Raw genomic sequence first — 230,686 nt, forward strand, 5'->3', positions numbered from 1 at the left:
CCGTTAACCGAAAGGGGACCCAACATACTGGGTCCCCTTTCGTGCGTTGTATGAAAGGAATGACTGTGTCGGAGAATGGCGACGAGCGTCGGTCCTTCCGTGGGGGAGGAGCGCCTCGATCAGGTGGCCCCCGTCGTGACAACGACGGGCGTGGATCACGCAGCGCTGCAGGCGGAGACCGCCGCGGTGGTGCCGGAGACAACAACCGTGGCGGGGCTGGAAACAGCAATCGCGGCGGCGGATTCAGTGGCGGACAGCGTCGCGGCGGCGAAGGTGGGTTCACCCCTCGTGGGCGCGACGGCGACCGCAACCGTCAGCAAGCTCGACCTGACGAACCAGATTTGCCCGACAACGTAGAGCCGACCGAGTTGGATCCGGCTGTTCGTCGGGATCTGCTCAGCCTCGACAAGGACAACGCCAACACAGTTGCGCGTCACCTCGTCATGGCGGGCAAGCTCGTCGACGAAGACCCGGAACTTGCACTGCTCCACGCTCGCGCTGCTCGTCAGCGTGCCGGCCGTATTGCTGTCGTTCGTGAAGCTGCCGGAATCACTGCCTACCACGCGGGTGAATGGGCCGAAGCTCTCTCCGAGCTTCGTGCTGCCCGTCGAATGGCTGGTGGACCTGGTCTGATCGCTGTCATGGCCGACTGTGAACGTGGTTTGGGTCGGCCCGAACGCGCGATCGAACTCGGCCGTAGCGACGAGGCTGCCCTGCTTTCGGGCGACGAGGCCTCGGAGTTGAGGATCGTCGTCGCCGGTGCTCGGATGGATCTCGGACAGTTCGATCAGGCAGTTGTCACACTGCAGACCAAGGATCTTGATGCAGCGCGTACCGGTGAAGCTGCGGCTCGCTTGTTCTACGCGTACGCCGATGCCCTCGTGGCAGCCGGTCGTATCGAAGACGGACTGAAGTGGTTCCTCAACGCTGCAGCTGCAGACCTCGAGGGTGACACGGACGCTGAAGAACGGGTGGCCGAGTTGACCGGAGAAGATCAGTGACCGTGCTTCGTACCCAGTACGACGTACTTTTGCTCGATCTCGACGGCACGCTGTACGCCGGAGCTCAGGCGATTCCCGGTACCCGGGCTGCTTTGGGTCGGGGCTCGCAGGCTTTGTACTACGTGACCAACAACGCAAGTCGCTCACCTTCGGCAGTGTCGGCGCACCTGACCGAACTCGGTTTCGATTCCGAAGACGATCGTGTGGTCACCAGTTCCCAGACTGCCGTGCGTCTGTTGGCGGAGCATCTCGAACCCGGTGCCGCTGTCCTGGTCGTCGGCACCGACGCGCTTGCGGACGAGGTGACGCGCGTCGGATTGCTGCCAGTTCGTGAGTTCGCGGATTCCCCGGTTGCTGTCGTTCAAGGACATTCGACAGAGACCAACTGGTCGATCCTTGCCGAAGCATGCCTGGCGATCAGGGCCGGAGCGCTGTGGGTGGCTGCGAACCTGGACACCACACTGCCGTCGGAGCGGGGTCTAGTTCTCGGCAACGGCTCGATGGTGGCAGCTCTACGCGCTGCGACCAAGCAGGAACCGTTGGTGGCAGGTAAGCCTGCTGCACCGCTGATGGAGGACGCGCTCGCACGCAGTGGGTGCTCGCGTCCACTGGTGGTCGGTGATCGTTTGGACACCGATATCGAAGGCGCACATGCTGTTTCGATCGACTCGTTGTTGGTTCTCACCGGTGTGAGCACGCCGGGCGACGTACTGCGGGCTCCGATTGAGCAGCGCCCCACCTACATTGCAGCAACTCTGGATTCGCTCAATCAGCCGGCGGTCGAATCGCTGGTCGGTGCGGACTCCAAGTGGTCTGTCTCCGTGAGCGGGTCGGCGCTGGTTGTCGACGGCCCGGTTGTCGGGGACGAGATGTCGCTTCTACGTGCGGTTGCGCCTGTCGCATGGGCTAATCCGTCGTTCCAGACCCTGGAAGCGTCGGATGCCGGCGTGGCGGATCTGTTTGCATCCTGGCTCGTCTGATTTCTCGCAAATGTGTTCGACTCGCGGGGGCGCGGGTGTATGCGTAACCGAGAGTCATGCACTAACGTTGTGCCCGATGAGCACGCCGACACCGCACCCCGGAAACACGAGTAACGGATCTCCGTTGCCCGGGCCACGCCCTTCCGTCGATCCGGAACGCATACGTTCTGACGTCGACGGTTTGCTGGCGCGCCTCGGCGGCATCGAACACGATCCGAACGATCAGCACGGAGCAGGTGTGATTCCGCAGAAGGCACATATTTTGGAACAGGCACACGAGGTGCTCGTCCAGGCACTCGCCTCTGTGGACAGGGCTTGACGTGGCACGTAGAGCACGGGTGGACGCCGAACTTGTCCGTCGCGGACTCGCACGGTCACGAGATCATGCGCAAGAACTGATTTCCGCCGGCCGAGTTCTCATCTCGGGAGCGGTTGCGACCAAGCCTGCGACGGCGATCGAAGCCGGAACGCCACTTCGGGTCGTCGAGGTGGAGCAGGAAGTTTCGTGGGCGTCGCGAGGTGCTCACAAACTGATCGGCGCACTCGACGCCTTCGGTGCCGAAGGATTGACGGTCGAAGGTCGCCGTTGCCTCGACGCCGGCGCATCCACCGGTGGGTTCACCGATGTTCTGCTGACGCGTGGTGCGAAGGAAGTTGTCGCAGTCGACGTCGGTTACGGACAATTGGTGTGGCGCCTGCAGTCCGATGACCGGGTGCACGTCATCGACCGAACCAATGTTCGTGCAATTGATGCGGAGACCATCGGCGGAACTGTCGATCTCGTTGTCGCGGACTTGTCGTTCATTTCTCTCAAACTTGTACTCGGGGCGTTTGTCGCCTGTACTGCTGACGGCGCGGACCTGGTTCCGATGGTGAAGCCTCAGTTCGAGGTGGGCAAGGACCGCGTCGGTGCCGGCGGCGTCGTACGAGATCCGGAATTGCGAATCTCGGCTGTGCTCGACGTGTCGGAGGCTGCTGCAAAGGTAGGTCTGCGGACGTTAGGGGTTGTGGCCAGCCCATTGCCCGGTCCGTCGGGAAATGTCGAGTATTTCCTGTGGCTTCGAAAGACAGGTTCGCCCGGTGATCACGAGCCGGACACCGAGGGAATTCCTTCGGTGGAGGACATGATTCGCAAGGCTGTAGAGGAAGGGCCCCAGTGAACGCGGTCACGAACGGCGAGTCGCGCGAGATCCTTCTTGTCGCACACCCTGGTCGACGTGACATCACGGAAACCGCCAAGCGAGTCGGGAAGATTTTCGAGCGCGCGGGAATCGGGCTGCGAGTCCTCGTCGACGAAGCAGACAGCTCGCGCATCGAAGCAATGACGGAACCCGCGGGATTCTCTGCGCCGGGTCTCGACGTCACGGTTGTTCATCCCGGCCCTGATGCTGCCGTCGGATGCGAGTTGGTTCTGGTTCTCGGTGGTGACGGCACATTTCTGCGCGCCGCCGAACTCGCTCAAGAAGCGTCCATTCCGGTACTGGGCATCAACCTCGGACGTATCGGATTTCTGGCAGAGACCGAGGCCGAGCATCTCGACGACGCTCTCGCACAGGTAGTTCGCAAGGAGTATCGCGTCGAGTCCCGCATGACACTCGACGTCGTGATTCGGGTGGACGACGAGATCATCGATCGCGGGTGGGCGCTCAACGAGGCCAGTATCGAGAACCGTTCGCGTCTCGGCCTTCTCGAAGTTGTTCTCGAAGTCGACGGCCGACCCGTCTCTGCCTTCGGTTGCGACGGCGTTCTCGTGTCCACTCCGACCGGCTCGACCGCCTATGCATTTTCCGCAGGCGGCCCCGTCGTGTGGCCAGAACTCGAAGCATTGCTCGTCGTACCCAGCAACGCGCACGCGCTGTTCGCGCGGCCGTTGGTCACCAGCCCGAATTCGATCATCGCGGTGGAGACCGTCGCCGGTAGCCATGACGGCCTGGTCTTCTGCGACGGTCGTCGTACGTTGGAACTGCCTGCCGGCGCTCGCGTCGAGATCGTTCGCGGCGCCACTCCCGTCAAGTGGGTCCGGTTGGACTCTGCGCCCTTCGCTGATCGGATGGTTCGCAAGTTCGAGCTTCCGGTTACCGGATGGCGAGGAAGGAAGCCTTAATCGTGCTCGCAGAGATCCGTATCGACAGTCTTGGTGTGATCTCCGAGGCCAGCGCCCAGTTTCACGAGGGCCTGACCGTCCTGACCGGTGAAACCGGCGCAGGTAAAACGATGGTCGTCACCAGCTTGCACCTCCTCAGCGGAGCGCGAGCCGATGCCGGTCGGGTGCGGTTGGGCGCGTCGCGAGCCGTCGTCGAAGGACGATTCATCGCCGACGACGTCTCACCGGCCACCGAGCGTGAGATCGTCCGAATCCTGGAATCGTCCGGCGCCGAGCGCGACGAGGACGGGACCATCATCGCCGTTCGGACAGTCGGCAGCGACGGCCGCTCGCGCGCCCATCTGGGTGGCCGTAGCGTGCCGGCGGGAGTTCTCTCCGAATTCACAGATCCACTTCTGACTGTCCACGGACAGAACGATCAGCTGCGATTGCTTCGTCCCGACCAGCAACGCAATGCGCTGGACCGCTTCGGGGACAAGGCAATCGGAACGCTCCTGACGAGGTACCGCAAACACCGTCGTGAATGGCTTGATGCTCGTTCGGAGTTGATCGAACGCACATCGAAGGCTCGTGAACTGGCGCAAGAAGCAGATCAGTTGACCTTCGCGCTCAACGAAATCGACGGCGTGGCACCCGAGCCAGGCGAGGACACGGCGATCGTTGCCGAAGTTCGTCGACTCAGTGAACTCGATTCGCTCCGCTCGGCTGCGGAAGAGGCGCACGCTGCGCTCGCCGGTAGTGACGACATGGCCAGCGGCGACGTCGGGGTCATGCCGGCGCTCGACCTGATGTCCGAAGCGCGCGCGCGTATCGAGTCGGTCACCGACGCAGACCTGGACGGCCTCGGTTCCCGGTTGGCCGACGCTATTGCCGTCGTCACCGATGTTGCTGGTGACCTGAACACCTATCTGTCCGGGCTCCCCGCAGACCCGGGTGCTCTGGACTCGCTTCTGTCGCGGCAGTCCGAACTCAAGACTCTGACTCGCAAGTACGCCGCCGATGTCGACGGTGTTCTCGAATGGGCGGATACCGCTCGCGCTCGTCTGTCCAAACTCGACGTGTCCTCGGATGCGTTGTCGCTGTTGTCCAAGCAGGTCGAGGAAACGGCTGGACTGACCGCGGAGGCAGCTACCAAGCTGAGCGCCGCCAGAGTCAAGGCGGCGGCAAAGCTCGCAAAGGCTGTCAGCGCGGAACTCGCCGGTCTGGCGATGGGACGTGCGGGCCTCGAGGTGACGGTTCGTTCGCAGCCCGCGGGCCCGCAGGATTCGGCGCCGCTCAGTGTCGGGGGAGTAGACCTGCATGCCGGATCTGCCGGCGTCGACGAGGTGGAATTTCGTCTGTCCGCGCACAGTGGGGCGCCCTCGTTGCCCATCAGTAAGAGCGCTTCCGGCGGCGAGCTTTCGCGCGTCATGCTTGCGCTCGAGGTTGTTCTCGCTGGTAGCGACACCGGCGCGACGATGGTTTTCGACGAGGTGGACGCTGGGGTCGGTGGCCGTGCCGCCGTCGAGATCGGCCGCCGATTGGCGAAACTCGCTCGGACGCATCAGGTTATCGTCGTCACTCACCTTCCGCAGGTCGCTGCGTTTGCCGACACCCACCTCGTGGTGGACAAGGTGGACGACAAGGGCGGAGTGGTCAGCAGTGGTGTGCGGACTTTGTCGGATTCTGATCGTGTGGTCGAGTTGGCCCGTATGTTGGCAGGATTGGACGACACCGAGACCGGGCGTGCACACGCCGAAGAACTGCTCGAGATCGCGAATGCGGCCCGCGTCACAGATTGAAGGTTCTGTGGTGTTGGTGTGACTGATGTGGTAGTTGTCGGCGCGCCTCCACCGGTCAAGGCGGTTTCAGGTTCATCATCGAAGCCATGAAGATGCCCGGATTGCTCTCACGTAACACCGAATCCTTGCCTGGGATCCGTGGCATCGCCAGGGCCGATCGGAACACGGCGAAGCTTTTGCGCCGTGTCGGTCCTGGAGACATCGTGATCCTCGACGAAGTCGACATCGATCGCCGGACCGCCGATGCTTTGGTGAAAGCCGGAGTCATGGCCGTGGTCAACGCGTCACCGTCGATTTCGGGGCGGTACCCCAACCTCGGACCGGAAGTGATCGTCGCCAACGACATCGTTCTGGTCGATGCCGTTGACGGTGACGTCTTCAAGAACGTCAAGGACGGCAGCAAGATCCGCCTGCACGAGGGCGAGATCTTCAACGGCGAGAAGAGCCTCGTCAAGGGTGAAGAGCAGACCGAGGCCGAGATCTCCGATCGGATGATCGAGGCCAAGACCGGCCTGGTCGATCACCTGGAAGCGTTCTCGGGTAACACCATCGAGTTCATCCGTACCGAAAGCCCTTTGCTGATTGACGGAATCGGTGTTCCGGACATCGACATCGACTTGAAGGATCGCCACGTCGTGGTCGTCTCCGACGGACCCGAACACGAAGCCGATCTGAAGAACCTCAAGCCCTTCATCAAGGAGTACTCGCCGATCTTGATCGGTGTCGGCGCAGGTGCGGACGTGTTGAGCAAGGCCGGATACCGCCCCGATCTGATCGTGGGCGACCCCGAGGAGATCACCAGTTCCACGCTCAAGTCCGGCGCGGAAGTAGTTCTGCCGGCAGACCAGGACGGTCATGCGGCGGGGCTTTCCCGAATCCAGGATCTCGGTATCGGGGCGATGACGTTCCCGGCGACCTGCTCACCGACCGACCTTGCTTTGCTCCTTGCCGATCATCACGGGGCTTCGCTGATCGTGACGGTCGGCAACGTGGTGTCCTTGGACGAATTCTTCGACCGTGGTCGTCGTGAAAGCAATCCGTCGGCATTCATGACGCGGCTCAAGGTTGGGCCGAAACTGGTCGACGCCAAGGCCGTCGCAACGCTGTATCGAAGTCGAGTGTCCGGCGGCGCGATCGCGCTCCTGGTGCTTGCCGCCCTGGTGGCAGTGATCGTCGCCCTGGTCGTGTCCAATGCCGGTAGTGAAGTTCTCGACTGGGCAGTCGCAACGTGGAACAGCTTCGCGCTGTGGGTTCAGGGGCTCTTCAAGTGATTTCGATGCGTCAACATGCAATTTCCATAGCGGCAATCTTCCTGGCACTCGCGATCGGCGTGGTGCTGGGCTCCGGAATGCTGTCCAGTGGATTGCTTTCGGGTCTGCGTGACGACAAGGCAGACCTGCAGAACGAGATCGAAGACCTCAATCAACAGTCCAATCAGCTTCAGCAGCAACTCAATTCCGCGGACGGCTTCGATGCCGCTGTCGGCGGTCGTGTCGTGCGTGACAGTCTCGCTGGTCGCACTGTCGTCGTGATCACGGCACCGGACGCGGATCCCGGTGATCTCGACGGTGTCAACCGACTCGTCACTGCCGCCGGTGGCGCCGTCACCGGACGCGTCTCGCTCACCGATTCGTTTGTCGACGCCACGGGCGGTGACCGCTTGCGGACCGTCGTCACCAACGTCATTCCTGCGGGCATCACCCTCAAGACCGGTGCGGTCGATCAGGGCAGTCTCGCGGGCGATCTGCTCGGTTCGGTTCTGCTTCTCAACGGGCAGAGCAGCGAACCGCAGAGCACTCCGGACGAGATGAATCTCGCGCTCGACTCGCTGCGCAGCGCCGGCTTCATCAGCTACGACGACGGCGCGGTCAAGCCGGCTCAGCTCGCGGTCGTTCTCACCGGCGACAACAAGAGCGAATCCGACGCGGCCACGGGTAACCGCGGCGCCGTCATCGCCCGGTTTGCGGGTGCTCTCGACGGGCGCGGCGCAGGAACGATTCTCGCGGGTCGGCCCGGCTCGGCCGAGGGCAGTGGTCCGGTTGCCGTCGCCCGTGCGGATGCGGCGCTCTCAGCGGGCTTGACGACCATCGACAACATCGATCGGGAGTCGGGCAAGATCACCACGCCGTTGGCGCTGCAGGAACAGTTGAACGGCGGCGCCGGTCGCTACGGCACGGGACCGGGAGCGGCGGCGGTCACCGTCGGCGCACCCACCAACTGACACCCCGGTATTGATACGCCGGTCACATCGGGGGCGGAAAGTCGGCGCGTTGTAGGCACCGACCCCCGATAGGTGTTACCGTGAAATCCCGTGGGTCGGCAGGCCCCAGCATGCTTCATCAGACCAAGCCCTGCACAGTCGTCACGGGAGCCCCTTTGCCACAGTCACGCACTAATACGCGTACCGCCACCAAGCACATCTTCGTCAGCGGAGGTGTAGCTTCCTCGCTCGGCAAAGGTTTGACCGCCTCGAGCCTGGGACAGTTGTTGACCGCGCGGGGAATGCGCGTGACCATGCAGAAGCTCGATCCCTATCTCAATGTGGATCCGGGCACCATGAACCCCTTCCAGCACGGCGAGGTCTTCGTCACCGAAGACGGTGCCGAGACCGACCTCGACGTCGGACACTACGAGCGGTTCCTCGACCGTGACCTCTCCGGTCAGGCCAACGTCACCACCGGCCAGGTGTACTCGACGGTCATCGCCAAGGAACGCCGCGGCGAGTACCTCGGTGACACCGTTCAGGTCATCCCGCACATCACCGACGAGATCAAGCGTCGCATCCTCGAGATGAGCGGCCCGGATCTGCAGGGACACCGCCCGGACGTCGTGATCACCGAAATCGGTGGAACCGTCGGCGACATCGAATCGCAGCCCTTCCTCGAAGCCGCTCGCCAGGTCCGCCACGACGTCGGCCGCGACAACGTCTTCTTCCTGCACGTCTCCCTCGTGCCGTACCTCGGCCCCTCCGGAGAACTCAAGACCAAGCCCACGCAGCACTCGGTTGCGTCGTTGCGCAGCATCGGCATTCAGCCCGACGCGCTGATCCTTCGTTGCGATCGTGACGTTCCGCAGGGCCTCAAGAACAAGATCGCGCTGATGTGCGACGTGGACGTCGACGCCTGCATCTCGACGCCCGATGCTCCCTCGATCTACGACATCCCGAAGGTTCTGCACCGTGAGGGCCTCGACGCTTACGTCGTTCGCCAGCTCGGTCTTCCGTTCCGCGACGTCGACTGGACCGTGTGGGGCAACCTCCTCGATCGTGTTCACCAGCCGCGTGAGACCGTGCGCGTCGCATTGGTCGGCAAGTACGTCGACCTGCCCGACGCATACCTCTCCGTCACCGAGGCTCTGCGCGCCGGTGGGTTCGCGAATCGGTCCAAGGTCGAGATCTCCTGGGTCCCGTCGGACGCCTGTGAGACCGAAGCCGGAGCGCAGGCCGCTCTCGGTGACGTCGACGGTGTTCTGATCCCGGGCGGCTTCGGCATCCGCGGCATCGAGGGCAAGCTCGGCGCGATCCGTTTCGCACGCTCGCGCAAGTTGCCGCTGCTGGGTCTGTGCCTGGGTCTGCAGTGCGTCGTCATCGAAGCTGCTCGCAGCGTCGGCCTCGACGATGCCAACTCGGCCGAGTTCGAGCCGGACACCAAGCACCCGGTCATCTCCACGATGGCTGATCAGGAAGACGTCATCGCCGGTGACGCCGACCTCGGTGGCACCATGCGTCTGGGTGCATACCCGGCCGTGCTGACCAAGGGTTCCGTCGTCGCTCAGGCCTACGGAACCGAGGACGTCTCCGAGCGTCACCGTCACCGCTACGAGGTCAACAACACCTACCGCGACCGGATTGCCAAGTCCGGCTTGCAGTTCAGCGGAACCTCGCCGGACGGTCACCTGGTCGAGTTCGTCGAGTACCCGCGTGAGCAGCATCCGTTCTTCGTTGCCACCCAGGCACACCCGGAGCTCAAGAGCCGCCCGACGCGCCCGCACCCGCTGTTCGCCGCCTTCGTCGAAGCAGCGTTGACGTACAAGCTCGAAGAGCGCCTGCCCGTCGACGTCCACGGTGACGAGAAGATCGACACCGCTGCCACCGAGACGGCGCTCGACGCTGCAGTCGAGAACGTGGAAAAGGTCTAGCCACACATGAGCGATCCCGGTCGGCACGAATTCGACACCCTCGGCTCAAAGACGGTCTACACCGGCGCGATCATCGCGTTGCGCGTCGACACCGTTGCGATGCCTGGTGGTCAGCGTGCCGATCGGGAAGTCGTCGAGCATCACGGCGCCGTTGCCGTCGTGGCACTGGACGAGCACGACAACCTGGTATTAATTCACCAGTACCGTCACCCGCTCGGGCACCGGTTGTGGGAAATTCCTGCCGGTCTGCTCGACGCTCCGGGGGAGAGCCCGGTCGAGGCGGCAGCGCGCGAGCTGGGCGAAGAAACCGGACTCGGCGCCGATCGATGGTCGGTGCTGGTCGATGTCGCTCTCTCACCCGGGTTCACGGACGAGGCGGTTCGCGTCTTCCTCGCCGAGGGGCTGCACGAGGTGGAGCGCGACGATCCCGAACACGAAGAAGCCGATCTCGAGATTTCGCGGGTTCCGCTCGCCGACGCCGTCGACATGGCGCTAGGCGGCGAGATCGTCAATGCCACAGCGGTATCGGGCATTCTCGCGATCGCCACAGCACGCGCGACGGGAAAGCCGCTGCGCCCCGCCGACGCACTGTGGCCCGATCGTCCTCGCGCATTCGGAGAACGCAAGTCGCGAGCCTGAAGTGCTTGCCCGACAGGTGGACTCGTATCTCGACCATCTAGCGGTCGAGCGAGGATCGGCACGCAATACTCTACTTTCGTATCGCCGTGACCTGAATCGGTACGCGGAGTACATGAACGGACGCGGCATCGACGACGTCGCGGGCGTGACGGAAAACGACGTCACCGAATTCGTGACACATCTGCGGCTCGGTGACTCCGAGGCCGGCGTCGTACCGTTGGCGGCCAGTTCGGCAGCACGCACCCTGATCGCGGTCCGCGGATTCCACAAGTTTTCCGCCGCCGAGGGTCTGGTCAGCGTTGACGTGGCCCGAACGGTCAAGCCGCCGACGCCCGGACGCAAGCTGCCCAAGGCCCTGCCTCTCGACGACGTGATCGCCCTGCTCGACGCTTCGGGTGGCGGTGCGGCCGGCGACGGGCCCCGCGACCTGAGGGATCGCGCTCTGCTCGAGCTTCTGTACTCGACCGGTGCGCGAATCACCGAGGCGATCGATCTGGACGTCGACGACATCGATACCGAAACTCGTTCCGTGCTGCTCCAAGGCAAGGGCGGCAAGCAGCGGATCGTCCCCGTCGGCAGGCCTGCGATCGCCGCCGTAGACGCGTATCTCGTCCGTGGGCGTCCCAGCCTGGCGACGCGCGGTGTTCCTGCCCTGTTTCTCAACGCTCGCGGTGGACGCCTCTCGCGTCAAAGCGCGTGGCAGATACTTCAGGATGCGGCGGCGTCGGCCGGAATCAAGGCGGACGTCTCACCCCATACTCTCAGGCACTCGTTTGCCACACACCTGCTTGACGGCGGCGCGGACGTACGTGTCGTGCAGGAACTCCTTGGTCACGCTTCGGTAACCACGACGCAGATCTACACGCTGGTCACCGTCACCGCGCTGCGCGAAGTGTGGGCTCAGGCACACCCGCGTGCCCGTTAGGGGTTGGTTGGCTCATGCGTGTCTGCGAGACCATTCGGTGATGTAAGCGGTAGCGTTCAAGGAGCGCGAGCGGCCTCCACCGCAGTTTCGGGGGTTTGCCGGCGCCGAGAGCAACCGCCGAAAGAGTAGGGGAGCATCGGACCGTGTCGACATCGCAGCCACCAGCGGCGGAGTCCGCGCCGCCGCATGTCAATGCCCAACTCTTCGAGCGCGTGAACGAATCAGCACCAGCTGTACCCTCCGAACCAGAGGCGATGTTCGAAATAGATACGACGCCAGTAGCCTCTCCACCTGCGGAAACCCTCGCCGCTTCCGCGGAAGAACTCGGCCCGACGGGCCGACCGGTCCGCGAGGTGCCGCAACCGACACCGTTGGCGCACCACGGACCCGCGATGATCATCGCGATGTGCAACCAGAAGGGCGGCGTCGGCAAGACGACGTCGACCATCAATCTGGGTGCGTCGTTGGCCGAATACGGTCGTCGAGTGCTCCTGGTGGATCTCGATCCCCAAGGCGCGTTGTCTGCCGGACTGGGCGTTCAGCATCACGACCTGGAACTGACCGTCCATAACCTTCTGGTCGAACCACGTGTGTCCATCGACGACGTGCTGATGCGAACCCGGGTAGACGGCCTCGACCTGCTCCCCAGCAACATCGACCTTTCGGCCGCCGAAATCCAATTGGTCACCGAGGTCGGACGTGAGCAGACCTTGGGACGAGTGCTCCACCCGGTTCTCGATCGGTACGACTACGTGCTCATCGACTGCCAGCCGTCGCTGGGCCTTCTCACGGTGAATGCGCTGGCCTGCGCCGATTCGGTCATCATTCCGATGGAATGCGAGTACTTCAGCCTGCGCGGCCTGGCACTCCTCAACGACACCGTCGAAAAGGTGCACGACCGTCTCAATCCCAAGCTCGAGTTGGCCGGCATCGTCGTCACGATGTTCGACGCCCGGACCCTGCACGCCCGTGAGGTGATGGCGCGCGTCGTCGAGGTGTTCGGCGACGTCGTCTACGACACGGTGATCAACCGCACCGTTCGATTCCCCGAAACCAGCGTCGCCGGTGAGCCGATCACGACGTGGGCGCCGAAATCGGCTGGGGCCGAGGCATATCGAGCATTGGCCCGCGAGGTCATTCACCGGTCTGGTCGTTAGTGGAACTGATTGCATCGCAAGAAGATCCGGTCGAAGTCGAGCCGGATTCGATCGACCCGAACGTGCCGACCGACGCTCAGACCGCAGCCAAGGCCGCCGGTTTCCGAGTCACTCTCCGGAACTTCGAAGGCCCGTTCGATCTGCTGTTGAACCTGATCAACCAACGACAGCTCGATGTCACCGAAGTCGCCCTGCACACCGTCACGGACGATTTCATCGCGTACACCAAGGAACTCGGCAGTGCGATGGGCCTCGATCAGACGACGGAGTTTCTGGTCGTCGCTGCCACTCTTCTGGACCTGAAAGCCGCAAGGCTGTTGCCCGCGGGGCAGGTCGAGGACGCCGAGGATCTGGCGCTTCTCGAAGCCCGCGATCTTCTCTTCGCGCGCCTGCTGCAGTACCGGGCGTACAAACAAGTTGCGGCGCTGTTCGGTGAGTTGGAGGAAGCGGCACTGCGGCGCTATCCGCGTTCGGTTGCCGTCGAGGATCAGTTCACCGAACTCCTGCCCGAGGTGTTGTTGGGCGTCGATCCTCAGCGTTTTGCGGAGATCGCGGCGACGGTGTTCACGCCGCGTCCGGTGCCGACAGTGGGCCTCGATCACCTCCATGTGTCCAATATCTCGATACCCGAGCAGGCTGAGCGAATTCTCGAGTTGCTGCGCGAGCGAGGCATAGGGGAGTGGACACCCTTTGGGGACCTCGTTGCCGAGTGTGAGATCACCGTCGAGATAGTCGCAAGATTTCTCGCGTTGCTCGAGCTGTATCGCCGGCAGGTCATCGTGTTCGAGCAACCCGAAGCCCTCGGACCGCTGATGGTGAGTTGGACCGGAGACGACCCGGCCGCGCCGGTCACAGAGGAGGACTACGGATGAACGCCGAGCCGACGGAATCGGAATCTTCGCAGCTAGACGAGATGATCGAGCCTGCTGACGGCGCCGTGGAGTCCGAAGATTCCGCCCCCGATTTCGACCTCGACGACGATCAACTCGACGCAGTGCTCGAGTCGCTTCTGCTCGTCGTGGATTCACCGGCCGAAGTGAACCAACTCGCGTCTGTCACCGGTACCGCACCGGAGCGCGTCGAACAACGCCTGACGTTGATGTCGGCCGCATTGACCGCTCGCGGCAGCGGAATGGACCTTCGCTACGCGGGCGACGGATGGCGTCTGTACACGCGACAAGAGTTTGCCCCGTACGTGGAAAAGCTGCTATTGGACGGCGCGCGCACCAAATTGACCAGGGCGGCATTGGAAACTTTGGCCGTAGTCGCATACCGTCAACCGTTGACTCGTGCGCGGATCAGTGCGGTACGAGGCGTCAACGTGGACGGGGTGGTACGCACCCTCCTTGCCCGCGGACTGATCGCGGAAGCCGGGCCGGACCCGGACACCAACGCGACACGGTACTCCACGACCGAACTGTTCCTCGAACGGCTCGGGCTGGCCTCGCTGAGCGAGCTCCCGGAGTTGGCCCCGCTCTTGCCTGATGTCGATCTCATCGACGACATCAGCGAAAGCCTGGAATCCGATCCGCGATTTGCGAGAATGAACAAGGCAGACGTGCCCGCTGACGTAGTGGACACCGAAGTCGACGACTGACCGGAATTTCGGCGGTCGTCAGCACCGAGAAAGACCCGACCACGCTCGGGAAACAGTAGAAAACTGACAGGAAAAAAGTGAACAATCCCGCTCGCCGAGATGGCACACCGGACCGTAACAACTCCCGCGACAACCGCGGCGCACGCAGCGATGCACCTCGTGGTGGTCGCAGCGACGCCCCCCGCGGCGCACGTAGCGAAGCGCCCCGTGGTGGACGCGGCAACACTTCCCGCAGTACCTCCGGATACGACCGCAACGCCGGATCCGACCGTCCCCGCACGGACGACCGGCGCGGTGGATTCAATGATGACCGTCGCCCGCCGCGCAGTGACGACCGTCGCCCGCCGCGCAGTGACGACCGTCGCCCGCCGCGCAGTGACGATCGCCGCCCCGCACGCACCGACGACCGCCGTGGCGGTTACAACGACGATCGGCGCGGCCCGCGCACGGACGATCGCCGCGGACCCCGCAGCGATGACCGCCGTACCCCCCACGTCGACGCCCGTCGCGCACCGCGTGGCGGCGCTGACCGTCGTAGCGACGATCAGCGCGGCGCACGCCCCGACGCTCCTCGCGGCGGTGCATGGTCGAACGCACCTCGTGGATCCAAGTTCGACGGACCTCCGCGCAAGCGCCCGGCAGCTCCCACACCGCCGGCGACCAACAAGCGTGGCAAGCCGAAGACCGAGAAGCCGCAGCGCGTCGTCTCTCAGAACCCGTTGGTCTCCAACGCCAAGCCGGCACGTCACCAGCATGCCGAGATCACCAAGCACGACGGCCCGCCGAAGGGCGACGGCGTCCGCTTGCAGAAGGTGCTGGCTCAGGCCGGCGTCGCATCACGCCGTGCAGCTGAAGAACTGATCGACCAGGGGCGCGTCGAGGTCGACGGCCGCATCGTTGTCGAGCAGGGGCTGCGTGTCGACCCCGAGAACGCAGTGGTTCGCGTCGACGGCGTCCGCGTCGTCGTGCAGAAGGATCTCGTCTACCTCGCGATGAACAAGCCGCGTGGCTGGCAGTGCACCATGTCCGACGATCTCGGTCGTCCGTGCGTCGGTGACATCGTCTCCGAGCGCGTTCAGTCGGGTCAGCGGCTCTTTCACGTCGGTCGTCTCGATGCCGACACCGAAGGCTTGCTTCTCTTCACCAACGACGGTGACTTGGCTCACCGCCTGATGCACCCGTCGTTCGAGGTTCCGAAGACGTACCTCGCCACGGTTCACGGCGTTGTCGAGCGCAGCACCGGCAAGCAGCTGCGTGACGGTGTCACTCTCGATGACGGTCCGGCCAAGGTGGACGCGTTCACCGTGCTCGAGATCAACGAGGGCAAGACGCTCGTCAAGCTCGTACTGCACGAGGGCCGTAAGCACATCGTGCGTCGCCTCCTCGATGCCGTCGGTCACCCCGTTGTCCGCCTGGTACGCACCAACGTCGGAGTTGTCGCTCTCGGCGATCAGCGTCCGGGAACGCAGCGCGTCCTCGGACGTAGCGAGGTCGGTGGACTGTACGAGGCGGTCGGCCTGTGACCGATTCGTCCATGCCGCTGGTAGTCGCTATGGACGGACCGTCCGGAACCGGCAAGTCCAGCGTCTCTCGCGCGTTGGCGCAGCGTTTGGGCGCTCGCTACCTCGACACCGGAGCCATCTACCGGATCGCGACCCTGCACGTGCTGCGTCAGGGAATCGATCTGGCGGATTCCGCCGCGATCACGGCCGCCGTTGCGGCGTTGCCATGGTCCATCGGTACCGATCCGAGCAGCGAGCAGGTGCATCTCGACGGCGCGGACGTCAGCGAGGAGATCCGCGGCGACGCGGTAACCAAGGCTGTCTCCGCAGTGTCGGCCGTACCCGAAGTTCGCGACCTGCTGGTCGCCACTCAGCGTGAGTTGGCGGCAAGCGCAGACCGGATCGTCGTGGAAGGTCGCGACATCGGAACCGTCGTACTCCCCGATGCAGACGTCAAGATCTTCTTGACCGCATCGGCGGAAACCCGTGCGGCACGGCGCAATACGCAGAACATCGGCCAAGGCCGTGAAGACAATTACGAAGCGGTGCTGGCTGATGTGCAGCGCCGTGACCATCTCGATTCGACTCGGGCAGTGTCGCCGTTGCGCCCTGCCGACGACTCCATTCTGGTGGATACGAGCGAATTGGGAATTGAAGATGTGATCGCCAAGCTGCTGTTGGTGGTCAGCGACAGAACTGGAGCAGTGCAGTGAGCGACGATCTGGTAACCGAATATGCCGGTGACGGAACTTGGTCCGAGGAATCGGAGTGGGATTACGCCGATCTCGAAGCGGACGGCGAAGGCGAAGCGCACATTGCCGTCCCGACCTTGGCTGTTGTCGGTCGACCGAACGTCGGCAAGTCGACGCTCGTCAACCGCATCATCGGCCGTCGTGAAGCGGTAGTCGAGGACATCCCCGGCGTTACCCGTGACCGCGTCTCGTACGAGGCGAACTGGGCCGGACGGCGCTTCCTCGTCCAGGACACCGGCGGATGGGAACCCGACGCAAAGGGTCTTCAGCAGGCCGTTGCCCGTCAGGCCGAATTGGCCATGGGAACGGCTGACGCCATTCTGCTGGTCGTCGACGCCGTTGTCGGCGCTACCGCGACGGACGAAGCTGTGGCTCGCGTGCTTCGCCGCTCGAAGACTCCGGTCATCCTCGTTGCCAACAAGGTGGACGACGGACGCACCGAGTCCGAGGTTGCAGCACTGTGGTCCTTGGGCCTCGGTCAGCCGTACTCCGTGAGTGCAACGCACGGACGCGGTACCGGCGACCTGCTCGACGAGGTTCTCGAGAAGCTGCCGGAAACCCCGCGTGAAGGTATCCCCGGCGGCGGTCCGCGTCGTGTTGCTCTCGTCGGAAAGCCGAACGTCGGCAAGTCCAGCTTGCTCAACAAGCTGTCCGGTGACGAGCGGTCCGTCGTGCACAATGTTGCCGGCACCACCGTCGACCCGGTCGACTCCATCGTCGAACTCGGCGGGCGCCCTTGGCGTTTCGTCGACACGGCTGGTCTGCGCAAGCGCGTCAGCCATGCCAGCGGCGCGGAGTTCTATGCGTCGCTGCGTACGAAGAGCGCGATCGAGGCCGCTGAGGTTGCGATCCTGCTGATCGACGCGCACGAGCCGATCACCGAGCAGGACCTGCGTGTTCTGAGCATGGTGGCCGACACGGGTCGTGCATTGGTGATCGCATTCAACAAGTGGGACCTCGTGGACGAGGACCGTCGACTCATGCTGGACAAGGAAGTGGACCGCGATCTGGTCCGCGTTCCGTGGGCTCAGCGAGTCAACATCTCGGCCCACACCGGTCGCGCTGTGGCGAAGCTCGTGCCGGCTCTCGACACGGCTCTGGAGTCCTGGGACAAGCGCGTCCCCACGGGTCGCCTGAACACCTGGCTCAAGGAAGTTGTGGCAGCAACACCGCCGCCGATGCGTGGTGGCCGCCTGCCTCGCATCATGTTCGCGACGCAGGCAAGCACGCGCCCGCCGACATTCGTTCTCTTCACCACGGGCTTCCTCGAGGCCGGCTACCGCCGCTTCATCGAGCGGCGTCTGCGTGAAGAGTTCAACTTCGACGGCAGCCCGATCCGCGTATCCGTACGAGTGCGCGAGAAGCGTGACCGTAAGGGCCGCTGATTCTGCGTCCAATTCGGTACTGAAACGGCTCTGACCTGCCGATTGGTACTTCGGCCCGTCCCTGATGTAATCTTTCCAAGCGCCCGAAACAAGGGCGTGGGACGGGCTGTGGCGCAGCTTGGTAGCGCACTTGACTGGGGGTCAAGTGGTCGCAGGTTCAAATCCTGTCAGCCCGACCGAAGTTAGATCAAAAAGGCAGTTTCTCAGAAATGAGAAACTGCCTTTTTGTTTGTGCCTCAGAGGTTCGGCAACGGATCTCGTGGAAAGTCCTGTGGTGACGTGATCTCCGCGTCGGCAGCCTTCACGACTGCAACATATTCGTCGTCGATCTCGTACGCTATGCCCGCCGCAGTGAAGTGCGGGCTGACGCAGTATCGACCGGGCCGAGAAGGTCATTCTCGGAAACTGGGTGAGGATCGACCGCGGCACTTTTCTCGAACGAAAGCTCGTCGAGAACACCGTGATCGCCTTTCGGCTCACCACGACAAACACACTCGGTTTCGCGCTCATCGGAACGTCAGCCGGAAATACGTACCGGATCTCGTCATCTGGATCCAAGTAAGACCGAAGGCGCTCGCGAACATCCGCAGAAACCGGCATGGGCGGAAGGTTGGCATTGCGCGCCCACCTGCACCCGGAGCTCGATGAGCTGTCCCCGCCCCCAGATTCGAACTGGGAACCCCCGGATTTTGAATTCGGTGCCTCTGCCAGTTGGGCCAGGCGGGGTTGCGAATTGTTTCGCGCCCCGAAGAATAATCACTGAATTCCGGCCTGTCGCCTGAATATTCTGCAGTCGAGCCTTTCGTTGAATCGCCCGGCTGACAAGCATGAGGATCTTTACCGCGCCGATTCGACGCTCAGGTTCACCGACGGAGGCGAATATTGTGGACGGCAACGGTTGTTCCGAAGATCGTGCTCGAAATGCCTACAGGTCGGTCGTGAACACCTTCCACGCCGCGGTGATCGACTGGGGCTGCCGTTGCGTCGCCATGCAAGCACCCACCCACAAACCTCGTCGAAAAACTCAATCCCGCTACAGAATTTAGTTGTGCATAGCGGTTTTTATCAAACTCATCAGACCGTACTTCTGTCGCTCGCATTATGAACGGTCCCCACTGAAGAGGTAGTCTCCGCCCATTTGCAGTTGCGAACGCTTTCTGCTCGGGAGGGCAATGTTTGTTACTGGCATGATCTCTTCGTATGACTGGGATACGGATCGCGTGGGTTGTATTGGCATTTGCGACCGGGATCCTGGGATCCGCGACGGCACAGTGGCCGCTGTATGAGATCACCAATTGCGAAATAGGCCTCGGGCCACTCAGCTCTGCCGATTGTTACCGCTCGATTCACGACTATTTCGGACGAGAGCTCTCCTTGGTGCTCGCCTTACCGGTGGCCCTGTGCGTCATTCCAGCCGTGATCCCGCGACCATTCGTGTCCTGGATCGTCTCGGCGACAATGCTTTGTGCTGCAGTGGTGGGTTTCTTTACCGCGTTCAGCTCCGATATGCCTTCTCTGCTGTCGATGGTGGGGAGCCTCCCTGCTGCAGTGCTGGCATTGGTACTTGCTGCGGTGCATCAGGGGATCGCATTGCGCAACAAGGGCGCCATTGCGCGTGCGCGCGGTGTAGTTCTCGATCCGCGGTCGAGTGAGTGATCAGTCGGGGCTGAAGAACAGTTCCATCGAGATCCAGAACCACGCCACCATTGCCGCGACCGGCAGGAACGCGAGCACTAATGGCAATGCAAATTGCCGGCCGGTACGACTGGGAATAGTCATAAGTCCGAGCAAGACGAACACGGCGGCAGGCGCCGCCCAACTTATCCAGTAGGTGAGCGGTGGTGGGTTGGGCCCGAACGACGTGAACGAACGGTTCGGATACAGCTGCTGCTGCGGGACATCCGCGAAGTGCTGCCACAGGAGTACCAATGGCAGGTAGCCGAACAGTCCCAGTAGGAGGCCGACGACGAGTCCCGCGAAGATTCGTTCGCCCCTCATCTCGACGCACCCGTCCGAATCAATCGTCCCACTGCCTATGCGACTTCTGGTAAGTCACGAGGCTGAATCCGTAGAGCCCACGCCCGGGCCGCAACGAACGTCATGGCCAATACGAGAACCACCAGGAGTACGACCGCGATCCGGGTGGGAGCGGCGGTGGAAAAGCCCAGCCTCCACGCAGCACCTACACCCACAGTCGTCGCCGCCAACGCCCCAACCGGAAGCATCGCCGCCACCGCCTGCGCCGTGCGCGTAGTAAGTCGATCCCCGGCAGCGCGAAGAACTCCGAACACGGCGGCGACCGCCAGGGCGTAGGCCAGGAAACCGCTGACGGCATAGACCAGGAGCGGGGACCATCCGATGTCAACCGACCTGGTGAATGCCATGCTGATCAAGACCAACAGGGGCGTCAACCCAAGCGTGACTCCCACGAGGCCTGCCACCACAGTTCGAAGCATTCGATTGTCCTGACCTCCGGAGATTCGCACACCCGCGAGGTGGAGTACGAGCCCGGTCAGCGCGCCCAGAACGGCGCCGATCACCGCAGCCTCGATGGGCCAGGTCCATTGCGATTCACCCGCGAAGCCCGAGATTGTCGTGCCACCCGAAAAGAGGGTGATCGTGGCCGACGCCTGTGACGATCCTTGTGTCAGCGCCGCCGTGACGATGGCAACGGTCGCACCGAACAAAGCAAACCCGAGTGCCTGTTTCCACATCTAGCCATCTTGACCCATCCCGCGGGAGAATTCGGCGCAACAGGTCTGCGTCATGCTTTACCTATCGGGGTGGGATCGGCGCGAAGTTCCGCATCTCGTCCCGTCCGGGCCGGATGACGCCTGCGGCGGACTCTGGAACCTCGTTCCATGCTCCGGGAAGGTCGCGCAGAGGTTCGGATACGACGATTCGGGTCTCCTCACTCAGATGGTGCAGGGCATCCACCTCAGGATGGAGCTTGCGCAACGTGGAGATCTCGGTGGAGAAGAACAGTGACCTCGACCGGTTCTCGCTCGAATAGCGAAAGATCCAGGTGGAGATGCCATCCGACGTGGCAACGGTCATCTGGACCGGATTGTCGATTCCCTGCGAGCGAGCCGTGTGCTCGACAAATCCGACGGCCCTCGCGACACCTTCGAACGGATCGTCGGTCAGGCCGAACGTCAGCGCGAGGAAGAACAAGGTTTCCGAGTCCGTCGATCCTTCGAGATCCGGAAAGAGCGACGGATCAATCGCAGTCACCAATACCCTTTTCATGTCGTGGAATCCGCGCAGTGAACCGTTGTGCATCCACAACCAGTTGCCGTGCCGAAATGGGTGGCAGTTGCTGCGCTGCACCGCAGTTCCCGTCGAAGCGCGCACGTGGGCGAACATGAGAGGGGTGCGCAGTTGGGAGGTGACCTCGCGCAGGTTCGAGTCGTTCCACGCGGGTTCGATGCTCTTGAACACCGCCGGTTGGGGGCCTTCCCCGTACCAGCCGATTCCGAAGCCGTCGCCATTTGTCGTCGTGGCCCCGAGTTGAGAATGCAGGCTCTGGTCGATCAGCGAGTGCTGCGGTCGGAACAGCAAGTCGTGGGCGAGTATCGGTTCTCCCGAATACGCCATCCATCTGCACATACTTTCAACTCAAGCAGATCGAGTCGGTGTTGACGACGCGTGCGCCGTGGCGTTTGTCGAATGGCTTGGCTTCCACGTCGACACCGCCCAGATCACGACGATGTTCAGCGCGATGATGAGAGTTGACCACCAGGGGTAATACGGCAGCCACAAAAAGTTTGCGATGATCGAGATCGCGCAGATCACGACGGCCGATACCCGCGCCCAGGCCGCTCCGGTGAACAGTGCGAGCCCGACGAGAGCGACGAGCGCGCCCAGCACGAGATGGATCCAACCCCACGTCGTCAGGTCGAATTGATAGACGTAGTCGATCCCGACTACGAACACTTCGTTTTCGGCGACGGCAGCGAGTCCCTGGAAGAACTGCACGATGCCGACCGTCACCAAGATGACGGCTGCCCCAATCGATGTTCCTACCGCGAAACCCTGCTTGACTGATGTTGTATCCGACATGACGGTTTCCCTTGATTCGGTGGGGGCGACCGGACACGTGCCCGGCACGCTCGTTGTAGTGATCGTTGTTCCACCGACCGACCGTCGTGAAACGGAAATGCCTGTCCAATGCGGTGAGGAATCAGTGTGTTCTAGCTCGATGTGCGGGCGGAATGTAACTTCTGGCGCCTGTGGATGCGATGTAGCCCTTGCCGGAACGCGTGTGCGGAGGAATTGCTCGTGACTGAAGTTCACAGAAAACAGGAAGAATTCGGCACGTAATTCGCCCTATTTGCCCAGCTGTACTGGTATTTTGACTGAATTGACCGGAAGCTACGGTCCGCGGAAAAGAGTAGCGAGAGAATGACGATCTTCGGCAGGCGTACCGCGGGCATCACCGCGACGGCCTTCGTCTTGGCGACCGTTCTGTCGACAGCACTCCCCGCAGTGGGATCGGCTGCCCCCGTCGCGCTCACCCGCGCGTGCAACTCGGAAATCAACGAGAATTCGATGTCACTCGATCCGGCCGTGATCGACGGTTGGTACGACATCTCGACTGGTTCACCGGGAACGAAAATCAGCTCGATCGAGGCATGGCGAGCCGTACCCGGAGATGTTCTCGAGTTTCGCGCGTCGGTGACGATCAGAGCGCACGGAAGTCCCGTCCGAGGGACCCTTCGGATCGACGGCGCCGGCTTGACCGGAGATCAGGATTTGATCTCCAGAATGACGTTGACCCAAGATCTCGGTCGCTCAGGATCAACGGTCACCGATGCCGACGACGGCTCCGTCATTCCGGTTCGTGCCAAGCTCGCATTCGACGTCACAACGCCTGGACAAGTGGCACAGAACCAGACAGTCAACCTCTCGGCAGTCAAGATTGTCTTGGCAGGCGACACCACCGATCCGGGAGGTGAATGCCCCGGCCCGGGCCCCGGCGGTGGGAATGGAAGCGGTGGCGGGAATGGCGGTGGTGACGGTTCCGGTGGGAACGGTGGGGATTCCGGTGACGCACTTCCCGGTCGTGACGTCGGAAACCGAGTACCGATTTCCCAGGTCCCTTCCGGCCCGACTTCTCGCCCGTGACAGCGGCACCTGGATCCACGGTCCGTCGAACATGGGCCGCTGCAGTAGTGGCGACAATGCTCTTGATCGGCGGATGTTCTGACGACGGTGACTCGCCGACCCGTGTCCTCGCGACTGGCCAACAAGATTTGCCGCCCGAGGTTCGCGCTGTGGTCGACGGTCCGGATGTCCCGACCACGCTTCGCATAGTCGAAAGCACCGCTGACGTTCTGTCGATCAAGACGACGGCAGACGGCTCGCTCATTCCGCCCGAGGATGTCCGTGAGACCGGATGGTGGGCAGATTCGGCATTCCCGGGCTCGGGCGCGGGCACCGTGGTGATCACCGGACACATCAACGACATCTATCAGGGTGACGGTTTCGGAAAGAAGTTCTCGACACTGGAAATCGGCTCGATCGTGACCGTGGCGGGCGCCGGGGGACAGACCTGGAACTACCGTATCGATGCGGTCGATCACTACGGCAAGGACGGCGAGCTGCCGGTCGAGAGATTGAACAGCCTCGACGGACCGGAAACCCTCGCGCTGATCACCTGCGGCGGCGAATTCGTCGGTCCACCCTTCGGTTACGAGGACAACGACGTCGCGTGGGGAAGTCCGGTGCCCGCATAGCCGAAAACCAGACGTCGGAACGGTTGATAAACTGAGCCCCGCGTTCGTGGCCATCCACGCACGTTTCGAAAGTCCGAAGAAGGAGATTGTGCTGTGGTTGACCTCGCCTATGTCATCGCTGGGTCCGAAGCGACTGGCGGTGCCGGCCTGCAGGTCGACCTGAAGACGTTCCAGGCATTGGACGTCTACGGCGTAGCGACCACCACATGCATCGTCTCGTTCGATCCCAAGAACAACTGGGGTCATCGCTTCGTGCCGATCGCTCCTGACGTGATCGCTGATCAGATCGAGGCTGCCACTGCGGCTCACGATCTGGACGTCGTCAAGATCGGCATGTTGGGCACTCCCGCCACGATCGAGGTTGTGGCAGAGGGTCTGCGTCGGCAGTCCTGGCGCCACGTCGTCCTCGACCCGGTCCTGATCTGCAAGGGCCAGGAGCCCGGCGCGGCTCTCGATACCGATACAGCACTTCGTGATTCGATCCTCCCGCTCGCCACCGTCATCACACCCAACCTGTTCGAGGCACGCACCCTCGCCGGAATGGACAGCGTCGAAAGCGTGGACGACCTCATCGAGGCCGCACGTCGTATCCACGACCTCGGACCCAAGTACGTGCTCGCAAAGGGTGGTGTCGAACTCGCCGGTGGCGACGCCGTCGACGTGTTGTTCGACGGCACCGACGTGACGGTTCTCTCCGCCCCCAAGGTCGGCGAAGAACGCGTCTCGGGTGCCGGTTGCACGCTGGCCGCCGCAGTGACCGCGGAACTGGCAAAGGGCGCCGACGTGGGAGAAGCCGTCGCTCTGGCCAAGAAGTTCGTCACGGCGGGCATCGAAGGCCGCGTCTCGGCACACACGCCGTTCGACACCGTCTGGCAGGGCGCTTTCAAGGGATAGGTGCACTGCGGCTCACATCGCCGCGAGCGGCCTGGCAGGATCGAGTGTGTGAGTACTGCGAACCTGAATCGAAGCGAAGTCGCCGAACGATCTCGAACCATCGACGTCACCGGGTACCGGGTGGAGTTGGATCTGCGATCGGCGGCGGACTCTGCCTCGAAGACCTTTTCGACCGTCACGACAATTGATCTGACGTCGTCGGCGGAGTCCACGTGGCTCGACTTCATCGGTGCTGCAGTCGATTCCGTAGAGGTCGACGGTGCGTCGATTCCGGTGGAGTACGACGGATCCCGGATTGTGCTGCGCGGACTCGGCGGATCGAACGTCGTTCGGGTGGCAGCTCACGGCCACTACAGCCGTTCCGGTGAAGGGCTGCACCGATTTGTCGACGACGCTGACGATCAGACGTATCTGTACACGCAATACGAGCCCGCCGATGCCAGGCGTGTTTTCGCCTGCTTCGAGCAGCCGGACCTCAAAGCGCCCTTCACGTTCGAGGTGACAGCGCCAGACGGCTGGGAAGTCCTGTCGAATCAGCCCGCGGCCCAGACCCTCTCCGCGGACGGTGCACAACGCGTAACTTTCGCGCCGACGCTGCCGATCTCGACCTACATCACCGCGATCGCAGCCGGGCCGTATCACCGCGTGGCCTCGTCGTGGAGTCGTGGCGAACTCACTGTCGAGTTGGGCGCTTTGTGCCGGGCGTCTTTGGCTCCTCATCTCGATGCGGACAATGTTTTCGACATCACCCGTCAGGGGTTGGACTTCTACGCCGAGCACTTCGACTATCCGTATCCGTTCGGCAAGTACGACCAGATCTTTGTCCCCGAGTACAACCTCGGCGCCATGGAGAACCCGGGACTGGTGACCTTCACCGAGGCGTATGTGTTCCGCGGCACCGCAACCGACGAGCAGCATCAGCGTCGCGCCAACACGATCCTGCACGAAATGGCGCACATGTGGTTCGGCGATCTCGTGACCATGGTCTGGTGGGATGACTTGTGGCTCAAGGAATCCTTCGCCGACTTCATGGGATCGCTGGTCAGCGCCGAAGCCACTCGCTTCACCGATGCCTGGGTAGCATTTGCCATCAAGCGAAAGGCGTGGGCGTACCTCCAAGATCAGCTGCCGACCACGCATCCCATCGTCGCCGACATCGTCGATCTCGAAGCTGCAAAGCTGAACTTCGACGGAATCACCTACGCCAAGGGCGCCAGTGTCCTCAAGCAACTCGTGGCTTTCGTCGGCCGTGACGCGTTCTTCGAAGCGGCACGACGGTACTTCAAGGCCCACGCCTTCGGGAACACCACGCTGGTTGATCTGCTCGACGTGCTCGCGGAGACTTCCGGACGTGATGTGCGCGAATGGGCCCGAATCTGGTTGCAGACCACCGGAGTGTCCACGCTGTCGCTCGACGGAACAGACCTGGTCCAGACGGACCCGAGGCCGCACCGGCTCGCAGTCGGAATCTACGACTACAACGAGTCCGGAGATCTTGTTCGCACCGAACGCGTCGAACTCGACATCACCGAATCCCGCACGCCGGTCGACCTTCCGCCCGGAGCGCTCACACTGCTCAACGACGAAGACCTCACCTACGCGAAGGTGCGACTGGACGCGGAATCTCTGTCCACGGTCGAGGCATCCCTGGACCGCGTGAGCGATCCGCTTGCGCGCGGTGTGATCTGGTCGTCGCTGTGGAACTCGGTGCGCGATGCGCAGCTCTCGGTGTTCCGATACCTCGACATGGTGGAACGATTCGCTCCCGCAGAGACAGATCTTTCGATTCTCAGCGCGATCCTGACCGATGCCCAATACGCGGTTCTTCACTACGTTCCGAAAAGCTTGCGGCCCAATGTCAGTGCGGGCTGGTTGGAAACGACCTGGAAGGCGTTGTTCGAAGCCGAGCCGGAGTCCGGAAGACAGCTGGCATGGGCACGGGCTCTGTCGGCCGCCGCAGCGGTCAACGATGCTCGCGCCGGCGAGTTGCGGTCGATACTCGACGGCACGTGCCCGGGACCGGTCGGACTGGCTCTCGATCCTGATCTGCGGTGGGCATTGTGGATCGCCCTGTCCGCGACCGGGCATGCGAGTGTGAGCGACTTCGACGGTGAGCTGAGCAAGGACAGCACGTCAGCCGGTCGAACGGCGTGCGTCCGCGCCGCGGCGTCGATTCCCGATGCCGAGACCAAGGCGGCTGCCTGGGCGTCGGCGACCACTGACGGCTCACTCTCGAACGACCGCCTGGATGCGACGATCGCCGGATTCCGTTCGGGCACAGACCCGTCGTTGATCGAGGGATATGCGGTCGAGTACTTCTCGTCCCTGGGGAAGTGGTGGTCCGAACGCAGCATCGAGATCGCGCGACGATTGGTGAACGGGCTCTTCCCGGCAGCTGAAGACACCTCTGCTGTCGATTCCTGGATCCAGGCCAATGCGGAGGCGCCCGCGTCGCTGCGGAGGCTTGTTCTCGAGCGTCGGGATCACCTGGCCCGAGACCTACGTGCCCAGGCGTCGAACGCAGTGATCTGACGCCATCAGCTCCGAAATGTCCTGTTCTTGGATATTGTCTAAACAGGGCTGCGACGGGAGACGACGTGCACACGATCACGGATCTGTCGCTGGTCACGGGCCCGGTTCCGCCCGTGGTGACGGTGCTCGGAATTCTGGCACTTCTGTGGCTGATCTTCTCGAGATCGAGGCGTCACGTGCTGATCTCGATTCCGGTCTGCATCGTCGCGGCAATTGCGATCACTCTCGTGCTGTACTGGCTGATCGAGAAGGTGTGGCACCCGTTCCCCGATCCGATTGCCCGTCCGGTCTACGTGTGGATCGGTTTGGGCATTCTCGGCGTGCTGCTGGGTGTTTCGCGGGTATTTGCGGCGACGCGGATCGACGGCCGCGTGCTCACCGTCGTCTCCGTGCTCCTGGTGGTCGTGTCGAGCGCGGCTCACGTGAATCTGCAGTTCCAGTCGTATCCGACGTTGGGAACAGCGCTGGGACTCTCGGACGCGGAGAAGGTTTCACTCGCCGACCTGGACGACGGCAAGGACGGGGCGGTACCGGTTTCGCAATGGAAGGCTCCAGCGGACATGCCGTCGGCCGGCAAGGTCAGCACGGTCACGATTGCGGGGACGGTCTCCGGATTCAGCGCCCGCGACGCCGAGATCTACCTACCGCCCGCGTATTTCACCAACCCACGACCGGAGTTGCCGGTGTTGGTACTGCTTGCCGGCCAACCAGGCGCGCCCGAGGACTGGCTACAGGGCGGACGTCTCGTCCAGACCATGGACGCCTACGCCGCTGCGCATTCGGGCTTGGCTCCCGTTGTCGTCGTTGCTGACGGGACCGGGTCGGAACTGGCGAATCCGCTCTGCGTCGATTCCCAACTCGGGAACGTCGCAACGTACCTTTCGCGCGATGTTCCCGACTGGGTGCGCGGGAACCTCCAGGTGGATCCCGACCCGAGGAAGTGGGCGATCGGGGGACTTTCCTACGGCGGTACCTGCGCGTTCCAGATGGCAACGAACTTCCCCGCGGTGTATCCGACGTTCCTGGATCTGTCCGGTCAGATCGAACCCACCCTCGGTGATCGGAAGCAGACGGTCGATGCAGCGTTCGGCGGTAATGACGCCGCGTTCGTGGCAGTGAATCCGCAGGATCTGCTCCGGGAGAAGAAGTTCCCCGACAGCGCCGGGGTGTTCGTGGTCGGCAAACAGGACAACGACTACCGCCCAGGTCTTCAAACGCTCTACGAAGCCGCAAAGGCCGCAGGGATGGACGTCCAGTACGCCGAGGTCGACGGTGGACACAGCTTCCAGGTGTGGTCGGCTGGATTGGCGAGTCAATTAGGTTGGCTGGGAACGCGACTCGGTCTGCCCGGATGAACGATCGTCTGGAAGTTCCGAAGACCCGATGATCAGCGGGTGAATTCTTCCGGTCGCCCCGGCTTCGGAGCCCAATCCCTGCGGATCTGCCACACTCGCGAGCCGAAGGTCGAGTGCGCCGGTCCATTCTCGGGTCAATTGCGCATCGAGTGCGTCGACGCGCTCGAGTAGCGGAGGGTGCTGGTCCGGCGGGCAGGCTTCGAGCAAGGTCGCGAATACCGCGCGTAGACGGCGCTGGACCTGCGCGGAATTGGTACTGAAGTGCCGGATCTCGTCGGTGGCGACAGAGACGTAGTCGGTCCAGGTGCGTTGCCGGCCCCGGATCAGCGTGAGATCCGAGGTTGACGTGTCGAAGCGGACTCTCGGGGCTAGCAGGACCAGAAGATCCTCGATGTGATCGAGAGCCTGGACTGCTCGACCCGGGTCGTTGATGGCAGGTGAGAGCGCCTTGAGCGCGATGTCCACGATCGACTGCAGCGCCGCACCGGGGCTGACGACAGGACTGTGCGTGTCACCGAAGATCAAGCACGACATCAATGTGTCCGGACGTACCTTCAGTGATGGCCCGCGTACCTCGAAGAGGGGCGCGTTCTGGGCGACGAACTCGCCGATGCTGGGGACAACCTCGACCGAGACGTCCCAGCGGCCGGCCAACCGCTGCAGTCGGGCGAGATCGATCGCCAGCAGAATCCGGCCGTCGGGTGAAAGGTGGCGCAGGCGAATCACCAGTGCGTCGGCGCTCTCGGAGGTTTGGGACTCGCGCGGTTCGCGTAGGGGAAGCGGCTGACTGGGCTTCGGTGCGCCCGAGGGTAAGTCCTCGTACAGCGGATAGGCACGAATCGTCGCGCTTCGGCCCTGGGCCGCTATCCAACGCAACAACCGACTGGAATTGAGAATCGACCCGACCTTCGCCACCAATGCGATGAACAGGATCGCACTGGCCAATGCCAGAAGCAGTGCGATCGCCGTGGAGATGGACGGAGAGGAATTCTCAGAGTCGAGCGCCAAATCGAGCGCAATGATCAAGGAGAAGACAAACGTGGCCAGAAACATGCCGATCGACCACCGCATCACTCGCTGCTGCGCGAGCATCGGGACCACCCGCACCGAAATCTGCGAGGCGCCGAACTGCATGGCGAGGGTGATGGCGGTGAACACCAGACCGGTGAGAGTGATCATCCCGCCGGCGATGACGCTGAGCAGCGTTGCGGTGGCCCCGGCGTCCACGCCCTCGGAAATGGTACCGACGTCGCCGTCACCCACCAGGTCTCCGTCGATCCCGACGAGGATGTTCGCGGTGACGACGGACAGGACGACGAGGATCACGGGGAGGCGCCAGACCGGGACGGTTCGTAGTCGTCGGCGAGTTCGGCGCCAGCGAATTCTGTCCGAAAGCCGCCGTGATAGTCCGACTTTCGTCGTGGGGGTTGTGGTGTCGACGACCGGGAGCGGTGGTGGGGTCGGGGGAGTGGAACCGAAACTTCCCGACACCGTTTCCTGAACGTAGATCTTCGCGTGGATCATCGGCTCGCGATACCGCTGCTCACGGGCGACTGCCCGGCTCATCTTGGCGGGCTTGTCGCGGTAACGCGAACGCGCCCATGGCGCACCCGGGCGACTCAACCGAATCGCTCCGACCAACAGAAGCGGGGTGAAGAACAGCCCGATCAAGCCGGTCCAGAGTTTGCCCTTCATCAACGTGATCACGGCGAGTCCGAGTTGGATCACGATCGCGACGACAACGCCGATCAACGTCGCCAGGCTACGGTCCTGCTCATACGGGTCGAACTCTCCCGCGAACCCGATCGGGTGGACTCCGAGAAGGAAAAGGAACGAGATCGCGATGGCAACGAACACCGCGTCGATGGACGAGCGACCCTCCTCGGCCCAGTAGACATCGCGTAGATGCAGCACGAGTGCGTACTCGTCGAGGACCAGCGCGCTGCCGATACCGAACACCGACGCGAGAACACAGTTGGCGATCGGGGTGTGATAGTCGGCCAGAGCGACGAAGGCAAAGCCGGACACGAGCATCATCATCAAACCGAAAACCATGTGGTGGATGTGCATTCCACCGGGCGTGACATTGCCTGGCCACCACGAGACCTCAGCTCGGATCATTCGAACGCTGAACCGAATGAACAGGAACGTCAGGACAAAGGCGAGCAGAAGGAAGAACAGAGGGAGTCTGCCGGTGTCGACAACCGTGTGCTCGAACCAGGACCGCACGGCGTCAGCTCTTGCTGGTGGCGAGCTTGATCAGCTGAGGAGCCGTCGCGTCCGGAAGGTAAGCACGCGTCAGCGCGATTCCGATTCGAGGCAGGTCGGCCTCGTCGCGGAAACACAGGAAAACGGGCTCGTATCTCGGCTTGAACTTCTTCTTGAACGCGTGAAGAGACCGGAAGCCGTAGAGCGGTTCCATCGCGGCTCCGAGCATGTCGAGCAGGCGGTCCATCGATGCGGCGTCGGCGCCGTCGTCGCTGCGGGCCAGTGGCGCGCCGGACAGTGAGACGAATTGGGCACCTTGTTCTTTGAATTCGAGGGCCGACGATGCGATGAGGAACTCGACCACCGGCCGGAAGCCGTCGGGGCGTCGACGCATGACGTCGAGCGTCCAACCCTGGACCACTCCGCCTTCGCCGTACACCGGCAACCACGAGGTGACGCCGTGAATGCTTCCGGTCGGGTCGACGGCCAAACCGACCCGGACGTCGCGGTCGAGCGCCTCCTCGACGCTGCCGAGGGTGAACCCCATCTCGGGTAGTCCCTTGTCACCCACCCATTCCTCGGAAATGGCGCGCACCTGAGCCAGCACGGAGAACGGCTCGTCGGCCAGAGTTGTCATCCGAAAGGTGATGTCGTCCTTCTTGGCCTTGTTGAGCGCCGAGCGGATGTCCTGCCAAGACTTGCCGGTGAACTGCAATTCCGGCAGGTCGACGATCGTGTCTTCGGCGACCTGAACGGTGCGCCAGCCGCGCCGGGCGGCGGCATCGGCTGTCTCCTTCCCCACGGAGAACAGGCAAGGAGTGAGGCCGTTGGATTCGGACATCGTCGTGAATTCGTCTACCGCTGCGGCAAGTCGGTCGGGGCTCGCGATCGGATCAGCGAGGACTACGACGACGCCGACGTGCCGTTGGAATGCAACGACGCTGTCACCCGACTCGCCGAAGTAGTAATTGTTGCCGTCCCACGTCGTCATCCACGACATGGTTCCGCCGCCATGCTGTTTGAGCAGTTCCCGAGCGGTGGCGCGCGGATCGTTCCCGGACAACGGCCCACCTCGAATCTTGCGCCGCATCGGTACGTGAAAAGCGTGACGGCCCTTGATCAACAAGATGAGTTCGAGAAGCCAGAGCAGCGCGGTTCCGACCGTGACGGCGCCGGCGCTTTCGTAGTCGAAGAAGATGACCGAAACGAGGACGAGGGTGGTGGCCAAAACCGTCAGTGAACCGAACACGACGGCAACCCACCAGGCCCAGCGGCGTCCTCGTCGCAACTGATCCGCGATCAGTGCAACGATGACCACGTCGATCAATGCGGTCCAGCCCGAACCGGTTTCGGCTTCCGTCGGCCCGAACGGTCCGCTTCCGGGGAACAGCCACACGGCGATCTCGACCACTCCGATCAGGAGCAGGCCGATGAATCCGAGCAGGCGGATCTCGCGTCGGGTTCGGGGGATGAACCCGCGCTCTCCGTCGCCGAAGAACTTTTCGCCCACCGGCAGGAATATCGCGACCGCGATGAGGTGCTGCACGTCGGCGAGGCGGCCTTCGAAGAGGAACGCGATCGCAATGTACGCACACAGAATGGCGCGGACTCGCATTCGCCAGGGCGAGCGCAGAGTTGCCGTGGTCGCGGCGAGAGCGGCAATGATTGCGGTGGTCACACCGACGTCGCGGTGGGTGGCGAGGTTGCGAGCCCAATCCCAGTCGGTATGGCTGCCCGCCCAGAGGAGCAGCGATGCACCGAGTTCGCCCGCCAACTGCCCGCTGATCGTGACGATGGCCGCGTTCTTGGTTCCCAGGCGCCATTCGCACCAGCCGACCGCGAAGGCAAAAACGACGATGATCGAAACATACTGACCCGGCGTCAATCCGAAGAACCACCCCGTGACGAGAGTCCACCACTTGCCTTCCTGCAAGGCAGGAACTCCGTAGGCGATGTCGTTGAACCACGAGTAGGTACGGACGTGATTCCACAAGGCGCCGGTCGCGATCCCGACGACGGTGATGGTGAGCACGACGCTCGCGGTGAACGGCACACGCCGCAGGACACTCAGGGTGTCGGAGGCAAAGCGGGAGGCCCGATTCGACCCGCCCGGCGCGCTCTGGTCGGTCTGCGGGGTGGGGGTCTGGGACTGCTCAGCCATCGAGGTTCTCTTCTCGCCATGCCGCACGGTGGATTCTGCCTGTTCAGCATGACAGGAATACAGACCGATAATCAGGCGAAGCGGTCAAAATGGACCAGACTGGCTGGGGGTCTCAGTCTCGTGGCGCTACTGTCGAGCCATGGTGAACGGAGATTTACTGAATCGGGACCACGTGGTCGCCTCACTTGCCGCTTTCGAACCTCGGTCGGTCGAATTGGACGGAAGGCGCTCGGCGTCGGTGGTCATCGTCGTCATGCGGACCGCGGACGGGGCACCGGTGTTTCCGGTAACCAAGCGGCCCAGCAAGATGCGAGCTCACCCCGGTCAGTTCGCCTTGCCAGGCGGAAGCGTCGATCCGGGTGAGACGTCCGAACAAGCAGCGGTTCGGGAATTGTCCGAGGAGCTGGGCGTCGAGGTCTCTGAGTCGGACATCATCGGCCGACTCGACGATTACGTCACCCGTTCGGGGTTCGTGATCCGTCCGTTTGTCGTCTGGTCCGGCGAGGACATCGCGGGTCTGGTACCCAATCCGGACGAGGTGGCCCAGGTGTACGCCGTGACCTCGGAGGAGCTCGACGTGGACTCGCGATTCGTCACCATCGAGGAATCACCGAACCCGGTGATCCAGTGGCCGTTCCGAACGAGCTTGATCCATGCGCCGACCGGAGCTGTCATCTATCAGTTCCGCGAGGTGTTGAACGGCCGGCACACCCGCATCGACAACCTCGAACAGCCGGTGTTCGCCTGGCGATGAGAGCAGCTCGACACGCTCGGGGTCGTTCGGGCTTCGGCGCCTCGGCGAATAGTGCGCCCCGCTGTGGAAAGCTGACCGCACAGCAATCGAACGACGCGAGGTGTGTGCAGTGAACTCTGGCGAACAAGAACCGATCCCGACGGATCGGATTCTCACTGTTCCCAACGTGCTCAGTATCGTGCGTCTACTCGCCCTTCCGCTGTTCGCCTACCTGCTGCTCGTCACACACTCGGACGGCTGGGCATTGGCGCTGCTGATGCTCAGCGGGTTCACCGACTGGCTCGACGGCAAGTTGGCCAGAGTGCTCGGACAAACCTCGCGCCTGGGAGCGCTTCTCGACCCGCTGGTCGACCGTCTCTACGTCGTCACGACACTCGTCACCTTCGTCGCCCGCGATTTCATTCCCTGGTGGGTCGCGGCGATATTGATCGGCCGTGATCTTCTACTCGCGTTGACGTTGCCGATCTACCGCCGGCGTGGACTGCCGCCGCCCGAGGTCGTCTATCTCGGCAAGGCCGCGACCTTCCTGCTGATGTTCGCTCTGCCGTTGATACTTGCCGGACACGGGGACTGGGCCATCGGACCGTTCACCCATGCCTTCGGTTTCGCTTTCCTGATCTGGGGAACCGTCCTGTACGTGTGGACTGCCGCGATCTACGTGCTCAAAGCCGTTGACGTGGCGCGAACGCACGAGGTCGAGCCCCGATGAAGTCGACCGGGGAGGACGTCCGTCGTAACCCGGTACCGTCGCTGCTTCGGTCGCTCATGACCGAACATCTCGACCCGGGCTACGAAGCAACGGCATTCGAACGCCAACACGAGCACACCAAGAACAGATCCTCGAAAACCGGGCCTTGGCTGGCTCTCGGCGCACTGTTGATCGGGTTCATCGTCACGGTGTCCGCAGTGCAGGCCACCAAACAGGTGACCGGTACCGAGGAGGTTCGAAGCGAGTTGGTGGCCAAGGTCCGTGACGCCGAGGATCGTATCGATTCGCTGGCCGCGTCCCGCGATTCACTCGGCGGTGACGTGGACGCCGCGCGCGGCGTGGCGCTTGAAGGCGATGCACGCGGCAGCGCGGTCCTCGATCAACTGCGAGCGGTCGAATCCGGTGCAGGAGCCGAAGCTGTTCACGGAGAAGGTCTGGTCGTGACGCTGACGGACCCGGCCGGACGCCCGAACCTTACGGACGCGTCGCAGCGGAGCGTCGGCGGTAAGACCGTCGTCCTCGATCGAGATCTGCAAACCGTCGTCAACGCGCTGTGGGCGGGCGGCGCGGAGGCAATCGCCGTCGGCGGCGTGCGAATCGGGCCGACGGTGACCATCCGCCAGGCCGGCGGCGCGATGCTCGTCGACAACCAACCTGTCTTCTCGCCGTACCGCGTCGAGGCGATCGGCGACACGCGCGCACTGCAGCGAGAGTTCGTCGTCAGCGACGCCTACGTGAGAATGTCTAGCGTCTCGCAACTGTACGGAGTCGGTTTCGCGGTGGCCGAAGACGATTCGTTGACATTGCCGCCCGCGACGCCTCGCGCCGTCCGGGTGGCAACAGAACCCACAGAACCCAAGTGACAGAAGGAGTTCGATGAAGGCCGGTTCCGCCCTGTACGGACTCGCAGCACTGGTCGTCGGCATCGTCTTGGGCGTCGTTTTCAGCCCGCAGGTGCCCGACGTCATCCAGCCGTATCTTCCGATCGCGGTCGTTGCGGCACTCGACGCCGTCTTCGGCGGACTACGCGCGTATCTCGACGAGATCTTCGACGCGAAGGTGTTTGTGGTCTCCTTCGTCTTCAACGTGCTCGTTGCGTCGTTGATCGTCTGGCTCGGTGATCAGTTGGGTGTGGGTACTCAACTCTCGACGGCAATCGTCGTCGTGTTGGGTATCCGGATCTTCGGCAACGCAGCGGCATTGCGACGCCGACTGTTCGGAGCGTGAGTCATGGCGGATCACTCCACGACCGAGCCCGAAGAACCACCTGTCACCACTGCGGGTGAAGGTCGTCACGAGCTGCGTTCACCGTCGAAGCACCGCACCAACGTCGTCTTCGCCATCCTCGCGGCCGTGCTCCTGGGTGTGCTCGGTGTCGCGATTGCCACACAGGTACGCAGCACCGTGGCCGGAGATTCACTCGACGCCGCGCGCCCTGCCGACCTCCTGGTCGTTCTCGACAACTTGAATCGGCGCGAAGCCGCGCTGAGGCAGGAAGTTGCCAATCTTCAGGAATCGCTTGCCACTTTGGAAGCCGGCGGCAACACCGGAGCAGCGTTGGACGAGGCGCGGGCGCGGCTGACCTCGCTCTCCATTCAAGTGGGGACTGCTCCTGCTACCGGACCGGGTGTGACGATGACCCTGACAGATCCGGCGGGTGGTGTCGGCTCCGAAGTCATTCTCGATCTCATCCAGGAATTGCGTGCTGCCGGTGCCGAAGCCATCTCGATCGCAGGTGCGAACGGCGAACCCATTCGTATCGGCGTGAACTCGTGGGTGAGTGGGCGCGGCGGTGAAATCGAATTGGACGGAACCCGGATCGAGCAGCCGTACACTGTGACCGCGATCGGGGATCCGCCGACGTTGGCAGCAGCGTTGAACATTCCCGGAGGCGTCTTCGACAACGTCGCACGCAACGGCGGAACTTCCTCGGTCGAGCAATCGCAGCAGGTCACGATCTCCGTCTTGCGACAATTGAATCCGCGCCAATACGCTCAACCTGGAAATTGATCTTTTTGCGTCCGACTTTCGGACGGCCTGTGAAAGGAAGCCACTGTGAGTGAGCTCGATACACCTACCGATCTGCGCTACACCGCGGAGCACGAGTGGGTGAAGCGGACCGGCCCGACCACAGTTCGAGTCGGTATCACCGACTTTGCTCAGTCGCAGCTCGGTGACGTCGTGTTCGTCCAGCTTCCCGCTGTCGACGAAGATGTGACCGCCGGTGAATCGCTCGGCGAGGTCGAGTCGACCAAGAGCGTCTCCGACATCTTTGCTCCGTTCACTGCGAAAGTTCTTGCAGCCAACGGAGAATTGGACGGACAGCCTGACCTCGTCAACACCGATCCGTACGACAAGGGTTGGTTGGTCGAGCTCGAGGTTGCCGACGAAGCCACACTCGATGCCGCGCTCGCGGCAACTCTGGACGCGGAGGCGTACAACGGACTGACGTCCGAGTAGAAAACCTACGCGTGGACCGGTCAACTCGCGTTGTGTCGCGGCCTGTCTCGCTGCACACGGCGGTCTGCGCAGGGTACGGTCGTTAGGTACGCATGTGCCGAGTCGGGGCGCAGGGCCGTATCGAACGTGACTGTGAAAGATGCTCGTGAAGAAAGTGCACTGCGTAGTCCAGTGATTCATGATCTGGATGATTGACCCAGGAGGAGAAACAGTGAGCGAGAACGGTAACGACGCGGGCTATGGGGAGTCGCCGGCGGAGACCACTTCGGTTTTCCGTGCGGACTTCCTCAATGAGCTCGACAACACCTCCTCTGCAGCACCGGCCGCCGAGCAGCCGGTTTCGGGCGTGGAAGGCCTTCCCACCGGAGCCGCACTTCTGGTGGTCAAGCGGGGACCGAATGCAGGATCGCGCTTCTTGCTCGATCAGCCGACGACGTCGGCAGGTCGGCACCCGGACAGCGACATCTTCCTCGACGACGTGACCGTCAGCCGTCGTCACGCCGAGTTCCGTCAGGAAGATGCAGATTTCCACGTCGTCGACGTCGGAAGCCTCAACGGCACCTACGTCAACCGTGAGCCTGTCGATTCGGCAGTTCTCGCGAACGGTGACGAGGTTCAGATCGGCAAGTTCCGTCTGGTGTTCCTCACCGGCCCTCGTGCCGGCGGTTCGCAGGTCGGCGAGTCGTCAGCAGGTGCGGGTAGCTAATGACGGCAGTGCGGCAGCAGAGCCAGCCCGGAATGTCGATTGGTTCCGTGCTGGATCGGTTGCGTCCAGATTTTCCCGACGTGACGATTTCGAAGATCCGTTTCCTCGAGTCCGAGGGATTGATCAGCCCACAACGGACACCGTCGGGATACCGCAGATTCTCCGTAGAGGACTGCGAGCGTCTTCGCTTCGTGCTGACCGCGCAACGCGATCAGTACCTGCCGCTCAAAGTGATCAAAGAACAGCTCGAAGCCATCGACAGCGGCGCGGCGACGGTGAGTGCGGAAGTTCCTCCGCCTCGTCGGGCCCGCGTCCTGTCGATCGCTTCGGGCGATGTCTCGCCCGAAGCTTTCCGTGTCGACCGCGAAGTTCGAGTCGGTCGTCAGGACCTTCTGGCGCGCGCCGACATCGACGATCGGTTTCTGACCGATCTGATCCGCACCGGTTTGGTGGTTCCCGGCGCGGCGGGCTTCTTCGACGAGGACGCCGTGACATTGGCGCGCACCGCGAAAGCGATGTCCGAGTACGGCTTGGAGGTCCGCCATCTGCGGGCGTTCAAGTTGGCTGCCGATCGCGAAGCGGGACTGGTGACTCAAATCGCCGGACCGGTTGCCAAGGGTCGTGACGCCGGAGCGCGCGATCGCGCCGAGGAAATGGTCCGGGAACTCGCTGCCCTGTCACTGACTTTGCACACGTGTCTGGTCAAATCGGCGGTTCGGGGAAGTCTCGATCGCTGAGTTCCTCGATCAGCGGGGCTCACTCGAATAGAATTTCAGTACGACCGCATCGGAGTCGGTCTACTGGATCACGTCAGGTTGGAGGCAAGCTCGATGGGCGAAATGCGTGTGATCGGAGTTCGTGTCGAGCAGCCTCAGAATCAGCCGGTCCTGTTGCTGCGGGAGTCCGACGGCGATCGGTACCTGCCGATCTGGATCGGGCAAACCGAAGCTACCGCGATTGTTCTCGAACAACAGGGAGTTGAGCCGGCGCGTCCACTGACTCACGACCTGATCAAGATTCTGATCGAATCGTTCGGTCGGAGTCTCAAGGAAGTGCGGATCGTGGACCTGCAAGAGGGCACGTTCTACGCGGATCTGGTCTTCGACGAGCAGACCACCGTGTCGGCACGTCCGTCGGATTCGATTGCATTGGCCTTGCGCATCGGCGTTCCGATCTTCGCGTCGGAAGCCGTTCTCGCCGAAGCCGGCCTGGTCATTCCCGACGAACGCGAAGACGAGGTCGAGAAGTTCAAGGAATTCCTCGACACCATCTCGCCGGACGACTTCAAGGCGACTGACGGTTAGTCCTGTTTGTCCGTAATCAGGCTTTAGTCTTCAACTCTCAAGTAGAGGTTGAGTCTCGGTCGGCGTGTTGCGTTGACCGAGCATCCTCGTGGTCTTACCGTTGCGTGCGGTGGAGATCTTCTCGCCTTGTCGATCGAGGCGTACTCTGGGTAAGTCCACTCATGGAATTACCTGCCTTGGATTCACATCTGAAAGTTCGGTCGGCACGGGATTCTCGTGACTGCTGATAGCACAGGTTGGTTACATGATGGCGAAGCGAGAGGGAGACGGCAGTGGAAGAACAGTCGAATGAGCGCGGAACGGGCATAACCGGTAGTGCCGATCCGACTGCAGAAATGTCTTCCGAAGAGCTGCAGCCCGGCTTGTTCCCGGACGACTCCATTCCTGACGATCTGGTCGGATACCGAGTACCCAGCGCTTGCCAGATTGCCGGGATCACTTATCGCCAACTCGACTACTGGGCACGGACATCGTTGGTCGTGCCGTCCATCCGCGGCGCTGCCGGATCCGGTAGCCAGCGTCTGTACTCCTTCAAGGACATCCTTGTCCTGAAGATCGTGAAGCGTCTGCTCGACACCGGAATCTCACTGCAGAACATCCGCGTCGCCGTCGATCACCTGCGCAAGCGCGGCGTGCGCGATCTTGCCAACATCACTCTCTTCTCCGACGGCACCACCGTCTACGAATGCACGTCTCCCGAAGAGGTCGTCGACCTTCTTCAAGGTGGGCAGGGTGTATTCGGCATCGCGGTGAGCGGCGCCATGCGTGAACTCACCGGAACCATTGCCGACTTCCCGGCCGAGCGCGCCGACGGCGGTGAAAGTGACCCCAACCCGGAAGACGAGTTGGCCTCACGACGCAAGAATCGCGCCAGCCGCAAAACCGGATAACGTACGTCACATCTCTTTGGAGGATGCCACGGTGCAGGTAGGCGCCTCGGTCTACTAGACTGGGCCTGCGTCGCCGGCGTACGGGAGAGCCTCGGATACCGATTCACCGAACTTGTCTTTGTTTCAGTCTTTGTCTCAAAGGTCAGTCGTGAGCGGGATCAGGGCGCCGAAGGAGCAATACCTCCCCGTCAATCTCTCAGGCACCAAGGACCGTACGGGCTCCGACGCCTCTGGAAAGCGGTGGGACAACCCACCCGCCGACGGGGAAAGGCTGTGGCTTCCGTCTATCGGCGGATCACTACCGAATCTCTCAGGCGCTCGGGAATCGAGCATGCGACAGAGGGGGAGGAACGCACCGCAGTTCGGTGTGTGTCCTGATCCTCCGATCTGTCTGGGAGTTGTCGTGATCGACGCTGCAAGCCGTATATTTGCCGACCGCCATGTCGGTCCGAACGCCGCGGAACTCGCGCGCATCCTCGAACTCGTCGGTGTCGATTCACTCGACGAACTGGCAACCAAGGCCGTTCCCTCCGTCATCCTCGACGCTGCCCCGAACGGCATCGCGGCCGGACTCGACGCTCTGCCGCTTCCGGTCGGAGAGCACGAGGCACTTGCCGAACTGACCGCTCTCGCAGCCCAGAACACTGTCGCGACGTCGATGATCGGCCTCGGCTACTTCGACACGTTGACGCCGCCGGTGTTGTTGCGCAACATCATCGAGAACCCGGCCTGGTACACCGCGTACACCCCGTATCAGCCGGAGATCAGCCAGGGCCGCCTCGAAGCCCTCCTCAACTTCCAGACCATGGTCGCCGATCTCTCCGGCATGGAACTGGCCAACTCGTCGATGCTCGACGAGGCCACCGCCGCTGCCGAAGCCATGACGCTCCTGCGCCGCGCGAACCGCAGCAAGTCCCCACGCTTTGTCGTCGACGCGGACCTGTACCCGCAGACCCTCGCCGTCATCGAGACACGCGCCGAGCCGCTCGGCATCGAGATCGTCTCCGCAGATCTCACTGCCGGACTGCCCGAGGGTGATTTCTTCGGTGTCATCGCACAGATCCCGGGCGCTTCGGGACGCGTCGTGGACTACACCGCGATCATCGCGCAGGCTCACGAGCGCGGCGCACTGGTTGCCGTCGGCGCCGACCTTCTTGCGATGACGCTCATCACCTCGCCGGGCGAACTCGGTGCGGATGCGTGCTTCGGCACCACCCAGCGTTTCGGTGTTCCCATGGGGTACGGCGGACCGCACGCCGGTTACCTGGCTGTGCACTCCAAGCATGCGCGTCAGCTGCCCGGGCGCTTGGTCGGTGTTTCGATCGACGCCGACGGAGACAAGGCATACCGCCTCGCGCTGCAGACTCGTGAGCAGCACATTCGCCGGGAGAAGGCAACGTCCAACATCTGTACCGCTCAGGTGCTCCTCGCCATCCTCGCTGCGATGTACGCGAGCTACCACGGCGCCGAGGGACTCAAGGCGATTGCGTTGCGCGTCGCTGCGCGGGCACACGCGTTGGCAAACGGCCTGCGCGAGGGCGGCGTGACCGTTGTCCACGATTCGTTCTTCGACACCGTGCTGGCTCAGGTTCCGGGCACGGCGGCCGACGTTGTCGCTGCGGCCAAGGAATCCGGGATCAACCTGCGTCTGGTCGACGCCGATCACGTCGGGATCTCCTGCGACGAGGCCACGACCGCCGATCACGTCCTCACGGTGCTCGACGCGTTCGGCATCGAGGATGCTGTTGTCGCCATCGAAGCCGAGGGCAACTCGGTTCCCGCTGCTCAGGAGCGCACCTCCGACTACCTGCAGCACGAAGCCTTCACCCGTTACCGTACGGAAACGGCAATGCTTCGCTACCTGCGCGCGCTGTCCGACAAGGACATCGCCCTCGATCGCAGCATGATCCCGCTGGGTTCGTGCACCATGAAGCTCAATGCGACCGCCGAGATGGAATCCATCACCTGGCCCGCGTTCAACGCGATCCATCCGTTCGCGCCGACATCGGATGCGCCCGGTCTGCTGAAGATCATCAAGGATCTCGAAGACTGGCTGGTCGCTGTCACCGGCTACGACAACGTCAGTCTCCAACCCAACGCCGGTAGCCAGGGGGAGTACGCGGGTCTGCTCGCCATCCGCAACTACCACCTCAGCCGGGGCGACGATCACCGCGACACCTGCCTGATTCCCTCGAGTGCTCACGGCACCAACGCGGCTTCGGCTGTCATGGCCGGGATGCGCGTCGAGGTTGTCGCGTGCCGTCCCAACGGTGACGTCGACGTCGACGATCTGCGTGCGAAGATCGCCGATCACGCCGAGCGTCTCGCCGCGATCATGATTACCTACCCGTCCACCCACGGTGTCTACGAGCACGAGATCTCCGACATCTGCGCAGCGGTACACGACGCCGGTGGCCAGGTGTACGTCGACGGTGCCAACCTCAATGCGCTTGTCGGCCTTGCTCGTCCGGGCCGCTTCGGCGGCGACGTCAGCCACCTGAACCTGCACAAGACCTTCTGCATCCCGCACGGCGGCGGCGGACCAGGCGTCGGCCCGATCGGTGTGCGCTCACACTTGACGCCGTTCCTGCCCGGACATCCGATGGCCCCCGAACTCGGTGGTGGAGGCACGATCTCGGCAGCGCCGTACGGCAGCGCGTCCATCCTGCCCATCACCTGGACCTACATCCGGATGATGGGAGCTGCGGGCCTGCGCCGCGCCAGCCTGACCGCCATCGCGTCGGCAAACTACATCGCGCGTCGACTCGACGAGTACTTCCCGGTTCTCTACACCGGTGAGAACGGTATGGTCGCGCACGAGTGCATCCTCGACCTCCGCGGGTTGACCAAGGACACCGGCGTCACCGTCGACGACGTCGCAAAGCGTCTGGCCGACTACGGTTTCCACGCACCGACCATGAGCTTCCCCGTGGTCGGCACACTGATGGTCGAGCCCACCGAGAGCGAGAACCTCGAAGAGATCGACGAGTTCTGCGAGGCGATGATCGCCATTCGCGGCGAAATCGATCGCGTCGGCGCCGGCGAGTGGACGGTGGAGGACAACCCGCTACGCGGTGCTCCCCACACTGCCGGAAGCATTGCATCGCAGTGGGATCACCCGTACTCGCGTGAGATCGCAGTCTTCCCGCGTGGCAAGGCTCGCCCGAAGGTGTGGCCGTCCGTACGTCGTATCGACGGTGCACATGGCGACCGCAACCTGGTCTGCTCGTGCCCGCCGATCGAAGCGTTCGCAGGCAACTAAGCCGAGTGCCCGCCGGAGATCATCACCTCTCGCGTACGAGTTCGAGAACGGTGATCTCCGGCGGTGCGCCGACGCGTACCGGCGGGCCCCAAGCCCCGGCGCCACGCGTTGTGTACAGCACTGTGTTTCCGACCTTGTCCAAGCCTTGCACCGACGGCTGCTGCAGCGGAACGAGATGCCTCAGCGGCCACATCTGACCGCCATGAGTGTGCCCGGACAGTTGCAGATCGATACCCATCTCGGAGGCCTCGATCGCTTGACGTGGTTCGTGCGCGAGAAGCAAGGCGAAAGTATTCGGATCGCGGTCTGCGACTGCGGCTGTCAGATTAGGCTCGTACGGGGCCGGCGACGTGTAGTCGTGGATGCCCACGATGTCGATGGTGTCGCCGCCATGCTGTATCGAGGCGCGACTGTTGCGAAGTGTCGTGATCCCCAAGGTTTCCCAGACGTCGAGCCACTTGCCACCGTCGTCGGCGTAGAACTCGTGGTTGCCGCTGACTCCGAAGATTCCGTCCGGCGCCTGAAGATCGGCGAGCGGAGCAAGATCGGGAGCAACTTTTGCGACGGTGCCGTCCACGAGATCGCCGCCGATCGCGATCAGATCGACATCCTGCGCGTTGACGATTTCGACCACCTTGCGGGTGAAGTCGACCCCGCGGGCAGGTCCCACGTGCAGGTCGGTGATCAAGGCGATCCGGTATCCTTCGAAGCCCTCAGGTAGGCGAGCGAGCGGCACGCGGACGCGGGAAATCTTGGGGCCCGACGCCTCGTAGACGCCGTAGCCGGCGGTGCCGATCGCCGCGAGAGTGACTGCCGCCGTGGCCAACTGCAACGTACGACGCTTGGCCGGGTCGACTTCGGTCGTGGTATCCGCCCGGCGTGCACGTAGTCGACTGATCCCGGCAAACAGTCCGATCACGAGCAATCCGGGAATCAGGTACAGCCACGAAGCCAGCCAGACCCATCCGAGAAATCCGATCGGTTGCGCCCAGGACGTCGGGAAGATTTCGCCGCTGCCGACCCCGATGAGCATCGAGACCGCCAAGACGACAAGCGCAGTGTCGGCGAGACGAGCCCATCGCCTCGGGATGCCGGTGGCGCGAACGAGTCTGCGGTGCAGGAACCAGGTCAGAAGGGCGAGAAGGACTGCAAAAACCGCGACGCGCCCCATCAGGACAGCATCTTGGTCACTGCGGCCGCGAGAGCGGGGTCGGACGTCGAATCGACGCGAACCAAGGTTCCGCCAGTCCGATCCGAGACGTCTTGGAGTGTGGAGACGTCGTCGCCCGCACCGACGACGATCACGTCGACCTGTACCGGACGCGACGGATTGCCCGCAGCGGCGATCGCGCTGAGCAGTTCGGCTCGCGTCGTGGTGGATTCGTCAGGTGTACTCGAGGTGATCAGCAGCACCGAGTTGACTCGTCCCGCGTCGAAACCGTCAACGGCGGCTTTGTACGAACTGGCAAGCGCCGGGTACTTGGAGGTCTTTCCGCCGGCTCGAAGTCCGTTGAGGAAATCGGTGATGGTGGCACGCCGATTCGGCTCGGACAGTGAACCGCCCGGAACCAGGATGCGCTCGGACGGTTTTCCGTCGGTGCCCGTGCTGAACTCGCGAAGGCCGATGTCCGAAGCGTCAGGGCTGCGACCCAATTGGGTGTTCACTGCCGCGGCAACATTCGCCAAGCGGGTAGTGCCACCGTCGTCGGTACCCATCGACGCCGACGTGTCCATCAGGATGGTGGCACTACGCGGAGAGACCGGATTGGCGACGATGTCACCGAGCGCAGCTGCGGTTTCGGCCGAAGCCGGTTTCAACGTGGACGAGATCTTGGCCGGAGACACCGCACCGAGATCAGGAAGATCTTGACCCTCGACCCGGAAACCGGCGCCGACGAACAACTGTGACTGATTCGGCTCACGCATGAAATCGGCAAACTGTGCTGCTGCGCGCGACGCGGTTTCGTCGATCCCGCTGCCCGAGACGATGACCGCCGGATAGTCCGCGACTGGCGTTGCGCCGGCGGGGGAGTACGTCGTCATGGCAGCGTTCGCGCTCTGCGCTATCGACTGTTCCGTGGCCGGAACGGCTTTCACCGAATCCGGTGTTCCGGCGCTCAGTGCCCCGAGGGCTTCGGCGGTGGACGTGGGGGGAGTCGGCAAGGATTGGAATTGCAGCGCCCGCGCACTGAGCGCAGCGTTGACCTGCGCGGACTTCGCCTGATCCGCCGTGACCGGACCGGCACCCGCATCGGCGACGTCGGCAGCGATTGCCTGTGCCGCCATCGAGGTTTCGGTACTTCCGACCGGCAGGGCAACCGTCAGATCCGAAGGCAACGACTTCCAACTCGATGTTGCGCCGGCCAATGCTGCCGCGGTCTCGGGACCGGCTGCCAGAACGATCGGGGAACTCGCGAGCGAGCGAGGATCACCGTTGATCACGGCCTTGCCCGACAGTGGCGCGAGTTCGAACGAACTCGTCGGGATCCACAGGGAGGGACGCGGTCCCAATGCTGCGTCGTCCCAGGGTGCCGCCGGACCGGCTTCGAGTGCCGTCGAGATCGACGCGGACGGCGCACCGTGCACCACGACGGCAATGCAGTGATCACGCACCACCGGCGAGGTCTGGGTGTACCGCTTCGCCAGTTCCTCGACCTGTGGGGCGATGGACGGATCCGCGGTGACGTCGAGTGTCTTGTTGCCCTCGACGCACGTACCGGCTGCCTGCTGTCCCTGATCGTCGATCCGGTTGCTGAGGGCCTTCCATCCGAAGAAGCCTGCCACGATCAAGACGATCAGCACGACGACGAGAATCGGCCCCTTGCTGATACCTCTGGCGCCTGACCCGCCGCGATGTTCGCCCACGTACCTTGCCCTACCTTGGTCACTCGAAGAATGTCTGTTGAACGGACTGTGTCCTCGTCCAGTCTAGTGACGAAACTTCGGGGCCTACGCGAACAGCCTCGGCACCGGGAGCGGTGCCGAGGCTGTTCGGGTTCAGCTTCGAGTTCGAAGAAGGGGAAATCAGGCGTTGGCAGCCTTGTACTCGCGGCGGCGGCGATGCAGGATCGGCTCCGTGTATCCGCTGGGCTGCTTCGCGCCTTCGAGGATGAGTTCCTTGGCAGCCTGGAACGCGATGTTGGAATCGAAATCAGGTGCCATGTTGCGGTACTCGGCGTCGCCCTCGTTCTGACGGTCGACAACCGGGGCCATGCGCTCGAGTGCACTGACAACGTCGCTCTCGCTGACGATGCCGTGACGCAGCCAGTTGGCGAGCAGCTGGCTCGAGATGCGCAGCGTGGCGCGATCCTCCATGAGCGCGACATCGTGGATGTCGGGAACCTTGGAGCAGCCGACGCCCGCGTCGATCCAGCGGACGACGTAACCGAGGATGGACTGGCAGTTGTTGTCGAGCTCTTCCTTCTTCTCCGCATCCGTCCAGTCGGTGCTGGGAGCGAGCGGGATGGTCAGGATGTCGTCGACGCTTGCGCGAGGCTTACCCTTCAGGCTGTCCTGAACAGCGAACACGTCGACGTGATGGTAGTGCGTCGCGTGCAGCGTTGCGCCGGTCGGCGACGGAACCCACGCGGTGTTGGCGCCGGCCTTGGGGTGGCCGATCTTCTGCTCGAGCATGTCCGCCATCAACTCGGTCATGGCCCACATGCCCTTGCCGATCTGCGCCTTGCCCTGCAGACCGCACGCCAGACCGGTGTCGACGTTCCAGTCCTCGTAGGCGCCGATCCACTTCTGCTTCTTCATCTCGGCCTTGCGCACCATCGCGCCGGCTTCCATGGACGTGTGGATCTCGTCGCCGGTGCGGTCGAGGAAGCCGGTGTTGATGAACACCACGCGGTCGCTGGCTTCCTTGATGCAGGCAGCGAGGTTGACCGTCGTACGACGCTCCTCGTCCATGATGCCGACCTTGAGGGTGTTCTCCGGAAGCCCGAGGACCTGCTCGACACGACCGAACAGTTCGGTGGTGAAGGCAACTTCCTCGGGACCGTGCTGCTTGGGCTTGACGATGTAGATCGAGCCGGTGCGGCTGTTGTCGAGCGGGCCGTTGGCGTCACTGATCGAGAGGCCGTGCACTGCACAGGCACTGGTGATCAAGGCGTCGAGGATGCCCTCGGGGACCTCGTTGCCGTCGGCGTCGAGGATCGCGGGGTTGGTCATGAGGTGACCGACGTTGCGGACGAACAGGAGCGAACGACCGTGCAGGCTGAGTTCGCTGCCGTCGACGGCGGTGTACTTACGGTCGCCGTTGAGCGTGCGGGTGAAGGACTTGGCGCCCTTCTTGATCTCCTCGGACAGGTCACCGCGATTGAGACCCAACCAGTTTCGGTAACCGACAACCTTGTCGTCGGCGTCGACAGCGGCGACCGAGTCCTCGAAGTCCATGATCGTGGTGACGGCGGATTCGAGAACGACGTCCTTGACGCCCGCAGCGTCGGTGCTGCCGATCGGGGACGAGGCGTCGATCTGAATCTCGGCATGCAGGCCGTTGTTGAGCAGCAGGATGCTCGTGGGTGCGTCCTTCTCTCCGAGGTAGCCGACGAACTTCTCCGGCTGGGCGAGCGTGGTGACAGTACCGTCTGCCAACGTGATCTTCAGTTCACTGCCGTCGACAACGTACTTGGTTGAATCTGCATGCGATCCTGACGCGAGAGGTGCTGCCGCATCGAGGAATTCACGTGCCCAGGCGATGACCTTGTCGCCGCGGACCTTGTTGTAGCCGGAACCCTTCTCGGCGCCGTTCTCCTCGGAGATGGCGTTGGTGCCGTACAGCGCGTCGTACAACGAACCCCAGCGGGCGTTGGACGCGTTGAGTGCGAAGCGCGCGTTGAGGATCGGCACGACCAACTGCGGGCCGGCCGTCGAGGTGATCTCAGTGTCGACGTTCGCTGTGGTGACCGAGAATTCGGCAGGCGTCGGCAGGAGGTAACCGATCTCCTGCAGGAACGCCTTGTATGCGGCGGCGTCGATGGGAGCGCCGGCATGATCGCGATGCCACTGATCGATCTGAGCCTGCAGATCGTCACGCTTGGCAAGCAAGTCGCGGTTCTTCGGTGCGAGCTCGGTGATGACCTTGTCGGCGCCGGCCCAGAACGTCTCGCCATCTACACCGGTGCCGGGAAGAGCCTCCTCGACCACGAAGTCGTAGAGAACCTTGGCAACCTGAAGACTGCCGACCTGAACGCGCTCAGTCATGAATAGCCTCACTTTTCCGAAAGCGGAGCACCACATATGGATGCCATGAACCAACATCAATGTTACCTGGGAGTATTCCCACCGCTGTCCGCGCCCTGAGCTGCGATAATCGGGCGCGAAGAGCTGAAACGATCAAGTGAAATTCGTTCTGTCTAGAGTTTGCGTGCGGAAATCTCGAAACCAGCCGCGCGTAGACGCTCGACCAGGACGTCGCCGAGCGCTGTCGCGGGTGTCAAAACGCCGGTGGCCGGGGGGAGATCCTTGTGGTCCTTCGCCAACGACAACGCAGATTCGCCGAGCATTACCGCCGTCGCGCTGTATCCCGGGTCGCCCTTCGCCTTCACTCGTGAGGTGTATCGAGCGCCGGTCGTGGTCGTGGTGAACACATCGAGCGTGAAGTGCCCCTTCTTCTGGGTGCTCTCGCTCGGACCTTCGCCGGGAGCCGGCAATACCTTGTCGAGAAGGAAGCGCGTCGGGGGAAGGGCGAGTCCGGCGACCAGCGCACCGAGGCCGACCGCCACTCCGCCCGCGATTACCGGTGACACCACCGAAGAACCGACACTCATCACCTCGCTGTACTTGAACTTCTTGCCGTACGCCCACTCTCGGAGCGCATTGCTGCGACGGACGACTCGTGTGTTGTACGACGCCATCACGAACGGTGCCTTCCACCCCTTCAGCGAAGGATCGATCTTCTTGCCGTCGACCACGCTCACGTCGCTCTGGCGTCCGAGTTCGGGCTCCCGATCACGATCGGGGCTCAGTGAGTACGGCGAGGCGGCGAGTTTCCGCAGGCGCGCATCGTCTTTCGACACGTCGATCTGGTTGCGAAGCGAATCGATCGTGCCACCGCTGACGCCGCCGCGCAGTGCCGTGACCACCAGGGTTGTGTCGGTGAGCTCGCCGGCGCCGTCGGCGGCGACCTTCTCGTGGAGGACGTGAACTCCGAGATCGGAAGGGATGGAATCGAATCCGCAGGAATGCACGATCTTTGCGCCGGTCGAGACCGCGAGCTCGTGATTGGCGTCGATGCTCTCGCGATGGAACAGCACCTCTCCGGTGAGATCAACGTAATGAGTTCCGGCGGAGGCGCATTCGTGAACAAGGGTGTGACCGTACTTGGCGTACGGGCCGACCGTGGTGGCGACGACCCGAGTTCGCTGCGCGAGCGCCTTCAATGCGGTGGCGTCGTCGGCGTCGGCGATGATCAGGGGGAGATCGGCAGCGGCGGTACCCAGATCGGCGCGAGTGGCTGCCAACTTCTCGAGGGAGCGGCCACCGAGGCCGATTTTCGTGCCTTCGGGAGCATGTTTGACGAGGTAGTCGGCGAGTAGCTTTCCGACGAAGCCGCTCGCTCCGTAGACGATGATGTCGAGTTCTCGGGCGGGCGAGGTTCCAGTCATGGAGCCAGCCTACAAACGCGCACTCGAAAGTGATGTGACCGAGGTCACTCAGCAGGGAGGGGTTCCTTGACGACGAGGATCGGAGCCTCCACTTCGAGCAGGAGACGCTGCAGCGGGCGTTCGAGGAGGAACTTGCCGATGGGGGACATCCGGCGTGTTCCGACGATCAGGAGATCGACACCCGCGCCGTGGACCAGGTTCACGAGCGCGGTCACCGGATCGCCGTCGTGCTCGGTGGTGCGCAGATCCCACTTCGTCTCCGAGAATCCACCGGCGTCGAGTGCCGACTGGATCTCGCCGCGAAGAGCGGCCCGATCATCCTCGGTGTTTCCGATGCTGACGGTGTCTCCGATGTTGACGTCGTCCAGGACGTGCAGAACCAGGAGTTCCTCGCTTCGACCCACGGATTCCCGTGCAGCGGCCACGATTGCGGCGCGGCCTTCCGGGCTGTCCTTGTGTACGACGGCGATCGGCATGGTTCCTCCGAGTCGGTGAGCAGGTTCGCAGTCCATTATCGCCTGCAATGCTGTGCCCTACCTGAAATGAGCTGCTCGACACGGGGGTTTGGCGGTGACGAAATCGCCACAACGGGGCGCGGGCGTGCCGCCCATCACGAAGGCGGCGTGCCGCCCATCACGAAGGCGGCGTGCCACCCATCACCACGGCGAAGGTTTGTAGTCCTTGAGGAAGCAGCCGTGTAGGTCGACGCCCAGTTCACCCTGAACGATGGGGTCGTAGACGCGGGCGGCACCGTCGACGAGGTCGAGTGGTGCGTGAAAACCTTCGTCGGCCAGACGCATCTTGGTGAAGTGCGGGCGTTCGTCGGTGATCCAGCCGGTGTCGACGGCGGTCATGAGGATGCCGTCGTCGAGCATTTCCTTGGAGCTGGTGCGGGTCAGCATGTTCAGTGCTGCCTTGGCCATGTTGGTGTGCGGGTGGCCGGGCCCCTTGTACGCGCGGCTGAACTGGCCCTCCATGGCGGAAACATTCACGACGTACTTGCGTCGTGCAGCGGCCGCGGCCATCGACGGACGCAAGCGCGAAACGAGGATGAAGGGCGCGACCGAGTTGCAGAGCTGGACTTCGAGAAGCTCGATCGGATCGACCTCTTCGACGGTCTGGACCCAGCTGTTGGTGTGCGCGAGGTCGGGCAGCAGCCCGCCCGCGTCGATGGCGATGCCCTGCTCGATGCGATCGGGCGACGCCGACTTGGCGACGAGAGCGAGCGAGCTGACCGCGTCGGCCGAGAGATTTCCGGAGGTGATACTCGCGACGTCCGACAGCGATCCGGCCAGCGCCGCGGGGTGAGCGTCGCTCGTCTTGCCGAAGGTCAGGACATCTGGCAGTTCACCGGCAGGTAGTGCACCGGACTCGGCGTCCACCAAAGCGCCGTAAGCACCGGGGGAGCGTCGAACTGTTTGTGCGGCGTTGTTGATGAGGATGTCGAGTGGACCCTGTGCGGCAACAGAATCCGCGAGTGCAACAACCTGGGCGGGGTCGCGGAGGTCGATGCCGACGATGCGAAGACGATGAATCCAGTCGTTGCTGTCTTCCATCGCCTTGAATCGGCGGATCGCATCGTTGGGGAATCGCGTCGTGATCGTCAGATGTGCACCGTCACGCAGCAGGCGCAACGCGATGTACATGCCGATCTTCGCGCGGCCGCCGGTGAGAAGTGCGCGTCGGCCGGTGAGATCAGTGCTCGCGTCACGTTTGCTGCGGCTGGTGGCAGCGCAATCGGGGCACAGTTGGTGGTAGAAGGCGTCGACTGCGGTGTAGCGCTGCTTGCAGATGTAGCACGGCCGCGCCTTGATGAGCGTGCCGGCGGAAGCGCCCGCGGTGTTCGACTTGATCGGAATGCCGGCGGTTTCGTCGTCGATGCGATCGGGTGAACCGGTCGCCGTCGCGGCGACTACTTGGCGGTCGGCTTCGTTGACGGCTGCGCGCGAAGCGAGGCGGCGCTTCTTCTTGAGTCGCTTGAACAGATGGCCGACAGCGCGCTGCATGGTGATCGAATCGGGATGCTCGTCGTCGAGTTCGGCGGCTTCGGAAAGGACCTTCAAGCAGATTTCGAGTTCTGCGGGGTCGAGTCCGGTGAGTTCGGCTCGCGCAGATTCTGAATCGGCTGTTTCCAGCGAATCTGCCTGCAGTGCATCCGACTTCTTGGTGTCTGTATCCACTTCGAACTTCTGTTCCATCTCGATCGCCGCTCGCGCGGACTGCTCCCTGGTTCGGGAACTTCGCCAATTACGAGAAAAGCTCCGGTTCGATGAACCGGAGCTTTTCCTGTCTGTCTCAACACAGAGTGTCCGAGGGGGGACTTGAACCCCCACGTCCGTTAATAGGACACTAGCACCTCAAGCTAGCGCGTCTGCCATTCCGCCACTCGGACTCGGCCCCGATTTCTCGGTGCTGGGAAAGAGTATCCGATGCCATCCCCAGGTCCCAAATCGCCCCATTACTGTGCACCTTTACTAACCGCCGGGGGTTAATAAAGGCGCACAGCAGAAAGACCCCAGCCTGATCAGGCTGGGGTCTTTCTGCTGTATTCGAGTGTCCGAGGGGGGACTTGAACCCCCACGTCCGTTAATAGGACACTAGCACCTCAAGCTAGCGCGTCTGCCATTCCGCCACTCGGACTCGGCCCCGATTTCTCGGTGCTGGGAAAGAGTATCCGATTAGGTGAGCTGCCCCAAATCGCCAGGTTGCGGGGCATTCCGGTCGCCCGCGTCGTTTGATTCGATGGTAGGAAAGTGGAATGACCACAACCCCGAATAATCCGAATCCGAGCAGAGCCGAAGCAGAAGTAGTCGAACTGGTCAGTTCCCTCATTCGCTTCGACACCTCGAACACGGGAGAACTCGAAACCACCAAGGGCGAGCGTGCGTGCGCGGAGTGGGTTGCCGCGCAGCTTCAAGAAGTCGGTTACGAGACGGAATACGTCGAGTCCGGCGCACCCGGACGCGGGAACGTTTTTGCTCGCTTGAAGGGAGCCGAGTCGGGTCGCGGTGCGCTGATGCTTCACGGTCACCTCGACGTCGTCCCGGCCGAGCCCGCCGACTGGAGCGTGCACCCCTTTGCCGGCACCGTCCAGGACGGTTACGTCTGGGGGCGCGGCGCCGTGGACATGAAGGACATGGTCGGGATGATCCTGGCCCTCGCCAGACAGTTCAAGGCGGAAGGCGTCGTACCGCCGCGTGATCTGGTGTTCGCCTTCGTGGCGGACGAGGAAGCGGGCGGAAAGTACGGCTGCCAGTGGCTGGTCGAGAACCGCCCGGATCTGTTCGAGGGAGTGACCGAAGCCGTCGGTGAGGTCGGCGGCTTCTCGCTGACGGTTCCGCGGCCTGACGGAACCGACCGCCGGCTCTACCTCGTGGAGACTGCGGAAAAAGGTCTCGGGTGGATGCGTCTGACCGCCAAGGGACGCGCCGGGCACGGCTCCTTCCTCCACGACGACAACGCGGTCGCGACACTCGCCGGCGCTGTCTCGAGGCTTGCTGCCCACCAGTTCCCGATCGTGATCTCGGATTCGGTTGCCGAGTTCCTCACCGCCGTCGGCGAGGAGACCGGATTGGACTTCGATCCGGGATCACCCGACATCGACGGGACCCTCGCGAAGCTGGGCACGATCGCCAACATCATCGGCGCGACGTTCCGTGACACCGCGAACCCGACGATGCTCAAGGCCGGATACAAGGCAAACGTCATTCCGCAGACGGCCGAGGCGGTCTTCGACTGCCGCGTGCTGCCGGGACGTCAGGCCGAATTCGAGCGCACGGTGGATCAACTGATCGGCCCCGACGTGACCCGCGAGTGGATCACCAAGCTGGATTCGTACGAGACGACGTTCGACGGCCATCTCGTCGACGCGATGAACGAGGCGATCCTCGCCCATGATCCGGAGGCTCGCACAGTTCCGTACATGCTCTCCGGCGGAACCGATGCGAAGGCATTCGCGAAACTGGGCATTCGCTGCTTCGGCTTCGCACCGTTGCAGTTGCCGCCCGAGCTCGATTTCAGTGCGCTGTTCCACGGCGTCGACGAGCGGGTTCCGGTGGACGCACTACTGTTCGGGACACGTGTTCTGGAACATTTCCTGCTCAATTCCTGACGAGCACGTGGATAGATCCGTGAGCTCGACGCACATCGAGCTCTCTTGTCACAGAAAGGATTCGCATGGCGCACGATCCGTACGAACCATTGCCGAAGTTGCCGAGTTTCGAGTTGACCAGTGACGACATCACTGCGGGCCAGCCGCTGAAGCTTGCTCAGGCCAGTGGAGCCTTCGGTGTCCCCGGTGGCGAAGACATCTCACCGCAGCTCTCGTGGTCGGGCTTTCCGGCCGAGACGAAGAGCTTCGTCGTGACAGTGTTCGATCCGGACGCACCGACTGCGTCGGGGTTCTGGCACTGGGCCGTGGCGAACATCCCCGCTTCCGTCACCGAACTCCCCGCTGGTGCCGGCGCGGCGGACAGCGATGTCCTGCCCGCGGGAACCGTCACCCTCCGCCACGACGGCGGCGGATTCGGTTTCATCGGGGCAGGCCCGCCTCCCGGACACGGTCCGCATCGCTACATCGTCGCGGTTCATGCCCTCGACGTGGAGACGCTCGACGGAGTCACCCCTGACTCGTCGCCGGCGTTCCTCGGTTTCAACGTGTTCCATCACGCGATTGCGCGTGCAACCCTGACCGGGACGTTCGAGGTCGAATAATCACCCCGCTGTTCGCCTTTGTTAACCGCGGGCGGTTAACAAAGGCGAACAGCAGTTTCTAACGAGGGTTCTCAGCTCCGACTGCCTGGGCAATTGACGAGAAGCCCGCTGCGCGCACGCGCTTGGCAATGCCTTTGTGGATGCTGCGGGCCCAGAAGGGTCCGCCGTAGATGAAGCCGGTGTATCCCTGCACCAGCGTCGCGCCGGCGAGGATGCGCTCCCACGCCTGATCGGCTGTCTCGATACCGCCGACCGAGATGATGGTCATCTTGTCGCCGACTCGGGCGTACAGCCGCCGAAGTACCTCGAGCGAGCGCTCCGCAACCGGTGCGCCGGACAGCCCGCCCGCGCCGAGTGCAGCAACCTCGGCGTCCGGGGTCTTCAATCCGTCGCGGCGGATCGTGGTGTTGGTCGCGACGATTCCGGCAAGTCCTAGTTCGACTGCCAGATCGGCGACAGCGTCGACGTCCTCGTCGGAGAGATCGGGAGCGATCTTCACCAGTACCGGCACGCTGACGGTGTCGAGCACGGCCTGCAGGATCGGGCGCAGTGATTCGACGGCCTGCAGATCACGGAGTCCAGGTGTGTTCGGCGAGCTGACATTCACGACCATGAAGTCGGCCAGCGGACCCAGAAGCTGCGCGCTGGCGGTGTAGTCGGCAGCGGCGTCGGCGGCTTCGACGATCTTGGTCTTGCCGATGTTCGCGCCGATCGGCACCGTGACGCGGCGCTGCCGCAGGAAGTTGGCTGCATGACCGGCGCCGTGATTGTTGAAGCCCATCCGGTTGATCAGAGCGTGGTCGGCCGGAAGCCGGAACAGACGCGGCGCGGGGTTACCGGGCTGAGCCTGGGCCGTCACGGTTCCGACCTCGGCGAAACCAAAGCCCAACGGGCCCCAGGCGTCGACTCCGGTGGCGTCCTTGTCGAACCCGGCCGCCAGGCCGAGAGGTGCCGGGAACGTCAGACCGAACGCCTGACTGCGCAATACCGGGTCGTCGACTACAAGAACTTTCGAGACCAGCCAGCGAAGGGGGGCGAACCGTGTCACCAGTTTCATCGCGGTGAAGGCAATGTGGTGGATGCGTTCCGGTGGTACACGGAACATCAGGCTCAGCAGCAGTTGGTACACGATTCTCCAGCTCTTCGGTGGTGTGATGTTGTCAGCGGCTTCGACGGCGGCGGATCTTGTTCGTATCTCGAACGATCAGTGCTGAATGCCGTCCGGATCGGTCACGTGCAGCGGCGTCTTCTTGCGCTTGAGTAGCACACGTCGGCTGCCGTCGGGGTAGAGACGAACGCGGGAGAGTTCCCACCCGCCGAACTCGGCGGAGATCGCCAGCCGCATCGACGCCGTGACCCGCGAAACGTTCGGCGGTAGCCGGAGTGGCACGTAGTCGAACTTGTCGTCCGACGTTTCCCACGGCGCGGGGATCCCGCGCGCACGCTTTTCCATCAGTTCTCCCGTGACGGGATGACCTGCAGCCCGTCACCGGTAGCCGATCCGACGATCAGATTGCCGTTGGAAGAGTCTACGGCCAACGAATTCGGCTGTCGCACCGTCTTGAACCGTCCGGTCTCCACAGGGATGCCGGACGACAGGTCGAAGCCGACTACCTCGTTGGTCGCGGTCAGCGTGACCCACACGCGATCCGCGGTTTCGTCGTAGGCAACGGCGTACGGTGACTCGCCGACGGGGTAGCGCTGGTGCATCAGGAGCGGATCGGCAGTGAAGACGAGCAGTTCGTTGCCGGTGGTGTCGGTGACCAGAATGCGTCCGAAGCGATCGGTGGCCAGATGAGTTGCGCCCTCACCGGCACGGAGAGCGACGCCGAGTTTGCCGTCTTCGAGATTGATCGCCGTCAGCGAGGTCTGACGGTGATCGAGGGCGCTCAAGTTGTCGCCGGTGACCGCAAGTTCGTCGACGGATGCGAATCCCGAAACCTTCTGTGACTGATCGGTCTTCGGGTCGACGATGTGAACTGAACCATTGTCTGTGCCGATCGCGATGCGGCCGTCGGTGAGTTCGACCGCGGAGTTCGCCTGGCCGTCGACCGGGATGGTCGTCTGTTCGCCTGAGGCCAGATTCAGCTTCACTACCTGGCGATCCATCGACAGCAGCGCGTTGCCGTCAGCGGCGATCGAAACGTCGCGTACGTCGGAATCCAGGGCTGTCGGACGACCTGCAGAGGCGGGGTCGGCGCCGGCCAAGCTGTCCGCAGGAACGACCAGCACCGAGCGTGGGTTGTTGGCAACCACCACAGCGCTGCGCGTGATCGGGTCGAATGTGATGGAATCGATCAGACCTGAATACGGGTGAACCACGCCGTCCGGGGTGCTGGTGGTGGCCGGCGAGACCGCGGCCGTAGCGGGATCGATCGTGATGAGGTCATCTCCGCCATCTCCGGAAGAACATCCTGTGACCAGCAGAACCGCCGCCCCCATTGCTGCTGCAGTGGTGCGGATCCCTAGGCGAGCCATGTGTAGTTCCTCGTTTTCTTGTCATCTGTTCTTCACGCAGTGCGACTGTCATCGATCATCCCTGATCGCAGTCGGGCGCCGTTCATCGCGTCGAGGAACTACCGACCATTCCGCTCACACCCTTGACGCGATACCGTACGAACAGCGATTGCGGTTGACGCTGCAATCACCGAGGAGATCATTGTGATTCCCACAGAACCCACCGATTCCGGCGCGCAGTCGCCCGAACCGGCGCGGCCGGGCTTCGAGATCGAGGACCTCACCGTCGGCGCTCACGCACATGGTTTCGGCAGGTCCGACGGTCGGACTTTCGCGTTCCGCGTACGCAAGAGCGTGTTGTTCGTCGAGGTTTACGGCGAATACTGCGAGCACAGTGTGCCGACCCCGTCGGATGTCATCGCTACGGCCGAGCGATCGGTGACCGATATCGATCTGACCGACGAGCGAAGCATCGCCGGTGTGGTCCGCGACGCAGTTCTGTCGACGGAGACTGATTGGTCACAGCCCGGTCCCGGTGACGGAGTTCGTGAAGGCGACGGTCGCAGCCTGCCGACGGTGAGAGCCGTCCTCAACAGGCTGGGATCGATCATCGATTCTGTTCGGTGAATTCTCGGCGCGGGATCACCAGGGTTGCTCCGGTCTTCGGATGCGGGAACACCTCGACCGGATATCCGTAGACGCGGGTCAGAAGCTCTTCGTGCAGCACCGATCCCGGGGGACCGTCAGCGGCGATGCGGCCATTTTCGAGCACGACGATCCGATCCGCGTACGCCGCAGCCAATGCGAGATCGTGCAACACGACGACGACGGCATCGCCGTCCGCAGCGCGGGCGCGCGCCACGGACATCACCGCCTCCTGGTGTCCGAGATCGAGTGCTGCCGTCGGTTCGTCCAGCAGGATGGTCGACGTCTCCTGCGCCAGTACCCGCGCAAGTGCGACTCGCGCCTGCTCGCCGCCGGACAGCACGGCAAACGGCCGATTGGCGAACCCCTCGACATCGCAGGTCTTCATCGCCGCGGTGATGGCAGCGCCGTCGCGGTCTTCTCGGCGAGTTCCGGCCCAGGGTGCGCGTCCCATGCGAACGACCTGGCGAGCACTGAACGAAAATCCGATGGTGTGTTTCTGGGGGAGCACCGCGCGCCGGCGCGCCATGTCGATCGGCGACCACTGAGTGAGGTCGGTGCCGTCGACGTCCACCCGCCCGGCGACGACGGGCTGATCACCGGCCAACGCCGCAAGAAGTGTCGACTTACCGGCGCCGTTCGGTCCGACGAGGACGACGACTTCTCCGGCCCGGACTTCGATGGACACGCCTTCGAGAATGTGCCGACCACCGCGCTCGACGGTGATGTCGCGTGCCTCGAGGGTGACATCACCGACGCCAGGGCTCTCCGGTTCGGGGGTGGCGCGGCCGAAGAGTTCGCGCCAGTTTCGTACGAGGTTGCTCATGCCCACCCGCCCTGTTGTGCGCGAGTGCGTCGGAGAAGCCAGAAGAAGAACGGTCCACCCACCAGAGCGGTCAGCATTCCGAGGGGCAGGTCCGCGTTGTCGATCAGCGACCGCGAGCCGAGGTCTGCGACCAGCAGAACCAGTGCGCCGGCGAGGGCGCTCGCGGGAATCAGCGCGCGGTGGCCAGGTCCGACGAGAATGCGCATCAGGTGCGGAACGACCAGACCGACGAAGAGGATGATGCCGGTGAAGGCAACACTCGCCGAGACCAGGAGAGCGACGATCAGTACCGCGAACTGGCGCAGCCGTTCGACGTTGACGCCCAGGTGACGGGCCGCGTGTTCACCGAGCGCCAGCAGGTCCAGGCGTGGGGCGATCATCATCGTCGCGGCGATCCCGACGACGGTCATCGGGGCCACGATCAGGACTGCGTTCCAGGAAGCGCCGTTGAGTGAGCCGAGTTGCCAGAACACGATCTGATCGCGAGCAGACGGGCTGGCGACGAAGGTGAAGAAGGCGATGAGACCGCCGGCGAACGCGTTGATCGCAACGCCGGTCAGCACCAGCGTCACCACTTCGGTTCTTCCCTCGTGCCGAGCGAGCAGATACACCGCAGCGGTGGTGACCAGTCCGGCGACGAACGCCGCGGCAGCTACAGCCCAACCGGCCACGAACGTGCCGCCGACGACGATGACAGCGCTCGCGCCGACCGCCGCACCCGCGGACACTCCGATCACTCCGGGCTCGGCCAGCGGATTGGAGAACACACCTTGCAGAAGCGCACCGGAACATCCCAGCGCCGCGCCGACACAGATGGCGAGCACGACGCGGGGGAAACGAACCTCCCACAAGGTCACTTCACCGCTGGGATGTGCGGGCATCGGACCGAGATCGAGCCCGATGCGGTGCAGGATGCTGCCCAAAACCTCGAGTGGCGACGTCGGAACCTGACCGATGCACGCCGACAGCACTGCGACGATCACCAAAGCGAGAGTCAAGCTGATCAGAACCGCACTCACCCGCGACCGCGACGCGGGGCCAGACGCCGACTTGTCGGCGCCCTTGACGTCGTGTGAATCCTCGGTTCCGGACCCAGTCTTACCTGGGTCGGAACTATCTGTTTCTGTACTCACGAATCAGCACTCACAAATCTCTGCTCACGATCCACCGGGCTCGTAGATCGCTTCGGCAAGTGCCGCCATGACACGTCCGGTGTTCGGCCCGAAGCTGAGCAACACGCCGTCCTCCATGTCGACTACTCGTTTGTTCTTTCCAGCCGGTGTCTGAGCAATGCCAGGGACCTTTTCGAGGCCGTCGATACCGCCGATCGATGCCAACCCGTCCGTCATCATGAGCAGGGCGTCCGGTGCGGCGGCAATGAGCGCCTCGCTGGTGATGGGCACGAACTGTTGTGTGATGCCCGAGGCGGTTCCTGCATCGGTGGCGCCGAGTGCCTCGATCAAGGAATCTGCTCCGGACCCTTCACCGCCGATCATGGTGATGGCCGATCCGCGCATGTAAAGGAACGCGATCTTCAGTGGATCACCCTCGGTAGGGACCAGATCACGAGCTCCATCGATCTCCGATTCCGTCCGATCGACCAGCGCCGCGCCCTGGGCGGGGACGCCGAGCGCGTCGGCGACGGCCTGGAGTTGTCCCGGCACACCCTCGAGTGTTCGGGTCGGATCGAAGAAGACGACTGGAACACCGGCGGCACGCAACTGATCCTGGACGCTCTTGGGCCCGATACTCGTGTCGGTGAGAACCACGGTGGGATCGAGGTCGAGGATCGCCTCGGTATTGAGCGATTGGCCGCCGACCGTGACAACCGGCACATCCGCGACTGCGGGGAACTTGGCTGCGGTGTCGCGGCCGACAAGATTGTCACCGAGGCCGAGCGCCACCGTCGTCGTCGCGAGCGTCCCGTAGCGGTCGGCCGCAACGATCCGGCTGTTGTCGGTGATGGTCACGTCGACGCCGTCGAAGCTCTTCACCGTCACGGGCAGTGTTGCGGTCGGGTTGTCGGACACGGGAACCGGGCCGGAATCTTCCAGTACCGCGGTCCGGGCACCCAGAGATGTCGTGGAATTATCGCTGGACCCGCAAGCCACCAGACCCAAACCGGCTGCTGCGACCAGTGCCGCCGCGGCCAAGCGCTTCATCATTTGACGAGGTAGCTCTCGATGTCGCCTTCGAGGTCGGCGAACAGGTCGCCGTTGAGGCGGTACGCCAGATTCACCTCGTCGATGAAACGCTGCTGTTCCTCGGCAGGAATCTGCAGTGCATCCAGATTCGAGCGGTAATCGTCCTTGAAGGGCTTCGGCTTGGGGATGCCTTCGAAGATGTAGAAGCGAAGTCCGTCGGTCTCGAATCCGTAGGCGCGCTCGAGCATGCGGCGGATGATCTGTCCGCCGGACAGATCGCCCATGTAGCGCAAGTAATGGTGTGCGACGAAGCCGGCGGGCCAGTCGAACGCCACCTCTTTCAGCCGCGCGATGTAGCGCTCGGTTGCCGGCAGTGCCACGAGTTCGTCGCGCCAGTTCGGTCCGCCCAGGAATTCGAGATCGGCCTCGAGTGAAGCCACCCGCAGCAGATCCTCGGACAGGAACGGAGTGACCAACTCGTTGTCGGCGTGTGTGCGGCCGGCCTCTTCAAGGCTGGTGTAGACGAGGTAGGTCTGTCCCAGAAGCGCGGCATAGCCTGCGGTGGTCAGCTCACCGCCGAGCAGAGCACCCACGAAACGCGACTGCTCGGTCTCGCGGTGCGCTGCGTCCGTCTCTGTCTTGATTCGTTCGGAGAAGGCGGGGCCTGCGTCTGCGGAAAGGCTGTCTGCGTCGAGCGTGGTCATGGATTCTCCTGAGGCTGTAGTAAAGCGTTGCCTACTAGGTTAGCCTGCCCTCGCCAAGGCGATACCTTCGGTATTTCGATCAGCGGGACGAACTAAGCGCTCACGTCGTCGAGAGCCGCTGCAATCGCTTTCGGCAGTTCCAATTCTTCGGTTGCCAGTACTCCTGTCAACTGGGCGAGATCACGCGTACCGACGACGGCACTGGCCACCCCGGCACGATCGCGCGCCCAGGCCAGTGCCACCGCCAGTGGGGAAGTACCCAGACCGTCGGCGGCGGTAACGACGGCGTCGACCACCCGGATCGAGGAATCGGTGAGGTAGCTCTGAACGTCCTGTGAATGTGCTTCGTCGGCGCCGCGGGAATCGACGGGAATGCCGTCGCGGTATTTGCCGGTCAGCACGCCGCCCGCGAGGGGTACGGCGGCGAACACTCCGACGCCGTGATGGGCGGCCGCTGCGAACAATTCCTCCTCGACGCCGCGTGCGAGCAGTGAGTACTCGGCCTGCGTCGCGGCGAGTGTTGTTGCGCCACCGGCTCCGACGGCCGTCGCTAGCTGCCAGCCGAGGTAGCCGCGCACCCCGACGTACCGCACCTTGCCGCTCGCGACCGCGTAGTCGAGGGTTGCTGCAACCTCGTCGACGGGCGTGAGCGGATCCCAGGTTGCGACCTGCCACATGTCGAGGAAGTCGGTTCCGAGTTCACGAAGAGTCGCATCGAGTTGGCGGAGCAATCCGCGCCGCGAGCAGTCGACGCGGTCGGTGCCGATCGGAGTGGGATCGATTCCGGCGCTCGAGCTGATGATGAGTTCGTCACGCGGAACGACGTCGTCGAGCAACTCGGCGAGGATCCGTTGCGCCGCACCGGCGCCGTACGCGGGCGAGGTGTCGACCAAGGTTCCGCCGGCCTCGGCGAAGGCGAGCAGCTGCGCCGCAGCCTCGTCGCCGTCCGTGTCGCGTCCCCATGTCAGTGTGCCGAGTCCAAGTCGCGAGACCCGAAGTCCGCTCGTTCCGACAGATCTGTGCTTCATAACCGCCTGCATCTCGCGCCCGACTCGTGTGCGCAAGTGCGGCACCCGAGAGATCTCACCACGTGCAGACTAGTGGGCGCTCGCCCCGAGTCGGGGTATTCGGACACGGACGTGCCGGGCGCGGCGTGCGGCAGCGAGCACCGGTAGCGTGGCGCCGGTGAAACGTGAACCCGACACACGAAACCTGTGTGCAGTAACCCCATTCGAATCAGCCGGGATCGGTGAGTGATGGGCGAAGCGATGACCTGGCTCCAGGCCGTGATCCTGGGCCTCGTGCAGGGATTGACCGAGTTTCTGCCCATCTCGTCTTCCGGACATTTGCGAATCGTGTCGGAGATATTCTTCGGCAGCGACGCCGGTGCGTCCTTCACCGCGGTGACGCAGCTCGGCACCGAGCTGGCAGTGCTGATCTATTTTGCGCGGGACATCGTGAGGATCATCACTGCCTGGTTCCGGGGTGTGTTCAACGCCGAGCACCGGGGCGATCTCGACTACCGCATGGGTTGGTACGTCATCATCGGCACCATTCCGGTCGGCATCCTCGGCTTCTTCTTCAAAGACCAGATCCGTACCGGCGCACGCAATCTGTGGTTGATCGCCACGATGCTGATCGTGTTCGCGCTTGTCATTGCCGCTGCCGAGTACTACGGGCGCAAGACTCGGCCCATCGAAACGCTCACAGCGCGCGACGGCATCATCATGGGTTCGGCGCAGGCACTCGCGCTCATCCCGGGCGTCTCGCGCTCCGGTGGCACGATCAGCGCCGGTCTCTTCCTCGGGCTCACCCGTGAGGCCGCAGCTCGTTACTCGTTCCTCTTGGCGATTCCGGCAGTTCTCGCCTCCGGCCTGTTCAGCCTTCCGGACGCTTTCGAACCGGCAGGTGAGGGCCTGAACGCGAGCGGCCCGCAGTTGCTCGTGGCGACCGTCATCGCCTTCGCGGTCGGCTACGCAGCAATCGCCTGGCTGCTTCGCTTCGTGGTGAATCACTCCATGTACTGGTTCGTCGGATACAGAATCGCTCTCGGCGTAGTCGTCCTTGCGCTGCTGGCCACAGGGGTCGTGTCCGCGACATAGAGCCCGTTTCGGCGTCGACCACCCGTCCGTCGGGCCACCGCCCATTAGGGTTGTGGAATGACAGTTGTCCTACTGCGGCACGGGCGGTCGACGTCCAACACTGCCCATACCCTGGCCGGTCGAACGCCGGGTGTGGAACTCGACGATCACGGCCGGAAACAGGCTGAAGGCGTCGTCGATCGGCTGGTCGGTCTGGACATCGCGGAGATCGTCCGCTCGCCGCTGTTGCGGTGCGAGCAGACGGTCGGCCCCATTGCCGTCGACCGTGGTCTGACGCCGGTGGTGGAGGATCGCCTCATCGAGGTCGACTACGGCGACTGGACGGGCCGCCCTCTCAAGGAACTGCTGGAGGAACCGCTCTGGAAAGTGGTGCAGCGCCACGCTTCCGGTGCGGTGTTCCCGGGCGGTGAAGGACTGGCCCAGGTGCAGGCGCGAGCCGTTGCCGCGATCCGTGAGCACGACGCACGGCTGGCCGAAGAACACGGCAAAGACGTCGTCTGGATCGCGTGCACGCACGGTGACGTCATCAAATCGGTTCTCGCCGACGCGTTTGCGATGCACCTCGATTCGTTCCAGCGCATCGTCGCCGAGCCCGCTTCGGTCAGCGTGATTCGGTACACGGCCACGCTGCCGTTCGTACTGCGGGTCAACGACACCGGAGACGTGCTCGCAGCGATCGGTGCAGCGAAGGCCGCGACCAACGGCTCGGCTCCCGCGCAGGAGTCCGTACCCGGCGGAGAGGTCGGTGCGTGAGCTGTGACGGATAATGGGTACTCAGTGATGTTCTGCTCGAACTCGAGGAGGTGCAATGTCGCGCGCGATTCACGTATTTCGCACTCCTGACCGATTTGTCGCAGGAACGGTGGGCGAACCCGGTGACAGGTCTTTCTATCTCCAAGCCGTGCACGAAGCACGGGTGGTGAGTGTGCTGCTCGAGAAGCAGCAGGTTCAGGTTCTTGCCGATCGCATGGGGCTACTCCTCGAAGAGGTGCATCGCCGGTTCGGAACCGAGGTTCCGCCGCAAGCCGACGACGTCTCCGATCTCAGCCCGTTGGTCACACCACTCGACGCGGAGTTCCGGGTCGGCACGATGGGGCTCGGTTGGGACGCCGATGCCGGGGCGGTCGTCGTGGAGCTGCTTGCCGTCAGCGAGACGGAGTTCGACGAATCGGTTGTCCTCGACGACGCCGACGACGGTCCCGACGCGGTCCGTGTGTTTCTGACACCTGAGCAAGCGCGCGAATTTTCACTGCGGTCCGAACGCGTCATCGCGGCAGGACGCGCGCCGTGCCCACTGTGTGGTGAACCGTTGGCGCCCGAGGGACACGTCTGCATCCGCACGAACGGATACCGCCGCGGCGAGTCCTTCGGTTTTGCGATCGACGACGCAGACGACGACGAGGTCTGACGTCGTGGCCGAACCTGGAGCGCCGGACGTTCTGCTCGAGGGTGATCTGACTCTGATCGGTCAGATCACCACGGCGAGCAACGCCACGCTGGTGTGCGAGTCGACTCTGGGGGAGCAGTCCACCCGTGTGGTCTACAAGCCGGTGCGTGGGGAACGTCCCCTGTGGGATTTCCCGGACGGCACTCTGGCGGGGCGTGAGGTCGCGTCGTATCGCGTGTCCGAGGCGCTGGGCTGGGGAGTGATTCCGCGAACAGTGTTGCGGGACGGTCCTTTCGGTCCAGGAATGGTGCAGCGGTGGATCGACACCGTTGATCGCCGCGCGGACGGATCAGGCGGCCTCGAGATGGTCGACCTGTGCAGTCCCGGTAATGTTCCACCCGGGTGGTTCGAGGTTCTGCAGGCCTTCGACTCGGAGGGTGAACCCGTCTCCCTCATCCATGCGGACGATCCGCGGCTGCAACGAATGGCCGTTCTGGACGTCCTCATCAACAATGCCGACCGCAAGGGTGGTCACGCCCTCGAGGGCGTCGACGGCTCGGTGTACGGGGTTGATCACGGAATCTGTCTTCACTCGGAGAACAAGCTGCGGACGGTGTTGTGGGGGTGGGCCGGGCAGCCCGTACCGGGCGCCTTGATTACCGACGTCGCCGAATTCGCGACAACTCTCGACGGGGGTCTCGGAGACGAGTTGTCCGGGCTGATCACCGAGGAAGAGATCGTGGCTTTGGCGGTGCGGGCGATGCAGTTCGCAGAGTCCGCTGTGATGCCCGAACCGAACGGCCATCGAACGATTCCCTGGCCTGCTTTCTAATCGCCCGAATTTTCCTGCTGTTCGCGAGTTGCCGTCTTCAATCCGGGTGAGCGAACCAATCGCAGTAGTTGTTCTCGCAGCGCGGCGACATCCCCGACCCCGACGGTCAACGCCGCATCTTCCTTCTCGAGCGTCAGTAGTCGCTCGTACGTCCGTCGGCCGGCGTCGGTTATCGCGATCACGCGCCGACGCTCGTCCCGCGGATCGGTGTCTCGGGTGACGTAACCCGCTCGTTCGAGACGGTCGATCGTGCGACTCATCGTCTGATCGGTGACCCGGGCATTCTTCGCGATGTCGCGTTGCGACGCCGGTCCACCAGCGATCGAATGGAGCACGATGAGACCCGCGTGAGTCATATCCTGAGACCGCAGAACCTTCTCCCACGAGTGCTCTACCAGGCGTGCAGCGGTGGACAACAGTCGGCCGGTGGGCCAGTCGTCCAGGCCGTCGCTGCTCATGTTTTCGCCTTCCGGTTGCAATTACTCAGCATACTGAACAAAATAGTCGACAAGTCCTCTCTGTTGCCGATCCCTGGAGACCCAGTGAGCACACCAGTACAAAATCGTCCTGTTCGACGCCTTCGATGGATTGTGCCAGCTCTCCTCGTGATCGGCTGGCTGGCAATCGGAGGGTTCGGGGGGCCGTTCGCCGGAAAGCTCAGCACGGTGCAGCAGAACGACAACACCTCGTTCCTGCCCGCGTCAGCCGAAGCCACCGAGGTGGCGAAGCTTCAAGAGAGCTTCACGGACACACGCTTCGTGCCGGCCATCATCGTGGCGGAACGATCGGGTGGACTCGAACCCTCGGACTCCACCTTCCTGTCCCAGACCGTCGATTCATTCGTCGGTACCGAGGGGTTCGGTGACGCGTCATCGCCGCCGATCCCGTCAGCCGACGGCCAGGCACTGCAGATGTTTTTGCCGGTCGACAGCACGCTCGAGGTCAAGGACAGTGTGAAAGCGCTGCGCACGGCGCTGGAATCGAGCCCTGATGGACTCACGGTCAAGGTGACCGGACCCGCGGGGCAGGTTGCGGATCTTTCGGCAGCATTCGCGGGCATCGACGGATTGCTGTTGTTGGTCGCCGGGTCCGTAGTGATCTTGATTCTGATCGTCGTCTACCGGAGCCCGATCCTGCCGTTCGTCGTGATCTTCTCGGCGATCTTCGCCCTCGGTTTGTCGAGCTTGCTCGTATATCTGCTCGCGGACGCAGACGTCATCGCCTTGAACGGTCAGAGTCAGGGAATCCTGTTCATCCTCGTGTTCGGCGCCGCCACGGACTACGCGCTACTCCTGGTCTCGCGCTACCGCGAGGAGTTGCGGATCGAGAAGGACAAGTACGCGGCGATGCGTACCGCGTGGCGCGCGACGCTCGAACCCGTCGCAGCGTCGGCCGGAACGGTCATCGCGGGCGTTCTGTGCCTGTTGCTCTCCGACCTGAACTCCAACCGCGGACTCGGTCCGGTGGCGGCCATCGGGATTGCTGCGTCCTTCCTCGCGTCGATGACATTCCTACCCGCGATGCTGGTTCTGTTCGGGCGAACTGCCTACTGGCCGACCAAGCCGAAGTTCGACGCCGACCGGGAGCACCACGACGAGGCGAACGATCACCGGTTCTGGGCCGGGCTCGCTGCTCGAATCGGAAGGCATCCGCGGCGCTTCTGGGTGGCGTCGACGTTGGTGTTGGTGATCTTCGCCCTGATGATGCCGCAGTTCAAGGCCAGCGGTGTCTCTTCGTCCGACATCTTCTTGCTCGACGTCGATTCGGTTGCAGGCCAGGAGATTCTCGGTGAGCACTTCGACGCCGGTTCAGGGTCGCCGGCCGTGGTCATCGCCAATGCCGACCAGGTCGATGCGGTCGCGGCAGCAAGTCGCGTCGACGGTGTCAGTGATGTGAGTGTCGTCCAGAACGGGGGAGTGCCTCTGGTGGTCGACGGACGAGTCTCCCTGCAGGCGACGCTGACTGACGCCGCCGACTCACTCGAGGCCGAGGACACAATTGTCCGGTTGCGTAATGCAGTTCACTCCGTGGAGGGCGCCGATGCGTTGGTGGGCGGCGTCACTGCGACCGATCTCGACACCAAGACCACGTCGACTCGGGACCGGACTCTCATCATTCCGGTGGTGATCATCGTGGTGTTCGTCATTCTTTCGCTCCTGCTGCGTTCGCTTCTGGCGCCGTTGCTCCTCATGGGCACCGTTGTGCTCTCGTTTGCTGCGACACTGGGCATTTCGTCGCTGGTGTTCGACCACGTCTTCGGTTTCCCCGGTGCGGATCCTGTGGTTCCGCTCTTCGCATTCGTGTTCCTCGTGGCGCTGGGAATCGACTACAACATCTTCCTCATGACGAGGGTGCGGGAGGAAGCGCTGAAGATCGGCACTCGCGCGGGTGCTCTGCGGGGACTCACAGTCACCGGCGGGGTGATCACTTCTGCCGGAGTTGTTCTGGCAGCAACCTTCTCGGCGTTGGCGGTGATCCCGCTGTTGTTCCTCGCGCAGATCGCGTTCATCGTGGCGTTCGGCGTCCTGCTCGACGCCCTGATCGTCCGATCTCTGCTGGTACCGGCCTTGACCTACGACATCGGTCAGAAGATCTGGTGGCCGAGCAAGCTCGCGTCGACGCCCGAACCGGAGCAGGATCAGCCAGCACCCTCCCAGCCTCAGAGCAGCCTCCACTAGGCTCGGCAGCATGCAGTCTTGGTCCGATACCGCACTCCCGTCCGTTCCCGGTCAGGGGCCGCCGTTGCGGCTGTACGACACAGCCGACCGTCAGGTTCGTCCCGTCACGCCGGGTAAGAAGGCGACGATGTACGTCTGCGGCATCACCCCGTACGACGCCACCCACCTCGGTCACGCGGCCACGTACCTCACGTTCGACCTCGTGAACCGCATCTGGCGCGACGCCGGACACGACGTTCACTACGTCCAGAACGTGACCGACGTGGACGACCCGCTGTTCGAGCGCGCCAATCGCGACGGCGAGGACTGGATGGTCCTCGGCATGCGTGAGACGGCACTCTTCCGTGAGGACATGGAAGCGTTGCGGGTTCTACCGCCGAAGGACTACATCGGCGCCGTCGAGTCGGTGAACGAAGTAGTCGAGTTGGTGGAGAAGTTCGTGGCGTCCGGCGCCGCTTACGTCGTCGACGACGCCGAGTTCGCCGACGTCTACTTCCGCGCCGACGCGACCGAGCAGTTCGGTTACGAGTCGGGGTACGACCGCGCGACGATGGAGAAGTTCTTTGCCGAACGCGGCGGAGATCCCGATCGCGTCGGCAAGCGCAATCCGCTCGACGCACTTGTCTGGCGTGCGGAGCGTCCGGGCGAGCCCTCGTGGCCCTCGCCCTTCGGGCCGGGACGCCCCGGTTGGCACATCGAATGCGCCGCCATTGCGCTCAACCGCATCGGCTCCGGATTCGACGTCCAGGGCGGTGGCAGCGACCTGATCTTCCCGCACCACGAGTTCTCGGCTGCGCATGCCGAATCGGCAACGGGTGATCGCCGTTTCGCGCGGCACTACGTGCATACCGGCATGATCGGCCTCGACGGCGAGAAGATGTCGAAGAGTCGTGGAAACCTGGTCTTCGTCTCCAAGTTGCGCGGCGAGGGGGTGGACCCCGCAGCAATCCGTCTCGGACTGCTCTCCGGCCACTACCGCCAGGATCGCGCGTGGACCGAAGAGGTCCTCGAGGATGCTCAGTCGCGTCTGAAGGTGTGGCGGGAGGCAGCGGCCCTCGGCTCCGCACAGTCCGTCACCGACACCGTCGCACGGTTGCGTCAGCACCTGGCCGACGACCTCGATACCCCGAAGGCTCTCGACGCGCTCGACGGTTGGGCACGCCGCGCAATAGAAGGTGGCGGATCCGACGCACAGGCACCCGGCGAGTTCGCCGATGCCGTGGATGCGTTGCTGGGTATTTCGCTTCGCTGAAGTCCCCCCCGTGCGCGGTTGAGGAGCCTCTGCGGTCCTCAACCGCGCACAGCAGTTTCTAGGCGTAGTCCAACGCACCCTCGGCTGGGGTCGGCACCCGGCGCCGTAGCGGCGAGCCCAGCGCCCGCGCCAGATCCGTTCCGTCGTGCTCGGCGAGCAGCTCACCGTTGGACCACACCAGAAGCGCGGCGCTGACCGCCTGTTCGGCCGTGGAGTGCGCGAGGTCGTAGTGCGCACAGCCGGGGACGTCTGCGTACGTGATCCACAGGTCGTAGCCGGTCATGAAGAGATCCAGGTCGAACTGAACGCTCAGGCCGAGAAGCTCGCTGCGACCGTTGTCGTCGACACCGGCGAAAGCCTCGTCGAGTGCCAACAGACGCGGGGCGTGCGGGTCGGCCGAGTCCAACATGACGTGCGCCGCGGCGAAGAGCGGAAGGTGCAGCGAAACCGACTGCTCGCCACCGGACAGTGCGCTGTGCCGCGCAACAGTAAGCCGATCTTCCTTGCCCTCACCGCTGATGAGGGTGAACGAGAACACGCGCCACTGCCGGTAGTCGAGCGCCGAAGACAAGATCTCCGGGTACGAGCGTTCGGGGTGTGCAGCGCGGGCGGTGCGGATCTGGGTCGCGAAATGCGCTCGCAGAGTCGCAAGTTCGTCAACCCCGAGGGCCGACGCATCTCGATCCAGCAGCTTGGAGATCGCCCGCGAGCTGTCGTCGAGGTTGTCGGCGAGCACCCAGTGAACGCCGATGGTGTTGCCCGAGGACATACGACGCTCACGCATCTCGGTGCCCATCTGTGCGATCAACTCTCGTGCGTCGACTGTGCGCTCATGGATCTGCTGAGCCAATCCGGTCAGGAGGGCATCTTCGAGAATTCGACGCTCGGATTCGGTGAGCAACTGCTCCTGATCGCCGCGAGCATCGTGGATCCGCGTGGCGAATTCACCGATCGACGAATAGCCCTGATCGTCCTGCACTCGTACGACGGTCAGTCCGTCCGGTGCATCCCACTGCAGACGGTAGTCCTGTCCGGCTGCTGCGAGTTGGGCGTCGAAGTCCTGCAACGCCGAGGTCAGTGCTGTGCGGGTTGCCTTGCGGGCGCCGTCGGTGACGCGTACCGCCGAGGTCGCAGCCTCGAGCGCTCGGTACAACTTGTCGACGTCTTCGGGGAGGACGGGCGGGTGGGCCGCGTCCTCGCTGCGATCTTCGTTCTGGATGCGGTAGACCAGCTGATCGGGGCTCATCCACGCCGCCGAACTTGCCGGCCAGCTCAGATGTTCCTTGACGCCCAACAACTCGAGAAGATCCGGGCGAGCATAGGGTGCGAGTCGTTCTGCATCACTGCGGGTTTCGGTCAGGGTGTGACGCAACGTCTCGACAGCGGTGTTGTATGCACCCTCTGCCGTGCCGATCTGGAGCACCGCAGCGTCGTATGCCTTTCGCGCAGCACGCTGTTCGACCTTGCATTCTTCGATCTTCGCGCGCGCTTTTGCCAGGTCGAGATCGATCTGCTCGGCGCTGGCACCGAGAGTGTCGCGGAGCGTCTCGAGACGCTGCACCTGCTGGAGCAGACTCTCCTCGGCGATGGCGGCTTCTTCGGCGAATTCCTCGGCATTGGCGCGTGATTCGTCGAGGCGGTCGCGGGACTCGCGCTCGAGTTCTACTTCCTTGGCGTGCTCGCGCCGGCAGCGCAGCGCCAGTTCACCCTGCTTCTCGAAGTGCCGGATCGCCGCGGCGAGGGAGTCCAGTTCACGGCCGACGTGCGGCGTCCGGTGCTGCGACGCCGTCGCCCGGAGTTGCTTTTCCTTCGCCGCGAGATCGGCGATCGCCGCGTCGAGTTCGCGTTGCGCTGTTTCGGTGGCCTCCGAGCGAGTGCGGAGAGCACCGGCGTATTCGGTGACGGTCTTGAGTGCACGCAGGATCGAACCGGTCTTCGGCAATTCCTTTGCCGCAGAGTTGATCCGGCTCAACTGCTCGTTGGTCCGCGTCACCAGTGACTTGGCTGCATCGACTGCTGCGGCAAGCTCTTCCAGGGCCGCGTCGATCTCGGTGATCCGAGCTTCGCGTCGACGCGCCCGTGCTGTCGTGCCGATGTACTCGGCGTCGGCTTTGACGTGGCGGCCACGCGCGACGCCCTGCCAGAAGCGACCGTCGACGCCGATCGCGACGCTTGCATCGGAGTCGCCCGGTGCCTCGACGAGACTGATCGACGCGAGAATCTCCTGTACCCGAGCGTCGGGCACGTCGGCATTGCCTTCGACCTCGAGGACATCGGCCAGCGTTCGTCCCTTCGGACGCTGCTTGACGGGTAGAGCGGTCAGGAACTGCTCGCTGACGTGATCGGGAATCTTCTCGTCCGGGCAGACCCAGCCGTCCAGCAGATTTGCTGCCTGGAGCGCGGATTCGATACCTGTAGCCACGTCCAGTTCGACGGAGTCGGCGAAGCGGACCAACTGCCACAGCGGTGCACCGCCCAGTTCACTGCGGTTGTCGGTGCGTGCGTGGAAGGCCGGCGGAGCGTCGTCGTGTTCCGCCGAGACGGCTTTGCGCTCGGATTTGAGAGCCGCGATGGAGGCGTGTGATGCCGAGATTTCCGCTTCTGCTTCGCGCCGACGCTCGCGCAGCGTCTCGGTTCCTGCGTCGGTGTGCTCGGCGAGAACTGCGGACAGCGCCGGAGCGTCCTCGTCGCCGACCTCGGCGAGCGCTGCGTCGAGAGCCTCGAACAGCGACGTGTCGGCGCCGACAGCCGAGAACAGAGAGGAGTGATCGGTCCACCACGCGCGCAGCCCACTGGCGCACTGACTGCGTGCGAGTTCCACGGCAGCTTCGCCCTCGAGCACCGCTGCCTTGGACGCTTCGAGCAGCTCTTGTCCACGGCGAGAGCTGTTTTCAGCCCGGGTTCGTTCGGTCGCCGCCTTCTCGACGGTCGCCAGAGCGGTGCGGACAACGCGTACGTCACCGTCACGCTCCTCGGCATGGCCGCGGACGGCTGCCGTTATCTGGTCACTGCGTGAGCCGTCGGGCAGGGGAGTCCAGACGATGCCTGCGTCCTCGGCTGCTGCCTGCAGTTCGTCCTCGGCACGCGAGAGTGCTTCGGCCGCACGCTTGACCGACGATGCGGCCTTGTCGGCTTCGTCGCCGCGTTGTGCGAGTGCGGCCTGCGCTTTTCGTGACTTGTCTGCCTGCTGCTCGGTCGAGAGCTTCAGCGTCGCGACGGCCTGGGCGAGATCGTCGAGTTGCTGCTTGCCTTCATAGGCGCTCGAGCGTTGCAGTGCTTCGACATTGGCGCGCGCGTTCTCGAGTGCCTGCTCGGCCTGGTTGAAGCGTTCCTCGGCAGCTGCCCGCGCCTCGCGGCTGCGGGTCTGGGCGAGCGACGACTCGTCCATGGCGGCAACACCTCTGGTGACCGCTGCGAGGCGGGTGCTGACCTGTTCGATCTCTCCGCGGGACTGTTGACGCAGGTACTTGGTGTAGACCCCGATGAAACTCTGTGCCGCCTGATCAGCTGCCGCCAGCCCCTCGAGCGCCCGGCCGACCTCCTCCATGTCGCTGAACGAACGCGCAGCTTCGAGGACCAGCTGGTCGTCGAGCGGGCGGAGGCCGTCTGTGAGCGCCTGCGAGAGGCCCTTCGGATCAAGGTTCTTCGCGAGCTGGGGGCGACGAAGCGTGAGAATGAGGTTGATCAGCTGGTCGTAGCGCTGCACACCGAGACCGAACATCCGCGCGTCGATCGCGGTGCGGTAGTCGAGGGGACGGTCGGTGATGGAATCGCTGCCGAGTTGTTCGGCCAACTGCTTCTTGGTGAGGGGACGATCGTCGTTGCCGATCAGCGAGAAGTCGACCCCGACGCGGCCGTCGGCGACGAAGTACCAGCGAGTGACCTTGTCATTGGTGCGTGTTGCACGCATGCCGATTCCCACGGTCACCGACTCGGGATCTTCGAGTGAGCCGCGGCAGAACTCCATCCACACGTAGGAGTGCGCGCTGTCCTGACCGCGGTAGAGCAGGTTGGATTTCATGGTGCGCTCTTCACCGGCGAACGGGTTGAGGCGCCGCGGTTCGATGCGGCCGTCGAAGACGAACGGGAACAGGACCTCGAGGGCCTTGGTCTTGCCGGATCCGTTGGGTCCTCGCAGAACCAGTCGACCGTCGGCGAACGAGAACTCTTGGTCTCGGTAATCCCAGAGGTTGATGATTCCAGCCCGAGTAGGTCGGAAGCGGGCGTTGCTCATACGTTCTCTACCTCTGATAGTTCGCCGTTGGGGGAAGGTTCGGGGCCGAATTCGTCGACCGGATCCGGGGCGGAGTTGTCCACCGCGAAGTCGATCTGAGGGTCGCGTTCGCGCACGGAGACCACGACGTCTCGGTACCGGGCCAACACGGGTAAGACCAGAACTCCGCCGTCGACCACGTGCGTCAGGCGTAAACGCTGCAACAACCCGAGCGCCTGCTTGCGCAGTCCGTTGTGATCGGCCTGCCACTGCGCCGCGAAGGTTCGCCCGAACTGGTCCACCAACTCGGTGACCTTGTCGGCGAGCCAGTCGTCGTCGATTTTCGGGTACGTGACGGGTTCCGGTGGCTCGGTCGGTTCGCCGGCAGGAAGCGCGAATTCTTCTTCCTCGTCGGCGAGGTCCTCGAAGATTCCAGCCTCGGGGATGGCGGCATCGAGCTGTTCGATCAGGTGATCGTCCGACACGTGCGGGATCGGAAGTTTCGGCAATTCGGGAGCGTCGACGTCGAGTACGCGGTCGGCAATCTCGCCGGCCAAGAGAAGCGCTACCTGAGCGATCGTTCCGGTGCTCGGGAAGCGGACGTCGGAGAGTCGACCGGTGGGATCGATCATCGCGATTCCCTCGGCGCGACGCTCGGCCACCAACCCCGTCAGGAGTTCGACTTCCGACGCGGTCTTGGGCTGCGCCAACGCGATCAACTCGTGCTGATCGAGTTCGCCGGCCAGTACGACCGGGCGCTCGACGAGAGCCCGACGCACCCGGCGCCCGATCTCTTTCGCGTCCACGGGAATTCCGTCGTCCTCGGAGGCACTCGAGGTCTCCGCCGCCAGTAGCCCTCGGATGGAGTGCAGGTGCTGCAGGGCGCGCGGCGGACGGAACAGGGCCACGACGACGGAACGATCTATGTCGTAGAGCGCCTCTCCCGCTTCGGGATTGGACGCCCAGCCGTTTGCGTCACCGTCGGCGAGGGCGATGGCGCCCCGGACGCCGAGCCAGCCGACGGCATCGACGAAGGCGTCGCGGTCCGACGCACGATCGGTGGACAGCTCGACGCCGTCGACCTGCGCGGCGTCGGCCGCGACGTGATCGGCCAACTCCGACAACGTGATCTGGTTTCCGGCGCGGCCAAGAGCGGCCAGGCACAACGCCAGGTATGCGTAGCGCGTGCGATCGAAAGTTCGCTCGGAGGCAGTTCTCGCCGGTGCCGACGGGTTGAGTCGATCCGACACCGTGAACAGGCGCGCGGTGGTCTCTGTCACCTCGAGGCGGTAGCCGAACAGTTCGAGTAGGTCGTCACGCAGCTCGGTGGCCCAACGGCGCAAGAGCGGCAACGCAATTCGATCCGGATACGTCGAGGTGATCAGGTGGTTGGACAGAATCACGCGCGCCGCTCGTTGGTACGAATCGAGGGCAAGGGGCGTGATCTCGCGAGCTCTCATCGAACACTGACCTCGATACCGTCGAGGTGCATACGCCCGCGGGCGGTTTTGATGGTGGTCGAACCGTCCGAGGGACTCAGCGTCAGCTTCACCCCGTTCTCGCTACCGGTGGAGCTCTTGACGCGTCCCACCACCGGAACGCGCGCGGTCAATGCTGCATTGAGCAGACTCAGCAAAACTTCGGTCTCCTGCTCGTTGAGTTCACGCTGATAGACACCGTTCGACGCGAGAGATTGCGCGGCGGCGCTGCGGGTACGTTGCGCCGCCAACTGCTCTTCGCGCAGTCGGCGGATGCTGCCGTCGTTGCGGGCGACCTTGCTCGGCAATCCGGGTGAGGGCGGACGGCCGGTTTCGGCGAGGGTTCGTGCGATCTCCACCGGCGGCGCCTCCCACCACGAACGCGAGTGAGAAATGATGTCGGCGTCCGGATGCACCATCGAGAGATGGCGTGGACGGCCGAGGTCGAACACTGCCTGGAACAGAGCATGAGCTGCGTCTTCGGACGGGGTTGCGGCAAACCAGCCGGCGAGGTGCCGGAGCTGGCTCTCGCGGCTGACGCCGCCGCGACGGGTCTCCGTGACGCGGCGAAGGAGGGCCAGAACCGCGGCGATCGCACTCATCGTGCCTTCACGGAGGCGTTCGGATTCGCTGATCCCCGATTCCGCGGAGACGAACCAGGCGGTCAATCCTCGCCACCGCGCCGCCCAATCGTCTTCACGTTCAGTGATCGGGACGAACACCCGCTCGTCACTGGCCGCGGCGAGGCGGATCATGCGATCGACACCGGTGGATTCGACGTGCTCGATCGCTTCTTTGAGCTTGGGGGCGTAGCGCGCCAGGTCGGAACTGAACTCGCGCATGTGAGTCAGCAGAGCGTCCTTGTGCGTGAGGAAAGCCTGCGGAGTGATCTCCGTGGTACGTACCAGGTCGCCCAGTGTCAGATAGAAGTGCGCGGCTCGATCAGCCATGTCCGAGAGCGTCGAGTCCAGGCGCTTGAGCTTGCGGAAGATCAGGTCGCCGTCGGAACTTCGGTTGGCTTCGGCGAGTTCGGACATGTCTGCGAGCAGATCCGCCAAGGCGAGACGCGAAAGCGACGCCGAGTCCAGGCGGGCAGCAAGAACGTCTTCGACTGATCGATAGACCTGGTATCCGGCCTGGCCGAACTGGTAGACGAAGTGTCGATTACGGTACTCGGCCAGCGTGGCCGCGCGGGTGCCGTCGTAGCTGCGCTCGAGGATCTCCCAGACGTGAAGCTGATCCAACAGGGGAGTGACCTCCGCCGCCGACAGATCGGCCGCCGGATCCGAGCCACCGATCTTCTCGAGGATGTGCGCGACGGTTCCGGCATGCAGCAGCACGGTGTAGTTGGCCCGAGCATGGTCGAAGGCACGAAGCACCCAGAGGTACTCGGCCCGTTTTTCCGCGATCGTGAACGAAAACAGCTTCAGTCGATTGGTGTCGGCGTACGCGGCGTAATCGGGCGCACTCGTTTCTTCCACCATGACAGGGTAGGCGAGAGACGCTCCCTCTTTTTCCTATGGGCGATCCGTAGCAGGGGATGCGGCGCGTCGCCACTGTGATTCGTTCTCGATCATCCACGTGAGCAGGTGCTCGGCTGCCGCTTCATCGGAGTCCGGGCCGACCAGAAGATCAGCGAACGCCTGGCTCGGTGCGACGATGCGAATCCCGTCGCGAGTGAGCAATCGGTCGAACGCGGACGGTGAGAGGGGAGCGGTGATCCACACGTCACCGCCGGATTCCACTCGCCGGAGGCCCAGAGCGTCGGCGAACTGATCGACGTTGTCGGCATGGAAGTGAGCACGTCGGGTGGGCGCATACCGAGCAAAGGGCGCAGCGGCCACCGAAGCAGTACCGGCATAGATGTGACCGCTGAGTTGACGCAGTTGATCGAAGAGAGCCTCCAAACCGTCCGGGGCGTGAAATCCGTGAGGCGTCGGCGCTTTGGCGCCGGCTTCAGCCGCCCATTCCCGAAGCATCTTCGGCCAGCGGACGTCGCCGATCCCACCGCGGGGGAGCCTGGTCACCAGTTCACGATCCGACAGTGTCTGAACCACCCGATAGGTTGCTCCCGTCGACGCACCGGCCAGGCGCACCAAGGCAGTGATCGCCAGTGGCGCCGCGAAATCGGCGAGCGCACGCACGACGCGAGCTGACGGATCGCCCGTCAGTTGTCCGGAAGGACGTCCGGGCCCCCGCCACGGATCGGCATCGGCTCCGCGTCCACGAACCCAGACGGCGGGTCGATCAGCGGTCAACGACACATTGCCCGTGGCATCTGCGTACGAGATCGCGTGGGAATCGAGCTGCCGGCGGACCGGCTCGGACAGATATTTTGCGCACACGAAGCCCGATTGACCGGTGGGGAAGCGATCGGCGATACCGGGAACGTCACTGCTCAGGACACCGTGAGCGGCGTACACGCCGAATTTGGCCACCGCGCCGTCAGGGGAGCGGAGGTCGAGACGGAGCGGCGCCTCGGACAGGTCGGGGGAGCGCTGTGTCGACAAAGACCAGGTAGGAGGCAAATTTTCTTCGATGACGGCAACCGATCGCCGAAAAATGTCGATCGGCCGTTCCGGTTCCGACTCAGATTCGCTCATGTTCCAATGATATCAATATCTGTCGCTGACGGAAACACGAGATTTTCCGAATATCGCTCAAACAGTCGATCACAAGACAACGGCGGTCCTTTTCCCCAAGCTCGTCACCATTCGCACAACAAAAATTCCGAAACCGGCCAAGACGGATCAGCGTTGCTTCGGCATCACCAGGGGAGCGACGACGGCGAGCAGTATCGCGGGGATCAGGAAGCTCGCGGCAGGCGAAGAGTCGTAGATCGGTGTCAGGGCCAGGGGAGCAAGGGCAGCGCCGCCGAAGCGCATCGCTTGCACGACCGACACGGCGCCGCCGCGGTTGGGCCCCTCAGAGCCGAGTACCGCCGCGTTGACGCCTACCAGGACGAACTGGCTCGCGACGCCTGCGACAAACCATGCGATCGCGATCACCGGTACCAAGCCGGCGAGGCCGACGACGGACACCAGAACTGCACCGCCCAGGGCGCCGATCATCACGGAGGAACGTGCGCCGATGCGATCGACGAGGATTCCGATGCGCCGGGCCGAGAGGATGCCGGCCACACCGAAAACGGTGAGCAGTAGGCCGCGGACGGTGGGGGACAGTCCGAACTCGTCTTCGAAGCGGAAGGCAAGCAGGAAGCTCAGCCCACCGAGGGCGCCCCAGCCGAGCAGTGCAGCGATGCCGATCCGGAGCACTTCGGGGCGCAGTGCATCTCGTAGGCGTGCGGGAGTGGTCGCTGTCGGCGCTTCGGACTTCGGGAGTCCGACGGCTCCCAGGATGCCTGCGACCACTGCAATGACGAGAAAGGCCAGACGCCAGTTGAATTCGGCCGCGAGGCCGCCGATCAACGGAGCTGACGACTGCCCTGCGGCCTGGAAAGCGCCGAAGGCTCCGAGTGCTCGACCCAGTCGAGCCTGCGGTGTTGCGGCCGCCAACGAAGCGAGCAGTAGCGGTGTGGTGAATGCGTTCGCGGAGCCCTGCAGTACCCGGGCGGCCAGGAAAATCTCGAGAGTCGGGGCGAGGAAGCACGCCAACGACGCGAAGACGTAGACCCCGTATGCGATCCGCACGGTCCGGACCTTGCCCCACCGCGTCCCGAGTGTCCCGGACACCAACATCAGAGCGGCGAAGGGGAGCAGGTACGCGGTGAGCGAGGAGGCGGCCGCCGACGGCCCGACCCCGAGATCGTCACCGATCTCGGGGAGGATCGAAGCAACCACACCGCCGCCGAACGGGCCGAGGAACCCGCCGGCGTACAGCGCGATCAGTTGAAGCCGGAGGCGCATGGGGCGCTGTGTACTCCCGCCTTCTTCCTCTGGAGTGTTCTTGCTCACAGTCCGAAGCTGCCGGGGCCTCGCCGTCTGAGGTAGCGCTCGAATTCCGCAGCGATGGCGTCGCCGTCGATCTTGGAGATTGCTTCGCTGATGTCGGTTTCGGCGTCTCCTCGCTCTTCCAGGGTGCGCACGTATTCGCCGATTTCCTCGTCGTCCGCGGTCATTTCGTTGACCGCTTCCTCCCAGTCCTCCGACTGAGCCGGGAGTTCACCGAGGGGGACCTCGATGTCGAGAACATCCTCGACTCGTTGAAGGAGGGCTACCGTGGCCTTCGGGTTGGGTGGCTGCGAGACGTAGTGCGGAACCGCTGCCCAGAACGAAATAGCGGGTACACCAGCACGAACGCACTCGTCCTGAAGAACTCCGGTGATGCCTGTCGGGCCTTCGTATCGGGTCTGTTCGAGGTTGAATCGTGCAGCAGATTCGCTGCTGTACGCCGTGCCCGTGACCGGCACCGGGCGGGTGTGCGGAGTGTCGGCGAGCAGGGCGCCGAGGATGACCACGGTCTTGACGTTCAGTTGGTCGATCAACTCGAGCAGGTCCTCGCAGAAACTGCGCCACCGCATGTTGGGTTCGATCCCGCGAAGAAGGACGATGTCGCTCTCACTGCCGGGAGGCGAACAGACCGACAAACGTGTTGCCGGCCATACGATTTCGCGAGTGACACCGTCGACCTGACGGACCGTGGGACGGTTGACCTGGTAGTCGTAGTAGTCCTCGGAATCGAGTTCGGCGAGCGGCTGGGCATCCCAGATCAGCTCGAGATGTTCGACCGCACCGCTGGCTGCGTCACCGGCGTCGTTCCAGCCCTCGAAAGCTGCAACGAGGATGGGATCACGTAGGACAGGGATGTCGCCCTCGAGGCGGTCGCTGCTGTCGACGGCAAAGCCGTCAGGGCTCTCGAAGGCCGCGGAATCGTCGAAATCGACCGGGCCGTCGGGAGTGACGGGGAACTCACTTGGACTCACCCACCCAGCCTACGGCCAGAGCTTGTCGGTGCGCCCACTACTCTGGACGGCATGTCTGCCCCATTTAACTCTGCCCTGCTTGATGCGCTGAAACAGCGCGTTGTCATCGGCGACGGAGCGATGGGCACCATGTTGCAGGCCGCGGACCTCACCCTGGACGACTTCCTCGGCCTCGAGGGGTGCAATGAGATCCTCAACGACACCCGTCCCGACGTGCTCAAAGACATCCACCGTGCGTACTTCGCCGCTGGTGCCGATGCCGTCGAGACCAACACCTTCGGTTGCAACCTGCCCAACCTCGCCGACTACGACATCTCTCACCGGATCCGCGAACTCGCGGAAAAAGGCACTGCTCTCGCCCGTGAAGTTGCGGACGAGATGGGACCAGGCCGCGACGGCATGGCCCGATTCGTACTCGGCTCGATGGGACCGGGAACCAAGCTCCCCAGCCTCGGACACGCACCGTACGCAGTCCTTCGTGACGCGTACACCGAAGCTGCGCTCGGCATGATCGACGGTGGCGCCGACGCCATCCTGGTCGAAACCTGCCAGGACCTACTTCAGGTGAAGGCTGCCATTCTCGGCAGTCAGCGTGCGATGGAGCAACTCGGACTGCGGTTGCCGATCATCACGCACGTGACGGTCGAGACAACCGGAACGATGCTCCTGGGCAGTGAGATCGGTGCGGCGCTGACGGCGCTCGAGCCGCTCGGTATCGACATGATCGGCCTGAACTGCGCCACCGGGCCGGCCGAGATGAGTGAACATCTCCGACATCTCTCCAAGTACTCGACGCTGCCGGTGTCGGTCATGCCCAATGCCGGCTTGCCGCAGCTCGGCCCCAAGGGCGCCGAGTACCCGCTGACCGGCGACGAATTGGCCGAAGCCCTCAGTGGTTTCGTTTCCGAGTTCGGACTCGGCCTCGTAGGCGGCTGCTGCGGTACGACACCCGAGCACATCAGCGCGGTCGCCGACGCGGTCCGTCAGGTCGAGAAGGCCCAGCGCACCCCGATCCACGAGCCGAGCACCTCTTCGCTGTACTCGGCGGTGCCGTTCGAGCAGGACGCCAGCATCCTGATGATCGGTGAACGCACGAACTCCAACGGCTCCAAGGCTTTCCGCGAGGCAATGCTCTCCGCGGACTACCAGAAGTGCCTGGACATCGCCAAGGACCAGACCCGCGACGGCGCACACATGCTCGATCTCAACGTCGACTACGTGGGCCGCGACGGTGCCGCCGACATGTCGGAACTGGCCAGCCGTCTGGCGACGTCCTCGACGCTGCCGATCATGCTCGACTCCACCGAGCCTGCCGTGTTGCAGGCCGGTCTCGAACACCTCGGTGGCCGCTGCGCTGTCAACTCCGTCAACTACGAAGACGGCGCCGGCCCCGAATCGCGTTTTCACAAGATCATGACGTTGGTCAAGGAGCACGGCGCGGCAGTCGTCGCCCTGACCATCGACGAAGAGGGCCAGGCTCGCACCGCCGAGACCAAGGTTGCCATCGCCAAGCGTCTGATCGAGGACATCAAGGGAAACTGGGGACTCGCCGAGTCCGACATCATCGTCGACGCGTTGACCTTCCCCATCTCCACCGGTCAGGAAGAGGTGCGACGCGACGGCATCGAGACCATCGAAGCGATCCGTCAGCTCAAGGCTGCGTACCCGGAACTGCACTTCACCCTGGGTATCTCGAACATTTCGTTCGGTTTGAACCCGGCGGCACGTCAGGTCCTCAACTCGGTGTTCCTGCACGAGTGCACCGAGGCTGGTCTGGACACGGCGATCGTTCACGCGTCCAAGATTTTGCCGATGGCGCGAATTCCGGACGAGCAGCGTGAAACCGCACTCGACCTGGTCTACGACCGTCGTAGCGAGGGCTACGACCCGCTGCAGAAGCTGATGGCTCTGTTCGAGGGTGTCTCGGCTGCATCGGCGCGCGAGTCCCGAGCGCAGGAACTCGCCGGACTTCCGTTGTTCGACCGGCTCGAGCGTCGCATCGTCGACGGCGAGCGCAACGGCCTCGACGACGATCTCACCGAAGCGATGACGGTCAAGTCCCCGATCGAAATCATCAACGAGACACTGCTTTCGGGCATGAAGACCGTCGGTGAACTGTTCGGTTCCGGACAGATGCAGTTGCCGTTCGTTCTGCAGTCCGCTGAGGTCATGAAGGCAGCAGTTGCGTTCCTCGAGCCGCACATGGAAGCGACGGACGACGACGGCAAGGGTCGCCTCGTCATTGCGACGGTCAAGGGCGACGTCCACGATATTGGCAAGAACCTTGTCGACATCATCTTGAGCAACAACGGTTACGACGTCGTGAACCTCGGCATCAAGCAGCCCATCGCGACCATTCTCGATGCTGCGATCGAGCACAAGGCCGATGTCATCGGCATGTCCGGACTGCTCGTGAAGTCGACAGTGGTCATGAAGGACAACCTCAAGGAACTGAACTCTCGCGGTGTCTCGGAACAGTTCCCGGTTTTGCTGGGTGGTGCCGCGCTGACGCGTTCGTACGTCGAGAACGACCTGCAGGAGGTGTACGAGGGCGACGTCAGCTATGCCCGCGACGCCTTCGAGGGTCTGAACTTGATGGACCAGATCATGACGACCAAGCGCGGCGGCGGCCCGGCGCCGGACAGTCCGGAGGCCATCGCTGCTCGCGAGAAGGCCGCCGAGCGTAAGGCTCGTCACGAGCGTTCCAAGCGCATCGCCGAAAAGCGTAAAGCTGCAGCGGTTCCCGTCGTCCTGCCGGAGCGTTCCGATGTCGCTACCGACATTGCGGTGCCGACACCGCCGTTCTGGGGCTCGCGCATCGTCAAGGGAATCTCTCTGTCCGAGTACTCAGGGCTGCTCGACGAGCGCGCTCTCTTCCTCGGTCAGTGGGGCCTTCGCGGTCAGCGCAAGGGCGACGGTCCGACGTACGAGGAACTGGTGGAGTCGGAAGGCCGTCCGCGGCTTCGATACTGGCTCGATCGGCTGACGTCCGAGGGCATCCTCGCGCACGCCGCGGTTGTGTACGGCTACTTCCCGGCGATCTCGGAGGGCGATGACGTCATCGTGCTCACCGAACCGAAACCGGATGCACCTGAACGGTTCCGGTTCACCTACCCGCGTCAGCATCGCGACCGTTTCCTGTGCATCGCTGACTTCGTGCGATCGCGCAAGGAAGCAGAAGCGACCGGCCAGGTGGACGTTCTTCCGTTCCAGTTGGTGACGATGGGTCAGCCGATCGCGGACTTCGCCAACGAGTTGTTCGCGTCGAACTCGTACCGTGATTACCTCGAAGTTCACGGAATCGGCGTCCAGCTCACGGAATCTCTGGCCGAGTACTGGCATCGACGCGTTCGTGAAGAGCTTGTGCTCCCCGAGGGGCATACCGTCGCGGAGCAGGACCCGACCGAGGTTGCCGGTTACTTCGATCTCGAGTACCGCGGCGCTCGTTATTCGTTCGGATACGGCGCGTGCCCGGACCTCGAGGATCGTGCCAAGTTGGTGGCGCTGCTCGAACCCGAGCGAATCGGCGTCGAATTGTCCGAGGAACTGCAGCTGCATCCCGAGCAGTCCACTGACGCTTTTGTCCTGCACCACCCGGAAGCAAAGTATTTCAATGTCTGAGTTGTTGACCGAAGTATCCGAAACGACCCTCGGTGGAGTCCTGTGGGACATGGACGGCACCCTGCTCGATTCGGAGAAGCTGTGGGACATCGCGCTTCGTGAGCTGTCCCTACGCCTGGGCGGACCGATGACGGAAGCGACTCGCATCGCCGTCATCGGTGCGTCGAGCCCCTTCGCACTGGCGACGGTGTTCGACGCGCTCGGTTTGGAGAAGCATCCCGATGCCATCGGCGAGGCGAAGGACTGGATGTACACCCGCGTCGGCGATCTGTTCGAGGACGGCGTGACCTGGCGACCGGGCGCTCGCGATGCTCTGTCGACCGTGCGCGACGGTGGTCTGCGTTCTGCACTGGTCACCAACACCGAGCGAGTTCTGGTCGATCGGGCACTCGGCATGCTCGGCCGTGAGTTCTTCGACCACTCGGTGTGCGGCGACGAGGTCCCCAACGGAAAACCGGCTGCGGATCCGTACCTGCGCGGCGCGCACCTGCTCGGACTCGAGCCGGCGCAGTGCCTCGCGATCGAGGACTCACCGACCGGTACGGCGTCGGCCAGCGCCGCGGGTTGCGCGGTGCTCGTCGTTCCGTGTGAGGTCGACGTCCCGGCCGGTCCTGGCCGCGTGTTCCGAGAGTCCCTGGTGGACTTGTCCATTCACGATCTTCACGAAGTTCACTCGAGCGCGGCACGTTAGGCTGGATCTGCTGTGGCTATTCCGAAAATTGTTCTGTTCTACCAGTTCACGCCCTTGGCGGACCCGGAAGCGATCAAGCTGTGGCAGCACAGCCTCGCGGAGTCGAACAACTTGACGGGTCGGATCATCGTTTCGCCTCACGGGATAAATGCGACGGTCGGCGGAGACATCGAGGACGTCAAACGTTACGTCCGCGGTACGCGTGGCTACGAGCCGTTCCGCACCGCTGACATCAAGTGGTCGGACGGACTCGGTGACGATTTCCCTCGCCTGAGCGTGAAGGCTCGCTCGGAAATCGTGACGTTCGGTGCCCCCGACGAGCTGAAAGTCGACGAGAACGGTGTAGTCGGCGGCGGAGTTCATCTGGCGCCCAAAGAACTACACGAACTCGTCGACAGCCGCGGTGACGAGGTCGTGTTCTTCGACGGGCGCAATGCGTTCGAAGCCGAGATCGGCCGTTTCCGAGATGCAGTGGTTCCGGACGTGGCCACCACTCGCGATTTCGTCGACGAACTCGACAGCGGCAAGTACGACCATCTCAAGGGCAAAGCCGTGGTCACCTACTGCACCGGGGGAGTGCGCTGCGAGGTGTTGTCTTCATTGATGCGCTCACGTGGCTTCGACGAGGTCTACCAGTTGGACGGCGGAATCGTCCGTTACGGCGAAACTTTCGGCGACCGCGGCCTCTGGGACGGTTCCTTGTACGTGTTCGACAAGCGGATGAACATCGAGTTCTCGTCCGAAGCCAAGACGCTCGGCGTCTGTGTCGATTGCGGTACTCCGACGCCGCGGTTCCGCAATCGGATCGACGGTGACGGTCGCACCCTCGAATTGCTCTGCGAAAGTTGTTCACCAGACCTCGAGCAGGACTGAGCAGTGCCCAAGGCTCCGTTGCCGATCCGAAACGGTCTCGGGCCGGATCGGCTGCGGATGCCGGCCGAGTCGTCCGCGCGTACCGTCCTCGAACACCTGGTCGCCGAGAATCCGGGGGAGCGGGATCTGTGGGCGGACCTTGTGAACGCCGGTGATGTCGTCGACGAGCACGGGCGGAGGATCACCGGCGAAACGCCTTATCAGCCGACCCGTTTCGTGTACTTCTACCGCGAACCAGCTCCCGAGATTCCGGTTCCGCACGAGATCGAGATCCTGTACCGCGACGACTCGATTCTCGTGATCGACAAACCACACTTCCTGGCGACCATTCCGCGGGGAGCACACATTGTCGAAAGCGCGGTCGTGCGACTGCGTCGTGATCTGGATCTTCCGGATCTTGCGCCAGTTCACCGCCTGGACCGGATGACGGCGGGGGTCATCGTGTTCACCGTGACACCGGACCTACGACGGCCGTACCAGGAACTGTTTGCCGAGCAGCGGATCGTCAAGGAATACGAGGCGATTGCAGGCTTCGATCCGGAACTGACTTTCCCTCGCACGGTGCGCAGTCGCATCAACAAGGTTCACGGCGAGATGACGGCCACCGAGATCGCGGGCGAGCCGAACAGTGAGACGTCGATCGAACTGATCGAGGTGATCGCCGACTCGGTCGGCCGGACGCTCGGGCGATACAGGTTGCTCCCACGGACCGGCCGGACCCATCAGCTTCGCCTGCATCTGAACTCCCTCGGTATCCCGATCGTCGGCGACAATTACTACCCCCAGTACCTACCCGCGGTGCCCGGTGACTTTTCCACGCCATTGCGATTGTTGGCGCGGGCGCTGGAGTACCCGGATCCGATCACCGGGCAGACCCGCAGGTTCGTCAGTTCGCGCAGCCTCGACGCAGGGCTGTGAACACCGCTGTTCGTGGGCGTGTGAAAACCGCTTCCGTCCTCGTGAAAGAATGTCTACCCGTGAAGACCTTCGAATCCTTGTTCGCCGAATTGACCGAGCGTGCTGCTACTCGCCCCGAGGGATCCGGCACTGTCGCCGCCCTCGACGCCGGTGTGCATGCGCAGGGCAAAAAGGTCATCGAGGAAGCCGGTGAAGTGTGGATCGCTGCGGAATACCAGAGCGATGAGCAGCTAGCCGAGGAAATTTCCCAGCTGCTGTACTGGACGCAGGTGTTGATGGTCGGTCGCGGACTGACCCTCGAGGACGTGTACCGACATCTGTGATCGGAGCTGACCAGCGAGATGTTCGCCATCTCGCTCGTCCAGGGCTTCCGATTCACGTTGTCTCACGTCACCCACACCTTCCGAAAGGACATCCACCATGCTGCGCGTAGCAGTTCCCAACAAAGGCTCACTGTCCGAGTCAGCCGCCGAGATTCTCAGCGAGGCCGGCTACCGTCGACGCACTGATTCCCGTGATCTGACGGTTCTCGATCCTGCCAACCAGGTCGAGTTCTTTTTCTTGCGCCCCAAGGACATTGCGATCTACGTCGGCTCCGGTGAACTGGATCTCGGCATCACCGGTCGCGACCTCGCCGGCGACTCGGGAGCTCCCGTGTCCGAGCGTCTGTCGCTGGGGTTCGGCCGTTCGTCGTTCCGCTACGCAGCACCGGCCGGCAAGGATTGGACGGTCGAGGATCTGTCCGGCCTTCGCATTGCGACGTCGTACCCGAACCTCGTGCGCAAGGACCTCACAGATCGCGGGCTCGACGCCACCGTCATCCGTCTCGACGGCGCCGTGGAGATCTCGATTCAGCTCGGTGTCGCGGACGCGATCGCCGACGTGGTCGGATCGGGTCGCACTCTCCGTCAACACAACCTCGTGGCTTTCGGCGAATCGCTCTGCGATTCCGAGGGTGTCCTGATCGAGCGCACCGGCGCTCCGCAGGACGATCCCGCACGCAACCAGCTCATCGAACGCGTACGCGGAATCGTCTTCGCTCAGCAGAACCTGATGATCGACTACGACTGCCCGCGCACCATCCTCGACGACGCCATCAAGATGACCCCCGGTATGGAGTCACCGACGCTCTCGCCATTGGCCGATCCCGACTGGGTCGCGGTTCGCGCCATGGTTCCGATCAAGGGACACAACCAGGTGATGGATGCCTTGGCCGAACTCGGTGCCAAGGCCATCCTCGCGTCGAACATCCGCTCGGTACGCGCTTTCTGATCACTGTCTGAATCGATTTACGCGCATTCGCGCCCGTTCCTGGAAATCAGGAACGGGCGCGAATCTGCAAAGTCTGGGCGATACGGCCGACTGCACCCTGCTCGTCGTAGAGCACTCCCGCACACATGCCGACGCCGTCCGGACCGGTCGTGGTTTCGGCGGCAACACCGACCCACTCGCCCTCGGGCACACGGAAGATGTGCACCGTGAGATCGGTGTTGAGGAACGTCCAGTGCTCCGGGTCGAGCTTGGCGCCCACGCCGTTGGAGATGTCAGCCACCGCGAACAAACGCTCGAGGGCAGACATCTTTTCGCCCTCCACCAGCTCGGGCTTGGGGCGCGCCCATACCTTCCCGGTTCCCACGCACCCGATCGGAGCAATCCAGGACCAGTCGAGGGTCTTGAGGTAGCCGACGCTCCAGAGGCCGCCGAGGACGCCCGGGGTTCCACTCTCGCGGGGTTCGAGCGGGGGATCGACTACGTGGACGACGTCGCCGGTATCCACCGTCTCCATCCGCCAGGCCGTGCCGCGCGCAACGGCGCGTGCAGATCCGTCGGCAGTCGTTGCCCACAGCTCGGCAACGATCAATTCGATTCGGCGACCGGGTCGTTCGATCCATGACCGTACTTCGAGGTCGGCGATCGGAATCGGTCCGAGAATCTCGACGACAACGCGCGTCAGACGGGTTTCGTCGCGCGCACCGCACCGCTCGAGGGCTCGCACCAACAGCGCCGACGGGGGAGCGCCGTGCTGCAGCGTCGGGCCCCAGATGCTGACAGTTGCCTGCGTGCTCGCGAACCGCTCGTGCCCTTCCTCCGTCGTTCCGAGGTAGCGGTAGTACGAACTGTCCGTCATGTTATGAATTCTCCTTTGCGACAACAGGTTCGGTGCTCAACAGATCCGGCCAGCCTGGATACGGCGGAGGTGTTCCGCCGAACGAGGGGCACAGTGATTTGTGATCACACCAGTCGCACAGTTTGCCAGGCTTGGGTCTGAAGTCTCCGGTCGCACCTGCTGCGAGGATCGCTTTCCAAATGGCGGAGAGGGTTCGTTCGAATCTGATCAGCTCGTCGTGATCCGGGGCGTACGTGAGAATCGAGCCGGAGGCCAGATAGATCAGCCGCAGTTGCGCGGGAACGATTCCGCGAGTGCGCAACAGTACGAGCGCGTAGAACTTCATCTGGAAGAGCGCCTTGGATTCGGTGAACTCGCGGGGCGCCTTCCCGGTCTTGTAGTCGACGACCCGCACCTCACCCGTCGGCGCTACGTCGATCCGGTCGACGAAGCCGCGGAGTCGAACGCCGTTGTCCAATTCGGTCTCGACGTACACCTCGCACGCCTCGGCATCGAATCGAGTGGGATCTTCGAGTGTGTAGTACGTCGCGACCAGCTTGGCGACTTCGCCGAGAAACGCGTCCAGTTCGTCCTCCGGAATCAGATCAGCAGCCTCGGGACTCTCGGCACTGACACGTTCCCACGCGGGGCGGACGAGTTCGGCTGCGCGATCGGGAACCCGGTGACCGGTCGGGAGTGCAAACAGCGCTTCCAGCGCCGCGTGTACGACGGTGCCTCTGACCTGGGCTCTGGTTGGTGTTTCCGGAATTCTGTCGACTGCTCGAAGCCGATAGAGCAGGGGGCATTGTTTGTAGTCACCCGCCCGAGACGGAGAGAGCGCCGGCCGACTACGCGGGCGCTCGTGTGATGTTGCACCCGTTGGAGTGGGGGTTGGCAATTCGACAGAGCTCACACCTGGCAGGCTATGCGGTTGGTCCGACAACTCCGTCGGAGCCGGTGGCGAGGACACCGGAAACAAACGAACAGGGATCATCTGCGCATGGCGAACGAGCTACAACCAGAAGAAGGCACGACCGAAGTGGATGAGGTTGTGCAGTCCGCTGTCGCCGAGATTCCCGAACAAGAGCTTCCAGAAGCTGACATCACTGCGCCGGGAAAGCGTCCTTCCGGGCCCTTCCGCGTCGGCGACCGAGTCCAGCTGACCGACGGCAAGGGACGCCACTACACGATCGTCCTCGAGGCGAACCGTGAGTACCACACCCACAAGGGCGGAATCGTTCACAACGACCTGATCGGTGCCGACGAGGGCAGCGTCGTCAAGTCGGTCAACGGCACGCCCTATCTTGCACTGCGCCCACTATTGGTCGACTACGTGCTCTCCATGCCGCGCGGTGCCCAGGTCATTTACCCGAAGGACGCGGCTCAGATCGTCCACGAGGGCGACGTGTTCCCCGGAGCGCGCGTGCTCGAAGCAGGAGCCGGCTCCGGTGCACTGACGTGTTCACTGCTGCGCGCTGTCGGTCCCGAGGGCAAGGTCATCTCCTACGAGGTCCGCGACGATCACGCCGAACACGCGGTCCGCAACGTCGAGACCTTCTTCGGGGAGCGTCCCCCGAACTGGGAACTGACCATCGCCGATCTCGCGGAGTTCAATCCGGAAGCGCACGGCGGCAAGGTCGATCGCGTCGTACTCGACATGCTGGCTCCGTGGGACGTCCTGCCAGCCGTCTCGAAGGCTCTCGTGCCTGGCGGCGTTCTGATCGTCTATGTCGCGACCGTTACTCAGCTCTCGAAGGTCGTCGAGGCGATGCGCGAGCAGGAATGCTGGACCGAGCCCCGATCGTGGGAATCGATCGTGCGCGGGTGGCACGTCGTCGGGTTGGCGGTTCGCCCCGAACATCGGATGCAGGGCCACACCGCGTTCCTCGTGAGCGCTCGTCGTCTGGCCGAAGGAACTGTCACCCCTAAGCCCCAGCGGCGCGCGGGCAAGGGCTCGAATACCGCAGCCAAGTAATCACAGTCAAACAAATAGGAGCGGCGATCCGGTATCCGGATCGCCGCTCTTTGCCTTGCCTGAAACTTATGCGGTTGCCTGAAACTTAGGCGGTGCAGGAAGCGCGGCCCATGTCCAGAAGAACGCAAGCCGAGGTGTCGGACAGCTTCCAGGAGCCGTCTTCGAGCTCCCAGGTCCACGGCTGTGCCGGAGCAGCGCCATGGGGGCTGACGACGGCGACGTCGGCGGTTGCGGTCTGACCGTCCACCTTGACGTTGTCCACGGTGAACGTGATCGCGTAGGCGGGGTTGCCGCCCAGCGCGGCACTCATCGTCTCGATGTTGGCCTGGCGCTTCGTTCCGTCGACTACCAGTGCGGTCTTCTCCTCGATCGGCTTGGCCGGATCGATCAGAGCGACGAGCGAAGCGTTGAGTTCGTCGGCTGTCGGAGCTGCAGCGGCAGCCGCGGCTGACGTCGTGGCGGAAGCCGAGGCCTTGGCCGTGGTGCTCGAGGCGGCGGCGGAGGTCGAGCTGGCAGCCGTCGAATCCTTGTTGTCGTCCGAGCTGCATGCACCCATGGTCAGGACGGCAGCGACGGCACAAGCGCTGATGAGAGTCTTGCGGATGATCACAGCGATACCTTTCGTTGTAAAGAGAGACAGGCGCTGTCTCCATCTTGTAGGCAAGGCTAACATGACCAAAATCTGGCTCGAGACCAGTCGGCACGGTCCCCGTGCGGGTGTGAATTCGCACTCGCGCACCGTGTCTGGCGACAGTTGGGGCCTTATGCCGGTAGCGTTGATGGATCGCACTGGGAGGAGACGCACATGAGCTCGACAGAGAACCCGGATTCGGTTGCGGCAGCAGAAGAACTCCACGCGCTACGAGTGGAAGCACAGGTACTGCGCCGACAACTCGCACAATCGCCGGAGCAGGTGCGTGAGCTGGAGTCGAAGGTGGACTCGCTGTCCATCCGAAACAGCAAGCTGATGGACACCCTCAAGGAGGCCCGTCAGCAGCTCATCGCACTTCGTGAAGAAGTCGACAGACTCGGTCAGCCGCCGAGCGGTTACGGAGTCCTTCTCTCGGTACACGAGGACAAGACCGTCGATGTGTTCACGTCCGGTCGCAAGATGCGATTGACGTGCTCACCGAACATCGACACGGACACCCTTGCCCTCGGACAGACGGTTCGCCTCAACGAGGCACTCACCATCGTCGAAGCGGGCACCTACGAGCAGGTCGGCGAGATCAGCACGCTCCGTGAGGTACTCGACGACGGACTGCGCGCGCTGGTGGTCGGGCATGCCGACGAAGAGCGCATCGTCTGGCTCGCAGCACCGTTGGCGGCCGTCTTCGCCGATCCCGAAGCCGACATCATCGCGTACGACGCCGATTCTCCGACCAGAAAACTGCGTCCCGGTGACTCGTTGCTCGTCGACACCAAGGCCGGATACGCCTTCGAGCGCATCCCGAAGGCCGAGGTCGAGGATCTGGTTCTCGAGGAAGTTCCGGATGTTCACTACGACGACATCGGTGGTCTCGGTCGTCAGATCGAGCAGATCCGTGACGCCGTCGAGCTTCCGTTCCTGCACAAGGACCTGTTCCACGAGTACTCACTGCGACCGCCGAAGGGTGTACTGCTCTACGGTCCGCCCGGTTGCGGTAAGACGCTCATCGCCAAGGCAGTCGCCAACTCGTTGGCCAAGAAGATCGCCGAAGCTCGCGGTCAGGACAGCAAGGACGCCAAGTCCTACTTCCTGAACATCAAAGGCCCGGAACTTCTGAACAAGTTCGTCGGCGAGACCGAGCGTCACATTCGGATGATTTTCCAGCGTGCTCGCGAGAAGGCGTCCGAGGGCACTCCGGTGATCGTCTTCTTCGACGAGATGGACTCGATCTTCCGTACTCGTGGTTCGGGAGTCTCCTCCGACGTGGAGACTACGGTCGTTCCACAGCTGCTCAGCGAGATCGACGGCGTGGAAGGGCTCGAGAACGTCATCGTCATCGGTGCGTCCAACCGTGAGGACATGATCGACCCGGCCATCCTGCGTCCGGGCCGACTGGACGTGAAGATCAAGATCGAGCGTCCCGACGCGGAATCTGCTCAGGACATCTTCTCGAAGTACCTGGTGGACGGTCTGCCGATCAATGCGGACGACCTAGCCGAGTTCGGTGGAGATCGCACTGCATGCTTGAAGGCGATGATCGTTCGCGTCGTCGATCGCATGTACGCGGAGAGCGAAGAGAATCGTTTCCTCGAGGTCACGTACGCCAACGGTGACAAGGAAGTTCTGTTCTTCAAGGACTTCAACTCGGGTGCGATGATCCAGAACATCGTCGACCGCGCCAAGAAGTACGCGATCAAGTCTGTACTCGACACCGGTGCTCCGGGTCTGCGTGTGCAGCACCTCTTCGATTCTATCGTCGACGAGTTCGCCGAGAACGAGGATCTGCCCAACACCACCAATCCTGATGACTGGGCACGTATTTCGGGCAAGAAGGGGGAGCGGATCGTCTACATCCGCACTCTCGTCACGGGCAAGAACGCCAGTGCAAGCCGCGCGATCGACACGGAGTCGAACACGGGCCAGTACCTGTAGCGAAACGAACACCCATCGGGCCGGCCACTCCTCGAGAGTCGTCGGCCCGATCGATGTGTCGCTGCTGTTCCCTTTGCTGCGATTGGACCGGTCGGTCGCGCTGGTTTAGAGTCCCGCCGTGCAGATACATCTTCGACACAATCCGTCGTCCACTGTCGCTCGCTGCTACCTCGCGCCCGGCGAACCGCTGCGCGTGGAGAGCGGGGCAATGCTCGCGCATTCCGCCGGCGTAGTTCTCGAAGCGAAGGCGCAGGGCGGCGTCCTGCAGGGACTCAAGCGGTCGATGCTCAGTGGAGAATCATTTTTCGTCACGACGTATACCGCTCCGCCGCAAGGTGGTTGGGTCGATGTGACGGGCGTTCTTCCCGGCGATCTGATCCCACTGACCATCACGTCCGATCGCCCGTTCTTCCTCAACCGTGGAACATGGTTGGCCAACTCTTACGGCGTCACGGTCGAGTCCAAATGGGGAGGCATGTCCAACCTCTTCGGTGGTGAGGGCGGATTCGGCCTGCGGGCAAGTGGCGACGGTGAGGTAGTCCTGGCCGTCTACGGCGCGATCGACGTCATCGACTTGCAGCCGGGCGAGACAATTACGATCGATACCGGTCACGTGGTCGCCTACGACCTCGGGATGAACTTCAACATGCGGCGCGCCGTTCAGGGACGCACCATTCAGTCGATGAAGTCCGGCGAAGGATTTGTCTTCGACTTCACCGGCCCCGGACGCGTTCTCGCGCAGACCCGCAACCCCAGTGCGTTCGCGGCGTGGCTCTCGGCGATCACCCCGGGCTGATCACAGTCCCAGTGGTGTTCAAGCTCCAGTGGTGTTCAGCTCCAGCAATAGTCGGCCAGCAGCGCGCGTGAGTCCGGAACGAACGGCCACGACGGATCCTGCAGGTGGGCGCCGAGTTCTCTCGGCGTCCACCACCAACCTTCGGCGATCTCGCTGGTTTGATGTGCCATCGGCCCGTCGTATCTGAGTTCGAACGCGAACAGGTGACAGCGCAACGGAGAGTTCTCCCACTCACCGTCCCAGGATTTTCGAGCGATTTCCGTCAGTTGGAGTGGCTGATCTGCTGTTCCGAAGATTCCGAGTTCTTCGCCGACTTCACGGATCGCAGTTTCCTGCGGCGTCTCACCTGGATCCACGACACCTCCGGCAAGACAGTCGTGATAGCCCCCGAACACCGCTTTCGTGTCGGTTCGCCGATGAACGTAGATGCGAGAGCCGTCCCCGGTGCGAACCAGGACGCCCGCGCTCGCGTGCCAGAGCCCACCCGAGTAGACGACGGAACGCGTTGCTCGGCCGATCGGATTACCCGTCCGGTCGTACACGGCGACTACCTCGTCCGCGGGATTCAGGTCTGCGGTGAGAGGTTGGTGCATTCCTCCAACTGTGCCACGCCTGTAGGCGCCGCGCCTCAATCACATAGGCTCTTGTGTCATGCAGCGGATCATCGGTGTCGAGGTCGAATACGGAATATCTTCACCCAGTGAGCCGTCGGCGAATCCGATTCTCACTTCAACCCAGGCGGTGCTTGCCTACGCCGCCGCAGCGGGCGTGCCACGGGCCAAGCGCACACGCTGGGATTACGAGGTCGAATCTCCGCTGCGAGATGCCCGAGGCTTCGATCTGGGGCGAATGAGCGGTCCGGCACCGGTGATCGACGCGGACGAGATCGGCGCCGCGAACATGATTCTCACCAACGGGGCTCGGTTGTACGTCGACCATGCACATCCGGAGTACTCGGCGCCCGAGGTCGCCGACCCGCTCGATGCCGTGATCTGGGACAAGGCCGGCGAACGCGTCATGGAAGCGGCTGCGCGGCACGCATCCAGCGTGCCGGGTGCGCCACGGCTACAGCTGTACAAGAACAATGTCGACGGCAAGGGTGCCTCGTACGGCACGCACGAGAATTACCTGTGCTCGCGCGACACCCCGTTCGCCTCCATTGTCACCGGCTTGACACCGTTCTTCGCGTCCCGGCAAGTGATCTGCGGTTCCGGTCGTGTGGGTCTCGGTCAGTCCGGCGACGAGGCCGGATTCCAGCTTTCGCAGCGATCCGACTACATCGAGGTCGAAGTAGGCCTCGAGACCACGCTCAAGCGCGGAATCATCAACACCCGCGACGAACCGCACGCGGATGCGGACAAGTACCGCCGTCTGCACGTCATCATCGGCGACGCGAACCTCGCGGAGATGTCGACGTACCTGAAGGTGGGAACAACCGCGCTGGTACTCGACCTGATCGAAGCGGGTGTCGACCTCACCGATCTGCAACTGGCACGTCCGGTCACCGCCGTCCACCACATCAGCCACGATCCCACGCTGCGCAAGACCGTAGCGATGGCCGACGGTCGTGAACTGACAGGGCTTGCGCTGCAACGTATTTACCTCGAACGTGTCTCGAAGTTCCTCGATCGCGAGGCCGATCGTGACCCGCGAGCGGACGATATCGTCGCCAAGTGGGCGATGGTTCTCGATCTCCTCGAGCGCGATCCCATGGAGTGCGCGAACATCCTCGACTGGCCGGCCAAACTTCGTCTGCTCGAAGGTTTCCGCAATCGTGAGGGGCTCGCGTGGTCGGCGCCGCGGTTGCATCTGGTGGATCTGCAGTACTCCGACGTGCGGCTCGACAAGGGGCTGTACAACCGCCTGGTTGCTCGCGGCTCCATGGAGCGGCTTGTCACCGAACAGCAGGTTCTCGACGCGGTCACGAACCCTCCCACCGACACTCGCGCATACTTTCGTGGCGAGTGCTTACGCCGATTCGGTGCCGATATCGCGGCTGCGAGCTGGGATTCGGTCATCTTCGACCTCGGCGGCGAGTCGTTGATCCGCATCCCCACCCTCGAGCCGCTTCGAGGCACCAAAGCGCACGTCGGAGCGTTGCTCGACTCCGTCGACAGCGCCGCGGAATTGGTTGATCAGCTCACTCACTGAAATCAGCCGATGCGGCTCGCCGTCGCGTCTCTCCACACCTGACGGTGCCGCTCGGTAGGGTGAAGGTCCGAGCGGGATCAGTTACCGACTCTGCTGGGCCGAACAGGATGCTCGCGAGAGCTCCCTTCACACAAGGAGGTCGACGGCGATGGCTCAAGAACAGACGCAGCGTGCCGGTGGCGGCGAAGACGACGAAACCACTGGTGGCGACGGCAGTGCCGGCCAGGAGCGTCGCGAGAAGCTCGCTGCAGAAACCGACGACCTGCTCGACGAGATCGACGACGTGTTGGAAGAGAACGCCGAGGACTTCGTCCGTGCCTACGTCCAGAAGGGCGGCCAGTGACGGTGGATCGCGCGCCCCGGATCACAGACGGGGACACACGGTTGAGCTTCGGCTCGAATCTGTCGTCATTCTCGGAATACCTTCGGGTGCACGCACCGGAACATCTTCCGCAGAACCGCTTCGCCGACACAGGAGGTGTTGTCATGGGCGGGGGAGACGTAGCTCCGCACGGCACCACCATCGTCGCGATCAGCTATGCGGGTGGTGTTCTGCTCGCGGGTGATCGTAGAGCGACGATGGGCAATCTCATCGCCAGCCGTGACGTGCAGAAGGTGTACGTCACGGACGACTACTCGGCTGCGGGTATCGCTGGTACGGCCGGGATTGCAATCGAACTGGTCCGGCTCTTCGCAGTCGAACTCGAACATTACGAGAAGATCGAAGGCGTCCCACTCACGTTCGACGGCAAGGCCAATCGACTTTCGTCGATGGTTCGAGGAAATCTCGGAGCAGCGATGCAGGGATTGGCGGTTGTGCCGCTGCTGGTGGGTTACGACTTGGACGCCGTCGATCCGACAACGGCCGGCCGGATCGTCTCCTACGACGTCGTCGGTGGGCGATACGAGGAGCGCGCTGGATATCACGCAGTCGGGTCGGGTTCCCTGTTCGCAAAATCGGCGCTCAAGAAACTGTATTCGCCGGGAATCGACGAGGACACTGCCCTTCGGTTTGCAGTCGAAGCGCTGTACGACGCAGCAGATGACGATTCGGCTACCGGTGGTCCCGATCTGACACGCGGGATCTATCCGACAGCGGTCACCATCACCTCCGCCGGCGCGGTGGAGTTGTCGACAACGCGGGCTGCCGAGATCGCCAGGGAGATCGTCGCGGCTCGCACTGCGACCGCGAGTCCGGAAGGGGAGTCTGCGCTATGACGATGCCGTACTACGCATCAGCCGAACAGATCATGCGCGATCGTTCGGAATTGGCGCGCAAGGGAATTGCCCGCGGACGCAGCGTCGTCGTTCTCACCTACCGCGACGGAGTTCTCTTTGTCGCGGAGAATCCGTCGCGGGCGCTGCACAAGGTCAGCGAACTGTACGACCGTCTCGGATTTGCTGCAGTGGGCAAGTACAACGAGTTCGAGAATCTGCGCCGTGCGGGCATCGTGCACGCGGACATGCGCGGGTACTCGTACGACCGTCGGGATGTCACGGGGCGTTCCCTCGCCAACGCGTACGCGCAGACCTTGGGAACGATCTTCACCGAGCAACCCAAGCCGTACGAGGTCGAGATCTGCGTTGCCGAGATCGGCCGTTTCGGAAGCAGTACGCCGGCTCAGCTCTACCGGATCACGTACGACGGTTCCATCGCGGACGAGCAGGAATTCGTCGTCATGGGCGGTACAACCGAACCGATCGTGACGGCGATGCGTGAGTCGTACCAGCGAGACCTCGACCTGGAATCCGCAGTGCGGATCGCGGTAGGGGCGCTTCAAAAGGGTGGCCCGGCGCCGGCCGGAACCACTGAGGCGGAACCGCGAACACTCGATGTGAGTGCGCTCGAGGTTGCCGTCCTCGACAGCAACCGTCCACGCCGCGCGTTCAAACGGATCGCTGGAACGGTTTTGGAAGAGATGCTTCCAGCTCCGGCACCAGCTGAGGATGCGCCGCCGGCAAACGGCGACGCACCCTCGTAGTTACTGCGTAGGTCTGGGAGTTACTGCAGGTCTGGGAGTTACTGTGTGATTCTGTAGACGGCCACCGTGCCCGGTTCGGTGTCGAAATCGAACCGGCGCGCGTCTGCCACCACTTCACCGTCGGTGGCGATGGCTACCGGTGAATCGGCCACTCGAACCGACATCGAGGAGACGAGTTCGCGGACGTAGACCCGCGAGCTGCCCAATGTGCCTGTGGCAGCCGCAAACAGAAGGCGTGAGCGCGAGAATTTCTTGTCCGCGCGCAGGTAGCGGACGTCGAGTAGTCCACGGTTCATCTCCGGACGCGACATCGGCACCTGATCAGCGGGGGAGTATCGCCCGTTTCCGACGAACAGCATCCAGATGGTGCTCCGCTTCCCGTCGATTGTGACAGTCATCGGCTCCGCCGCTGCGAGAACCCGGATCATTGCGGCGCCCGCGGCCGGCCACTTACCGAACCGCGGTTCCCACTTCTCCCGCAGTCGCACGGCGTCCGGGTATCCGCCGAGGCTGGCTGTGTTGAGAAACCGTGCAGTCACTCCGGAATCCGTGCGCACCAGCGCGTGGTCGACAAATGCGGCCTGCCCTGACTCGACTGCCTGTGCGGTCTCCTCTACGTTCACCGCCCCGACGTCGCGGGCGAAGTGGTTCAAGGTTCCGCCGGGAAAAACCGCAAGGGGTAGTTCGTGTTTTGTTGCCGCGGTCGCGACCGTGACGACTGTTCCGTCGCCCCCGCATACTCCCAACGCTTTCGGCGAGAGTTCGGGGATCTTGGCGTCGATCTGCATGTCGAAGTCGATGTCGGCGTCGAATTCGTAGATGACCGCTGCCGGTAGTGATTCTCGAATCGATTCGACGATCCCGTCGTCCTCGGAGCCTGAACCCGGATTGGTGAAGACCAGCAAGCCTTCTCCCCGAGGGAGCGCGGGGACTACGCACTCGGGTCCGAGTTGGGCGGGCTCTTCGTCGCGCACCGCCCACCAACGTCGTGTGCCGGCAGCAATAGCGCCGCCAACCGCGAGGCCGGCGAATACATCGGACGGCCAGTGCACTCCGTTGTGAACGCGTGAGTACGCGACCGCTGCGGCCAGTGGTGCTAGGGCCGCGCCTGCCGCCCGGGATTCCATGGCCACTGCCGCGGTGAATGCCGCTGCTGATGACGAATGTCCGGAGGGGAACGAGGACGACGTCGGAATGTCGACGCCTCGCTTCGGGCTGAGCCAGACGCGTGCCGGTGGGCGCCGCCGGGGGAAGAGGGGCTTGAGTATGCCGTTGGCCAGCGCGCTCGAACCGGCAAGTGCGAGCATCCCACGTGCCGCTGCCCTCCTGGGGCGGCCACCGATCATCGCGAGCAAGGCGGCGACAACCATCCATAAAACGCCGTGATCGGCGGCTCTGGAGAGAAACCGCATGGTCGGATCGAGCACGGACGGGCGCAGTGCTCCAGTACTTTCCATGACTTTGACGTCGCTTCGGACAACTTTTCGGCGAATAGGGCTCACACCGTCACACTATGCCGCCGCCCGACGTTGTCGAGTCGTGACTTACGACGCGATCGAAGTACACGGGTGAACCTCGCATTCTGGTTGTACTGTCGAAGTGTGCAGAGACGAATCATGGGTATCGAGACGGAATTCGGCGTTACCTGCACCTTTCACGGGCACAGGCGACTGAGCCCCGACGAGGTTGCTCGTTACCTCTTCCGTCGTGTCGTGTCGTGGGGTCGCAGCTCCAACGTCTTCCTCCGCAACGGAGCCCGCTTGTACCTGGATGTGGGTTCGCACCCGGAGTACGCGACGGCCGAGTGCGACAGCCTCATCCAGTTGGTCAATCACGACCGAGCCGGTGAGCGTGTGCTCGAAGAACTGCTGATCGACGCCGAGGCGAGACTTGCCGAGGAGGGGATCGGTGGCGACATCTACCTCTTCAAGAACAACACCGACTCGGCCGGAAACTCGTACGGATGCCACGAGAACTTTCTCGTCGCGCGCGCCGGTGAGTTCTCCCGGATTTCGGATGTCTTGTTGCCGTTCCTCGTCACGCGCCAGTTGATCTGCGGCGCCGGCAAGGTGCTGCAGACGCCGAAGGCCGCGACGTTCTGCCTCTCACAGCGTGCGGAACACATCTGGGAAGGTGTCTCGTCGGCGACCACTCGTTCGCGTCCGATCATCAACACCCGCGACGAACCGCATGCGGACGCCGAGAAGTACCGCCGTCTGCACGTGATCGTCGGCGATTCGAACATGGCCGAAACGACGACGATGCTCAAGGTCGGTTCTGCAGCGCTCGTGCTCGAAATGATCGAGGCCGGAGTTTCGTTCCGCGATTTCGCCTTGGACAACCCGATTCGTGCGATCCGCGAGGTCAGCCACGACGTGACCGGCAAGAAGCCTGTCCGCCTCGCTGGTGGTCGTCAGGCCAGTGCTCTCGATATTCAGCGCGAGTACCACTCCAAGGCAGTCGAACATCTGCGTAACCGCGAACCGGACCCGCAGGTCGAGCAGGTTGTCGATCTCTGGGGTCGTACCCTCGACGCCGTCGAGGCTCAGGATTTCGCGAAGGTCGACACGGAGATCGATTGGGTCATCAAGCGCAAGCTGTTCCAGCGCTACCAGGACCGTCACGGCTTCGATCTGTCCGATCCCAAGATCGCGCAGCTCGACTTGGCCTACCACGACATCAAACGTGGCCGCGGCGTCTTCGACGTGCTGCAGCGCAAAGGCTTGGTCAAGCGGGTCACCGAGGACGAGACGATCGACGAGGCCGTCGAGAATCCGCCGCAGACCACCCGCGCCAAGCTGCGTGGCGATTTCATCACCGCAGCCCAGGCAGCCGGCCGGGACTTCACGGTCGACTGGGTTCACCTCAAGCTCAACGATCAGGCGCAAAGGACTGTGCTCTGCAAGGATCCGTTCCGTTCTGTCGACGAGCGTGTCGAGCGTTTGATCGCTTCGATGTAGGTCACTCATTTTCACGATGTACAAGACGGCAGGTCTGTTTGGCGGCGACGCGCCGGGCACGAAAGTGTCCGGCGCGCGTTCGGTTATCGGATAGCCACTAGGATTTCGGCGTGGCGACATCAAAAATCGAGCGGTTGATGAACCTGGTGATCGCATTGCTGTCCACCAGACAGTTCCTCACGGCGGAGAAAATCCGCGACAGTGTGGCCGGGTACAACGATTCCGCGAACTACGAGGCGTTCAGTCGCATGTTCGAGCGCGACAAGAACGAACTTCGTGACCTGGGTGTCCCTTTGGAAACCGGTCTGGCAGGACGGTTCTCGACGGTCGAGGGGTACCGGATCAATCGCAATGCCTACGAGCTTCCGGACGTGGATCTCACCAGCGAGGAATCTGCTGCCGTCGCCGTCGCAGTGCAGTTGTGGGAATCTCCGGAACTAATTTCGGCAGCCCAGAGCGCGCTACTCAAACTCCGAGCGGCCGGCGTGCAGGTCGACGCAGAAGTCAGTGCCGCACCGGTTACTGCGATTCCCGCGCGCACCCGCGGTTCGGAGCCCGCCCTCGGAAAGCTGCTTGCAGCAGTCGACGCCGGCCGAGCAGTTCATTTTCAGCACCGCGGCGCATTGAACGAACCGTTCACCGAGCGCACTGTGGAACCGTGGGGCGTCGTCACTCACAACGGCAAGTGGTACCTGGTTGGGCACGACGTCGACCGTGATGCGGTGAGAACCTTCCGGCTCTCCCGGATCGGTGACGACGTCAGGGAGTTCGGGCCCGCCGGATCGGTCCACAAACCCGAGGGTGTCGATCTTCGCGAGGTCGTCGACCGGGTGACTGGGTCGGGCGTGGTGACCGGGACCGCTACGGTGTGGGTCGCAGACGGTCGCGCACACGAGCTTCGCCGGCTTGCGACGTCGTCGTCCGATCGGCGGTTGACCGATCGCGACGGCAGCGTGCTGTCCATTCCCGTCCGATCCTGGGAGTGGACCGCTCGGTTGATCGCCGGACACGGGGTGGATGCACTGGTGTTGGACCCACCGGATTTGCGTGCGGAGGTCGTCGCGAAGCTGCGCGCCGCGGCGAGCCCAATCGCCGGCAATGACGGACAGGGGGAGAACTGATGAGCAATCGACTGTCATCTCGGTTGGCGCGGCTGCTCAACCTCGTGCCGTACTTCATCGCGAATCCGGGCATCAGTCCCGCCGAGGCTGCCGAGGAACTCGGTGTCAGCACCACTCAACTGATGACCGACCTCAATCAGCTGTGGGTCTGTGGACTGCCCGGGTACGGTCCGGGCGATCTCATCGACTTGTCCTTCTCCGAGGAAAGCATCGAGGTCACGTTCTCGGCCGGAATCGATCGTCCGTTGCGCCTCACCTCCACGGAAGCGACTGCATTACTGATCGCGCTTCGGTCATTGGTGGAAATGCCGGGGATGGTCGATCCGTCTTCGGCCCAGCGCGCTATCGCGAAGATCGAGGACGCAGCAGGCTCGGCCGCGGCGCGAGCCGTCGGCCAAGATCGCAGTACTTCGCCGGCTCCGGATATCGCCGAAGACCCGATCGCCGCGACGGTCAGGGCCGCGCTCGCTGACAAGACCGCCCTTCGATTGACGTATTACTCGGCCTCGCGAGACGCGGTCTCGGAGCGCATCGTCGATCCCGTTCGTATCGTGTTGGTCGACAACTACAGCTACCTCCAGGCCTGGTGTCGCCAGGCCGAGGGCGTGCGGTTGTTCAGATTCGATCGGATCGACGCCGCCGTCCAACTCGACGAACCTGCCGATCCTCCGCCACAAGCCCTCGAGGAGGATTCGAATCTCGAGTTGTTCAGCGGCGACGGTTCGCTTCCGGAAGCTCGGTTGTTCATCACCAAAGAGTGGGTGTGGATGCTCGACTACTACCCGATGGATGTCGTGCACGTGAACGACGACGGGTCGGTCGAGGCGACGATGAGTTTCGGAACTCTCGAATGGATGGCAAGGCTGGTCCTCGGGTTCGGTGAGGGTGTTCGGGTCCTGCATCCGCCGGAACTGGTGTCCGAAGTACACGATCGGGCCGTTGCGGCACTCGACGCGTACGACGTAATCGGTTCGTAAAACTTCGGGAAACTTCACCCTCAGTGAGTTCGCAGGAAACAAACAGGTAAAAGGTAGCTGAAGTAAGTGCTTTGACACCTCCGGGCGCCGGTTGTGTCCGGTAGCATCGAGGAATCTGATCATGGGAGGTCGTTATGGGTGCAATGCAGCCGATGCATTGGCTGATTGTCGCTGTTGTCGTCGTAATTCTGTTCGGGTCGAAGAAGCTTCCCGATGCAGCACGCGGTTTGGGTCGTTCCCTCCGCATCTTCAAGAGCGAAGTCAAGGAAATGCAGAACGACGATGCGGCGCCCGCAAGCGCGCCGGTCGCACAGCCTGCTCCGGCACAGTTGCCGACGGCCAACACCGCGGTGGTCGCAAACGGTGCAGCAGCACCTGTTGCGCAGCCGACCGAAGTCAAGCCGCTCTAGTACACACTGCGTTCTAGCCGGGGTGAAATATTCGTTCACCCCGGTTGTCTGCTGACCAAGACCAGGATGCACAGTGCGTATTCCGTTAGACCCGCGTAACCGCAAGCGGAAGGTCAATCCAGACGGCACCATGTCGTTGGTCGACCACCTGTACGAATTGCGGACTCGTTTGTTGTTCGCATTCCTCGGTGTGATCATCACCACGGCGTTCGGCTTCTTCTGGTACTCACACTCGATACTCGGTCTCGAGAGCCTGGGCGATCTGCTTCGCGGACCGTATTGCGAGCTTCCGTCCGAGAGTCGCGCCAACCTCAGCACCGACGACGCGTGCCGATTGCTGGCGACCGGGCCGTTCGAGCAATTCATGCTGCGATTCAAAGTGGCGCTCACCGCCGGTATCGTCCTTGCCTGCCCGGTGTGGCTGTACCAACTGTGGGCATTCATCACCCCGGGCCTCTACGCAAAGGAACGTCGATACGCGGTCGGATTCGTCACCGCCGGTGCTGCCCTGTTCATTCTCGGCGCGATCCTGGCGTACCTCGTCGTGGCAAAGGCTTTGCACTTCCTCCTGACCATCGGCGACAACGTCCAGATCACCGCGCTCAGTGGTTCGGAGTACTTCGGCTTCATCATCAATCTGCTGCTTATCTTCGGTGTCAGCTTCGAGATTCCGTTGCTCGTGGTCGTACTGAACTTTGCCGGCATTCTGACGTACGAGCGTTTGAAGGCCTGGCGTCGAGGGTTGATCTTCGGGCTGTTCGTTTTTGCCGCAGTTGCTACGCCGGGTTCGGATCCGTTCTCTATGCTGGCGCTCGCATTGGCACTGACGCTTCTCTTCGAGGTCGCGGTCCAGATCGCTCGCCTCAACGACAAACGTAAGGCCAAGCGATCCGGTGAAGACTGGGGCGCAATCTCCGACGAGGAAGCTTCCTCCATCTCGGCTCCGTCCGATCTGAACGAGGCCTTCGACAATCCGACCAAACCCAAGGCCGAACCGAGTGGATTGTTCGGACGTAAGTCCAAGCCCAAAGCTCCGGCCGCGAAGAAATCCGACACCGCCGGCGACAACGCACCAGGCCAGGATTTCACTGACACTCTCTGAGCGCCGTGCCACCACGTCGGCGGCGTGTGAAACCCTGACGAGGTGGTTATGAACAAGAGCGAACTGAGCACATTTGCGTCCAGCCTGAAGTTCGAACTCGATCCATTCCAGGTGAAGGCATGCGTTGCGCTCGAAGCGGGCCACGGTGTCCTTGTCTGCGCACCAACCGGCGCAGGCAAGACCGTGGTCGGCGAGTTCGCTGTCCACCTGGCTCTTGCGGCCGGCCGCAAGTGTTTCTACACGACGCCGATCAAGGCGTTGAGCAATCAGAAGTACGCCGAACTCGTCGAGCGCTACGGCCCCAGCGAAGTCGGCCTACTGACGGGTGATTCGAGCATCAACTCCGACGCACCGGTGGTCGTCATGACCACCGAAGTGCTGCGGAACATGCTCTACGCCAACTCCGAGGCCCTGCGTGGGCTTTCGCACGTCGTCATGGACGAAGTGCATTACCTGGCTGACCGGTTCCGCGGGGCGGTGTGGGAGGAAGTGATCCTGCACCTGTCCGAGGATGTTCGGCTGGTGAGCTTGTCGGCGACCGTGAGCAACGCCGAGGAGTTCGGCGCCTGGATGGAAACCGTCCGCGGCGATACCACCGTGGTCGTGGACGAGACGCGGCCGATCCCGCTGTGGCAGCACATCATGGTCGGTCGACGGATCTTCGATCTCTTCGACAGTCGAAGTCATCCTTCGGCTGGGCCGAAGACAGTACTCGTGGACCAGGATCTGGTTCGCCATGTCAAGCAGCGTCAGGCGCTCGAACGCGTCGAGAGCTGGCAGCCGCGTGGCCGCGGACGGCGTGGCAGCTACCAGAGTTCCAACGATTTCCGGCCCTTGCCGCGACCTGAGGTCATCGCTCAGCTCGATCAGTCCGGACTGCTCCCGGCGATCACTTTCATCTTCAGCCGCGCCGGTTGTGATGCGGCTCTTGCGCAGTGCCTGCGGTCCAGACTCGATCTCACCTCGCCGGAGCAGGTCCGCGAGATCGACACCATCATCGAGAAACACACCGGGGAACTACCCGAGGAAGATCTCGAAGTCCTCGGGTATCGGGACTGGTGCAAGGCACTGCGACGCGGACTGGCATCCCATCACGCTGGCATGCTGCCGGCATTCCGGCAGACAGTCGAGGAACTGTTCGTCAAGGGTCTCGTGCGAGCGGTTTTCGCGACCGAGACGTTGGCCCTCGGTATCAACATGCCGGCACGCACAGTGGTGCTCGAACGCTTGGTCAAGTACAACGGTGAGTCACACGCCGAACTGACACCGGGCGAGTACACGCAGCTGACCGGCCGAGCCGGCCGACGCGGTATCGACGTCGAAGGACACGCTGTGGTCCTGTGGCAGCCCGGGGTCGAGCCGACGGATGTCGCCGGTTTGGCGTCGACGCGGACGTTCCCGCTCCGCAGTTCGTTCCGCCCCTCGTACAACATGTCGATCAACCTCGTCGAGCGCATGGGAGCGGCCGATTCACGCAAGCTGCTCGAGCGTTCCTTTGCACAGTTCCAAGCGGACCGCTCAGTGGTCGGCCTGGTGCGTGGCATCGAGCGGAACGAAGAAGCACTGAAGGGTTTGCAGGAGAAACTCGGTGGTGCAGACGGCGAGTACTTCGAATACGCGTCGTTGCGTGAGCGGCTCAGTGCGCGCGAGCGGGCGCTCGAACGTAAGGGCCGCGAGGATCGCCGCGAAGATGCGGTGGAGTCTCTCCGTGCACTCGCCCGCGGCGACGTGATCGCGATTCCCATCGGTCGTCATTCCGGAGTGGCAGTGGTCCTCGTCCCGGACAACGATCCGAAAGACCCCCGTCCGCTGGTTCTGACTGCCGATCAGTGGGCCGGCCGACTCTCCTCGAGCGATTTTCCGGAAGCAGCCGAGGCTCTGGGAAAGATGCGCCTGCCCAAGCATGTCGATCACCACACCGCCCGGATTCGGCGCGATCTGGCCTCGGCGTTGCGTAGCACCGGAATCAGCGTCCCTCGGCGGAAGAAGCGTCACAAGGCGGGCGCGTCCGAAGACGCCGAGGTCGCTACTTTGCGACGCGCTATTCGCTCGCATCCGTGCCACAGCTGGCCCGATCGCGAACATCTGAGCCGGATCGGTGAGCGCTACAACCGATTGGCCCGCGAAACACAGGCGATGAGGGAAAAGGCCGCGGCCACCACCAACTCGTTGGCGCGCACGTTCGACCGAATCATCGCGCTACTCAAAGAGCGTGAGTACATGACTGCCGAAGCAGCGCCCGAAGTCACCGAATCCGGACGACGACTCAGTCGCATCTATTCGGAAAGCGACCTTCTGGTCGCCGAGTGCCTGCGGACCGGTGCGTGGACAGGTCTCAGCCCGGCCGAACTGGCGGCAGTCGTGTCCTCGGTGGTCTACGAATCACGTCGAGACGGCGACACGGTCGATCGGGTGCCGACAGCGGCACTTCGTCACGCGCTCAACGACACTCAACGACTGTGGAGCGAATTGCGGTCGGACGAGATTCGCCACAAGCTGCCGCCGACGCGCGAACCCGATCTGGGATTCGTCACTGCCGTTTACCACTGGGCTAGTGAAAATTCGCTGGTCGACGCTCTGATCGCAGCCGGAGTGCAAGGCCGCGCGCTGTCTGCGGGTGATTTTGTCCGGTGGTGTCGTCAGGTGATCGATCTCCTCGATCAGGTCCGACTGACATCGACGGATGCCGACGTGGCGAAGACCGCGGCGCGGGCGGTAGCTGCGATTCGTCGCGGGGTAGTTGCTGTCGACGCAGCATGACCGCAACTATGTGGTTTGATTCGCAGACTGGTATTTCGAGTGGGAGGCGAACATGAGCGGGCCTTACGGACCGAACGATCCGAATCGGCAATGGGGTCCTGGTGATCAGCAGCAGCCGAACGAGCAGCAGTGGGGGCAGAATCCTCAGCAGCCGGGTGGTCAACAGCAGCCTGGTCAGCAGCCCGGCCAGCAACAGCCGTGGGGTCAGCCTGGTCAAACACAGCAGCCTGGTCAGCAGCCCGGCCAGCAACAGCCGTGGGGCCAACCTGCCTACGGCCAGCCGGGTGGTCAGCCTGCATACGGTCAGCCGCAGCAGCCTGGACAAGGACAACCCGGCCAGCAGCAGCAGCCGTGGGGACAACCCCAGCAGCAGCCTCCCGCTCAGCCGTGGGGTCAGCCCGGGCAACAGCAGGCACCGGATGCAACCCAGGCATGGGGTCAGCCTCCTGCTGCCGCGCCCCAGCAGGCGTGGGGCGCCGCGGCTCCCGGCCAAGCTCCGGGACAACAGAATCAGTGGAACCAGGCTCAGCCGTTCCCGAGCCCCGGTGCGCCCGGAAACCAGGCAGGTAAGTCGAAGAAGCCCCTGATCTTCGGTGCGATCGGCGTTCTCGTTGTTCTGGCGGCTGTCGTGGTTGCCCTGGTGGTCGGTGTATTCGGCAAGAACACACTCGATCAGAGCGCGGCTCAGGCCGGCGTCGAGAAAATCGTCACCGAGTCCTACGGGGCAAAGAACGTGAGCAATGTTCAGTGCCCCGCGGACCAGGAAGTCAAGTCAGGCAACAAGTTCACCTGCACGCTCTCGATCGCGGGCGTTAAGTCGAACGTGACAGTGACGTTTGTCGACGACAACGGCACGTACGAGGTCAGCCGCCCGAGCTGACGCACTACTGGTCGGAACGGCCTGCCGCCGCCGCCTTCAGCGCGGCGGCAAGCCGGCCGGCCGAGCGTTCGATGTTCAGCGAAGCGGCCACTTCGTCGAAGCGTGCGGGATCGATGGGGGTCGCCGGGAGTCGGTCGTCCTTCGAGAACTGAACGTCCGCGTCGCGAACGACTCGTACCACCGGCAACGCAGCGTCGAGGTATGCCATTGCCTCTGGTGAGGTGAGTTTCGCGCGAATTCCCTTGGCCATATCCGATTCGGGGTCAGCCGCGGCCGCGCGAAGTCCGGCCAGCGAGCCGTAGCGGAGCATCAGCGTCGACGCAGTCTTCTCGCCGACACCCTTGATGCCGGGTAGACCGTCGGAGGCGTCTCCGCGCAGTACCGCGAGTTCGGCGTATGCCTCGCCCGCACGGTCACCGGGTACCCCATACTTCTCGGCGACCTCGACCGGTCCGAACAGTTCCGCCTTGGACAAACCGCGGCCCACGTAGAGGACACGAACGGGCACGTACTCGTCGGTGACGACCTGCAGTAGATCGCGGTCACCACTGACGACGACGGTGAGATCTTCGCGCTCGGTGGCGGCAAGCGTTCCCAGCACGTCGTCGGCTTCGAGTCCGACAGCACCCGCCGTCGCGATACCCGCTGCTGCGAGTACGTCCATGATCATGTCGACCTGAGGTGTCAACGTGTCCGGAACTTCTTCGGACGAACCGTCAGATCCTTCTTCGACGCGATGCGCTTTGTACGTCGGGACGGCGTCGACGCGAAACTGCGGTCGCCAATCCAAGTCCAGGCATACGGCGAGACGACTCGGCTGGTGTTTGGTGATCAGGGACGCCACCATGTCGGTGAAACCGCGCACCGCGTTGACTGGTCTTCCGTCGGGGTCGACGAATGACTCGGGCAGCGCGTAGAACGCACGAAACCACAGGCTGGCACCGTCGAGGAGAAGCAATGGCCCACTCATGGTCACCATCCTGCCAGTCGGCACTAACCTGTAAGCCATGACGTCTCCAGCCGAACAGGATTCCCGATTCTCCAGCGCCGTGTACGGCGCACGTATCGCTCGCGCCGCCGAGTTGGCTCGATCAGCAGGACTCGACGGTCTGGTGGTGACTCCCGGTCCGGATCTTCGGTACCTGACAGGTTCTCGGGCTGACTCGTTCGAGCGTTTGACCGCGCTGGTCATCGCTGCAGAGACCGCGAAGGCGTCGGTCGTACTTCCTCGGTTGGAGTTGGCGTCGTTGAAGGAATCGGCAGTGGGCGACCTCGGGTTGACTGTCCTCGACTGGGTCGACGGTGTTGATCCGTATGCCATTGTGGCGGCGCAACTCCCGGCCGGCGCCAAGGTTGCAGTGACGGATGCGATGCCTGCGCTGCATCTGATCCCGCTCGCAGACACCTTGGGCGCGTTGCCGATCCTTGCCACCGGCGTCTTGCGCGAATTACGGATGGTCAAGGACGACGCCGAAATCGAGGCGTTGCGACGGGCCGGTGCGGCGATCGACCGGGTTCACGCCCGCATGGCCGAGTTCTTGATCGTCGGCCGTACGGAAGCCGAAGTGGGCGAGGCAATTTCCGCGGCGATTCTCGAAGAGGGGCACACCGAGGCCGCGTTCGTGATTGTCGGTTCGGGCCCGCACGGCGCCGACCCGCACCACGAGGTTTCGGACCGGGTGATCGAGAGCGGCGATGTCGTGGTGATCGACATCGGCGGACCGGTCGAGCCCGGGTACAACTCGGACTCCACCCGTACGTACAGCATGGGGCAGCCGTCCGCGGAGGTTGCAGCACAGTTCGCGGTACTCGAGGCGGCGCAACAGGCTGCTGTCGATTCGGTGCGGCCAGGTGTATCCGCAGAATCCGTGGACATTGCCGCCCGTGAAGTTCTTGCCGCACAGGGGCTTGCGGAGGTGTTCGTGCACCGCACCGGTCACGGTATCGGGCTGTCCGTGCACGAGGAGCCGTACATCGTCGAGGGCAACACCATTGAACTCGTCGAAGGTATGGCCTTCAGTATCGAACCGGGAATCTACTTCCGCGGCAATTGGGGCGCCCGTATCGAGGACATCGTCGTCGTGACTGCGGACGGTTGCGAGTCGTTCAACAACCGTCCGCACGGCCTGACTGTCCTCGGCTGATCAGCTTTCCTTGAACGCGGCGGACCCGAGTATGCGTGTGACGTCGATTTCGATGACCACGCGCGCAGGGTTGACCCGTGGCTGGCGGTACCGCTCGGCATAACGCCGAACGGCGTCGGCCACGGAGTCCGCGTCGGTGAGCACGCGTGCCGGCCCCTCGAGCGTGAGCCAGCGGCCGCCGTCGACAGAACTTACTGCGGCGTATCCACCACGCGCTGCGTTGATCGCCTTCTGTGAGCCACCGCCGGTGATCACGCGCGCCTTTCCGGCTTCCTGGTCCCAGGTGAATCCGACGGCCACAACGTGTGGGGTGCCGTTCGGACGCAACGTAGTGAGTGTCGCGAGGTGGTATTCACCGACGAACTTCAGCCCGTCTTCGGTGAGAGTCTGCTGCGACGATGGCGTGGTGGAGGGGGTGAGCGTCATGCCACGACGGTAATCCAGGACACTGGAGCGGTGACTGCGGGTGCGAACGTGAATGACATCGAGACGGTACTGCTCCTCGGCGGACGAAGTGAGATCGGCCTCGAGATCGCGGTCAGGCTCGCGCCGGGCCGCAACATTGTTCTGGCTGCCAGACGCAGCGGCGAGCTGTCGGAGCAGGAGCAGATGCTCAGGAACGCCGGAGCGGTCGGCGTCTCCACCGTCGAGTTCGACGCCGACGCCGTGGACACGCACGGAGACCTCCTGGGCGCCGTAGTCACCGAGCACGGCCGGATTTCGGTTGCAGTGCTGGCTTTCGGAATTCTCGGCGATCAAGCGCGTGCCGAAACCGACGCGGCGCATGCGGTCGCGGTGGTACACACCGACTACGTGGCTCAGATCAGCATCCTCACGCACCTCGCGGAGATCATGCGCCGACAGGGAACCGGAAAGATCGTGGTGTTCTCGTCCGTCGCCGGCGTTCGGGTTCGCCGCGCCAACTACGTGTACGGGAGTGCAAAGGCAGGCTTGGAGGGTTTTGCCAGCGGTCTGGGCGACGCGCTGCACGGTTCGGGCGTCCAATTGATGCTGGTACGGCCGGGATTCGTCATAGGCAACATGACGGAAGGGATGTCGCCAGCCCCGATGTCGAGCACCCCGTCGCAGGTCGCCGACGCCGTCGTACGGGGACTGAACTCCGGGGCGACGCGTGTGTGGGTTCCGCGAATCTTGCAGCCGGTGTTCTTCGTCATGCGGCTTCTGCCTCAGACGATCTGGCGCCGGATGCCGCGATGACCGCGCACCCGGTGGTGATCGTCGGCATCGGCGCCGACGGCTGGGAAGGGCTGTCCGAGAGCGCAAAGGGTGCAGTCCTGGGTGCGGAGGTCCTGATGGGGTCGCCGCGCCAGTTGGAACTGGTCCCGACGACACACCTCGGGGCGCGGCGAGCGCACACCCGGCTGGCGTGGCCGTCTCCGATGATCCCGGCGTTGCCGTCGATGTTCGCCGAGAGCGCCGATCGGCGTGTGTGTGTACTCGCGAGCGGTGACCCGATGTTCCACGGCCTCGGCGTCACGTTGGTTCGGCTGCTCGGCGTGGATAACGTGCGAGTGATCTCCCACCCGTCGTCGGTGGCGTTGGCGAGCGCGCGAATGGGATGGGCGTCGGCCGACATCGAAGTCGTGAGCCTGGTCAACCGAGACTCGGCGACCGTCTTGGCTGCAGTGGCCGACGGTGCGCGCCTGCTGGTTTTGAGCAACGGGCGCTCGACACCGGGTGAGGTGGCTCGTCTGTTGTCCGGAGCGGGTTTCGGTCGATCGATCCTGACCGTACTGGCCCAACTCGGCGGGTCCGAGGAATCGCGGACCGTCACGGTCGCAGACGAGTGGGATCACGCGGACCAGGACGTGGACGCGTTGAACGTTCTGGCCCTCGAGTGCATCTCGGCCGATGATCCATTGCGGCTGACTCGAATCCCGGGACTACCCGATGCAGCGTTTGTCGGCGATGGTCAGATGACCAAGCAGGAGATCCGTGCGCTGACGTTGTGCGCACTCGCGCCGGCGCCGGGAGAGCACCTCTGGGATGTAGGTGGCGGGTCGGGAACCGTGGCCATCGAGTGGATGAGAACCCACCCGCGTTGCACTGCAACAGCATTCGAGAGGGTGGCGAGCCGGGTATCGCAGATCGGTGCCAATGCACTCAATCTCGGTGTGCCTGCGTTGGCAGTGAAAGGGACCGCGCCCGAGGCGTTTGCGGACGAGGTTCGGCGTCCCGATGCGGTGTTTGTCGGCGGCGGCGTCACGCAACCGGGAATGCTCGAAGCGTGCTGGGAGCAGTTGAGCGTGGGCGGGCGTCTGGTTGTCAACGCTGTGACCGCCGAGTCCGAATCGTTGCTGCTCGGCTGGATGAGTCGCCATGGTGGGACGCTGCGACGCTTTCAGGTGCAGCGCGCCGAGCCTTTGGGCGCGTTCAATGTTTGGCGCCCGCAACTTCCGGTGGTCCAATGGTCCGTCACAAAAAGTCAGCCGTCTGCAGACGCGGACACCGATACGCCGGAGGAATCCTCACAATGACCGTTCATTTCATCGGTGCGGGTCCCGGTGCGGCCGATCTGATCACTGTCCGCGCGCAGCGCATCATCGCCGCGAGCCCCGTGTGCCTGTACGCAGGCAGCCTCGTTCCAGCGGAGTTGCTCGAGTGGTGCCCGGTCGGCGCACAGGTCGTGGATACCGCTCGCCTGAGCCTGGACGAGATCACCGCGATTCTTGTCGAAGCGGATTCCGCTGGGCTGGACGTCGCGCGCTTGCATTCCGGTGATCCGTCGATCTTCAGCGCTGTGGCCGAACAGGCCCGTCGTCTGGACGCTGCGGGGGTCGATTTCGACATGGTTCCCGGTGTTCCTGCATTTACTGCGGCAGCAGCCGCGCTGGGGCGCGAGCTGACCGTTCCAGGCGTCTCCCAGACCATTGTTCTCACCCGTGTCTCCACCTTGTCGACGGCAATGCCGGAGGGTGAGGATCTGCTGTCCCTGGGCCGCAGCGGCGCCACGATGGTGGTTCACCTCGGCGCTCATCGCATCGAACAGATCGCATCCGAGTTGGCCGAAAATTATGGCGAAGACTGCCCCGTGGCGGTGGTCGCCTTTGCCTCACGGCCCGAGGAGATCGTTGTTCGAGGCACTTTGAATACGATCGTCGAACTTGTCCATGCAGCCGGCATCACGAAGACCGCCGTTGTAATCGTCGGCCGAGTGTTGACTGCGGAAGGATTTCCGGACAGCTACCTCTACTCGGCAGTGCGTGAGAGAAGCACACACTGACCTCGGCAGGTGTTCGTCGTCGCGTACTCCTACTCGGCGGCACGGGCGAAGGCCGAGTGATCGCGTCTCGGTTGGCAGGTTCAGCTGACCTCGAAGTTGTCACCTCACTGGCCGGCCGGGTACGTGATCCTCGATGGCCCGAGGGGGAAGTGCGCATCGGCGGATTCGGGGGAGCGGAGGGACTCTCGGAGTGGTTGTCGGCCAACGATATTCGCGCGGTCCTCGACGCCACGCATCCCTTTGCCTCTCGCATCACCAGAAATGCATCCGAAGCATGCCTCGCGACTTCCGTTCCGTATGCCATGTACCGACGCCCGCCATGGCGCAAGCAACCCGGTGACACGTGGCTTCCGGTACGCGATCTCGATCACGCCGCAGAATTGGTGCCGACGGTCGGCTCACGCGCTTTTCTGACGATCGGGAGGCAAGGAGTTTCGGCGTTCGACCGTGTGAAGGACGTCTCGTTTCTCGTGCGTTCCATCGATCCGCCTTCAGGGACATTGCCGCCTCATTCGCAATTGCTGCTCGCACGTGGCCCATTCGACGTCGAAGCGGAAGTCGATCTGATGAGAACTCACGGCATCGACGTCGTGATCACCAAGAACAGTGGCGGCGAGCAGACGTACGCAAAGATCGCGGCGGCCAGGCAACTGTCGATCCCGGTGATCGTCGTCGAGCGACCACCGGTCCCGGAGGCGGTCGAGGCATTCGACACCGAAGCCGGGGCTGTGGACTGGCTCAGGGCTTTCGGTAGTGGAACGGTGCCGTGAGGCCGACATTGCGTTCGCTTCAGGTTCGTCTAAGGTTTCGTACCCATACTGGAGGGATGTTGGGATCTTTCGACGCCGCACTGCGGGACCGCGCATGAGAGTGTCGGTTCCCGGAATGAGCCGTCGAAAACCATCGGGAATTCACGTGCGGACACTCCATGCTCGCGTGAAATTGTTGACCGCAGGCCTGGTGGCGATCGCGGTGATCGTGTCGGCGTCGGCGGTGTACATCGTGTTCAACGCGTATTTGCAGGGCAACGTCGACCGGCAACTCGAGCGCACGAGTGATGCGATCACCGACACCGTCAATTTCGGCGGTGTCACACCGGTTCTGGGATTGACGGCCGGCGCGGATACAGCGGTCATCCAGGCAGTGGGGCTTCTCACTGCCGACGGCGCCTTGGTGACGGCAACTCCCGGTCTGCCGCCGTTCAGCACCAGCGCGGACGCCATCAGGTCGATCGCAGACGGCAATTCGTCGCAGACGATCGCAACTGTCGATGCGTATCGAATTCTTGTCGAGCCCTCGGTTGCCGGGCAGACTTTGGTTGTCGCCCAATCCTTGGGGCCGACGCGTTCGGTCCTCAAGCGGCTTGCGGTGGTGTTGGCGGCACTGGGTGCGGCTGGGATCGCGCTGGCATACGCTGCCGGAGATGCAGTGGCTCGCACAGGATTACGGCCGATTTCGCGGCTCACTGCGGCGACGCGGCGAGTTGCCGAAACGGATGATCTTGCGCCGATCCCGGTGACCGGTGACGACGAGTTGGCTTCGTTGACAGTCAGTTTCAATCGGATGCTCGGGACGTTGTCGGAATCGCGGGCACGTCAGAGAAGTCTGATCACCGAAGCGGGCCAGGATCTTCTGGCTCCTTTGACAGCACTTCGCACCAATATCGAATTGTTGATGTCTTTCGATACCAAGTCCGGCGCGATTTCCGAGACAGATGCAACGCAGTTGCGTGAAGAAATCACCGACCAGATGATGGAGTTGACGCTCCTCGTCGGAGAGTTGGTGGACCGTGCGCGGGTTGACGAAAGCACGTTGGGGAGAGGAGATTCCCTCTAAAACGGACGTCTGACCAGCGCCTTTGTTGCATTTGTCATTGAAGCAATGGAAGGAGCGCTGGTAATGTGGGGCAATTGTGAAGTTTTTGGGTATAGCTGGAGTGTGGCGCGAACCATGGGGTTTGCTGGGCGGGGGCCTTTGGAGGACGAGAGGGATTCAGTGGTCAAGCAAGCACGCGCCGAGCTGACTCGGCAGCAAATCGTTGCCGGCGCGGCCGCGCAGTTCGAGAAGACTGGTTACGGCAGCACCAGCATGGCCGACATAGTCTCGGGGGCCGGTACTACCAAGGGCGCGTTGTACTTCCATTTCGCGTCGAAGGACGAGCTCGCGCAATTCATCATTGCCGAACAGCATCGGCTCTCGATCGAATCGGTGCAGGCGATTTCCGCGACGGGCAAGGCCCCGTTGGAACAGATGATCATGCTCACGCACGAAATGGCACGCCAGATTGTCGACGAGCCGATCGTTCGCGCGGGCATTCGTCTCACGCTGGAACTGAGCACGTACGAGGGACCGGTGGAACCGTACGCCGAATGGATCTCGGCAATCACCGATCTCACCGCCAGAGCTCAGGCGGAGGGTGAAATCCGAAAATCGGTCAGCGCAGAATCGTTCGGCAGGTTCATGCCCTCGGCATTCACCGGGGTACAGCTGGTTTCGAATGTTCTCACCCGACGCTCGGACCTTCCGGATCGTGTCGACGAGATGTGGCAGATCCTGCTTCCGGGAATCGTTAGCGACGAACTTTCCGGCGACATCGAGCGGCTCGTCAAGTCGCGGTGGACTCCGGCGGCGGCGTAACCTGCGGGACATGACCGTTACGCGGATTGTTTCGGATCTGTCGAGTAGTTCTCTCGAGGCCGCGCAGCGCTTCTACACCGAAGTGCTGGGCCTCGAAGTGGTGATGGATCACGGGTGGATCGTGACGTTGGCTTCGCCGACGGATCCGTCTTTGCAGATCAGCATCATGACGCACGACGCGCATGCGCCCGTCGTGCCGGATGTCTCCGTCGAGGTGGACGATCTCGACGCAGCGTACGAGGCCGCGGTGCAGCGCGGCGACACGATCGTTTATCCCGTCACCGTGGAGCCGTGGGGTGTGCGCAGATTCTTCGCTGCCGACCCCGACGGTCACGTGATCAACATCCTCAGCCACCGACGCGAGCAATGATGGCGTCCCGCCCGAGAGGACTGACGTACCTCGAGGTGGGCGCAACGTCAGGCGTTCTCCCGGCCGGCTATCACCACGTTCACGAGAGCGCGACCGTCGGATCCGGACGTGGAGATTTCGAGGTCGCGGCTCGTACCGTCCTGGAATGGGGAATGCACCGCGGAGCCGGTTTGACCGTCCGTACGGCCGCCCCGACCGCGGTGGCGGGTCAGGATGCGACTTTCGGACTCGGTCCGGTGACTATCCCAGTTCGGATCGTCTATGTCGTCGACGAACCCAATCGCAAGGGCTTCGCGTACGGAACCCGCGCCGGCCACCCCGAATGCGGGGAGGAGCTGTTCGTCGTCCAGTTCGACGAGGCCAGCCAAGCGGTTCGTATCGAGATCGTCGCGTTCTCCAAGCCTGGAACGTGGTGGGTGCGTCTCGGCGCTCCGATCGGACGTCGAGTTCAGGCGTTTGTGACGCGCCGCTACATCCGTGCCGTCCGCGCGAGCGTCGACCGATCGCGGGTCTGACCGCTCGAAAAATGATTGGACGGGCTTCGGTTCGGGTTGATAGCTTGTCCGAGACCGTGACAACACGCCAGGAGGTGAGACCCATGAACGCAGTAACCATGTGGGTGCTCCCACTCGTGTTCACGGATCGGCGATTGACGTAGGTGTCGCCGGGAGCGCCTCGAATAGGCAATCCCGAAAGGTAACACCATGCAATCCAATTCTCAGACCATCGAATTTACTTCCGAGACAACGCCGAACGGTGCCGTCGAACGTCATTTCGTTCTGGACGACATCACCGGTGTCCTCTGGTCACCCGCATCCGGATCCGTCGGATCACCCCTTCTGCTGTCCGGGCACTCCGGCGGCATGCACAAGAAGGCGCCAGGTCTGGTTGCCAGTGCGCTCCACAGCGTGAGCTCCCACGGGTTCACGGTCGCCGCAATCGATGCGCCCGGACATGGCGACCGGCCGCGGAACACACAGGACGAACAGTGGGTCGAGGCGATCCATCAGGCCCGGGCGGCCCGCGAGCCGATCGCCCCGATCGTCGTCGAGTACAACCGGTCGCTGGCGGAGCGTGCAGTGCCGGAATGGCAGGCGACCCTCGACGCCCTGCAAGCGCTGCCTGAGGTCGACGCCGATGCTCCGATCGGCTTTGGCGGCGTGTCGTTAGGGGTCGTGACCGGGCTGATGTTGGCCCCGGCCGACTCCAGGATCGCTGCCGTGAGCTTCGGTGGAGTTTTTGTGGACAGCTCTCTCCTCGAGGCAGCACGAAAGCTCACGGTCCCGGTCGAGTACCGGATCCCTTGGGACGACAAGGATTACGACCGCACGTCAGGGGTTGCGTTGTTCGATGCCTTCGGCTCGAAGGAGAAGACGCTGCACGCATACTCGGGCAGGCACTATCCGGTGCCCGACTACGAGCGCGACAGTTCGGCTCGGTTCTTCGCTCGCCACCTCGGCGGGAGCAGTGGCGCTCCTGTGAGCTGACGTGAACACGTATCGGCGTCCGACACAGGCCGGACGCCGATACGATCTCGACCAGCTTTCGTTTCTCAGCAAGACCCGATGTAGTGGCGTCAACGTATCCTGCATCGATTTGACCGAAGCTATTCCGATGATCATTTTTGTGGCGCTTGCGATGGTGGTGATCTCGATCCTTTGCTCGCCAGTAGCCGTCCAGCTTGGCCATTTCTGCTGAGGCGCTCCAGGGTGCGCGCTAATCGACCCACCGGACCGTCCCTCGTACTGCCCGCTCAGCGTGACCCCGAGCGGGTTCCGACCGTAAGGTCTGGTATCAATTGCTCCATGAAGAAGACAATTCTGGCTTTGCTTGGGGTTAGCGCGTTTCTGATCTCGGCATGCGGAAGTGCGGATGACACGCACGATGAAGCCACGGCCGAATCGGTGTGTGTATCAGGGATCAAGGATAAGGCTGGCCCCATTGGTGATATCACCGTCGCCGATATTGTCACCGTCGCGGGTAATGACGGGAGCTTTTCTGTCCATGGAAAGTTGACGGGTTCGCTCGATTCCGGAGCGGCAGTTGCTTACGACGTGAGCTGCGTTGCGAAACTAGACGGGAAGTCGCTTGTCTCCAGCGAAGTTTCGTACGTCTCTTCGACCAGTCCCGAAGCTAGCGGTGCTGCCACGACCTCGGCGAAACCTAAATCGGCAACACCAGCACTACCGACGATCGGACAGGCGGTGACCAGTGGCGGCGCGATTATCACGATCAACAGTGTGGTCGAATCGCAGTCGATTACGGCGCAGCCCGAACGATCCATCACGCGCGGCGATTATGCCGAGCAGGCCCCAAGGTCTGGTGGGAAGTTTGTGATCGTTGATACGACGGTTCTCAACGATGGGAAGGTCTCGATGGACCTGACATGTTCGTTCCCGATTCAGAACAAGCTCATCACTGCGGATAAGCGGCAATACGACCCGATTGACGACCTGTACAAGATTCAGGGTAACCCCGAATGCAACGACGGACTACAGCCCGGGTTCGACAGTCGCATGGTCTACGTATACGAAATTCCCACCGCAGCTGTGCCTGCACAGTTTGGGTTCGCTGACATGGAGACCCAGACCTACAACAATTTGACCTTGATCAACGTCGCGAACGCTGGTTAGTGCTCGCAATGGGGCACACGCAACGGGGCACAAATGGAAATTCCGAGGGCTGGCTCGTTTTCAGGTAACAGCAAGAGCTGACGCCTATCTCACCGCAGTAAGGCGCAGGATGGCCCTCGACCATTGGCGCTTACACCTTGAGGTGCAAGTGCCAATGGAACAAGGGATCAGAGTGTTCGATGGCGACAAGTGGTCCTTAGGATCCGCCGGGCGGAACGAACTTGTTCATGATCCAGTTTGATGCTTCGATCTCGTCGAGGATTGTCCGGAGAACTTCGGTGGCTAATGCTCTTGCGGTACCGAGTGTTCGGTCAATACCGAACACCGAACAAGACTGGTGGTAACTCTTCTCGCGTCCGAACTGAGGCGACGACATGTCCCGAATGGTTGTTGCCATGGGTTATGGGCTGCAGCCATGGAAGCTACGTGCTGGTCGTGTGGGCGAAGAGCGCCATCGTGCACGAGGACTTTGGCTGTGTCGGCGGACGTCTACAGAAGGGCGCCGCTGCGGTCGAGCAGATCATCGACACCGTGCAGTCAGTCCGATGTTTCAACCGCGCACCTCCAGTCGCACTTCGCCTACCTGCGGGTATTCGAACCGTCCGATACCTGACCCGGGGGCGGTATTTGAGTGGGCCGATATCGCACGGCGACTGCACCCGACCGGAACTCGTGGCGATCGACGAGCGCGAGCTGGATGCGCTCGCGCAGACCGGCGAGCAACGTCGGTCCGTGTCCAGCGAGGACCGGTTGCACAACGAACTCGTACTCGTCGATCAGGCCCAGGTCTGCCAGCGCCAGGGGGAGCGTCACGCCGCCAACCCACAGACCTTCGCCGGGCTGCTCCTTGAGTCGCTGAACCGCTGGCCCCAAGTCTCCCGGCACCAGCTCGGCATTCCAATCGACCCCGCTCAGCGTGTTCGACACGACGTACTTCTTCGCCTGGTCCATGGCCTCGGCGAACGGGATCTCCCACTCGTCCATCCAGTCAGGCCATGCGCCGGTTGCGGGCCGCCGCCACGCCGACTCCATCATCTCGTAGGTCACCCGGCCGAACAGCAAAGCATCGGCGCGTTCCATCTGGGCGGTCCAGTAGCGCATCGACTCCTCGTCGGGTGGGAGTCCCGCCTCGTGATGGCAGCAGCCGTCGAGGGTGACGTTGATCGAGTATCGAAGTGGTCTCATCTCGTTGTTCTCCCCTGATACGCGCAGAGTGACAGCACCGGACCGTACTCAGACTACTGCCGGGCTGTCGGTGTAGATCAGGTTCGGGAACTGGAGTCACGCGGGGGTCGACCGAACAGTAACCAGACGAGCGCACCGAGTACAGGCACCGCGATCACCAGCGCGCACCACCAGAATTTGGCGCCCGAACGGTCGAAGTCGGTGCGCACGATCGCCACGAGCGCGCTAACCGTGATGAAGATCCATGCAAGTACGAAGGCGGTGAAGGTGACGTCCATCCAAAGCGGAATGGTGGGGTTGTGGATCGATTCGTTCACGCTTCCAGACCACTTTCGACGACTGTGCCTTGATGAAAGTGCACGCTCCATCGATTCTCGGTGAACCGCCAGATGGATGATCGCTCGGTAACCCGATGCGCTTGCGCCAGCCGGTACGTCACCAGATATGTGTCCGGAGCGATCCGGCTCAGCGCTGGCCGGTCAACCCTCCACCCGAGTTCGGCGGCGTCGTTCACCTCGCCGCGGAGGCGTCGGCGCTCAACTACCGACTGCACGTAGTCGCGGGTGTATCGAGCACCCGAGGCTCCGATCTCCCGGAACTCGGGGTCGACGACCGCATCGAACTCGCCTCGTGACATCGCTACTCGAGTTCGGTGAAACAGAGGTTCGAAGTCCATCAACTCGTCGAGGATCGGGCGCAACTCGTGCGGGGTCGTCACGACTGCTCCGAGAACTGCGCCCTCATCTCGATACCTATCTCCGCGTGGCGCAGGAGGAAGGCCTTCTCGTCATACCCCTTGCGCCGCAACCAGAGAGTGACCTCGCTGTTGCATTTGCTTGCATTGCACGAGCGGCACGCCGGTGCGATGTTGTCGAGTGTGTAGCGCCCACCGCGGGAGATCGCCAACACGCAGTCACGCTGCGGCGACTCGTCCAACTCGCCGCAGTACGCGCAGCCACCCCAGGCCGCTTTGAGCGCGGACCACTGCTCGACGGACAGGTCGTGCTCCACCAGATCCATTCGGCGTTTGCGTTTGCGTGCGTATCTGGCTTTCCGGGTCCGGTTGACGGGCATGACGCCATGCTATCGCCGAGTGGTGGTCACTCCGGGTAGCGCCGCGGGGTGAACACCTGACGGCCCGAACCGGTTTCGACGACGGTTGTCATCGACGAGCCAACGATCAGCAGCGTCCGCATGTCGATCTCGGAAGGCTCGAGCTCGCCGAGGGTCACGACCCGAACGGATTCCTCGGTGCCGGCAACATCGCGCCCGATGACAACGGGAGTCTCGGGGGAGCGGTGCTCGAGCACGAGGTCCTTCATGGCTTGGACCTGCCACGTCCGGGACTTCGACGCCGGGTTGTAGACCGCAAATGCCATGTCTGCGGCTGCAACTGCCGAGATACGGCGAGCAACGACATCCCACGGCTTGAGGCGATCAGACAACGAGAGCACCGCATAGTCGTGCCCGAGGGGAGCGCCGACGCGACTGGCGACAGCGTTTGCCGCCGTCATACCGGGAAGGATGCGGACCGGGACGTCGCGCCACTGGTCTTCGGCGGCAACTTCGAGAACTGCTGCAGCCATGGCGAATACGCCGGGATCTCCCGACGAGACGACAGCTACACGGGCGCCGTTCTTCGCCAGGTCCAACGCCATCGCGGCGCGTTCGGCTTCGACGCGGTTGTCGCTGGAATGGCGCCGCTGGCCCGGACGCGTCGGCACGCGATCGACGTAAGGGCCGTAGCCGACGAGGTCGGTTACCAACGAAAGCTCATACGCCACTTCGGGTGTGGTCCAGGCGGTGTCGCCCGGTCCGAGTCCGACCACGACCACCTCGCCGCGGGATTCGGTTGCAGGTCGAGGGTTGTTCGACGGGCTCGGAACGATGGCGATCGAGAAGTACGGAACTCCGTCCGGGTCGACCTCGGCAGCGGATTCGACGCGTTGACGTGTGGTGCTCGCGCGTTCGACGTAGTGCGCTTCATCCAAGCGGCCTGAATCCTCGAGCGATTGCAGGACCGGTGGGAACGTGCGTCCGAGTTTGAGAATGGCTGCGGCGTCGGTTTCCTTGAGCCGCCTGGTCAGCTCGGCCTGCGGCAATGTTCCGGGTAAGATCGTGAGGATTTCTTCACCCTCGACCAGCGGTTTTCCGAGTGCAGCCGATGCCGCGCTGACGGAGGTGACACCGGGAATCACCTCGGCGTCGAAGCGATCGGCCAGCCGCTTGTGCATGTGCATGTAGGAGCTGTAGAAGAGCGGATCGCCGGCAGCGAGCAACGCGACGGTTCGACCGGCCTCGAGGTGAACTGCGAGTCGCTCGGCAGCCGCTTCGTAGAACTCGTCCATCGCGCCCTGATATCCGCCGGGATGGTCAACGGTCTCGGTGGTGACGGGGTAGACGAGGTGTTCTTCGATCTGCCCTTCGCGCATGTACGGCGCTGCAACTGCGCGGGAGATGCTCTTGCCGTGCCGCGCAGAGTGGAACGCGACCACGTCTGCCTCGCCGATGACGCGGGCGGCCTTGACGGTCACCAATTCGGGATCGCCGGGGCCGATACCGACACCCCAGAGCTTGCCTGCACTCATTCGACTTCGCTCGCAATCGCATTGACGACCGCCGCAGTGATTGCGCTGCCGCCGCGTCGGCCGCGGAGCACGAGATGATCGATTCCGCTGGCGTGTTCGATGAGAGCTTCCTTCGACTCGGCAGCGCCGATGAAGCCGACCGGACCTCCGACGATGGCGGCGGGACGGGGTGCTCCGGCTTCGATGAGGTTCAGGAGATGGAACAGCGCGGTGGGTGCGTTTCCGATCGCGACAACAGCGCCCTCGAGCTTGGCTCCCCACAGTTCGAGTGCAGCGGCCGAGCGAGTGTTGTCGATGGTCGACGCCAGCACGGGGACCCGAGGATCGCCGAGGGTGCAGATGACGTCGTTGCCGGCGGGCAGACGCTTGCGCGTGATGCCGGCCGCCACCATCTGGGCGTCGCAGAAGATCGGCGCGCCGTCGCGCAGAGCGGCACGCGCGGCCGAGACGACTCCAGGCGTGAAGGCGACGTCGTCGACGAGATCGACCTGGCCACTTGCGTGAATCATGCGCACTACAGCTTGCGAGACATCCGCCGGGAAACGGCTCAGGTCGGCTTCGGCCCGAATGGTGGCAAAGGACTGGCGATAGATTTCCGCGCCGTCACGGATGTACTCGATCATGTGCCACACGATAGAGGCATCACCGATCGGCCGGATTCACCCGGTAACCGTCACCCGTCGCAATCACATCCGCTACGTCCCCGCGGGGACGTCCGCAGCTGCGGTCGCACCCGGCCCAGTGCTGGCGCCCGACGACGGGCAGTTCTGCCTGCTCTACCGCGGTGATGGCGTCGGTGCGCACATCGGCGAGCGACTTCTCGCATCCTGGGCTTCCGGTGCAGGCGGTGACGTCGAGCCACGGTGAGTTCTCGTCGAAGATCAACCCCATCGGCGCCAACACCCGGACTACCTGCTCGGCAGCCCATTCGTCGAGGTCGAAGATATGCACCGATCGCCACGGCGTCACGACGACGGGTTTGTCGACGGCGGCGAGGAACTCGGCCAGCCGAGCGTCGAGCAGCCCGAATCGCAGGCCGCCGCCCAGGGCAACCGTTCCGTCTCGCTGCTCGAGCCAACCGATGGTGGGCCGTGCATCATGCGTGAGATCTGCCGCGCCGATGGACTCGGCGCTCAGACCCAACTGCTCGAGGGTGCGTTCGATTCCGTCCGGAACCTCGGCCAGGCGCCAGTGCTTGTCGCGGACGTCGAGGAACGATCGAGCCGCCTCGAGGAGCAATTCGACGGCGTCATCTGCATGTACGCGGTGAGTGGTGTGGTGACCGGCGAGCACCAGGGAATGCTCGGTGGCGCTGCGCGCATGGAGGCCGAAATCGCCCCGCAGCCCAGTGATGTCTCCGCGCCCGTCGTCAAGGGTGAACAGGGTTCTCCCCGGCAGATCCGCCAATGCCTGATCCGCTTGGATCGCCGAATCGAGACGGTGGACCAGTTCACGAATGTCGGCGACGCCCCCGATACGGCCGGACAGTGGGGACGCGAGAATGTTGCGTACTCGCTCGTGCGTCGCGGACGGCAGCAGGCCGGCCGAAGCGATTCGCGCCGCGAAGGCTTCGGGGTCCGAGACCGAGCGCAACTGAACATTGCCCCTCGAGGTGAGTTCCATCTGCCCGTTACCCAGATCGCGCGCCGCGTCTGCAAGCGTCTGCAATTGGACCGGGGTGAGGAGACCGCCGGGTAGGCGCACGCGAGCCAGTGCGCCGTCGGCGGCGTGGTGAACTTGCAGTGCACCCGGGCACGCGTCTGGCTGTGAACGGTCCGTGGGCATGGCTCCAGGGTACGACCTGTCATGAGTGCCTTCTGCGGACCGGTAGCATCACCACCACCAGTGACGGCAGTTGAGGAAACCGGTGAAAGTCCGGTGCGGTCGCGCCACTGTAAGTGTTGCTCGAGCGGGACGTGTTTCCGCTCGGAAACACGAGTCAGACCCTCAACCGCCGTCGATGACAGATCTGTGCCACGGGGCGCGAAACCCCAGGAAGGCTTCACCCGTGATTCTTCTGCTCTCCACGTCCGACACCGATCTGCTGAGCGCCCGCGCCAGCCAGGAAGCCGGCGACGGCGTCGCCTATCGTTGGGCCAATCCCTCACGCTTGCTGGTCTCGGAGGACTTGCCGCCCTTGCTCGACGGCGTCGACCTCGTGATCGTTCGTATCCTCGGCAGCCGTCGCAGCTGGGAAGACGGCCTGGAGATGGTCCTTGCCTCCGGACTCCCCGTAGTCGTTCTCGGCGGCGAGCACGCGCCGGACGCCGACCTCATGGAGTGCTCGACGGTCTCCGCCGGTGTTGCTGCCGAGGCGCACAACTACCTGGCTGAGGGTGGCGCGCAGAATCTGGCACAGCTGCACCACTTCCTGTCCGACACCGTCCTGCTCACCGGTCACGGTTTCGAGCCGCCGGCCCACCTGCCTTCCTGGGGGATCGCGGATTTCGCGCCCGATCTCGACTCGGCGACCGGTCCCGTCATCGCCGTTCTGTACTACCGCGCTCAGCACCTGGCCGGAAACACCCGGTATATCCAGGCGTTGTGTGACGCCGTCGCCGAGGCCGGTGGCACAGCGCTCCCGATCTACTGCGCATCACTACGAACCGCAGAAGCCGAACTTCTGACCACTCTGCGCCGCGCCGACGCCATGGTCGTGACAGTTCTTGCTGCCGGTGGCACCAAGCCCGCGACGGCGTCCGCCGGTGGCGACGACGAAGCCTGGGATGTTGCCGCACTCGCTGCGCTCGACGTCCCGATCCTGCAGGGCCTGTGCCTGACCAGTAGCCGCGCCACCTGGGACGAGAACGATGACGGACTGTCGCCTCTCGACGTCGCGACCCAGGTCGCGGTGCCGGAATTCGACGGCCGCATCATTACAGTCCCGTTCTCATTCAAGGAAATCGACGCCGATGGACTGTCCACGTACGTCCCCGACGTCGAGCGCGCTGCCCGTGTCGCCGGGATCGCGGTCCGTCACGGCAAGCTGCGCCACATTCCCACCACCGAGCGTCGCGTTGCACTCATGCTCTCGGCGTACCCGACCAAGCACGCCCGCATCGGCAACGCCGTCGGTCTCGATACTCCGGCGAGCGCAATCGACCTGCTCACCGAAATGCGTTCTGCCGGTTACGACCTCGGTCCGGTCGACGGTCCGGACGCAGTTCCCGGCCTGGCGGCGAAGGACGGCGACGCGCTGATCCACGCCCTGATCGCGGCCGGCGGCCAGGATCCCGACTGGCTCACTGCCGAGCAGCTCGAGGGAAATCCGATCCGAATCTCGGCAGCGAAGTACCGCGAATGGTTCGCCACGTTGCCCGAAGAGCTGCGCAGCGGTGTCGAAGAGCATTGGGGCACAGCGCCCGGCGAGCTGTACGTCGACCGCTCACAGGATTCCGACGGCGAAATCGTCATCGCGGCACTGCGTTTCAACAACATCGTGCTCATGGTTCAGCCGCCCCGGGGATTCGGCGAAAAGCCCGTCGCGATCTACCACGATCCGGATCTGCCGCCGAGCCATCACTACTTGGCGGCCTACCGCTGGATCGCGGCGACGCCTGACGCTGGTGGATTCGGCGCCGACGCGGTTGTGCACCTGGGCAAGCACGGCAACCTCGAATGGTTGCCGGGCAAGACACTCGGCATGTCCAGCAACTGCGGCACCGACGCAGCGCTCGGCGACCTGCCGCTGATCTACCCGTTCCTGGTCAACGACCCGGGTGAGGGAACACAGGCAAAGCGTCGTGCCCACGCGACGCTCGTCGATCACCTGATCCCACCGATGGCCCGCGCCGAAAGCTACGGCGACATCTCCCGTCTCGAGCAACTGCTCGACGAGCACTCCAATATCTCCGCACTGGACCCGTCCAAGCTCCCGGCCATTCGCCAGCAGATCTGGACGCTGATGCGTGCTGCCAAGATGGACCACGACCTCGGCCTCGCGGAGCGGCCCGAAGAAGACGTGTTCGACGACATGCTCCTGCACGTCGACGGTTGGCTGTGCGAGATCAAGGACGTCCAGATCCGCGATGGTCTGCACATTCTCGGGCGCGCTCCCGAGGGCGACGCCGAAATCGAACTGGTCCTCGCCATGCTGCGTGCCCGTCAGATGTGGGGTGGCGAACAGAGCGTTCCCGGTCTGCGTGAGGCTCTCGGGCTCAGCGAAGACGGCGACGAGTCCCGCAGCCGTGTCGACGATATCGAGGAAAAGGCACACGCTCTGGTTCGCGGCATGTACGACGCCGACTGGAACCCCGCCGCCGCCGAAGACCTCAGCGACGACGAGACCGTCGTGAAGATCCTGCAGTTCGCCGCCACCGAAGTAGTTCCACGCCTCCGACAGACGAACAACGAGATCAAGCAGGTCCTGCATGCGCTTGACGGCGGTTTCATCGCGGCCGGTCCGAGCGGCTCGCCGCTGCGCGGCCTGATCAACGTGCTTCCCACCGGTCGCAACTTCTACTCGGTCGACCCCAAGGCAGTTCCGTCGCGTCTGGCGTGGGAGACCGGTCAGGCGATGGCCGAGTCGCTCGCCGCTCGCTATCTCGCAGATCACGGCGAATACCCGCGCTCGGTGGGTCTGTCGGTGTGGGGAACCGCAGCCATGCGTACCTCCGGCGACGACATCGCCGAAGTGTTTGCGCTCCTCGGTGTTCGCCCCGTCTGGGACGAAGCAAGCCGACGCGTCGTCAACCTCGAAGTCATCGATCTCGAAGAACTGGGCCGACCGCGCATCGACGTCACCGTCCGCATCTCCGGATTCTTCCGTGATGCGTTCCCACATGTGCTCGCATTGCTCGACGACGCCGTTCAATTGGTGGCAGCGCTGGACGAGACGGACGAGCAGAACTACGTGCGCGCTCACGCACAGGCGGATCTCGCCGAGCACGGCGACGCCAGACGTGCGACCACCCGCATCTTCGGTTCGAAGCCCGGAACCTACGGCGCCGGCCTGCTGCAACTCATCGACTCCAAGACCTGGCGCGGTGACGACGACCTCGCCGAGGTGTACACCAACTGGGGCGGCTTCGCGTACGGACGTGGGCTCGACGGAATCCCGGCAGCCGACGACATGCGCAGCGCATACCGTCGAATCAACGTGGCGGCCAAGAACACCGACACGCGTGAGCACGACATCGCCGATTCGGACGACTACTTCCAGTACCACGGCGGCATGGTTGCCACCGTGCGCGCGCTGACCGGGAAGTCACCCGAGGCGTACATCGGTGACAGCACTCGGCCGGAATCGGTTCGCACACGCACACTTTCGGAAGAGACCGCGCGTGTCTTCCGGGCGCGCGTGGTCAACCCCCGCTGGCTCGACGCCATGCGCCGTCACGGGTACAAGGGTGCATTCGAGATGGCGGCCACGGTCGACTACCTCTTCGGGTACGACGCCACCACCAACGTCGTCGCGGACTGGATGTACGAGAAGCTCGCCGAGACCTACGTTCTGGACGAGCAGAACCAGAAGTTCATGACGCAATCCAATCCGTGGGCCCTGCACGGAATCGCCGAGCGGCTCCTCGAAGCCGCCGAGCGAAACATGTGGGAGCACCCCGAGCAGAAGACACTCGACGGCTTGCGTCAGGTGTACCTCGAAACCGAAGGCGAACTCGAGGGGGAGTAGACCTCGAGCATTACCGGCAGGTCCGGGCGCTGACGTGTTTCAGCGTCCGGAATTGATGATCTGAGCGATGTTCCGCTCCGCCAGAGCAGTGATTGTCAGTGACGGATTGACGGTGCCGGTGCTGCCCGGAATGGCGGCGCCGTCCATCACGTACAGGCCGTCGTAGCCCTTGACTCGCCCGTAGCCGTCAGTCGCCTTGCCCAGCACCGCACCGCCGAGGGGATGTGCGGTGAACGAGGAATTGACGTCCTTCGCGAACGGCAGCGCCGACGGCAGCGTGGTTCCGGCGAACGCCATCTTGTTCTGGACGGCGCGCAGCGCCTCGACGGTGGCGTCGTTGCCGTTCTTCGGCCAGTTCAGCACAACCCGATCGGAGCCGCCGTCATAGGCGAAGTCGGCGCGTTGCGAGTCGAGAGTCATACCCAGGGTTCCGAGCATGCCGATGTTGACGGGTAGGCCGGGGACGTACCAATTTTCGAGGGAGAGTGGCATTCCCGACTCGTCGACGATGCGTGATGCCGACGGTGCCGCTTGCGCATTGCCGTCACTGAAGCCGAACGAGCGCACCATCCCGGCGTCGCCGTTAGTTCCCCAGCCTTTGCCGACGTGTTCGTTGAGGTTCGGCAGCGCGCCGGTCGCCTGGGCACGTACCAGCAGCTCGGACGTGCCGATCGAGCCTGCACCGAGGAACAGACGGTCACAGGTGAGTGTCTTCCGGGCCAGAACGCCACCCGTCGGATCCGTCGATTCGACATCGACGACGTAACGTCCATTCCGTTCGCGACTGATCGCGAGCACCTGGTGCCCGTAACAGACGGTGACTCGTCCGGTGGCTTCGGCGGCCGGAATGTAGTTCTGCGTGAGGTCGAACTTCGCGCCGTTGGAATTACCCATGTTGCTGTCCCCGACGGTGGCCGAGGCTCGGGTTCGGCCGTCGAGTTCTGAGCGCACCACGTCCCAGTTCCAGATCCCGTCGATGCGTTGCGGATCGAAGCCGGCACGACGAGCGTCCTGGTCCCAACGACGGGAGTGGCCGAAGTTCGGGGTTTGGTAGATGTCTTCGGGCAATGGGCTCAGACGCAGCATCTGGCGCACCTTGGGGTACCAGGTGGACGCCATCTCGTCGTAGTCGAGGGAATTGCCGAAGACTGCTTCGAAGAATCGGCGCTCGGGCGCAATCATCACGCCGGTGAAGATGACGGAACCACCGCCGACGGCAGCGCCGCGCCAGACCGAGATGTGTTCGTAGTCGGTGGCATCGAGGACGCCGCTGAAGTAGTCGCACACCACAGGAAGCCCGGTGAGGTTGGTGAACGATGTTCGCCGGAACACTCCGCGGCCGTCGGCCAGCATGTCGGAGGTGTGAATCTCCCGCTGCGGATCGTGCGGCCAGCGAAGTCCGCGCTCGAGAATCGTGACCTGCGTGCCGCTCTGCGCCAACCGGAGAGCGGTGGCGCTGGCGCCGAAACCTGAGCCGACGACTATGGCCTCGGAATGCTCCGGGGGAATAGGCGAGGGTGCGAACAACTCGGGGACGAGTGCGCGGTAGTGATCGGCACCCATCGGTAGCTCACGCAGAGGCGCGGGGGCGGCGTGGCTGATCGAGGTCGACATGAGCGGTGTCGCGGCTGCAACGGCTGCGCCCATCCCGGCCGCTTTGAAAAAGTCACGACGCTGCATGTGTTTGTTCGACTCCCCAGTTCGACGATTTGCCTCAGAATAACTCGAGGTGGAGTTTGTGGACGAAACGGCGTCTTCAATGCCTCAGGAAACCGGATAAATCGTGCATAAGTGGCATGTTTCAGCCGAGGTTGTGCGATCGCCAGATAGTCGCGGAAGTCGGTCTGTGTTCAGCGGGAGGCACTCACACCTATCCTCGAGGAGTGAACCCCGACTTCAAGCGTGTCTCCGAGGCCAAATACGTCCTACTCACGACCTTCCGCAAGGACGGAACGCCGGTGGCGACTCCGCTCTGGGCCGCACCGGACGGCGACAAGCTCCTGATGTGGACCGTCACAGATTCCTACAAGGTCAAGCGCATCAGGCGAAACCCGTCAGTCACCGTCGCTGCGTGTGACGCTCGGGGAAATCCGAAGGGTGAACCGGTTGCCGCCGTCGCCGGGATCCTCGACGGACCGGGCACCGATCATGCTCGCGACGCGATCGCGCGTCGCTACGGAATCCTGGGCTGGATCACCATGAAAGGCAGTCTCCTGCGCCGCGGCAAGACCGGAACGATCGGACTTGCCATCACTGCAGCCTGACCGAGCATCAGTTGCCGAGTAGATCGTCCAACGCTGAATCGAACCGCGGATAGGTGAATGGGAAGCCGTTGTTCGCCAACACTCTCGACACGGCATGCCGACCCGTCAGGCCCAGGGCAGCGTCGCTGCGCAAAAGGAACGCGCCGATTCTGACCATGAACGCGGGCGTCGGCGGCGCAGGTGGGCGATGAAGGTGCTTGCGCAGCCCGGCCATCAGTTCTGAGTTTCGGACGGGATCCGGAGCAGTCGCGATGACCACCCCCGAGGCAGCCGAATCGGGTTCGAGTGCCCAGCGCACGATCGACAGCCAGTCCTCGATGTGAATCCAACTGGTCCACTGCCTACCCGAGGCGACGCGTCCCCCCAGTCCGAGACGCACGAGCAACAGCAGTCGCTCGAGCGCCGGCGTGCCTTTCTCCAGGACGACGCTGGTCCGCAGGATCACTACTCGTGACGTGTTGGCGCCCTCGACCGCTGCCTCCCAGTCCTTTGCGACGTCGGTCATCTGAGGCGGCCCGTCAGCGAGAGGAGAATCCTCGTCCAATCGGGTCTCACCCGCATCGCCGTAGATCGCGAGCGTGCTCGCCTGGATCCACACCGGAACAGGGCTCGCCAGTAGTTTCGACGCTTCGACCAGCGCGCGGGTCGGATCGACTCGGGAACTGGTGAGCAATGCGATGTTTGCAGGTGTGGGTCGGCGATCGACCAACTCGCCGGCCAGATTGATCACCGCAGCGCCGTCGAGTTCTCCCGCCCAGTCGCCTACCGTGACGCCGTCCCACTCAACCTGCCTGTGTCTGCCGGGTTTCGGTGACCGAGTCAGAACCACGACGTCATACCCGCGGTCGGCGAGATCGTCGCTGATCCGGCGGCCGAGAGCACCGGTGCCACCGGCGATCACGACCTTCGCCATCACTGTGCCTGACTGACCGAGGACATGTGGAAATCGGGAATCCGCATCGGCGGCATAGCCGTTCGAGTGAACCAGTCTTTCCACTCGCGGGGGAGCGTGATCTCGGTGCGGCCCGCCTCGGTGACCCGCCGCAGGAGATCGAGGGGGCTCTCGTTGAAACGGAAGTTGTTGACGGCGCCGACGATCTTGCCGTCCTCGATCAAATACACACCGTCTCGCGTGAGTCCGGTCAGTAGCAGAGTCGCGGGATCCACCTCGCGGATGTACCAGAGGGTCGTGAGCAGCAGTCCCTTCTCGGTACCCGCGATCATGTCCTCGATCGACGTGTCGTCACCACCGGTCAGGATGAGATTGTCGCCGGGAACTGCGACGGGTCGACCGAATTCTTGGGCAGCGTGGCGCGGGTATGCCAGCGCATTGACGACGCCGTCTCGGACCCAGTCGACGGGTTCGATATCCATGCCGTTGTCGAACAGTGAGACGGACTCGCTCGACGACGTCGTGATCACGAACGGCGCGGACTGCAAGCCCTCGGCCTCGGGGTCGGAGGTCAGAGTGAGTGGCAAGGCGCCGAGTTTCTCGCCGATCCGGGTGCCACCGGTGGAGGAAAGTGCGGTGTGCCCCTCTTCGGCGCCGCGACCCTCCATGGTCCACATCAGATAGATCATCAGGTCCGCCACAGCAGATGGCGGGAGAATCGTCTCGTAGCGGCCGGCGGGCAGGCTGACGGAATTACCCGCCCAGTCGAGTCGAGTGGTCAACTGCGACAAGAGCTTCGGCACTGAAATGTCGCTGAAATCGACAGTTCCGGATCCGACCCAGGCACTCGCGTCGCCACGCTTGCCGTTGATCTCCACGGAGCCGGTGGCCTGAGCCGTTCTACGTCGCACGCCCGTCGAGGTTCCCAGCCAGGTGGTGTGCAACTGGTGGTGAGCGAAGCCGAACAACTGGTCGCCGCCGTCGAAGGCCGTCGACAGGTCGGCAGCCAACGGCGCAAAGACACCGATGTCGGTCAAGGCGGCCGGCAGGTCCCAGTCGGTCTCCGCCGCGGATTGGGTGATCAAGTCGGATGCGTCGTCAGCGGGGGTGGCTGTGCGCGCAGCTTCTTCGCTTGCCTGCACGAGTGCAGAAATCTGCTCCGGATCGACACTGCTGGAACTGACAGTGCCCACCTTCGCGATGTCACCTTCGCGCACGATCGAAATCACCGTCCACGTCCGGGACAGTGAGACTCCGTTGGTAGTCATCGAATTGTTGGCCCACCGCAGCGACGCCTCACTCGCATCGGTCACGATCACCAACGATTCGTCTACCGTCCTCGCGGCCAATGCACGCTCGACGACTTGCTGCGGATCGATCACTGCTGAGCCTCCGAACGAGTGTTGAGGATGTTGACTCCGCGGAACAGAGCGGACGGGCAGCCGTGGCTGACCGCCGCAACCTGGCCGGGTTGCGCCTTGCCACAGTTGAATGCGCCTTGCAGGCGCCAGGTCGACTTACCGCCGACGGCTTCCATCGAGCCCCAGAAATCCGTTGTCGTCGCCTGATATGCCACGTCACGCACCTGGCCGTCGAGCTTTCCGTCGCGGATCTTGAAGAACCGCTGACCGGTGAACTGGAAGTTGTAGCGCTGCATGTCGATCGACCAGGACTTGTCTCCGACGACGTAGATGCCGTTCTCGACTCGCGAGATCAGGTCTGCGGTCGACGTGTCCGTAGAAGGGTCGGGGGAGAGCGAGACGTTGGCCATTCGCTGAATGGGAACGTGATGTGCGGAGTCGGCGTACGAGCAGCCGTTGGAACGCGTCAGTCCCAGTCTCGGCGCGAACACTCGATCGAGTTGATATCCGACCAGTGTTCCGTCGGCGACCAGATCCCACCGTTGAGCGGCGACTCCGTCGTCGTCGAATCCGACGCTGGCCAGACCGTGCTCTTGGTTTCGGTCGGCGGTCACGTGCATGAGCGATGTTCCGTACTTCAATGTTCCCAGCTTGTCCGGCGTCGCGAACGACGTACCGGCGTAGGCCGCTTCGTAGCCGATTGCCCGGTCGTATTCGGTGGCATGCCCGATGGATTCGTGGATCGTGAGCCACAGATTGGTCGGATCGATCACGAGATCGGTCGGACCCGCTTCGACGGTCGGTGCCTTCGTCTTTTCGGCCAGCCACTCCGGTATCCGGGCGAGCTCCTCACCCCAGTTCCACGTGCTCTCCGCCCCGAGATACTCCCATCCGCGCCCTACCGGCGGCGCCAAGGTACGCATCGATTCGAAGCTGCCGGCCGACTTGTCCACGGCTGTCGCTTCGAACTCGGGGTGCAGACGCACCCGTTGCTGGGTGATCGACGAACCGGCCAGATCCGCGTAGAAGGTCTGCTCCTTGACCTGGAGGACGCTCGCCGTGACGTGATCCACGCCGTCAGCGGCTTGAAGCCGCCCGGAATAGTCGACCAGCAGGGCTACCTTGTCGGCCGTCGGTGTCGCGAAGGGATCTTCGAGGTACGGAGACACCCACGTCGCGTCGGCGTAGACGGGCTCGTCGGCGAGGGTGACCGGATCACGATTGAGCGAGCGCAGTGCCTTCGCGACCTCGACCGCTTGGCGTGCCAGCGCAGTCGCGACGTCAGGGGACACCTCGGCATGCGAGGCGAACCCCCACGTGCCGTCGACGATCACGCGGACGGCGACCCCGATCTCGTCTCCGTCCGACACGGCCTGAACTACACCGTCGCGCAACCGTATCGACTGTGTGAGCATGCGGTGGACACGAACATCGGCGTGCTGGGCACCGGCTGTTTTCGCTGCCGACAGCGCCGCATCAGCGACAGCTCGCAGCGGGAGGGCGAGGAAATCTGCATCGACATCTCGGGTGACGGTCACGCACACGACGCTAGCCGACGACCGCCGATCTCAGCCGAACTGCTGCCATCCGAGGCGAATCACCATGGCGATCACGACAACCAACAGCGTGATCCGCACAAACCCGGATCCCTTGCTCAACGCCATCCGTGAACCGATGACCGCGCCGAGAACGTTGCAGACTGCCATCGCCAAACCCAAACTCCACCAGACATGTCCGGTGACAGCGAAGTACGCGAGTGCGCCAAAGTTGGAGCCGAGATTGATCACCTTCGCCATCGCTGCGCTGCGGACGAATTCGGTTCCGAGGAAGGTGGCGAAGCTGATGATGAGGAACGTGCCCGTGCCCGGTCCGAGCAAACCGTCGTAGAGGCCGATGAGTCCGGCGGAGAGCAGCAGGACGAGGACGGTCTTGCGCTGCGTCGGACGATGTGTGGCGATCGTGGTGCCCAGCGTCGGACGCATGGTCACGAAGACGGCAACGGCGACGAGGACGACCATCACGATCGGAATGAAGTACTTCTTGTCGATCAGTGAAACGGCCGCCGCTCCGCACGCGGCTGTCACCGCGGCCAAGGCAGCCGCCGGAGCCAGCTGCCGCCACTCCATGGGGATTCGACGCGAGAACGTGTACACCGCGGCGCTCGTCCCGGTGAAGGCCGTGAGTTTGTTGGTGGCCAGGGCCGCTTGCGGGGTCAATTGGGGTGCGACCAGAAAGAGCGCGGGCAGCAGAATCAATCCGCCGCCGCCAACGACGGCGTCCACCCAACCCGCCGCCGTCGCTGCCGTCATCAGCAGTCCCCAATCAGCAATATCCACGGCGGTGACTCTTTCACAGCTGTGACACTCTTGAGCACATGCGGAGGTTCAGCCTGTGGCTGCGAGGAAAGCCGATGATCGCGGACAGCGCTCTGGCGCTCGTGTTCTTCGCGCTCGAAGTTGTCACGTTCGTGAGCTCACCTCGCGAGGAACGATGGCCTCAGCTCGTCGTCGGATTTCTGATCTGTCTGCCGGTCGTGTGGCGTCGCAAATTTCCCCGCACCTCCGCAGCGGCCATATTGTCCATGTCGTATTTCGCGACCCTGGTGATGTGGGCGACAGGGGACCCGGCTGCGGAACATCCAGGACTGCTGGCACTCGGCGTCTCGCTCTACACACTCGTTGCTTACGTCGATCGACGGACCGGGGCAATCTTCGCCTGCTTCCTGGCGCTGGACATGACTCTCTCGTTGCTCGTGATCCGCGAAGACGTGATCCTCACGATCATCATCGCGACGCTGCTCTATACGCTCGCCTGGATTACCGCCGAGTTCTTGAGCGCGCGACGCGCTTACGACGAGGAAGTGGCAGCCAGGCTCGAAGTGGCCGAGTACGAACGGGATCGGCGCGCCGAGGATGCGGTGGCCACGGAAAGAACCCGAATCGCCCGCGAACTCCATGACGTCGTTGCCCACGCGGTCAGCGTGATGATCGTCCAAGCGGACGGAGCGTCGTACGCGGTCGAATCCAATCCGGCGTTGGCCAAGAAAGCTCTGGGCAACATCTCCAGCACTGGACGCGACGCCCTTGCCGAGCTTCGCCGTACCGTCTCACTTCTGCGCACCGAGGTCAGCAGCGACGCGATGCCGCAACACGGAACGGCCGGTATTGCCAAGGTCGTCGAGATGATGCGTGCCGCCGGACTCGGTGTGCGCCTCGAGCTGACCGGTGAACTCGACGACGTCAGTCCGTCGGTCAGCTTGGGCATTCATCGCCTCGTCCAAGAGTCCCTGACCAATGTCCTCCGTCACGCCGGCGCAAATCCGAAGGCACGAGTCACCGTGCGCCGCACCGAAACCGCGGTGCTGCTCGAGGTGGTCGACAATGGAACATCGAGTTCGACCTTCTCTCACGGTTCGGGGAACGGACTGGTCGGCATGCGTGAGCGGGTGGCGGTACTGCACGGAATACTCGAGACCGGACGACGCCCCGATGGCAGTTGGCGTGTCTATGCGGAACTTCCACTCGAGATCCACGATTGATACTGGCTGGGATCAATCGCGTTGGCACCGACGTCTCAGGCCCGATAGGTTTACGCCGTGCCCATCACCGTGCTGCTAGTCGACGATCAGGAACTCATGCGGATGGGCCTGAACATGGTGCTCGAAGCACATGAAGACATCTCGGTCATCGGTGAGGCCGGCGACGGAGCCGCGGCGGTCGCAGCTGCGGTGGCGCTGAAGCCTGACGTCGTGTTGATGGACGTGCGGATGCCGATTGTCGACGGAGTGAAAGCCACGGAGCAGATTCTTGCCTCCGGGATCGAGTCTCGAGTCCTGGTGATGACGACGTTCGACCTGGACGAACACGCGCTCGGCGCCCTGCGAGCCGGAGCGAGCGGATTTCTTCTCAAGGACACCCCGCCCGAGGATCTGGTGTCGGCCATCCGCAGCGTGGCGGCCGGTGATGCGGTTGTCTCTCCGAAGGTGACACGTCGTCTGCTGTCGAGGTTCATCGTGGACGGTCCGGCGCCGCGACGCGATCCGGTGGTTCTCGACGTCCTCACCGAACGCGAACGCGAAGTCCTCGGACACGTTGCCACGGGACTGTCGAACATCGAGATCGCACAGCAGCTGTACCTGTCCGAATCGACTATCAAGTCGCACGTCGGACGCATTCTCACGAAACTCGACCTGCGCGATCGTGTGCAGGCGGTGGTGCTGGCCTACGAGACCGGATTGGTGACTCCGGGCGCGTAGGCCAGCTGCCGGTCAGGCCGCGAGCGCTTCGCTCTGCTCAGGCATCGAAGGCGCCCACTGTGGGGAGCACGATGCAGGACTTTCCGTCGGCGTAGTCGACATTGCCGAACAGTGCGGCAAATACCTTGCCGTCACCGGTGTCGACGACCTTCGAGAGCAACGGCGTATCGAGTACCGGCAACTTCTCGTCCAACGGGACGATGCCGCCCTTGAACGTGCCGACGTTGATCCAGGCAACACTCAACCCTGAGGTCTTGGGAATGCCCACGTAACCCGGGATTGCCTGGAAACGAAGGTGATCGGCCTCGACCCACGGCGGCAAGGGGAAGTTCGGACCGGCCTGCGCGGAGCTGAGCGTGACGGTGACAGGCTCGCCGGCGATGCCGCACCCGACCGTCGGTGCCGGGTACATGAACGACTGAGGCTTCGTGACGCCGATGTCGGGGATATCGAGGGCTGCGGTGATCTGGTCGGCGCCTGCCGTGCCGATCAGCTGCTGAACAGCAGCAGAGGCTTCGGGGGAGATGGCTGCGGCCTGGGCGATCAGCGCAGCAATACCTTCGGGTGCAACCGGTTCTGCGGCGGCGGTTCCGGCGCTCATCATCGTGGTGCCGGCGGTGAGTGCCACGACGGCGGCGGTGCCGGCGAGGGCGGCCGGGATGCGTCGGGCGAATGTCTTGCCGGGGAGTCGGCTCATGTCGGGCTCCTTCATTTCATGAGGCCGGAAAATGCGGCCCGAAGTGACTTGACCATGTCCAGAGCCTCAACGTCAACTTGAGGTTTAGAATCGTTAGCGGAGTGTTAGTTAACGCCAGGCAAGTCGACGGCGCCCCGCGGAGGCCCCATGTGACTCACGGCACCCGTCTGTTTGCAGGTCTGCATCGTTGTCGGGAGAAAAACCGGCCCCTCGAGCGTTGAACGGGTAGACCGTCTGAAAGGGGACGTCATGATCGCCGCCGTATTCCTCCTCTACGTGATCGTCGAGATCGCAGCCTTGGTCATCGTGGGCAACGCCATCGGTGTTGCCTGGACCGTGCTGCTGTTTCTCGCCGGATCGCTTGTCGGATTGATCCTCATGCGTTCGCAGTGGCGACGGGTCATGGACGGATTCCGTAAGGCCACGCGGGGTGAGGGATCGCCGTCACTGGCGGTCGCCGACGGCGCCTTGGTCGCGGCCGGCTCCGCATTGATGTTCGTACCCGGGCTCGTGACTTCCGTTCTGGGCCTGCTGCTTCTGATTCCGCCGACCCGCTGGGCACTGCGCCCGCTTGCAGTCCTCCTGGCAGGCAAGCGCGCAGCAGCATTTGCTGCCGGTGGTGACGCCTTTGCCGGAACCGTCGGCTACGCGGCGCGGATGCGCGGAAACGGCGAGGTGATCGACGGCGAGATCATCGTCGAGACACCTGAAACCACCGAGTACGTGGCCAGCAACGGCAAGGAACTGGTCCTCGAGGGTGAGATTCTGGACACGGATACACCCACCCGTTCGCGGGGGCCGCAGTACTAACAGGCAGACTGGGCGCTCGTGACTACTCGTCTGCTGGTCAACGGCCGGATCTACAGTTCATTTGCACCTGACGCGACCTCGATCGCCATCACCGACGGCACCGTCGTGTGGGTGGGCGACGAGCGCGCCGGACGGGCGTTGCACCCCGCCGCTGAGATCGAAGACCTGGGGGGTGCGTTTGTCACTCCAGGGTTCGTCGACACCCACGTCCACATCACCGCACTGGGACTCAATATCGTCGGCCTCGATCTCGTGGGTGCGAACTCTCTGGACGAATGCCTCTCGCGAGTACGGACATTCGCAACCGCGAACCCCGAAACTGCCCATCCCGACGCAGTCATCTGGGGACACGGTTGGGACGACACCGAGTGGGCAGAGCAGACGCCGCCCTCGACCGCAGATCTCGACGCGGCCGCACCTGGCCGCAAGATATACCTCTCGCGGATCGATGTTCACTCGGCCGCGTGCTCGAGCGCATTGCGCGACGGGATCTCCGGCCTCGCCGACACTGCCGGATACTCGGCCGACGGCCCGCTGACCTTCGACGCACACCACCTGGCGCGCAATGCTGCTCGGAACCTGCTGACCGAATCTCAGCGCGCGTCTGCTCGTACCGCGGCGCTCGATCTGTGCGCCTCCCGCGGGATCGTCGCAGTGCACGAGTGCGGGGGACCGGACATCTCGGGATTGACCGATTTTCAGGAACTCCTGGCCCACGATCACGGCGTGGAGGTTCGGGGCTACTGGGGTGAACGCGTCGACAGCGAAGAGGACGCGCGCGCACTCCTCGACAAGACCGGTGCACACGGACTCGGCGGGGATCTCTTCATCGACGGTTCTCTCGGTTCACACACCGCCTGGTTACTCGAACCCTATGCAGACCAACCTGATTCGACAGGAAATGCCTACCTCGACGTCGACGCGATCGCCGCACACATCCGGGCCTGCACCCTCGCGGGTGTCCAGGCCGGATTCCACGCCATCGGTGACGGCGCCGTGTCGTCGGCAGCTGCCGCGTTCCGGCGAGTGGCCGACGAACTGGGTGGCCCCAAGGTCGCCGCACTGGGTCACCGCCTCGAACATGCGGAGATGATGTCGATGGCCGACGCGGAAACCTTTGCCGCCTTGGGCGTCATCGCGAGTGTCCAGCCGGTGTTCGACGCACTGTGGGGCGGTACCGACGGCCTGTACGCGACACGTCTGGGCCTCGACCGCGCGGCAGCGCTGAACCCGTTTGCACCCGCAGCCGGTAAGGGAGTCTCACTCGCATTCAGTTCCGATGCGCCAGTCACCCCGATCGAGCCGTGGGCGATGCTGCGCGCCGCTGTTCAGCACCGCACCGACGGAAGTGGGATTTCGCCGCGTGCGGCGTTCTCCGCCGCAACACGCGGTGCCTGGCGCGCGGGCGGAGTGCGGGACGGCGCCGCGGGAACGCTCAATCCGGGTGCACCGGCCTCCTACGTGTTGTGGGAGGCAGGCGAACTCGAAGTGAGTGCACCGGCCGATTCGGTTCAGCGATGGTCAACGGATCCGCGCTCGCGAGTACCCGCTCTGCCCAGGCTGGCGGAAGATGCGCCGATTCCGGTCTGCATCAAGTCGGTGCATCGCGGACGCGTCGTCTATCAGCGCGGCTCGTCGAGTGAGTGAGGCCGGCGCAGAGGCGCCCAGCAGTGATCGCTCCCGCGTGAGCGCTGTGCTCACCGGTTCGGCGTGGCTACGTTCGCTGTACGCAGCAGCAGGCGGATTCTTGATCTTCGCCGGGTTCCCACCTCGTCCGTTGTGGTTTCTGGCGCCAGTCGGGATCGCTCTTCTGACGTGCGTGTTGACGAACTTCGGTCGCGGCGGACTGCGTCTTCGTGCCGGCTTCGGTTACGGGTACCTGGCCGGTCTCGGATTCCTGGTGCCGTTGCTTCCGTGGATCGGTGTGTTCGTCGGCGCGATCCCGTGGATCGCGTTGGCCGCGGTGGAGTCGTTGTTCATCGGACTGTTCGGGTTGCTGGCGGTCCTGGTGGCGAGGTTGCCTTGGGCACCGTTGTGGATTGCCGCGACCTGGACGCTTACCGAGTGGCTTCGTTCCAGCGTTCCTTTCGGCGGATTTCCCTGGGGCAGGCTCGCATTCGGTCAATCCGAAGGGTGGCTCCTCCCTCTTGCGAGTGTCGGCGGTGCGCCGCTGCTCAGCTTCGCGGTGGCCCTGACCGGTACCGGCTTGGCAGCAGTCGCCGTCGCTATCGGAGCCAAGCGATGGGACCGAGGATTCTTCGGAGCCGTTGCCGCCGCCCTCGTTCCCGTGATCATTGCCCTTGTGGCGTCGCCGTTCCTGGCCACCATGGATTCCGGCGACCGAACGATCACCGTCGCCGCGATTCAGGGAAGCGTTCCGCGGTTGGGCTTGGACTTCAATTCGCAGCGCAAGCAGGTCCTCGACAATCATGTGAGCGAAACCGTGAAACTTGCCGCCGAGGTGGACGCGGGCCGCGTCGATCAGCCTGACGTCGTGATCTGGCCGGAGAACGCCTCGGACATCGACCCCCTGCGAAACGCCGATGCCGCCGCCGACATCACCAGAGCCTCCGAAGCGATCGGAGCGCCGATTCTGGTCGGCACCGTACTCGTGAATGCCGATCGTACGACCACCAATTCAGTGATCGTGTGGGACGGCGCCAATGGGCCTCAGGAACAGCACGACAAAAAGATCATCCAGCCGTTCGGCGAATACCTGCCCTACCGAGGCTTCTTCCGGAACTTCTCCTCCTACGCCGATCGCGCGGGTAATTTCGTACCCGGCGAGGGCAACGGTGTTGTCCACGCAGCGGGTGTGCCGATCGGCGTCGCGACCTGCTACGAGGTGGCGTTCGACCGAGCGTTCCAGGAATCGGTGCGCAACGGTGCGCAACTGCTGGCGGTACCGACCAACAACGCCACCTTCGGGGACACCGAGATGACGTATCAACAGCTGGCAATGTCTCGTGTGCGTGCAGTCGAGCACGGCCGCGCGGTGGTCGTTGCTGCGACCAGTGGTGTCAGCGCGATCATCGGTCCCGACGGCGCGGTGACCTCGCAGACCGAACTGTTCGTGCCTGCCGCCCTGGTGGCGAAGGTGCCGCTCTCGACCAGCACCACCTTCGCCACCCGAGTGGGCCCGGCGCCGGAAATCGTGCTCAGCATCATCGCTGTCGGAGCGATTGCCATGGCAGTGATCGCCAGGCGCCGAGACAAGGCCGAGTTACCTGCCGAAAAGACGGCAGCAACCTGAGCCTCGGGAATCACTCCCCACCAATAGGGAAGGCAAATAGGGAGGGCCGCATCATGCGACGGCAGTCCCCTCGAGTTCGACCATTTGACCCGGGATTGCCAGCCGAACCACGCCGAGCATCGTCGTGGTTGGTGCGACCCCGGCTGCGGCAAGCCGTGAGGCCAACATGCCGTAGTGCGTGAACAACGCGTCCACATCTGTGGTGTAGACGTTGAGACGGACCAGGTTTGCCAGACTCATACCGGCCTCGGCGAGCACTGCCTCCATGTTGTCGAGGCTGAGCGCCACTTGCGCTGCCATGTCGCCTTCATTCCGAGGTCGACCGTCTTCGCTCATCGACGTCTGGCCCGAGATGAACAGGGTCCGAGTCTGCCCGGAGACGATTTCACCTTGGTTGAATCCCATTTCCGCCGACCACGTCACCGGGTTGACTGCCGTTCGTTCCATTGCCACGTCGACTCCATTCGATTGTCCGAAAAACGTATGGTCGGGGGCTCGACAGCCGCCATCTCCACCGTCGTGGAAGAAGCCTGTCAATAAATCACGACACCCTCTGTCATGTATTTCGGTAGATTTTCGGAATGCGTGCTGATCGGTTGGTCTCGCTCGTGCTGATACTGCGCCAACGGGGCCGTCAGTCCGCGGACGCACTGGCACGTGAGTTGGAGGTTTCCACACGTACCGTGTTGCGCGATATCGAGGCATTGTCTGCAGCCGGGGTGCCGGTCTACGCCGAACGCGGTCGAAACGGAGGTTTCGAGCTGCTGCCCGGTTTCCGAACCGAACTGACCGGACTCAACCACGACGAGGCACTCGCACTGCTGACCGCGGGATCGGCGCGTGGCGAGCAGGTTTTCGGACTCGGCTCGGAGCTTGCCTCAGCCATGCGCAAGGTCGTCGACGCGCTACCCGAAAGCAATCGAGTTGTCGCGGACATTGCAGCCCAGCGGTTTCTGATCGACCCCGAGAAGGATCTGCTCTCACGGCGGTCGGCCACCGAGGAAGTGCCCGACGCGATCTTGATCGAGGTCCGGCGTGCGGTACTTGCCGGGCACAAGCTGCGGATCCACTACGCGGCGGTGAACCGGGCGCCGAAGTGGCGCACGGTGGATCCGGTCGGCCTGGTCACGGTGCGCGGCAAAGGCTACCTGTTGACCGTGACCTCGGGCGCTGACCGGACTTATCGGTTGTCTCGGATTCTGGCCGCAGAGGAACTCGCCGAACTCGCTGAGCGGCCGGCCAGTGTCGATCTCGAACAGATCTGGCAGGAACGCAGTACGCGCTTTCGGGCGGGCGGAGACCAGGTCGCCGTGCGGCTGCGGCTGGATCCGGCACGCAGGGAGGAATTGGTAGAGACGGCGCTGGGCGTGCATGCCGAAAGTGTCGGAGACGACGGATGGCTGCGGATGGAGGTTACCTTCCAAGATTCGCGACATGCCGAATGGGCGTTGTGGCAGCTTGGCGTCGATGCGGAGGCGTTGACCCCGCAGTCGCTGCGGATTGCCCTGTTGAGCCGCGCCGCCGCAGTGGCGGAAAGCTACCGCGACTCGTCCTGACGCTTCGGGGGCCGTCTTCGCGGGTACTCGCTGTGCCACCCGTTCCAGCGCAAAGGCGGCGTTCCTTGACCGAGCCCGAGAAGACCCAGCCACAGAAGACCGAGCCCCAAAAGACCGAGCGACAGAATGCAGTTCGTAAAACGAGCGTGGTCGATGCGGTTCTGCAATCACCGCTCGCGGGCCTGTCGCCGTGGATTCTGCTGTCTTTGCTCTCCGGGCCGGGAAGGTTCGAGGAATCCGCAGCTGCCGCGCTGGGGTTGTCACTGCTGATTTTGGCGGCCAGTCACCGGCGCGGTGGCACCGTGAAGCTGTTGGAGGTCTTCGACGTCGCGTTCTTCGGCGTTCTGGCGGCCATCGGGCTCCTCGCGTCGGCGAACACGATTCGGTGGTTCGAACTCTGGGGAGGCGAACTGACCAACATCGCACTGGTGGTCTTCGCCTTCGGGTCGATTCTGCTCCGCAATCCTTTCACTTTGCAGTACGCGAAAGAGTCGACGCCCGAAGAGTATTGGACGACGCCGTTGTTTCTGCGCATCAACTACGTCATCACGGCAGTATGGGCGCTCGCCTTCACCTGGTCGGCTGCGGTGGGCTTGTTCGGAGATGCACGACTGCACGACAGTGACAACTTCTGGACGGGATGGATTCTGCAGTTGCTCGGAACCTTCTTCGCGATCTCGTTCACCGAGTGGTACCCCGAGTACGCGCCGAACAAGGCCGCTCAGGCGCAGGGCCTCGACACCGAACCCCCGCAGTCGATTTTCAGGCTCTTAGATTTTCTGCCGGTGTTCACAGCCGTGACCGGAATCGCCGGGCTGGTGACCGACTCCGTTTCCGTGACTGCAGGCATCACGTTGATCCTGGTCGGCGTTTTCGGATATCTGGCGATGCGAAGATTCACGGTCGACTAGAAGGTCGCAGTCATCGCGCGACGACGGGAACCTGGTGCACGATTGTTTCGGTGACCGGCACAGTGTTGACCGCCTCGATCGCATCCCACTTGTACTGGCCGCATGTGCCCTGGGGAACGAGCGGCCGCACACCGTACCCCCGGTCGTCCGCAAGCCACACGGTCGGCGGAACAGGCTGGTCTGTCATGCAAGCGGGATCCCGAGGGTCGGAGGGCACTCTGAAGGCGGACAGTACCGCCGACAGATCGCCCCTACGATGCTGCTCAACCCAACCGACCGTGTGACCGCCACCGCCATCGCCATTTGTACCGAAGTCGCACGTGATCACGTGAGTGGGGGTGAATCCGTCGGGGATCGATTTCGGCTCGGAAACGATCACTCCGCTGCCGAGCGACGTGCCGAGATTGTCGGCCAGGCAGGTCGCCGGCTCGAGCATCGAAAGATCGACTGTCGGGGGAGCAGGGGCGGAGCCCCGCATCGGGGACTCGGTACTTCCGCAGCCTACAAGGAGCAGCAGCGCGCTCGCGCCGACAAACATTCCTGACGGTCTCATTTCGCCACCGTATCCGAGGTGTCCCGATGCCGCATCGAAGTTTGGTGTACCGAAGTTTGGTGTACCGAAGTTTGGTGTGTCGCAGGGTGGGGGATACAGCTCACACTGGTGCACGAAGCAGTGCCGATAGTTTTCCAGCGCGAATCCCGCATTCGCGCACTGTCGGCTCGCGAGTGCGCCTGGATGCTGAATGACGTTGTACTGGAATATCTTTCAGTACGGCGAAGCATCTGGAGTTGCCACGTCGAAGAAGGGCCGAAGTATGACGTCGACTTGCGAACGATCACTCCCCGAAGAACGAGAAAGACCGCCCGGTGTAGAACCGGACGGTCTTGATCGAAGTGCTAGTTCATGCGCCGCGACGCTTGGCCTTCAGCAAGTCGAGACGCTCTTTGAGGAGCTCTTCGAGTTCCTCGACCGAGCGACGCTCGAGCAGCATGTCCCAGTGGGTACGGGGAGGCTTGACCTTCTTGGCTTCGGGGGCAGTTCCCTCCATGAGGCTGCCTTCGAGGCCGTTACGGCACAACCAGGTACCGGGGATCTCGGCTTCGTCCGCGAACGGGATGTCGAAGATCTCGCCGTTCTCGCACTTGTACTTGGCCATACGACGGGGCGCGAGGTCATGGTCACGGTCGGTCTCGTAGCTCACAGCTCCGAGTCGGCTACCTCGAAGTACGCGATCTGCCATGGTGGTGTCCTCTCTTGGTTCGTCACCGCTGGTGGGCGCCCTGACTTGGGGAGTAGACGCTCACACTCATCTACAACGCCACGAGCACCCGATTGGTTCCCGTGTGGCGAGAAGACGCAACCTCTCCATCTTACCGGGTACCGTGCGCGTTCATCGAAGGCGTCCGAATCTCGAGTACAGTGTCGACTCATGGCTGAGAGCACACGCGTCGGATCACCGCAGACTGCGCGTTCCGGGAACCCGTGTGTGTGGTGCGGCCGCGAGGTCGCGGTGACGGGAGTGGGTCGTCGTCGCCGGTACTGCAGCCAGTCCTGTCGCCAGCGCGCCTACGAACAACGCAGTGCCGTCAAAGGCACGTCCATCCCGGCTGACGCCGTCATCTTGACCGCCGTCGAGGCTGTCGAACTGGTGGATCGGATGTTCGAGGTCCGCTGCGCCGCCGAAGATGTGGCGACAGCTGTTGCCGAGGGCGCCGAAAGTTCGGAACTCACACAGTTGTGTGAACGGTTGACCGAACTTGCCCGTGAAGCCGAACGTTTCCGGTGAAGCAGGTGTGGGCAACCGGTTTCTAGCCTTGCGTTGAGCACCGCAGCACTGCGGTGCGCCTGACGCCTGACGACGACAAATTCTGATCCTGAGTTCGGACCTTCGGGGAGGTTCGGACTTCGAAGCGACCCTTCGTCGAGGTCGATGACCTTCGGCTGCGCTCTCGCAGGATCGCCACATGGTTTCCACTCGATATCGAGGCGGTGCGATGTTTCTCTTCAATCCCCGAACCACAGTTCCCAGCGCTGATCGTGGCAACGCCGATCGTGGCAACGCTGTGTGGGGGTGGGCGTGATGGATACCGACAAGAGGATCGATCCGCTGGCCGGATCACGGAGTCTGCCGGCCGGGGCATTTCCTCTCTCGGCCGTGCAGCGCAGCATGTGGTTCGCGCAGCAACTTCACCCGACGGTCCCGTACTTCATCGCGCAGTACATCGAATTCCACGGCGACCTGGACATGCAACTGCTCAGCCGCGCTGCGGTAGAGGCTGCCCACGAGTTCGAGTCGCCATTTCTGCGCTTGATGTACCCGGATGGGGAACCGTGCCAGATCGTGGACTTCACGATCGATCCGGGCATCGACTACTTCGACTTCCGTGAGCGTGAGAATCCGAGGCTCGCGGCGTCGGAGTGGATGGACAACGACTACGCGACGACGCTCGACTTGACGCGCGATCGCCTTGTCGAAATGACAATCCTCCAAACTGGTGATCGAGATTACCTGTGGTACACCAGGATTCATCACGTCGCTCTCGATGGATACAGTGGAATGACGATCGTCAATCGGATCGCGGCGATCTACACCGCGGCCGTCGAAGGACGCGAGCCGGCGGTGAACAAGGCGCTCGACGTCACGACACTGTCCGAACTCGACCAGAAGTACCGCGAATCAAGCCGATTCGAAGCCGACCGCGAATACTGGGCCCAGCGCGTGTCCGGCGTCGAACATGGTTCCACGTTGGCCATGCGGGAGGGACCGCCGACTGCGCACAGTGAACTCGTCAGTGCCGCGATGTCGGCGAACAGCCTTGCCGCGTTGGACGAGTGGAATACTCGTTCCGGTGCAACTGCGGCGGCGGTGCTGATTTCGGCACTGGCGTGCTACTTGTCCCGCAACACCGGATACGACGACGTTCTGATCAACCTACCGGTCTCGGCGAGGACCACAGCGCCGCTGCAACGGTCCGGCGGCATGCTGGTCAACGTCGCACCGCTTCACATCCACGTCGACCCAGCCGAAAGCGTCGACGATCTGGTCGGGCGGGTTCAACTCGAACTTCTCGGTGCGCTTCGTCATCAGCGGTGCAGTCTCGAGGACATCCGGCGTGATGCAGGGCTGGCGGTCGGCGACGCGCGTCTGTCCGGTCCGATGATGAATGTGATGCTATTCCGGCAGGAGATCACGCTGGGATCACTGACCGGCGAGTTCCACATCGTCACGTCGGGGCCGGTCGAAGATCTCCTGGTCAACGTGTACCAGAGCGGCGATCCGGCCCAGACGTTGATCGACTTTCGTGGCAACCCCAATCGATACGGTCACGACGAACTGGCTGATCACCACCGAGCCTTCACCGAGTTGGTCGCTGAACTGACATCAGCGCCGGCCGGTACGCCGATGAACCGGATTCATCCGGCAAGTGCCGAGGCGGGGGCGCGCAGTGCACAGCGGAGGGAAGACGAGCGGTTCTGGGCGAGATACCTGGGGGACGCCGACGAGGGCTCGACGCTGGGCCTCGAGACCCTGGATCTCGAGCGAATCGACGCCGAATCGGAGCCGACCGGTACGAATCGGCTGAGCGTCCCGCTCGATCCCGCGGTCGCCGAACTCGCACGCTCGGAAGGTGTCTCGCTCTTTGCCGTTGTCCATGCAGCATTTGCTGCGTTGCTGTCGAGATCGACCGAGCGCCGGGACGTGTTGATCGGGACGAGGACCGAGCTGGGGATCTTGCCCCTACGCTGCGAGGTCGATCCGGCAGCGCCGTTCAATGAATTCGTGGGTTCTCTTGCGCAAGATCACGATACGTTGCTGGTCCGATCGGCGACAGGTGTCCCCGAGCTGCCCGCACTGCATCTCCATCTGAACGACGGACCGCGAGAGACGACGATTGCCGGCCTCGAAGTGGCGATCGACGTCCACGCGGACGCCAATGCCCTCGAGGTGGCGTACTCCGCACAGCACTACGCTGACGCCACGCTCCGAGGTTTCCTCCTGAGACTGGTGTGGGTTCTCTCCGGCGCAGCCGCAGCCCCGCAAACGCCGATGGGAGACCTCGATGTCCTCGACGAGTTCGAGCGTGAGTCCCTGGTACCGGCACGGGGAGAGGTCGCGTCCGACCCGCTGACGCTCCCCGACATCCTCCGGCGAGCCGCCGCAGCTGACCCCGATGCCCCAGCGCTCGTATTCGGCGATCGTCGGGTGAGCTACCGGGAACTCGACGCCGAGTCGAACAAGCTCGCCCGCGAATTGATCGCCCGCGGAGTTGGCCCCGGCACCTACGTCGCCCTGGCATTGTCGAGGTCGATCGAATCCGTGACCGCGACGTGGGCGGTAGCCAAGGCCGGCGGAGCCTTTCTCCCGATAGATCCGCACTACCCCGAGGACCGTATTCGGCACATGCTCACCGATTCAGGAGCTGTTGTCGGAATCAGCGTGGGGGAGCACCACGGCGGGCTCGCCGATTCGGTGGATTGGCTTCTTCTCGACGAATTGAACGCCGACTGCTCGGATGCACCGGTTGACGACGCCGAGCGTCGTTCACGCGTGCGCTACGACGATCCGGCGTACCTGATCTACACCTCCGGCTCGACCGGTGTCCCCAAAGGCGTCGTGGTCAGTCACCGCGGGCTGAGCAGCTTCGCCGACGAGGAGCGATCCCGGTTCGGAGTCGAACCGGGTGATCGCACACTGCATTTCTCTTCGCCGAGCTTCGACGCTTCGGTCCTCGAACTTCTCCTTGCCTTCGGCAGCGCAGCAACGATGGTGATCGCGCCACCCACGGTGTACGGAGGCGACGAACTGGCCCACGTGATGCGTGTCGGCCGGGTGACACATGCCTTCGTCACCCCGGCCGCGCTGGCAACCGTCGATCCCGCCGGCCTTCCGGATCTTCGGGTGGTCGTGACCGGCGGCGACGCCTGCTCGCCCGCACTGGTCGCACAGTGGTCGCACGGACGCTCGATGTTCAACGCGTACGGACCGACCGAAACCACCGTCGTCGCCACCCTGACCGGACCGTTGAGCAGCGATGTTCCCGTTACCATCGGAAAGCCGATGCGCGGCGCCGCGGCCGTCCTCTTGGATTCACGGCTTCAACCGGTGCCCATCGGTGTCGCCGGCGAGCTCTACGTGAGTGGTATCGGCCTGGCGCGCGGATACCACGCGCGTGCCACGATCACGGCCGAACGATTTGTTGCTGACCCCAACGGTGTTGCGGGAGAACGTATGTACCGCACCGGCGACCTCGCGAGGTGGAACGGCGCCGGTGAACTGGAGTACCTCGGCCGTAGCGACTTCCAGATCAAGATCCGCGGTTTCCGCGTCGAACTCGGTGAGATCGACGACGTACTGCGCCGCCATCCGAGCGTCTCGCAGGCCGTCACCGCCGGAGTTGCGGGCCCGAGCGGGGAAACACTGTTGGCGGCGTACGTCACGGCGGCTGCGGGCACACACATCGACAACTCCGAGTTGATCGCCCACGCCGGATCCTCGTTGGCAGCTCACATGGTTCCGTCGCGGATCGTCGTACTCGATGCCATTCCCTTGACTCCGGCCGGAAAGATCGACAGGAAGGCGTTGCCGGACATCGATTCGGCGGGCGGATCGGCCGAATACCGTGCCCCCGAGACCTCGACCGAGAAGCGGATTTCGGCGGTGTTCTGCGATCTGCTCGGCGTCACCCGGGCGGGAGCAGACGACAGCTTCTTCGAGCTCGGTGGTGACTCGCTGATCGCGACTCGTGTCGTGTCGCGCGTCAACGGAGCGCTCGGGACGACGCTGAGCGTTCTCGACCTCTTCGAGGCACCGACTGTCTCGGCACTGGCTGCCCGCGCCGACCTGGCGGACTCGCGGAATACGCGAGCACCTGCACTGACGCGTATCGATCGTCCCGATCGGATACCGGTATCTCTGTCGCAGCAACGAATGTGGCTGACCAATCAACTCGATCCGAACTCACCGGCATACAACATTCCGATCGCGGTGAGAATGACCGGCGCCCTCGACGTCGATGCGCTGTTCACCGCCCTGCGGGACGTGATCGTTCGGCATGAGGTCTTGCGGACCGTATTCCCCGAGAGTGCTCGCGGTCCGGTACAGCACGTTCTCGGCGTGGATGAGGTGTTCGGTCACCTCGAGGTGGAAACCGTACCTGCCGCAGCGGCTGCGGTGCGGGCGAGCGAACTGGCGCGAACGGGATTCGACGTCAGCGAATCGGTGCCGATCCGCGCGACTCTGCTCGAAGTGAACGAACTCGAACACACCTTGGTCCTCGTCGTGCACCATATCGCCGCGGACGGTCTGTCGATGGCGCCGTTGGCCCGTGACGTGATGGTCGCGTACGCCTCGAGGGCAAGCGGACGCGTACCGGCGTGGCTGCCACTCGAAGTCCAGTACGGCGATTTCAGCGAATGGCAACGCGGGGCGCTCGGCGAAGCGTCCGATCCGGATTCGATACTCGCCGAGCAGTTGCGGTTCTGGTCGCACACGCTCACCGAACGCGGCGAGCTTGCGGAACTACCGATGGATCATCCGCGGCCGGCAGGTGTCTCACTGCGCGGTCACGATCTCGATTTCCGCATCGACTCCGCGACGTATCGCCGGGTCGGCGAGATCGCGGCGCGCAACGATGTCAGCGTCTTCATGGTGGTCCACGCCGCGCTGGCCGTCCTGCTCAGCCGAGAATGTGGAGCGAACGACATCACGATCGGCACCCCGGTGGCCGGACGTAGCGAGCGAGCCCTCGACGACGTCGTCGGAATGTTCGTCAACACGGTGGTGTTGAGGACGGTTCTCGACGGGGGACTCACCTTCGGCGAAGTTCTCACCCGCGTGCGCGACGTCGACGTGGCGGCCTTGCAGCACACCGAAGTGCCGTACGACGTACTCGTCGAATCCCTCGCAGGCAACCAAGCGCCGCTGTTCCAGGTCATGCTGGTGATGCAGGGCGCCGCTCCCACCGAGGTCACCTTGCCCGAGCTCGACGTCACGGTTGACGAACTCTCCACGGGTGCGGCAAAGTTCGATCTTCAGGTCATTCTCACCGACCGCGGCGACCATCTCGACGGCCAGTTGAACTATGCCAGCCAACTGTTCGACTCGGACACCATGTCGGGCCTCGCCGATCGCTTCACGATGCTCCTAGACGCGGTAGCTGCCGACCCGGAATCCGTCGTCGGCGACCTCGACCTCACAGCCCCGGGTGAGGCAGAACTGGTCCTCGAGCGTTGGAACGCCACCGAGCACGTAGTACCGATCACCACCCTGGCCGATCTGTCGGCAGAGCAGGCAGTCCGGACACCCGAGCGCGCCGCGCTGATCTTCGGTGAGCGGACACTGACGTATGCGGAGTTCGACGCGAGGGTGAGTGAACTTGCCAGAACCCTCATCGGCCGCGGCGTCGGCCCGGACATGCGCGTCGCGGTGTCGATTCGCCGGTCGGCCGAACTGCTCATCGCCGTCCACGCCGTGATCCGTGCCGGTGCGGCGTACGTCCCGGTGGACCCCGATCATCCTGCCGAGCGCATCGCCTACGTCTTCGACATCGCGGAACCGATCTGCGTGCTGAGCCGACGCCAGGACCGTGGCGCTCTTCCCACAGAGGTGCCGATCGTCGACGTCGATGTCGAGCATCCGGTGTCCACGACGGAGCCGATCACGGACGCTGATCGGGTCGGACCCCTCCGTGCGGACAATGCTGCATACGTGATCTTCACGTCGGGATCGACCGGTCGACCGAAAGGTGTTGCCGTATCGCACCGTTCGATCGTCAATCGCCTTCTGTGGATGCAGGACGCGTATCCGCTTCACGCGTCGGACGTGGTGCTGCACAAGACTCCGGTGACATTCGACGTCTCGGTGTGGGAACTCTTCTGGCCCCTGCAGACCGGCGCGCAGTTGGTGATCGTGGAACCGGAGGGGCACCGTGATCCTGGATACCTGTCTGCGTTGATCGCCGACAAGGGAGTCACGACGGCGCACTTCGTACCGTCGATGCTCGCGGAATTCGTCGCCGTCGCGACTCCCGAGCAGTGCGAGAGTTTGCGTCAGGTGTTCTGCAGTGGTGAAGCTCTTCCACCCACCACAGCGGAGGCGTTCACTCGTCTGAGTCCTGCGGGGTTGTTCAACCTGTACGGACCCACGGAAGCTGCCGTCGACGTGAGCGCCGCCGAATTCACCCCCGACATGACCGTCACCGTTCCGATCGGCGCGCCCGTATGGAACACCAAGCTCTACGTCCTCGACGGACGGCTGCATCCCGTCCCGGTGGGTGTTCACGGCGAGCTGTACCTGGCGGGAGTGCAACTCGCGCGCGGATACCTGGGGCGTAGTGACCTCACCGCCGACAGATTCGTTGCAGATCCGTACGGCCCGTCGGGCACACGGATGTACCGAACCGGCGATGTCGTCCGATGGCGCGCCGACGGGCTACTCGACTACGTCGGCCGACGCGATTTCCAGGTGAAGATCCGCGGCCAGCGCATCGAACTCGCCGAGGTCGAAGCAGCTTTGCTGAGGCTCACAGGTGTCGCGCAAGCTGCTGCCCTCGTCCATCACGACAACGTGGTCGGTGACAGCCTCGTCGGCTACGTCATCGCCGAAGCAGGGAACTCGATCGACACGGACAGCCTGCGCACCGAGTTGAGAGGCCTCCTCCCGGCCTACATGGTTCCGGCAGTGGTCATCGACCTCGACGTGTTCCCGCTCGGCTCGACCGGCAAGCTCGATCGGAACGCCCTGCCCGCGCCCAGCTTCGACAGCTCGCAGACGTATCTTGCGCCGCGAACGCCGGTCGAAGCCCAGCTGGCGTCGATCTTCGAAGAGCTCCTGGAATCCGCTGCCGTCGGTGTACACGACAATTTCTTCGAGATCGGTGGGAACAGTCTCGTCGCTGCCCGCGCCGTGGCGCGAGTGAACGATTTGCTGTCGCTGAACTTGTCGATCAGAGAGTTGTTCGACGCGCCGACCGTTGCTCAGTTGGCGGTCGAGTGCGCCACGGCGCGAGGGGGGCCGGCCGTCCTTCCGCTCGAGGCGTTGCCGAGGCCACAGTCGATTCCGCTGTCGCTGGCACAGAAGCGCATGTGGTTCGTCAATCAATTCGACGTCACGTCCGCGGCATACAACGTCGCCATAGCGATCAGGCTCAGAGGCCGGTTGGACGTTGCCGCATTGGAGAGCGCGATCACCGACGTACTTGCTCGACACGAATCGCTGCGCACGTTGTTTCCCATGATCGAGGGAGTGCCGGCGCAGGTGATCGTGGATCCCGGTGAAGCGTTGGGCACGATGTCGGTTGTCGGCGCAGACGCCGAAGCGGTACTCACCGAGATCGAGCGCGTAACCTCGACGGGCTTCGACGTGACGCAGGCCCCGCCGATCAGGGCCGAACTGATCGAGGTCGACGCCGAAGATCACGTCCTGGCTGTGGTCGTTCATCACATCTGCGCCGACGGATTCTCGATGGCACCGTTGGCGTTCGACGTGATGAGCGCGTATTCGGCCAGACATCGAGGTGAGACCCCCGACTGGGCTCCTCTCCCGGTCCAATACGCGGACTTCGCGATCTGGCAGGAACGGGCGCTCGGTCGGATCGACGAACCGGACAGTACGCTCGCCGGTCAGCTCGAGTACTGGACACGTCAGCTGGCAAGTGTGCCTGAGCTTCTTGCGCTCCCTGCAGATCGGCCGCGGCCGCGTGAACAGGACCTCTCGGGCGGCGTCGTCCGGTTCGACATCGATGCCGGCATCCACCGTCGTCTGAGCGAAACCGCGATCGACCATCGAAGCAGTATGTTCATGGCGATTCACGCCGCCTACGCAGCGCTCTTGGCCAGATTGTCCGGCATGGAAGACATAACGATCGGCTCACCGATCGCCGGGCGGGGTAGTGCCCTGCTCGATCCGATGGTCGGCATGTTCGTCGGAACATTGGTCCTGCGCGCCGACGTGGACCCCTCGGCCTCCTTCACCGATCTCCTGGCCAGGGTTCGCAGCACCGACCTCGACGCCTTTGCTCACGCAGACGTCCCCTTCGAGCGCGTCGTCGATGCGCTCGCTCCGGAGCGGTCGACGTCGCATTCACCGCTGTTCCAGGTGATGCTCGAGTTCAAGAACACTACTCGACCAGTCGTTCGTCTGACGGATCTCGACGTCGAAGTACTAGAACTCGAATCCGCCGTCTCGAATTTCGATCTGCAACTCACTCTTGCCGAGACTTTCGACGAGGACGGTCAGCCGGCGGGCATCGAGGCCGGGTTCACCTACGCGAGAGCGCTTTTCGACGAGGCGACCGTCGACGGTTTTGCTCGGTATCTGATTCGGATTCTGGATGCCGTGACCGAATCGCCGCACACACCGGTCGGCGACATCGATCTCGTGAGCGATCTCGACACGATCCGCACCGCCGCACCGGAACTTCCCGAGCAGGTTCACTTCTCCACCTTGCTCGAGCGGAGGTACATTGGCGAACCGCAGAGAACCGCGCTGGTTTTCGGCGACCGCCATCTGACGTACTCCGAACTCGACCGCCGCGCCAACCGCCTTGCGAGACTGTTGATCAGCCGCGGGGCCGGCCCGGAATCCGTTGTCGCCCTGGCATTGCCGCGCTCACTGGAATCCGTGGTGGCAATCTGGGCGGTTGCTCGGACCGGCGCCGCGTTCGTACCCGTCGACCCGGCGTATCCCGTCGATCGTGTACACCACATGATCAACGACTCGGGATCGGGCGTCGTTCTCACCACCGCTGAGCATGCCGGTGTCGTCCCGAACGAGGCGGACGCGATTTTGCTCGATCAGGCCGACCTCGAACAGATCGGTGATCACCGGATAGAGGCTTCGGAACTGCTGGGAACTACATCTCTCGACAATCCGGCCTATGTCATCTACACCTCCGGTTCCACCGGCGTCCCCAAAGGCGTCATGGTCACCCACCGTGGGCTTTCGGCGCTCGCCGAGCAGGAGCGCAATCGCTTCGGAGTCGAGTCGACCTCCCGCACGCTGCATTTCAGCTCACCGAGTTTCGACGCCTCGATTCTCGAGCTCCTCATGGCGGTCGGTGCCGGAGCCACGATGATCATTGCTCCACCGAGCATCATCGGCGGAACCGAACTGACGAGCCTGATCGCCGATCAACACGTCACTCACGCCTTCATCACCCCAGCCGCTCTTGCCACGGTCGATCCGAGTGGACTGGACGAGTTGGTCTGCATCGGAACCGGCGGCGACGTCTGCCCGCCCGATCTCGTCGCTGCCTGGGTCAGTGATCACCGAATCATGATCAATGCCTACGGGCCGACCGAATCGACGGTCGTAGCCAGCATCACCGAGCCGATGTCACCGACCGATCGGGTGACCATCGGACGGCCGTCGACAGGCATCACCGCGTGGGTTCTCGACAATCGCCTACACCGCGTCCCGGTCGGAGTGACGGGGGAGTTGTACGTTGGCGGTGACGGACTCGCCCGCGGCTACCGCAACCGCGCGGGCACCACCGCCGAACGGTTCGTACCCAATCCCACGGGCGGTGCCGGCACGCGGATGTACCGCACCGGCGACCTCGCCCGGTGGAACAAGAACGGAGAACTCGAGTACCAGGGCCGTGGCGATTTCCAGGTCAAGATTCGCGGATTCCGCATCGAACTCGGTGAGATCGAGGCAGTTCTGGCTCGCTATCCCGGCGTTGCACATTCCGTGGTGACAACGCTCGAACGCGACGGAGGCGCCGCACGGATCGTCGGATACGTAGTGCCTGCCAGCGACGCTCAGCCTGTGGATCCCGAGGCTGTCATCGCCTTCGCGGGTTCGGCCCTGGCTCCGTACATGGTTCCCGCAGTGGTTCTCGTCCTCGACGAACTTCCGATGACGGCCAACGGAAAGCTCGATCGTCGAGCACTACCGATTCCCGACTTCCGGGTAACCCAGGCACGCTCGCGGGCTGCCGAATCCGATACCGAGCGCACGCTGGCCGCCCTGTTCGTCGACGTCCTCGGTGTCGAATCGGTGGGCGTCGACGACTCGTTCTTCTCGATGGGCGGCGATTCGATCATGTCGATTCAGCTTGTCGCCCGCGCCCGCGACGCTGGACTCGTGTTCACCCCTCGTGACGTCTTCGAGGCGAAATCGGTCGCCGGTCTTGCGGTATTGCTGGCGTCGACCAAGGACGACGAACCCGAGGTGCTCGAGGAACTTCCCGGCGGCGGCGTGGGCCACGTGCCCTTGTTGCCGGTAGCGCAGTGGTGGCTCGACCGGCTCGGCGCCGAGCACCAAGGGCTCGATTCGTTCTCCCAGGCCACCCTTCTCAACGCGCCGCAAGGGCTCCACAGTGTGGAGCAGTTGACCGCAGCGCTTCAAGTCGTACTCGATCGTCACGACATCCTTCGCGCGCGCCTCGAACTCGGTGACGAGCGCGGGCTCGTCGTCGACGAACCTGGATCTGTTGCAGCCGAGGACATCTGCCAGGTACTCGAGGTGGAGGCCGAGCCGGGCACCGCAGTGTTCGACGCGGCGATCGTCGACGCCCTTGGCGGTGCACGCCGAGAACTGGACCCCAGCAGGGGTGTGATGGTCCGTGTCGTCTGGTTGGCCGGCGTGCGCAACACCGGCCGGTTGCTACTGGTGATCCACCACCTCGCGGTCGACGGTGTCTCCTGGCGCGTCCTCGTACCGGAACTTGCGTCGGCTTTCCACCGCATCGATGCAGGCGAGGAACCGGAGCCTTCGTACTCGGGCACGTCGGTTCGTCGTTGGTCGTACGCGCTCCGCGACATCGCGCCCGATCGAAGAGTCGAATTGCCCAGGTGGCGTTCGATACTCGAAGGTGCCGACCCGCTGATCGGAACCCGGCCGCTGGACCCGCGGCTCGACACGTTCGATTCGGTCGGCCGAGTTGTCGCCGACGTACCCGTCGAACTGTCCGAAACAGTCCTGACCACGCTTCCGGCGCTTTTCGGTGGATCCGTCAACGACGGCCTCGTTGCTGCTCTCGCGCTGGCACTGACGCAGTGGAGGCAGGCACAGGGCATACGAACCGACAACGTGCTCGTCTCGATGGAGGGCCACGGACGCGAAGCTCACGTGGTCCCTGGAGCGGATGTGCTGCACACCGTCGGCTGGTTCACGAGCGTCTTCCCGATGCGGATCGACCTCGCCGACATCGACATCGCGAACGTGATGAGCAGCGGCCCCGACGCCGCGGTGGTGCTCAAGCGCGTCAAGGAAGAGCTACTGGGTGTTCCGGACAGCGGTATCGGGTACGGAGTTCTGCGCTACCTCGACGAGGTAGGTCGAGCGGAACTCGAAGACCTCCGCCAACCGCAGATCTCGTTCAACTATCTGGGGCGTTTTTCCGGCACCGAAGCCGGAGAGTCGCTGGGGGACTGGGCGCTGGCGCGTGACGTCGATCTGGAAGCGGCAGCTCAGTCCGACATGCCCGTGGGTTCGGTGCTGGACGTCAATGTCGTCACCACCGAAATCTCGGGTGCACCGCACATCGGCGCCACTATCGCCTTTCCCACTGCCGTGCTGGCGGACGGTGATGCGCGCGCCATCGCAGAACTCTGGGTACAGGCGTTGCGCGCTCTGGCAACGTACGCCGAGCAGAGCGAACGCGGTGGACTGACACCGTCGGACATCGACCTGATCGACCTGGACCAGGAGTCCATCGATCGCCTCGAGCTCGCGTTCCCGACGCTGACCGACGTCTGGTCCCTCTCACCGCTGCAATCCGGACTGCTGTTCCATGCCCGATACGCAGAACACACTGTGGACGCGTACACCGTCCAACTCGCACTCGAACTCGACGGCGTCGACGCGTCCCGGTTACACCGTGCCGCACAGGCGCTGCTCGACAGACACGAGAACCTACGCGCTGCGTTCACGACAGACACCGGTGGGCGATCGGTGCAGGTGATCAGCGCCGCCGTGGATGTGCCGTGGACCGAGATCGATATTTCCCCGTTGGCTCCCACCGAACAGGCGACCGAGATACGCGAACTCCTCCATGCGGATCGGGTGCGCGGCTTCGACATGGACATTCCGCCCCTACTGCGGTTCCTGCTTCTGCGTACCAGTGACGACGCATACCGGTTGATCCTGACCAACCACCACATCCTCCTCGACGGATGGTCGATGCCGCTGCTGGTCCGCGATCTACTCACCCTCTACGCCACGGACAGTGATCACAGCGCCATCCCGCGCGTGCATCCGTACCGAGATTATCTGAGCTGGATCAGCACTCGAGACGAGAGCAAGTCGATCGAGGCCTGGGACGAAGCGCTTCGCGGACTCGACGATCCGACACTGCTCACCGGAACCCACGCAGTCGACGAGGACGGTGCAACCTCACGCTCGACCACCACGGCGCTCGGAGAACGTGAGACGGAACTCCTGCGCGGATTCGTCCGCTCCCGCGGTCTGACGGCAGCATCCTTGATCCAGGTGGCCTGGGGAATCGTGCTCGCCGAACTCCTCGGCCGCGACGACGTCGTCTTCGGCGGAACGGTCTCCGGACGCCCACCCCAGGTTCCGGGCGTCGAGTCGATGGTGGGCCTGTTCATCAACACCGTCCCCGTGCGAGTTCGCCTCGACCCGCGAGAGTCTTTGGCAGCACTGTGCGTTCGTGTCCAAACCGAGCAAGCGCGGATGTCCGATCACCACCATGTGGGTCTTTCCCACATCACATCGGCAGTGGGGGGTGCTGCATCATTCGACACCCTGACCGTCTTCGAGTCGTATCCCGTCGACCGCGGTGGACTCTCGTCGGGCACGGACATCGCCGGAATGCACGTCCTCGACGTCCACGATGCCGAGGATGCGGCGCACTATCCGCTCGCGATCGTCGCTTCCGCAGCAGACGGACGCTTGCGGCTCAAGTTCGAGTATTTCCCAGGAGTCCTGGGCGATCACGACATCGACGCGATCGCGGACCGGCTGCTCCGCACCCTCGAACTAATCACAGCGCAACCGGATCTTCCGCTGGCAAAATTGCGCCTGATGCCGGATTCCCAAGTGCAGCAACTGGTTCCCGCGCGAGGAAAGCAAGGGCGATCGGTCCGGACACTCGATCGCATCTTCGTGGACACGGCGAGCAGATTCCCCGAACGGATCGCACTGTCCTGTGGTGACAGAAAGATGACCTACCGAGAACTGGACGAATCCTCGAATCAGTGGGCACGCGTGCTGATCGCCGAAGGCGCCGGCCCGGACTCACGGGTGGCGATCTGTGTGGAACGTTCCTTCGAATCCGTGGCAGCCGTCTGGGCGATCACCAAGACCGGCGCCGCCTTCGTGCCTATCGATCCGCGCTACCCGAGTGACCGGATCTCGTTCATGCTCGAGGATTCGGCATCCTCGCTCGGAATGACTACGGCGGCACACGCACCGAGCGGCGGCGGCGCGACGAAGTGGCTCGGACTCGACGACCCGACGAGCATCGCTCGGCTCTCCGGCGTGTCCACGGCACCGCTACGCGAGGACGAGCGCCGGGGGCCCACTCGGCTGGAGAACACCGCCTACCTCATCTACACCTCGGGCTCGACAGGCCGACCCAAGGGTGTTGTCGTCACCCATACCGGACTCGAGAACTTCGCCGACGAACAGCGCCATCGCTACGGTCTCACGGAGAATTCGCGCGCACTGCACTTCGCCTCACCGAGCTTCGATGCGTCCGTTCTCGAATATCTGCTCGCCTTTGCGGTCGGCGGCGAACTGGTCGTAGCTCCGACCACCGTCTACGGAGGAACCGAACTTGCCGACGTTCTCCGGGAAGGACACGTCACCCACGCGTTCATCACGCCCGCGGCCCTGACATCGGTGGATCCCGAGGGAATCGACGAACTGACCACCATCACGGTCGGCGGCGAAGCACCCTCGGCAGACCTGGTACGCACCTGGGCGCCGGGAAGATCGTTCGTCAACGTCTACGGTCCCACCGAAACGACCATCTCCTGCAATCTCAGTGACCCCATTCCGGCCGGCGACAAGGTCTATCTCGGGCCGCCGAACCGAGGATTCAGCGAGGTTGTCCTCGATCGCAGACTCCAACCGGTGTCTGTCGGTGTTCCCGGGGAGCTGTACGTGGCGGGAGTCGGACTCGCGCGTGGCTATCACGGGCGCTCACCACTGACGAGCGAACGATTTGTCGCCAACCCGTACGGCGAGCCGGGGGAGCGGATGTACCGCACCGGCGACGTCGTGCGCTGGCGCAGTAACCGCACCATCGAGTACCTCGGGCGCAGTGACTTCCAGGTCAAGATCCGAGGTTTCCGCATCGAACTCGGCGAGGTCGACTCGGCGTTGGGTCAACTACCAGGCGTGGAGTACGCGGTCACGCTGGCGGTCCGCGGACCGTCGGACGAGCAGGCTCTGGCGGCGTACGTCGTCTGCGACGACGAACACCCCGTGACCGCCGAGGACATCCGGGCAGCGGCACGAGAGGTGCTGCCGGCACACATGGTTCCTGCGAGCGTCGTCGTGCTCGACGAACTGCCACTCACCGGCGTCGGCAAGGTCGATCGGGCTGCTCTCCCGAAGCCTCGCTTCGACACCGATGCCGAAACGTTCACGGCAGCGACCACCGAGTTGGAACGACTGGTGGCGGGCGTCTTCGAGGACGTGCTCGGGGTGACCCCGATCGGCATCGACACCCACTTCTTCGATGTCGGCGGAAACTCACTGACCGCGACGCGCGTCATCGCCCGCGTCAACGCGCTACTCGGCACCGACATCGGAGTACGAGGATTGTTCGAGTCTCCGACAGTTCGGCAGCTGTCGCGCCTGGCCGAGAGCGTCGGCCGCGGCGAGAACCCCCGACCACCGTTGACTCGACGGTCTCGCCCGAACCCACTGCCCGTGTCGTTGGCGCAGAAGCGGATGTGGTTCCTCAACCAGTTCGACGTGACGTCACCGGCCTACAACATTCCCCTGGCCGTGCGCCTCGACGGCGATCTGGACTTCGCCGCCTTGCAGGACGCCGTAGCGGACGTACTGGGCCGCCACGAGAGCTTGCGGACGAAGTTCCCTTCGATCGACGGACAACCGGTACAGCAGATTGTCGCCACCGAAGCGGTCATGCCGATCCTGGAACCGGAGATCGTCGCTGCTGCCCAAGTTTCCGATCGAATTCTCGAACTGGCCTCGGTAGGGTTCGACGCCTCGGCCGATGTCCCGATCCGCTGCGCAGTCCTACGCGTGGACGGGGACACACGCAGGCACGTCCTCGTGATCGTCGTCCACCACATCGTCGCCGACGGGTTCTCGATGAACCCCCTGGCAGTGGACGTGGCAGCGGCATATGCGGCCCGCAGCGCCGGCAACGCGCCGAACTGGTCGGAACTGGCCGTGCAGTACGGCGACTTCGCGTTGTGGCAGCACGAGGTACTCGGGTCCGAAGAAGATCCGGACTCCGCTCTGACCCGTCAGCTCGACTACTGGAAAGACCGTCTCGCGGGACTGGGTGAGCCGATCGCGTTGCCGACGTCGTTCCCACGTCCGGCGAAGCCCTCGATGGCGGGCTCGGTGCACCGGTTCGCTGTCTCGCCGCAGATCCATCGAGCGCTGACCGACCTGGCACGCGAGCACGGCAGCACCATGTTCATGGTCATGCATGCAGCGCTGGCAGTGCTCGCGGCGCGTCTGGCCGGAACCGAGGACATCGCCATCGGTACACCCGTCGCCGGCCGCGGAGAGGCCGAACTCGATCACCTGGTCGGAATGTTCGTCAACACACTCGTGCTGCGAACACAGATCACGCCCGACGCATCGTTCGAGGACGTACTCGCCCAGGTTCGTGAGGGCGATCTCGGTGCATTCCAACACGCTGACCTGCCCTTCGAAAGGTTGGTCGACGCACTCGACCCGGAACGCTCGACGTCACACACTCCGTTGTTCCAGATACTCATCGAGTTCCGCAACAACGCACTACCGCAACTCGAACTGCCGGGGCTGTCGGTCTCGGGAGTCGAGTTCGACCTACCCGTCGCCAAGTTCGATCTCCAACTCGCGGTCACCGAACGTTACGGTGCGGACGGAAATTCGGATGGTATCGATGTCGAATTCGTATACGCCACAGACTTGTTCGACGGTGATTTGATCGAATCGTTCTCACACAGACTGATCACCCTCCTCGCGGCGGTCTCGCGAGACCCGTCGACTCCTACCGGCGACATCGACCTCGTCGGCGCCGACGAGCGTCGACAGATGCTGACCGAGTGGAACACTCATGCCGAACCGGCTCCGGCCGACAACATCGCGGACCGCTTCTTCGAGGCTGTTGCAGCACATCCGTCGTCGACCGCGGTCAACGACAGCGACGGAGCAATGACGTACGCCGAACTGGACAGGCGCGCGAACCGCCTGGCGCGGCTTCTGATCAGTCGTGGTATCGGTCCGGAATCCGTGGTGGCCGTTGCGATGCCCAGAACGACCGACCTCGTGCTCGCCCTTGTCGCCGTCATCAAGACCGGCGCGGCATACCTGCCGGTCGACATCACCTATCCGGCCGAGCGCATGCGATTCCTTTTCGACGACGCGCGGCCGGTATCCCTGGTCACGACCGGAGACTTCCGCAACGATCTGCCGTCGGAGATCATCGAATCCGGCATCGACATCGTCGAACTCGGATCTCCGGAGATCGCCGTACGCCTCGATCACTCCGCGCCACATCGCATCACCGACGCGGACCGGACGACACCAATTCTGCCCGACGCGGTCGCGTACGTCATCTACACCTCCGGATCCACCGGGCGCCCCAAAGGTGTCCAGGTCAGCCATCGAAACGTCCTGACTCTGATGGACAACACGTCCCCGACGTTCGGGTTCGACGACACGGACGTGTGGACGATGTTCCACTCGTACGCATTCGACTTCTCCGTCTGGGAACTGTGGGGTCCGCTGCTGCACGGTGGCCGGTTGGTTGTCGTCGACTACTACACGACCAGATCGCCGGACATGTTCCACGAACTGCTCCGCCGCGAGCGGGTGACGGTGCTGAACCAAACACCCACCGCCTTCTACCAACTCGCCGAAGCCGACCGCGCGTACACACCCAACGGCACGGATCCCGACCTTGCCCTGCGTTACGTCGTCTTCGGTGGCGAAGCTCTCGATCTCGGCCAATTGCGTAAGTGGTACGACCGGCGCGCCGACACGGCGCCGACGCTGGTCAACATGTACGGGATCACCGAGACGACAGTGCACGTCAGTCGAATCGCGCTCGACCGCAACGACAGCGAGCACGCGTCGGCGAGCATCATCGGGCGAGCAGTACCAGGATTGTCCGTCTACGTACTCGATCGGCGACTGAACCTGGTACCACCAGGTGTGGTCGGCGAAATGTACGTCGCCGGTGACCAGGTGACTCGGGGATACCTCGGGAAACCCGCATTGACTTCGGTGCGGTTCCTTCCCGATCCATTCGGTAGTTCGGGGGATCGAATGTATCGGAGCGGGGACCTGGCGAGGTGGAACGACGCGGGGCAGTTGGAGTACGTAGGCCGCAGTGATTTCCAGGTGAAGGTGCGTGGTTTCCGCATCGAACTCGGAGAGATCGAAGCCTCGATGCTCCGCTGCCCCGGCGTCGCGGCTTCCGTGGCGCTCGTGCGTACCGACGGCGCCTCACCCCGGATCGTCGGGTACGTGGTCGCCGAAACAGGCAGCACCGTCGATTCCGCGACCGTTTCCGACTTCGTCTCCGCCGAACTCGCGGAGTACATGGTGCCCACCGCTGTCGTCGTCCTCGAATCACTTCCGCTGACCGTCAACGGAAAGCTCGACCGACGCGGCCTCCCGGCACCGGACTTCGCCGTCATGGGAACAACGGAGGCGACGCGGGCACCGGCCACCGCTACCGAGGCGGTCCTCGCGGACCTGTTCGCGGAAGTGCTGGGACGGGGCAGTATCGGAGTAGACGATTCCTTCTTCGGTCTCGGCGGCGATTCGATCATGTCGATCCAACTCGTCTCACGGGCGAAGTCCGCAGGCCTCATCTTCACGCCGAGGGACGTCTTCGAAGCGAAGACGGTTGCCGGACTCACCAAGGTCCTCCTCGTCGAATCAGCGGAAGCTGCACCGGTTCTCACGGAGCTACCCGGCGGGGGAGTCGGCACCCTACCGCTCACTCCGATCATGGAGTGGCTCGTCGAACGCAGTCGCGGAGACCTGAGCACGATCCGCAGTTACAGCCAGAGTGCGCTGATCGCACTGCCCGCGGATGTCTCCGGCCCCGCGCTGGAGCGCGCACTGCAAACGATCATCGATCGTCACGACGTACTGCGGGCGCGTCTGGACACCGCGACTCACCAACTCGAGATCCGCGAACCCGGCACCGTCGCCGCCTCCGACGTCCTGCGCCGAACCCCCGTCGTGTCCACCAACGGCGAAGAATTCCGGGCCGCCGCGGAAGCCGCGATGCAGGACGCATCCAGCCGTCTCGATCCCGAGCACGGAAAGATGATCAGCGCACTCTGGTTGGATCCCGTCAGCGCGAACGGCAACCACGCCGAGGCAGGCCGGTTGCTCCTGGTCCTTCATCACCTCGCGGTCGACGGTGTTTCCTGGCGAATGCTCGTCCCCGGCCTGGTCACCGCCTACGCCTCGGCGTTCGACGGCGAAACGCCGATGCTTCCTCCCGGTGGAACGTCGATACGGCGTTGGGCGACAGCCCTCGCCGAGACCGCCGCGGATCGACGTGACGAGATCGACTTGTGGTCGAGAATGCGGGCCGACGAGCCACCGCTCGGAACGCGCGGCCTCGACCCTGCCGTGGACATCGGATCCACTGTCGACCGCGTCAGCGTCGACGTTCCGACCTCGGTGACCGAGAACATCATCTCGACGGTGCCTCGACATTTCGGGGGCTCGGTGAACGACGGGTTGCTCGCAGCTCTCGCGATTGCCGTCACCGCCTGGCGTCGATCGCGCGGACAGCGCAGCGGGGAAGTGCTTCTCAACCTCGAAGGACACGGCCGCGAGGAGAACGCAGCACCGGGTGCCGACCTCTCGCGCACGGTCGGCTGGTTCACCACCTTGTTCCCGGTGCGGATCGACCTGACCGGACTCAACGTCGTCGATGCGCTGTCCGGTGGAACAACCGCGGCCTCGGCCGTGAAGCTCGTCAAGGAAACGCTGCTCGACATTCCGGACAACGGAATCGGTTTCGGCATGCTCAAGTACCTCGATCGAAACGAAGAACTGCGGGAGCTGCCCACGCCGCAGATCTCGTTCAACTACCTCGGACGATTTGCCGGCTCCGATCCCGAGCACGGCGAAGTGCCGTGGCTGCCGATCTCCGAAGTGACCCTCGACGAAGCGCACAGCGGAGAGCTTGCTGCCGCGTCGGTGCTCGACATCAACGCCGTCACCACCGACACCGCACACGGTCCGGTACTGCGGGCTACCTGGTCCTTCCCCCGCGGCATTCTCAGCGAGGCTGAAGTCACCGAGCTGGCGGAGCTCTGGGCCCGTGCACTCGGCGCGCTGAGTTCGTACGTCGACGAACACTCCGAGCGTGAGCTCACGCCCACCGATCTCGATCTCGTCACCGCGGATCAACAGAGCATCGAACAGCTCGAGCGCAGATTCCCCGACCTGACCGACATCTGGTCACTGTCACCCCTGCAATCGGGCATGCTCTTCCACGCCCAGTTCGACGAAACGGAAATCGATCCGTACATGGTGCAGCTGACCCTCGAGCTCGGGGGCCGAGTCGAGGCGCCGCGATTGCGCCGCGCCGCGCAGGCCTTGGTCGATCGTCATCCGAGCCTGCGTGCGGGATTTGTCTCCGCGCCGGGAGGTCGGGCGCTGCAAGTGATCCGATCCGGAGTCGAGATCGGCTGGACCGAAATCGACCTGTCCGGGGCCGAAGACAGCGAACTCGCGTTCGCTCGGCTGCTCGAGAGTGATCGCGCTCAGCGTTTCGACATGGAAACAGCCCCCCTGATTCGGTTCATGCTCGTGCGAATCGGACCAGACGCGGCACGCTTCGTCGTGACGAACCATCACATCCTGCTCGACGGTTGGTCCACCCCGCTGTTGCTTCGAGACCTGCTCACTCTCTACGCAACTGACGGCGACCCCGAGATTCTGCCCAGAGTTCAGTCGTACCGCGACTACCTCACCTGGATCTCGAAGCAGGAACCCGAAATTTCGCTGCGGGCGTGGCAGGAAGCGCTACGAGGCGTCGACACATCCACTCAGCTCTCCCAGGCAGGCACCGCCGCCGAAACCGTGGCTAGTGACATTCACTCGTACTCACTTCCTGCCGAACGAGCCGAGGCTCTTCGGGCATTCGCGCGAAGCCGCGGTCTGACCATGGCGACGCTGGTCCAAGTGGCCTGGGGAATCGTTCTCGCCGAACTCCTCGGCCGCGACGACGTCGTCTTTGGCGGAACCGTGTCAGGACGCCCACCTCAGGTGTCCGGGGTGGAATCGATAGTCGGCCTGTTCATCAACACCGTCCCAGTGCGAGTCCGCCTCGACGCCCGAGAAACCCTCGCGGAACTGGCCATTCGCGTCCAATCCGAGCAAGCGTCACTGCTCGACCACCACCACATCGGCCTGTCGGACATCGCGGGAGCCGTCGGCGCCGCCGGATCCTTCGACACACTGACGGTGTTCGAGTCGTATCCCGTCGACGAGTCAGCCCTGACCGCCGAAACCGACATCGCGGGAATGCACGTTCTCGGCATCGATGGACGCGACTCGGCGCACTACCCGATCGCCGTGGTCGCATCGGAAAGTCACACGCTCAATCTGAAGATGGAGTACCTACCCACACACTTCTCGGCCCACGAAGTCGCGAAGATCACCGAGCGCGTCGGCATCGTCCTCGAGCATCTGGCCTCGGCACCGGATCAGCCGCTGGCCCGCCTGCAGGTTCTCACGGAGTTCGAAAGCCGCGATCTAGCGCCGGTCTTCGGATCCCCGGGTCGCTCCGCTCGAACGCTCCCGGAGATACTCGCCGACGTTTCCGCCACATATCCCGACCGCATCGCCCTCTCGTCCGGCAGCCGCTCCATGACCTACGCCGAACTCGACCGGCGCTCGAACCAGTTGGCCAGAGCCATGATCCGCCGCGGCGCCGGACCCGAAACGTCGGTCGCCATCGGCATCGAACGGTCCATCGAATCGGTTCTCGCGGTCTGGGCGGTCGCCAAGACCGGCGCAGCGTTTGTCCCCGTCGACCCCACCTATCCGGCCGACCGAATCGAACATATGCTCAGCGATTCCGAAGTGCTGTTCGGGTTGACCGTCGTCGACGCCATCGAGACATTGCCACCGATCGTGTCCTGGTTGGTGCTCGGAGAAGAAGCCTTCGACGACGACGTCGCCACCAGTTGCACCCTACCGATCGCCCAGGACGAACGGCTCGCACCGGTGGCTATGGACAACGCCGCCTATGTGGTCTACACCTCCGGATCCACCGGGCGACCCAAGGGAGTGGTCGTCACCCACACCGGACTCGACAGCTTCGCACTCGATCAGCAACGCCGATTCCACGCCGATCACCACTCTCGGACCCTGCACTTCGCCACCCCGAGCTTCGATGGAGCCGTCTTCGAGTACCTGCAGGCATTCGGTGTCGGAGCAACCATGGTGATCGTCCCGACCGATATCTACGGCGGAGCCGAACTGGCAAGTCTGATCCGCCGCGAACACGTCACTCATGCGTTTGTCACCACGGCGGCACTCGCCACCGTCGACCCGGCCGGCCTTGACGAATTCCGGCACGTCGTCGTCGGGGGAGAGGCACTGCCACCGCATCTCGTCGGTCTGTGGGCTCCCGGACGAGAATTCGTCAACGCCTACGGCCCGACCGAGACGACCGTCATGGCAGACATCAGCGAACCCATGACGGTGGGCGCACCCATCACAATCGGTGGCCCGATCCGCGGTGTGCACGAGATGATCCTCGATTCGCGCCTCCAACCGGTACCCGTCGGAGCTCCCGGTGAGCTGTACATCGCCGGCATCGGCCTCGCTCGCGGCTACCACCGGCGTCCCGGCTTGACCAGCGAGCGATTTGTCGCCGATCCCTTCGGGAAGCCAGGCGACCGGATGTACCGCACCGGTGACATCGCCTCCTGGCGAAGCGATCACACCATCGAATACGTCGGGCGCAGCGACTTCCAGGTCAAGATTCGCGGATTCCGTATCGAACTCGGCGAGGTGGACGCCCAGATCACCGCGCTGGCAACTGTCACGAACTGCGTGACACTCGGCGTCGACGGACCAGCCGGCGCAACCGTTCTCGCGTCCTACCTCACCGTCGAGGAAGGATCGACACTGACCGGCGCCCAGATCACCGCGCACCTCGCCGCACGCGTTCCCTCGCACATGGTTCCGGCCAGCATCATGATCGTCCACGAGCTACCGCGCACCGCGGTCGGCAAGCTCGATCGAAAAGCCTTGCCGACCCCGGAGTTCACCGGAACCGGCGTGGAATTCCGGGCTCCCGGCACCAGCCTCGAGCGTCGGATCGCCGATGCCTTCATCGATGTACTCGGCGTCGAGCAGGTAGGCGTCGACGACAATTTCTTCGAACTCGGCGGCAACTCGCTGATCGCCACTCGCGTCGTCTCGCGGCTCAATTCCGCACTGAACATCGACGTCGGGGTGCGCGTGTTGTTCGAGGCACCGACGACAGCTCAACTCGCCGAACGGCTTTCCGACGCTGTCACTGCCGTCGGCACTGTGCCGCTCACTCCCATGGAGCGCGTCGGCAACGTCCCGCTCTCGTTGGCGCAGAAGCGCATGTGGTTCCTGAACCAATTCGACACACGATCGGCCGCATACAACATCCCACTAGCTGTTCGCCTTACCGGTGACCTCGACGTCACCGCCATGCAGCATGCGATCGCCGACGTCGTCGAGCGGCACGAAACACTGCGGACGGTGTTCCCCGCCGTCGGCGGCGATCCGATTCAGAAGGTGCTCACCGCCGACGAGGCAATACCTCCGGTCCGTGAAATGACGTTGGGGGAGCACGAACTCGCAGAGCGCATGCAACGACTCGCCACGACCGGCTTCGACGTGTCGGTGGACCTGCCGCTGCGCGTGGCACTCTTCCGACTCGACACCGGTGAACCCGTTCACATTCTGTTTGTCGTGGTCCATCACATCTGCGCCGACGGTTCGTCGATGGCGCCGCTCGCACGCGACGTGATGACCGCCTACCTGGCGCGTACTGCAGGGACCGAGCCCACGTGGGCACCACTCGAGGTGCAGTACGCAGACTTCACGTTGTGGCAGCATCGCGTCCTCGGATCGGAAGACGACCCGGAATCCGTCATCAGTCGCCAATTGCACTACTGGAGTGAGCAACTCGCCGGACTCGACGACGTCATCGCACTGCCCACCGACCACCCACGACCCGTGCAACAGACCTTCCACGGTGACCGATTCACTTTCGACATCGACGCGAACACCCACCGCGCGCTCGCGGACCTGTCCAGGTCCCACGGTGTCACGATGTTCATGGCACTGCACGGCGCACTGGCCGTGCTGATGTCGAAGCTGTCCGGTGCAGACGAGGTCACCATCGGCACCCCGATCGCCGGCCGCGGTCAGGCAGCGCTCGACCACCTCGTCGGGATGTTCGTCAACACGCTGGTCCTGCGAACCAGCGTCGATCCCGACATCACCTTTGCCGAACTGGTGGAACACATCCGCGAAATCGATCTGGCCGCATTCCAGAACTCGGATCTACCTTTCGAGCGGCTCGTCGACGTGATCAACCCGACCAGATCCACGTCGTACTCGCCGCTGTTCCAAGTAGCCCTCGAACTTCAGAACAACGAACCCGCGCACTTCCACCTGCCCGGCCTCGACATCGACGGGCTGACCGTGGAAACCAAATTCGCGAAGGAAGACCTCGAGCTGATCGTCGACGAGAAGTTCGACGAGACCGGCGCCCCTGCCGGGATGTCCGCCGCCTTCGACTTCGCGACGGATCTCTTCGAACCCGGCACCATTCGGCGGTTTGCCGACCGACTTCGCCTGATCCTCGACGCTGTCGGACGTGAACCTGCAACACGTATCGCCGACATCGGTATCCTCGCCGCCGACGAAACAGCCGCTCTGGTGCCGGCATCCGGTGCAGCCGCGACTCGCGCGCGGGTGTGGCCGGAGATCCTCGCCGAAGCAGTCGCCTCGAACCCGGATGCCCCAGCCCTCTCGAGTCGCGAGAGGTCGATGACCTACCGCGAACTCGACGAGGAATCGACAAAGCTGGCGAGAGCACTGTGCCGGCGCGGTGTCGGACCCGAAGATTTTGTGGCCTTGGGTCTGCCGCGGTCCGCCGCGGAGATCGTCGCCATCTGGGCGGTCACGAAGACCGGGGCTGCATTCTTGCCCGTCGACCCGAACTATCCCGACGACCGCATCAACCACATGCTCGACGATTCGCGGGCCGTACTCGGCATCACCGACGAGGCTCACCGCAGTCAACTTCCCGACACGGTCGAGTGGATGGTCCTCGATGAAGCGGAGACCGTCGACGAGATCGACGGCCAGAGCGTCGCCGCGATCACCGATCGCGACCGCACGATCCCCCTGCATCACGGGCATCCCGCGTACCTGATCTACACCTCGGGTTCGACCGGAAAGCCGAAGGGCGTCATCGTCACCCACCTCGGGTTGTCCAACCTCAACGCCGAAGAACATCAGAGATTCAACGTCCAGCCGTACTCGCGGATCTCGCACCTGGCATCACCGAGCTTCGACGCCTCCGTCTTCGAACTCATGATGGCGTTCGGCAGCGGAGCCTGCCTGGTCGTCATCCCACCCACGGTCTTCGGCGGATCCGAGTTGGCCGAAATCTTTGCCGACGAACATGTCTCACATGCGTTCATCACACCGACCGCGCTCAGCTCCATCGAAAGCTCCGCGCTGCCCGAACTCCGCGTGCTCGCCGTCGGCGGCGAAGCCTGCCCACCCGAACTCGTGGACATCTGGGGCCGAGACCGTCGCATGTTCAACGGATACGGACCCACCGAATCCACGATCCAGGCCAGCGTCAGTGAACCCATGCGGCCGGGCAAGGAGATCAACATCGGCCGTCCGGCCATCGGCTTTGCCGGCCTGGTCCTCGACGGGCACCTCAAGCCCGTGCCAGTGGGAGTAATCGGGGAGCTGTACGTGACCGGCCCCGGACTTGCCCGCGGCTACCACAATCGTCCCGACCTCACCGCCGACCGATTTGTCGCCGATCCGTTCGGCGAACCAGGCCAGCGGATGTACCGCACCGGCGACCTGGTTCGCTGGCGCTCCGACAGCACCCTCGAATACCTGGGCCGCAGCGATTTCCAGATCAAGGTCCGCGGATTCCGCATCGAGCTCGGCGAAATCGACTCGGTCCTGATGGCACACCCCTCCGTCTACTTCGCCGCGACACTCGGGCACGAAGCACCGTCGGGGGAGACGATGATCGCCTCCTACATCCAGCCCGTGGATGGACAGACCGTCGACGACTGGGAGCTCCGACGCCACCTGTCTTCTCGCCTACCTGCGCACATGGTTCCCGGCGCGATCGTTGTCGTCGACCGTATTCCGGTGACACCGGTCGGCAAACTGGACCGCAAGGCACTGCCGACGCCGAGCTTCGAGCGTCGTACGGTCCCCTACGCACCGCCGACCAACGGCACCGAACGAACGGTCGTCGACATCTTCGAGACCGTGCTCGGTCACGAACACATCGGCGTCGACGACGACTTCTTCGAACTGGGAGGAACGTCGATCGTGGCCACTCGAATCACAATCGAACTCGAGAAGCGCCTCGGGATGCGAGTGCCGTTGCAGGCACTGTTCCTGGATCCGACGCCTGCCGGTGTCGCGCGGGCGGCCGACGGAATGGACGCACACTCGCCGGATGACTCGTCGGATCTTCTCGCTCCGATGATCACGCTGCGCGCCGGATCCGATCGTGCACCACTGTTCTTCGTCCATCCGGGTATCGGGTTGTCCTGGGGCTACGCGGAATTCGTCAAGCATCTCGAGTTGGATCAACCCGTATACGGTCTTCAGCTACCGTCACTGAGCGGCGGGCCCAGCTTCGACTCGCTGACCGAACTCGCCAACGACTACGCGAATCGCATTGCAGCCGTGGCATCGACCGGCCCGATCCATTTGGCCGGCTGGTCGCTCGGCGGCGTCATCGCACACGCCGTGGCGCACAATCTCGCTCGGAGCGGACGGGACGTGACGCTGTCGATCCTCGACAGCTATCCCTCGTCGGATTCCGATCAGCCCGCAGAACTCTCGGTCTCCGAACTACTGGCGGGGCTCGCGATGCCTGCGGGATCCAACGCAGTCGAGACTTTCGAAGAAGCGGCGAAATTGCTGGAGCGGACCCTGGGTGCCGGGATCGGAATCGAAGCGGAGCATCTAGAGAGGATCAGTCGCGGCTACTCCCACTCCGTCGAATTGACGAATCAGCACCAACCGCCGGTTCACTCTGGAGACATCGAGTTCTTCGTAGCCGGAAGATCTACCGGAAACGGACACGATGTGGCCGAATGGCGTCGCTTTGTTTCGGGAGACATCCGCGTCGTCGAAGTCGACTGCGAACACAACCAGATGATCGAACCGACACCGGCGATGTCCATAGCTGCACGATTGCGAGAAGTTATCGCTCAGTGGGGTGTCTGAACCAGGTTCGACATGGGTATGAGTGAAACACACAGGGTAATGGATCCCGCGTGGGTCCGGACGAGGGGAAAACATTGAAACTGCGAACCAAACGGGTGTTTACCGGATCGATGCTGACTGCCGCGGCGCTGACCGCCACACTGCTCTCCGGGTGGACTGCACAGGCAGATCCCGCGTATCCCGCACCGGACCCGGACCCGTTCTATTCGCAAGCAGCGGCCGAGGGGACCGCCGGCACGCCGATCTCCGTACGGCGAGCCCCCGATCTGACGACTTTTCCGGGCGTCGCGATCTGGCAGGTCAGTTACCGGTCCACGAACTCCGAGAACAAGCCGATTGCCGCGGTCAGCACTATCCTGGTCCCGCCGAATCAAACGCAAGACGGCCCCCTGCTCTCCTATCAGCACATCGTCAACGCACTCGGAACAGGTTGTGCGCCATCGCGAGCGCTCTACGCATCGGATCCCAACATCGTCATCCGTGAAGCACCCATCCTCAACGTCGCTCTGCAGCGCGGATGGACTATAGCGCTTCCCGACCATCTCGGACCCAACAGCGCATACGGCGCCGCAAGACTGGGCGGACAGATCACGCTCGACGGCATACGCGCCGTCCAGAAAGTCCCAGAATTGCGTAGCGGCGCCAGCCCAGTCGGCATCGCTGGATACTCCGGTGGCGGTATGGCCACCGCGTGGGCAGCTGCGCTGGCGCCGACCTACGCACCCGAGGTCAACCTCGTCGGTGTTGCCGAGGGCGGCGTTCCGATGAACCTGTCCAAGATGGCCAATGGACTCGGGCAAGATCCGCACCCGGCATTCGGCCTTGCCTTCGCCGCAGCGATGGGCCTCGAGCGGGAGTATCCCGACCTCTTGCCGCTCAGTAACCAACTCAACGACCTCGGTCGGTCGATGCGGTCCGAACTCACCAATGCCTGCACCAACGACATCCTGAGAGTTGGCGCCGGGCGCAGCGCTTCCCAGGTGTCTACGTCGACTTCCCTGTTGTCCAGTCCTGAAGTGCGAAAGGTGATGGACGACAACAGCGTCGAACTCTATCCGGGAGTACCGACCGCCCCCGTGTTCGAATGGCACACGCCCGACGACGTGCTGATTCCCATCGATTCGGTGGTCAACACCATTTCGAGGTACTGCGCCGCAGGAGCAACAATTCAATCCCAACTGTTCCCCAGCCCGGACCACCTCACCACCGCTGTCCTCGGTCTACCCACCGCGTTCGAGTATCTACAGGACAGATTCGACGGAGTGCCCGCGCCACGGTCGTGCTGAAGATCTCTGGCGTGATGTATCGAGCAGGCGCGGCGCGTGGCCAACTCCGTGTGCCCGTGGCATCGTTGAGTGTATGAGCGACACGGATGACACCGGCGCGGCCGGCAATGGCGATTACAGTCTCGACCCCGACGACCAGCTTCAACCCGAAGACACTCTGATCGATCGAGGCGTCGACGACATTCTCGACGAGGGAATCTCACCACCGGAACGCCCACTGGGACTTGATGCCCACGGGTTGACCGGCAGCGAGGAATCAGCGGGGGAGACCCTCGACGAGCGCTTGGCCGAGGAAGAACCCGATCCGTACGCGTCGCTGGGTGATCCGCTTAAGGATCCCACCGATGCCGACGAATTCGAACGGGAAGAAGAATTCCCGAACGGCGACGAAGTGGGTAACCGCCGCGTCGGGCGTCTCGTTGCCGAAGACGAGGGCCGATACGAAGACGAGGAAAGCGAGCTAATCGCCGGAGACGTCGGAATCGACGGCGGCGCAGCGTCGGCAGAGGAAGCCGCGATGCGTCTGATCGACGACTCAGAGGACTGAACGACCGCCGACCTGTTGTGACTCTTGATCGGTGAGAACGATGGAATGGACGTGATTTCCGCCCATCCTCTTACTTTCGTACATCGCCGAATCGGCTAGGCGGTGTAGATCGTGCAGGCCGCTTTCTGCTGCCTGCACGTCCGGCCAGCCGCCGTTGTGTACGGCTATGCCGATGCTCGTCGTCGAGAGTGGTTCGCCCGTAGGGGAGTTCATGACGGGGTGAATCCGCGCGAGCAAGTCGCCGACATAGGGCAACGGCATCATCTGAACGACGACGAATTCGTCACCGCCGATACGAGCGATCGCTGCGTCCGATCTGGCCCAGTCGTGGAGTCGATACGCGGTCCGCAAGATGACGCGGTCACCCACGTCGTGACCGTAGGTGTCGTTGAAGTGTTTGAAATTGTCGATGTCGATCACCACAACCAGCAAAGACTGATCGAGGCTGGATTTCGCTTGTAGGAGTTCGGAAGTCCGCCGCGCCAGTCCACGCCGATTCAGCAGATCCGTCAATGGATCGAGTTCGGAGCTCTGCGCGTCGTTGCTCAGGAGCGCCAGAACAATCTGTGTGACGACCGGTATGACAGTGATAACAGGGATGGCAAAGGCAATGCGTCCCAGTACGTCTGAGGCTGACGAAGGCGCATCCGTGAAAACCCCGATGCTGGCGACAACGATAATCGCCCCGGACCACAGGAGGTGCCACAGTTGCGCTCGAAGGTTGTGAAAGAAGGCTACATACGAGCCGACGAGCCCGAAGACAAGACATCCGAGCAACCGCTGATCCGGATTCGCCTCGGCCAGCACGATCACCGCAACGGCGAAGTCCCCGCCAACGACTAAGAAATACGACCTTTCACGGGTAGTCGCAATGACCGGCAGGGCAATTCCGCCGATCATCACAAGCACTGCGACGCCGACGTCCAACGGAAATCCGATGGTCTGTACCGAATGGGTGCCCAAACGCTTCAGCAGAATCGTGCCACCCAGGAGGAAGACCAATACGCCGATTCCAATCCGAGTCGGCATCAGAATTCCGTTGTCGCGCAAGAATCGCGTGAATCGGTCAAACTGGTCTGGCACTGCGAGCCAGCGGTGCACGACCTTGGGTGTGTCGCTCATCGCGGCCCCTGACCATGAGAAGCGGCCGGTCGAATACAACACATGCGGCGATAGTAGTCCGTGGCAATGACAATGGAACTGCACTCGCGTCCAGCCTGTCGCCCCCGATACGTCACAGTGACGAATTGAGGTCAGGTGGGTGGAGATGGGCAAGTCGCGTTCATCAACACTAATCGACATCAGAGCGCTTATTGGACGATCTTGCTTCGTAACCGACTAGGTAACTCGGCGTAGTCGTAGTCGCCGACAAGGCCAGATGGCCGTCGCTGGCAACTCGGCCGGCGACAGTCGAGGCGCAACGATCAAGTCGCCCGAGGCGCTCAGTGATCTCGGACGGAAATCTGTAAACAGTGGGCAGCTGAACCGACAGATCGACATGGGTAGGTGACGTCGAAGATGAATACAAGAAACGGCACGTGAGCCGGATATCGCCAGGTCGACAATTTGCCGATAATCTACATTATGTCAAGTAATGGATATTCGAACGTCCCCCGTCAGCTCGTCCGCTAGCTTTACCCACATGGATTCCGTTGCGCTCGTCCTCGGCTCACCGCGTGGTCGTCGATTCTGCGCGAACGTCGGGTACGCGTGCCACGCCAGCGCACGCACATCCGGTAGACACTGGCCTCAATCGACCGAACATGCGCTTGAAGTACTCGACACTGTTGACGTCCGAGCAATCACTGAAATGTCGGAACTCGAGATTCTGCACTGTCTCGCGTATGCCGTGGATTGTGCACGCTACTGGGAGCCGCCCGACGAGGAAGACGTGATCTTCGTCCGTCCTGAGGTGATCGCGGCATTGCGCCCGATCGCCGGAGCCCTTCTCGACTCGCCACACACCGCCTGGTGGACGGGGCCGGCTGACCTTCTGAACCAGAATCTGGTCGAAAAGCGAAACCCCATCTACGGCTGGTCGGAACTACCCTTGCGGATTTACCGTACAGAAGACGGCCTCGAACAGTGGCGCGCTGAGGTACTCGACTACGAACGCCAGTTTCTGGAATACCAGATCGAAGATCCGGACCGTCACATCGGCGGCGAATGGTGGTCTATCCCTTTTGCCAACGGCACAACCGAAACAACCAGGGCCCGCGATGGCATCGGGCCCCTCGGGGTGTTCCTCGAAGAAGACAGCTCCTCGAACGAGGCTCGGGTGCAGCCGGTAAGGACCTACGGTGCGCCCCGCATCTACGAGATCACCGGTCCGCAGGACTGGGCGAAACTGGTCGATACCTATCCCCTGCCCGTGCCCGCTTCACGTCGCTCCGTGTGGTATGACACGACCGGTGAGTACCGTGAATGGTTCATTCCGGACTGGGTTTCGGTGTCCGCGGATTACGACGCCGTCCACCTGACCATGATGGCTTATCTGACCACGCCAGGCCTCGCGATCCCGTTGTCGGCCAACGCAGGGGCCACCGTGCTCGCCGGGTGGGATCCGGACGCCACATTCTGGCTACGAAGCAACAACATCACCGTCGACGGCGACCCGACGGGCTGACGTTCGGCGACATCGATTTCAGCAGGTGCGACCGCACGGCCGCCACCGCGCGGTGCCCTCGATCCCCTGTTCCAGGGTGAACGCCGGAACCCCCTCCTGCACAGGGAGCACGTTCGTCTTGCTGGACAACTGTCAACCGACCGGCATCTCCCACGGCGCCACCGGAAGCGTGTTTCCGGTCTCGAGATAGGACTTCAGGTTCGACAGCACCGCCGACCATCCGCCCGCTACCTCCATGCGAGCCGATTCGTCCGCCAGATCGGTGTGCTTGACGGTCAGACGCACGATCGCATCGAAGGATTCGATGTCGAAGCTCACCCGAGAGATGTCAACGCCCGGCTCGCCGTTCGGGTCAGCCCAGGTGGTGACCAACCTCGATGGCGGGTTGCTCTCGACCACGGTGCCGACTACATCCGCAATGTTCGAACCGTCGATCCGTTGATGCGCCCACGTTGATCCGGGCTGCCAATCGGAGACGTTGCTGTGTCCCCAATACTCCGCAGTGGCCTGTGCATCCGTGAGCGCTTTCCAGACGTTCTCGGCCGTACTGGCGATGTAGGTGACATACACAAAACTGGGCTTGTCGGTCATGGCTTCCTCCGCGAGTTTTTTGACGGCACTGAGCGCATTCAGGCGCGGCACCTCGAACTTGTTGATCCATCGCTCTCGAATTTCTTCGAGCGCAACGGGATTGAGATAGTGAAGTTTGGATCTCCCCTGCCGAACCGTGCTGATCAGATTTGCTTCCTCGAGCGCGGTGAGGTGTTGCGTGACAGCTTGTCGACTCATGTCGAGGCTGTCGCACAGCTCTCCGAGCGACTGACCGTTGGCTACGAACAAGCGGTCCAGAAGAAGCCTCCGTGTCGGATCGGCAAGAGCTTTGAACACTGCATTCATCCGGTCGACCACAACCTCACAATATGCAAGCATTTACTTGCATGTCAATGGTTGGGCGTGCCGGGTTTCCGAAGTAGGGATCAATGAGGTGTGATGTCACTAGGCAGATGTGGTCTGAATCCCGGATCGCAGTACACGAGAGGTTGGGCACATGGACTGGGCAGCAATTGGAGTAGGTGTCGGGTATGCGTCGGTGGCCCTGTCGATCCTGGTTTTCGTCGGCGGGTGCATCGCGCTGTTCATCTTGTCGGTCCGCCAGTAGCCGACACCTCGACAAAGTGGTGATCACCCCCGGTTCGGCGAAGCCGATCGCATCGGGAGTGATCACCACCGGGGCCGCTTGATCGATTCGGACCCAGCTGCGCTCGATGGGCTGCTCGCAGAGAAGCTCGGCCGCGGTGGGACTACCGTAGGACTGTCGCCTAGAACTCGAGGAGTACGGAATGAGCATCCAGTCGGTTGAACCGCACCGCCACCGCGTAGTGGTGATCGGTTCCGGCTTCGGAGGATTGTTCGGCACTCAGGCTCTCAAAAAAGCCGATGCCGACATCACGATGATCGCGCGTACAACCCACCATCTGTTTCAGCCTCTCCTCTATCAGGTTGCCACCGGCATCCTCTCGGTCGGGGACATCGCTCCCGCTACGAGGCTCGTGCTGCGCAAGCAGAAGAACGCCCAGGTACTGCTCGGTGAAGTCGAGACGATCGACCTCGAGAACCGGACTGTGACCTCGCGCCTGCTCGAACGCGTCACGGTAACGCCATTCGACAGTCTGATCGTGGCAGCAGGTGCCGGTCAGTCGTACTTCGGTAACGATCAGTTCGCAGAATTCGCCCCGGGTATGAAAACAATCGACGATGCCCTCGAACTGCGTGGACGTATCCTCGGCGCGTTCGAACAGGCCGAGCTGTCGGACGATCCTGCCGAGCGCGCGCGCTTGCTGACCTTCGTCGTGGTCGGCGCCGGCCCCACTGGCGTGGAGTTGGCCGGACAGATCGCCGAGCTTTCCCGCCGAACGCTCGACGGCGCTTTCCGCAAGATCGATCCGCGTGAGGCACGTGTTGTGCTCCTGGACGGCGCGCCTGCAGTCCTGCCCGTGTACGGCGGCAAGCTCAGCCGTAAGGCAGCCGAGACGCTCGAGAAGCTCGGCGTAGAGATCCAGCTCGACGCGATGGTCACCGACGTCGACAACGACGGTCTGATCATCAAGGAGAAGGACGGCACGCTTCGCCGTATCGAGTCGCAGTGCAAGGTGTGGTCTGCCGGAGTTCAGGCGAGCCCGCTCGGGAAGCAGCTCGCAGAGCAGAGCGGCGGAGAAACCGACCGCGCCGGCCGCGTGATGGTCAATCCTGACCTGTCGCTTCCCGGACACCCCAATGTCTTTGTCATCGGCGACATGATGTCGCTCGACAAGCTTCCCGGTTTAGCTCAGGTCGCCATGCAGGGAGGCAAGTACGCGGCTAAGCAGATCAAGGCGGAACTGAATGGTCAGTCCCCCTCGGCGCGAGTTCCGTTCAAGTACTTCGACAAGGGCAGCATGGCAACGATCTCGCGCTTCAGCGCGGTAGCCAAGGTGGGCAAGCTCGAGATCAGTGGTTTCATCGGATGGGTTGCCTGGCTGGCAATTCACCTTCTGTACCTAGTTGGGTTCCGTTCGCGCGCCTCGACGCTCTTGTCATGGGCGGTGACGTTCTTCGGGCGTGGCCGTGCTCAGATGGCGTCCACCGAGCAGCAGGTCTTCGCGCGAAACGCGATGGGCGAATTGGAGAAGAAGAACAAGGAAGCGACGACGGCCGGCAGCGCCTTCAACGACGAGTCGAAGAAGACCGCAGGCAAGCAACAGAAGGCTGCCGGCTGATCAGCACCTGAGTCAACAACGAAGGGCGGCAGTGGAGTTGAACTCCATTGCCGCCCTTTACCGTGTTCTCAGTTTCCGATCTTCGCCACCTCGGTGATGTTCGCGAGGCGAACCTGTCCCTTGGAGACGAGTCTGTCGTTCTCGTCGGTGATGCGAACCTCCCAGAGTTGCTGAGTGCGTCCGCGATGAATCGGGGTGGCTTCTGCGGTGAGTGTGCCTTCCCTCGTTGCACGCAGGAAGTCGGTGTTGTTGTTGACTCCGACCACGTGGCCTCGCTCGCCCAGCCATACGGTGCCACCGACGCTGGCGAGAGACTCCACCACCGAGCAGTACACGCCTCCGTGCTGAATCCCTGCGGGCTGGTGCAGCGTGGGCTTGACCGTCCATTGCGCCCGCACACGATCTGGGCTCAGTTCGGTGTATTCCAGGCCGATGGTGGCGTCGAAGCCCGTTCCGAGCCGTTTCATCATCTCTGCGGTCTCAGCAGTGTCGACCATGCCATCTCCATCTGTGATTCTCCGGCGCCGGTGTGGCAGCCACTCCCTACTTGATTACACGAGAGGTAACTCGAGGTTGGAATCAGGTCTGAAAAAAGAACCGGCGGGTTTCACATCGATCGATGTGAAACCCGCCGTGGGAAGGACCGGGAGTCTCTGCAGCCCTCAGGACTCCGGCGCGGTCCGGCAGTTTCGCCACTCTCGCGGTGTGTAACTCTCCGCAAGGCGTTCCACAATCATAGGCAAGGCTGACCTAATTTAGCAAGCCCTTCGTCAAACTGGTTCCAGCGAGGACGCAGCGAGACCCTACGGCGCGCGCGAACCGGCAACCCGGCTGCGACAAAGGCGTCGAGGAGTCCCTGTCCACGGCGCTGCGCTACCGATTCGCCATCACCGACCAGGATGGGGACATAAGCGGCTGCACCCAGGATCGACTCCCCCACCAGTCCCCAGAATCTGAACTGGTCGACGGGCGCACATCTGGCCACGGCGTCGTAGATGGCGCGCAGCGACGTCAGGCAACGGTGTGCAGTCCAGATGAGGAGGGCCTCTTCACATGGCATGTCGACGACGCCGTCACTTCCGGACTCTCGCCCGTTGGGTGCCACACGAAGCGTTTCGTCGACCACGCCTGCCCAGTCGATTCCGCCGTCGCTGTCCATGTGGATGAACAGGTTTTCGAGCCCCGGGTCCCAGGCGGACCCCTCGGAGACGATGGATGCGGCAACTCTGCCGACCACGGCATGAATGAGCGACGTCGCAACCTGTATCGCGGCAGCTTCAGCACTGTCGAGATCCTGAAGTGAGCGGGCGAACATCTGTTGCACCCGATCCCCACCCAAGCCTTCACTGAGCTGCCACCAGCGCCGCTTACCTTCGCCTGCCATGGAGGCAACCGCGTAGACGCGCGGATAGTCAGGGTTGAGTGCTCGTAGGCGAACGCTGGTGCGGCTCAATGCGTTCGACCGGAGTTCGAATTCACGAACATCCGCATGCTGGGTGGTCAAGGTGATTGTCACCGTGCACTCCAATCGGCCGAAGTTGTCTTGTGGTTCTTAATGTAGGTTAGCCTCACCATAATTCAAGAGTAAAGAACTGTGACGCTTGGCACCGCAAATACACAGGAACTTGCCCCACAGGGAGCACGCCCACATAGGGTTCCGTAACCTAAGATGCGAATTCCCTGCGCACAAAGACCAGGAGCTCGAACCGCCAGTGACGATGATCAAACCTCTCGGGAACGGACATCCCCGAGGACCCAGCGAGACGTACGGACGGCGCATAGTGCCGCGCGGCCCGGCTCCTGTCCGAATGCGTGTCCTAGCTGGGATTTTCGACGCGGGGGTGTTCCTGCTTCCCTTGCTCGTCGGCTGGTACATCGTTCAGTCGCTCCGAGACGAGAACGGTGGCGGCGAAGCCGACCGCGCCGTATTCGGTGGCACGGCAATAGCCATCGCCGTCGGTCTCCTTGTGTGGAACCTCGGATTCCGCGAAGGTGCCACGGGCCGGACCTCGGGAAAGGGATGGGTAGGTCTGGTCACGCGTGACGCGAAGACAAAGCAACCCATCGGTGTTCGCCGGGCTCTGCGCAGGCCGTTCGATCGAACCGGTATCGAGGTGGTCCGTGAAAGCACGGCGCGCGAAGAAGGGTTCGAGGAACTCGCGCGTGACAACAGTGTCGGGGCAACTCGTCGTCGCCGGCTGATCGGTCTTGCGGTGCTGACGGTTCTTCTCGCGCTCGTCATGCTCGCGAGCATCGCGGTGGGTGCTCGGCCGCTGACGTTTGCCGAGATCTTCCACGCCATCTTCAGCTCGGACGGTACCCAGACGGACATCATCGTGCGAACGTTGCGTGCTCCGCGGACCATCCTGGGTCTTGTTGTCGGCATCGCACTCGGTATCGCCGGCGCCCTGATTCAGGGACACACGCGTAACCCGTTGGCGGATGCCGGTCTACTCGGGCTCAATGCCGGCGCGGCGTTCTTCGTTGTCATGGCGATCTATCTCTTCGGCTTCACCGCACCGAGTCAGTACCTCTGGTTCGCGTTTGCAGGATCGTTCGTCGCCAGCATCGTCGTCTTCGGCTTGTCCTCGATCGGGAACGGCGGCGCAAGTCCTCTGAGTTTGGCTCTGGCGGGCGCAGCCGTCGCGTTTTTCCTGCAAGCCATGACCAATGCCGTGATCATTCTCGACCAGACCAGCCTGGACGCCTACCGTTTCTGGGTAGTCGGGTCGGTGTCCGGTCGCGGGTTCGACGTTCTCTGGCAGGTCCTCCCCTTCCTGATACTCGGTTTGGTCATCGCCCTGGCAAGTACGCCGGGGCTCAATGTCCTCAGCCTGGGTGAAGACGTCGCAAAAGCGTTGGGAACGAACATCGCGTTCAGTCGCACACTCGGCATCATCGCGATCACCCTGCTGACCGGCGCCGCAACTGCAGCGTGTGGACCGATCGCGTTCATCGGATTGGTGGTCCCCCACGTGGCCCGGGCCATCACCGGACCCGACTACCGCTGGCTGGTCCCGTACGCGGGGTTGCTCGGTGCGGTCATGCTGATCACCGCGGACATCATCGGTCGCGTAGTCGTGCGCCCCGGTGAGTTGCAGGTCGGAATCATCCTGGCCCTCTTCGGCGCCCCGTTCTTCATCGCTCTCGTACGCCGCAGGAAGTTGGCAAGTCTGTGACGCTCAAGCAAGAACTCCGGGTACTCCCCCGGACCGTCCCCTCACGTAAGTCGATTCGTGTCGGTGGATTCTCGCTGGTCTACCGTCCGCTCGCGGTGTCGGTGAGCATTGCACTCGCGGTCGCACTCTTCCTTCTGCTCTGCATCAACATCGGACGCGGCGACTATCCGATTTCGATCCCCGATGTCATTTCCGTCCTGCTGGGTAATGGAAGCAAGACACAGAACCTGATCGTCTTCGACCTCCGACTTCCTCGCTCGCTCACCGCGCTCTTCATCGGTATGGCACTCGGCATCGCCGGTGCGGTCACCCAGACGATCGCTCGCAACGCCCTCGCAAGCCCCGACATCCTCGGAATCACGGCCGGATCGAGTGCTGCCGCGGTTGCTCTCATCGTGCTCGGCGGCGGCGGATCGTTCGTGGGACTGCTTGCCACACTGGGGATTCCGTTAGCCGCACTCTGTGGCGGACTGCTGACAGCAGTGGTGATCTACGCCTTGGCATGGCGCAAAGGCGTCGAGGGGTTCCGCCTCATCCTGATCGGCATCGGCATCAACGCCATGCTCGTGGCAGCGACAGGGTGGCTCCTCATCTCGGCGGACATCAACGACGCTTCCCGCGCACAGGTGTGGCTCAACGGTTCTCTCAACGGTGCCACCTGGAATCAGATGTGGCCGGTAGCCATCGCTGTCGCGATAGTCGGCGGTTACGCGGTGATCGCCTCGTTCACGATGGGAGCGCTGCGGTTAGGCGACGACAACGCCACCTCACTCGGTGTTCGCTTGCAATCATCGCAGGCCAAACTGTTGCTCTCCGCAGTGGCGCTGGCCGCCATCGCAACCGCTGCAGCAGGTCCGGTCGGCTTCGTCGCCCTGGCTGCGCCACAGGTCGCCATGCGTCTGGTGCGCTCTGCCGGCCCGCCCATCGTGGCTTCCGCGCTGACCGGTGCTGTACTGGTGGTCGGCAGCGACGTCATCGCTCGAACAATTCTGCCTGTGGAACTCCCCGTCGGAATCGTGACTTCCGCACTGGGTGGTCCGTTCTTGCTCTACCTGTTGGTTCGTAACAATCGGAAGGTCACAGCATGACCACCATCGCCCAGTCCACCGATGCCCCTTCGCGCCTCGTCGCGCAGAATCTGACGCTCGGGTACGGGGATCGCATCATCGTCGACGGGCTCGATCTCGAGATCCCCACCGGCGTGATCACGACGGTCATCGGACCCAACGGTTGCGGCAAGTCGACACTTCTACGCGCGCTGGGCCGTCTACTCAAGCCCAAGGGTGGATCGGTCATCCTCGACGGCAAGGCGATCAGTTCGATGAAGACCAAGGAAGTCGCGCGGGTCCTCGGAATGCTCCCCCAGGCTCCGGTAGCGCCCGAAGGGCTCACCGTCGCCGATCTGGTCTCACGTGGACGCCACCCGCACCAGTCGTGGATTCGGCAGTGGTCCGCGGACGACGAGGGCGAGGTCGCCCAGGCACTCGAGCTGACCGGTGTCTCGGACCTTGCAGATCGGCCGGTCGATCAATTGTCCGGTGGCCAGCGTCAGCGGGCCTGGATCTCGATGGCTCTCGCCCAGGGGACCGACATCCTGCTCCTCGACGAGCCCACCACGTACCTCGACCTTGCGCACTCGATGGAAGTCCTCGACCTGGTGGATCAACTCCACGAGGAAATGGGGCGCACCGTGGTGATGGTTCTGCACGACCTCAATCTCGCAGTTCGGTACAGCGATCATCTGATCGTGATGCGCGACGGCGCCGTCGTCGCTTCGGGAGTCCCCAAGGACATCATTTCCGCGGAACTTCTGCTCGAGGTATTCGGTCTCGAAGCTGCGGTCATCGACGATCCGGTCTCGGATCGGCCCCTGATCGTCCCGATCGGCACCCGGCACGTCTTCGGCGCTGTCGGCGGGCCGGCCAGGCCCGCCTGAAGATCGCGAATCAGCGACCCAGAATCGTCCGAACGAGTTTGAATCCCTGACCGATCGACACGGTCGGCAGATACGCCCGCCCGACCGCGTTGCCGATGCTCGGTAACGCGGCCGGATCGGCAAACGTCATGTGCATCGGCACGTACCGGGGTTGGAACTTCGATTTGAAGGCCAGCAGCGATCGGAAGCCGTACACCGGTTCCAGTGTGCGACCGAGCAGATCAAGGACGCTGTCCATCATCGCCGAGAAGGTCGTGGCCTCAGGTTCGGCTGCGTTGGTCTCGGCTGCGTCCGTAGTGGAGTCGGCGGCGATTGTTGCCAACGGCGCACCGGACAGACTGAGGAACTCGACACCCTCCTCCTCCAATTTCAGTGCGGCAGAAGCAATGAGGAACTCCATCGCGGGACGGAACCCTTCGGAGCGTCGCCTCATGAAGTCGAGGGTCCAGCCGACGACCTTGCCGTCGCGGTGCACCGGCAGCCACGACGTGACACCGTGCACCGTGCGATCCTCGTCCACGGCGATCAGGCAGCGCACCGCCTCGTCGTCGACCTCGTCGAGTCCGCCGAGAGTGAAGCCCATCTCGGGCATCCCCTTGTCCGCTACCCATTCTTCCGAGATCGCGACGATCTGATCCTTGATCGCGAGAGGCGCGTGCGGGAAGGAAATCCACTCGGCCGTGATCCCGGACTTCTTCGCCCGATTCAGTGCCGTGCGCACGTCCTGGAACCGCTTGCCCGTGAACGCGATTCCCCCAAGATCGAGCACTGTTTCCTCAGCGACCTGTAGGCCGCTCCAGCCCATGGAATCGGTAATGGTGCGTGCGTCGTCGGTCACCGAGTAGAAGCACGGGATCCAACCGTTCGACGACGCGAACTCGGCGAACCCCTCGATCGCTGCGCGCATCCGATCTGGAGGACCGACTGGGTCACCGGTGGTGAGTGCGACTCCGGCGATGACACGGTAGGCGACGTAGCTCGAACCGTCTGCACTGAACCAGTAGGTGTTGCCCTTCCAGGTCGTCATCCACGACAACGGACTGCCGGTGCCGGCGAGCAACATCGATCGCGCACGTTCGGCGGCTTTCGGATCAGCGGTCTTGACGGGCTTGAGGAAGCTCACGAAGACCAGCACGGCAGCAACGCCCCAGAACACGACGCCGGTCCACTCGAACAGCAACGTCGACTCGATGTCCACGGGAAGGAGGCGCGGGTCGATCAACTGCAGGTACACCGGCGGCACGAGGCGCTGCGGGAAGTCTGCGAGCAGCATGGTGACAGTGGGCTCGCGGTCGAACCCGTGCCTGGCGAGCATTCCGCCGCCCACGTAGATCACGGCGAGGACCCCGAGCAACGTCACGATCGCGACGCCCAAGCGTCTGTATGTCTTGGCCGGGGCTGCCACGTCGAAGTATCGGCGTGTGGAGATCAACAGGATCAGCACGAACAGCGGCGTCAGGAACGGCACGAGTGTCCGGTACACGTTCGGATCGCTGATTCCGTAGAACAGACTGTCGCTGTCCACGGCGTCGACGAACCTGATGACGAAGTTCCCGATCGAGAGGACGAGCAGGACCACCTGGGCGCACACGGTCGCCATCCAGGCGAATCTGCGGCCACGACGCAGCCCGTCGCTCAGCACCAGAACAAAAATCGACGGCATCAGCGAGAGCAGGGTCGGCCCGACACCGGAGAGTCGGAGCTCGAGGAGACCTCGTCGACAGTCCGGGTCCGACGCGGACTCGGCGCACAGTTCTCGAACCTCGGCCACCGTCCACGGAACTCCGCGGAAGAGGTCACGCAGGACGGCAAGTGGACCTACCGCTTGCGGGGACAGCGCGGCGATCATCGGGCCGATCGCACTGGCCGCCACGACGATGGCCACGAGGACGCGGCCCTCCCGCTGGGTCCCGGCAATTCGCTCACCGCGAGCCGACCGCCCCACGACCCATTGGCCGATCACCAGACCTACGACGGAGGCGAAGAACCTGATGACATCTTGAAGCTGGCCGCTGAACAGGGCCAAGGTGATCGTCAAAGCCAGGGTTCCGACGCGGATGCGTCGACGCCACAGTGTGCCCATGTTCGAGCTGGCGGCCATTGCGGCGCCGACGATCCATGCACTCGCGCCGACAGCGGAGCCGACGTGTAGGCGGAACCCCCAGTTGGAGTCGAACACCTTCGCGAACGATGCCCAGCCGAGGCCGAGGAGCACACCGAGGATTTGGGTGCTCGCTCCGGCGATTGCGAGCTTGACGGTCCCCATGCGCCGCTCGAGGGGCGCAGCGACCGCGATCAGGAGCACGCTCGCACCGATGTACCCGAGCAGGTTTCCCGCCCACAGAGTGGAGGTGAGCGGAGTCCAGATGCGACCGTGCTGGATCGAGCCTATTCCCGCGCCGATCGCGTGCTCGAGATCGCGGGACGGTCCGTGCACGAGACTGCCGGTGGCAGCGCCCAGGATCCACATGGTGAGAAGTAGAACGACCGTCAACGGGGCGTCGCGAATGCCGAAACGAACGATGTCGGCAGATTTCTGCGCGACTGCCCATGCCCGTGATGTGGATTCTTCGGCGCCCGGCGAACTGTCGATCGTCATCTACGTGCGGCTACTTTCTGCGGATCGACTGTTGGCTTGCTCAGTATCGGGCATTTCTCGCTGCTCTCACCACCGTAACCGTCATGCAGATCACTATGGCCAATACCACACCCCCACCGAGGTGGTTACTACTACCAGTAGTACGTATTTCGTCGTGGAAGTCCGTAGAATCGAAGAATGGCAGGTCTAGGTGAACTCGAACGCGCGGTGATGGATCATTTGTGGTCCACATCAGAGCCGCAAACTGTGCGACAGGTGCATGAAGCACTCGCGACGCATCGCGAATTGGCGTACACGACGGTCATGACCGTTCTGCAGCGCCTGGCGAAGAAGCATCTGGTGATTCAGCAGCGTGACGATCGAGCGCATCGCTATCTTCCCGTCAACAAGCGCGAAGAACTGGTTGCGAGCCTGATGGTCGACGCTCTCGCCCAGGCTCCGGAGTCCGGCGGTCGCGCTGCGGCACTCGTTCACTTCGTGGGCCAGGTCAATGCCGACGAAGCAGATGCTCTCCGCGAAGCGCTCGCTGCCCTCGAAGTGCGCGAGTCCGCGAAAAAGGCTGCGCAGCCCGGAATTTCTAGGCCGAACTGAATTCGTCGTGCATGATGTGTAGGACATGAACGCCACTACTGCACTGGTTTTCGGACTGCTTGCCTTGTTGCTGGCCGGTCCGGTACCCGCACTCCTGAGCCGCTCGACGTGGCCTTACCGCGCTCCACGCGCGGCGTTGGTTCTGTGGCAAGCCGTCGCAATCGCTGCGGTGTTGTCGGCATTCAGCTCGGGCCTGGCCATTGCCAGCCAGCTGCTCGTTCCCGGCGCTGACGGAAGGCCGACGACGGCTCCGACGGCCGAGATCGACGCCCTCGGGTTGCCGCTGTGGATTCTGTACGTGGTTGTTTTTGCCCTGACGCTTCTGATCGGCGCAAAGCTGATCTTCTCGGTCATCCAGGTCGCCGTGAGGACCAGGCGTCGCCGTGCACGTCACCGTGTGTTGGTCGACTTACTCGACGATTGCGCCATGCCCGCCTCGGTCGAACGCACACCCGACCTGCGAGTGCTCGACGTCGACGAACCGATCGCCTACTGCCTGCCTGGCCTGCGTCAACGAGTGGTCCTCAGTCAAGGCACTCTGCAGAACCTCGATCATGCCGAGGTCAAGGCCATCCTCACGCACGAGCGTTCGCACTTGCGGGCTCGTCACGATCTCGTCCTCGAGGCATTCACCGCCGTCAACCACGCGTTCCCCCGTTTCGTCCGTAGCAAGTCGGCTCTCGGATCCGTACAGCTCCTGGTTGAGTTACTCGCCGATGATTCGGCAGTCCGCGCTACCGGACCGACTCCCCTGGCGCGAGCACTGGTCGCGTGTGCCGGATCGACCGCACCGCGCGGAGCGATGGCAGCGGGCGGTCCGTCAACGCTCATTAGAGTGCAGCGCCTCTCGGCTGACGATGCCGATCCCCGGATTGCGATTTTTGCGTATCTGGGGGCGGTCGCCATTCTCGTGGTGCCCACCGTGGCTGTGGCAGTGCCCTGGCTCACCGAACTTCGCCTGCTTTTCAACGCCTACTGAGTCTTGACCAGCGCAACCACGTGCAGTAGTGCAGGTCACAGCCGGGGTTACCTGACTTAGACCTAGCCGGTGGCGTAGAGTGGACCACGGCCACCATCGTGGTCCGTCAACATATAACGGCACACAGCCCAATTCCCCGCAGTATGCGTTCGGATTGCCAGGTGACATGTGCCCTGGCTCGTCCCTTTGCGAACTGTGTCGTGTATTTCAGCATGGCTTCTTCCGCTCCGCGACGTGCCCGTAGTCCGGAGAGGTTTCCGCGTGACCAACGCTGTCCAAATGTCGTCTTCCGAGAACATCGAAGACACCACCATCAACACCCCCGCTGCCGAAGAAGCAGTCGCCACCGAGCCGGGTATCACCTTCGCCGAGATCGGCCTGCCCGAGCAGCTTGTTGCCGCATTGGCGCGCAACTCCATCACCGTCCCGTCTCCCATCCAGGCGCAGTCCATTCCGGACGCGCTCGCCGGAACCAATGTTCTCGGCCGCGCACAGACCGGATCGGGCAAGACCCTCGCATTCGGCCTGCCGATGCTGACCCGCCTCTCGCGTCACGAGGATCGCCCGGCCGCCAAGCGTCCCCGTGCACTCGTGCTCGTCCCCACCCGTGAGCTTGCTTTCCAGGTGGTCGACTCCCTCAACTCCTACGCCGGCGCACTCGGACTCACGGTTCGTCCCGCTGTCGGTGGAACGCCGTTCGCCAAGCAGGTCGATCAGCTCCGCCGCGGCGTCGACGTTCTCGTCGCCACCCCGGGTCGTCTCGGCGACCACCTGCGTCAGGGCACCTGCATCCTCGACTCGGTGGAAATCACCGCACTCGACGAGGCCGATCAGATGGCGGACATGGGCTTCCTGCCCGAGGTTCGCTCGATCCTCGGTGAGACCCCCGCAGACGGACAGCGCCTGCTGTTTTCGGCAACCCTCGACCGTGAGGTCCAGTCGCTGGTTCGTCAGTTCCTGGCCAACCACGTCACGCACTCCACCGAAGACGGTCGCGCGAGCGTCGACACGATGGAGCACTACGTCCTCCTCGTCGACCGCGGCCAGAAGGATTCCGTCCTCTCCGAGATCGGTGCCCGCGACGGACGCACGATCATGTTCGCCCGCACCAAGCTCGGTTGCGAGGGAATCACCGACCGCCTCCGCGCAGTCGGCATCGCCGCCGAGTCGCTTCACGGCGGCAAGGCACAGAACCAGCGCACCCGCGTCCTCGAGCGCTTCAAGAACGGTCGCACCCCGGTTCTCGTTGCCACTGACGTCGCCGCACGCGGAATCCATGTCGACGGAATCGATCTGGTTGTTCACGTCGATCCCCCGGCCGATCACAAGGATTACCTGCACCGCGCCGGCCGCACGGCTCGCGCCGGCGAGAAGGGCACCGTCGTGGCCATCGTGCTCCCGAATCAGAAGCGTGGGTTCAAGCGTCTGACCGGAATGGCCGGCGTCAATGCCGCTGCCGTTCCCGTCACCCCGGGTTCTGCTGAGCTGGCTCGTATCACCGGCGCCAAGAAGCCGACCGGAGAACCGTTGCGCGAGAGCTCTTCTCGTGGCGAGCGTTCCTTCGGTGATCGTGGCGGAAGCCGCGGCGGCTACCAGGGCAACCGCTCTTCCGGCGGATACCAGGGCAATCGTTCCTCGGGTGGGTACCAGGGCAACCGCGACGGCGAGAGCCGCGGCGGATACCAAGGTGATCGCTCCAGCGGTGGATACCAGGGCAACCGCGACAGCCGTCCCTCGACCGGATACCAGGGCAACCGCTCATCCGGCGGATACCAGGGCAACCGCGACGGCGAGAGCCGCGGCGGATACCAAGGCAACCGCTCTTCCGGTGGCAGTGGATATCAGGGCAACCGCGACAGCCGTCCGTCCTACGGAGACCGCGACAGCCGTCCCTCGACCGGATACCAGGGCAACCGCTCATCCGGCGGATACCAGGGCAACCGCGACGGCGGCGACAATCGCGCAGCCGCGACCAGCGGCGGTGGCTTTCGCAGCCGCACCGACCGTCGTAGCTATGACGGATTCGACGGCCCGAAGCGCGATCAGCGGTAATACCTGCGCTGAGCTGCGGCTCGACAACTGAACACTGAGAACCTTCCGGCTGTGCCGGAAGCTGTATCGAGACGGATGCAGGTCACTGCAATTAAAGTGATCTGCATCCGTGTTTTGTATGCACGGTCTGATGTTCACGCGCGTCGTGGCCGCACCGTTTTCGGCTGCGCACAGCGCAGGATTTCACAGCCGCGGACCGAGAGGGAAAGCTGTAAGTATGTCAACCACTAGCACCGAATCACCCCGAGCTCAGATCGGCGTCACCGGCCTGGCCGTCATGGGTTCGAATATTGCCCGCAATTTCGCCCGCCACGGTCACACCGTTGCCCTGCACAACCGCAGCATCGCCAAGACCGATGCCCTGATCGCCGAGCATGGTTCCGAGGGCGATTTCGTGCGCACCGAGACCGTCGAAGAGTTTGTTGCCGCACTGCAGAAGCCGCGACGCGTCCTGATCATGGTCAAGGCCGGCGCCCCGACCGACGCTGTCATCGAAGAGCTCGCGAACGCCATGGAGCCCGGCGACATCATCATCGACGGTGGCAACTCGCTCTACACCGACACGATCCGTCGTGAAGCAGCGATCCGTGCCCGCGGTCTGCACTTCGTCGGCGCTGGAATCTCCGGTGGCGAAGAAGGCGCACTCAACGGTCCGTCGATCATGCCCGGCGGCCCGAAGGAGTCCTACGAGGCTCTCGGCCCGCTTCTCGAGTCCATCTCCGCTCACGTCGACGGCACCCCGTGCTGCACGCACATCGGCCCCGACGGTAGCGGTCACTTCGTCAAGATGGTGCACAACGGCATCGAGTACGCCGACATGCAGCTCATCGGCGAGGCGTACAACCTCTTCCGTGACGCGCTGGGCTACGACGCCGGTCAGGTCGCCGACGTCTTCACCGAATGGAACAAGGGCACGCTCGAGTCCTACCTGATCGAGATCACCGCCGAGGTGCTCCGTCAAATCGACGCCGAGACCGGCAAGCCGTTGGTCGACGTCATCGTCGACGCTGCCGAGCAGAAAGGCACGGGCCGCTGGACGGTCAAGTCCGCTCTGGATCTGGGCGTGCCGGTCACCGGTATCGCCGAGGCCGTGTTTGCTCGCGCACTGTCCGGTAGCCGCAATCAGCGCGCCGCAGCCCAGGCGCAGGGCCTGGCTTCGGGTTCGCTCGGCGACAAGCCGGCTGACGCCGAGCAGTTCGCCGCTGACATCCAGGCCGCGCTTTACGCGTCGAAGATCGTGGCGTACGCGCAGGGCTTCGATCAGATCGCTGCCGGCAGCGCCGAGTACGACTGGAACCTCAAGCCTGCCGACCTGGCAACGATCTGGCGCGGTGGCTGCATCATCCGTGCGCAGTTCCTCAACCGCATCAAGGACGCGTTCGACGCGGATCCGAGCCTGCCGAGCTTGATTCTGGCACCGTACTTCCGTGAGGCCATCGAGGCAGGCATCGACAGCTGGCGCCGCGTGGTCGCCACCGCGACGATGCTCGGCATTCCGGTACCGGCGTTCGCGTCTTCGCTCTCGTACTACGACGGTCTCCGCGCGGAGCGTCTGCCGGCCGCCCTGACTCAGGGTCAGCGCGACTTCTTCGGCGCGCACACCTACGAGCGCATCGACAAGCCGGGCAAGTTCCACACGCTGTGGAGCGGTGACCGCAGCGAAATCGAGGCCTGATTCACAGCGGGTATCGGTAGATGCGGTCATCTGCGTCTACCGATACCCGGTAGCCTGGACAAATGCAGGAATCGACGATCGACTCGCCCACCTCGACCGAAGGGCGTTCGTTCGTCGACCTCGGAATCCCCGCCGTGATGGTGCACGCGTTGCGCCGTAGCGGCATCGATGCCCCCTTCCCCATTCAGTCGGCAACCATCCCCGATGTCCTTGCCGGTCGGGATGTCCTCGGGCGCGGCGCGACGGGTTCCGGAAAGACTCTGGCCTTCGGGCTTCCGATGCTGGTGCGCCTCAAGGGTGGGGCGAGCAAGCGGAATCGTCCGCGCGGTTTGGTGCTCGCTCCCACCCGTGAGCTGGCGATCCAGATTCACAAAGCACTCGACGACGCCGCTACCGAGATCGGTTTGCGTGTGGCAAATGCGGTCGGTGGCGTTCCGATCAAGCGTCAGGCCGACATCCTTGCCCGCGGCGTCGATCTCCTGATCGCAACCCCCGGGCGCCTACTCGACCTACTCGAGCAGAAGTCGGTGATTCTCGACGACGTCGTGATCACGACCATCGACGAAGCCGACCACATGGCAGACATGGGTTTCATCGACGAGGTTGCGAAGATTCTCGACACGACACCGAAAGACGGTCAGCGCCTGCTCTTCTCGGCAACACTCGACGGCAAGGTCGACGATCTGGTCGCGGGTTACCTGCGCAATCCGGCGTCGCACTCGACTGCTCCCCCGGTTGCCACCGTCTCGACCATGGAGCATCACCTGCTCTTCGTCGACCGCGACGACAAGAGATCCGTTGTCGCACATATTGCTTCACGGGCGGGGCGGACCATCATGTTCGTCAAGACCAAGCACGGTGTGGATCGTCTTGCGCAGCAGCTGCATTTGATCGGCGTTTCTGCCGGCGCACTGCACGGCGGTAAGACGCAGAACAACCGGACCAAGACCCTCGCGTCGTTCTCCGACGGAACAACCCCCGTCCTGGTCGCCACTGATGTCGCGGCCCGCGGAATCCATGTCGACGACGTGACCCTCGTTGTTCACGTCGATCCCCCGGCCGAGGCCAAGGACTACCTGCACCGCGCCGGCCGGACCGCTCGCGCCGGTGAATCGGGCGTCGTCGTCACCATCGTCACCGACGAAGAACGTGACGCGGTCGAGAAGTTGACCAAGCAGGCAGGCATCAAGGTTCACGGTGTGCGGGTCCGCCCCGACGATCTGGAACTCACGCGTATCACCGGAGCAATGGAGCCGACGGGCATTCCGGTCGAGGCTCCCGATACGACCGTCGCCGTCAAGCACACCGCAAAGCGTGGCCGCCAGGAACACGACACCGCAGGTCGGACGGCTGCCGGTGGCCGCATGAAAAAGGACGGCGACAAGCGAGCCGCCTCCTCGCGGCGCGTCACCGATCCCAAGAGTGTGAAGAAGATCCGGGCCGACGGCACCCCGGTCCCGACCCGTTCGGAACGTTTGGCCTCCAAGGGCCTGACGCCGCGGCGGGGTGCACCGGGCGCAGGAAAGCCGTCTGCCGGAAATCGAGCGGGCAAGCGCGCACACTGAGGACATGGGTGATCTTCCACTGATCTCGGTTCTCTGCGCACTCGTCGCCGCACTGCTCTTCGCGTGCGCGTCCGTCGCTCAGCAGCGGGCAGCGTCGGCGGTTCCCGAGGGCGAGGCGCTGGTGGCGTCGCTGATTCGGAGCCCTCGGTGGTGGGCCGGATTGATCGGCGACGGCGGTGGTTATGTCATGCAGGCCGTTGCACTGTCGTTGGGTTCGGTGTTGGTCGTGCAGCCGCTGATCGTGACCTCGCTGCTGTTCGCGCTGCCGCTCTCGGCCAAGTTCTCGGGTATCCGCATCACCCGTTCGGCGTGGTCACTGGCGATCATGCTCGCGATTTCGTTGGCGATCTTCCTCGTGGTCGGCGATCCCACCGAGGGTGACAGCAATGCCCCGTGGCCCGATTGGGCTGTGCCCCTGACGATCACGGTCGCAGTCGCCGTGGTCGCGACCATCGGCGGCTTGTCCAAACTCGACGGTGGTTGGCGCGCACTGCTTCTCGGCTCCGCGGCCGGCATCTTCTACGGCGTTGCGGTCGCGTTCACCAAGTACGTCACCGACCTACTCGGACACGGCGTCGTCGGGGTGATTTCGGCCTGGCAGACGTGGGCTCTGATCGCCTCGGGTGCGATCGGGGTCTACCTGCAACAACGCGCGTTCCAGGTCGGGCCGCTGTCAGCGTCGCTGCCCGCTCTCACGATCGGCGAGCCGATTGCGGCCATCTTCCTGGGGATGACGGTTCTGGACGAACGCCTCCGCGTCGACGGCCCCGGAATTGCTCTCATCGGGTGCGCTGTCGCCGTCATGATCATGACCACGATCGCCCTCTCCCGCTCACAGGCACGCGATACCGAGGGCGCCGCGGCGGAATCGACGGTAAGCTCGTGAAACGTGCAGTTCCTCGAAGGGCAACGCCCCCCATACGACCTGACCTACGACGACGTTTTTCTCGTCCCTAACCGGACAGAGGTCACCTCCCGGTTCGACGTCGATCTCACTTCTTCCGACGGATCCGGAACCACCATTCCCGTCGTCGTCGCCAATATGACCGCAGTAGCCGGCCGCCGTATGGCCGAGACAGTTGCCCGCCGCGGCGGGCTGGTCATCATTCCGCAGGACGTCCCCACCGAAGCCGTCGCCGAGACCGTGGCATTCGTCAAGAGCCGCCACCTCGTCGCCGATACGCCGGTCACCTTGAGCCCGGTCGACGCCGTCTCCGACGCGCTGGCGCTTCTGCCCAAGCGCGCTCACGGCGCCGTCGTGGTGGTCGAGGACGGTAAGCCACTCGGTGTAGTCACCGAGGCCGCCTGTGCTGACGTCGATCGGTTCACGCGTCTGCGCTCGGTCGCCATCACCGACTTCGTCACCGCCCCGGTCACCGCTACACCTCGCGAGGTGTTCGAACTTCTCGAAGCCAAGCACGATCCGCTGGCGGTCATCGTCAACGAAGACGGCACTCTTGCCGGCGTCCTCACCCGCACCGGTGCGATTCGTGCGGGAATCTACGATCCCGCAGTCGACGAGCGGGGCGCACTCCGGGTTGCCGCGGCGGTGGGTGTCAACGGTGACGTGGGCGCCAAGGCAAAGGCACTCGTCGACGCCGGTGCCGACGTGATCGTCGTCGACACGGCGCACGGTCACCAGCAGAGAATGATCGATGCGCTCACCACTCTCAAGGCGCTCGACCTCGGCGTCCCGTTGGTCGCAGGCAACGTGGTGTCGGCACAGGGCACCCGCGATCTGATCGCGGCCGGCGCGGACATCGTCAAGGTCGGAGTCGGGCCGGGCGCTATGTGCACGACGCGCATGATGACCGGCGTCGGACGCCCACAGTTCTCGGCCGTCGCGGAATGTGCCGCAGCGGCACGTGAGCTCGGCAAGCACGTCTGGGCCGACGGCGGAGTTCGCCACCCCCGCGACGTCGCACTCGCCCTCGCAGCGGGCGCGTCGAACGTCATGATCGGCTCGTGGTTCGCCGGTACGTACGAGTCCCCCGGCGACCTCAAGGTCGATCAGGCGGGCAATGCGTACAAGGAGAGCTTCGGCATGGCGTCCAAGCGCGCCGTTGCCGCTCGCACGGCCACTGAAACGGCTTTTGATCGCGCCCGTAAGGGATTGTTCGAGGAGGGCATCTCCAGTTCGCGGATGCGTCTCGATCCCGAGCGCCCGGGTGTCGAGGACCTGATCGATCAGATCTGTTCCGGCGTGCGCAGTACCTGCACGTACGCGGGTGCGCGCTCACTCGAAGAGTTGCATGAGAAGGCAGTTCTCGGTGTTCAGTCCGCTGCCGGATTCGCCGAAGGACGGCCGCTTCCGTCAGGTTGGTGATCAGGGTTCCGTGACAGTCGGCGGGTGCTCGGGTCCCTACTCCCGGACACCCGCCGGTATCATTGGTTCCGTAAACAGAAAACAAAACTCGGTCGGGTGCCCTTCGGCGACCCGACCGAGCCCGCTACAGCCGAGAAATCCTCGGCTCCGACGAGAGGAACCCGGTGCCCGAGGCACCCACACACTTACCCGGCGCTACACCCGTCGTTTTATCCGAGGAATCGTCTGATTCCGCCGGTTCGGAGGGCTCCTCTAGCGAGCCGGGAGACAAACCCGGCGGCCCCCGTGCACAATTCAGGTGGCGATGACACATGGACATCGTTTTCACCATTCTCAGCCTCTTCGGCTTCATCGCGCTGACTGCAGGCACCGCCCTCTTCGTGGCGGCCGAATTCTCACTGACCGCGCTCGAGCGCAGTACCGTCGACGAAGCCGCTCGCGACGGCGACCGACGCTCGCGCCAGGTTCAACACGCACACAAGACTCTCTCGTTCCAGCTCTCCGGTGCCCAACTCGGCATCACGATCACGACCCTGATCACCGGTTACCTGGCCGAGCCCGTTCTGGCGCGGTTCATCACACCAGTTGCGAAGGCCGTCGGACTCAGCGAATCCGCTGCCTCGACAACGTCTTTGATCTTGGCGCTGGTACTCGCGACGTCGTTCTCGATGATCTTCGGCGAGCTCGTACCCAAGAACCTCGCAATCTCCAAGCCGATGCCCACCGCTCGTGCAACTGCGGGCCTGCAGGCCGGCTTCTCGCTGATCTTCCGGTGGGCCATCAACGGCCTCAACGGAGCCGCCAACTGGATTGTGCGACGCCTGGGCATCGAACCCGCGGAGGAACTGCGCTCGGCGCGATCACCGCAGGAACTCGGATCCCTCGTGCGGACGTCCGCGCAGCGCGGGTCCATCGACAAGGGCACGGCGATGCTCGTCGACCGTTCGCTGCAGTTCGGTGACCGCACCGCAGAAGAACTGATGACCCCGCGAGTGAAGATCGAATCGCTGGAACTCTCGGACACCGTCGCAGACCTGATCGTGACGGCGTCGCGAACTGGCTACTCGCGCTTCCCCGTCGTTCGCGGCGATCTCGACGACACGGTCGGCGTCGTACACATCAAGCACGCGTTCACCGTTCCGGCCGAGCGCAGGCGCACGACGCGCGTCGACAGTCTGGCTCAACGTGTTCCCGTCGTGCCGTCGAGTCTGGACGGAGACACCGTCATGGAGCGGATCCGCTCCGACGGCATGCAGGTCGCTCTTGTCGTCGACGAATACGGCGGAACAGCCGGCATCGTCACGATGGAAGACCTCATCGAGGAAATCGTCGGTGATGTGCGCGACGAACACGACGAACCCGAACTCGACGTACAGCGCGTCGGCGACGGCTGGTCGTGCTCCGGTCTCCTGCGCATCGACGAGGTCACGTCGGCAACCGGATACACCGCCCCCGAAGGCGACTACGACACCCTCGGTGGGTTGGTGCTCACCGAACTGGGACGCATCCCCGACGAGGGTGACGAAGTGGAATTGCCCGATGTCGACTCCTCCGGCGATTCCCGTGGCAAGTGGATCGCCCGAGTGACCAGCATGGACGGCCGTCGTATCGACCGGGTGACCATCACGCCGGTCCCCGCTTACGTCGAACCCGAATCCGCAGACGACGACAAGAAGGAGTCCGACGATGAATAACCTCTTCGGTGTACTCCTCACCGTCGTGCTGCTCGCCGGTAACGCATTCTTCGTCGGTGCGGAGTTCGCGCTGATCTCCGCACGACGCGACCGCCTCGAGGCACTTGTCGCGCAGGGTAAGAAGCGGGCACTCACAGTCATCAAGGCCGGTGAGAACCTGTCGCTGATGCTTGCGGCAGCTCAGCTGGGCATCACGATCTGCTCGATTCTCCTGGGTAAGGTCGCCGAACCTGCCATTGCGCACCTCCTCGAGGTGCCGATGGAAGCCGTCGGCCTGCCCGACGGACTGCTGCACCCGATCTCGTTCGCGATCGCGCTGTCGCTCGTCGTCGTGCTGCACATCCTGCTCGGCGAGATGGTTCCCAAGAACATCGCGTTGGCCGGCCCCGAGAAGACGGCCATGCTGCTCGTTCCCGTGCATCTGGCCTTCATCAAGATCGCTCGCCCGATCATCGCGTTCTACAACCTGTGCGCAAACGGCGTGCTGAAGCTCCTGCGCGTCGAGCCGAAGGACGAACTCGACGTCACGGTCTCTGCCGTGGAGTTGTCCGCGATGATCGGTGAATCGCGATCCGAAGGTCTGATCGACGCCGAAGAACACCGGCGGTTGAAGCAGGCTCTCGAATCGACCGATCGCACGGTGTCCGAGGTTCTGATCACTCTCGAAAAGGTTCGGACCATTCCCCTCACACCGTCGGGAACAACACTGGGTGAGATCGAGCGTGCGGTCATCGAGACCGGATACTCGCGTTACCCGGTCCGAGCGAGCGACGGATCGCTGGCCGGGTACGTGCACCTCAAGGATGTGCTCGACGAGGTGCTCGACGAAGCTGCCGGGCCGGACACCGTCGTTCCGACATCCGATATCCGCCCGTTGCCCATCGTTCCGCTCAGCACGCCGCTGGCCGAAGCGTTGGCCGGCCTTCGTCGGGCCAGCTCGCACCTCGGCGCAGTCACGGACGCTGACGGAGTGGTGATCGGTATCGTCGCGCTCGAGGACCTACTCGAGGAGTACGTCGGCACGGTTCGCGACGGCACGCACCGCGGCACAGATGCTGTTCCCGGACAAAGAAACAGCTGATCGATGACACGTTCGGTGCATGCACTCGCACTCGCACAGAGCGAGTGGACGGCTCGGCGGGCACTTCACCTCGAGGAGGTGGAGAAGCTCGTCGAGCCGCACCGAGCGCGTCGTAGCGCCGGTATCTCGCACCCGGTGCACGATTTCCTCTTCACGTACTACAACTTCAAGCCCGCTCAATTGCGGCGCTGGCACCCCGGGTACGGAGTCGCACTCGAGAACGCCGGCGAATATGCAGCCTTCTCCGGCTACCGCGTCGACGATTCGGGTACCGCGACGGTCGAGGCCTCCGTGCTGGAGCGTCGGCGTCACACAGTCGAATTCGTGTGGAATCTGTTGAATCAGACGTCTGCGCGGCCCGCTGTGCTGGGCTGCTTCGGCCTCCACGAATGGGCGATGGTCTATCGCGGCGGCGAGGACGCAATCCGTCACCAGTCAGTGCCGCTGCGGCTCGGGTTCGCGGGTACCGATGCGGTCGTCGAATCCTTGCCGCTCAAATGCACGCACTACGACGCGTTCCGGTTCTTCACGCCGGACGCGGGCCCCAAGAATTCGCTCCCCCTTGCACGGGAGACTCAGGCGGATCACGAGCAGCCGGGCTGCCTGCACGCCGGTATGGACCTGTACAAATGGTCTTTCAAGTTGTTGCCGCTCGTCGATTCGGATCTGGTGATGCGGTGCTTCGAACACGCGCTCCTGGCCCGCGAACTCGACATGCGCGCGAGCCCCTACGACCTCGCCGAGTACGGGTACTCCCCCATTCGCATCGAAACTCCAGCCGGACGCGCCGAATACGTGCGTCAGCAACAACACTTGGCGGATCGTGCTGCGCCGCTCCGCGATACGCTGGCAAAGAAGTGCCGGGAGCTTCTCGACCACTGAACTGCCGAAAGGCGTCGCATGGATCACGGGTACGGGTTTTATCTCGACGAATACCAACGTGACGTGGGGATGCACACCGACGACCGACGCGGGCACATCGAATGCCCGGACTCGGCGGGCTTCCTTGCGGCGCACTTGCCGGTGTTCGACCTCGCTGCGGGTTCGGTTGCGGCGTTCGCCTCCGCGATTGATCGAGGATCCGGGCACTGGACCCTGAATCCCGAACGTATCGCCGCGTCCTTTTCGAGCGATCGACTGTTCCGCACCGGAGGCGAACCGATCAACGGGTTCTCCGTGTACTCGGGATTCTTCGCCGCCCGTGACGGTTGGGTCCGCACGCACGGCAACTATCCACACCATCGCGACCGACTGCTCACCATTTTGGAACTCGAACCTGGATCGCCCAAAGAAGCAGTGGCACAACGGATATCCGAACTCTCTGCTATCGAGATCGAGCAGCAGGCCGCCGAGATCGGAGCCATCGCGGTCCGCGTACGTACCGAGACCGAATGGCGCCTGAGTGAGCAGTGCGCAGCTGCGAGGTCTGCGCCTCTGTTATCCATCCGAGCAAGCGACGAGGGAAAACCCCGCACGCATCCGACGCACCCACGCGTTCTCGACCTGACCCGCGTCATCGCAGGCCCGATCGCGACCCGTGCCCTCGCGCTGGTCGGCGCCGAAGTTCTGCGGATCGATCCCCCGGCGATCCCTGAAATCGGATGGCAGCATCTCGACAGTGGCCAGGGCAAGCGGTCGGCGCTTCTCGACCTGAAATCCTTGGAGGGTGCGACAGCGTTCCGCGAACTCCTCGAAACCGCCGATGTGCTGGTCACCGGCTACCGGCCGGGTGCACTCGAAGCGCTCATCGGGCGAGATCTTCCGGCGCACCTGATTCACGGGCGTGTCAGCGCGTGGGGTTGGGAAGGTCCGTGGGCGGATCGGCGAGGCTTCGACAGCATCGTGCAGGCCGCGTCCGGCATCTCGTTCCTCGAGGGTGGAGAGAAACCCGGCGCCCTTCCCGCGCAGGCACTCGACCACGCGAGCGGGTACTTCCTTGCAGCAGGGCTCCTCGACGCGTTGACATTGCGCTCGCACGACGGGCGCGGCCGCTCTGTCGACGTGTCGCTGGCAGGTACCTGCACCCGTCTTCTGGATGCGCCTGGGCGAACCATCCACCCCGGCCAGCCGACGGCACCTGGCTTCGGCGCTGTTGTCAACCACGGCGACGTGACCACCGCACGACCCGCGTTGGCAGAGTTCGAGGACTACCCCTCAACTGCACATTCGTGGGGATCGGATCCGGCGGAGTGGGCTCACTGAGGGAACGGCGCATTCAGGGCAAGATGGACCTGTGAAGTCACATACCTACACACTCGACCTCCAGTGGACGGGCGATCTGGGATCCGGAACGTCCAGCACACAGGCATATTCGCGCAATCACGCAATATCCGCGGTCGGGAAGCCGGAGCTTCTCGGCAGCTCCGATCCCTCGTTCCGCGGTGACGCGCAGCGGTGGAATCCCGAGGAACTGCTCGTAGCCTCGCTCGCCCAGTGCCACATGCTCTGGTACCTCGGCCTGGCAGCGGCCGCAGGGGTGGTTGTCCTCGACTACAGCGATCAGCCGGTCGGCAGCATGATCGAGGAGTCCGACGGCGGTGGGCAGTTCATCGAAGTGACGTTGAATCCGACGGTGCTGGTCGCCGACGCGTCGATGGTCGAGACGGCCGAGGATCTTCACGGCCCGGCACACACGAAGTGCTTCATCGCTCGTTCGGTGAACTTCCCGGTCCTGCACTCGCCGACGATCCTGGTGGCCACCGATGAGTGATGTGCACAAGCTCATTGTCGACGTCGACACCGGTATCGACGACTCGCTGGCACTGCTCTATCTTCTCGCCAGCGCCGAGGCCGAGATCGTGGGGATTGCGAGTACCGCCGGCAACGTTCCCGTGGAACAGGTCGCGGCCAACAATCTGAACTGGCTCGCACTCTGCGGGGCCCCGGACATCGAGGTTGCACTCGGTGCCCGTGAGCCCCTGGTCATCCCGCTGCGCACCACCGAGGAGACTCACGGTCCACAAGGGATCGGGCATGCCGTGCTCCCCGATTCGGGACGCGGGCTGTCGGTTCGTACCGCCACCGATCTCTGGGTGGATCTCGTTCGTGAGTACCCCGGACAACTCACCGGACTGGTGACGGGACCCCTCACCAATCTGGCCCTGGCGATCAGACGCGAACCCGACCTTCCTTCTCTGCTGAAACGACTGGTCGTGATGGGTGGGTCGTTCAACTATCCGGGCAACACGACGCCGACCGCGGAGTGGAACGTCTCGGTCGATCCGCATGCCGCCAAGGAAGTGTTCGACGCGTTCTCCGTAGTGCCCGCGCACCGACGTCCGATCATCTGCGGCCTCAACGTCACCGAATCCATCGAGATGTTCCCCGAACATGTGCGTCGGCTCGCCGAAGCTGCCGGGAGTACCCCGGAAGAGATCATCTCTCCTGACGACGGCCACGATGTCAGGAGCTCCGCGTCCAACAGCGTGATCCGGCACATGTCCGACGCGATCCGGTTCTACATGGAGTTCCATCGTGAGTACGACCAGGGATTTCTAGCTCACATGCACGACCCGTTTGCGGCTGCCGTCGCGCTCGACCCGAGCTTGGCGACGCTGAAACCGGCAACGGTAGATGTCGAAACCGAGAGCCCACTGTTGATCGGAACCACGGTCGCGGACTGGGTCGGACGTTGGAAACGCGAACCTAACGCGGACATCGCCGTCAGCACCGATCCGGCGGAATTCTTCGATCGACTTGTCCACCGAGTGGGAAATTACGCCCGCGTCGTGGGTTGATCGAGCGCGGCACCGGCTATGCTCGCATGGACAGAACACCAACGAACGAGAACCGAAGGACCCTGACGTGCAGATTTCCAGCCACGATGCCTCCCCGGCATTTGCGCTTGGATTGATGGCGTTCTGGCCCACTCGTCGTAGCGCATGCTTCGATCAGGCGTGTTGCTGAGCGGCGATTTCTCGCTGCCTGCACCCCTGACTTTGTCGCTTCTTCGCTCGGAGTCTGTCTTCTCATGTTCAATCTTCTTTTGTTCACCCTTGTCGGCGTCGGCGCCCAGCTCGTCGACGGCGCCCTCGGCATGGCCTTCGGTGTCACCGCAACCACTCTGCTGATGATCGGTGGGCTCGGTCCAGCTCAGGCGAGCGCCGCGGTTCACCTGGCCGAGGTCGGCACCACCCTCGCTTCGGGGGTGTCGCATTGGAAGTTCAAGAACATCGACTGGAAGCTGGTCGCCAAGCTGGGCGTGCCCGGCGCTGTCGGTGCATTCATCGGTGCCACCGTTCTCTCGGGTTTGTCGACCGAAGCGGCGGTCCCCATCACGGCGACGATTCTGCTGGCAATCGGTATCTATGTGGCACTTCGCTTTTCGGTCCGTCCACCGGCCGTCGCGAATGCTCGCACCACCCCGCACACCGCTCGCTTCCTGTCCCCGCTCGGGCTGTTCGGTGGTTTCATCGACGCATCCGGCGGCGGCGGTTGGGGCCCGATCACCACCAGCACACTGCTCTCCCGCGGCAAGACCGCACCGCGCACGGTGATCGGCTCGGTCAGCGCGTCGGAGTTTCTGGTCGCGTCTGCTGCATCGCTGGGATTTCTCATCGGGCTCGGTCACGAGTCGATGGGAAACCTCCTCGTTGTTGCCGGTCTCGCTCTCGGCGGTGTAATCGCAGCACCGTTTGCGGCGTGGTTGGTCAGCCGGGTGCCCGCGACGTTGCTCGGAACGGCAGTGGGCGGCGTGATCGTGTTGACCAACGCGCAGAAGCTGTTCAAATCCTTCGACATCACCGGAGCGGTCACGGCGGCCGGATACCTCACCATCATCGCCGCCTGGGCAGCGTTGCTGTTCTACGCGTGGAAGCGGTCCACGCTCACCCCGGCCGAAGCAGAAGGCGACTTCACGGGAGTCGAACTCGCGGTCGAGACCGAACTCACCGAGCCTGCAGCCAAGCGCGAACGATAACTCGTCACAGAAGAAATCCCGGGTATCCGCGTTCGGATACCCGGGATTTCTTGGTTTTCGCCTTAGTTGCTTCCGTCGAACGCGTCGAGAATCCGCCCCGCAGCCAACGCCGCCGTCAGCGAACCGTCGCGCACGCTCTGCTCGACGTCGGCCCGGATCGCACGCACCCGCTCGTTGCTGGAGAGCCTGCGCAGCAGCTGATCGTTGACCATCGTCCAGGTCCAGTCGACCTGCTGCTGTCGACGCTTCTCCTCGAACTGCCCCGCTTCGGTGAGCACCTCACGGTGCTTGGTGACAGTTCCCCAGAACTCGTCCAGACCGACACCTTCGAGGCCGCTCATCGTGATGACGGGCGGCTTCCAGATCGCGTCATGCGGGTAGATCAGGCGCAGCGCTCCGGCCAATTCGCGGGCTGCGCCTTTCGCCTCGCGCTCGTGCTTGCCGTCGGCCTTGTTGACCGCGACCAGATCCGCGAGTTCGAGTACACCCTTCTTGATCCCCTGCAGCTGATCGCCCGTACGAGCGAGGGTCAAGAACGTGAAGCAGTCCACCATGTTCGCGACGGTGACCTCGGACTGCCCGACGCCCACCGTCTCCACGAGGATGACGTCGAAACCGGCAGCCTCGAGAAGCACGATGGTTTCGCGAGTTGCCTTCGCGACACCGCCGAGTGTGCCGGACGTCGGTGACGGACGAATATATGCGTTCTTCTCGACCGTGAGCCGAGCCATGCGCGTCTTGTCGCCGAGAATTGAGCCACCGGTGCGAGTGGACGACGGATCGACCGCCAACACCGCAACCCGATGCCCCTTCTCCAGCAAGTACATTCCGAGCGCGTCGATGAACGTCGACTTGCCGACGCCGGGGACGCCGGTGATGCCGATCCGGTGTGCTCCCCCGGCCTCGGGCAACAACTTCAGCAAAAGCTGCTGCGCGAGAGCCCGGTGGTCGTCGCGAGTGGACTCGACGAGTGTGATCGCCCGAGCGAGGCCGGCACGCTGATTTCCACGTACCGCCTCGGCGAGAGAATCAATGTCGATGGGCTGACGTGCCATCTTCAGTGACCCCCTTCTCAGCTGTGGTCGTGACCTAGTTGGGCGGAGAGCTTCTCCAACAATCCGCTGGCAGCGTCGGCGATGACGGTGCCGGGCGGGAAGATGGCAGCAGCGCCGGCCTCGTAGAGTTCGTCGAAGTCACCGGGCGGAATGACGCCGCCGACGACGATCATGATGTCGGGACGACCGGCCGCAGCCAGAGCCTCCCGCAGCGCCGGCACCAAGGTGAGGTGACCGGCTGCCAACGACGACACACCGACTACGTGGACGTCGTTGTCGGCCGCCTGATTGGCGACCTCTTCGGGAGTCTGGAACAGCGGTCCGACGTCAACGTCGAATCCGATGTCCGCGAAGGCCGTGGAGATGACCTTCTGGCCACGGTCGTGACCGTCCTGGCCCATCTTCGCGACGAGAATACGGGGACGACGTCCCTCGTCTTCGGCGAACTTCTCGACCAGTTCCATCGCCTTGCTGATGTTGCTCACCGTTCCTGCCTCGTCGCGGTACACACCACTGATGGTGCGGATCTCGGCCTGGTGGCGTCCGTACACCTTTTCGAGAGCGTCGGAAATCTCGCCGACGGTAGCCATCGCGCGGGCGGCGACGACAGCGAGGGCGAGGAGGTTGTTCTCCATGCCGCCTTCGGTGGATGCGGCAGCGCGGGTGAGGTTCGCGAGTGCGGCCTCGACGGCTTCCGGATCACGTTCTGCGCGAAGGCGAACCAGCTTCTCGAGCTGTTCCTTGCGCACCTTGGAGTTCTCGACCTTGAGAACTTCGATGGTGTCGACCTCGTCGGGAACGTACTTGTTGACGCCGACGAGCGGCTGCCGACCGGAGTCGATGCGTGCCTGGGTGCGGGCGGCAGCTTCCTCGATGCGCAGCTTCGGGATGCCTTCGTTGATGGCCTGAGCCATTCCGCCGGCTTCCTCGACCTCTTCGATGTGCTTACGAGCCCGGTTGGCGAGTTCGTTGGTGAGCCACTCGACGTAGTACGAGCCGCCCCACGGGTCGATCGGGCGAACGGTGCCGGATTCCTGCTGCAGCAGCAACTGGGTGTTACGGGCGATGCGGGCGGAGAAGTCCGTCGGCAGTGCGATGGCTTCGTCGAGTGCGTTGGTGTGCAGCGACTGAGTGTGGCCCTGGGTGGCAGCCATGGCTTCGACGCAGGTACGCGGAACGTTGTTGAAGACGTCCTGCGCGGTGAGCGACCAGCCCGAGGTCTGCGAGTGGGTACGCAGCGACAGAGACTTGGCGCTCTTGGGGTCGAACTTGGCAACCAGCTCGGCCCACAGGAGGCGTCCGGCACGGAGCTTGGCGACCTCCATGAAGAAGTTCATGCCGATGGCCCAGAAGAAGGACAGGCGAGGCGCGAACTTGTCGATGTCCATCCCGGCGTCGAGGCCGGCGCGGATGTACTCGACTCCGTCGGCGAGGGTGTATGCCAGTTCCAGATCGGCCGTCGCTCCGGCTTCCTGGATGTGGTAGCCCGAGATGGAGATGGAGTTGTACTTCGGCATTTCCGCGCTGGAGTACGCGAAGATGTCCGAGATGATCCGCATCGAGGGCTTGGGCGGATAGATGTAGGTGTTTCGAACCATGAACTCTTTGAGGATGTCGTTCTGGATCGTTCCGGCCAGCTTGTCCGGAGTGACACCCTGCTCGCCTGCCGCAGCGACGTACAGCGCGAGGATCGGCAACACGGCACCGTTCATCGTCATCGAGACCGACACCTGCGAGAGGTCGATTCCGTCGAAGAGCTGACGCATGTCGAGGATGGAATCGATTGCAACACCGGCCATTCCGACGTCACCGGCGACGCGCGGGTGATCGGAGTCGTAGCCGCGGTGCGTGGCGAGGTCGAAAGCGACCGACAGGCCCTTCTGACCGGCCGCGAGGTTACGACGGTAGAACGCGTTGGACTCGGCGGCAGTGGAGAAGCCTGCGTACTGGCGAATGGTCCACGGCTGGTTCACGTACATGGTCGGGTACGGACCACGCAGGAACGGCGCTGCGCCCGGGAAGCTGTCGAGCGGGTAACCGGACTCGGCGGCCGCCGTGCGGTCGGCGCCGGTGTACACCGGCTTGACGTCGATGCCTTCCGGGGTGGACCAGACAACCTGCTCGGCGGCGTAGTTGTTGGCGTTTGCGCCCTCTTCGATGAGCGCCTGTGCCTGCTCGACCGACGGCGGTGTGGGTGCCGGAGACTGCGGGTCCTCGAGTGGGACCTCGGCGAAACTGCCGATCACGTGTTTGACCTCTCGTGTCGTCACTTGGAGCTTCCCGTCTCGATGAAGTCGAGCAGTTCGGTCAGAGCCGACACTGCGTCGATGCGGGCTGTGAGGAATCCGTCCGGGCGAGAATCGCCGGTCGCGTCGGCGACTGCCTTTTCCGGTCCTGCGAGCAGCACCTTGGTGATGCCGGCAGCACGAAGTTCGGCGACGGCCGCTGCTGCGCTCTCGCCGTAGCGCTTGTCCGTGCCGCACAGCACGGCGACCGTGGCACCGGAAGCCTTGACGGCAGCGGAGATAGCCTCGGCGCCCACCTCGAGCGGGCCGGGGTTGATTGCGTCGATGCCGCCCGAAGCGAGCAGGTTGGACGCAAACGTGGTGCGCACGTTGTGTTCTGCGACTGAGCCCAGCGGCGCGAGAAGCGCAGCGGGACGGGCGCCTCCGGCGGCGAGGAACGCATCCGAACGGTCGCGAAGCGCTTCGAACGCAGCTGCGTAGCGGGCGACGGCCTGACCGGGCTCGACTGCTTCGGTGGACAGCGGTGTTTCACCGAGGTTCGGGAACTCGTTGACACCGGTGACCGTGGTCTTACGGTGTGCGATGTCGGAGTCGCGCTTGGCTTTGGTGGCAGCGATGCGACCGGAGACGATTCCCGCCTCGAGTGCGGCAAGATATCCACCGGCTGCTTCGATTTCCTGGAAGAACTCCCACGCGGTGGCGGCGATCTGCTGTGTCAGGTCTTCGACGTACCAGGATCCGGCCGAAGGATCGAGGACACGGCCCAGGTGCGACTCTTCGAGCAGGAGCAGCTGTGTGTTTCGGGCGATGCGTGAGGAGAACGACTTACTGACGCCGAGGGTGCCGTCGGCAAGCGCGACATCGAACGGAAGAACCGTCACAGCGTCTGCTCCGCCGACACCGGCGCCGAATGCGGCGAGGGTGGTGCGCAGCATGTTCACCCAGGGATCACGCTGAGCCATCATCGCGGCGGAGGTGACCGCATGCTGGGGCGCTCCACCGAAGTCGGAAGCTCCGCAGACCTGAGCGATGCGGGCCCACACGAGACGTGCGGCACGGAACTTCGCGATGGTCTGGAACTGATCGTCGGTTGCCGAGTAGCGGAAGGCCAACTGCGACAACGCAGCACCGATGGCCAGGCCGCTCTCTGCGGTGAGTGCGCGGAGGTATTCGAGGCCTGCGGCAATCGCGGCTCCGAGTTCTTCGGCATCCCCGGCACCAGCGTTGTGGAACGCCGTGCCGTCGACGGTGATCGCGTGCACAGTTTCCGCGCGAGCTGCAGCGAGGGCGGACAACTCGACGGCGTCGGCAAGTTCGACGTCGGCTGAGCCGGAAAACGAACTGGTCAGCGGAGCGGCACCGAGGTCGATGCGGATACCGGCGCGATCGCTGACGCCGTCACCGGCCTCGGCACGCGCGTCGAGGAGTGAGAAGAGTGCACGTGCTGCATCGCCGGCCTCGGCGCCTGCGTCGAGCGTCAGCGGCGCGAGATCGAGAAGCACGCCCTCGAGCGCAGCGCCGAGGTCGGTGACCGGAACGCCGCCCCCGCCCACTTTCAACCAGAGTGCGCTGACGCCGTTTTCGAGGGCGTCCAGGACGCTGCGATTCGTCTCGGCTGCCGAGGCCGTTCCGAATGCTGCGGAGACCAGCCAGCCGGCATTGACGTCACGGTGAGCATCGACACCCCGCACGTACGGGAACGTGCCCGGCAGGGTCTGCTCAGGACGCTCGTCGCGTGGGCTGTAGAGCGGTGCGACAGTGACGCCGTCGTAGGTGACGGTTTCGAGCAGTTTCTGTGGCTCGGGGCCCAGTTCTGCCGCATCGACTCTGCGGGACTTGGCGAGCACACCGGCTACGGAGCGCTGCCACTCCGCGTATGCCTGCTCGACAGCCTCGGCTTCTGAAGCTAATGACACTGTGTCCGCTCCCTCTCATTTTTAGCGTGAGCGCTGTACCGATAATCGGAATTGTTCGTTAGTTCTGTGATGCTAACCCGCGTCTGAGCTCAGATATCGTGAGGATCACGTCAGGTTCTTCACAGTGCCGTTCACGACGCCGTTCACGACCACTTCCCGACCGGTCCGCCGGCGTGTGTGTTCAGTGATTCGGACCCGTGCAACTGGTCCTTACCTAGCGATTGTTCAGCATGTATGTGAGTTACTCACGAGTTCGTTTCACTGGCCGGGACTGCAGGTGCGGACCACTTGGGAAGCGTAGTGGTTTTCGTCACAGCACAGCTTTCATTGTCGCCTGGAGCACGTGAATTTCCAGCATTCGGGATGGTCTTCGGCACACCGTTCCCAGCGTGCGAGCGACTCGGTTCACCGTTCACAGGTAGCCTGGTGACCTGTGATGGGACGCCTGCTGGACCGAAGATTGATCGCAATAGTCCTGGTAGTGCTCGCTTTGTTCCTCGCTGCCCTCCTCGCCCCACATCCCACGGTGTCTCAGGTGCGCGAGTGGGCGGACTCGGTTGGCCCGGCGTTCCCCCTAGTGTTCTTCCTGGTTCATTCGATAGTCACCGTTGCGCCGTTTCCGCGGACCGTCTTCACACTCAGCGCGGGGGTTCTTTTCGGCTCGGTGACCGGCATCGCCCTTACTGTGGCGGCAACGACTGTGAGCGCCGTGCTGGCCCTCTACCTGGTCCGCGCCATCGGCCGCGACGTCGTTTGGCAACGGATTTCGAGTCCGACGATCCGGCGGGTGGACGAGCGGATCGAAAAGCGGGGGTGGCTGGCCGTCGGGTCCCTGCGCTTGATCGCGTTTGTCCCCTTCTCGGTGGTGAACTACTGCTGCGGCATTTCGTCGATCCGGATCGTGCCCTACATCCTTGCCACCGTCGTCGGCATTTTGCCCGGCACTGTCGGGATTGTCGTTCTGGGCGATGCGCTGTCCGGCGAAGCCGATCCTCGTCTCCTGATTCTGTCCGGGATCTGCATTGCAATCGGGATCGCCGGTCTGGTGTTCGACGCTCGTCGTCAGCCTCCACAGGGCGAAACCACCGTCGACAGCAGTCAATCTCAAGAGGTTGATTTGATTGAGTCAACCCAAAACGATTGACTACTCAAAGTCAACTACATAACATTGACTAATGTTCGTACTGACGGTGGATCAACGAGGTAGCCGGCGGGATGTCGATCGCGTCGGGGAGATTCTCGGTGCGCTGTCCAGCTACCAACTCCTTCGACCCTTCGAGCGCACTGCGGGCGACGAGATTCAAGCGGTGACCGACGATCCGGCACTGCTCGTCCTCGTCGCACTGGAGCTGATTCGGCGCGAACACTGGAGTGTCGGGATCGGGATCGGCCCAGTCGAGCAGCCTCTACCGCGGCAGACTCGCGCCGGACGCGGGCCGGCGTTCGAAGCTGCGCGGGTAGCCGTCGAGCGCGCCAAGCGAGCGCCGGCCAAAATAGCCGTCGAGCAGGCACCGGCAGAGAGATCACGCGCCGAACTTGCCGCCGACGTCGATGCCGCGTTCACCTTGCTCGGCACGATTGTCACGAGACAGACGAAGGACGGGCGCGAAGCCATCGCTCTGATGGACAGCGGACTCACTCAGGTCAGCGCGGCCGCACAACTCGGAATCACCAAGCAGGCCATGTCGAAGCGACTCCTGACCGCCGGATGGCACGCAGAACTCGCCGGGCGTCGCCTCGCAGAACGACTTTTGGTCAGACTCCAGCCCTAGACTGCTCACGCTCGCATCAGTAGAACTCGTCGACACAGCAGGGGGCTCGGATACATGGTCGTTCTGGCGTTGATCGCACTCGCCGTCGCCGCCGCGGCACCAGCAGTTGCAGCGGCGGTGGGACCGCTCAGTCGTGGTCGACTGGAGGTGCCCGAATGGGCGTCGTCCGTGGTCGCGTTGCCGGCGCTGGGTGTTGCCGCGCTCGCATCGACCCGAACGAGCCCGGTCAACGGTTTTGCGCTCGGGGCGACGCTTGTCCTGTGCGTACTTGCCGCCGCCACTGCCGGTGCACCGTTGGTGCTTGCCACCTTCAAGATCGCCCGTCGCCAACCGGACGGGAGCCCGGCACCGGATGCCGGACCTCTTCGCGGCGGGCGTGTGATCGGGATACTCGAGCGGCTCGCGGTGGCGGCGTCGATTCTCGCGACCTGGCCGGAAGGCATCGCGATCGTCTTGGCAGTCAAAGGACTCGCACGGTACCCGGAACTTCGCGAACCGCACGCGTCCGAGCAGTTCATCATGGGAACCTTCGTCAGCGTCCTCTGGGCGATCGCTGTATGTGGAACGGGACGGGCACTCATCACGTAGGTGATGAGTGCCCGTCCCGATTACCACTACGGATTACTACTGCGAGAGGTGACTATTGGCGCTGGCCGCCCTCGGGTGGCTGACCCTGGTACGGGTATTTCTGCTGGAAATCTTCACGCTCGGGCGGCAGCGGCAGCTGACCGGGCCAAGGATTTTCACCCTGCTGTGGCAGCGCGGGATTTACCAGTCCAGGCTGCTCGGGCGCACTTTCACGGCGGTGCCTGACCGCAGCTGCCGGGTCTTCGACGGGTGTGCGCGCAGCAACTTCAGCGGCGCGCACTGCTTCTGCGATGGCCGGGTCGGATTTTGTCTCGAACCACTCTGCCACCTCAGCTGAATCATCCTCAGGGTTGGGAAGATTCTCTTCGGCGGCCGGCGGCTCGTAACGGAAAACACCGTCCTGCCCCTGCGCGCCAAGCGTTTTCGCAAATCCCTTCAGTGCGTCACCGAAGTCACTGGGTACAAGCCAGACCTTGTTCGCATCGCCCTGCGCCATCTGCGGCAACGTCTGAAGGTACTGGTATGCAAGCAATTCCGGAGTCGGCTTACCGGACTTGATGGCGGCGAAGACCTTCTCGATGGCCTTGGCCTCGCCCTGGGCCTGCAGGTACTTGGCCGCGCGGTCACCTTGAGCGCGAAGGATCTGAGACTGACGCTCACCCTCGGCGTTCAGGATCGACGCCTGCTTGTTGCCCTCGGCAGAAAGAATCTGACTCTGCTTTGCACCCTCGGCGGTCTTGATAGCGGACTCACGGTGGCCTTCAGCCGTCAGAATCATGGCGCGCTTTTCACGGTCCGCCTTCATCTGCTTTTCCATCGACTCCTGGATCGAGGGCGGAGGATCGATGCTCTTGAGCTCGACGCGGGCCACTCGCAGGCCCCAGCGACCGGTCGCCTCGTCGAGGACACCGCGAAGCTGACCGTTGATGGAATCACGCGAGGTCAACGTCTCTTCAAGGGTCATTCCGCCGACGACATTTCGCAACGTCGTGGTCGCCAACTGCTCGACGGCAGCGATGTAGTTGCTGATCTCGTACACCGCAGCTTGCGGGTTGGTGACCTGGAAGTACACCACCGTGTCGATGGACAGTGTCAGGTTGTCCTGGGTGATCACCGGTTGCGGCGGGAACGAGACCACCCGCTCGCGGAGATCCACCTTGGCACGTACGCGATCGGCGAACGGGATCAAGAATGTGAGCTGCCCGGACACCGTCTTCGAATATCGGCCGAGCCGTTCGATGACCGCGGCTTCTGCCTGCGGTACCAGTGCCACCGATTTCGCGACCACCAAGATCACGAATAGCACCAACACACCGAGCACTATGAGTGCTGCCATTAAGGTCCCCTCCAGACGACTGCTGTTGCGCCGTTGATTTCCATCACCGTCACCTTGGTGCCCGGCGGGTACACCTCGGTGGTGTCGTACGGCCTGGCAGTCCACACCTCGCCGTCCAACTTGACCTGCCCGGAATGCTCGCCCACTTCTTCCAGAACCAGAGCGTGCTTACCTTCGAGTGCCTGAATTCCGGTCGGGGTCGGCGGCGGACTACCGAAGCGACGCAACATGATCGGTCGCACACCCAGGACGAGGGCGGCGGAAAACACCCCGAACATGACGGCGTCGACCCACACCGGGAAGTCGGTGACAGCACTGACACCGGCAGTAGCGAGCGCCCCACCGGCGAGCATCAGCAGGAAGAAATCTCCCACCAAAGCTTCGGCCCCGGCGAGCACCAGTGCTCCGATCAGCCAAATAAGTGCAGCCACAACACCATCTAACCAGAGAGTGTGACCCAGACCGCTGCTACGTCAGTTCGGCTCGGTAACGAAATCGACAAGTTGTTCGACAGCACCGATCAGCGGAGCTTCGAGATCGCGGAAGCTCTCCACCGAGTTGTAGACCCGCCGCCAGCCCTCCTGAGGTGTTCCCCAGCCCAGTTCTCGGCAGATTCCCGTCTTCCAATCCTCACCGCGCGGAATCTTCGGCCAGGCTGCGATACCGACGGATTTGGGGCGCACTGCCTCCCAGACGTCGATGTACGGGTGACCGGTCACCAGTACATTCGGGCCGAGGCCCTGAGTCAATTGGGTTTCCTTGGAGCCGGTGACCAGGTGGTCGACCAGGACCCCGACGCGGCGGCCGGGACCTGGACCGAATTCGGCAAGCCTCTCCCCCAGATTGTCGAGACCTTCGAGATGTTCGACGACCACACCTTCGACGCGAAGGTCGTGACCCCACACTCGCTCGACGAGGGCAGCATCGTGCACTCCCTCCACCCAGATCCGGCTGGGCAGAGCCGTACGAGCCCGCAAGCCTTCGACTCGCGTCGAACCCGAAGCCGACCGTGCGGGCTTGGTGGATGCGGGTTTGGGTGCCGGTCGGACCAGCGTGACCGGTGAGCCGTCGATGAGGAAGGCCGCCTCGCGCATCGCGAACAACCGCGTCCGGGAACGACCGTCCTCGAGCCGCACGAAATCGCCGTCGTACGTGCGCTCGAAACCGACTACCGCCCCGCAGAATCCCGTCGCCGCATCCTCGACGACAAGATCACGTTCGGCCGCCACTTCAGGCGTCACGCGCTTCTGTTTGCGGGTATGACCCGCAAAAATGTCACCGTATCCGTTGCCACCGCTCACGCCGGATCACGCTAGGTCACAACGCCGGGGCCGCGCATGTCGCCACGCCGAACTAAACTTCACGGTCATGAGTTCTCCCAGCGCAACCCTCACCGTGTGGGCAGCGTCATGGCTCGCCGGCGACGCTGCGCCGGACGACGTCATCGACGCCCTTGCCGCGTGGGCACCGATGCACCTGATCGGCGCCGCCGATGCGGAAACTGCGGTCCGCCATGATCTCGAGTGGCCGGGAGTCACGGCTTCCGGTGTGCCCACCCTGTTGAGAATCGCACGCTCGGAGGCTGCTGAGGTCCGCCTGGTCCTTCCTACGGCCGGTGATGTACGTGGCCTGCCCACCGGGACCGAGTTCGCGCGCGCTGCGATCGCAACGGGTGAAGGGATACAGATCGGCGCCGTCGGAAAGCCGGGAGTCGGCCTCGTGCCGTCGAAGGAAGGCCCGGACGTCTTGCGGTGGACGGTCTTCTCCATTCCCACTGTGGCGGGCAGCGCCGAATCGATCGGACTCCGCGAAGCCGAATACCAACTGCGCCAAGCTGTTCGGGACGCAGCCGAGGTGCTCGCTGGGCTTCCGACCGTAGCCACCGGAACGCCTGGAAACGACGCTCGTACGCTGGTCGCCGAAGCCTTGCAGGCACAGGCCGGACACCGCTGGCCGTCGACACTGTCACCACGGCATCTACAGGTGATCGACACAGCCGACAACGTGGCGGCCATTCTTGCCGTCGCTGCGTCGGTCTCGACCAATCAGGCCCCGAGCGTGTCCACCGCGCAGACGCGTGAAGACCTGCTGCGACGATTGTGGGACGTCGTCCGCATCGCCCGTGTTGCTTCGGCCAACAGCGTGTCGATCAGAGCCTGAGCGCGAAGTCCCGGCGTTTCTCGGCAAACCTGTTGCGGTCACCGAACATCCAGCATGGGTTCCACGCGATCTCCTTCGAGTAAGTCGACGGCGACCTTGTCCAGCCACGCCTCGAACAGATCCGGCAGCCTGGGGCAAGTCCGATGTCCAATGCGCGACGGATACCGATCGCACTGCACACGCTTCCCCGGCTTGATCCGACCCGCCTCGATGACGTTGAGGTGGATACCGTTGCTGAATCTGTCGTAGTCACCTGTGCGGACTTGGTGTCCAGCCTCGCGAAGAACAAGACCAGCCCGCTGCGAGAGACCGATGTCGGAGGTGACGAGAAGAAGCACGCGCAACGGTGGCGCGAAAGTCGCGCGTGGACGTGAGTGCCGGAACAGCGCCGCCGTCGCCGCTCGCAGACGACCGTCGGTTTGTTTCAAAAAGCCATTTTCAAGCAAACCGTAAGATCGGTCAACCCACAGTCTTGTGATTGATCGCGATATGGCGGTCGATACGAATATGTTCATCCAGCGTCGGGTAGCGCAAACCGGTGTCCTGGCTGTATCCCTGACGGCGCAACCAATCCAGGACGTCGCCCCAGAACCAGATCCCCCCGGCAACCGAGTTGTACGGAATCGGGAAAGGTGTAGCCGCCTGCCGGACCCCTCGCACCCACTGCCCGACAGCTTGTCGCGTCACCCCCGCGCGGTCGGCAATGTCCTGACGTGACACCAAATCGGGATGTGTCCGCTGGGGACGCACGCCTGCAGCCACCAACTGGTCCACCACGGTGATAGCCGTTGTCGCCGCTCGCATACCTTCCGAGGTGAGCGTCAGCAACTGCAGCCCGCGTCGGTCCTCGACCCTTCCGCCCAAGCTCTCTTCGATCGCCTGCTCTTGCGAGACTGTCAGCATCTGAACGATGAATGTGAATTCGTAACGGTGATAGAGGTCTTCGGCCACGCAATGAACATAGCCGTAAGCTGCACTGTTTCCACATGGACACACCCGGATCCCGCCCGCGCACGCACAATGGGCAGATGATCGACGTGGACGACAGTCAGTTCGAGGGCATGGTCAAGCGGGCGCTCGACAGCCTGCCACCGAAATTGGGTGCGGAGATGGCCAACGTCGCGGTGACCGTTCAACTCGAAGGTGGACGACCGGGGCTACTCGGGCTGTACCAGGGCATCCCACTGACCAAGAGAACCACCACGTACGCCGGCGTCCTTCCCGACCACATCACGATCTACCGCAGGGCAATCTGTGCGATCTGCAACACCGAAGACGAGGTGATCGAGCAAGTTCGTCGGACCGTGATCCACGAAATCGGCCACCACTTCGGGATCGGAGATCCCCGGTTGCGTGAACTTGGATGGTGACAACCGACTCATCTACAAGTCGGAAATCAGCTAGAGGTTGATAATCGACGAATTGTCATGTCAGCTGTACCAAGCCCGCAACAATTGAACACTTACAGGAGTTCGCATGGTCAATTTGATCCAGATCGCGCCGAAGAATACCCCGACGTTTGCGATGAGCCGACAGAAGGCCGCCGAACTGTTGGGCATCTCGGTCGACAGCGTCGCGTTTCTCCTCAAGTCTCGCTATCTCCCGGATCTGGACGCCGGCCGGTTGATCTCGATGGCCAACCAACCGTGGTTGTACTCGGACGGCGACTTTCCCGTCCTACAGCAGGGCGCATCCGAACTTGCACCCAAGAAGATGCTGCCCGCACGTAAGTACATCGGCGAGAGCGCAGTTCACTCCGACGCCGAATGCGTGGAAGCCAACCAGGGGCAGTGGGCGGGATTCAACGTCGACCATGTGCTCGGCGCACGCTTCCTGCCTGTGACGCTGCGCAAGTTTCCGGTGTCGGTGCTGCAGATCCACGACGTCAACGACGACGACGAAGAACGAGTGTCATTTGTCGCGACCCTCGCCGGACGAGTCCGCGAACTGGGAGCGCCCAAGCTCAACTACATCGACCCGTCACTGAGCCCCGAGGATCGACAGATCGTCGAGACGCTCCTCACCTCGCGCAGCACGTCCACCGTTCCCGGGCCCTGCGGAAAGCTCAAGCAGCCGAACACCTGAGCGGCGGGCCGTCAGCGGGGGCGCTGAACGGCCGCGCAGCAATTCACCGCACACGAGCGACCGTTGGTGGTCGAGCCGAGCAGCGGCTCGACCCCCAGTCGCAGTGGCTGCTCGGCCTCGGCCAGTTCCCGAATGAGCGTGGGCATCAGCTGCGCAAAACGCTGATCGCGGCCGGGTGTTGCTGCGCGAACGAAATCCATCCCGAGTTCGGCTGCCTTGTCCTTGGCCTCGGTGTCCAGGTCCCACACCACTTCGAGGTGATCGGAGACGAAACCGACGGGGCACACGATCACGGCGCGAACATCCTTGGCGGACAACGTATCCAGGTGATCACAGATGTCTGGGTCCAGCCACGGAACCTGCGGCGGGCCTGATCGCGACTGCCACACCAGATCGAAATCTTCGACGCCGACGGCTTCGGCAACCAACTTCGCAGCCTCGGCAACCTGTCGGCTGTAGAGGTTTCCGCCCTCTGCCGGCGGCCCTGCATTGCGGTCTGCGGCACTCGGTACCGAATGCGCCGTGAACACCAGGCGCGCAGTATCGCGAGTCGCTTCGGGCAACTCTGCGCGGGCCGCGCGCACACCGTCGGCGAACGCGCCGACGACCAGCGGATGGTCGTAGTACTGGCGAAGTTTTGTCAATGTCGGTGCGCCGTCACCGACCGCGTCACGGGCGCGGGCGATGTCTTCGTGGTACTGCCGACATCCGGAGTAACCACCCCAGGCCGACGTGGCGAACACGGCGGCGTTGCGGACACCGTCCTCGCGCATCTTGGCAACGGTGTCTTCGACCATCGGGTGCCAGTTGCGGTTGCCGAAGTACACGGGCACATCCACGCCGGCTGCTGCCAGCTCACCTTCGACCCGTTCGATCAGGTCTCGGTTGAGCGCGTTGATGGGCGAAACTCCACCGAAATGCATGTAGTGCTCGACGACGGCGTCGAGCCGCTCCGGTGGCACTCCCCTACCGCGCGTGACGTTTTCGAGGAACGGCCGAACGTCTTCGGGTTTTTCGGGACCGCCGAACGACAAAACGAGAAGAGCATCGAACTGCATGTCCATACTTGCGGTCATGAGTTCAATCTTGCGCGATGCCGTTCGGCGGGGATCACCCGGGTACTCAACTGCGTAGTAGAGGGGGTGCTACTAGCCGACCATCGCGTGGAAGCCGCCGTCGACGTAGATGATCGACGCGGTCGTGCCGGGCAACCAATCCGAGAGCACGGTGCAGACGGTCTTGGCCACGGGCTCGCGATCGTCGACGTCCCAGCCGATGGGCGCAGCACCGTCCCATGCGGTGTTCAGCTTGTCCAACTCCGCGCCCGGACCGGTGCTGTCACCGGCGATGGCCTTGGCGGCCAGGGTCTTGATCGGGCCGGAGGACACCAGGTTCGAGCGGATGCCGCGAACGCCGACCTCTTTGGCGACGTAACGGTTGACGGCCTCGAGGGTCGCCTTGGAGACACCCATCCAGTTGTAGAACGGCATCGCGCGCGCCGGGTCGAAGTCCATCCCGACGATGGACGCGTTGTCGTTGAGCACCGGCAGTAACGCCTTGGCCAGTGCGCTGTACGAGTAGGCGGATACCTCGAGTGCGACCGCCACGTCCTCCCACGGCGCGTCCATGAACGGGCTACCCAGGCAGGAGCGGGGGGCGAAGCCGATCGAGTGGACCACGCCGTCGATCCCCTCAGGAGCCAGCTCGCGCACACGCTCGGCGAGAGAGGCGAGATCCTCCGAGCTCTGGACGTTGAGCGAGATTGCCGGCGGCACGGGCTGCGGCAGGCGCTGGGCGATGCGGTCGATGAGGCGCAGACGATCGAATCCGGTGATCAGTACCTTCGCGCCCTGCTCCTGCGCGACCTTGGCCACGTGGAACGCGATCGACGAATCGGTGATGATGCCGGTGACAAGAATGGTCTTACCCTCGAGCAAACCGCCCATGAGATGTCCTCCTGATTTCAGACGTACGAGAAAGGTGTGCGTGTGCAAAAAAGCGGATCAGTGGCCCATGCCGAGTCCACCGTCGACGGGGATGACTGCACCCGAGACGTATGCCGAATCGTCGGAGGCGAGGAAACTGACCACTGCTGCAACATCTTCCGGCTTTCCGGTCCGCTGCAACGGGATGAACTCGGTGGCCTTGTCCTTGACGTCGTCGCCCAGTGCTGCCGTCATGTCGGTCTCGATGAAACCTGGTGCGACGACGTTGGCGGTGATCGAACGAGAGCCGAGTTCCCGGGTCAGGGAACGAGCGATACCGACGATCCCTGCCTTGGACGCTGCGTAGTTGACCTGGCCGGCTTGTCCCGCCAGACCCACCACCGAGCCGAGGAAGATGAACCGTCCGAAACGCGCGCGCAGCATCGACCGGGTCGCACGCTTCGAGAGGCGGAACGTACCAGTGAGGTTCGCGTCGACGACGCTCGTGAACTGCTCTTCGCTCATTCGCATGATCAGTGTGTCGTCGGTGACGCCGGCATTGGCGACGATGACCTCGACCGGCCCCTGGTGCGCTTCGACCTCTTTGAATGCACGGTCGATCGACTCGGTGTCGGTGACGTCGCAAACGACGCCGAACAACCCTTCGGGGACACCGGAACCGCGATGAGTGACGGCTACCTTGTGGCCGTCTGCGGCGAGCCGCTGAGCGACGGCCAAGCCGATTCCGCGGTTACCGCCGGTGACGAGCACCGAGCGCGGTGTGGTGACGGTCCGTTCGGAAACCACTGTCGTGGGAGGGGTAGACATGGCGATCAACCTATCAATTCTCTGCGGGCCGCGTACCAGCGGTATTTGGACAATTCGGAACTGCTCTCGATCAGGGCAGACGCTGCCTGCGTACCAGGGCAATCGTCAGACCAGCGGTCGCGAACACGACGCCGAGGACCAACCACGGTCGACTTGCGTCTCCTCGTGTCGTCTCGAAACCGATCTGCTCTTCGAGCGTGTCGTACACCTGGCGCAATTCTTCGAGGCTCGATGCCGTGAAGAAACTTCCGCCGGAAAGGTTGGCGATCTCCTTCAAAGACGCGTCGTCGACCGGGACGGGAATTCGGTCGCCTTCGATCTCGACACGTCCGTATGTCGTTCCGAAGGAAATGGTGGAGATCGGGACGCCCTTGTCTTTGGCCTGTCGGGCAGCGGTGAATCCGCCCCGCGGATCGTCCGAATTCTCGGGAACGGTCTGCTTGCCGTCGGACAGCAACACGATGCGCGCCGGTGGGGCCTGATCGCTACCACCGAGGACAGCCGACAGCGTGTCGATCGACTGCAACGAGGTGAAGATCGCCTCGCCCGTCGCCGTCCGCTCACTGAGCTTGAGGTTGTCGATGGCGACCTTTGTCGCGTCACGATTCGTGGTGGGCGACACCAGAACCGAAGCTGTTCCGGCAAATGCGACCAACCCGAGGTTGATGCCAGGGGTCAGACCGTCAGCGAACGACTTGGCAGCTTCTTGCGCTGCTGCCAATCGCGTCGGCTCGACGTCGGTGGCCTGCATCGACAGCGACACGTCGATCACGAGGATCACCGTGGCACGGTTTCGTGGGACCTTCTTGTCCGCCGTCGGACCGGCAAGGGCGACAGTGAAGAACACCAACGCGACGACCATCAGAATCGCCGGAATATGACGCCACCGCCCGGGCCGAGAAGGCGCCACCTTCTCCAACAGTGCGAAGTTCGTGAACCGAAGTGTGTGCTTGGCCCGCTGCTTCTGCACGAGTACGTAACCGACCACCAACGCGGCGATGACAGCGAGGAACAGCAGCCACCACGGTGCGGTGAATTGAGAAAGACTCACGAACGAACGCCCCCAGTTCCGGCGCCGGCACCATAACTGTGTCGGCGTGCCGAGATGAATCTCACGACGTCGGCGATCCAGTCCCTGTCGGTGTGCAGGGACATCAGCGGAGCGCCGCAACGACGTAGAGCTTGTCGGACCTCGACGCGGTGCTCAGCGGCGACTCTGGCGAAGTCGGCTCGCAGTTGCGGCGTCGTGGTGAATTCTCTCGTCCGACCTGACTCCGGATCGTGGAGCACCACGTCGCCGACGTCGGGCAGTTCGAGGTCACGCGGATCGACCACTTCGACGCCGAGCACGTCGTGCCGTCCCGAAATGGCGCGCAGCGAGCGTTCCCAGTCGATCGGCCCGAGGAAGTCACTGATGACCACCGCAAGTCCGCGCCGCCGCTGTGGGCGTCTGAGCGCTTCGATCGCGCCGACCAGATCACCGCGTACCCCGTCCGGAGCATGCGGAGTCGTCGCGATCTTGCGGAGCATCGCCTGTGCGTGAATTCGCCCACCGCGTGCCGGGATTCGAGTTGTCTGAGCGCCGGTCGAGATGATGGCGCCGACGCGGTTACCGCCCGAACTGGTCAGGTGAGTGATGGCTGCGGCTGCAGCGACAACCAGGTCGCGCTTCTCGCATCCGGCGGTCCCGAAGTCGAGGCTTGCGGACAGGTCGATGACGAGCCACGTTTCGAGCTCACGATCTGCGACCGACTGGCGCACGTGCGGGTGCGTCGTACGGGCGGTGACGGACCAGTCCATCTGCCGCACGTCATCGCCTGGCTGATACTCGCGGGCGTCACCCGGTTCCGAACCAGGTCCGGGAATCAGGCCGAGGTGATCGCCGTGCAGCACACCGTCGAGGCGACGACGAACCGTCAGCTCGAGGGTGCGCAGCGCAGCGGTGAGTTTGGGATCGCTGAGCTCGCCGGATCGGAACGACGGCGGAGAACCGGTGGATCCGGCGGGAGTCGCCTGGCCACCGTCGCGGCCTTCGGTCACTGCGGGCGACTCATCGTCTCAGCGGTCGCTATCGGCGCGCCGTTGCCCTGCGGATTAGCTGTGCCCTGTGCGTTGAACTGGGGTGCTTGCGGTGCGCCCTGCTGGAGCGGGCCGGGAACGGTGGGGACCGGCCGCGCGGCGATCTGCGGCAGTCCGACGGTCTGCAGCACCCGGGCGATGACGGCGTCGGGAGTCACCTCGTCGGCCATGGCGTCGTAGGAAAGAACGAGGCGGTGGCGCAACACGTCCGGGATCACCTCGATGACGTCCTGCGGCACGACGTAGTCGCGCCCGCGGACGAGAGCGAGAGCTCGCGACGCGGCGATGATGCCGAGCGTCGCTCGGGGTGAGGCGCCATACGCGATCCAGCCTGCGACGTCCTCCAGTCCGACCTCACGCGGCGTGCGCGTAGCGGCGATGACCCGGACAACGTAGTCGACGAGCGCGTGGTGAACGAAGACGTTGCTGGCGACGCGTTGGAGCCTGACCAACTCCTCCGGACCGAGGATCTGGTGCGGCTCCGGGGCCGCGACGCCCATCCGGTAGACTATTTCGCGCTCTTCTTCGACCGTTGGGTAGTCGACGAGGATCTTGAACAGGAAGCGGTCGCGCTGCGCTTCGGGGAGCGGATAGACGCCCTCGTTCTCGATGGGGTTCTGTGTCGCCATCACCAGGAACGGGTCGGGCATGTGGTAACGCTTACCGCCGATCGACACGTGGCGTTCGGCCATCACCTCGAGGAGCGCGGACTGCACCTTGGCCGGGGCACGGTTGATTTCGTCGGCCAACACGAAGTTGGCGACGACGGGTCCGAGTTCGGTGTCGAACTCCTCGCGGCCCTGACGGTAGATGCGCGTGCCGATCAGGTCGGTGGGCACCAGGTCCGGGGTGAACTGGACGCGGGAGAACGAACCGCCGACGACCTTCGCGAAAGTCTCGACGGCCAGCGTCTTGGCGACACCGGGGACGCCTTCGAGGAGGACGTGCCCCTTGGCAAGAAGCCCGACGAGAATGCGCTCGACAAGCCGGTCCTGCCCGACGATGACTCGCTTGACCTCGTAAATCGCTCGTTCCAAGGTCTGAACGTCGGCTGCCAGGGAAGGTGCTGCTCCGTCCGCACTTCCGCTCGCCTTGCTTACGTCGACCGTTCCGACCGAATCTTCACGTGAGGTCACCAAGAATCCATCGCTTTCACCTAGAAAAGTACCGACAGTAACGTGTTCCCCGTCAACTATTCCAGGTAGTTGCGCTCGATGCCGTAACACCACGTCGGGAACTTGATACTTCCCCTGACAATGCGGGCGTCAGCGACAATTTCCTCTGACCGTCAGGACACCAGTCGGACGGCGTACGGCGTCATTCCGCCCCAACGAACCGGGGAGACCATGACACTCGAACCGGATTGTGGCGCCTCGAGCATCTGCCCGTTACCGAGGTAGAGCGCCACGTGCTGGCTGGCGTTGGGACCGTAGAAGATCATGTCGCCGCGCTTCATCTCCGAAGACGGAATCTGCGTGCCCGCGGTGTACTGATAGCCGGTGTAGTGCGGCAGCGAGATTCCGATGCCGGCGAAGGCGTAGATCATCAAGCCCGAGCAGTCGAAACCCACTTTGTTGAAGTCTCCGTAACTGTCAGCGACGCCGCCGTCACGGATGCCTCGAGTCGGACCGTTCTCGTCGCCGCCGCCCCAGGCGTACTGCACGCCGAGCTGAGACATTCCGCGGTCGATGACGGATTCGATTGCAGCGCTTCCGGTAACGGAAGGCTTCGGAGTGGTGGGTTTCGGCGTCGTCGGCTTGGGGGTGGTGGGTTTGGGCGTCGTGACCGTTTCCTCGTCGGTGCCGGTCTCTTCGTCCGTGCCTGTTTCCTCGTCGGTCCCGGTTTCTTCGTCAGTCCAGGTGTCGTCGTCGTCCGGGATGACGGTCGGAGTCGGGTCTTCGACAGCGGTGTGCGGACGCTGAGCTGCTGCCAGTGCTGCTGCTCGATCCTTCGCGGCCTGGTCGGCAGCTGCGCGGGCAGCAGCTTGTGCGGCAGCTTCCTTGGCGGCAGCTTCGAGCGCCTTCTGATGAGCTTCCTCGGCGCGACGCTGTTCGTCCCACGTCGCGTACGCCTGGCGTTGGCCCTGCAAGCCTGCGACTGCATTGCGGGCGGCGTCGAGTTGGGCCTGAGCGGAGTTGCGCTCTGCTTCGATCGCGGCTTTCTTGGCTACCTGCTGATCGAGAGCGTTGCGCGCGATCTGAATCGCCTGCTCGGCCAGATCCTTCAGTTGTGCGGCGACCTCGGCGGCGGCGTCGGCCTGCTGCTTTGCCTGGCGGGTCGCGGAGTCCTTGTTCGCCTGCTCTGTACGTGCTCGTTGGAGACCGTCGAGCACTGCGCTCTGCGTATTGGCGAGCAGCTTGAGCACCTGTGCGCGGTCGAGGACGTCACCCGGGCCCTTGGCGTCGAGGAACGACGAGATGGACGCGGTATTGGTGCCCTTGACGTAGCTCGAGCGTGCGTACTTGTCGAAGTCCGTCTGAGCGACCTCGATCTGCGCCGACGCGTCTTTCAGAGCCTGTTTGGTGACTCCGACGGCCTGCGCTGCGGAGTCTGCGGCGCCGCGGGCGTTCTGCAGATCCACGAGAGTCTTGTTGACGTCTTCACGCTTGATCGCAACTTCGTTGTCGAGTGCCGACAACTGTTCGTTGGCCGATGCGACTTGATTGATGAGCGCGCTGACGGTGCCGACGCTCGACGAGACCTGCGAATCGGCCGCGGCGATGTCCGAATCACTCGGATTCGGCGGCGGCGGCGGTACGGCCGAGGACATGGCCGGCGTTCCGACGATCAGGGATCCGACGACGCCGAATCCGATGACCAGTTGCGCCAGGCGCATCGACCTACGGGAAGGACCACGACGGGACTCGCCGCCACGTGTTACTTGCCTCACAAATAACTCTCCCTCGCGTGTAACGCCACGGCCCGCTGGGTCGCCGATCCGTGCGGGGAGGGAATGCGCAGACCAAGCACCGGTCGCCCACAGCCCGAGAGCTGACGGTCGACCCGGACGTGCCGTAAGAACGCCACCGACGGAACCTCGAGAACAAGGCAACCGACAAGTACGCGTCGAACAACATCAGCCTGTCTGCGACACTTCTTCCCCAAAAAGTGCCAGTTGTACCGTACGACACTCAAGCGTTCTTTGGAAACTTTAGCCACAAATAACACAAACGGTATTTGAGCTGGTCGAACGGCATGCAGGCACAAAAAAGGCAGGTACTCACCGCAAACAGCGGTGAGTACCTGTTTTCGACGAGTTACTGAAAATCTCGCAAAAGGACCAAGGTCAGACGGAATCGGCCCGGTGGTCGGAAGATGTCGCAATCTCTGAAGAAGAAGCGATATGTCTGGTTTGCGTGTTTTCCGGCTCTCGCCGCCACTTGACGGTGAAGGTAATTCCGGCAATTACCGCCACCACGGCGATGACAAGAACCGTGTACAACGTCCACGGCGGACCAGGCGCCACGATCTCGTGCGAGAAACGGTCCGCGGTCACACTCGCGCTTTCACCGAATGATCGGTCCTGTGCAGTTTCGAGTTGGACGCGAGAGATCGAGTCGCTGTAGCTGCCCATCCAGTCCGGGCTCAGAACGAGGACCGTGCCGCCTTCAGACTTGCCGACCGTCGTGGCCAGGTCCCGAAGATCGGACGGCCGGCCCGGATTCGCATCGACGACGACGACGCTCAAGTCGACACCGCGTTCGCGAGCGTCGGTCACCACCGCGGCCAGCCCGGCAACATCGGACTCGGGGGCGGAGACGCCGTCCGTCGAGAGATCCGCAAGTACGTCGTCGAGATCGACGTCCGACGGAACAGCGGCGTGCGACGGTGACTTCACGTGCACAGGCGCAAAAGCGTGATTGGTAGGAGCAGACATCTCTCATCCGGGTGCTGTTCGGATTCCGTCCACCGCTGAGTTGCGGGGAGTTGGTCCGAGGTCGTTTTTCGGCGGCCGACCCGCGACGGGCCTGCATGCACCCTACTTCAGGTCGACTGCCGCCCGGCGTCAGACACAACCGTCGCGCGTGCCACCTGAGCGGTAACTGTGGGTGCGGTCACCCAGCCAAGCCTGCGTTGCGCAGGCCCGCAGTCTGCATGAAGATTGTTTCGGTCAACTTGCCCTGAATTCTCACAGGACAAGCGTACTGTTAGACTTGGACCAAGAGGTACCACCGGTCAGGACGGGTTCTACTGCAGCTCCGATGTTCGACAGTTCTCACGCGAACTGTGCGATTGGCGTGAGCTACGGAGGGATCTACCAGCCGAAGTACCTCGCTTCAGCTGCCGACACAGCCCCGTCGGTGGCGACCCTCATAGACGAGTGGAGCAGACGTGAGCACCAGTATCGATTCATTCGGAGCCAAGGGAACCCTCGAGGTCGGTGAGAACTCTTACGAGATCTTCCGCCTCTCGGCAGTCCCCGGCACCGAGAAATTGCCCTATTCCTTGAAGGTTCTCGCCGAGAACCTTCTCCGCACCGAAGACGGTGCCAACATCACCGCGGATCACATCCGCGCCATCGCGAGCTGGGATCCCTCAGCTGAGCCGAGCATTGAAATCCAGTTCACGCCTGCCCGCGTGATCATGCAGGACTTCACCGGCGTCCCTTGCATCGTCGACCTCGCCACCATGCGTGAGGCCGTCACCACCCTCGGCGGCGACCCGAACAAGGTCAACCCGCTCTCCCCCGCCGACATGGTCATCGACCACTCGGTCATCCTCGACGTCTTCGGCCAGGCCGACGCACTCGAGCGCAACGTCGACCTCGAATACGAGCGCAACGGCGAGCGTTACCAGTTCCTCCGTTGGGGCCAGGGCGCATTCGACGACTTCAAGGTCGTCCCCCCGGGGATGGGAATCGTTCACCAGGTCAACATCGAGTACCTGGCCCCCACCGTCATGTCCCGTAACGGACAGGCCTACCCCGACACCTGCGTCGGCACCGACTCGCACACCACGATGGTCAACGGCCTCGGCGTGCTCGGCTGGGGCGTCGGCGGCATCGAGGCCGAGGCAGCAATGCTCGGCCAGCCCGTCTCCATGCTGATCCCCCGCGTTGTCGGCTTCAAGCTCTCCGGTGAGATCAAGCCCGGCGTCACCGCAACCGACGTCGTGCTCACCGCCACCGAGATGCTCCGCAAGCACGGCGTCGTCGGCAAGTTCGTCGAGTTCTACGGCAACGGTGTTGCCGAGGTTCCGCTCGCGAACCGCGCAACGCTGGGCAACATGAGCCCCGAATTCGGTTCCACCGCAGCGATCTTCCCGATCGACGCCGAGACCATCGAATACCTGCGCCTCACCGGCCGCAGCGACGAGCAGCTCGCTCTCGTCGAGGCGTACGCCAAGGAACAGGGCCTGTGGCACAACCCCGACAAGGAACCCGTCTTCTCGGAGTACATCGAGCTGGATCTGGGAACCGTTGTTCCCTCGATCGCCGGCCCGAAGCGCCCGCAGGACCGAATCCTGTTGTCGGAGTCCAAGACTGCGTTCCGCAAGGACATCCACAACTACGTGGAAGAGAACTACCCGACCGAGCACACCCAGCTCGACGAGGCCGTCGAAGAGTCCTTCCCGGCTTCCGATCCCGCGGTTCTGTCGTTTGCCGACGACGGAGCGGTCGACGTTCTCTCTGCTGCCAACGGTGCAGAAGGCCGTCCGAGCAAGCCGGTCGTCGTCAAGTCCGACGCCGGTGAGTTCGTTCTCGATCACGGCGCCGTTGTTGTTGCAGGTATCACCTCCTGCACAAACACGTCCAACCCGTCGGTCATGCTCGGTGCTGCACTGCTCGCACGCAACGCCGTCGAAAAGGGCCTCGCCACCAAGCCGTGGGTCAAGACCAACATGGCTCCCGGTTCGCAGGTCGTCACCGATTACTACGAGAAGGCCGGCCTGTGGCCGTACCTCGAGAAGCTCGGTTACTACCTCGGCGGTTACGGGTGCACCACGTGCATCGGTAACACCGGACCCCTGCCCGAGGCAGTCTCGAAGGCCATCAACGACAACGACCTCTCGGTCACCGCGGTGCTCTCGGGTAACCGCAACTTCGAGGGACGTATCTCCCCCGACGTCAAGATGAACTACCTGGCTTCCCCGCCGCTCGTGATTGCATACGGCCTCGCCGGAACCATGGACTTCGACTTCGAGACCGATTCGCTCGGTAACGACACCGACGGAAACCCCGTCTACCTCAAGGACATCTGGCCGTCCACGCAGGAAATCGAAGAGACGATCAAGTCCTCGATCGACCAGGACATGTTCCGCAAGTCGTACGCAACCATCTTTGCGGGCGACAGCCGCTGGCAGAACCTCGAAACCCCGAAGGGTGACACCTTCGAGTGGGACGTGAACTCCACCTACGTGCGGAAGCCACCCTACTTCGACGGCATGACGATGGATCCGGCTCCGGTCAAGGACATCAAGGGCGCCCGCGTCCTCGCTCTGCTCGGCGACTCGGTCACGACCGACCACATCAGCCCGGCAGGTCCGATCAAGGTCGGTACCCCCGCTGCGCAGTACCTCGACTCCCACGGCGTCGAGCGTGCGGATTACAACTCGCTCGGTTCTCGTCGCGGTAACCACGAGGTCATGATTCGCGGAACGTTCGCGAACATCCGTCTGCGCAACCAGCTCCTCGACGACGTCTCCGGTGGTTACACCCGCGACTTCACGCAGGAAGGCGCACCGCAGGCATTCATCTACGACGCGTCGCAGAACTACCAGGCAGCCGGCATCCCGCTGGTCGTCCTGGGCGGCAAGGAGTACGGCTCCGGATCCTCGCGTGACTGGGCAGCCAAGGGCACCAGCCTGCTCGGCGTCAAGGCCGTCATCACCGAGTCGTTCGAGCGCATCCACCGCTCCAACCTCATCGGCATGGGCGTTGTCCCGCTGCAGTTCCCGGTCGGCGAGTCCGCAGGTTCGCTCAAGCTCGACGGCACCGAGACCTTCGACATCGAAGGCGTCGAGAAGCTCAACGAGGGCGTCACCCCGAAGACCATGAAGGTCACGGCGACGCGCGAGAACGGCGAGAAGGTCGTGTTCGACGCAGTCGTACGCATCGATACCCCCGGCGAAGCGGATTACTACCGCAACGGTGGCATCCTGCAGTACGTGCTTCGCAACATGATCCGGGGCTAGTAGGCACTACGTGCCTGTGAGCACTTTCGGCCCCTGACGGGTCACAAAGCGCTCACGACCACTTTCGCCGGAAGGCGAACCAGGTTTCATCGGTGGTCGTGAGCGCTTTGTGCACTGAGTCGACATTCAGCGCCTACGGCCGAAAGTGCTCACAGGCAACCCGACAAAGGAGGGATGCCCGTGCCCAAGGTCAGTGAAGACCATCTCGCGGCACGGCGCAGTCAGATCCTTGACGGCGCCCGCCGCTGCTTTGCGGAATACGGCTACGACGGCGCCACAGTTCGCCGTCTCGAAGAAGTCACCGGTTTGTCCCGGGGAGCGATCTTTCATCACTTCAAGGACAAGGACGGCCTGTTCCTCGCGCTTGCCAGCGAGGATGCGAGCCGGATGGCAGATGTCGTCGCCGAAGAGGGCCTCGTCCAGGTCATGCGGGACATGCTCGCGCAGCCCGATCAATTCGATTGGCTGGGAACGCGACTGGAGATAGCGCGTCGACTACGCAATGACGCCGATTTCCGCGAGAAGTGGTCGCAGCGCTCCGCAGAACTGACGGAAGCGACCAGTGCGCGCCTAGCCCGACAGAAATCGGCCGGCCGACTCCGTGACGACGTTCCCACCGAAATCCTGATCGGGTATCTGGATCTGGTGATGGACGGCCTGGTCGCGAGAATCGCCTCCGGCCACGGCGTCGACAACCTTTCGGCTGTTCTCGATCTGGTCGAGGAGTCTGTGCGGCGAAGGGATTGAGGGGCTTCGCCCCTGTGCGCCTTTTTGGTAGTTCCCACTACCAAAAGGCGCACAGGGGGTTAGGCGAGTTGGATCAGCTCCAGGTACTCCTGCGACCAGTGGTCCTCGTTGCCGTCGGGCAGGAGGATGACCCGCTCGGGGTTGAGTGCCTCGGCAGCACCCGGATCGTGG

At 63.4% G+C, this 230,686-nt stretch carries 187 protein-coding genes, 4 tRNA genes and 2 riboswitches (1 of these 193 cut by a window edge); of the genes, 116 read left to right on the top strand and 75 right to left on the bottom strand.

Annotation, left to right across the window (positions count from 1 at the left end):
- The first annotated feature begins 59 nt into the window (after positions 1-59).
- From ACSW29_RS20525 to ACSW29_RS20615, 19 genes are all read left to right on the top strand, one after another.
- Positions 60-1,001, top strand: coding sequence for a hypothetical protein (locus ACSW29_RS20525; protein ID WP_230817910.1), 942 nt, complete (start codon positions 60-62; stop codon positions 999-1,001).
- Positions 998-1,981 (top strand): HAD-IIA family hydrolase, encoded by a 984-nt coding sequence (locus ACSW29_RS20530; RefSeq protein ID WP_448278178.1) that lies wholly within the window; start codon positions 998-1,000, stop codon positions 1,979-1,981. Before ACSW29_RS20525 ends, ACSW29_RS20530 begins: the two co-directional genes overlap by 4 nt.
- Positions 1,982-2,057: 76 nt before the next feature.
- Positions 2,058-2,300, top strand: a complete 243-nt coding sequence (locus ACSW29_RS20535; protein ID WP_347872827.1) for a hypothetical protein — start codon at positions 2,058-2,060, stop codon at positions 2,298-2,300.
- Position 2,301: 1 nt separating this feature from the next.
- Positions 2,302-3,141, top strand: a complete 840-nt coding sequence (locus ACSW29_RS20540; protein ID WP_003946142.1) for a TlyA family RNA methyltransferase — start codon at positions 2,302-2,304, stop codon at positions 3,139-3,141.
- Entirely contained in the window at positions 3,138-4,085 is a 948-nt protein-coding gene (locus ACSW29_RS20545) for an NAD kinase (protein ID WP_448278179.1), read from the top strand. Before ACSW29_RS20540 ends, ACSW29_RS20545 begins: the two co-directional genes overlap by 4 nt.
- A gap of 2 nt (positions 4,086-4,087) precedes the next feature.
- On the top strand, positions 4,088-5,866 hold the full coding sequence (gene recN, locus ACSW29_RS20550) for a DNA repair protein RecN (RefSeq protein WP_347872825.1): 1,779 nt from the start codon (positions 4,088-4,090) through the stop codon (positions 5,864-5,866).
- A gap of 86 nt (positions 5,867-5,952) precedes the next feature.
- Positions 5,953-7,137, top strand: coding sequence for a putative cytokinetic ring protein SteA (gene steA / locus ACSW29_RS20555; protein ID WP_448278180.1), 1,185 nt, complete (start codon positions 5,953-5,955; stop codon positions 7,135-7,137).
- Complete coding sequence (locus ACSW29_RS20560; protein ID WP_283304820.1) at positions 7,134-8,087, top strand: copper transporter; 954 nt, start codon at positions 7,134-7,136, stop codon at positions 8,085-8,087. The genes steA and ACSW29_RS20560 overlap by 4 nt, the downstream gene beginning before the upstream one ends.
- Positions 8,088-8,242: 155 nt before the next feature.
- Positions 8,243-10,003 (top strand): CTP synthase, encoded by a 1,761-nt coding sequence (locus tag ACSW29_RS20565; protein ID WP_003946139.1) that lies wholly within the window; start codon positions 8,243-8,245, stop codon positions 10,001-10,003.
- Positions 10,004-10,009: 6 nt separating this feature from the next.
- Entirely contained in the window at positions 10,010-10,642 is a 633-nt protein-coding gene (locus tag ACSW29_RS20570) for an NUDIX domain-containing protein (protein WP_448278181.1), read from the top strand.
- 1 nt (position 10,643) lies between these two features.
- Positions 10,644-11,567, top strand: coding sequence for a site-specific tyrosine recombinase XerD (xerD, locus tag ACSW29_RS20575; protein WP_448278182.1), 924 nt, complete (start codon positions 10,644-10,646; stop codon positions 11,565-11,567).
- A 143-nt stretch (positions 11,568-11,710) separates the two neighbouring features.
- Complete coding sequence (locus tag ACSW29_RS20580) at positions 11,711-12,724, top strand: ParA family protein (protein WP_347872822.1); 1,014 nt, start codon at positions 11,711-11,713, stop codon at positions 12,722-12,724.
- Positions 12,724-13,596 carry a segregation and condensation protein A gene (locus ACSW29_RS20585; protein WP_019748586.1) on the top strand — a complete coding sequence of 291 codons (873 nt, stop codon included), beginning with the start codon at positions 12,724-12,726 and terminating at the stop codon, positions 13,594-13,596. The genes ACSW29_RS20580 and ACSW29_RS20585 overlap by 1 nt, the downstream gene beginning before the upstream one ends.
- Positions 13,593-14,321, top strand: coding sequence for an SMC-Scp complex subunit ScpB (gene scpB / locus ACSW29_RS20590; RefSeq protein WP_448278183.1), 729 nt, complete (start codon positions 13,593-13,595; stop codon positions 14,319-14,321). The genes ACSW29_RS20585 and scpB overlap by 4 nt, the downstream gene beginning before the upstream one ends.
- A gap of 77 nt (positions 14,322-14,398) precedes the next feature.
- On the top strand, positions 14,399-15,844 hold the full coding sequence (locus ACSW29_RS20595) for a pseudouridine synthase (RefSeq protein ID WP_448278184.1): 1,446 nt from the start codon (positions 14,399-14,401) through the stop codon (positions 15,842-15,844).
- Positions 15,845-15,855: 11 nt separating this feature from the next.
- Positions 15,856-16,536: a (d)CMP kinase gene (gene cmk / locus ACSW29_RS20600; RefSeq protein WP_182261235.1), complete on the top strand. Its 681-nt coding sequence runs from the start codon at positions 15,856-15,858 to the stop codon at positions 16,534-16,536.
- On the top strand, positions 16,533-17,960 hold the full coding sequence (gene der, locus ACSW29_RS20605; RefSeq protein WP_042924680.1) for a ribosome biogenesis GTPase Der: 1,428 nt from the start codon (positions 16,533-16,535) through the stop codon (positions 17,958-17,960). The genes cmk and der overlap by 4 nt, the downstream gene beginning before the upstream one ends.
- 102 nt (positions 17,961-18,062) lie before the next feature.
- A tRNA-Pro gene (locus ACSW29_RS20610) sits at positions 18,063-18,136 on the top strand.
- A 233-nt stretch (positions 18,137-18,369) separates the two neighbouring features.
- On the top strand, positions 18,370-18,522 hold the full coding sequence (locus ACSW29_RS20615) for a hypothetical protein (RefSeq protein WP_448278185.1): 153 nt from the start codon (positions 18,370-18,372) through the stop codon (positions 18,520-18,522).
- 90 nt (positions 18,523-18,612) lie between these two features.
- Here the strand turns inward: ACSW29_RS20615 and ACSW29_RS20620 are convergent.
- A tRNA-Leu gene (locus ACSW29_RS20620) sits at positions 18,613-18,686 on the bottom strand.
- Positions 18,687-19,160: 474 nt separating this feature from the next.
- Between ACSW29_RS20620 and ACSW29_RS20625 the strand changes: the two genes are divergently transcribed.
- On the top strand, positions 19,161-19,616 hold the full coding sequence (locus tag ACSW29_RS20625) for a hypothetical protein (protein ID WP_317829086.1): 456 nt from the start codon (positions 19,161-19,163) through the stop codon (positions 19,614-19,616).
- Here the strand turns inward: ACSW29_RS20625 and ACSW29_RS20630 are convergent, their stop codons facing one another.
- The 4 genes from ACSW29_RS20630 to ACSW29_RS20645 all read right to left on the bottom strand — a co-directional run bounded on the left by ACSW29_RS20630 (position 19,617) and on the right by ACSW29_RS20645 (position 22,022).
- A complete protein-coding gene (locus tag ACSW29_RS20630; RefSeq protein ID WP_317829085.1) occupies positions 19,617-19,958 on the bottom strand; it encodes a hypothetical protein in 342 nt (113 codons plus the stop codon).
- 35 nt (positions 19,959-19,993) lie between these two features.
- The gene (locus ACSW29_RS20635; protein WP_448278186.1) at positions 19,994-20,674 is read right to left on the bottom strand and encodes a hypothetical protein; all 681 of its coding nucleotides are present in this window, start codon (positions 20,672-20,674) and stop codon (positions 19,994-19,996) included.
- A 61-nt stretch (positions 20,675-20,735) separates the two neighbouring features.
- The gene (locus ACSW29_RS20640; protein ID WP_317829083.1) at positions 20,736-21,557 is read right to left on the bottom strand and encodes a class II glutamine amidotransferase; all 822 of its coding nucleotides are present in this window, start codon (positions 21,555-21,557) and stop codon (positions 20,736-20,738) included.
- 21 nt (positions 21,558-21,578) lie between these two features.
- Positions 21,579-22,022 carry a DUF7144 family membrane protein gene (locus ACSW29_RS20645; protein WP_317829082.1) on the bottom strand — a complete coding sequence of 148 codons (444 nt, stop codon included), beginning with the start codon at positions 22,020-22,022 and terminating at the stop codon, positions 21,579-21,581.
- A gap of 342 nt (positions 22,023-22,364) precedes the next feature.
- Here ACSW29_RS20645 and ACSW29_RS20650 point away from each other — a divergent pair, with 342 nt between their 5' ends.
- The 5 genes from ACSW29_RS20650 (at position 22,365) to ACSW29_RS20670 (ending at position 28,479) form a co-directional block, all read left to right on the top strand.
- On the top strand, positions 22,365-23,087 hold the full coding sequence (locus ACSW29_RS20650) for a hypothetical protein (protein WP_347872808.1): 723 nt from the start codon (positions 22,365-22,367) through the stop codon (positions 23,085-23,087).
- The gene (locus ACSW29_RS20655) at positions 23,084-23,698 is read left to right on the top strand and encodes a class F sortase (RefSeq protein WP_448278187.1); all 615 of its coding nucleotides are present in this window, start codon (positions 23,084-23,086) and stop codon (positions 23,696-23,698) included. The genes ACSW29_RS20650 and ACSW29_RS20655 overlap by 4 nt, the downstream gene beginning before the upstream one ends.
- A 93-nt stretch (positions 23,699-23,791) precedes the next feature.
- Positions 23,792-24,592 carry a bifunctional hydroxymethylpyrimidine kinase/phosphomethylpyrimidine kinase gene (gene thiD, locus ACSW29_RS20660; protein WP_448278188.1) on the top strand — a complete coding sequence of 267 codons (801 nt, stop codon included), beginning with the start codon at positions 23,792-23,794 and terminating at the stop codon, positions 24,590-24,592.
- 48 nt (positions 24,593-24,640) lie between these two features.
- Positions 24,641-27,124, top strand: a complete 2,484-nt coding sequence (pepN, locus tag ACSW29_RS20665; protein WP_448278189.1) for an aminopeptidase N — start codon at positions 24,641-24,643, stop codon at positions 27,122-27,124.
- Between the two features lie 65 nt (positions 27,125-27,189).
- A complete protein-coding gene (locus ACSW29_RS20670; RefSeq protein WP_064688170.1) occupies positions 27,190-28,479 on the top strand; it encodes an alpha/beta hydrolase in 1,290 nt (429 codons plus the stop codon).
- Here the strand turns inward: ACSW29_RS20670 and ACSW29_RS20675 are convergent.
- Together ACSW29_RS20675 and ACSW29_RS20680 are read right to left on the bottom strand one after the other, a co-directional pair.
- Positions 28,441-30,708 (bottom strand): DUF2254 family protein, encoded by a 2,268-nt coding sequence (locus ACSW29_RS20675; RefSeq protein WP_317829077.1) that lies wholly within the window; start codon positions 30,706-30,708, stop codon positions 28,441-28,443. The two genes, ACSW29_RS20670 and ACSW29_RS20675, sit on opposite strands and share 39 nt — an antisense overlap.
- A 4-nt stretch (positions 30,709-30,712) precedes the next feature.
- A complete protein-coding gene (locus ACSW29_RS20680) occupies positions 30,713-32,848 on the bottom strand; it encodes a bifunctional lysylphosphatidylglycerol flippase/synthetase MprF (RefSeq protein WP_448278190.1) in 2,136 nt (711 codons plus the stop codon).
- 139 nt (positions 32,849-32,987) lie between these two features.
- On the opposite strand from ACSW29_RS20680, the gene ACSW29_RS20685 reads away from it, so the two are divergent.
- The 11 genes from ACSW29_RS20685 to gcvP all read left to right on the top strand — a co-directional run bounded on the left by ACSW29_RS20685 (position 32,988) and on the right by gcvP (position 42,933).
- Positions 32,988-33,602 (top strand): NUDIX hydrolase, encoded by a 615-nt coding sequence (locus tag ACSW29_RS20685; protein WP_317829075.1) that lies wholly within the window; start codon positions 32,988-32,990, stop codon positions 33,600-33,602.
- 109 nt (positions 33,603-33,711) lie between these two features.
- Positions 33,712-34,311 (top strand): CDP-alcohol phosphatidyltransferase family protein, encoded by a 600-nt coding sequence (locus tag ACSW29_RS20690; protein WP_317829074.1) that lies wholly within the window; start codon positions 33,712-33,714, stop codon positions 34,309-34,311.
- Positions 34,308-35,174 carry a DUF881 domain-containing protein gene (locus ACSW29_RS20695; protein WP_095970050.1) on the top strand — a complete coding sequence of 289 codons (867 nt, stop codon included), beginning with the start codon at positions 34,308-34,310 and terminating at the stop codon, positions 35,172-35,174. The genes ACSW29_RS20690 and ACSW29_RS20695 overlap by 4 nt, the downstream gene beginning before the upstream one ends.
- 13 nt (positions 35,175-35,187) lie before the next feature.
- Positions 35,188-35,538: a small basic family protein gene (locus ACSW29_RS20700; protein WP_003946178.1), complete on the top strand. Its 351-nt coding sequence runs from the start codon at positions 35,188-35,190 to the stop codon at positions 35,536-35,538.
- Positions 35,539-35,541: 3 nt separating this feature from the next.
- Entirely contained in the window at positions 35,542-36,321 is a 780-nt protein-coding gene (locus ACSW29_RS20705) for a DUF881 domain-containing protein (protein ID WP_230815703.1), read from the top strand.
- A gap of 45 nt (positions 36,322-36,366) precedes the next feature.
- Positions 36,367-36,771 carry a glycine cleavage system protein GcvH gene (gene gcvH, locus ACSW29_RS20710; protein ID WP_230815702.1) on the top strand — a complete coding sequence of 135 codons (405 nt, stop codon included), beginning with the start codon at positions 36,367-36,369 and terminating at the stop codon, positions 36,769-36,771.
- Between the two features lie 211 nt (positions 36,772-36,982).
- Positions 36,983-37,477 carry a glycogen accumulation regulator GarA gene (gene garA, locus ACSW29_RS20715; protein ID WP_317829073.1) on the top strand — a complete coding sequence of 165 codons (495 nt, stop codon included), beginning with the start codon at positions 36,983-36,985 and terminating at the stop codon, positions 37,475-37,477.
- On the top strand, positions 37,477-38,214 hold the full coding sequence (gene ftsR / locus ACSW29_RS20720; RefSeq protein ID WP_230815701.1) for a transcriptional regulator FtsR: 738 nt from the start codon (positions 37,477-37,479) through the stop codon (positions 38,212-38,214). The genes garA and ftsR overlap by 1 nt, the downstream gene beginning before the upstream one ends.
- A gap of 93 nt (positions 38,215-38,307) precedes the next feature.
- Positions 38,308-38,781 (top strand): bifunctional nuclease family protein, encoded by a 474-nt coding sequence (locus ACSW29_RS20725; RefSeq protein ID WP_003946194.1) that lies wholly within the window; start codon positions 38,308-38,310, stop codon positions 38,779-38,781.
- A 335-nt stretch (positions 38,782-39,116) separates the two neighbouring features.
- Complete coding sequence (locus ACSW29_RS20730; RefSeq protein ID WP_021344354.1) at positions 39,117-39,671, top strand: MerR family transcriptional regulator; 555 nt, start codon at positions 39,117-39,119, stop codon at positions 39,669-39,671.
- A 220-nt stretch (positions 39,672-39,891) separates the two neighbouring features.
- A riboswitch (glycine riboswitch) is annotated at positions 39,892-40,021 on the top strand.
- Between the two features lie 53 nt (positions 40,022-40,074).
- Positions 40,075-42,933: an aminomethyl-transferring glycine dehydrogenase gene (gene gcvP / locus ACSW29_RS20735; protein WP_448278191.1), complete on the top strand. Its 2,859-nt coding sequence runs from the start codon at positions 40,075-40,077 to the stop codon at positions 42,931-42,933.
- A gap of 22 nt (positions 42,934-42,955) precedes the next feature.
- Here gcvP and ACSW29_RS20740 read toward each other — a convergent pair whose 3' ends face one another.
- The 8 genes from ACSW29_RS20740 to ACSW29_RS20775 all read right to left on the bottom strand — a co-directional run bounded on the left by ACSW29_RS20740 (position 42,956) and on the right by ACSW29_RS20775 (position 52,184).
- The gene (locus ACSW29_RS20740) at positions 42,956-44,104 is read right to left on the bottom strand and encodes a metallophosphoesterase (protein WP_448278192.1); all 1,149 of its coding nucleotides are present in this window, start codon (positions 44,102-44,104) and stop codon (positions 42,956-42,958) included.
- Positions 44,104-45,798 (bottom strand): VWA domain-containing protein, encoded by a 1,695-nt coding sequence (locus tag ACSW29_RS20745; RefSeq protein WP_448278193.1) that lies wholly within the window; start codon positions 45,796-45,798, stop codon positions 44,104-44,106. Before ACSW29_RS20745 ends, ACSW29_RS20740 begins: the two co-directional genes overlap by 1 nt.
- A 159-nt stretch (positions 45,799-45,957) precedes the next feature.
- Positions 45,958-48,141: a malate synthase G gene (locus tag ACSW29_RS20750; RefSeq protein WP_448278194.1), complete on the bottom strand. Its 2,184-nt coding sequence runs from the start codon at positions 48,139-48,141 to the stop codon at positions 45,958-45,960.
- Positions 48,142-48,293: 152 nt separating this feature from the next.
- Positions 48,294-49,544: a saccharopine dehydrogenase family protein gene (locus tag ACSW29_RS20755; protein WP_317829068.1), complete on the bottom strand. Its 1,251-nt coding sequence runs from the start codon at positions 49,542-49,544 to the stop codon at positions 48,294-48,296.
- 44 nt (positions 49,545-49,588) lie between these two features.
- On the bottom strand, positions 49,589-50,020 hold the full coding sequence (locus ACSW29_RS20760) for a universal stress protein (RefSeq protein WP_448278195.1): 432 nt from the start codon (positions 50,018-50,020) through the stop codon (positions 49,589-49,591).
- Positions 50,021-50,200: 180 nt separating this feature from the next.
- Positions 50,201-51,742, bottom strand: coding sequence for an SDR family NAD(P)-dependent oxidoreductase (locus ACSW29_RS20765; protein WP_074447104.1), 1,542 nt, complete (start codon positions 51,740-51,742; stop codon positions 50,201-50,203).
- Positions 51,743-51,850: 108 nt separating this feature from the next.
- Positions 51,851-51,936 (bottom strand) — tRNA-Leu (locus ACSW29_RS20770).
- Between the two features lie 162 nt (positions 51,937-52,098).
- Positions 52,099-52,184, bottom strand: a tRNA-Leu gene (locus ACSW29_RS20775).
- Between the two features lie 118 nt (positions 52,185-52,302).
- Between ACSW29_RS20775 and ACSW29_RS20780 the strand changes: the two genes are divergently transcribed.
- Together ACSW29_RS20780 and ACSW29_RS20785 are read left to right on the top strand one after the other, a co-directional pair.
- Positions 52,303-53,655, top strand: coding sequence for a M20/M25/M40 family metallo-hydrolase (locus tag ACSW29_RS20780; protein ID WP_347872799.1), 1,353 nt, complete (start codon positions 52,303-52,305; stop codon positions 53,653-53,655).
- A gap of 65 nt (positions 53,656-53,720) precedes the next feature.
- Entirely contained in the window at positions 53,721-54,257 is a 537-nt protein-coding gene (locus ACSW29_RS20785; protein WP_007733394.1) for a YbhB/YbcL family Raf kinase inhibitor-like protein, read from the top strand.
- A gap of 58 nt (positions 54,258-54,315) precedes the next feature.
- On the opposite strand, the gene ACSW29_RS20790 is transcribed toward ACSW29_RS20785, so the two are convergent.
- The 3 genes from ACSW29_RS20790 to ACSW29_RS20800 all read right to left on the bottom strand — a co-directional run bounded on the left by ACSW29_RS20790 (position 54,316) and on the right by ACSW29_RS20800 (position 56,735).
- Positions 54,316-55,386 carry a quinone-dependent dihydroorotate dehydrogenase gene (locus ACSW29_RS20790; RefSeq protein ID WP_230815693.1) on the bottom strand — a complete coding sequence of 357 codons (1,071 nt, stop codon included), beginning with the start codon at positions 55,384-55,386 and terminating at the stop codon, positions 54,316-54,318.
- A 75-nt stretch (positions 55,387-55,461) separates the two neighbouring features.
- Positions 55,462-55,710 (bottom strand): DUF5703 family protein, encoded by a 249-nt coding sequence (locus ACSW29_RS20795; protein WP_230815692.1) that lies wholly within the window; start codon positions 55,708-55,710, stop codon positions 55,462-55,464.
- Positions 55,710-56,735, bottom strand: coding sequence for a hypothetical protein (locus tag ACSW29_RS20800; RefSeq protein WP_448278196.1), 1,026 nt, complete (start codon positions 56,733-56,735; stop codon positions 55,710-55,712). The genes ACSW29_RS20795 and ACSW29_RS20800 overlap by 1 nt, the downstream gene beginning before the upstream one ends.
- 183 nt (positions 56,736-56,918) lie before the next feature.
- Between ACSW29_RS20800 and ACSW29_RS20805 the strand changes: the two genes are divergently transcribed.
- Positions 56,919-57,341, top strand: coding sequence for a hypothetical protein (locus tag ACSW29_RS20805; protein ID WP_317829064.1), 423 nt, complete (start codon positions 56,919-56,921; stop codon positions 57,339-57,341).
- Here ACSW29_RS20805 and ACSW29_RS20810 read toward each other — a convergent pair.
- From ACSW29_RS20810 to ACSW29_RS20830, 5 genes are all read right to left on the bottom strand, one after another.
- Positions 57,322-58,185, bottom strand: a complete 864-nt coding sequence (locus tag ACSW29_RS20810) for a heme ABC transporter ATP-binding protein (RefSeq protein WP_448278197.1) — start codon at positions 58,183-58,185, stop codon at positions 57,322-57,324. The two genes, ACSW29_RS20805 and ACSW29_RS20810, sit on opposite strands and share 20 nt — an antisense overlap.
- The gene (locus ACSW29_RS20815; RefSeq protein WP_347873118.1) at positions 58,182-59,204 is read right to left on the bottom strand and encodes a FecCD family ABC transporter permease; all 1,023 of its coding nucleotides are present in this window, start codon (positions 59,202-59,204) and stop codon (positions 58,182-58,184) included. The genes ACSW29_RS20810 and ACSW29_RS20815 overlap by 4 nt, the downstream gene beginning before the upstream one ends.
- A gap of 138 nt (positions 59,205-59,342) precedes the next feature.
- On the bottom strand, positions 59,343-60,350 hold the full coding sequence (locus tag ACSW29_RS20820; protein WP_448278198.1) for a heme/hemin ABC transporter substrate-binding protein: 1,008 nt from the start codon (positions 60,348-60,350) through the stop codon (positions 59,343-59,345).
- Positions 60,347-61,033: a biliverdin-producing heme oxygenase gene (locus tag ACSW29_RS20825; protein WP_283304768.1), complete on the bottom strand. Its 687-nt coding sequence runs from the start codon at positions 61,031-61,033 to the stop codon at positions 60,347-60,349. The genes ACSW29_RS20820 and ACSW29_RS20825 overlap by 4 nt, the downstream gene beginning before the upstream one ends.
- A gap of 92 nt (positions 61,034-61,125) precedes the next feature.
- A complete protein-coding gene (locus ACSW29_RS20830; protein WP_317829061.1) occupies positions 61,126-62,061 on the bottom strand; it encodes an aldo/keto reductase in 936 nt (311 codons plus the stop codon).
- A gap of 228 nt (positions 62,062-62,289) precedes the next feature.
- On the opposite strand from ACSW29_RS20830, the gene ACSW29_RS20835 reads away from it, so the two are divergent.
- From ACSW29_RS20835 to ACSW29_RS20850, 4 genes are read left to right on the top strand one after another with little or no spacing between them, the layout of a single operon-like run.
- The gene (locus tag ACSW29_RS20835; protein WP_230815760.1) at positions 62,290-63,135 is read left to right on the top strand and encodes an undecaprenyl-diphosphate phosphatase; all 846 of its coding nucleotides are present in this window, start codon (positions 62,290-62,292) and stop codon (positions 63,133-63,135) included.
- Positions 63,136-63,192: 57 nt separating this feature from the next.
- Positions 63,193-63,888, top strand: a complete 696-nt coding sequence (locus tag ACSW29_RS20840) for a histidine phosphatase family protein (protein WP_003946173.1) — start codon at positions 63,193-63,195, stop codon at positions 63,886-63,888.
- A 55-nt stretch (positions 63,889-63,943) separates the two neighbouring features.
- On the top strand, positions 63,944-64,543 hold the full coding sequence (locus ACSW29_RS20845; RefSeq protein WP_030537532.1) for a DUF3090 domain-containing protein: 600 nt from the start codon (positions 63,944-63,946) through the stop codon (positions 64,541-64,543).
- Between the two features lie 4 nt (positions 64,544-64,547).
- Positions 64,548-65,354, top strand: a complete 807-nt coding sequence (locus ACSW29_RS20850; protein WP_448278199.1) for an SCO1664 family protein — start codon at positions 64,548-64,550, stop codon at positions 65,352-65,354.
- Here the strand turns inward: ACSW29_RS20850 and ACSW29_RS20855 are convergent.
- Positions 65,351-65,812, bottom strand: coding sequence for a MarR family winged helix-turn-helix transcriptional regulator (locus tag ACSW29_RS20855; protein WP_317829059.1), 462 nt, complete (start codon positions 65,810-65,812; stop codon positions 65,351-65,353). The two genes, ACSW29_RS20850 and ACSW29_RS20855, sit on opposite strands and share 4 nt — an antisense overlap.
- Before the next feature lie 129 nt (positions 65,813-65,941).
- Here ACSW29_RS20855 and ACSW29_RS20860 point away from each other — a divergent pair, with 129 nt between their 5' ends.
- Both ACSW29_RS20860 and mshC read left to right on the top strand, forming a co-directional pair.
- Entirely contained in the window at positions 65,942-68,032 is a 2,091-nt protein-coding gene (locus ACSW29_RS20860; RefSeq protein ID WP_448278537.1) for an MMPL family transporter, read from the top strand.
- A gap of 10 nt (positions 68,033-68,042) precedes the next feature.
- The gene (gene mshC / locus ACSW29_RS20865) at positions 68,043-69,284 is read left to right on the top strand and encodes a cysteine--1-D-myo-inosityl 2-amino-2-deoxy-alpha-D-glucopyranoside ligase (RefSeq protein WP_448278200.1); all 1,242 of its coding nucleotides are present in this window, start codon (positions 68,043-68,045) and stop codon (positions 69,282-69,284) included.
- Positions 69,285-69,342: 58 nt separating this feature from the next.
- Here mshC and ACSW29_RS20870 read toward each other — a convergent pair whose 3' ends face one another.
- The 6 genes from ACSW29_RS20870 to ACSW29_RS20895 form a co-directional block, all read right to left on the bottom strand.
- Complete coding sequence (locus ACSW29_RS20870; protein WP_448278201.1) at positions 69,343-73,518, bottom strand: TIGR02680 family protein; 4,176 nt, start codon at positions 73,516-73,518, stop codon at positions 69,343-69,345.
- On the bottom strand, positions 73,515-74,957 hold the full coding sequence (locus ACSW29_RS20875; protein WP_283304761.1) for a TIGR02678 family protein: 1,443 nt from the start codon (positions 74,955-74,957) through the stop codon (positions 73,515-73,517). The genes ACSW29_RS20870 and ACSW29_RS20875 overlap by 4 nt, the downstream gene beginning before the upstream one ends.
- Positions 74,954-76,459, bottom strand: a complete 1,506-nt coding sequence (locus tag ACSW29_RS20880) for a TIGR02677 family protein (protein WP_317829054.1) — start codon at positions 76,457-76,459, stop codon at positions 74,954-74,956. Before ACSW29_RS20880 ends, ACSW29_RS20875 begins: the two co-directional genes overlap by 4 nt.
- Positions 76,460-76,492: 33 nt before the next feature.
- Positions 76,493-77,578 (bottom strand): hypothetical protein, encoded by a 1,086-nt coding sequence (locus tag ACSW29_RS20885; RefSeq protein WP_095970076.1) that lies wholly within the window; start codon positions 77,576-77,578, stop codon positions 76,493-76,495.
- 147 nt (positions 77,579-77,725) lie between these two features.
- Positions 77,726-78,841, bottom strand: coding sequence for an MFS transporter (locus ACSW29_RS20890; RefSeq protein WP_448278538.1), 1,116 nt, complete (start codon positions 78,839-78,841; stop codon positions 77,726-77,728).
- 44 nt (positions 78,842-78,885) lie between these two features.
- A complete protein-coding gene (locus ACSW29_RS20895; protein WP_223257810.1) occupies positions 78,886-79,740 on the bottom strand; it encodes a PAC2 family protein in 855 nt (284 codons plus the stop codon).
- Between the two features lie 168 nt (positions 79,741-79,908).
- Between ACSW29_RS20895 and metH the strand changes: the two genes are divergently transcribed.
- The 6 genes from metH (at position 79,909) to hisG (ending at position 87,232) form a co-directional block, all read left to right on the top strand.
- Positions 79,909-83,478 carry a methionine synthase gene (gene metH / locus ACSW29_RS20900; protein WP_347872791.1) on the top strand — a complete coding sequence of 1,190 codons (3,570 nt, stop codon included), beginning with the start codon at positions 79,909-79,911 and terminating at the stop codon, positions 83,476-83,478.
- Positions 83,471-84,169: an HAD family hydrolase gene (locus ACSW29_RS20905; RefSeq protein WP_448278202.1), complete on the top strand. Its 699-nt coding sequence runs from the start codon at positions 83,471-83,473 to the stop codon at positions 84,167-84,169. Before metH ends, ACSW29_RS20905 begins: the two co-directional genes overlap by 8 nt.
- A 12-nt stretch (positions 84,170-84,181) precedes the next feature.
- Complete coding sequence (gene trhO / locus ACSW29_RS20910) at positions 84,182-85,042, top strand: oxygen-dependent tRNA uridine(34) hydroxylase TrhO (protein WP_378446060.1); 861 nt, start codon at positions 84,182-84,184, stop codon at positions 85,040-85,042.
- Positions 85,043-85,099: 57 nt separating this feature from the next.
- Positions 85,100-85,960 carry a pseudouridine synthase gene (locus ACSW29_RS20915; protein WP_448278539.1) on the top strand — a complete coding sequence of 287 codons (861 nt, stop codon included), beginning with the start codon at positions 85,100-85,102 and terminating at the stop codon, positions 85,958-85,960.
- Between the two features lie 59 nt (positions 85,961-86,019).
- A complete protein-coding gene (locus ACSW29_RS20920) occupies positions 86,020-86,283 on the top strand; it encodes a phosphoribosyl-ATP diphosphatase (RefSeq protein ID WP_003944933.1) in 264 nt (87 codons plus the stop codon).
- A 97-nt stretch (positions 86,284-86,380) separates the two neighbouring features.
- Complete coding sequence (hisG, locus tag ACSW29_RS20925; RefSeq protein WP_095970083.1) at positions 86,381-87,232, top strand: ATP phosphoribosyltransferase; 852 nt, start codon at positions 86,381-86,383, stop codon at positions 87,230-87,232.
- Between the two features lie 46 nt (positions 87,233-87,278).
- On the opposite strand, the gene ACSW29_RS20930 is transcribed toward hisG, so the two are convergent.
- Together ACSW29_RS20930 and ACSW29_RS20935 are read right to left on the bottom strand one after the other, a co-directional pair.
- Entirely contained in the window at positions 87,279-88,088 is an 810-nt protein-coding gene (locus tag ACSW29_RS20930; protein WP_448278203.1) for a thioesterase family protein, read from the bottom strand.
- 1 nt (position 88,089) lies between these two features.
- Positions 88,090-88,980: a RecB family exonuclease gene (locus tag ACSW29_RS20935; RefSeq protein ID WP_448278204.1), complete on the bottom strand. Its 891-nt coding sequence runs from the start codon at positions 88,978-88,980 to the stop codon at positions 88,090-88,092.
- A gap of 138 nt (positions 88,981-89,118) precedes the next feature.
- Between ACSW29_RS20935 and ACSW29_RS20940 the strand changes: the two genes are divergently transcribed.
- Entirely contained in the window at positions 89,119-90,042 is a 924-nt protein-coding gene (locus ACSW29_RS20940) for a tRNA (adenine-N1)-methyltransferase (protein WP_448278540.1), read from the top strand.
- Positions 90,043-90,127: 85 nt separating this feature from the next.
- On the opposite strand, the gene ACSW29_RS20945 is transcribed toward ACSW29_RS20940, so the two are convergent.
- Positions 90,128-90,652, bottom strand: a complete 525-nt coding sequence (locus ACSW29_RS20945) for a hypothetical protein (protein ID WP_448278205.1) — start codon at positions 90,650-90,652, stop codon at positions 90,128-90,130.
- Between the two features lie 195 nt (positions 90,653-90,847).
- Between ACSW29_RS20945 and arc the strand changes: the two genes are divergently transcribed.
- Together arc and ACSW29_RS20955 are read left to right on the top strand one after the other, a co-directional pair.
- Positions 90,848-92,623: a proteasome ATPase gene (arc, locus tag ACSW29_RS20950; protein ID WP_003944870.1), complete on the top strand. Its 1,776-nt coding sequence runs from the start codon at positions 90,848-90,850 to the stop codon at positions 92,621-92,623.
- Positions 92,624-92,741: 118 nt separating this feature from the next.
- Entirely contained in the window at positions 92,742-93,419 is a 678-nt protein-coding gene (locus ACSW29_RS20955; RefSeq protein WP_230815672.1) for a TIGR00266 family protein, read from the top strand.
- Between the two features lie 35 nt (positions 93,420-93,454).
- On the opposite strand, the gene ACSW29_RS20960 is transcribed toward ACSW29_RS20955, so the two are convergent.
- Entirely contained in the window at positions 93,455-94,012 is a 558-nt protein-coding gene (locus tag ACSW29_RS20960; RefSeq protein WP_448278206.1) for an NUDIX hydrolase, read from the bottom strand.
- Between the two features lie 58 nt (positions 94,013-94,070).
- Between ACSW29_RS20960 and dop the strand changes: the two genes are divergently transcribed.
- The 4 genes from dop (at position 94,071) to prcA (ending at position 97,552) form a co-directional block, all read left to right on the top strand.
- Complete coding sequence (gene dop, locus ACSW29_RS20965; protein ID WP_347872786.1) at positions 94,071-95,570, top strand: depupylase/deamidase Dop; 1,500 nt, start codon at positions 94,071-94,073, stop codon at positions 95,568-95,570.
- Positions 95,571-95,718: 148 nt separating this feature from the next.
- Positions 95,719-95,913 (top strand): ubiquitin-like protein Pup, encoded by a 195-nt coding sequence (locus tag ACSW29_RS20970; protein WP_003944925.1) that lies wholly within the window; start codon positions 95,719-95,721, stop codon positions 95,911-95,913.
- A complete protein-coding gene (gene prcB, locus ACSW29_RS20975; protein ID WP_448278207.1) occupies positions 95,910-96,788 on the top strand; it encodes a proteasome subunit beta in 879 nt (292 codons plus the stop codon). Before ACSW29_RS20970 ends, prcB begins: the two co-directional genes overlap by 4 nt.
- Positions 96,785-97,552: a proteasome subunit alpha gene (prcA, locus tag ACSW29_RS20980; RefSeq protein ID WP_230815668.1), complete on the top strand. Its 768-nt coding sequence runs from the start codon at positions 96,785-96,787 to the stop codon at positions 97,550-97,552. Before prcB ends, prcA begins: the two co-directional genes overlap by 4 nt.
- A 38-nt stretch (positions 97,553-97,590) precedes the next feature.
- On the opposite strand, the gene ACSW29_RS20985 is transcribed toward prcA, so the two are convergent.
- Positions 97,591-99,009: a phosphatase PAP2 family protein gene (locus tag ACSW29_RS20985; RefSeq protein WP_448278208.1), complete on the bottom strand. Its 1,419-nt coding sequence runs from the start codon at positions 99,007-99,009 to the stop codon at positions 97,591-97,593.
- Positions 99,010-99,153: 144 nt separating this feature from the next.
- Between ACSW29_RS20985 and pafA the strand changes: the two genes are divergently transcribed.
- From pafA to ACSW29_RS21020, 7 genes are all read left to right on the top strand, one after another.
- A complete protein-coding gene (gene pafA, locus ACSW29_RS20990) occupies positions 99,154-100,512 on the top strand; it encodes a Pup--protein ligase (RefSeq protein WP_230815667.1) in 1,359 nt (452 codons plus the stop codon).
- A gap of 110 nt (positions 100,513-100,622) precedes the next feature.
- Complete coding sequence (locus ACSW29_RS20995) at positions 100,623-101,633, top strand: helix-turn-helix transcriptional regulator (RefSeq protein WP_230815666.1); 1,011 nt, start codon at positions 100,623-100,625, stop codon at positions 101,631-101,633.
- Positions 101,633-102,610: a helix-turn-helix transcriptional regulator gene (locus ACSW29_RS21000; protein ID WP_230815665.1), complete on the top strand. Its 978-nt coding sequence runs from the start codon at positions 101,633-101,635 to the stop codon at positions 102,608-102,610. Before ACSW29_RS20995 ends, ACSW29_RS21000 begins: the two co-directional genes overlap by 1 nt.
- A gap of 134 nt (positions 102,611-102,744) precedes the next feature.
- Positions 102,745-103,020: a Sec-independent protein translocase subunit TatA gene (gene tatA, locus ACSW29_RS21005; RefSeq protein ID WP_003944836.1), complete on the top strand. Its 276-nt coding sequence runs from the start codon at positions 102,745-102,747 to the stop codon at positions 103,018-103,020.
- A 73-nt stretch (positions 103,021-103,093) separates the two neighbouring features.
- Entirely contained in the window at positions 103,094-104,122 is a 1,029-nt protein-coding gene (gene tatC, locus ACSW29_RS21010; protein WP_317828070.1) for a twin-arginine translocase subunit TatC, read from the top strand.
- Positions 104,123-104,170: 48 nt separating this feature from the next.
- Positions 104,171-106,882: a DEAD/DEAH box helicase gene (locus ACSW29_RS21015; RefSeq protein WP_317828069.1), complete on the top strand. Its 2,712-nt coding sequence runs from the start codon at positions 104,171-104,173 to the stop codon at positions 106,880-106,882.
- Between the two features lie 52 nt (positions 106,883-106,934).
- A complete protein-coding gene (locus ACSW29_RS21020) occupies positions 106,935-107,762 on the top strand; it encodes a DUF4333 domain-containing protein (RefSeq protein WP_317828068.1) in 828 nt (275 codons plus the stop codon).
- Positions 107,763-107,766: 4 nt separating this feature from the next.
- Here ACSW29_RS21020 and ACSW29_RS21025 read toward each other — a convergent pair whose 3' ends face one another.
- Positions 107,767-108,732 carry a 5'-3' exonuclease gene (locus tag ACSW29_RS21025; protein ID WP_317828067.1) on the bottom strand — a complete coding sequence of 322 codons (966 nt, stop codon included), beginning with the start codon at positions 108,730-108,732 and terminating at the stop codon, positions 107,767-107,769.
- A 37-nt stretch (positions 108,733-108,769) separates the two neighbouring features.
- Between ACSW29_RS21025 and ACSW29_RS21030 the strand changes: the two genes are divergently transcribed.
- A complete protein-coding gene (locus tag ACSW29_RS21030; protein WP_448278209.1) occupies positions 108,770-109,906 on the top strand; it encodes a M24 family metallopeptidase in 1,137 nt (378 codons plus the stop codon).
- Here ACSW29_RS21030 and ACSW29_RS21035 read toward each other — a convergent pair whose 3' ends face one another.
- The gene (locus tag ACSW29_RS21035; RefSeq protein WP_230815659.1) at positions 109,907-110,332 is read right to left on the bottom strand and encodes a PPOX class F420-dependent oxidoreductase; all 426 of its coding nucleotides are present in this window, start codon (positions 110,330-110,332) and stop codon (positions 109,907-109,909) included.
- A gap of 30 nt (positions 110,333-110,362) precedes the next feature.
- On the opposite strand from ACSW29_RS21035, the gene ACSW29_RS21040 reads away from it, so the two are divergent.
- From ACSW29_RS21040 to ACSW29_RS21085, 10 genes are all read left to right on the top strand, one after another.
- A complete protein-coding gene (locus ACSW29_RS21040; protein WP_448278210.1) occupies positions 110,363-111,124 on the top strand; it encodes an SDR family NAD(P)-dependent oxidoreductase in 762 nt (253 codons plus the stop codon).
- Positions 111,121-112,404 (top strand): precorrin-6y C5,15-methyltransferase (decarboxylating) subunit CbiE, encoded by a 1,284-nt coding sequence (gene cbiE / locus ACSW29_RS21045; RefSeq protein WP_448278211.1) that lies wholly within the window; start codon positions 111,121-111,123, stop codon positions 112,402-112,404. Before ACSW29_RS21040 ends, cbiE begins: the two co-directional genes overlap by 4 nt.
- The gene (gene cobM, locus ACSW29_RS21050) at positions 112,401-113,150 is read left to right on the top strand and encodes a precorrin-4 C(11)-methyltransferase (protein WP_230815656.1); all 750 of its coding nucleotides are present in this window, start codon (positions 112,401-112,403) and stop codon (positions 113,148-113,150) included. The genes cbiE and cobM overlap by 4 nt, the downstream gene beginning before the upstream one ends.
- Positions 113,147-113,920: a cobalt-precorrin-6A reductase gene (locus ACSW29_RS21055; protein WP_448278541.1), complete on the top strand. Its 774-nt coding sequence runs from the start codon at positions 113,147-113,149 to the stop codon at positions 113,918-113,920. Before cobM ends, ACSW29_RS21055 begins: the two co-directional genes overlap by 4 nt.
- A gap of 166 nt (positions 113,921-114,086) precedes the next feature.
- Positions 114,087-114,986, top strand: a complete 900-nt coding sequence (locus ACSW29_RS21060; protein WP_317828063.1) for a HAMP domain-containing protein — start codon at positions 114,087-114,089, stop codon at positions 114,984-114,986.
- A gap of 159 nt (positions 114,987-115,145) precedes the next feature.
- Positions 115,146-115,787 (top strand): ScbR family autoregulator-binding transcription factor, encoded by a 642-nt coding sequence (locus ACSW29_RS21065; RefSeq protein ID WP_448278212.1) that lies wholly within the window; start codon positions 115,146-115,148, stop codon positions 115,785-115,787.
- Between the two features lie 10 nt (positions 115,788-115,797).
- Positions 115,798-116,157, top strand: coding sequence for a VOC family protein (locus ACSW29_RS21070; protein ID WP_230815653.1), 360 nt, complete (start codon positions 115,798-115,800; stop codon positions 116,155-116,157).
- Positions 116,157-116,672, top strand: a complete 516-nt coding sequence (locus tag ACSW29_RS21075) for a DUF1990 domain-containing protein (RefSeq protein ID WP_448278542.1) — start codon at positions 116,157-116,159, stop codon at positions 116,670-116,672. The genes ACSW29_RS21070 and ACSW29_RS21075 overlap by 1 nt, the downstream gene beginning before the upstream one ends.
- Before the next feature lie 189 nt (positions 116,673-116,861).
- Positions 116,862-117,644: an alpha/beta hydrolase gene (locus ACSW29_RS21080; protein ID WP_448278213.1), complete on the top strand. Its 783-nt coding sequence runs from the start codon at positions 116,862-116,864 to the stop codon at positions 117,642-117,644.
- A 318-nt stretch (positions 117,645-117,962) separates the two neighbouring features.
- Positions 117,963-118,790: a DUF4352 domain-containing protein gene (locus ACSW29_RS21085; protein WP_448278214.1), complete on the top strand. Its 828-nt coding sequence runs from the start codon at positions 117,963-117,965 to the stop codon at positions 118,788-118,790.
- Between the two features lie 579 nt (positions 118,791-119,369).
- Here the strand turns inward: ACSW29_RS21085 and ACSW29_RS21090 are convergent.
- The 7 genes from ACSW29_RS21090 to cobG all read right to left on the bottom strand — a co-directional run bounded on the left by ACSW29_RS21090 (position 119,370) and on the right by cobG (position 124,348).
- Complete coding sequence (locus ACSW29_RS21090) at positions 119,370-119,975, bottom strand: dihydrofolate reductase family protein (RefSeq protein ID WP_448278215.1); 606 nt, start codon at positions 119,973-119,975, stop codon at positions 119,370-119,372.
- Between the two features lie 77 nt (positions 119,976-120,052).
- Entirely contained in the window at positions 120,053-120,292 is a 240-nt protein-coding gene (locus ACSW29_RS21095; RefSeq protein WP_448278216.1) for a PLDc N-terminal domain-containing protein, read from the bottom strand.
- Positions 120,289-120,693 (bottom strand): nuclear transport factor 2 family protein, encoded by a 405-nt coding sequence (locus ACSW29_RS21100; RefSeq protein WP_448278217.1) that lies wholly within the window; start codon positions 120,691-120,693, stop codon positions 120,289-120,291. The genes ACSW29_RS21095 and ACSW29_RS21100 overlap by 4 nt, the downstream gene beginning before the upstream one ends.
- Entirely contained in the window at positions 120,690-121,049 is a 360-nt protein-coding gene (locus ACSW29_RS21105) for an HNH endonuclease (protein ID WP_230815647.1), read from the bottom strand. Before ACSW29_RS21105 ends, ACSW29_RS21100 begins: the two co-directional genes overlap by 4 nt.
- Before the next feature lie 26 nt (positions 121,050-121,075).
- Positions 121,076-122,563, bottom strand: coding sequence for a precorrin-3B C(17)-methyltransferase (cobJ, locus tag ACSW29_RS21110; RefSeq protein WP_448278218.1), 1,488 nt, complete (start codon positions 122,561-122,563; stop codon positions 121,076-121,078).
- Positions 122,560-123,186 carry a precorrin-8X methylmutase gene (locus ACSW29_RS21115; RefSeq protein WP_007729839.1) on the bottom strand — a complete coding sequence of 209 codons (627 nt, stop codon included), beginning with the start codon at positions 123,184-123,186 and terminating at the stop codon, positions 122,560-122,562. Before ACSW29_RS21115 ends, cobJ begins: the two co-directional genes overlap by 4 nt.
- A 19-nt stretch (positions 123,187-123,205) precedes the next feature.
- A complete protein-coding gene (gene cobG, locus ACSW29_RS21120) occupies positions 123,206-124,348 on the bottom strand; it encodes a precorrin-3B synthase (protein WP_230815645.1) in 1,143 nt (380 codons plus the stop codon).
- A gap of 51 nt (positions 124,349-124,399) precedes the next feature.
- A riboswitch (cobalamin riboswitch) is annotated at positions 124,400-124,532 on the top strand.
- A 39-nt stretch (positions 124,533-124,571) separates the two neighbouring features.
- Here cobG and cobN point away from each other — a divergent pair.
- The gene (gene cobN, locus ACSW29_RS21125) at positions 124,572-128,192 is read left to right on the top strand and encodes a cobaltochelatase subunit CobN (protein ID WP_448278219.1); all 3,621 of its coding nucleotides are present in this window, start codon (positions 124,572-124,574) and stop codon (positions 128,190-128,192) included.
- Positions 128,193-128,231: 39 nt separating this feature from the next.
- On the opposite strand, the gene ACSW29_RS21130 is transcribed toward cobN, so the two are convergent.
- Positions 128,232-129,872, bottom strand: coding sequence for a GMC oxidoreductase (locus ACSW29_RS21130; RefSeq protein WP_448278220.1), 1,641 nt, complete (start codon positions 129,870-129,872; stop codon positions 128,232-128,234).
- A gap of 203 nt (positions 129,873-130,075) precedes the next feature.
- On the opposite strand from ACSW29_RS21130, the gene ACSW29_RS21135 reads away from it, so the two are divergent.
- Complete coding sequence (locus ACSW29_RS21135; RefSeq protein WP_448278221.1) at positions 130,076-130,456, top strand: PPOX class F420-dependent oxidoreductase; 381 nt, start codon at positions 130,076-130,078, stop codon at positions 130,454-130,456.
- A 7-nt stretch (positions 130,457-130,463) separates the two neighbouring features.
- On the opposite strand, the gene ACSW29_RS21140 is transcribed toward ACSW29_RS21135, so the two are convergent.
- From ACSW29_RS21140 to ACSW29_RS21155, 4 genes are read right to left on the bottom strand one after another with little or no spacing between them, the layout of a single operon-like run.
- A complete protein-coding gene (locus tag ACSW29_RS21140) occupies positions 130,464-131,369 on the bottom strand; it encodes a TIGR01777 family oxidoreductase (protein WP_448278222.1) in 906 nt (301 codons plus the stop codon).
- Entirely contained in the window at positions 131,369-132,730 is a 1,362-nt protein-coding gene (locus ACSW29_RS21145) for a metallopeptidase TldD-related protein (protein WP_448278223.1), read from the bottom strand. The genes ACSW29_RS21140 and ACSW29_RS21145 overlap by 1 nt, the downstream gene beginning before the upstream one ends.
- Positions 132,727-134,247, bottom strand: coding sequence for a TldD/PmbA family protein (locus ACSW29_RS21150; RefSeq protein ID WP_448278224.1), 1,521 nt, complete (start codon positions 134,245-134,247; stop codon positions 132,727-132,729). The genes ACSW29_RS21145 and ACSW29_RS21150 overlap by 4 nt, the downstream gene beginning before the upstream one ends.
- Positions 134,248-134,277: 30 nt before the next feature.
- Positions 134,278-135,045, bottom strand: coding sequence for a TSUP family transporter (locus ACSW29_RS21155; RefSeq protein WP_230815638.1), 768 nt, complete (start codon positions 135,043-135,045; stop codon positions 134,278-134,280).
- 38 nt (positions 135,046-135,083) lie between these two features.
- On the opposite strand from ACSW29_RS21155, the gene ACSW29_RS21160 reads away from it, so the two are divergent.
- The gene (locus ACSW29_RS21160; RefSeq protein ID WP_448278225.1) at positions 135,084-136,247 is read left to right on the top strand and encodes a sensor histidine kinase; all 1,164 of its coding nucleotides are present in this window, start codon (positions 135,084-135,086) and stop codon (positions 136,245-136,247) included.
- 57 nt (positions 136,248-136,304) lie between these two features.
- Positions 136,305-136,964, top strand: coding sequence for a response regulator (locus ACSW29_RS21165; protein ID WP_003945024.1), 660 nt, complete (start codon positions 136,305-136,307; stop codon positions 136,962-136,964).
- 37 nt (positions 136,965-137,001) lie between these two features.
- Here ACSW29_RS21165 and ACSW29_RS21170 read toward each other — a convergent pair whose 3' ends face one another.
- Positions 137,002-137,661: a hypothetical protein gene (locus ACSW29_RS21170; RefSeq protein WP_448278226.1), complete on the bottom strand. Its 660-nt coding sequence runs from the start codon at positions 137,659-137,661 to the stop codon at positions 137,002-137,004.
- 249 nt (positions 137,662-137,910) lie between these two features.
- Between ACSW29_RS21170 and ACSW29_RS21175 the strand changes: the two genes are divergently transcribed.
- From ACSW29_RS21175 to lnt, 3 genes are read left to right on the top strand one after another with little or no spacing between them, the layout of a single operon-like run.
- The gene (locus tag ACSW29_RS21175; RefSeq protein WP_003944915.1) at positions 137,911-138,471 is read left to right on the top strand and encodes an FxsA family protein; all 561 of its coding nucleotides are present in this window, start codon (positions 137,911-137,913) and stop codon (positions 138,469-138,471) included.
- An 18-nt stretch (positions 138,472-138,489) separates the two neighbouring features.
- On the top strand, positions 138,490-140,118 hold the full coding sequence (locus tag ACSW29_RS21180; protein ID WP_448278227.1) for an amidohydrolase: 1,629 nt from the start codon (positions 138,490-138,492) through the stop codon (positions 140,116-140,118).
- Positions 140,119-140,155: 37 nt separating this feature from the next.
- Entirely contained in the window at positions 140,156-141,724 is a 1,569-nt protein-coding gene (gene lnt, locus ACSW29_RS21185; protein WP_448278543.1) for an apolipoprotein N-acyltransferase, read from the top strand.
- A gap of 51 nt (positions 141,725-141,775) precedes the next feature.
- On the opposite strand, the gene ACSW29_RS21190 is transcribed toward lnt, so the two are convergent.
- On the bottom strand, positions 141,776-142,171 hold the full coding sequence (locus ACSW29_RS21190) for a RidA family protein (protein WP_317828089.1): 396 nt from the start codon (positions 142,169-142,171) through the stop codon (positions 141,776-141,778).
- A gap of 134 nt (positions 142,172-142,305) precedes the next feature.
- Here ACSW29_RS21190 and ACSW29_RS21195 point away from each other — a divergent pair, with 134 nt between their 5' ends.
- Positions 142,306-143,280 (top strand): helix-turn-helix transcriptional regulator, encoded by a 975-nt coding sequence (locus ACSW29_RS21195; RefSeq protein ID WP_317828042.1) that lies wholly within the window; start codon positions 142,306-142,308, stop codon positions 143,278-143,280.
- Positions 143,281-143,345: 65 nt separating this feature from the next.
- Positions 143,346-144,191, top strand: a complete 846-nt coding sequence (locus tag ACSW29_RS21200; RefSeq protein ID WP_448278228.1) for a hypothetical protein — start codon at positions 143,346-143,348, stop codon at positions 144,189-144,191.
- 10 nt (positions 144,192-144,201) lie between these two features.
- Here the strand turns inward: ACSW29_RS21200 and ACSW29_RS21205 are convergent, their stop codons facing one another.
- Positions 144,202-144,744 carry a hypothetical protein gene (locus ACSW29_RS21205; protein WP_448278229.1) on the bottom strand — a complete coding sequence of 181 codons (543 nt, stop codon included), beginning with the start codon at positions 144,742-144,744 and terminating at the stop codon, positions 144,202-144,204.
- 349 nt (positions 144,745-145,093) lie between these two features.
- Complete coding sequence (locus ACSW29_RS21210) at positions 145,094-145,432, bottom strand: RNA polymerase-binding protein RbpA (protein ID WP_230815631.1); 339 nt, start codon at positions 145,430-145,432, stop codon at positions 145,094-145,096.
- A 189-nt stretch (positions 145,433-145,621) separates the two neighbouring features.
- Between ACSW29_RS21210 and ACSW29_RS21215 the strand changes: the two genes are divergently transcribed.
- The 4 genes from ACSW29_RS21215 to ACSW29_RS21230 all read left to right on the top strand — a co-directional run bounded on the left by ACSW29_RS21215 (position 145,622) and on the right by ACSW29_RS21230 (position 174,667).
- Entirely contained in the window at positions 145,622-145,978 is a 357-nt protein-coding gene (locus tag ACSW29_RS21215; RefSeq protein WP_192804714.1) for a hypothetical protein, read from the top strand.
- 294 nt (positions 145,979-146,272) lie between these two features.
- Positions 146,273-172,834 carry a non-ribosomal peptide synthase/polyketide synthase gene (locus tag ACSW29_RS21220; RefSeq protein ID WP_448278230.1) on the top strand — a complete coding sequence of 8,854 codons (26,562 nt, stop codon included), beginning with the start codon at positions 146,273-146,275 and terminating at the stop codon, positions 172,832-172,834.
- A gap of 110 nt (positions 172,835-172,944) precedes the next feature.
- Complete coding sequence (locus tag ACSW29_RS21225) at positions 172,945-174,120, top strand: lipase family protein (protein ID WP_317828088.1); 1,176 nt, start codon at positions 172,945-172,947, stop codon at positions 174,118-174,120.
- A gap of 73 nt (positions 174,121-174,193) precedes the next feature.
- A complete protein-coding gene (locus ACSW29_RS21230) occupies positions 174,194-174,667 on the top strand; it encodes a DUF5709 domain-containing protein (RefSeq protein ID WP_448278231.1) in 474 nt (157 codons plus the stop codon).
- On the opposite strand, the gene ACSW29_RS21235 is transcribed toward ACSW29_RS21230, so the two are convergent.
- A complete protein-coding gene (locus ACSW29_RS21235) occupies positions 174,656-175,789 on the bottom strand; it encodes a diguanylate cyclase (RefSeq protein ID WP_448278232.1) in 1,134 nt (377 codons plus the stop codon). The genes ACSW29_RS21230 and ACSW29_RS21235 overlap by 12 nt on opposite strands.
- A 520-nt stretch (positions 175,790-176,309) precedes the next feature.
- Between ACSW29_RS21235 and ACSW29_RS21240 the strand changes: the two genes are divergently transcribed.
- Complete coding sequence (locus ACSW29_RS21240; protein WP_448278233.1) at positions 176,310-177,293, top strand: hypothetical protein; 984 nt, start codon at positions 176,310-176,312, stop codon at positions 177,291-177,293.
- Positions 177,294-177,425: 132 nt separating this feature from the next.
- Here ACSW29_RS21240 and ACSW29_RS21245 read toward each other — a convergent pair whose 3' ends face one another.
- On the bottom strand, positions 177,426-178,223 hold the full coding sequence (locus ACSW29_RS21245; protein ID WP_317828035.1) for an ArsR/SmtB family transcription factor: 798 nt from the start codon (positions 178,221-178,223) through the stop codon (positions 177,426-177,428).
- A 410-nt stretch (positions 178,224-178,633) separates the two neighbouring features.
- On the opposite strand from ACSW29_RS21245, the gene ACSW29_RS21250 reads away from it, so the two are divergent.
- Positions 178,634-180,049: an NAD(P)/FAD-dependent oxidoreductase gene (locus ACSW29_RS21250; protein ID WP_448278234.1), complete on the top strand. Its 1,416-nt coding sequence runs from the start codon at positions 178,634-178,636 to the stop codon at positions 180,047-180,049.
- Positions 180,050-180,117: 68 nt separating this feature from the next.
- Here ACSW29_RS21250 and ACSW29_RS21255 read toward each other — a convergent pair whose 3' ends face one another.
- Together ACSW29_RS21255 and ACSW29_RS21260 are read right to left on the bottom strand one after the other, a co-directional pair.
- A complete protein-coding gene (locus tag ACSW29_RS21255; protein ID WP_003945020.1) occupies positions 180,118-180,546 on the bottom strand; it encodes a PaaI family thioesterase in 429 nt (142 codons plus the stop codon).
- A gap of 236 nt (positions 180,547-180,782) precedes the next feature.
- Positions 180,783-181,565 carry a hypothetical protein gene (locus ACSW29_RS21260; protein ID WP_448278235.1) on the bottom strand — a complete coding sequence of 261 codons (783 nt, stop codon included), beginning with the start codon at positions 181,563-181,565 and terminating at the stop codon, positions 180,783-180,785.
- A 202-nt stretch (positions 181,566-181,767) separates the two neighbouring features.
- Here ACSW29_RS21260 and ACSW29_RS21265 point away from each other — a divergent pair, with 202 nt between their 5' ends.
- From ACSW29_RS21265 to ACSW29_RS21275, 3 genes are read left to right on the top strand one after another with little or no spacing between them, the layout of a single operon-like run.
- Entirely contained in the window at positions 181,768-183,228 is a 1,461-nt protein-coding gene (locus ACSW29_RS21265; protein ID WP_230815749.1) for a FecCD family ABC transporter permease, read from the top strand.
- Entirely contained in the window at positions 183,225-184,316 is a 1,092-nt protein-coding gene (locus ACSW29_RS21270; RefSeq protein WP_448278236.1) for a FecCD family ABC transporter permease, read from the top strand. Before ACSW29_RS21265 ends, ACSW29_RS21270 begins: the two co-directional genes overlap by 4 nt.
- Entirely contained in the window at positions 184,313-185,164 is an 852-nt protein-coding gene (locus ACSW29_RS21275; RefSeq protein WP_448278237.1) for an ABC transporter ATP-binding protein, read from the top strand. The genes ACSW29_RS21270 and ACSW29_RS21275 overlap by 4 nt, the downstream gene beginning before the upstream one ends.
- A 10-nt stretch (positions 185,165-185,174) precedes the next feature.
- Here the strand turns inward: ACSW29_RS21275 and ACSW29_RS21280 are convergent, their stop codons facing one another.
- Positions 185,175-187,763 (bottom strand): bifunctional lysylphosphatidylglycerol flippase/synthetase MprF, encoded by a 2,589-nt coding sequence (locus ACSW29_RS21280; protein WP_317828029.1) that lies wholly within the window; start codon positions 187,761-187,763, stop codon positions 185,175-185,177.
- A 177-nt stretch (positions 187,764-187,940) separates the two neighbouring features.
- On the opposite strand from ACSW29_RS21280, the gene ACSW29_RS21285 reads away from it, so the two are divergent.
- The 14 genes from ACSW29_RS21285 (at position 187,941) to ACSW29_RS21350 (ending at position 204,644) form a co-directional block, all read left to right on the top strand.
- Positions 187,941-188,354 carry a BlaI/MecI/CopY family transcriptional regulator gene (locus ACSW29_RS21285; RefSeq protein ID WP_003944876.1) on the top strand — a complete coding sequence of 138 codons (414 nt, stop codon included), beginning with the start codon at positions 187,941-187,943 and terminating at the stop codon, positions 188,352-188,354.
- Between the two features lie 25 nt (positions 188,355-188,379).
- Positions 188,380-189,333 (top strand): M56 family metallopeptidase, encoded by a 954-nt coding sequence (locus tag ACSW29_RS21290; RefSeq protein WP_230815619.1) that lies wholly within the window; start codon positions 188,380-188,382, stop codon positions 189,331-189,333.
- Positions 189,334-189,594: 261 nt separating this feature from the next.
- Complete coding sequence (locus ACSW29_RS21295) at positions 189,595-191,385, top strand: DEAD/DEAH box helicase (protein WP_230815618.1); 1,791 nt, start codon at positions 189,595-189,597, stop codon at positions 191,383-191,385.
- 217 nt (positions 191,386-191,602) lie between these two features.
- Positions 191,603-193,060 (top strand): NADP-dependent phosphogluconate dehydrogenase, encoded by a 1,458-nt coding sequence (gene gndA / locus ACSW29_RS21300; protein WP_448278238.1) that lies wholly within the window; start codon positions 191,603-191,605, stop codon positions 193,058-193,060.
- A 62-nt stretch (positions 193,061-193,122) separates the two neighbouring features.
- A complete protein-coding gene (locus ACSW29_RS21305) occupies positions 193,123-194,625 on the top strand; it encodes a DEAD/DEAH box helicase (RefSeq protein WP_448278239.1) in 1,503 nt (500 codons plus the stop codon).
- Positions 194,626-194,629: 4 nt separating this feature from the next.
- A complete protein-coding gene (locus ACSW29_RS21310) occupies positions 194,630-195,511 on the top strand; it encodes a DMT family transporter (protein ID WP_448278240.1) in 882 nt (293 codons plus the stop codon).
- 3 nt (positions 195,512-195,514) lie between these two features.
- Positions 195,515-196,951, top strand: coding sequence for a GuaB1 family IMP dehydrogenase-related protein (locus ACSW29_RS21315; protein ID WP_347872743.1), 1,437 nt, complete (start codon positions 195,515-195,517; stop codon positions 196,949-196,951).
- 311 nt (positions 196,952-197,262) lie between these two features.
- The gene (locus ACSW29_RS21320; RefSeq protein WP_230815613.1) at positions 197,263-198,645 is read left to right on the top strand and encodes a hemolysin family protein; all 1,383 of its coding nucleotides are present in this window, start codon (positions 197,263-197,265) and stop codon (positions 198,643-198,645) included.
- Positions 198,638-199,726 (top strand): hemolysin family protein, encoded by a 1,089-nt coding sequence (locus ACSW29_RS21325; protein WP_448278241.1) that lies wholly within the window; start codon positions 198,638-198,640, stop codon positions 199,724-199,726. Before ACSW29_RS21320 ends, ACSW29_RS21325 begins: the two co-directional genes overlap by 8 nt.
- A gap of 3 nt (positions 199,727-199,729) precedes the next feature.
- On the top strand, positions 199,730-200,608 hold the full coding sequence (locus ACSW29_RS21330; protein WP_317828023.1) for a 3-methyladenine DNA glycosylase: 879 nt from the start codon (positions 199,730-199,732) through the stop codon (positions 200,606-200,608).
- A gap of 18 nt (positions 200,609-200,626) precedes the next feature.
- On the top strand, positions 200,627-201,928 hold the full coding sequence (locus tag ACSW29_RS21335; protein ID WP_448278242.1) for a CoA transferase: 1,302 nt from the start codon (positions 200,627-200,629) through the stop codon (positions 201,926-201,928).
- Positions 201,929-201,959: 31 nt separating this feature from the next.
- Entirely contained in the window at positions 201,960-202,436 is a 477-nt protein-coding gene (locus ACSW29_RS21340) for an OsmC family protein (RefSeq protein WP_230815609.1), read from the top strand.
- Positions 202,429-203,463 carry a nucleoside hydrolase gene (locus ACSW29_RS21345; protein ID WP_448278243.1) on the top strand — a complete coding sequence of 345 codons (1,035 nt, stop codon included), beginning with the start codon at positions 202,429-202,431 and terminating at the stop codon, positions 203,461-203,463. The genes ACSW29_RS21340 and ACSW29_RS21345 overlap by 8 nt, the downstream gene beginning before the upstream one ends.
- Positions 203,464-203,696: 233 nt before the next feature.
- The gene (locus ACSW29_RS21350) at positions 203,697-204,644 is read left to right on the top strand and encodes a sulfite exporter TauE/SafE family protein (protein WP_347872738.1); all 948 of its coding nucleotides are present in this window, start codon (positions 203,697-203,699) and stop codon (positions 204,642-204,644) included.
- Between the two features lie 62 nt (positions 204,645-204,706).
- Here ACSW29_RS21350 and meaB read toward each other — a convergent pair whose 3' ends face one another.
- The 3 genes from meaB to mutA are packed head-to-tail and all read right to left on the bottom strand — an operon-like array spanning position 204,707 to position 209,861.
- Entirely contained in the window at positions 204,707-205,699 is a 993-nt protein-coding gene (gene meaB / locus ACSW29_RS21355) for a methylmalonyl Co-A mutase-associated GTPase MeaB (protein ID WP_448278244.1), read from the bottom strand.
- Between the two features lie 17 nt (positions 205,700-205,716).
- Complete coding sequence (scpA, locus tag ACSW29_RS21360) at positions 205,717-207,969, bottom strand: methylmalonyl-CoA mutase (RefSeq protein ID WP_019748436.1); 2,253 nt, start codon at positions 207,967-207,969, stop codon at positions 205,717-205,719.
- Positions 207,966-209,861 carry a methylmalonyl-CoA mutase small subunit gene (gene mutA, locus ACSW29_RS21365; protein ID WP_448278245.1) on the bottom strand — a complete coding sequence of 632 codons (1,896 nt, stop codon included), beginning with the start codon at positions 209,859-209,861 and terminating at the stop codon, positions 207,966-207,968. The genes scpA and mutA overlap by 4 nt, the downstream gene beginning before the upstream one ends.
- A gap of 436 nt (positions 209,862-210,297) precedes the next feature.
- On the opposite strand from mutA, the gene ACSW29_RS21370 reads away from it, so the two are divergent.
- Genes ACSW29_RS21370 through ACSW29_RS21380 form a run of 3 tightly spaced genes read left to right on the top strand, consistent with a single transcriptional unit; the run spans position 210,298 to position 212,221 of the window.
- Entirely contained in the window at positions 210,298-211,005 is a 708-nt protein-coding gene (locus ACSW29_RS21370) for a TVP38/TMEM64 family protein (protein ID WP_317828087.1), read from the top strand.
- A 31-nt stretch (positions 211,006-211,036) separates the two neighbouring features.
- Positions 211,037-211,633, top strand: coding sequence for a hypothetical protein (locus ACSW29_RS21375; RefSeq protein WP_347872736.1), 597 nt, complete (start codon positions 211,037-211,039; stop codon positions 211,631-211,633).
- A 54-nt stretch (positions 211,634-211,687) separates the two neighbouring features.
- Positions 211,688-212,221 carry a hypothetical protein gene (locus ACSW29_RS21380; protein WP_448278246.1) on the top strand — a complete coding sequence of 178 codons (534 nt, stop codon included), beginning with the start codon at positions 211,688-211,690 and terminating at the stop codon, positions 212,219-212,221.
- 52 nt (positions 212,222-212,273) lie between these two features.
- Here ACSW29_RS21380 and ACSW29_RS21385 read toward each other — a convergent pair whose 3' ends face one another.
- Genes ACSW29_RS21385 through ACSW29_RS21395 form a run of 3 tightly spaced genes read right to left on the bottom strand, consistent with a single transcriptional unit; the run spans position 212,274 to position 214,858 of the window.
- Entirely contained in the window at positions 212,274-213,557 is a 1,284-nt protein-coding gene (locus ACSW29_RS21385; RefSeq protein ID WP_448278247.1) for an SPFH domain-containing protein, read from the bottom strand.
- Complete coding sequence (locus ACSW29_RS21390; protein WP_003944877.1) at positions 213,557-213,988, bottom strand: NfeD family protein; 432 nt, start codon at positions 213,986-213,988, stop codon at positions 213,557-213,559. Before ACSW29_RS21390 ends, ACSW29_RS21385 begins: the two co-directional genes overlap by 1 nt.
- Before the next feature lie 42 nt (positions 213,989-214,030).
- The gene (locus ACSW29_RS21395) at positions 214,031-214,858 is read right to left on the bottom strand and encodes a DUF3097 domain-containing protein (protein WP_166810193.1); all 828 of its coding nucleotides are present in this window, start codon (positions 214,856-214,858) and stop codon (positions 214,031-214,033) included.
- A 67-nt stretch (positions 214,859-214,925) separates the two neighbouring features.
- On the opposite strand from ACSW29_RS21395, the gene ACSW29_RS21400 reads away from it, so the two are divergent.
- Positions 214,926-215,717 (top strand): hypothetical protein, encoded by a 792-nt coding sequence (locus ACSW29_RS21400; protein WP_448278248.1) that lies wholly within the window; start codon positions 214,926-214,928, stop codon positions 215,715-215,717.
- Between the two features lie 38 nt (positions 215,718-215,755).
- On the opposite strand, the gene ACSW29_RS21405 is transcribed toward ACSW29_RS21400, so the two are convergent.
- Positions 215,756-216,145 carry a hypothetical protein gene (locus ACSW29_RS21405; RefSeq protein WP_448278249.1) on the bottom strand — a complete coding sequence of 130 codons (390 nt, stop codon included), beginning with the start codon at positions 216,143-216,145 and terminating at the stop codon, positions 215,756-215,758.
- A gap of 31 nt (positions 216,146-216,176) precedes the next feature.
- Positions 216,177-216,668 (bottom strand): hypothetical protein, encoded by a 492-nt coding sequence (locus ACSW29_RS21410; RefSeq protein WP_003944993.1) that lies wholly within the window; start codon positions 216,666-216,668, stop codon positions 216,177-216,179.
- A 77-nt stretch (positions 216,669-216,745) separates the two neighbouring features.
- On the opposite strand from ACSW29_RS21410, the gene ACSW29_RS21415 reads away from it, so the two are divergent.
- Positions 216,746-217,087, top strand: coding sequence for a metallopeptidase family protein (locus tag ACSW29_RS21415; RefSeq protein WP_317828086.1), 342 nt, complete (start codon positions 216,746-216,748; stop codon positions 217,085-217,087).
- 106 nt (positions 217,088-217,193) lie between these two features.
- Positions 217,194-217,802, top strand: coding sequence for a transcriptional regulator (locus ACSW29_RS21420; protein WP_347872733.1), 609 nt, complete (start codon positions 217,194-217,196; stop codon positions 217,800-217,802).
- Positions 217,803-217,813: 11 nt separating this feature from the next.
- Here the strand turns inward: ACSW29_RS21420 and ACSW29_RS21425 are convergent, their stop codons facing one another.
- The 8 genes from ACSW29_RS21425 to ACSW29_RS21460 all read right to left on the bottom strand — a co-directional run bounded on the left by ACSW29_RS21425 (position 217,814) and on the right by ACSW29_RS21460 (position 226,511).
- Positions 217,814-218,866, bottom strand: coding sequence for a ferrochelatase (locus ACSW29_RS21425; protein WP_448278544.1), 1,053 nt, complete (start codon positions 218,864-218,866; stop codon positions 217,814-217,816).
- 84 nt (positions 218,867-218,950) lie between these two features.
- Positions 218,951-219,748: an NADH-dependent enoyl-ACP reductase InhA gene (gene inhA / locus ACSW29_RS21430; RefSeq protein WP_003944803.1), complete on the bottom strand. Its 798-nt coding sequence runs from the start codon at positions 219,746-219,748 to the stop codon at positions 218,951-218,953.
- 57 nt (positions 219,749-219,805) lie between these two features.
- Positions 219,806-220,555 (bottom strand): 3-oxoacyl-ACP reductase FabG1, encoded by a 750-nt coding sequence (gene fabG1 / locus ACSW29_RS21435; protein WP_007727875.1) that lies wholly within the window; start codon positions 220,553-220,555, stop codon positions 219,806-219,808.
- A 70-nt stretch (positions 220,556-220,625) separates the two neighbouring features.
- Entirely contained in the window at positions 220,626-221,606 is a 981-nt protein-coding gene (locus ACSW29_RS21440) for a VWA domain-containing protein (protein WP_019748426.1), read from the bottom strand.
- A complete protein-coding gene (locus ACSW29_RS21445) occupies positions 221,603-222,595 on the bottom strand; it encodes a DUF58 domain-containing protein (protein ID WP_003944991.1) in 993 nt (330 codons plus the stop codon). Before ACSW29_RS21445 ends, ACSW29_RS21440 begins: the two co-directional genes overlap by 4 nt.
- On the bottom strand, positions 222,592-223,770 hold the full coding sequence (locus ACSW29_RS21450; protein ID WP_411742570.1) for an AAA family ATPase: 1,179 nt from the start codon (positions 223,768-223,770) through the stop codon (positions 222,592-222,594). Before ACSW29_RS21450 ends, ACSW29_RS21445 begins: the two co-directional genes overlap by 4 nt.
- Positions 223,771-223,922: 152 nt before the next feature.
- The gene (locus ACSW29_RS21455) at positions 223,923-225,470 is read right to left on the bottom strand and encodes an NlpC/P60 family protein (protein ID WP_230815592.1); all 1,548 of its coding nucleotides are present in this window, start codon (positions 225,468-225,470) and stop codon (positions 223,923-223,925) included.
- Between the two features lie 450 nt (positions 225,471-225,920).
- Entirely contained in the window at positions 225,921-226,511 is a 591-nt protein-coding gene (locus ACSW29_RS21460) for an Rv1476 family membrane protein (RefSeq protein WP_347872731.1), read from the bottom strand.
- Positions 226,512-226,966: 455 nt separating this feature from the next.
- Between ACSW29_RS21460 and acnA the strand changes: the two genes are divergently transcribed.
- Together acnA and ACSW29_RS21470 are read left to right on the top strand one after the other, a co-directional pair.
- Complete coding sequence (gene acnA, locus ACSW29_RS21465; RefSeq protein WP_019748421.1) at positions 226,967-229,768, top strand: aconitate hydratase AcnA; 2,802 nt, start codon at positions 226,967-226,969, stop codon at positions 229,766-229,768.
- Between the two features lie 180 nt (positions 229,769-229,948).
- On the top strand, positions 229,949-230,515 hold the full coding sequence (locus ACSW29_RS21470) for a TetR/AcrR family transcriptional regulator (RefSeq protein ID WP_214886600.1): 567 nt from the start codon (positions 229,949-229,951) through the stop codon (positions 230,513-230,515).
- A gap of 59 nt (positions 230,516-230,574) precedes the next feature.
- Here the strand turns inward: ACSW29_RS21470 and ACSW29_RS21475 are convergent, their stop codons facing one another.
- Positions 230,575-230,686, bottom strand: partial view of an ABC-F family ATP-binding cassette domain-containing protein gene (locus ACSW29_RS21475; RefSeq protein WP_020907739.1) — the 3' end only. It continues 1,520 nt past the right edge of the window; the window shows 112 of its 1,632 coding nt (coding positions 1,521-1,632); its start codon lies off the right edge, out of view; its stop codon occupies positions 230,575-230,577.

The organism is Rhodococcus sp. GB-02 (genome assembly GCF_053470465.1).

Coding starts and splice junctions, on each gene's coding strand:
- ACSW29_RS20525 (WP_230817910.1), top strand. CDS start 60: ATGACTGTGTCGGAGAATGGCGACGAGCGTCGGTCCTTCCGTGGGGGA.
- ACSW29_RS20535 (WP_347872827.1), top strand. CDS start 2,058: ATGAGCACGCCGACACCGCACCCCGGAAACACGAGTAACGGATCTCCG.
- steA (WP_448278180.1), top strand. CDS start 5,953: ATGAAGATGCCCGGATTGCTCTCACGTAACACCGAATCCTTGCCTGGG.
- ACSW29_RS20570 (WP_448278181.1), top strand. CDS start 10,010: ATGAGCGATCCCGGTCGGCACGAATTCGACACCCTCGGCTCAAAGACG.
- scpB (WP_448278183.1), top strand. CDS start 13,593: ATGAACGCCGAGCCGACGGAATCGGAATCTTCGCAGCTAGACGAGATG.
- cmk (WP_182261235.1), top strand. CDS start 15,856: ATGCCGCTGGTAGTCGCTATGGACGGACCGTCCGGAACCGGCAAGTCC.
- ACSW29_RS20625 (WP_317829086.1), top strand. CDS start 19,161: ATGACTGGGATACGGATCGCGTGGGTTGTATTGGCATTTGCGACCGGG.
- ACSW29_RS20630 (WP_317829085.1), bottom strand. CDS start 19,958: ATGAGGGGCGAACGAATCTTCGCGGGACTCGTCGTCGGCCTCCTACTG.
- ACSW29_RS20635 (WP_448278186.1), bottom strand. CDS start 20,674: ATGTGGAAACAGGCACTCGGGTTTGCTTTGTTCGGTGCGACCGTTGCC.
- ACSW29_RS20640 (WP_317829083.1), bottom strand. CDS start 21,557: ATGGCGTATTCGGGAGAACCGATACTCGCCCACGACTTGCTGTTCCGA.
- ACSW29_RS20645 (WP_317829082.1), bottom strand. CDS start 22,022: ATGTCGGATACAACATCAGTCAAGCAGGGTTTCGCGGTAGGAACATCG.
- ACSW29_RS20650 (WP_347872808.1), top strand. CDS start 22,365: ATGACGATCTTCGGCAGGCGTACCGCGGGCATCACCGCGACGGCCTTC.
- ACSW29_RS20680 (WP_448278190.1), bottom strand. CDS start 32,848: ATGGCTGAGCAGTCCCAGACCCCCACCCCGCAGACCGACCAGAGCGCG.
- ACSW29_RS20685 (WP_317829075.1), top strand. CDS start 32,988: ATGGTGAACGGAGATTTACTGAATCGGGACCACGTGGTCGCCTCACTT.
- ACSW29_RS20695 (WP_095970050.1), top strand. CDS start 34,308: ATGAAGTCGACCGGGGAGGACGTCCGTCGTAACCCGGTACCGTCGCTG.
- ACSW29_RS20700 (WP_003946178.1), top strand. CDS start 35,188: ATGAAGGCCGGTTCCGCCCTGTACGGACTCGCAGCACTGGTCGTCGGC.
- ACSW29_RS20705 (WP_230815703.1), top strand. CDS start 35,542: ATGGCGGATCACTCCACGACCGAGCCCGAAGAACCACCTGTCACCACT.
- ftsR (WP_230815701.1), top strand. CDS start 37,477: ATGACGGCAGTGCGGCAGCAGAGCCAGCCCGGAATGTCGATTGGTTCC.
- ACSW29_RS20725 (WP_003946194.1), top strand. CDS start 38,308: ATGGGCGAAATGCGTGTGATCGGAGTTCGTGTCGAGCAGCCTCAGAAT.
- ACSW29_RS20730 (WP_021344354.1), top strand. CDS start 39,117: ATGTCTTCCGAAGAGCTGCAGCCCGGCTTGTTCCCGGACGACTCCATT.
- ACSW29_RS20740 (WP_448278192.1), bottom strand. CDS start 44,104: ATGGGGCGCGTCGCGGTTTTTGCAGTCCTTCTCGCCCTTCTGACCTGG.
- ACSW29_RS20750 (WP_448278194.1), bottom strand. CDS start 48,141: ATGACTGAGCGCGTTCAGGTCGGCAGTCTTCAGGTTGCCAAGGTTCTC.
- ACSW29_RS20755 (WP_317829068.1), bottom strand. CDS start 49,544: ATGACTGGAACCTCGCCCGCCCGAGAACTCGACATCATCGTCTACGGA.
- ACSW29_RS20760 (WP_448278195.1), bottom strand. CDS start 50,020: ATGCCGATCGCCGTCGTACACAAGGACAGCCCGGAAGGCCGCGCCGCA.
- ACSW29_RS20765 (WP_074447104.1), bottom strand. CDS start 51,742: ATGGAACAGAAGTTCGAAGTGGATACAGACACCAAGAAGTCGGATGCA.
- ACSW29_RS20780 (WP_347872799.1), top strand. CDS start 52,303: ATGACCACAACCCCGAATAATCCGAATCCGAGCAGAGCCGAAGCAGAA.
- ACSW29_RS20785 (WP_007733394.1), top strand. CDS start 53,721: ATGGCGCACGATCCGTACGAACCATTGCCGAAGTTGCCGAGTTTCGAG.
- ACSW29_RS20795 (WP_230815692.1), bottom strand. CDS start 55,710: ATGGAAAAGCGTGCGCGCGGGATCCCCGCGCCGTGGGAAACGTCGGAC.
- ACSW29_RS20800 (WP_448278196.1), bottom strand. CDS start 56,735: ATGGCTCGCCTAGGGATCCGCACCACTGCAGCAGCAATGGGGGCGGCG.
- ACSW29_RS20810 (WP_448278197.1), bottom strand. CDS start 58,185: ATGAGCAACCTCGTACGAAACTGGCGCGAACTCTTCGGCCGCGCCACC.
- ACSW29_RS20820 (WP_448278198.1), bottom strand. CDS start 60,350: ATGATGAAGCGCTTGGCCGCGGCGGCACTGGTCGCAGCAGCCGGTTTG.
- ACSW29_RS20825 (WP_283304768.1), bottom strand. CDS start 61,033: ATGACCACGCTCGACGCAGACAGCCTTTCCGCAGACGCAGGCCCCGCC.
- ACSW29_RS20830 (WP_317829061.1), bottom strand. CDS start 62,061: ATGAAGCACAGATCTGTCGGAACGAGCGGACTTCGGGTCTCGCGACTT.
- ACSW29_RS20835 (WP_230815760.1), top strand. CDS start 62,290: ATGGGCGAAGCGATGACCTGGCTCCAGGCCGTGATCCTGGGCCTCGTG.
- ACSW29_RS20840 (WP_003946173.1), top strand. CDS start 63,193: ATGACAGTTGTCCTACTGCGGCACGGGCGGTCGACGTCCAACACTGCC.
- ACSW29_RS20845 (WP_030537532.1), top strand. CDS start 63,944: ATGTCGCGCGCGATTCACGTATTTCGCACTCCTGACCGATTTGTCGCA.
- ACSW29_RS20855 (WP_317829059.1), bottom strand. CDS start 65,812: ATGAGCAGCGACGGCCTGGACGACTGGCCCACCGGCCGACTGTTGTCC.
- mshC (WP_448278200.1), top strand. CDS start 68,043: ATGCAGTCTTGGTCCGATACCGCACTCCCGTCCGTTCCCGGTCAGGGG.
- ACSW29_RS20870 (WP_448278201.1), bottom strand. CDS start 73,518: ATGAGCAACGCCCGCTTCCGACCTACTCGGGCTGGAATCATCAACCTC.
- ACSW29_RS20875 (WP_283304761.1), bottom strand. CDS start 74,957: ATGAGAGCTCGCGAGATCACGCCCCTTGCCCTCGATTCGTACCAACGA.
- ACSW29_RS20880 (WP_317829054.1), bottom strand. CDS start 76,459: ATGGTGGAAGAAACGAGTGCGCCCGATTACGCCGCGTACGCCGACACC.
- ACSW29_RS20885 (WP_095970076.1), bottom strand. CDS start 77,578: ATGAGCGAATCTGAGTCGGAACCGGAACGGCCGATCGACATTTTTCGG.
- ACSW29_RS20890 (WP_448278538.1), bottom strand. CDS start 78,841: ATGCGCCTCCGGCTTCAACTGATCGCGCTGTACGCCGGCGGGTTCCTC.
- metH (WP_347872791.1), top strand. CDS start 79,909: ATGTCTGCCCCATTTAACTCTGCCCTGCTTGATGCGCTGAAACAGCGC.
- ACSW29_RS20905 (WP_448278202.1), top strand. CDS start 83,471: ATGTCTGAGTTGTTGACCGAAGTATCCGAAACGACCCTCGGTGGAGTC.
- ACSW29_RS20915 (WP_448278539.1), top strand. CDS start 85,100: ATGCCGGCCGAGTCGTCCGCGCGTACCGTCCTCGAACACCTGGTCGCC.
- hisG (WP_095970083.1), top strand. CDS start 86,381: ATGCTGCGCGTAGCAGTTCCCAACAAAGGCTCACTGTCCGAGTCAGCC.
- ACSW29_RS20930 (WP_448278203.1), bottom strand. CDS start 88,088: ATGACGGACAGTTCGTACTACCGCTACCTCGGAACGACGGAGGAAGGG.
- arc (WP_003944870.1), top strand. CDS start 90,848: ATGAGCTCGACAGAGAACCCGGATTCGGTTGCGGCAGCAGAAGAACTC.
- ACSW29_RS20960 (WP_448278206.1), bottom strand. CDS start 94,012: ATGCACCAACCTCTCACCGCAGACCTGAATCCCGCGGACGAGGTAGTC.
- dop (WP_347872786.1), top strand. CDS start 94,071: ATGCAGCGGATCATCGGTGTCGAGGTCGAATACGGAATATCTTCACCC.
- ACSW29_RS20970 (WP_003944925.1), top strand. CDS start 95,719: ATGGCTCAAGAACAGACGCAGCGTGCCGGTGGCGGCGAAGACGACGAA.
- prcA (WP_230815668.1), top strand. CDS start 96,785: ATGACGATGCCGTACTACGCATCAGCCGAACAGATCATGCGCGATCGT.
- ACSW29_RS20985 (WP_448278208.1), bottom strand. CDS start 99,009: ATGGAAAGTACTGGAGCACTGCGCCCGTCCGTGCTCGATCCGACCATG.
- ACSW29_RS21000 (WP_230815665.1), top strand. CDS start 101,633: ATGAGCAATCGACTGTCATCTCGGTTGGCGCGGCTGCTCAACCTCGTG.
- tatA (WP_003944836.1), top strand. CDS start 102,745: ATGGGTGCAATGCAGCCGATGCATTGGCTGATTGTCGCTGTTGTCGTC.
- ACSW29_RS21015 (WP_317828069.1), top strand. CDS start 104,171: ATGAACAAGAGCGAACTGAGCACATTTGCGTCCAGCCTGAAGTTCGAA.
- ACSW29_RS21020 (WP_317828068.1), top strand. CDS start 106,935: ATGAGCGGGCCTTACGGACCGAACGATCCGAATCGGCAATGGGGTCCT.
- ACSW29_RS21025 (WP_317828067.1), bottom strand. CDS start 108,732: ATGAGTGGGCCATTGCTTCTCCTCGACGGTGCCAGCCTGTGGTTTCGT.
- ACSW29_RS21030 (WP_448278209.1), top strand. CDS start 108,770: ATGACGTCTCCAGCCGAACAGGATTCCCGATTCTCCAGCGCCGTGTAC.
- ACSW29_RS21035 (WP_230815659.1), bottom strand. CDS start 110,332: ATGACGCTCACCCCCTCCACCACGCCATCGTCGCAGCAGACTCTCACC.
- cbiE (WP_448278211.1), top strand. CDS start 111,121: ATGACCGCGCACCCGGTGGTGATCGTCGGCATCGGCGCCGACGGCTGG.
- cobM (WP_230815656.1), top strand. CDS start 112,401: ATGACCGTTCATTTCATCGGTGCGGGTCCCGGTGCGGCCGATCTGATC.
- ACSW29_RS21070 (WP_230815653.1), top strand. CDS start 115,798: ATGACCGTTACGCGGATTGTTTCGGATCTGTCGAGTAGTTCTCTCGAG.
- ACSW29_RS21075 (WP_448278542.1), top strand. CDS start 116,157: ATGGCGTCCCGCCCGAGAGGACTGACGTACCTCGAGGTGGGCGCAACG.
- ACSW29_RS21080 (WP_448278213.1), top strand. CDS start 116,862: ATGCAATCCAATTCTCAGACCATCGAATTTACTTCCGAGACAACGCCG.
- ACSW29_RS21085 (WP_448278214.1), top strand. CDS start 117,963: ATGAAGAAGACAATTCTGGCTTTGCTTGGGGTTAGCGCGTTTCTGATC.
- ACSW29_RS21090 (WP_448278215.1), bottom strand. CDS start 119,975: ATGAGACCACTTCGATACTCGATCAACGTCACCCTCGACGGCTGCTGC.
- ACSW29_RS21105 (WP_230815647.1), bottom strand. CDS start 121,049: ATGCCCGTCAACCGGACCCGGAAAGCCAGATACGCACGCAAACGCAAA.
- cobJ (WP_448278218.1), bottom strand. CDS start 122,563: ATGAGTGCAGGCAAGCTCTGGGGTGTCGGTATCGGCCCCGGCGATCCC.
- ACSW29_RS21115 (WP_007729839.1), bottom strand. CDS start 123,186: ATGATCGAGTACATCCGTGACGGCGCGGAAATCTATCGCCAGTCCTTT.
- cobG (WP_230815645.1), bottom strand. CDS start 124,348: ATGCCCACGGACCGTTCACAGCCAGACGCGTGCCCGGGTGCACTGCAA.
- ACSW29_RS21130 (WP_448278220.1), bottom strand. CDS start 129,872: ATGCAGCGTCGTGACTTTTTCAAAGCGGCCGGGATGGGCGCAGCCGTT.
- ACSW29_RS21140 (WP_448278222.1), bottom strand. CDS start 131,369: ATGGCGAAGGTCGTGATCGCCGGTGGCACCGGTGCTCTCGGCCGCCGG.
- ACSW29_RS21160 (WP_448278225.1), top strand. CDS start 135,084: ATGCGGAGGTTCAGCCTGTGGCTGCGAGGAAAGCCGATGATCGCGGAC.
- ACSW29_RS21170 (WP_448278226.1), bottom strand. CDS start 137,661: ATGAGCCGACTCCCCGGCAAGACATTCGCCCGACGCATCCCGGCCGCC.
- ACSW29_RS21175 (WP_003944915.1), top strand. CDS start 137,911: ATGATCGCCGCCGTATTCCTCCTCTACGTGATCGTCGAGATCGCAGCC.
- ACSW29_RS21190 (WP_317828089.1), bottom strand. CDS start 142,171: ATGGAACGAACGGCAGTCAACCCGGTGACGTGGTCGGCGGAAATGGGA.
- ACSW29_RS21195 (WP_317828042.1), top strand. CDS start 142,306: ATGCGTGCTGATCGGTTGGTCTCGCTCGTGCTGATACTGCGCCAACGG.
- ACSW29_RS21205 (WP_448278229.1), bottom strand. CDS start 144,744: ATGAGACCGTCAGGAATGTTTGTCGGCGCGAGCGCGCTGCTGCTCCTT.
- ACSW29_RS21210 (WP_230815631.1), bottom strand. CDS start 145,432: ATGGCAGATCGCGTACTTCGAGGTAGCCGACTCGGAGCTGTGAGCTAC.
- ACSW29_RS21215 (WP_192804714.1), top strand. CDS start 145,622: ATGGCTGAGAGCACACGCGTCGGATCACCGCAGACTGCGCGTTCCGGG.
- ACSW29_RS21220 (WP_448278230.1), top strand. CDS start 146,273: ATGGATACCGACAAGAGGATCGATCCGCTGGCCGGATCACGGAGTCTG.
- ACSW29_RS21225 (WP_317828088.1), top strand. CDS start 172,945: ATGCTGACTGCCGCGGCGCTGACCGCCACACTGCTCTCCGGGTGGACT.
- ACSW29_RS21230 (WP_448278231.1), top strand. CDS start 174,194: ATGAGCGACACGGATGACACCGGCGCGGCCGGCAATGGCGATTACAGT.
- ACSW29_RS21235 (WP_448278232.1), bottom strand. CDS start 175,789: ATGAGCGACACACCCAAGGTCGTGCACCGCTGGCTCGCAGTGCCAGAC.
- ACSW29_RS21240 (WP_448278233.1), top strand. CDS start 176,310: ATGGATTCCGTTGCGCTCGTCCTCGGCTCACCGCGTGGTCGTCGATTC.
- ACSW29_RS21245 (WP_317828035.1), bottom strand. CDS start 178,223: ATGCTTGCATATTGTGAGGTTGTGGTCGACCGGATGAATGCAGTGTTC.
- ACSW29_RS21250 (WP_448278234.1), top strand. CDS start 178,634: ATGAGCATCCAGTCGGTTGAACCGCACCGCCACCGCGTAGTGGTGATC.
- ACSW29_RS21255 (WP_003945020.1), bottom strand. CDS start 180,546: ATGGTCGACACTGCTGAGACCGCAGAGATGATGAAACGGCTCGGAACG.
- ACSW29_RS21265 (WP_230815749.1), top strand. CDS start 181,768: ATGATCAAACCTCTCGGGAACGGACATCCCCGAGGACCCAGCGAGACG.
- ACSW29_RS21275 (WP_448278237.1), top strand. CDS start 184,313: ATGACCACCATCGCCCAGTCCACCGATGCCCCTTCGCGCCTCGTCGCG.
- ACSW29_RS21280 (WP_317828029.1), bottom strand. CDS start 187,763: ATGACGATCGACAGTTCGCCGGGCGCCGAAGAATCCACATCACGGGCA.
- ACSW29_RS21285 (WP_003944876.1), top strand. CDS start 187,941: ATGGCAGGTCTAGGTGAACTCGAACGCGCGGTGATGGATCATTTGTGG.
- ACSW29_RS21290 (WP_230815619.1), top strand. CDS start 188,380: ATGAACGCCACTACTGCACTGGTTTTCGGACTGCTTGCCTTGTTGCTG.
- gndA (WP_448278238.1), top strand. CDS start 191,603: ATGTCAACCACTAGCACCGAATCACCCCGAGCTCAGATCGGCGTCACC.
- ACSW29_RS21305 (WP_448278239.1), top strand. CDS start 193,123: ATGCAGGAATCGACGATCGACTCGCCCACCTCGACCGAAGGGCGTTCG.
- ACSW29_RS21310 (WP_448278240.1), top strand. CDS start 194,630: ATGGGTGATCTTCCACTGATCTCGGTTCTCTGCGCACTCGTCGCCGCA.
- ACSW29_RS21320 (WP_230815613.1), top strand. CDS start 197,263: ATGGACATCGTTTTCACCATTCTCAGCCTCTTCGGCTTCATCGCGCTG.
- ACSW29_RS21325 (WP_448278241.1), top strand. CDS start 198,638: ATGAATAACCTCTTCGGTGTACTCCTCACCGTCGTGCTGCTCGCCGGT.
- ACSW29_RS21330 (WP_317828023.1), top strand. CDS start 199,730: ATGACACGTTCGGTGCATGCACTCGCACTCGCACAGAGCGAGTGGACG.
- ACSW29_RS21335 (WP_448278242.1), top strand. CDS start 200,627: ATGGATCACGGGTACGGGTTTTATCTCGACGAATACCAACGTGACGTG.
- ACSW29_RS21345 (WP_448278243.1), top strand. CDS start 202,429: ATGAGTGATGTGCACAAGCTCATTGTCGACGTCGACACCGGTATCGAC.
- ACSW29_RS21350 (WP_347872738.1), top strand. CDS start 203,697: ATGTTCAATCTTCTTTTGTTCACCCTTGTCGGCGTCGGCGCCCAGCTC.
- meaB (WP_448278244.1), bottom strand. CDS start 205,699: ATGGCACGTCAGCCCATCGACATTGATTCTCTCGCCGAGGCGGTACGT.
- ACSW29_RS21370 (WP_317828087.1), top strand. CDS start 210,298: ATGGGACGCCTGCTGGACCGAAGATTGATCGCAATAGTCCTGGTAGTG.
- ACSW29_RS21375 (WP_347872736.1), top strand. CDS start 211,037: ATGTTCGTACTGACGGTGGATCAACGAGGTAGCCGGCGGGATGTCGAT.
- ACSW29_RS21380 (WP_448278246.1), top strand. CDS start 211,688: ATGGTCGTTCTGGCGTTGATCGCACTCGCCGTCGCCGCCGCGGCACCA.
- ACSW29_RS21385 (WP_448278247.1), bottom strand. CDS start 213,557: ATGGCAGCACTCATAGTGCTCGGTGTGTTGGTGCTATTCGTGATCTTG.
- ACSW29_RS21400 (WP_448278248.1), top strand. CDS start 214,926: ATGAGTTCTCCCAGCGCAACCCTCACCGTGTGGGCAGCGTCATGGCTC.
- ACSW29_RS21415 (WP_317828086.1), top strand. CDS start 216,746: ATGATCGACGTGGACGACAGTCAGTTCGAGGGCATGGTCAAGCGGGCG.
- ACSW29_RS21420 (WP_347872733.1), top strand. CDS start 217,194: ATGGTCAATTTGATCCAGATCGCGCCGAAGAATACCCCGACGTTTGCG.
- ACSW29_RS21425 (WP_448278544.1), bottom strand. CDS start 218,866: ATGGACATGCAGTTCGATGCTCTTCTCGTTTTGTCGTTCGGCGGTCCC.
- inhA (WP_003944803.1), bottom strand. CDS start 219,748: ATGGGCGGTTTGCTCGAGGGTAAGACCATTCTTGTCACCGGCATCATC.
- fabG1 (WP_007727875.1), bottom strand. CDS start 220,555: ATGTCTACCCCTCCCACGACAGTGGTTTCCGAACGGACCGTCACCACA.
- ACSW29_RS21455 (WP_230815592.1), bottom strand. CDS start 225,470: ATGCGCCTGGCGCAACTGGTCATCGGATTCGGCGTCGTCGGATCCCTG.
- ACSW29_RS21460 (WP_347872731.1), bottom strand. CDS start 226,511: ATGTCTGCTCCTACCAATCACGCTTTTGCGCCTGTGCACGTGAAGTCA.